The organism is Streptomyces yokosukanensis (genome assembly GCF_001514035.1).
Lineage (GTDB): Bacteria > Actinomycetota > Actinomycetes > Streptomycetales > Streptomycetaceae > Streptomyces > Streptomyces yokosukanensis.
In genome coordinates, this window is the sequence record NZ_KQ948212.1 from 2474 (window position 1) to 233159 (window position 230686).

The window sequence follows — 230686 nt, forward strand, 5'->3', positions numbered from 1 at the left end:
CGATCAACCCCCAGCGGTCTCTGGCCCGCCACCCCCTGTTCCAGGTCATCTTCGGCGTGGACGCCACCGGCGGCAGCGCGCTGAACCTGCCCGGCCTGACAGTGGCTCAGGAGTCGGTCCCGTTCGAGTTCAGCAGGTTCGACCTGGGCTTCAACTTCACCGAGCAGTACGGGATCGACAGCCGTCCGGCTGGAATCGGCGGCCTGCTGCACTACAGCACGGACCTGTTCGACCAGGAGAGCGTCGAAGCCCTCGTGACCCGGATGGTGCGAGTGATGGAAGCGGCGGTCGCGGATCCGGACCGGCCGCTCGGCAGGATCGAGATCCTTTCCGCGCGGGAGCAACGGCAGATCCTGGGGGAGTGGAACGACACCGCGGCCGAGCCGACCGACGCGACTCTTCCCACGCTCTTCCAGTCGCAGGTTGCCCTGACACCAGAGCGCCCGGCAGTCCTGGCCTCGGACACCGATCTGAGTTACGGCGAGCTGAACGAGCGGGCCAACCGCCTGGCCCACCACCTGATCGCGCACGGGGTCGGTCCCGAACAGTTCGTCGCTCTCGCTCTGCCGCGTACCGCGCAGACCATGGTGGCGCTGCTCGCCGTGCTCAAGGCGGGAGCTGCCTATATGCCCGTCGACCCCACGTACCCGGCGGACCGGATCGCCTACCTGCTGCAGGACGCCGATCCAGCGCTCGTCCTCACCGTCGAGGAGACCGGGCGGATGCTCCCGGACGGTTCCCGGATTCCGCGCCTGGTCCTGGACGCTCCCGAGGTCGTCGCCGCCCTGGAAAGCCGGCCTGCCACCGATCCGACCGACCGTGACCGGATCGGCGTCCTGCAACCGCTGCACCCGGCGTACATCATCTACACCTCGGGCTCCACCGGCCGCCCCAAGGGCGTCGTCGTCACCCATGCCAACGTGGCCAACCTGGTCGCCTGGGCCCGTGACGAGTTCGGTGAACGGCCCCTGGCCCACGTCCTGTTCACCACGTCACTCAACTTCGACGTCTCCGTGTTCGAGATGTTCGGCCCGTTGCTGACCGGCGGTCGCATCGAGGTGCTTCGTGATCTGCTGGCCCTCGGCGACCGGAACGCCGACGACCGTTCGCCGGTCCTGGTGAGTGGAGTTCCGTCCGCGCTTGCCCGGATCGTGTCCCGAAGCGACGTGCGCACCACGGCGGATACCGTGGTGTTCTGCGGCGAGGCCCTGACTGCCCAGGCCGCCGCCGAGGTCAAGGACGAACTCCGAGCCAGCCGCGTCTACAACATCTACGGCCCGACCGAGGCAACGGTGTACGCCACTGTCTGGTCCACGGACGCCCCCATCACGGGAGCGCCGTCGATCGGCCGCCCGCTGCACAACACGCAGACCTACGTCCTGGACGGCAATCTGCAGCCGGTTCCGGCAGGGGTCGCCGGGGAGCTGTACATCGCGGGTGCGGGGCTGGCTCGCGGCTACTTCGACCGTCCGGATCTGACGGCGGGGCGGTTCGTGGCCGATCCCTTCGGACCGGCCGGCAGCCGTATGTACCGCACCGGTGACCTGGCGCGCTGGTCCGGCGAAGGGCTGCTGGAGTTCGTGGGCCGGGTCGACGACCAGGTGAAGATCCGCGGCTTCCGCATCGAACTCGGCGAGATCGAAGCCGTACTGGGCCGCTTCCCGGGGCTGGCGCAGGTCGCGGTCGTGGCCCGCGAGGACCAGCCGGGCGACAAGCGCCTCGTGGCCTATGTGGTCGCCGAGGCCGGCAACGACGCCCTGGACACCGAGGCCCTGCGTGCGCATGCGGCTGGTCTGCTGCCGGAGTACATGGTTCCCTCCGCGTTCGTGGCGCTCGACCGGCTTCCGCTGACCGCCAACGGCAAGCTGGACCGGCGGGCTCTGCCGGCGCCGGTGTACGAAGCGGGCGCGGCCGGGCGCGGTCCGCGTAACCCACGGGAGGACATCCTGTGCGGGCTGTTCGCGGAGATCCTGGGCGTGCCCGCGGTCGGAATCGACGACAACTTCTTCGAGTTGGGTGGCCACTCCCTGCTGGCAGTTCAGCTGATCAGCCGCATCCGGGATGTCCTTGGCGACGAGCTGGCCATTCGAGCTCTCTTCGCCGCGCCCACCGTCGCCACTCTCACTGAACAGCTGGGCCAGTCTTCGGTCGGGGAGGCGTTCGACGTGCTCCTGCCCATCAAGGACCACGGAGGCAGCTCGGCAATCTTCTGCGTCCACCCCGTGAGCGGTATCGGCTGGTGCTATGCGCCATTGGCTGGAATCGCCTCCTCGGAACACTCCGTCTATGCCCTCCAGGCGCGAGGTCTGGACGGCAAGGACGCGCTCCCGGATTCGATACAGGAGATGGCGGCGGACTACGTCCGGCAGATCCGTGCGGTACAGGAATCGGGTCCGTACCACCTGATGGGCTGGTCCTTCGGCGGTGTCGTCGCCCATGAGATGTCCGTCCAGCTGCGGGCACAGGGCGAGCAGGTGGAGACCCTCGCATTGCTGGACTCCTACCCTGCACACGAGACCGCGACGCCGCTCCCGATCACGGAGGAGGAAGTAGCGGCGGGACTCGCCGAATTCTTTGGAGTGCAGGCCGGGAACGGCGAGGAGCCACTCACGATGACAGGGGTCGTGGCAGCACTGCGCCGGGACCGCAGCCTGTTCGCCGAACTCGCCGAGCGGCATCTCGCGGAAATCGCCGCGATATACCGGAACAATCACCGGATCATGACGGAGCACATTCCCGGAAAATTCGACGGGGATGTCAAATTCTACGAGGCGGGCCATGGAAGGCCCACTGACGTGTGTGCTGCGACTGCGTGGAACGGACACATATCAGGCCGACTCGAAGTGGCGCGCATCGCCTGCAGTCATGCGGAAATGGCTCGCCCGGACTCGCTGGCCGAAATATGGCAGGGCATCCGATGACGACTGAGGCCCACACACCTTCTCACCCTGCACGAGCACGCCGAGCACGCCGAGCAGGCGTGCGTGGCCAGAGAGAGCGAGACATGACACCCGAAATAGATCAGATCTTCCAGGACGTGAAGGACCGGCACGGAGCCGGCTCCATCACACGCGTCGAGGAGATGGTGTACGCCAAGCGGCAGGAGCGCCATCCGCTGCAGAAGGACGCCAAGTGGATCATGCCCGGGATCTCCCAGACGCCCTGGCACGATCCCTACGGGCACCCCGAGATCGAACCCGTCGTCCGCGCCTTCGAAGCCGGACACGGCGCCATCAAGCGGGAACTCGCGGACGCGTGGTCCGATCGCAAGAGCGCCTTCTCCGACTACGAGCACTATCTGAGCCGCCAGGAGAACTGGCAGGCGCTGTACCTCTTCCGCGACGGCGGGCCGGTCGAGTCCTCGGCCGCTCTGGTGCCCACCGCGTACACCGTCCTCACCCGAGAGGTCATCGAGCAGGGCAAGCTCTGCCCCCTCCTGGAGAGCCACTTCTCGACGCTGCTTCCCGGCGCCTCGATCGCCCCGCACTGCGACCTGTGGAACTTCAGCATCAATCTGCACCTTGCGGTCGACATCCCCGAGGGGTGTGGCATTACGGTCGCCGGCGAGACCCGGCGCTGGCAGGAGGGCGAGTGCCTGCTGTTCGACTACTCCTTCGTGCACGAGGCGTGGAACAACGGCGCCAGGCCGCGCACCTGTCTCCTCGTGGACCTGTGGCACCCGGAAACGACTGTCCCCGAGCGTGAGGCCCTCGTCGGTCTCATCACCGAGATCCGCAAGCTGATGGGCTAGGGCCTGTCCGACGGGTCCGGCTGGGTGTCGGGGCGGTGCCTTCTCTGCGCGGCTCAGCGCGGGGTGCGCCCGGTCGAGGCGCGCCCCGCGCCCCTCGGCGGAGTGGGGGTCCGGGACGAGCTGGATGGCGTAGACCGCCTTCCGGCCTGTACGGCACCACGGTGCCGCCACCCCTTGAGCACGCGTCCGCTCCCGTTACGGGTTCGGCTCCGCCGCGCAGGCGAGGTCCTCGGCCGGGCGCTGTCCGCTGGTCAGGAACGCTGTCACCGTGTTGTTCGCGCACGTGTTGCGGCCGAACGGATAGACACCGTGCCCGCCTTGGTCGGCGGTCACCATCGTGGCCCGGTCGCCGAATGCCCGCCGCAGCTTCATGGCGCCGACCAGGGGTGTCCCCGGGTCGCGTTCGTTCTGCACCATCAGTACGTTCGACGGGCCGCGGTCACCGATGTGCACCGGCGGCCCGACCCGGTTGTCCGGCCAGTACGCGCAGGGCTTGATGTTCCCGGTGGTCCCGCCCAGCATCGGGTACTTCAGCCGGTCGATCGCGGCATTGCGCTGGTAGTCCCGGACCTTGCCGGACCAACGCGAATCACCGCAAGTCACGTAGAAATGACTGGCCAAGGAGTTCTCCGAGACCGGCGGCGGAGTCGGCAGCGGCCTGCCCTTGTCCAGCGCCTGCCATTCCTCCGCCAGTCGGGGCATGAGGCTCTCGGCGTAGAGGCCCTCGAACGTCACCCCGCGGAACAGCGTCCCGTCGATGCCGCCGACCGGTGCGGCGTCCAGCCGCTTCGCGAGTTCGAAGAACTTGGCGGTCACCTGCTTCGGTGTGGTGCCCAGACCGTACTCGGGGTGCTCGGCCGCGTACGCCGCGAAGTCCGGGAACCGGTCCTCCATGCCGCGGCCGAGCAAGCGGAAGTTCGCCAGGTCGTAGCCGCCGGGGCCCATGTTGCTGTCGAGCACGATCCGGTCGCTGCGCCCGGGGAACATCGTCGTGTACACCGCGCCGAGGTAGCTGCCGTAGGAGGCACCGAGGTAGGAGGCCTTCGGCTCGCCCAGCGCCGCCCGGATCCGGTCCATGTCGCGCGCGGTGTTCGCGGTGGTGGTGTACGGCAGCATCCACGCCGTCCGCGACGTGGCGCACTGTTCGGCGATGGTCCGCGCGTACGGCGCCTCCTTGGCGACGTCGGCCGCGGTGTGCGCGTAAGGCGGGAAGTTGCCGCGTGCCTGCTGCTGCGGGGTCAGGTCGCAGGTGACCGGCGTGCTGCGGCCGACGCCACGCGGGTCGAAGCCGATCACGTCGTAGGAGTCGAGGACGTCCTTCGGCAGCCCGGCGCCGGCGAGGAGGGCCGGGTAGTCGAGCCCGGAGCCGCCGGGGCCGCCCGGGTTGGTCAGCAGCACACCGCGGCGCTTCGAAGGGACCTTGCTCGCCAGGCGGGAGACGGCGATCTCGATCTGCCGGCCGTCGGGACTGCGGTAGTCCAGCGGGACGTCGAGTGTCGCGCACTCGAGCCGGGGCGCGTCGGTGTTCCGCGATTCGGGCTTCTGCGGGCACGGGCCCCACTGCAGGGAGTCCGGCGTCGCCGTCACCGTGTCCGGAGTCGCCGCCGCCGACGCTCCCGACATCGCGGCCGCGGCGACTGCGGTGGCGGCGAGAGCGAGGGACAGGGTTTTGCGCATCTGGTGTCCTCCTGAGGGGGCGCACGAGATCGCGCGCCGGAACGGTCGGGGTGGCGGATACGAGTCTGTTCATCCGGCGTCACCGGCACATCGGCCCGGCGGCTCGAGTCACCTTCGACCGAAGTCGAGGCGGTCATCCGACTCTGGGCGAGGGCGGGAGTGTCCCGGGGTCTGCTGCACCGGCCGCACGGTTTCGCGACAATGACCGGATGAACGCGGACATCGCGCCACGGCTCGGGGGCCGGCAGCAGACGTGGCGGCTGCCGGCCGCCGCGGCACTGGGCATTCCCTTCTGGCTTTCCACCAGTGCGGCGCTGCCGCGCGGGTGCGCGACCGACACGTGTTCCTGGTTCGCCACCGGTGATCCGCTGGTGGCTCTCGGCTGCCTGACGGCGCTCCTGTGGCGGCGACGGTTCCCGCTCGCCGTCGCCATGGCGGTCGCCATCGCCACGAGCGCGTCGACACTCGCCATCGGCGCCGCGCTCCTGGCCCTGTGCTCGATCTCCACCCGTCGCCGTCCGGTGGAGATCGGAGTTGTCGCGCTGGTCTACGTGGCCGCTGCGCAATTCACCCTCGTGCTCTACCCGGTGAAGATCCCGCCCGGCTCGACATGGGTCCAACTGGCACTCACGGCGCTCAGCGCGGGCATCGCGGTGGCCATGGGCGTGGCCATCGGCGCACGGCGCGTCGAGGTGTGGTCCTTGCGAGAGCGGGCGGAGAGCGCGGAACGGGAACAGACCGCACGGGCGGCGCAGGCACGGGCCCAGGAACGGAACCGGATAGCCCGGGAGATGCACGACGTGCTCGCGCACCGGATCTCCCTGGTCGCCATGCAGGCCGGAGTGCTGGACCACCGCGGCAACCTCACCACTGAGGAGGACCGCACGTTGATCCGTGGCATCGCCGACGGCTCCCGCCAAGCGCTGGAAGAACTACGCGACGTCCTCGGTGTGCTGCGCGCCGACCCGGACCGCCCGGAACCGCCGCAGCCCTCCCTCGACCGAATCCCGGAGCTGGTTGCCGACGCCCGCGCTTTTGGACTGGACGTCACGCTCACCACCACGGTGACGGGAAAACCCTCCGACGTCGTGGGACGAACCTGCTACCGGGTCATCCAGGAAGGACTGACCAACGCGGCCAAACACGCCCCAGGCGCCCACGTACACGTCACCGTGGAAGGAACAGCCGGCGACGAACTGCACGTAGGCGTCCACAACTCCCCGGCCACCGCGACGACCACTCAACCGCCGGCGTCAGGATTCGGCCTGCTCGGCCTCGCCGAACGCATCACCCTCGCCGGCGGAAGACTCAGCCACCACCCGACCTCCGACGGCGGATACGCCCTCTCCGCGCAACTACCCTGGCCGAACCACGACCACGAAAAGAGAAGCTGAGTGGAGAGCGAGCGGAAGCCGGTGCGTGTCGTCGTCGTCGACGACGACCAACTGGTGCGGCTGGCGCTACGACTCGTCATCGACGGCGAACCGGACCTGACCGTCGTCGCGGAGGCGGCCGACGGGGACGCCGCGATCACCGTGGTGGACGAGCAGCGGCCGGACGTCGTGCTGATGGACATCCGGATGCCCGGCCGTGACGGTCTCAGCACGACCCGGGAACTCCTCACCCGGCCGGCGCCGCCCCGGGTGCTCATGCTGACCACATTCGACTCCGACGATCTGGTGCTCGGCGCGCTGCGCGCCGGAGCCCTCGGGTTCGTCCTGAAGGACACCCCACCGGCGCGGATTCTCGACGCGGTGCGGACAGTCGCGGACGGGAACCCCGTGCTGTCCCCGGCGGCCACGGCACGAGTGATCGCCGCGGCCACCGGGCCGCAGTCCTCCGAGGCCCGCCGCTCGTCCCGCGAAGCCGCGCGGAAACAGCTCTCCGCGCTCACCGAACGAGAACTCGACACCGCCCGGGCCATCGCGGACGGTCTGGGCAACCCGGAGATCGCCGAGCGGCTCCACATCAGCATCGCGACCGTCAAGGCGCACACAGGCAACCTGTTCGCCAAGCTCATGGTTGAGAACCGGGTGCAGATCGCACTCCTGGTCCGTGACGCAGAGGAATGAGCGGCCACGCACGCCACACATGCCTTCGTCGATGAGCGCGTGGAGCGGCCCCGGCCTGCAGTCGGCTGGATGCTGTCGGCTCTCGGCCTGATTCCGGGTGGCCGAGAAGGCACCGGCGTGAAGGGGTGGCCCGTTCGCGCCGGGGGGACTCGTGTCCCGGAACGCGGGCCTGTCCGTTCCACGGCGCGTGGACCTGTGCGTTCGCTCCCTCCTTTTGGCGCGGACGCGGGGGTGTCGGGGACGACGCGGGTTACGTCTTGCGTCGATGAGGCGGGCGTCGTCGAGGCGGGGCGGCTTCGTGCGGACGCTGCGGACTTCGGTCCCGGAGTCCGCAGCCGGAGTTCGGAGCCGGACGTCGCCTCGCGGCTCCGGCTCCGGAATTCGGTTCCCGGAATCGGAGCAGGACCAGATCCGGAAGCGGCGGTATGCCTGGAGTTCGGTGTGCCGAAGCAAGGCCGTAACGGGGGCCGGGCGCAGTCGCTGACCAGCGCGTGGGCGATCGACGCGGGTCGCGTCTCAACAGGTGCGGGGGTCGAGCCTGCGCCCTGTGGCCGTGCGTGCCGCAGCCCGGAACCGAGGCCGGGTGATCGCTCGCAAGCCGCCCGGTACAGACCAACTCACCCTCTCCCGTGCCATATCGGGTCAACCGCCGACTCACCGCCCCGGACTCGGTCAGAACATCTCAATTGGCGGGTGGGTGAGGGTAGATGAGGGTGCGGGCGATGCCGGTGAGGTCCGGGGGGTGGCCGGCCTTGCGCACACAACGGGGGCGGGGGCGTGGGGAGTTGGTGGGTCGGGGGGCAGCCGAGCCGTTGGTCTCCCTGGTCTTGCCGGGTTTCCCTAGTCTGCCTTTTTCAGGGCGCGTGCGGCGATGGAGTCGATGGCGCAGCGGGGCCAGGCCAGTTGGTCGCCGGGGCCCGGCTCGTCGAGGACCAGGTGGTGGAGCCGCGACCACACCCCGGCCTGGGACCATTCCGCGAACCGCCGGTGGGCCGTGGCTCCTGAGGGCCCGAACGACGTGGGCGGCAGTTGCTGCCATGTGCAGCCCGACGTCGCGACGAACACGATGGCGGCCAGCACCTCCCGGTCGCCGTAGCGGCGCCGCCCTCCTCCTTGTGGGCGAGTCGGCGCCTCCGGCACCACACGCTGGAACAACTCCCACAGCTCATCCGGCACCAGCCGTTCCACGATCCCCATTCCGGCAGGCTATCGAAGAAGCCAATTGAGATGGGCTGGGAGAGGAATATATCTTGTCACGTCCTTGCGCGGTACCAAGCCAGCTCCCTAAGGTGAGCCTCCTGATGCAAGGTCGGCTTCTGGCTCGTTGCCTCGGGGGGCGATGTGACCGATCTCGAAACAATCTTAGCCTCGTCATCGATCTCCGCCCACGCGATTCCGTTGCCAGAGCAATGGCGCAATTTTCTGGATGACTTGCCCCGGGAGCTGCCCCGGCCGCGGGATCTCGGTAGCCCGAGTGCCGCGGAAATCTCTGCGAAGGTGCGCCCGAAAGCGCTCATGGAGCAGGACAATCCGGCTGAACGTTGGGTTCCGATTCCGCAGCCGGTACTGGAGTGGTATCGGCGCATCGGCCGGCCGACTCCGCTGTATCGCGCACGCCTTCTGGAAAAACGCCTCGGCACCGGCGCTCGCGTCTACCTCAAGCGTGAAGACGTACTGCCCACCGGAAGCTTCAAGCTGAACACCGCCATCGCCCAGGCGTATTACGCGGCTGTTGAAGGACGTACCACTTTGGTCTCGGAAACCGGGGCCGGTCAATGGGGTATGAGCGTCGCGCTGGCGGCCAGTATGTTCGGGCTCGACGCCGAGATCTTCATGGTGAAGTGCTCGCTCGACCAAAAGCCGTACCGCCGCCACTACATGGAACTCCTCGGGGCACAGGTGCGCCCGTCGCCGTCGGACTTCACGGCATTCGGCCGCGGCGTCCTCGACCGCCGGCCGGACCATCCGGGAAGCCTCGGCACGGCCATCAGCGACGCGATCGAATACACGCTGGGCAAGGACTCCGCCGCGTACATCTCCGGAAGCGGAGTGCCCCATGTCTATCTTCATCAGACGCTGCTCGGACTCGAGGTACAGGCACAGCTCGAAGGGCTCTACGGGGAAGCGGTCGGCGAAGCCGGACGCGGTGACCACCTCGTCGCCTGCTCGGGCGGGGGGAGCAACCTCTGCGGCCTGATCGGCCCCTACCTGAGCGCTCGGGCCGGGGGAGCGGATCTGCGCTTCCTCGCCGCGGAGTCCACAGCGGCTCCGCGACTGACCGCCGGGCGCTACACCTACGGGCGCGCCGACCTGGCGGGCTACACCCCGCAGGTACTGGGCTACTCGATGGGAGCCGACTTCGTCCCGCCTCCCGTGCACACCGCCGGCCTGCGCAATCACCACAGCTCCGCCGTGGTGAGCCTGCTGCGCAACGAAGGCGTCCTGGACGCCGTGGCCATCGAGGAACGCAAGGCGCTGGAGGCCGGGCGCCTGCTGCTCCAGACCGAGGGCATCCTCGTGGCTCCGGAGTCGACCCACGCCCTCGCCGCGGCGATCGACGTCGTGGCCGAGGCCGACGCACAGGGTCTCGAACCGGTCGTCGTGGTTCTCGCCAGTGGCTCCGGTCACCTCGACCTGCAGAGCTACAGCGAGGTCCTGCGCAGGCCGTAGCGCTTCCCGAAAGACCATCGCCGATACGCATCGCACCATGAGACGGGGGATCTCCGATGCGCTTGACGACGTCCCAGACGCAGCCCGGCGTGCATTGTGAAACAACAATGCTCCGGAACATGCTGCGTCACATCGGTACGGATATTTCAGAACCGATGCTGTTCGGCCTCGGGCAGGGTATCGACTTCCAGTACTGGGACGTTCCGGAAAGTGCCGGCCTGCCGATGCTCACCGGCCGGACCGGTCCGGCGGAGGTGGCGCGGAACGCGTGCGAGGCCCTCGGTGTGGAGCTGTGCGAGTCGCAGGCGAAGGACTCCGACGCGGCGCACGAGCAGACGGTCGCCCTGCTCGACACCGGGCAGGTCGTGGGAATCACCGTCGACATCTACCACCTCGACTACTTCTCCTCCCGCAGTCACTTCTCGGCGCATTTCCTGGCCCTCTACGATCTGGACGACGATTTCGCCCATGTCGTCGACACGGCACAGCAAGGCGGAGCGCAGCGACTTCCGATCGCGTCATTGCGGCGGGCCCGAGCCTCGAACGAAGGGTTCATGCCGTCGCCGAACTCGCAACTGCATGTGGGCGAGAAGTCGGAGAGGCATCAGGGCGACCTCAAGCCGCTGCTGCGCGCCGAAGTGTGGCCGGCCATCCGGTCGACCGCGGCGCGGATGGTGAGCGAGCGAGGTCCGAACCTGGGGATCAATGCCATGCGGAAGGCAGCCTCGGAGATGCCGCGCTGGAACACCTCGGCATCCGGGGATCCGGTGCCGGGCGTCGGGCGTTTCTGGCGGTTCGCGGGGACGGGCGGGACGAACTTCCGCGGGCTTTTCCTGGAATTCCTCAGGGAAGCGGACGAACTGCTGGACCATTCCGTTCTGGCCCCCGCGATCGTGGATTTCGACGGCATTCAGCGGCGGTGGGACGACCTCATCGAACTTCTCCTCGCCTTCGGCGGATCGAGCACCCCGGACGAGCACCTGAAAACCGCCGCGGCCCGGATGGAGGCGCTCGCCGAGGCCGAGGAGAGGGCCTTCCGGGACCTGCTGGCGCTCGCCGCGCGGCAGGCGGGCGGGGCGGCATGACGACCAACGGCGGCGCCGGGCCGCACGTCTCCCGGGTGAAGTCGGTCTGCCGCATGTGCCACGGCGGGTGCGGCGCGGTCATCGAGCTGGTGGACGGCTCCCCGACCCGTATCCACGGCGATCCGGAGAACCCGACCAGTGAGGGGTACTTCTGCGTCAAGGGCAAGGCGTCCCTGGACCTGCTGCACAGCCCCGACCGGCTGAGGACCCCGCTCGTCCGCACCGGCCGGCGGGGCACCGGGGAGTTCGAACCCGTCGGCTGGGACCGGGCGCTGGGCCGGATCGCCGACGAGCTGACCGCGAACATGGCGCGCTACGGCCCGGAGTCCGTCGTCCTCGGCCAGGGAACCGACCGCAACTACCAGGAGTGGGTCTTCCGCCTGGCGAACGCCTTGGGGACGCCGAACGTCGTCGGACCGGCGCACGTGTGCTTCTACCCCCGGGTCATGGCCTCGATCCTGACCTACGGCGGGTTCACGTTCTGCGACTACGAAGGCGATCCGGAGGTCGTCCTCCTCTGGGGGAGCAACAAGCCGAACACCCACTCGGACGGCGTGATCGGCATCAAGCTCCTGCGCGCCGTCGAGCGGGGCAGCAAGGTCGTCGCCATCGATCCCAGGAAGACGCAGACGGCCGCGCGGGCGGATCTTCACCTGCCCCTGCGGCCCGGGACGGACTGTGCGCTGGCGCTCGGCATGATCAAGATCGTCATCGACGAGGGCTGGTACGACCGGCAGTTCGTCGCGGACCACACGAGCGGATTCGACGAACTGGCGGAGCACGTCCGCCGCTTCGACCCCGAGCGCGTGGGAGAGATCACCGGACTGGCGCCGGATCTCGTCCTGGAGGCGACGCGCCTGTACGCGACGGCGTCGCGGGCCTGCGTCGAGGCCGGAACCGGCCTCTCGCAGAACCGGAACTCCTTCGACACCCACCGGTCGATCGCCCTTCTCTCGGCGATCTGCGGGAACCTCGACGCCCCTGGCGGCGACCTCATGTGGGATCCGATGCCGGTCGACGGACGGCGTTCCTTCCCGCGTTCCGATCTCCTGTCCGCGGAGCAGGAGAAGAAGCGGATCGGCGGCGACGTGCACAAGGTGCTGTCGATGACCGGCTGGGTGGCCCCGGGGGACCTGCAGCGGGCGATCCTCACCGAGTCGCCGTACCGGGTCAGTTCGCTCGTCCTCTTCGGAAGCAACATTCTGGCCTCGCACGAGGACACCGGCTCGCTGCGCGAGGCGATCGCCAAACTCGATCTGCTGGTCGTGTGCGACATGTTCCTGACGCCGACCGCACGCCTCGCCGATGTGATCCTGCCGGTGTCGAGCTGGCTCGAACGCGACCAGATCGTGGAGTTCAACTCGTACATCGCCGCTCGGCAGAAGGTGTACTCCCTCGACGGTTGCCGGTCGGACGAGGAGATCATCCTCGACCTGGCCGAACGGCTCGGGCTGGGCCACCACTTCTTCCCCTCCCTGGAAGCGGCCCTCGACGCCAAGCTGGCCGGCATGGGGATCACCTGGGAGCAGTTCAAGAAGACGGGGTACATCCCGAACGAGAAGCGGTACCACAAGTACCGCGAATCCGGATTCCGTACCAGGTCGGGCCGGGTGAACCTGGTGAACAACGCCCTGATCTCGATGGGCTACAAGGGCCTGCCGGAATTCAAGGCCCTGCCCGAGCCGACCCGCGATCTGCCGTACATCATGACGAGTGCGCATGCGCGCCAGTTCTACAACAGTGAATTCCATCAGCTGCCGACCACGGCGCGAACCCAGTCGGCCCCCCATCTGACCATGAGCCCACGTGCCGCGGAACGCGAAGAACTGAGCGACGGCGACATGGTCGAGGTGTTCGCGAGGCCCGGGGGACGAGTGGTCCGTATGAAGGTCAGGATCTCGACCGGCCTCGATACGAATGTCGTCATGGCGGACGCCTGTTGGTGGTATCCCGGCGAACTGTCGGTCGATGAGTCATTGACGTCGTCGGTCAATCTCATAACCGGGGGAAACCCCACGGACGAGCACATGGGGAGCGCGATGTTGAGAGGGATACCCGTCGGAATCCGGCGAGCGAGGGCAGCCGGGCGGACGACCCGAGTCGACCATGGCTAGCGCGCGCGGCGCCGTGGCGGGGCGCGTTCCGGAGACCGACGAGGGGCTGCAGGGCGAGGACATCGCCGCCAAGTACGACGAGATGCAGCGGCACATCCGCGACAACGGCTGGCTCCAGGAGAAGGTCGACGACGTCGCTCGCGCGGAGATCACCTCGGGGAAGGTCCTGGAGGTCGGCTGCGGTCCGGGCTACCTCGGCCTGGAGTGGATCGTGCGGGTCGCCCCGACCGCGACGCTCGTCGGCATCGACATCTCGGAAGCCATGGTGCGGCGGGCGCGGGCGAACGCGCAGGAATACGGTGTCGCAGCGCAGTGCGCATTCGAATGCGCCACCGTCCTGGAGCTGCCGCACGAGGACCGTTCGTTCGACCACGTGATCAGCACCAGCTCGTTCCACGAGTGGGCTGACCCGGTGGCGGCTCTCACCGAGATCCACCGGGTGCTGCGGCCGGGCGGACGGTATTGCATCGTCGATCTCCGGCGCGACATCGACCGCATAACCCTTCAGTTCATGAAGGCGAACATCGCCGCGGACATGCGGCCCGGTTTTCTCAGCTCGATCAGGTCGTCCTACATCCGCAGCGAGGTGGTCCCGATCCTCAGGGACGCGGGGCTCGCCGGGGCCGCGGTGAGTGAAGCGCCCATGGGACTGGTGATCGCGGGCAGGAAGGAAATGCCATGAATACGGTCCAGGACCAGGTGCCGGCCGTCTCCGCCACCCGTGACGGGCGCTTTCCCTCCCGCGCGCGCTTCGACGCCGTATGGGAAGAGATTCTCCAGGCGTCCGGCACATGGAGCGGTATCGACTGCTCGGGGTACGTCCAGAAATGGTGTGGGACCGTTCCGGACGGCATCACGGAAAGCCTGGTCGGCGTCAACCACATCGGGCTCTACCTGGGTGACTACACACGCGACGAGGAGGTGCTCGACTGGAACTCCTATCTACGGGACCTGCGGTCGGCCGAGCGGATCTCCTCCGTCGAGATGGGGCCGTCCTACATCTCACCGCGCCAGTACGGCACCCAGGGGTGGTGGAACTCGTGCCGCCTTCCGGACGGTCGCACGATCGAGACGTTCATGTGCAAGAGCTACGGCCCCTGGCTGGAGCGGCCCGTCGACGAGCGGCGGCGCCTGATGTCGCACGTCGCCATCGACGTGCGCTCCGAGCCCGACGTCCAGCGGGTCCTGCGGGCACTCGACGACGGCGTCGACGCCCTCGAGACGATCGCGTTCACCGAGGCGGACGAACTCGGCCACACGTACGGCCATGTGCGGAACAACGCCAGCAAGATCGTTCTTGAGATCGTGCATCAGGCACCGCAGGGTGAGCACGTCCCGAACGACGGGGGGCGGTGACATGCCGGCCCACTTCTCAGGCCACCACTGCGAGTCCACGGCCCTCGTCAACATGCTGCGCAACCGCGGCGTCGAGCTGAGCGAGCCGATGGTGTTCGGACTCGGACAGGGGCTGTCGTTCCTGTACTGGCACTCCAAGCAGATGCCGGGGCCGTTCCTCGGCGGCCGGGTGAAGCCCGACCACCTCATGCGGAACGCGGCCGGTGCCTTGGGCGCAGGTCTTCAGGAGGAGCAGACCGGCTCGCGGAGCAAGGCCGAGCGGGATCTCGTCGAGGCCCTGGACGACGGCGACGTCGTCGGCCTGAAACTCGACCGGTACTACCTCGACTACGCCGATGAATCGCACCACTTCGCCGCCCACTACGTGGCGTGCGTCGGATACGAGGACGACAGGTTCGTGGTCGTCGAGACCGGAAACCTGGGGGTGCAGACCACTTCGAGGAAGAGCATGGGCGATGCCCGCTCGGCGAAGGGGCCGATGAGTTCCCGCAACCTCTCCTTCCGGATCTCGGCCGAGGCGTACGACCCGGCGGCCCTGCCCGGCGGCTGCCGTTCCTCGATCCACGCCACCGCGCACGATTTCCTCAACCCGCCCATCACCAACATGGGGTTCAAGGGGATCGCCAAGACGAGTTCCCTGATGCGCACCTGGTGCGACTCGCTGGAGGATCCCACCCACGCGATGGGTCTCGTCGGCAACAGCATGGAGAACGGAGGGACGGGCGGCGGCTTCTTCCGCACGCTGTGGGCGGACTTCCTCCAGGAGGCGGCCGCGCTCACCGGAGTCGCGGCGTACGACACCGTGGCGGCCGAGTACCGCAGGATGTCCCGGCGTTGGACCGAGGTGGCCGATCTCCTGCGCGAGGCGGACGACTCCTCGATGCGCAAGTCGGCCGAGGCCGCGGCGTCCCTCGTCGGCGAGCTGGCCGTCGAGGAGCGGGCGGCGATGGCCGAGCTGGAAGAGGTGTCGGCATGACGGCGCCCGCCCGGCAGACCAGCCGCGACTCGTCCCTCGGCAGGCTCCGGGACGCCGTCGCCGCCCGTGTCCGTGTCGCGCAGAAGGTGGCCCGGGTGACCTCGCTCGACAGGCGCTCACTCGATCGGTGGACCGAGGAGGCGCTCGCCCGGGCCGTGGCCCACGCGTGTGCCGACTCGCCCTTCTACGCCGATTTCGTGCCCGCACATCTGGCCGGGGCGGCAGCCGCCGGCCGGCTTGAGGCCTTCGCCGCCTTTCCCTTCACGACGCGCGAGCATCTCGCCGGCGCCTATCCGCTCGGCATGCTCGCCGTACCGCCGAGGGAGGTGATCCGGTTCGACGAGAGCTCGGGCACCGGCAACGGGAGTTCCATCGCGGCGTTCTTCACCGTCGAGGACTGGCTGGAGAACAACCTGACCGTCGCCACCCTGCTCTCCGCCGTGCTGGACGAGCGGGACGTGGTGGCCATCGCCGTTCCGTACGAGCTGGCCGGTGTGGGACAGGACCTCGACCGGGCGCTGGAGGTCCTCGGGTGCACGATCGTGCCGCTCGGAGCGGCTTCGCCGAAGTGCAGCCCCGAGCGCATGGTCCACGCCCTGCACCGCTCGGGCGCCACCGCGCTGGTGTGCTCCGGAACCCGCGCGCTCTACCTCGGCGAGATCGCCCGGCGCTGCGGCCTCGACCCCCGTGACGACCTGGCGGTCTCCAGGATCCTCATGGCGGGAGAGGGCTCGTCCCCGGCGAAGAAGCGGCGACTCGCCGAGCAGTGGGGAGCGGTGGCCTACTCGATGTTCGGCATGACCGAGACCAACACGCTCGCGATGTTCTGCCGGTTCGGGGAACTCCATCTCGTCGAGACCCGTACGTTCTTCGAGATCGTCGACCCGGAGTCCGGCGAGCGGCTGCCGGACGGCGCCACCGGCGAACTCACGGTGACGACCCTGGCGAGCCGGGCGATGCCCCTCCTGCGCTACCGCACCGGGGACACCTGCCGCATCGAGGCCGAGCCCTGCGCCTGCGGCTCTCCGCTGCGCAGACTGCGCCACCGGGGCCGGATCGGTGACCGCCTGAGGATCGGCGACCGATGGGCGTCGCAGCTGGAGATCGAGGACATCGTCCTCGGGGCGATGGCGGCGCCGCCGTACTTCTTCACCTTCGACGCCGGAGGGGACGTACTGGAGATCGCGCTGCCCCCCGCGAGCGCCGACGACCAGACCGTCAGGGCCGCCGTGTCCGAGGCGGTCCGCGAACGCCTGGGCGTGCGGGCGGTCTTCCGCCCCCTCGCCCTCGCCTCGTTCGAGGAGGCGTTGCGGACGTCCGCCAAACCGACGATGCGGAACTTCACCGAGCGCCGGGCGGGAGGGATCTGAGGATGCCGATCGATCGTCCGCTCCCCACCCGTCTGCCGGAGGAGTGATCGAAGAATGTCATATCCAGAATGTTCCCTGGATCCCCAGGCCGCCGCCGGGCCCGCGTCCCACTGCCCGCACACCGAGCTGGGGCCGGTGGCCGAGAGCTACGACCAACTCCACCGGATCGACCTCCTCGCCCGGGCACGGGCCGAACGCGGTGTGGAGCAGGCGACCTACGAGTCGTTGGTGTGCACTCTCTTCCAGGCCGCGCAGGTGAGCCTCCTCAACCTCGCCAGGCTGGCGGAGCGGACGCAGGCGTGTGTGGCATCGGACGACATCGCCGGCGCCTCGCGCTACGTCGCCTGGAGCGTCGGGTTCCATCGGCTCATGTGCCGGCTGGGCACGGTGATGCTGGACGTGCGCAGCCAGTTCGGCGCCGGCTCGGCCGCGGCCACCGAACTCGGCATCACGGACTCGGCCGGCTACCGGACCTACCTCGACAGGCTGCGCGGCCTGGAGAAGGTCGTGAAGGACGCCCTCCTTCTCGGCCGGACGAAGGACGCGCGGGCGACCATCGCGACGAAGAGCATCGACGACCCGCTCTACCGCGTCCTGCACGGCATACGCCTGTGCTGCCACGACGCGACCAAGTGGGAGTTCGATCTCTCCGGCGTGCCCGTGCCGCTCTCGCGGACCCTGGACGAACTCACCTCGTCCACGACGCTCGCCGAAGCGGTCGCCGCGACCGAACTGGACGCGAAGACACTCCATGGCGAGTTCGTCGCCCTGCACCAGGTCCCGGAGATCCTCTGCGCCGAGGCCAACGACCACCTGGAGGTCGCCGTCAGGGCGATCCGCTCGTCGCAGCTCAGCCAGGCCGTCGCGCATCTGTCGGCCTGCACGACGCTGCTCGATCCGATGGTGGAGGCGCAGCGGGTGATGGCCGAACTCCTCGCGACGGGCGAGTACCACGGGTTCCGGGAGAACCTGGGGCCGGCCAGCGGCACCCATTCGCTGGCGATCAAGCAGCACATGTTCAAGGACCTGTTCAAGCACTTCTGGACGGATCTGGAGTCGTGGCTGCGCTCGTTCGGGGATCCGACGCTGGACGAGACGCTCCGGCGCGTCGACGCGGGCCGGCACGACAGCTCGGAGACATGGCTGCGGCACAGCGTGGTCCACCAGGCGTTCCGGCTGCACTCCGCGCACCAGCAGTGGCGGCACGAGCACCTCCACATGCCGCGCAACTGCCTCGGAAGCGGTGGCACGAAGTCCATGATCGGTGTCCCGGACGGGCCGCAGGCCGTGTACAAGATGCGCGACGCGGCCAACGCCCAGCGTTCGCTGCGAGCCATCCACCAGGCGCGACGAGTGAATCTTTCCCCCGTGTCCGACTCTCCACTGGCCCGGTTCGTGGCGGACCCGTCGTCCGTCGACGCCGAGATCATGAAGCTGGTGGGAGAGGCGACCCGGGAGTACTTCCCGCACGTGCAGGAGCAGAGCTACAAGCCGTTCCATTCGGGTGCGGCTGAGCGGAAGCCGTAGGTGTGTGACTGTGTCGAACCCAGAAGCAAGCGTCCCCGACGCCGAAGAGGCGGGCGGAGCACCCGTCGAACTCCTGCCGTCCCAGGCCGGTGGAGCCTGGCACGGAGCGCAGTACATCGCCAGCCTGCGAGACGGGCGTGAGGTGTGGTGCGACGGCCGGCGCGTCGACGTGACCAGCGATCCGAGGTTCACACCGACGCTGACCGCGCTCGCCGGGATCCACGATCTGCAGCACTCCCCGGAACACTCCGGCGAGATGCTCTTCCGGTCCGAGCGGTCGGGCAGGCCCGTCAGCCTCTCCTACCTCGCGCCCGGGAGCCGGGAGGAACTCGATCTGAAGTGGCGCAACTCGCGCAGATGGATCGAGGCGTCCCACGGTCAGCTCTCGCGTGTGCCGGACTTCATGGCGAACGTCGTCGTCGGGCTGTACGACTTCCGTTCCGAACTCGCCGCGGTCGACCCGGAGTTCGGGCACAACGCGGAGAACTACTACCACTACTGCCGCGAGAACGACCTCGTGCTCACCCACGGTCTCGGCGATCCCCAGATCGACCGGTCCTCGACCCCCGTCACCCGTCCCGAGATCGGGCTGCGCGTGGTCAAGCAGGGCGAGGACGGCATCGTCGTACGCGGCGCGAAACAGATCGCGACTCTGGCCCCGTACGCCCATGAAGTACTGATCTATCTGTCCCCGGCCAACTATCTGCGCGAGGACCCCAGCTTCGTCTGCTGGTTCGGTGCGCCGATCGGCACGCCGGGCCTTCGCGTGGTGTGCCGCAAGCCGTACGCGGACGGGGCCGGCGGCCTGGGTTCGCGCTTCGACGAGCAGGACGCCATGCTCGTCTTCGACGATGTGTTCATACCGAGGTCCCGGGTGTTCCTCCTCCAGGACGCCGCCGTGGCCGCCCGGGGATTCCACGAGCTGAACAAGTGGTCCCTCTACACCGGCCAGCTCCGCTTCCACCACCGGCTGCGGACGATGCTCGGCGTGGCCTCGCTCCTCGCGCAGGCGATCGGCGTCGACAAGTTCCGCGAGGTCGGCAACATGCTCGGCGAGCTGACCTCGTACGTCGAGGTTCTGCGGCTGGGGCTGGCCTCGGTCGACTCGGAGAGCAGGCGGACCCCGTCCGGTCTGCTCGCGCCCGGCTCCACCGCCGCCCTCGACGCCGTCGCCGGCCACTTCTCGGCCCGTGCCTCGGCGATCATCCGCCAGATCGGGGCCTCGGGTCTCGTGATGCAGCCCTCGGACGCCGATCTGGCCTCGCCGGAGCTGCGTGACGTACTGGACCTGTACATGTGCGGGCGCGACATGGGGGCGCAGGAGAAGGCACGGCTGTTCCGCGTGGCCGGCGACCTCGTCCTCGACCGCTTCGGCATGCGCCAGGAGCTCTACGAGGAGTGGAACCGCGGCGACCCCGCCCGGGTCCGCGCCATGTTGTACGCCAAGTACCCCGACCTGGAAGGTTGCGAAAGCCAGGCACGCGGGCTGGTCGCACGAACGGAGCAGCCGTGACGACGTTCGACAGCATCGTCCTCGAAGGAGTGACGACTCACAACCTGAAGTCGGTCGACGTCGCCTTCCCCAAGGGGAAGCTCGTCGTCGCCGCCGGAGTGTCGGGATCGGGCAAGTCCTCCCTGGTCATCGACACCCTCTTCGAACACTCCAAGTCGCTCTACCTGGGTGCCCTGTCGAGCAAGACCCTCGACATGGGCGACGGCGACTACCAGTTCGACCGGATCTCGGGGACACAGCCTCCCGTGGCCCTGCGCCAACGGGACGGCGGCTTCTCCAACCCCCGCTCGACCGTCGGGACGATCAGCGGCCTCGACGGGCTCTACCGTCTGCTCTTCGGCGCGGGTTCGCGGCCGGTGTGTCCCGCCTGCCTCGGCGAGACCGGCCCCGACCTGCGCTGCGCCGAGTGCGGCATCTTCGCCGAGCCGCACTCCGCGCAGCACTTCAGCCCCAACCGCAAGGAGGGGAAGTGCCTTCGCTGCGACGGCGTCGGCGAGATGGTCGGGTTCTCGCTCGACAAGATCATCCCTGACCGGTCGAAGACGCTGCGGGAGATCTGGGACGCCGCGGACCCGGGCACCTTCGCGATCCCCAATGTCCGCAAGGCCTTCGAGACCATGGCCGCCGACCTCGGCATCGACCTCGACCTGCCGTTCGCGGAACTCGACGGCGACCAGGTCGAACGCGTGCTCCACGGGTCGGACAAGCGCTACACCATCAAGGTCCGGAAGGTCACCAACGAGATCCGCTTCGAGGGCATCCTCGACTTCCTGGAACGGGCCTACCGGAACACCACCTCCTCGGCGCGGCGGAACTCCTTCACGAACTACCTCGCGAAGGAACCCTGCCCCGCCTGCGAGGGCGGCCGTCTGCGCGTCGAGTCGCTCAGGGCGACGCTGGCCGGACATGCCTTCCACGACTTCCAGAGCGACGAACTGTCGAGTTCCATCGTGCGCCTGCGCACGGCCCTGACGTCGGGAGCGCTGCCGCCGCAGGTGCGCGAACTGGCCTCGGCGATCATCAAGCAGAGCGAGAACATCGAGGAAGTCGGCCTGGGGCACCTGCAGTTGCGGCGCCCGGTGGTGACCCTCTCGGGCGGTGAGCTGCAGAGGCTGCTGCTCGCCCAGCACCTCGCCAGCGATCTGACCGGCGTCATGTACGTCCTCGACGAGCCGACCGCCGGTCTGCACGAGAGCGACAGCGACAAGATCGTGGCCTCGCTGCGCCGGCTCCGCGACCTCGGGAACACCGTCATCGTCATCGAGCACGACGAATCGGTGATCCGGGCCGCCGACTGGGTCGTCGAACTCGGCCCGGGGGCGGGGTCGCGCGGGGGCGAGGTGGTCTTCGAGGGGCCCGTCGCGGACCTCCTGGAGGCCGAGGACTCGCCGACGGCGGCGGCGCTGCTGTCGCCTGCGCCCTCGCGCGGCCGGGTCGATCTCGCCGATGCCGGCTGGCTCCAGGTCAGCGGCATCACGCGCAACAACGTGGTGGACGAGACGGTGAAGCTGCCGCTCGGCGGGCTCACCTGTGTCTCCGGTGTGTCCGGCGCCGGAAAGAGCTCGCTGGTGGCCGGCGTCCACGACGCGGTCTCCCGGGCCGTCGCCAAGGGCGCGGACAGCGCGGGCGGCGTCGAGGGCGCCGATGCCCTGAAGGACGTCATCTATGTCGACCAGCGGGCGATCGGCCGGTCGAGCCGCAGCACCCTCGCCACCTACATCGGCATCGGCGACCACATCCGGGACGCCTTCGCGGCCAGCGAGGACGCGGTCGAACGCGGCCTGAGCCGCAAGGAGTTCAGCCCGAACGTCCCCGGCGGCCGATGCGAGGCGTGCAAGGGCCTCGGACTGGCCGAGGTCGAGATGACCCTGTTCAAGAGCGAGTCCGTCATCTGCCCGGAGTGCGACGGCCGCCGGTTCCAGGACCACGTCCTCGATGTGCGCCTCGACGGCCGCAACATCTACGACGTGCTGTCCATGTCCGTCGGGGACGCGCTCGAATGGTTCACGGCGCGGGACGGCGCGAAGGTCACCCAGGCGCTCTCCGTGCTCGACGAGTTCGGACTCGGCTACCTCCAGCTGGGCTGCGCCACGACCACCCTCTCCGGGGGCGAGGCACAGCGGCTCACTCTCGCCGTCGAGCTGCTCAAGCAGCGCCGAAGCGGCACGCTGTTCATCTTCGACGAGCCGACGCGCGGTCTGCACCCCGCCGACATCAGCCATCTCCTCGCCCTCTTCGAACGGCTCCTGTCCACCGGGAACACCATCCTCGTCATCGAGCACAACATGCGCGTCGTCTCGCTCTGCGACTGGGTCGTCGACGTGGGGCCGGGGGCGGGCCGCGACGGCGGCCGCGTCGTGCACTGCGGACCCCCGCAGGAGCTGGCCGACAACCCCGCCAGCGAGACCGGGAAGTACCTGCGCAGGCTGCTCGGCGGCGTCGTGGCGCAGACCGGGCCCGCAGCCGGTGAGCCGGCCGAGGACGGGACAGCCCTGGAGACGGATCCCCGTACCACGCGTGACCTGAAGGACATCGAGGAGCTGCTGCCGAGGACGGTCACGGTGGTCACGGGCTCCGCCCGAGGCTCCGGGGCCGGCGGCATGACACCGTACGGGCTCACGATCGGCTCGCTGACCGTCGTCTCCCACGAACTCGCGCTCGTGGCCTTCGTGGTGAAGTCGCACAGTACGAGCTGGTCGGCCATCGCGAGCGAGCGACGGTTCTGCGTCAACGTCCTCGCCGACGACCAGGCCCAGGTGGCGAAGGCGTTCGCGCGGGGCCGCCCCGACGGCCGCTTCAACTCGCTCACCTGGGTTCCCTCGTCCCACGGAAGCCCTCGGCTCTCGGGGACGTACGGCGCCATCGACTGCGGCCTGGAGGCCATGTACCAGCTGGGCGACCACCAGTTCGTCCTGGCGAAGGTGCTCCACGTCGACATCGACCCGAAGGAGGGCCGCCGCCCGCTGGAGCTGGCAGGCCGCGACGGCACGGCCTGCGACGCCTACGGATGGCGTTGGCGGGACAGCGGTGTGGAGGAGGAGCAGTGATGTCCGTACCTGCGTCGGGAATCTACGAACACTTCCTCGACCTGCTCTCGGCCGACACCGCGACCGGGTCCGGCGAGACCCCCCGCAACGGCGGCGGCCCGCACTCCCGGCGTGCCCGCTACGGCGAAGGGCTCGACGCGTCGGGTGCCGCCCGCCCCCACTTCCTGACCCGCGACGACTGGGTCCGCAACCAGATCGACATGGCCCTGGCCCTCGACAGCGTCCTGACCGAGGACGACATCGTCATGGTGGCCGCCCCCTACGAGCTGTCCTTCACCGGCGCCGTGGTGGAGCGCGCGGCGGAGATGATGGGCGCGACGGTGCTCAGCGTGGGCACGAGCAACACCATCTGCCCGATACCGCGGGCCCTCGGCCTGATCCGCCGGTACGAGGTGACGGCGCTGGTCTGCTCGCCCACGCTGGCGACGGAGATGGCGGACGTCGACGTCTCGCTCGGCGGGCGGCCCGGTGACACGACGATCCGGAGGATCCTCTGCACGGGCGAGGCCCTCTCGCCGAGCCGCCTCGGCCGGATCGGCGACCTGTGGAGAGCGACGGCGACCCCGGTCTTCGGGACGGACTCCACGCCCACCGTCGCCGTGCCGTGCGCCTACGGGGCGCTGCACCTGTGCGAGCACCGGCTGCGCGCGACGCTCCGCGGCGCCGCGGGTGACGCGTCGGCCGTCGCGGCCGACGTCCGCGGTGAACTGCTGCTCGCCCCCGCGGGATCGAGCCCGACGCAGGGCGTGGCGACGGGCGAGCTGGTGGAGTTGCGGCCCGATCCCTGCCCGTGCGGGGACGGCAGCACCGTACTCACCCCGCTCGGCCGCGTGGCCGACGCGGTCCCCTCACCGTCGGGCCCGGTGTCCGCCGTCGACGTGGAACGCGTCGTGTTCGAGTCTCCCGGGCTCTCGCCGCACTTCTCCTGGGAGATCCGGGACGGCGCCTTCCACGTGACGTGTGCCGCGGATCCGGGTGCGGGTCGCGGTCGTGAGCCGGCGCGGTCGCTGAAAGCCCGGGTCCGGGACGAACTGGGTGTCGACGTCGATGTCGCGATCGTCGAGGCGGGGGACCGGCAGGGCGACGGCAGCCGGCCCGCTCCCTAGGGGCGTGGCGCGGGAACGGCCCATCCATCGGTGGCAGTGTGAGGAGACCAGAAGGATGAAGGTAGCGGTAGTCCAGACCCGCTGGGTCGATGACCCCGCCGAAGCTCTGCGCAGCGCCCATCAGGCGATCGAGAGCGCCACGGCCGGCGGCGACATCGACATGGTGTGCTTCCCCGAGTTCCTCCTCGGGCCCCCCTGGTACATGCCCGGGCAGGACCATCTGAAGGGAAAGACCGACACCCCCATGCCGGGCCCGGTGATCGAGGGGTTCCAGACACTGGCCCGCAAGGCGGGCACGAACATCGTGCTGGGCTCGATCGTCGAGGACCTCCAGGACGGCAAGTACCGCAACACCTCCCTCCTCATCGACCGGCAGGGCGCCGTCGCGGGCCGCGCCGTCAAGGCGCACGCCTTCGGCAACGAGATGGTCGTCTGCCGCCAGGCGGAGGAGATCAGCCTGATGTCCACCGAGTTCGGCCCGATCGGGGTGGCCGTCTGCTCGGACTTCTGGGTCCCGGAAGTGATCAGGCTCATGGCCGTCGCCGGAGCGCGAACGATCTTCGTGCCCGGAGGCACCCTCCGGCAGAACCAGGCGCTCATGGTCAACGCGCTGCGCACCGCCGCCTACCTCAACGACGTGAACGTCGTCTACGCCAGCTCGGTGGGCGTCGTCCGGGGCATGCGGGGAGACCGCAAGGTGGAGATCCACTTCACCGGCACGAGCCTTGTCGCCACCCCCGGCGGAGTCGTCGCCCAGGCGGGCAGCGACCGGCAGGAGGTCCTCGTCGTCGATCTCGGCCGCAAGTCCGAGCAGACCGGGTCCGCGAGCCGCGACGGCCGGCTCTGGCACGAGATGCGCAGGCCGAAGGCGTACGGGGCGCTGCTGGGCGCGTACGCGGGAGCGGACCGGGACCTCGCCGCCGAACTCCGCTCGACCATGACCGGGCCGGGAGGCGGCGGTTCGGACCGAGGCCGTCCGGCCGGAGCGACGCACACAGAGGGGACCGGCCGGTGACCATCTTCGTAGCGCAGCACGCCCGTCGTGCGGACACCGAGGCGACCGCCCAGGCCGTACTGGGCGACCTGGAGCGCCGCGTGACGTCCGAAGCGTCCTTCGTCGTGCTCCCCGAGAACGTCTTCGCCTGCGGTGACGGCACCGAGGTGCTGCCGACGCGGCAGAGCGAGCGGTACCTGGAGCGCCTGGCGGCGCTGGCGCACAGCCGTGGCGCGTACGTACTGACCGGATCGTGGGCGCAGGAGCGGGCCGACGGTCCGGCGCAGGTGGCCCGACTCCTGGGCCCCGACGGGTCGGTGCGCGCGGAGGTGACGCGGCCGGTGCTGGCCGACGGCACCACGGGCACGGGGGACGACTTCCCCGTGGTCGAAACCGAGTTCGGACAGGTCGGAGTGCTCCTCGGACCGGACTTCTGGCTCGTCGAGCCGCCACGTATCGAGTGCCTCGCCGGTGCCGAACTCCTCCTCGTGGCCGGCTCGCTCGACGCACACGCGAAGGACGCGCAGCGGGCCGCGGTCTGGGGCATCGCCACGCTCAACACCGTCGCGGTCGCCTTCGCCGGCGCGCTGAGCCCGACCTGCGCGGGCGGCAGCGCGGTGGCGATGCCCGAGGGCTTCGTCGCCGAGGCGGGCACGGACGACGGCGTGTTCGAGGCCGAGTGGGACCTCGACCGCATCAGGCACCTCAGGGAGCCCGATCTGCGCTTCCAGGAGACGCTCTGGTTCGGCCTGTGGGCGCGCCGCCCGGACCTCTACACGTCGCTCGTCGACGCACCCGGGCCGAAGAGCGGTCACGCGCACGCCGGGCGGGGGGTCTGAGATGCGAGCCGTCGGGGTACCGGCGTCCGACGTCCGACGCCGGATCGCCGAGGAGATGAAGGACGACGTCTCGTGGGACCGCGTGCTCAACTCGATCTGTACGGAACCGCACCCTCTCGGCGTGGAGATGGCGGCCGCCGCGGCGCACACCAACCTCGGCGACGTCCGTATCTTCCGCGGCACCAAACGGATCGAGCGCAAGGTCGTCGAGCTTCTGCTGTCGTTCCTCGGCAACGCCGACGGCTCGGGGAACCTGGTCTCCGGGGGAACCGAGGCCAACCTCATCGCGATGCTCGTCGCCCGTGAGTCGGCCCGCGCCCGAGGACGGCTGACCGCTCGGCCCGAGGTCGTCGTCAGCAGCACCGTGCACTTCTCCTTCGACAAGATCTTCGCGGTCCTGGGGCTCTCCGCGGTGGTCGTGCCCGTGGACGAGGCGATGCGGCTGCCGGCCGACGAGGTGGCGCGCCGGATCAACGACAACACGGTCGCCGTGGTCGCGACCGCGGGGAGCAGCGAGTTCGGCGTCGTCGATCCGGTGGACGAGATCGGTGCGCGGATCCGCGCACACGAGGTGCACCTTCATGTCGACGCGGCCACCGGAGGGTTCATCATCCCCTTCGCCCGCGACCTCGGGCACGACCTGCCGCAGTTCGACTTCTCGGTCGACGGCGTCGACTCCATCACCATCGACCCTCACAAGTACGGGCTCGTCAATGTGCCGGCCGGTGCGATCCTCTTCCGGGAGGGAGAGGGCGCGGAACGCTTCTCCTTCGATTCCTTCTTCATCGGCACGCCTGTCCACAACACGTTCCTCGGCACCCGGCCCGGAAGCGCGGCGGTCGCGACGTACGCGGTGCTCGAGAACCTCGGGCGTTCGGGCTTCACGCAGATCACCCGCGCGAACTACGAAACGACCGGGTATCTGACGACCAGGCTCAAGGAAAAGGGCTTCGAGCTGCTGATGGAGCCCCAACTGAACATTGTCGCGGTCAAGGTCGCCCACGCTGCGCTGATTTCGCAGCGGCTCGAATCCTGGGGCTGGATCGTCTCCACGTCCAGGCGATTCGTCGAGACGATTCGTCTGGTCGTCACGCGGCATGTGACGCGCGACGTGGTGGACGAATTCGTTCCGGTGCTGGACCTCGCCCGCCACGAGATCGAGGCGGAGGTGGCCGACGGTGACCGAACCAAGTGAGCACGTCCGCCGGTCGACAGCGAAGCCCGGAGCCGCCCGATGAGTCTCTTCCGTGGCCCCAGTGTCACCGTGGCCGCCGCCCAGATGCGGATCGATCCCGGCATGCGGGAGGAGAACCAGGCGCGCGCGGCCGAGTTGCTGTCGACGGCGGCCGAGCAGGACGCCGACCTGGTCTGCCTGCCGGCCTCCTTCGCCACCGGCCTGAACTTCCCGACGCTGCGGGCGGACGCGACCACGAGCGACGGCCCTGTCGTCCAGTTCCTGGCCGATCAGGCCCGCGGCCTCGGAATCCACATCGCCGCCGGTGTGCTGCTGGCCGACGGCCGCGACGTCTTCGACGCGGCCGTGCTCGTCGGCCCGTCCGGAGAACCCCTCGGCTGGTACCGCCGCGCATGCGTCTGGGCGGGCGAGTCCGACCACGTCTCCCCCGGGGCCCCCGGCACGGCGATCGACACGCCGGTCGGACGCGTGGGGCTCCTGGTCGGCTACGACATCCGGTTCCCGGAGGCCGGCCGGCAGTATCTGCTCCAAGGGGTCGACCTCATCGTCTGCGTGGCCAACCTGTTCGGACCCTACTCGCATCCGGTGCGGTCGATCTGCCGCGCGCGTGCCGCGGACAACGAATGCGCGCTGGTGTTCTCCAGCGGTGTCGGCGAGAACCGGTTCGCGGGCATGTCCTACCTCGGACGCAGCATGATCGTCGACGGGCTCGTGCAGGACGCGAGCCAGGACGCGGAGGCGGACGTCCTGGCGGAGGCCGCCCCCGCAGAGCGCGACACGGTGGTCCACGCACAACTGCACTGGCGGCAGCGGCGCAAGGTCCGCGACCGCCTGCCGTTCCACGGCGATGTCCGCTCGACCTGGTCCACCACCTTTCAGGGAGGTTCCTGATGGGGGTGACACCCACGGGCGGGATGCGGGCGTCCCGCACCCCGCGCCGCTCGGACCAGCCCGGATGGTTCTCCGACGTACTGGGCCTCGTCGTCCTCGATCTCCGCCAGTTCTTCGACAACCGGCTGTTCGCGGTGTCGACGTTCCTGACGTCGGTCTCGATGGTCCTCGCCTTCGGCGCGGCGACGGACCAGATGGCGAGCCCGTCGCGCGGCGCCGCCAACTACTTCGGCTTCGTCTTCCCGGGGATCCTCGCCGCGGGCATCATGTTCAGCTGCACCTACACCGTGGGCTACACGATCATCATCGACCGCAATCGCAGGACGATCGAGGACCTGATCCTCTCGCCGCTGTCGTACTCCGGATTCCTGCTCGCCAGGTTCGTCGGCGTGGTGGTGAAGTGCTTCTTCCAGTTCGCCCTGGTCCTCGTGCTCGGCGTGGTGGTGTTCGACGCGAAAATCGACTCGACGGCACTGCTGGTGCTGTCGTTCGTCTCGGGCTGTATGACGTTCGCCGGTCTGGGAACGTTCATCGCGACCTACACGAACGAGGTCTCGTTTCCCGCGGTGGTGAACATCATCGTGATTCCGCTGATGTATTTCGCGGGGGTCTTCTTTCCGCTGCAGAATCTCGGAACGCTCGGGAAGGTCCTGGCGAAGCTGCCCTTGTCGGTGCATGTCGAAGTGTTCCGCGCGGCCACCGGGCAGGGGCCGTCCCCGTCGGCCCTGACCCTGTCTCTCACGGTGGCCTACGCGCTGCTGACCGTCGGGGTGGCCGCGTTCGCGTTCCGTCGGAGGATCGGTCATGGGTGACAGGCAAGCGGCGGAGCGGACGGCCGTCCTGTCCGTCTCGGGACTGGAGCACCGCGTCAGCGAGACGTTCCGGCTCGGCCCGATCGGGTTCTCGGTCCCCGCGGGCCAGGGAGTCGCCATCATCGGGACGAACGGCGCCGGCAAGAGCACGCTGATCCGACTCGTGGCCGGCCTCCTGCGCCCGGCCCGGGGCGAGGTGCTGGTGTGCGGCACGGACTCACGCCGCTGGGGCAAGGTCAGCCGCCACATCGGTTACGTCCAGCAGGCGAAGGAACTGCCCGACGGCGTCGGCGTCGAGACGTATCTCAGGCACCAGCTCAAGCTCCGGCGGGCGGAGGCCTCCCGCCTGGACGAGTTGATGGCGCTGGCCGACCTGGACGAATACCGCGATCAGTATGTGCGCACCCTCTCCGGCGGGAACCAGCGCAAGCTGCACATCATCTCCGCCGTCGCGCACCGGCCCGATCTCCTGATCCTCGACGAACCGACGACAGGTCTCGATCCCGCCGCCCAGCAGGCGCTGATCGACCTCCTGCGGGGCCTGAAGAAGGAGGGCGTCGTCGTGCTCTTCGCCAGCCATCAACGAGCGGAGCTGGACGCGCTCGCCGACTCCGTCGTGGTCCTGCACCAGGGACGGCAGGTCAAGGACGCCTCACTGGAGGACATCACCCGGTCGGGCGACCGGTCCAGCCTCGTGCTCGAGGCGTTCGCGGAACCGGACCTCGATCGGCTGCGCTCATGGGCGGCGCGGCTGGCGACGACCTACGAGCCGATCCGGTCCGCCCATGACACCGAAGGCGGAGTACGGGTCGAACTGGCCGGAGACGACCACCGAGGCGTCCTCGGGGAGATCGTCACCCGCGCCCACGGCCAAGGGGTCGTGCTCCGCTCCGTCAGCTACTCCCGACCCACGCTTGCGGACATCGTCCGATCCGTCGCCGGCCAAGACGAAAGGGGGAAGGTCTCATGACCATCACAACGACAACCACCAGCATGCCGTTCTGGAAGGAGTATCCGGAACGGGACAACGAGTGGGTGCGGCAGTACCCGACGAAGCACGTCCCCGTCACCGAGGAAGAGGTGTTCGAGTCCAAGCCGATGGGGGTGTACGTCCACGTACCCTTCTGCAACCGGCTCTGCTTCAGCTGCCCGTACATCAAGTTCCAGACCGTCCGGGATCTCACCCGCGCCTATCTGGACGCAGTCAAGGCCGAGATCACCAACTACGCGAACCGGCCGTACATCCAGGACCACGTCATCACCCTCGGCTACATCGGGGGCGGCACTCCGACCGCGCTCACCGCGCCGCAGCTCGACGACCTGCTCGGGCACCTCTTCGGCAGCCTGACCATCGCCGACGACGCTGACTTCTCCATCGAGACGACACCGGTGGACATCACCGAGCGCAAGGCGCGCGTGCTCCTGGACCGGGGGGTGCGGCGCATCAGCCTCGGTGTGCAGTCCTTCGTCGAGGAGGAACTGAAGAACCTCGGGCGGCCGAGCGATCCGGAGATGCTGAAGAACAGCATCCGGCTGCTCCAGGACTGCGGCTTCGAGAACATCAACATCGACCTCATGCACGGCATCAACGGGCAGACGATGGACGGCTGGAAACACAGCCTCGACGTGGCCATCGAACTCGGTGTGACCTGCGTGTCGTTCTACACGTACATGGAGTTCGCCCAGATCTCGACCAAGCGGCGCAAGCTCCCGTCCGTGCCGGAACGCGGCCTGGTCGACGAGATGTTCTTCGTCGCCGCGCAAAAGCTCGTCGAGAACGGCTTCAAGGGCTACTACGGCGACTGCTTCGCGAAGCCGGGGTACCAGCCGCGCTACGGCGAGACCTCCTGGAGCGAGGACGTTCCGATCATCCCGCTGGGCCCGACCGCCACCGGTCATCTGCGCGACCACTGGTACTTCAACGAGCCGGACCTCGGCAAGTACATCCAGACGGTGATGGACGGCCGGCTGCCGATCGCGATGGGCAAGCACATCACGCAGTCGGAGGCGATCCGGCGGTCGATGGTCCTCGGGGTGAAGGCCGGGCGGGTCGACCGGGAGCGGTTCCGCCGGCTGCACGGGGTCGACTTCATGGAGATGTTCCGCGCCGAGCTGGACGACCTCGTGGAGAAGGAACTGATCACCGTCAGCGAGACCGGCATCGAGGTGACGGGCCCGAAGGGCTGGTACTACCTCGACAACATCTCCAAGACGTTCTACTCGCCGGAGTACCGGCGCTATCCGCAGCATCTCGGCGCCGACATCTCCAACTTCGTCAGCCCCCAGCGGTCCCTGCCGCTGGAGGTCGTGTCGGGACCCGCGGGAAAGGGGGCGTGCCATGACCACTGACGCGCGACTGCTGGACCTGGCCGCACGAGTCCCGCTGGCGCGGCCGTACCCCGACATCGAAGGGGTGCGTGGCTACGATCTCGGGATGCGCCGCTCGGCGCTCATGGCGTACAAGCGGCCGACCGAACGGATCGTGGCCAACCTCCGGGAAGGAATGACCGACCTCGTGGAGGTCGGCTTCAACACGGGGCTGCTGTCCCTGCACGTCGGCGGCAGGTTCCCGGACGTGGCGATCTCCGGGGTCGAGGAGATCCAGAACCTGGTCGAGGTCGCGGAGGACAATCTGACGCTCGCCGTCTGGGCCAACATGGCGGGGGACGTCGAGTTCGAGATGGCCCGGCTGAACCACCTTCCGTTCCCGGACGACTCCGCCGACATCGTCTTCTCGTTCTCCTCCCTGCACCGTTGGAAGCGGCCGGTGGACACCCTCAAGGAGTGCGCCCGCATCTGCAAGCCCGACGGAGTCGTGATCATCGAGGACACGAACCGTCATGCCGAGGAAGGGCACATCACCTTCATCCTCCAGTTCGTGAAGGAGGGCGGCGACGAGTTCATGCGGTCCCTCCAGGCCTCGTACACCCCTGAGGAAGTGGCGGATCTGCTCGGGCAGGCCGGTCTTCAGGACTGGCAGGTGGCCGAGGAGGACCTGGGCCTCGTGATCTCCTCCCGCCCCCTCACCCCCGTGAGCCCGTGATGTCCAAGCTGACGATCGCCGTCGTCCAGATGGAGTCGAAGCTCGGCCGCAACGCCGCGAACTTCCGGCGGGCGGAGCGGTTCATCGGCGAGGCGGTCTCGAAAGGGGCCGACCTCGTCTGCCTGCCCGAGGCGTTCCTGACCTCCGGCAACATCCTCGAAGTCGCGGATGTGTCGGTTCCCATTCCGGGGCCGGAGACCGATCGCCTGTGCGCGCTGTCCGCGGAGGCCCAGATCCATGTCGTGGCGGGCCTCCTCGAGCGCGGTGACGACGGCAAGTACTACAGCACTTCGGTCCTGGTCGGCCCGGCGGGCGATCTCATCGGCACCTACCGGCGCGTGCACTGCCACGAACTGGAGAGCCGGTATCTGGCCGGTGGGTCGGAGTACCCCGTCTTCGACGTCGGATTCGGGCGCATCGGCCTCCTCCAGGGATACGACGTCAACTTCCCCGAGGTCGTCCGCGAATACTCCCGTCGCGGCGCCGAGGTCCTGGTGTGCTCGGCCCTCGTCCCCGAGATGTTCGCCTATGTGGCGAACATGCGGCTGCCCGTACGGGCCGTGGACTCGGAGTGCATTCTGGCGTTCGCGTCAGGCGTCGGAACGAATCTGTACGCCGGGTTCGGCTACATGGGCCGCAGTCAGATCCTGGCCGATCCACTCTTCCTGGAATCGGAACGGTTCGACTTCGAGGACGGGGACGAACGGATGGTCCTGCTCGGGGACACCGGGGAAGGGGTGGGCGTGGTCGACGTCGACCTCGGCCGCATGCGCAAGTACCGGGCCAAGGCGACCCTGCGCGCCGATCTGCAGCCGGCGACCTACTGGCAGGCCGTCGAGGGCGAGAGCGTGCCCTCGGCGGACACCTAGGAGTGACGTGCCATGCGTGTTCTACTCATCTCCACCAACAAGATCCGCGTACCTCGTCCCGCGCTGCCGATCGGCATGGCCTACATCAGCGCCGCCCTCAAACGGGCCGGGCACCAGGTGGATGTGCTGGATCTGCTGTGGGAGTCACGCGAACTCAAGGCGGTTCGCGAGCGGCTGACCACCAACACGTACGACGTGGTGGGAATCGCCGTACGCAATCTGGACAATCTCACGTTCATCGACCCGATCTTCTTCGGTCCGATGACCGAGAAGATCGTCCGGTGCGTACGGAAGTTCACCTCGGCCAAGGTGGTGCTCGGCGGCTCCGGATTCTCCGTGGAACCGATGTCCTTCTTCGAGTACGCCCAGCCGGACTTCGGCATCGCCGGTGAGGGCGAGGCGGGCATCGTCCAGCTCCTCGACTTCCTGGAATCCGGCGGCAGTCCTGGGGAGATCTCCGGCCTGTGCTATCTCGACCCGGAGGGCCGCTACTGCCAGAACCCCTCGAACTCCTCGTTCGACGTGGGCGCCCTGGAACCGGACCGGAGCGTCTACGATCCACGCTACTTCGAGGAGGGCGTCTCGGCGGCCTCCGACCTCACCCGGGAGACGCAGCCGGCGATCGAGACCCTGCAGACGAAGCGTGGCTGCAAGCTGTACTGCTCGTACTGCATCATCCGCAAGACCGAAGGAAAGGGGGACCGGTTCAAGGATCCGGCCGAGGTCGTGGGAGAGATCCAGCGCGCCATGGCCGAGAATCCGGAGGTCCGCGAGTTCGAGATCGTCGACGCGACCTTCAACTTCCCGCTGGAGTACGCGATGGAGGTCTGCGCGGAGATGGTCCGCGCGAAGCTGAACGTACCGTGGTACTGCCAGCTGACCCCCAACGCGATCACCCCGGAGTTCGTCGAACTCCTGGCCGCGGCCGGCTGCATCCGGGTCGACCTGGGAACGGACGCGCTGACCGACGAGGCGCTCCAGGACCTGACGAAGGGCTTCGACCTCGCGCGCGTGCTCGAAGTCGACCGCCTGTTCACGGCGAGCCCCATCGAGCACACGCACTGCATCTTCCTCGGCGGACCGGGCGAGACCTCGGCGGCCCTGCGGCAGTCGATCGAGTTCACCGAGCAGTATCTGAACCCGGCCCAGATATACGCGAATCTGGGAATCCGGATCCTCAGCGGAACCAAGTTGCAGCGCCAGGCGGTCAAGGCCGGGATCATGACGGAAGGGCAGGGCACCTTCGTACCCGCCTACTACGTCGAACCGGACATCCTCGCCGACCACGAAACCCTCGACTTCGTCCGGAACGCCTATCTGAGCCACAAGAACTGGTACCTGTGGTGGGGACTGCGCGGCCAGACCCTGACCGACAGGTCGGCTCAGACGATCGACACGGTCGCGGAGATGCAGAAGGAGTACGAGTACGTGATGGCCGACAAGCCGCGTCTGGAGCGGGCACCGCGGCGTCCCACCGTGAAACCGGTGTCGTTGACCCTTGGAACGATGCCGGGATGAACACCGAGGCGGTGGCCGAGCAGCTCCTGGAACAGCTCGCCAGCAAGGCGGACGGAGCCTTCGCACAGGGCATGCAGCGGTATTTCCCGAGCGAGATCAAAGCGCTCGGAGTCAGCAATGCCGCTGTGGTCGCCCTCGCGAACGACCACGTCCGAGCGAGGCCGGACACTCCCGCGGCGGCGAGGCTGCACCTGGCCGAGGAGGTGTTGTCGCGGGCGACGCACCACGAAGAGGTGCTCCTGGGCTTCGCGCTTCTGCACAAGGTCGCGAAGGCCGAGCTGGGACCCGAGCTTCTCGACCACTGCCTCGACTGGCTCGAACAGCATGTCTCCAACTGGGCACAGTGCGACGACCTGTGCCTGAAACTGCTGTACCCGTTCTTCCTCGGGCATCTCGACCAGATTCCGCGGACCCGGGCGTGGATCGAGTCCCCGTCGAGCTGGGCGAGACGTGCCGCCAACGTGGCGGTGGTGAAGTTCGTGCGGCGCAGGGTGGGAAGAGCGACGTACGAGCTGCCCCTGTCCCACGTCTTCGACAACTGCGTCCGGCTCATGCACGACGAGGACGTGTATGTGCAGAAGGGCTGCGGGTGGTTGCTCAAGGTCGCCGGCCAGGCCCACCCCGAGGAGGTCGAGGCCTTCGTGCGCCGATGGAGCGGCGACCTGAAGCGCGACACGTTCAGGTACGCGATCGAGAAGATGGACCGACAGACGCGAGCGTCACTGATGTCGCTCGGCAGAGAGGCAGGCCGATGAGTCCGGCGGGCGACTATCTCCATCGACGCGGCATCCACTGTGAGTCGGCCTGCCAGTGCAACATCCTGGCCGCCGGCGGACACGAGGTGGACGAGGACGTCGTGTTCGGCCTGGACGGCGGGTTCGGGTTCTCGTTCTATCCGTCTTCGGGCGGTGCGCCGGACATCGTGGTGGGCAAACAGGCCATCATGCCGCTGCGCGCGGTGCGCCTGATGGGCGTCGAGGTCGGCGCGCACACGCCACGGTCCGACAAGGGCCTGATGAAGCTGCTGGAATCGGCTCCCGCCGTCATGGCCAGGGTGGACCTCGGGCTGCTCCCGCACTGGGGCATGGCGGGGCGCACGTCCTTCGGCGGCTATTTCGTGAACGTCGTGCGCGCGGTCGACGGCGACGCCTTCGAGGTCTCCGATCCGGCCTTCGACGCGCCGGTCGTCGTGAGCGCCGACGCACTCGACGCCGCGCGCTCCAGCCGCGCCTCGCCGCCGCTCAACCCGGACTGGCGGGTGTACGTCTTCGGACCGCAGCGCAGCGCGCCCCGGCTGGACCGCGTAGGACCGGTGGCCGTGCGCAACCTCTGCCGCGAAGTGCTGAAGCCGGGCAGCAGGAACCTGGGGGTCCCCGGGATGAGGACGCTGGCGTCGGCGGCGATGTCGTGGCCGGAGTCGAAGCACGGTGAGGTCGAGGACGTCGACCTGGCCGGCAACGTGGTCGTCCGCGACGCGCTCTCGCGTCAAATGCTGCACCTGGGCCGCCAGATCGAGTCGTTCGGTACGGGAGGAGGGCTGTTCCGGCCGATCATCGGCCGCTTCCTGACGAAGGTCTCGGAGGCGGCCGGTGACCCTCGCTACGCCGAGCCGGCACAGCTGTTCTTCGAGAGCGGACGGATCTGGCAGACCCTGGGCGCCGCCCTGCTGGAGAGGGGCGCCGCCGACTCCCGAGGGGAACTCACCTCCCTCGCGCAGGAGGTGGCGGACGCGGTGCGGTCGGCCGCGGAACTCGAGAAGCGTGCACTGTCCGCGCTGGTCACGTTGTAGGGAGCGGGGGTCGAGACATGCCGAGCGCGGATGAGTCGATGGTGGTTCAGGGGCCGGAACGCTGGAACCTCCATGTGCGCGAGCGTCGGACGCAGGGCGGGTTCCGCCCGGAGCTGCGCGCCGCTCGCCTGCATGGAGCCGATCTGCGGGGCGCCGACCTCGCCGACGCGGACCTCACGGATGCCGTGCTGTCCGAGTCGTACCTGATGTCGGCCGACCTGCGCGGGGCGAACCTCGAAGGTGCGAATCTGTGTGAGGCCTACCTGATCCAGGCCGACCTGGTGAACTGCCGGCTCGTGGGGGCGAATCTGGAAGGCGCCGACCTCAGCGGCGCGGACCTCACCGGAGCGGTGCTCGATCCCGCCTTCCGCAGGTCCGCTGTGATCTCGGACTACCTCACGATCTGGCCGTAGGCGCCGGAACGTGGCTCGTCGGCCCTGGCGCGAAGCCCTGCGGGGTGCGCAAGACATGGGAGCGGATGACTATGGGAATGGAAAGCTCGCCGGGCGCCGCCGCGCGGTCCGTGGGACCCGCCGGCGGTAGCGGCAAGGAAGCGGTGGTGGTGGCCGACGCGGGCGACGAGTGGGGCGTGCGCCACCTCGACGTCGATGCCTACCTGGCGCGCGTCGGCCTACCGGATCTCGATCGGGCGCGGCCGGACGAACGGACCCTGCGGCTGCTTCACCGCGCGCATGTGGAGACGATCCCGTTCGAGAACATCGACATCGTCCTCGGCCGGGGTGTCTCGACTTCGATCCCCGAGGTCCAGGACAGGCTCGTCACCTCTCAGCGCGGTGGATACTGCCACCAGCAGGGTCTGCTGTTCGGCGCGGTCCTCGACAAGCTCGGCTATCGGGTCCGCCGGCTGCTCGCCCGTCCCCGGGAGCGTCCGGGCCGTCCGTGGCCGCGCACCCATCTGACCCTGCACGCCTTCGGGGCGGACGGCGACTGGCTGGCCGACGTCGGGTTCGGGGCCGGTCTCCTCGAACCGCTGCCGATGGCCGCCGGAGTCTGGAGGACGCAGGGGGACTGGGCGTTCCGGCTGGACGCCGAGGGGGAGGACCGCCGGCTCATGGAGCGGCTCGGCGCTTCGGAGAACCTCCTCTACTCGTTCTCCGGGATCCCTCAGTGCGCCGCCGATGTGGACGCGGCCAACTACTACACGTCGACCCACCCGGATTCACCGTTCACCGGGCAGCTGGTCGTGATGCAGCGGCGCGGCGGGGAACTGCGCCGGCTGCTCAACCGCGAGTACTCGCGGATCGCGCCGGACGGCTCCTCGACACGGATGGGGCATCTGGACGACGACGAACTGGCGGCGGTCCTGGTGGAGCAGTTCGGGCTGAAGCTCGACGCGCAGGAGGCGTGCGAGCTGGCGGCCAGGGTGCGGGACACGCGCTCCAGCCTTGCGGGAGGACCGTGACCGGCACGCCCGCGGGCGAGGTCAGGGGTGGGCCGGACCGACCGGTTGGCGGAGGATGGTGCGCAGCCTGTTCGGCGCCGTCCTGCGGGCGTCGGAGAGGTAGATCTCGTGATGGTGCCCGCGGGGGACCAGCTTCTCGGCGGGCATGAACTCGTCGTGCATCCGCGCGATCGTGGGAGCTTCCTGGTCGTAGGGCCCGAGGTGAAGGGTCTGTACGCACTGCCCCTCGGCGTAGTCGTCGAACCTCACGCGGTGCCCGGCGCTCAGGTTCTTCGTTCTCTCCACCTGGTCCATCGCCTCGTCGACCATGGCGGAGGTGACCCAGCCCGGCTGAACGATCATCAGCGTCCAGATCCACTCGTCCTGGTCACGGGTCTTGAAGACGCTGAGGTCGTCCGCCGACCACAGTCCTTCCAGCGGGCCGACGGTGTGGGTCCGGTCCACCTTCTTCTTGGCGATCGCGCGCACGGCGTAGGCCGTGGTGTACAGAGCCTCGACCACCGCGCGGTAGTCGGCCGACGTGTTGGGATTGCCGTGGCCGTCCACCATCAGGAAGCTCATGCGCGGCACGTCGACGATCTCGAACCGGTCCCGCCTGGCCGAGTACAGGTCTCGCCGTTCCTGCTTGACGTCGTAGTTGTCCATAAAGGCGTTCTCTCCATCGGAGGACGGGGTGAGCGGCTCCACGGCCGCATCCTAGCCGCGCGGCCTCGCGCGCTCAGCCGACTCGAGGACTCGACCGGGTGACCGAATTGCGGCGCGGGGGCGGCGGCCCCGGTCGAGAGTGTGGCGAGCGTCACATTCGATGGTGCGAACTTCGGGGCGCGCCCCGCATCTAGTCCGCGTCGTCCACTCCGTTTCACCGAGGAACGTTCAATGGGTTATCTGCGCGGATTCATCCCCTGGATCGTCTCCGGCGTCGTGTCGTCGTTCGACTGGCGCTGGGGCGCCCTGGGCGGTCTCGCCTCGGGGCTGCTGCTCCTGCGGCAGGACCGGCGGCGCGGCGTCGGTCTCGACGCCCTGGTCCTGGAGCTCAGCACCGTCGTGTACTTCGCCGTCGTCGGCGCCGTCTCCGTGTCCCGCCCGGACTCGGCCCTGGCGGATCACACCGATGTCATCTCCTTCGCCTGGCTGGCCGCCACCGCTTGGGGGACCCTGGCGATCCGGCGCCCCTTCACGCTCGGCATCGCCCGGCGCCAGACGCCCCCCGAGTACTGGGACATGCCGGAGTTCATCCAGGTCAACAACCGCATCACCGGCGCCTGGGGTGCCGGGTTCACCTTCATCGGCGTCAGCCTGGCTGTCTGCGGCGCGGTGAGCGCCCCGGCGTGGGCGGGGATCACCGCGCATGTCGTCGGTCTCCTCGGTCCCGCCGTCTTCACCAAGGTCCACCCCGCCCGGGCCCAGGCGCGCCTGCGGGCCCGGACGCAACTCGCCGGACGCAACTCGTCCGACACAACTCGCGCCGCACATCCTCCACTTCACGAAGGAGCAGACAGAGCATGAGCAGCACACCGCAGGCAAAGCAAGCAGGAGCGGCACGGAACGTCGTCCTCGTCCACGGCGGATTCGTCGACGGATCGGGCTGGCGCGGGGTGTACGAGCTGCTCGGCGCGGACGGCTACACCGTGAGCGTCGTACAGAACCCCACGCTCTCGCTCGCCGGCGACGTGGCCGCGACCAGGCTCGTGCTCGACGCCCAGGACGGCCCGACCGTGCTGGTCGGACACTCCTACGGCGGCGCGGTGATCACCGAAGCGGGCCATCACGAGAACGTGTCCGCGCTCGTGTACGTCACCGCGTTCGCGCCCGACAAGGGCGAGTCCGTGAACACGCTCATCGCCGACCCGCCGCCCGGAGCCCCCGTCCCGCCGATCCTGCCGCCGAGGGACGGGTTCCTCTTCCTCGACCGGGAGAAGTTCGCCGCGTCCTTCGCCGCGGACCTGCCCGCCGCCGAGGCCCGGTTCCTGGCCGACTCCCAGGTGCCCTGGGGCCTGGACGCCCTCGGCGGAACGGTCGGCCACCCCGCCTGGCGGACGAAACCCAGCTTCTATCTGGCCGCCACCGACGACCGCATGATCCCGATCGCAGCCCAGCGCGCCATGGCGGAGCGGGCCGGCGCAGCCCTGACCGAGACCGGCGGCAGCCACGCGGTGTACGTGTCCGAGCCCGCCGAGGTCGCCGCGCTCGTCAGGCGGGCCGCCGGCGCGACAAGGAAGACAGCATGACCGGCGAGACCACTCCTCCCCTGTATCTGCGGGGCCGGTTCGCCCCGGTCCCCGAGGAGCACGGCGCGGCCGACCTCACCGTGCGCGGCGCCCTGCCGCCCGAACTGGACGGCCGCTATCTGCGCAACGGCCCCAACCCGCTGCCCGGCCGGGACGAGGGCCACTGGTTCACCGGCCCCGGCATGCTCCACGGGATCCGGCTGCGCGACGGCCGCGCCGAGTGGTACCGCAACCGATGGGTGCGCACCCGCCAGTTGGAGGGGCACCCCTTCATCCGCGAGGACGCGACCGTCGACCTGGCCGCGACGTCCGCCAACACGCATGTCATCCGGCACGCCGACACCGTGCTCGCCCTGTGCGAGGCGGGCCTTCCGTACTGGGTCACCCCGGCACTGGAGACCGTCGGGCCGTACGACTTCGAGGGGCGGCTGACCACCGCCATGACCGCACACCCCAAGGAGGACCCGGAAACCGGCGAACTGCACCTGTTCGGCGCTGGGTTCGCCCCGCCGTACCTCACCTACCACCGGGTCACCGCGGCGGGGCTGCTGCTGGACAGCCGGGTGGTCGACGTGCCGGGCCCGACGATGATGCACGACTTCGCCATCACCGAGCACCACATCGTGTGGCTGGACCTGCCCGTCGTCCTCGACCCCGCCCTGGCCGGACGCGGCGGCATGCCGTACCGGTGGGACGAGGCGTACGGCGCACGGCTCGGCACCATGCCCCGCACACCCGGCAGCACCGAAGTCACCTGGTACGACGTCGATCCCTGCTACGTCTTCCACGTGGGCAACGCCTACGAGGACCCCCGGGGGCGCATCGTGCTGGACGCGGTGCGCTACGACGAGGCCGGGTTCCAGAAGGCCTGGGGAGACATCGGCGGGCCCACCGGCCCGGACGCCCTGGGCGGGGTGCGGGAACCCGGCCGGACCGACGCTCCGGCCGTTTTGCACCGCTGGACCCTGGACCCGGCCACCGGCACGGTGACCGAGGCCCGGCTCGACGACCGCGCCGCCGAGTTCCCCACGCACGACGAGCGGCGCACCGGGCGCTCCCACCGCTATCTGTACACCGTCTCCGGCGGCGGCATCGCCAAGCACGACCTCGCCCGCCGAAGCAGCCAGGTGTACGAGACACCCGGCAGCCGCTGGGCCGGCGAGGCGGTGTTCGTACCGGCGGCGGACGGCACCGGCGAGGACGAGGGCTGGCTGCTCTCGCTCGTCTCGGACGAGGAGGGCGCGGCCGGGGAACTGCTCGTCCTCGACGCCGCGCGGCTGTCCGTACAGGCCGTGGTGGAACTGCCGTACCCCGTCCCCGCCGGCTTCCACGGCAGTTGGCTGCCCGAGCGCTGACGAGCGAAAGGTGTTCTCGGATGTTTCCCGGAGAGGGCCCCCTCGACCCGAAGCGCAGGGTCTACCCTGCCCCTGTCGCCGCGGGGGACGGGGGGCACTCCCGCTCCCCGGCCGACCACGGTTCGTGACACCTCACCGCGGAGGCGCTCAGGCATGGTGCCCCTCGACCGGCCCACGGATGCCGAACTCACCCGCAGGGCCCAGTCCGGCGAGACCGGAGCCCTGGGGGTGCTGCTCGCCCGCCATCAGGCGCCGATGCGCGCGGTGGCGCTGAGCCTGCTCGGCCATGGCCCCGACGCGGACGACGCGGTGCAGGACGCCGCGCTGACCGCGCTGCGACGCATCGGCGACGTACGCGATCCCGCGGCCGTGGGGGCCTGGCTCCGGGCGATCGTGCGCAACGCCGCCCGGATGCGGCTGCGCGACACCCGCGAGTCGCCGGGCCTGGAAGGCATCGGCCAACTGCTCCTTCGCGCCGACGAGCCGGCCCAGCCCGAGCGGATCGTCGAGCAGCACGCGATGCGGGACTGGATCTGGGACGCCGTGGCGGAACTGCCGCAGCAGCTCCGGCTGGTGCTGATGCTGCGGCACTTCAGCGGCATCACCTCCTACCAGGAGATCGCCGAGGCGTGCGAGGTGCCGGTCGGCACGGTGCGCAGCCGGCTGAGCCAGGCCCGGACGAAGATGGCGCAGGTGCTGCTGTCGACCGCCACGCAGTCGCACGACGACGCGACCGCGCTCACCGAGGAGAGCAGGCACGAGGCCGTGGCGACGCTGCGGGCATCGGAACGCGGCGCCCTGCCCCGGGAGATCTCCGAACTGTGGCCGGCGGAGACCGAACTGGTCGGCATCCTCGGTCGGCCGGGGGAGCGCATCCATCCCACCCCGGTCATGGGGGAGGTCCTGGAGAAGGGGGTGCGCCAGCATCTGCGCCATGTGGTGGCCAGCCGCGACATCACCATCTGGGAGATGGACGTCACCAACCCGGTCGATGCGACCGACCCCTGCCCGCCGACCCTGGCCTGGCTCATGTTCCGCCGCGACGGACGCGTCCAAAGGCTCCGGGTGGTCTTCCCCGGGCCGAAGCGCTGAACGCCCGCTCCCGACGGCGCCCCGCGGAATCACCTTCCGCGGGGCGCGGCCGTCTCAGGCTCCCGGCGCAGGCGGCGTACGCCCCTCGAAGGTCTCCAGGATGCGTTCCGCGGCCCGGGTCGCGGTCAACCTGCCCTCCCTGACCTGCCGTTCGAGGTCCGGGGCGGCCTCGCGCACCGCCGGGTCGGCGTGCAGCCGGCCGAGGAGTTCGTCGCGGACCATCGCCCAGGTCCAGCCGACCTGCTGATCGCGCCGCTTGGCGCTCAGCCGCCCGGCGGAGTCGAGCAGCGCCCGGTGCTGCTCCAGGCGCTCCCACACCAGCTCGAGGCCGGTCGATTCACGGGCGCTGCAACTGAGCACCGGCGGACTCCAGAACGCGTCCTTGCCGTGCATCAGCCGCAGCGCGCCCGCCAGTTCGCGGGCGGCGGCCTTCGCGTCCCGCTCGTGCGGGCCGTCCGCCTTGTTGACGGCGATCACGTCGGCCAGCTCCAGGACGCCCTTCTTGATGCCCTGCAACTGGTCACCGGTGCGCGCGAGCGTGAGCAGCAGGAAGGAGTCGACCATGTCGGCGACCGCGGTCTCCGACTGGCCCACACCGACGGTCTCCACGAGGATCACGTCGTAGCCCGCCGCCTCCATCACGACCATCGACTCCCGTGTCGCCTTCGCGACCCCGCCCAGCGTGCCCGCGCTGGGGGAGGGCCGGACGAAGGCGTCCGGGTCGACCGCGAGGCGCTCCATCCGGGTCTTGTCACCCAGGATGGAGCCACCGGTACGGGTCGAGGACGGGTCGACGGCGAGGACGGCGACCCGATGGCCCAGCGAGGTCAGCAGCGTGCCGAACGCGTCGATGAACGTCGACTTGCCGACCCCCGGCACCCCGCTGATGCCGATCCGCCGCGCCCGGCCGCTGTGCGGCAGGAGCTGGGTCAGCAACTCCTGTGCCAGCGCCCGGTGTTGCGGCCGGATGGACTCCACCAGCGTGATGGCGCGGGCCACGAGGGCCCGCTTGCCGTCGAGTACGCCCTTCACATATGCGTCGAGATCGATCGCGGCCATCGCGGCTCTACAGCTCGTGGCCGAGGTCGGCCGACAGCCGCTTCACCAGGTCGTGGGCCGCGTCCGGGATCACCGTCCCGGGCGGGAACACGGCCGTGGCGCCCATCTCCAGCAGCGTCGGCACGTCCTGCGGCGGGATCACCCCGCCGACCACGATCATGATGTCCTCGCGGCCCTCCTCGGCGAGCTTCTCGCGCAGCGCCGGTACGAGGGTCAGATGGCCCGCCGCCAGCGAGGAGACGCCGACCACGTGCACGTCCGCCTCGACCGCCTGCCGGGCGACCTCCTCGGGCGTCTGGAACAGCGGGCCGACGTCGACGTCGAAGCCGAGGTCGGCGAAGGCGGTCGCGATCACCTTCTGGCCGCGGTCGTGGCCGTCCTGGCCCATCTTGGCGACGAGGATGCGCGGGCGGCGCCCCTCGGCCTCCTCGAAGGCGTCCACCAGGGCACGGGTGCGGTCCACGTTCGGGGACTGGCCTGCTTCGTTGCGGTACACGCCGGAAATCGTACGGATCTGGCTCGCGTGCCGGCCGTACACCTTCTCCAGGGCGTCGGAGATCTCACCGACGGTCGCCTTGGCGCGGGCCGCGTGGACGGCCAGCTCCAGCAGGTTCTCCGTGCCGTCGGCCGCCCGCGTGAGCGCGTCCAGCGCGTCCCGGCAGGCCTGCTCGTCCCGCTCCGCGCGCAGCCGCCGCAGCTTCTCGATCTGCTGGGCGCGCACCGAGGAGTTGTCGACCTTGAGGACCTCGATCTGCTCGTCGCTGTCCACCCGGTACTTGTTGACGCCGATCACCGGCTGCCGGCCCGAGTCGATACGGGCCTGGGTGCGGGCCGCCGCCTCCTCCACACGCAGCTTCGGGATACCGGCGTCGATGGCCTGCGCCATGCCGCCCGCCTGCTCGACCTCCTGGATGTGCGCCCAGGCCTTGCGGGCGAGGTCGTAGGTCAGCCGCTCCACGTAGGCGCTGCCGCCCCACGGGTCGATGACCCGGGTGGTGCCCGACTCCTGCTGGATGAGCAGCTGGGTGTTGCGGGCGATGCGCGCGGAGAAGTCGGTCGGCAGGGCGAGCGCCTCGTCCAGGGCGTTGGTGTGCAGCGACTGGGTGTGGCCCTGGGTCGCGGCCATCGCCTCCACGGCCGTACGCGTGACGTTGTTGAACACGTCCTGCGCGGTCAGCGACCAGCCCGAGGTCTGCGAATGGGTGCGCAGGGACAGGGACTTGGTGTTCTTCGGCTCGAACTGCGAGACCAGCTTGGCCCACAGCAGCCGCGCCGCCCGCAGCTTCGCGACCTCCATGAAGAAGTTCATGCCGATCGCCCAGAAGAACGAGAGCCGGGGCGCGAACGCGTCCACGTCCAGGCCCGCTTCCCGGCCCGCCCGGATGTACTCGACGCCGTCCGCGAGCGTGTACGCCAGCTCCAGGTCGGCCGTGGCACCGGCCTCCTGGATGTGGTAGCCGGAGATGGAGATCGAGTTGTAGCGGGGCATCCGCTGCGAGGTGTACGCGAAGATGTCGGAGATGATCCGCATCGACGGCTTCGGCGGATAGATGTAGGTGTTGCGGACCATGAACTCCTTGAGGATGTCGTTCTGGATGGTCCCGGCCAGCTTCTCGGGCGGTACGCCCTGCTCCTCCGCCGCCACGATGTACAGCGCGAGCACCGGCAGCACGGCGCCGTTCATCGTCATCGACACGGTCATCCGGTCCAGCGGGATGCCGTCGAACAGCTGCCGCATGTCGTAGATCGAGTCGATGGCCACGCCCGCCATGCCGACGTCACCGGTCACCCGCGGGTGGTCGCTGTCGTAGCCGCGGTGCGTGGGCAGGTCGAAGGCGACCGACAGGCCCTTCTGACCGGCCGCCAGATTGCGCCGGTAGAACGCGTTGGACTCCTCGGCGGTGGAGAAGCCCGCGTACTGGCGGATCGTCCAGGGCTGGTTGACGTACATCGTCGGGTAGGGGCCGCGCAGATACGGCGCGGCGCCCGGGTAGGTGCCCAGGAAGTCCAGGCCCTCCAGGTCGCGGCCGGTGTACAGCGGCTTGACCCCGATGCCCTCGGGGGTCTCCCACAGCGGCTCTTCGCCGCCGGTGGCCCGCTTGACGGCCGAGCGCCATTCCTCGGCACTGCCGTCGGCGGCCGGCGTCCCCAGCTCGATGCCGGAGAAGTCGGGGATTCCCATCAGGACACTCCCATGCGGTCGAGGGTCGCGGACAGCACATCCACGGCGTCACAGCCCGCGAAGACGTACGAGTCGATACCGGAGTAGTCGCCCCGGCCCGCCAGGAACACATGCCGGGCACCGGCCGCGCGCAGCGACTCGGCGGCCTGCTGGGCCTGTTCGGCGTACAGGGCGTCGCTGGAGCACAGCACGGCCTGTGTGGCGCCGCTGGCCTCGAAGCCGCCCTCGGTGACCGGCTCGATGCCGCCCGCCTGGAAGAGGTTGGCGGCGAAGGTGGCACGCGCGGTGTACTCGGTGGCCGAGCCCAGCGTGGCGAGGAAGACCCGCGGGCGGGCGCCGGTGGCCGAGAGATGGGCGTCGGAGCGGGCGCGCAGCGCCTCGTACCCCTCGTCGCGGCGCACCCGGGGCAGCCCGCCGGACGGCGGCTCGGGCGCTCGCACGCGCTCCACCGGCTTCTCGGCGAGCAGCGGGAACTCGCTGACGCCGGTGATGGGCTCACGGCGCTTGGCGAGCTTCTCGGAGCGCTCCGCCCAGGTCGCCGCGAGGTCGGTGCGCAGCCGGCCGGAGCGCAGCACGGCCGCCTGGCCGCCGTCGCGCTCGATCGACCGGAAGAACTCCCAGGCGGCCTGCGCGAGTTCCTCGGTGAGCCGCTCGACGTACCAGGAGCCGCCCGCCGGGTCGATGACCCGGGCCAGGTGGGACTCCTCGATGAGGATCGTGGAGGTGTTGCGGGCGATGCGGCGGGCGAACGAGTCGGGCAGGCCCAGCGCGTGGTCGAACGGCAGCACGGTGACGGAGTCGGCGCCGCCCACCCCGGCGGCCAGCGTGGCGACGGTCGTGCGGAGCATGTTCACCCACGGGTCGCGGCGGGTCATCATCACCGGCGAGGTCACCGCGTGCTGCACCTGCGCACCCGGCGCCCCGCAGACCTCGGCGACCCGGGCCCACAGCCGGCGCGCGGCGCGCAGCTTGGCGACGGTGAGGAACTGGTCGGCGGTGGCCGCGTAACGGAACTCCAGCTGGGCCGCGGCCTGTTCGGCACTCAGCCCGGCCTCGGTCAGGGCGCGCAGGTAGGCCACACCGGTGGCGAGGCAGGCACCCAGCTCCTGAGCGGCCGAGCCGCCCGCCTCGTGGTACGGAAGCGCGTCGACGGTCAGGGCGCGCAGGCCCGGGTACTGCCCGGCGCAGCGCGCGGCCAGGGCGGCGTACGGCGCGAAGTCCAGGGCCGTGCCCGTACGGGCCTCGTACCCGAGCGGGTCGCCGCCCAGATTGCCGCGTACGGCCCCCGCGTCCACGCCGGCCTCGGCGTACAGCCGCAGCAGCGTCTCGGCGGCCCGCTCGGTGTCCCGGCCCGCGTCCAGGACGACCGGCGCCAGGTCGAGGTAGACGCCCTCCAGCGCCCGGCCCAGCTCGGCGACCGGGAAGCCGCCCTCGCCCAGCACGAGCCACAGCGAGGTGCCGCCGTTCTCCAGGTCGGCGAGCACGGCGTGCTCGGTGAGGGCGGTGTGCTGCTGCCGCACGTCCCAGCCGCCCGCGGTGTTGCCCTCCGGTCGGCCGCCGCGCAGATACGGCGCGAAGCCGGGCAGGCCGGGGTCGGGCGCGCCGTCGCGCGCGGTGTAGAGGGGCCGGGTGCGCAGCCCGTCCTCCAACTTCGTGGACAGGGCGTCCTCAGCTGCCGCGCCCGAGACATCCTTGCCCGACTTGCGCAGCACACCCTCGACCAGGCGTTGCCACTGCTCGTGCGTCGTGTCAGGGAACTCGGCGGCCAGGGGGAGCCCGTCGTCAGGCAGGACCGTCATGGCTCGGATGCTAGGGCAGGGCGCTTGAGCGAGCGTGGGAATCCGCTTGTGAGGTTTCTCCACTTGCTTTTGTGATCCGCGCCGCTCAGCCGCCGGGGCCCGGCCGCTCAGTCGCCGGAGACGCCCTCGAGGTCCGGCAGCAGCGCGCCCATCGCGGCGCGTTGCTCTGTGCCCATCGAGTCGGCGAGGGCCTGCCGGACGGTCCCCGCGAGCAGGCCGGAGGTCTCGCCCAGCCGTGCGCGCGCCTTCTCGGTGAGGGCGACCTGCACGCCGCGCTTGTCGCCGCACACGGACGTGCGGGTGACGAGGCCGGCCCGCTGCAGGCAGGCGATCTGGTAGGTGAGCCGGGTCTTGGGGCGGCCGAGGAGATCGGCCACCTGGGTCATCCGCAGTCCCGTGCGGGGCTGTTCCGCCAGCAGGCACAGGATCAGGAACTCGTCGTGGGAGACGTCGAGGGTCTCCTTCACGACCGAGCGCATTCGCTGCTCCACGGCGCCCGTCGCGGCCAGCAGGATCATCCACGCGCGCAGCTCGCCGGGCAGCAGTCCGTCGCCCGCGGCGGGGCATGCGAACTGGTCGGCGGGGTGCGCGTCGCTTCCTGACATGGTTCGAGTCTACCTGTCGTCCATTTTTGGACGAGGTGGTTGTCCAAATTTGGATGAGGCGCTAGCGTGTGCCCGAACGGGGTCATCCAAATTTGGACCAAAGAATCCGGGAGTACGACCATGACCGTCGCCGTGCAGACAGGCACCTGGCAGCTCGACCAGGCCGCGTCCACCGTGGGACTGCGGCACACGACCATGTGGGGCCTGGTCACGGTGAAGGGCACGTTCACCGCGGTCAGCGGCCAGGGCGAGGTCAGGCCCGACGGGTCGGCCGCCGGCACCGTGACCCTGGACGTCGCCTCCCTGGACACGAAGAACGCCAAGCGGGACACCCACCTGCGCTCGGCCGACTTCTTCGACGCGGGCAACCACCCGGAGATCACCTTCGCCGTCGGCGGCGCCGAGCGCCTCGACGGCGACGACGTGCGCGTCACGGGTCAGCTGACGGTGCGGGGCACCAGCAGGCCCGTCACCTTCACCGCGCGCCTGACCGACGCGAGCGCCGAGGCGCTCACCCTGGACGCGGAGTTCACCGTGGACCGCGGGCAGTTCGGCATGGGCTGGAACCAACTGGGCATGATGCGCGCCCTGACCACGGTGACGGCCGGGCTGCGCTTCACGCGTACGGCGGCCTGACCGACGCACTCGGTCCTCGCGCCCCAGGGTCCTCGAACCTCGGACCCGGGGCGCGAGGACCCTTGCGTTCAGCCCTTGATGCCCAGCTCGGCCCGGCTCACGTCGATCGTGGAGAGCGTCTGCGGGGTCGCCGTGAAGGCGCGCAGCCTGATGTGGGTGTTCTTCTTCACCGGCAGCGGGAACCCGCCCTTGGGCGCCCGCAGCACGAGGGTCGCCGTGCCGTGCGCGGGGATCGTGGCCGGGCCGTGCGCCAGCGACCAGTACTTGTTCATGCCCTGGCCGGTCGTCAGCATGTAGTGCGGGGTCAGCGCGTCGCTCCCGGTGTTGGCGACCCGCACGGTCAGCGTCGACAGGGTGCGCTTGGAGCCGTGCCGGGCCGCCGTGATGTCCATCCGCAGCGGCGGCTTCCCCGTCGCGGCCAGGGTCGCGCTCACCAGCGCCGGAAGCACCAGCACCGCGACGGCCGCGGCCAGGGCGGGACGGCGGCGCCGACCCGTGAGCCACCGGGGCCGCGGCTGCCACGCCTGCGAGAAGTCCGACAGCGGCACGGTGATCGCCGCGGCCAGCCACAGCGGCGTCATCATCAGGTAGTAGCCGTCCTGGGACCGGGTCGCCAGATAGAACGCGCACCAGGGCAGCACGGTCGCGGCCGGGCCCAGCCGCCGCACGAACAGCACGAACAGCGCCAGCAGGGCCGCGGCGAGCAGCATGCTCGCGTGGCCGTACCAGTCGAGCCGGTCGCTGCCGTGGGTGAAGTACAGCGAGATGTCGACCAGGCCCTGCCCGTGCAGCACCGCGCCCTGGGTCAGCGGCAGGGCGATGCCCTGCAGCCACGGACCGGGCTCGCTCACGACGAAGTAGGCGTTGATCAGGAACCAGGTGAGGACCGCGATCCCGGTGATCCGCAGCACCACCCGTGCGGCCTCCCGCCCGCCGAGTTCACCGCGGCGTACGGCGTAGATCCCGGCCAGCAGGAAGGGGGTGACGAACCAGGGCAGTTGCTGGGCCGCGCACGCGGCGCCGAGACACACGGCCCGCGCGATCCCGGCGGCACCCAGCCGGCCCCCGGCGCCGAACCGCGGCCAGCGCACGACCACCGGCATCAGCAGCACCAGGCCGACGATCGCCGGGTAGCCCTGACGGGCGTACATCGGCAGGAAGCTGAAGCCCAGGCAGATCATCGTGGCCGCGGAGCGCCACGGGGCCGGCAGCAGCCGCCACAGCGCGACCGTGCCCACGATCAGGACGACCGTCACCGCCGCCGTCGCCGGGGCGCCGTTGTGGCCGAGCCACAGGAAGGGCGCGGTGAGCAGCGGCGCGAGCGGCGGATAGCCGTACGTGAAGTCGTAGCCGCCGGTCGTCGTCGCCGTCAGGGCGACGCCCTTGATGTGGAAGAGCCACGGCCACGGCTGGTCGTACACCTGGTGTCCATGGACGATCTCCGTGGCGGCCTGTGTGGTCAGGACCGCCTCGTCGCCGCCCGCGTGGTTCAGCGCCCAGGTGCACACGGTGAGCGCGATCGCGGTCACGAGCACGATCACGTCGAGCCGCGCCAGCGAGCGCGCCCGGCGGACCGTCAGCGTGAGCACGCCGGTCACCAGGATCGAGGCGTAACAGACGGAGATGATCCCCGCGAGGATCAGCTTGTGGGTCGCGGCCTGTGTCCACACCGTGCGCGTACCGATGAACAGGCTCACGTCGGCGAGCAGCGTCAGCACACGGTGCCACTGCGCGGGAGCTTCGGGGACCCCCGCGCGGGCGACCGGTACGGCGGACACCGCCGACTGCGTCCGCCGGCCGGGCGTCACCTGCTGTGTTTCTGCCAAGTGCACGTCACTGGACGCTAACGGTGGCCGGTGAGCGCGGCGTGGCGGCATGTGAAGAGTCCGGTATGAGGGCGGTAAGAAGCGGGCGTAATCGTACATGTGCCGCAGGTCATACCCGGCGGGTGACACCGAACCCGGTCGCGCAGTGTGTCGCGGTTGGGCCGAACGGGTGACTTGGCGTAAGAATTGGCTGGTGCAGGCATGGAGTGCGAGTCAGGTCGGGGGGAGCCGGTGAACCGCTACGACGTCACCGATGAACAGTGGGAGGGGCTCGCCCAGGTCGTGCCGCTGCGAGGCAGGGACGCCTGGCCGTCCGCGGTGAACCACCGCTCGCTGCCCGACGCCGAGACCGAGACCCGGCGCCGGTTCGTGGTCCTCAGGGTCAACGTCTTCGCGGACGCCCGCGACGTCGCCGAGACCCTGATGGCCGGCGCACCGGTCCTGCTCGACCTGTCCGGCGCGGAGACCGAGGTCGCCAAGCGGGTCCTGGACTTCAGCACGGGCGTGGTCTTCGGCCTGGGCAGCGGCATGCACCGCGTCGACCGCAATGTGTTCCTCCTCACCCCGCCCGGCACCGAGGTCAGCGGGCTGATGGAGGGCGCGGGGGTGTCGGGCGGCTGACCCGGGGCACCGACCCCGGAAGTCCCGTCCGCCCGGCGGGGGCGGGCCCTGGTGGCCTGCGCGCCCCCGCCTCGTCCCGGTCCGTCCCCCGATCGTAGGAACGCCGCGAGGGCAAAACGGTTCGTCGGGGAGGGCGGGTTCTACCGTCCCGGTATGGCCGTGCCTTCCGTGTCCGCCGGGCCTTCGCTGGGCGACGCGTCCACTGCGACCGTTCCCGCGCAGTCCCGCGAGTCCAGTGAGTCCCGCGAGTCCCCTGAGTCCAGGACGTGCCCCGATGTGCGCGCCCGGATCACCGAGCTGCGGCTGTCGGCCTTCGCCGGGCATCGGCGGGTCGGCTTTCCGCTGGGGTCCGTCACGCTGTTCGCGGGGCACAGCGGCGCGGGGAAGACGACCGCGCTCGCCGCGTACGAGGCGCTCGCCCGGCTCGGCGGCGGAGCGTCGCTCCTCGAGGCGTTCCCCGACCCGCTCGCCTGTGTGCCGCAGCGGGCACGCCCCGATGCCGGCGGGCGGCGGGGCTTCCGGATCGGATGCACGGCCGACGGCGCCGAGGGGCCGGTCCGGCTCGACATCGCCGTACAGGCCGAGCCGGACCTGCGGATCGTGGGGGAGCGGCTGACCGCGGGCGGGATCGTCCTGCTGCAGAGCGCGCTGCGCGACCCCGGACGCCGGACCGTGCAGGCCGCCTGGCACACCGCGGGCTCCGCCCCGGTGACCCGCGCCCCGCTCCCCGACGACCGCCTCGGCACCGCACTGCTGCCGCTGCGCGTGGCCGGCAAGACGGACGGACAGCGCCATGTGCTCGCCGCGGCGGAGCAGATGGTGGTCGCGCTGCGCTCGGTCTTCGCCTGCGACCCCCGCCCGGAGTGCATGCGCACTCCCGTCCCCACCGGCTCCGGCCGGCTGCTGCCCGGCTGCGACAACCTCGCCGACGTACTGTGGCGCACCCGCGCGGAGTGCGGCCGCCGGCACGGCCTGCTGGTCGAGGCGCTGCGCGCGGGTTGCGCCGGCCCGGTCGCCGACATGGTCGCCGAACCCCTGTCGGACGGCACGGTACGGGCGCTGCTCGACCGCGGCGACGGCCCGCGCACCGAACTGGCCCGGCTCGGCGACGGCGAGCTGCGCTACCTCGCCCTGACGCTGGTGCTGCTCACCGGACCCGGCGTCCTGGACCTGGACGCCCCGGGCGAGGTGCCCGACGCCCTGCGCACCCTCACCGTCCTGGCGGACGGCCTCGACCGCTGCCTCGACCCGCGCCAGCGCCGCGAACTGCTGCGCACGGCCGCCCGGATGGGCGAGCGCGGGCACATCCGGTGCGTGGGCGCGGTGAGCGACGCCTCGTGGGCCGCCGGGGTCGCGGGCGTCACAGTGGTACACCTGGACGCGTGACCGAACCCCTCGATCTGGCCCGACTCCAGCGCAGACTCGCCGAGTTCGCGGCCGCGCGGAACTGGCAGCCCTACCACACGCCCAAGAACCTCGCCGCCGCCCTCTCGGTGGAGGCATCCGAACTGGTAGAGATCTTCCAGTGGTTGACCCCCGAGGAGTCGGCCCGGGTGATGGCCGACCCCGCCGCCGCGCCCCGCGTCACGGACGAGGTCGCCGATGTCCTCGCCTATCTGCTGCAGTTCTGCGAGGTCCTCGGCATCGACCCGCTGGCCGCTCTGGACGCCAAGATCGCCCGCAACGAACGGCGGTTTCCGGTCGCCGACGCGGACGACGGGGCCGAACCCGGCCAACACCCGGAATCCTGAATTCCGTTATCACGCTCCGTAAGAAATTCTCCAGTCGAATCCGAATTGTTGTCCAGAGATTTCCGTTTACCTCTGGCTTTTCGCCCCATGGACCCTCACTCTGGGTAGTGGACAAGGGAGTTCAAGCGAAGGTCCGAAGAAGTGCGTGGAGGGACGGGGGCGACGAATGGATGCGATACGGCTCATCCTCACGAGCAGGCGAGCCCTGGCGGGTGCCGCCGACGCGGGCGAGATCATGACGGAGGTGTGGCAGGCGCAGGCCCTGGCCCAGGCGATCGGCAGCCGGCTCGCCGTCTCCGGACCGCCGGAGCTGCGCGGCGAGGCGCTCGGCCTGACCGAACTGGCCGGCCGGGGCTGCGGGGTCCTGGACCCGCCCGAGATCGACCTGGGCGATCTGCGCGCCGCCCAGCTCACCGAGCTGGACGACGCCCGCGAGACCCTGCTCTGCCTCGGCGGCCTGCTCGGCGAGGTCGGCATCGCCCTGGTCGGCATGGCCAGCTCCGCGGCCGACGAGACGACGTACTGGCAGTGCATGGAGGCCATCGACGCGGCCGACGAGTCCCGTGACCGCGTCCTGGAGATGCTGCGCAAGCTGGCGGCGCGGGAGGAGTTGTTACCGGAGAGCGGAAGCGAGAACAGCACCTCCGGCGCCGTGTGAGAACGCGCCGACCGGCACGGTCGGTACGGCACCGGCGCACATCTCAGCCCAGGTCGGCCTCTTCGGCGCCGTCCTGACCGCCGTGCAGATCAGCCAGCTCCGACAGATCTGCGTTCAACGCGGCCATCAGCTCTTCCAGCTCCTCCAGCAGGCCCTTCGGCCGGTCGGCGGAGCCAATCGTGGCGGAGCCACTCTCTTCGGACAATGACGGCCTCCTCGGCCCCCCCGGCCCGGCAGGACCGGCACGACGACGCGCGACGGCGGCCGCCGTCCGGCGCGGGCGCCGGACGGTCCGGCTCCGACGTCCCAACGATCACCGCCCTGGCCGGTCACTGGCCCGCACGGCGCCCGGCGCGCCCGGTGCGCGATTTTCACCCGACCGGGGACGCCCCCGCCGGGCGGTACCGACGCGGTTGACGCGGCGCGCGGCATGCAGGATAGGTGTATGGACCTTCGAATCTTCACCGAGCCCCAGCAGGGGGCCACCTACGACACCTTGCTCACCGTGGCGAAAGCCACCGAGGACCTCGGCTTCGACGCCTTCTTCCGTTCCGACCACTACCTCCGCATGGGCAGCGTCGACGGCCTGCCCGGACCCACGGACGCCTGGCTCACGCTGGCCGGCCTGGCCCGCGAGACCAAGCGCATCCGCCTCGGCACGCTGATGACGGCCGGCACCTTCCGGCTGCCCGGCGTGCTCGCCATCCAGGTCGCCCAGGTCGACCAGATGTCCGGCGGCCGGGTGGAGCTGGGCCTCGGCGCGGGCTGGTTCGAGGAGGAGCACAAGGCGTACGGCATCCCGTTCCCGAAGGAGAAGTTCGCCCGACTGGAGGAGCAGCTCGCGATCGTCACCGGGCTGTGGGCGACCGAGGTGGGCAAGACCTTCGACTTCCACGGCACGTACTACGACCTCACCGGGTCGCCCGCGCTGCCCAAGCCCGCCCAGGGCAAGGTCCCGGTGCTCATCGGGGGCCACGGCGCGACCCGTACGCCGCGGCTGGCCGCGACGTACGCCGACGAGTTCAACATCCCGTTCGCCTCGGTCGAGGACAGCGAGCGGCAGTTCGGCCGGGTGCGGGCCGCCGCCGAGGAGGCCGGCCGCGGTGCGGACGCGCTGACGTACTCCAACGCGCTCGTCGTCTGTGTCGGCCGGGACGACCAGGAGGTCGCCCGGCGTGCCGCCGTGATCGGCCGTGAGGTGGACGAGCTGAAGGCCAACGGCCTGGCCGGCTCCCCGGCCGAGGTCGTCGACAAGATCGGCCGGTATGCGGAGATCGGCTCCCGGCGGATCTATCTGCAGGTCCTGGACCTCGACGACCTGGACCACCTGGAGCTGATCTCGGCCCAGGTCCAGTCGCAGCTGTCGTAGGACGAACGCCTCCCGGCGGACGGAGGCGGGCTCCGCCGGACCGGTGCGGTCGACGGAGCCCGCACCGGTCGGCACCGCGGGCGATGCCGGTCCCGGTGGCGCAGCCCTCGGTGCGAAGGCTCAGCCGCGCTGGGCGAAGCCGTAGTCGAGGATCTTCGTGGCGTCCTTGAAGCGCTGGTCCGCCGAGGTGTCGGCGAGCACCGTGCCCACGACCGTGCGGGTGCCGCGGGTCGCCGCGAACACCAGGCAGAACTGAGCCTCCGGCCCGGAGCCGGTCTTCACGCCGATCGCGCCCCGGTAGGAGCCGAGCAGCTTGTTGGAGTTCTCCCACGCGGCCATGGGGTGCGTTCCGCCGCCCGGCCGGTAGGACTGCATGTCCTTGTACACCTTGGTGCCGACGACCTTCTTGAACGTCGGGATCTTCAGCGCGACCCCGGCCAGCTTCGCCAGGTCGCGCGGCGAGGCGTAGTTGTTGCCGTTGGACACCCCGTCGAAGGAATCGAAGTGGGTGTTCTTCAGGCCGAGTTCGCGCGCCTTGCCGTTCATCTCGGCGATGAACGACGCGGTCCGCCCGGCCGTCGTCGACCCGCTGCCGTAGGTGTCGGCGAGCGCGTAGGCCGCGTCGCAGCCCGACGGCAGCAGCAGCCCGTAGAGCAGGTCGCGCACCTTCATCGAGTCGCCGAGGATCAGGCGGGCGCTCGAATAGCGCAGTTGGCCCGTGGCGGGGTCGATGACGTAGTCCGTGTACTCCTTCTTGATCTTCACCTTCCGGTCGAGGTCCAGGTGCGGCTGGGACAGCACCACGAGCGCGGTCATGATCTTCGTCGTGGACCCCGTGCGCAGCCGTCCGTCCGACGCCTTGCCGAACAGCGTCTTTCCCGTGGCCGGGTTCAGCGCGTACGCGCCCTGGGCCGACACCTGCGGTGCCGTGGCCGCGCGGGCGGGTGCGGCCGCGAGGACTCCCGTGGTCAAGGCCGTGCTCGCCAGTGCCGCGACGACGGTTCTCCTGCGGGCGCGCACTCCATGGCCGTAGGTCATTGTTCCCCCTCGAGTCAGTGGTCAGTTGACGGTGGATCACTTCACCAGATGCGGGCCCCTCGGGCCATGGTGGAGATCACAGGGATCAGCTGAGGAGATCCTGTGGACAATCCGTGCCGGAACTGTGGGTTCCGTCACAGCGTTCATGATCCCGGCCTGATCGGATGACCCCGTGCGCAAAGTCCTGCCTCTCGCCCTCACCGGCCTGTTCGCCCTGTCCGCCTGCCAGTTCACCGATCAGGACGACCCCGTCGACGAGTCCCGCCGCCTCGACTCCATGGCCGCGCTCCCGCTGCACACCTACCTCCCGGACCCCGCCTCGGACGGCGCGAAGGCGATCGGCAGGGCTCAGTGGCTCCTCGGGAAGCAGTGCATGGTCCGGCTGGGCTTCAGCGGTTTCAGGGTGCTCGACGTCGAGGCGGTCGAGTCGACGTACCCCGTCCGGCAGGGCGAGTCGTCGAGCCCGGACACGCCGGGCGACGACAACCCGTACGGCGTCGTCGACCCCGACCTGGCCTCCGAGCGCGGCTACCACAACCGGCGACCGGACGCCTCCGCCCAGCCCCAGGAGTGGCCCGCCGACCAGTACGCCGCCCTCACCGGCCGCTTCGAGTCCCACGGCGGCAGCGGTGCCGCGCACGGCCGTCGCATCCCCGAGGGCGGCTGCCTGGGGCAGGCGACGCGGAAGATCTACGGCTCGCCGCCCACGGCGACGAAGGTCAACGGCCTGAAGCTCTCCGGCTATTACTCGCTCGCCATGGAGCTGTGGTACGAGTCCCGCAAGCAGGCCGGCAAGGACCCGGGCTGGAAGAAGGCGGACAGGGCGTGGTCGGCCTGCATGAAGAAGAAGGGCTTCCACTACGCCGACCCGGACGAGGCGTCCCTGGACTCCGACTGGTTCGGGCACGGCAAGCCGTCGGACAAGGAGAGGAAGACCGCGGCCGCGGACGCCCACTGCAAGCTCGACACCGGCTACGTCCCGGCCGTGCACGCCCTGGAGGCGCACGCGCAGAAGAGCGTCATCGCCAGGAACAAGCAGAAGCTGGAGGCCATGCGCGCGGCGGACGAGCGGGCGGTGCGAAGCGCCCGGACGATCGTCGCCGACGCGACATGACGTACACCAGGGGTACGAGGTCCCGGGGGGAAGCAGGGAAAACCTGTGGTCGGCGAGGGCTGAAACCGGAAGACTCGGACATGTGTTCCTGACGATCTCCACGCGCGGCGACGCCGCCCACCCGGCCACCGACCTCGGATACCTGCTGCACAAGCACCCCGACAAGGCGCAGAAGTTCTCCACGTCCTACGGCACGGCGCACGTCTTCTACCCCGAGGCGGACGACCTGCGCTGCACGGCCGCGCTGCTGCTGGAGATCGATCCGGTCGCCCTGGTCCGGCGGGGCAAGGGCAAGGGCCGCGGCGGCGCGCCCGACGCGGCGCTCGCCCAGTACGTCAACGACCGCCCCTACGCGGCCTCCTCGCTGCTCGCCGTCGCGCTCAGCGCCGTCTTCTCCAGCGCCCTGCGCGGGATGTGCACCGCCCGCCCCGAGCGGGCCGCGGCCCCGCTGCCGCTGCGCATCGAGGTGCCGGCGCTGCCCGCCCGCGGCGGGGCCGATCTCGTACGACGGCTGTTCGAGCCGCTCGGCTGGAGCGTGAGCGCCGACCCGGTCGCGCTCGACACCGCGTTCCCGCAGTGGGGCGACTCGCGCTATGTCCGCCTGGTCCTGGAGTCGCGGGCGCTGACCCTCGCCGAGGCGCTGCGCCATCTGTACGTCCTGCTGCCGGTCCTCGACGACGCCAAACACTACTGGGTCTCCTCCGACGAGGTCGACAAGCTGCTGCGGGCCGGTGAAGGCTGGCTGCCCGGGCATCCGGAGCAGAAGCTGATCACCACGCGGTATCTCTCCCGCCGCTGGTCGCTGACCCGGCAGGCGATGGAGCGGCTGGAGCTGGTGCGGCTCGCCGAGGCCGACGACAGCGAGGTCGAGGAGATCGACAACGCGGTCGAGGAGGAGACCGAGGCGGAGGAGAAGCCGACACCGCTCGCCGTGCGGCGCAGGGAGGCGATCGTCGCCGCCCTGCACGCGGCCGGAGCCGCCCGGGTCCTCGACCTCGGCTGCGGACAGGGCCAGCTGGTGCAGGAGCTGCTCAAGGACGTGCGGTTCACCGAGGTGGCCGGCGTCGACGTCTCCGTGCGGGCCCTCACCATCGCCTCGCGCCGGCTGAAGCTGGACCGCATGGGGGAGCGGCAGGCCGCCCGCGTCAAGCTGTTCCAGGGCTCGCTCGCCTACACCGACAACCGGCTCAAGGGCTACGACGCGGCCGTGCTCAGCGAGGTGATCGAGCACCTCGACCTGCCCCGGCTGCCCGCCCTGGAGTACGCCGTGTTCGGTCACGCGCGCCCGCGCACGGTCCTCGTGACCACCCCGAACGTCGAGTACAACGTCCGCTGGGAGTCCCTGCCCGCCGGACACGTGCGGCACGGCGACCACCGCTTCGAGTGGACCCGCGAGGAGTTCCGCACCTGGGCGGCGACGGTCGGCGAACGGCACGGATACGACGTGGAGTTCGTACCCGTCGGGCCGGACGACCCCGAGGTCGGTCCGCCCACCCAGATGGCGGTGTTCCACCGCGGCGACACCGAGAAGGAGGCGAAGGCGGCATGACCGAGACGCAGAACGGGGGACGGGTCCTCCCCGTCACCGACCTCTCCCTGGTGGTGCTCGTCGGCGCCTCCGGCTCCGGCAAGTCCACCTTCGCCCGGCGGCACTTCAAGCCCACCGAGGTCATCTCCTCGGACTTCTGCCGCGGCCTGGTCTGCGACGACGAGAACGACCAGAGCGCGACGAGGGACGCCTTCGACGTCCTGCACTACATCGCCGGCAAGCGGCTGGCCGCCGGCCGGCGCACCGTCGTGGACGCCACCAGCGTGCAGCAGGACGCCCGGCGTCAGCTGATCGAGCTGGCCAGGAAGTACGACGTGCTGCCCGTCGCCATCGTGCTGGACATGCCGGAGGAGGTGTGCGCCGAGCGCAACGCGGTCCGCTCCGACCGCGCCGACATGCCGCGCCGGGTCATCCAGCGGCACATCCGCGAACTGCGCCGTTCCCTCAGGCATCTGGAGCGCGAGGGCTTCCGCAAGGTGCACGTCCTGCGCGGCGTCGAGGAGGCGGAGAGCGCCGTCGTCGTCACCGAGAAGCGCTTCAACGACCTGACCCATCTCACCGGCCCCTTCGACATCGTCGGCGACATCCACGGCTGTGCGTCCGAACTGGAGTCCCTGCTGGTCCAGCTGGGCTACACCGACGGCGTCCACCCCGAGGGCCGTACCGCCGTCTTCGTCGGCGACCTGGTCGACCGCGGCCCGGACACCCCGGGGGTGCTGCGCCGGGTGATGACCATGGTCGAGACGGGCAACGCGCTGTGCGTGCCGGGCAACCACGAGAACAAGTACGGCCGTCACCTCAAGGGCCGCAAGGTCCAGCACACCCATGGCGTGGCCGAGACGATCGCGCAGATGGAGGGCGAGAGCGAGGAGTTCAAGGCGCGGGTGCGGCAGTTCCTGGACGGGCTGGTCAGCCATTACGTCCTTGACGGCGGCAGGCTGGTCGTCTGCCACGCCGGCCTGCCCGAGAAGTACCACGGCCGCACCTCCGGCCGGGTCCGCTCGCACGCCCTGTACGGCGACACCACCGGCGAGACGGACGAGTTCGGGCTGCCGGTGCGCTACCCGTGGGCGGAGGACTACCGGGGCCGTGCCGCGGTGGTCTACGGCCACACCCCGGTGCCCGAGGCGACGTGGCTGAACAACACCATCTGCCTGGACACGGGCGCGGTCTTCGGCGGCAAGCTGACCGCGCTGCGCTGGCCGGAGCGGGAACTGGTCGACGTACCGGCCGAGCGGGTCTGGTACGAGCCGACGCGCCCGCTGCGCTCCGAGGCCCCCGGCGGACAGGACGGCCGGCCGCTGGACCTGGCGGACGTGTACGGCCGCAGGGCCGTGGAGACCCGGTACGCGGGCAGGGTGGCGGTCCGGGAGGAGAACGCGGCGGCGGCCCTGGAGGTCATGAGCCGCTTCGCCATCGATCCGCGCCTGCTGCCCTATCTGCCGCCGACCATGGCACCGACGGCGACCTCGCAGGTCGACGGCTACTTGGAGCACCCGGTCGAGGCGTTCGCGCAGTACGCGGCGGACGGCGTCGAGCGGGTCGTGTGCGAGGAGAAGCACATGGGCTCGCGGGCCGTGGCCCTGGTGTGCCGGGACGCGGAGGCGGCACGCAGGCGGTTCGGTGCGGAAGGACCCACGGGATCCCTCTGGACCCGTACCGGGCGGCCGTTCTTCGACGACGAGGCGGTGACCGAGGAGATCCTCGGCCGGCTGCGCTCGGCGATCACCGACGCCGGACTGTGGGACGAACTGGCCACCGACTGGATGCTGCTGGACGCCGAGCTGATGCCGTGGTCGCTGAAGGCCTCGGGGCTGCTGCGCAGCCAGTACGCGGCCGTGGGCGCCGCGTCCGGCGCGGTGTTCCCGGGCGCCCTGGCCGCCCTGGAGGCGGCCTCGGCCCGGGGCGTCGACGTCCCCGGTCTGCTGGACCGGCAGCGGGAACGCGCCTTCGCCGCGACCGCGTTCACCGCGGCCTACCGCCGCTACTGCTGGACCACGGACGGCCTGGACGGCGTACGCCTCGCCCCCTTCCAGCTGCTGGCCGTGCAGGGCCGCAGCCTCGCCGCGCTGCCGCACGACGAGCAACTGGCCCTGATCGACCGGCTGGTGGAGCACGACGGCACCGGACTGCTGCAGACCACCCGGCGCCTGTACGTCGACACCGGCGAGGCGGAGTCGGTGCGCGCGGGTGTCGACTGGTGGCTGGAGATGACCGGCCGGGGCGGCGAGGGCATGGTCGTCAAGCCGGTCGGCGCGCTGGTCCGCAACCCGGAGGGCCGCCTGGTGCAGCCCGGCATCAAGTGCCGTGGCCGTGAGTACCTGCGGATCATCTACGGTCCCGAGTACACCCGGCCCGACAACCTCGCCAAGCTGCGGCAGCGGTTCCTGAACCACAAGCGGTCCCTCGCCCTGCGCGAGTACGCCCTCGGCCTGGAGGCCCTGGACCGGCTCGCGGACGGGGAGCCGCTGTGGCGGGTGCACGAGGCGGTGTTCGGGGTGCTGGCCCTGGAGTCGGAACCGGTGGACCCCCGTCTCTGAGCCGGCCCGCGTTCGGGGCCGCTGGTGGGGTGACCGGTCACCCCACCAGCCGCAGCCGCTGTCCGCACACCCCGAGCCGGACCGTCTGCCCCCAGGTGAGCTGGAGCGCGTCCGTCTCGATGCCGTCGCCGAAGGCGATGAGCCGGTCCGACTCCACGGTCACCGTCAGCGCGGCCGAGCCCCCCAGCTCGCCCGCGACCAGGCTCGTACCGGTGGCCGGCGACGGCCAGGCCTCCCGCACGAACCACACCAGCCGCTCCTCGGTGGGGGAGGGCAGCGCGATCCGGCCGCCCCGCTCCTGCCACACCGAGCGGAGCCAGCCGGTCGCGCCGGTGCCGGTGCCCACCAGCACCCCGGAGGAGGCCTGGGCCTCGACGACACCCCCGTCGTCCTCGAGGCCCAGGCGGTATCGGGCGGTCTGATGACCGGGCGTGCCCAGATAGATCTCGTTCAGCGCGAGCAGGCGCTGGGTGTCGTCGGCGACGGCCTCCACCATGGTGAGTTCGTCCGCCGCGGTGCCTGTCGCCGACGGCAGCAGCGTGGCCGCGTCGCCCGGACGGTGCCGGACCAGCACTCCGGGGTTGCGGCCGGGGTCGGTGTCGATGCCGATCACCGGCTGGCCGGTCAGGTACTTGGCGGCGTTCGCGACCAGCCCGTCCTGACCGATCACCACGACCACGTCCTCGGGCGCGAACAGGAACCGGTCCAGATCGCCCCGCTCCACCTGTGCCTGACGCCAGGTCAGCGGCACCGCCGCGGTCACCTCGGACAGCGCGTGGCGGGCGCGCCGGTGGCGTTCGGCGACCTCCTCGATGTCCCGGCCCCGGGAGGCGAGGAAGAAGGCGGCCTGACCGTGCGTGCCGTGCCGGGCCACCAGCTCCTCGTACTCCGTGGTGCGGTGGACCAGCACGGCGCGCGGTGCGAGGCTCACTCGCCCGCGCCCGGGGTGAGCTTGGCGAGCAGCCCGGTGAGCACGTCCGGCGAGACGGTCACGCTGTCGATGCGCGGCAGGTTCTCGGCGAGCCGGGTGGCGGTGAGCGCCCGCAGGGTCGCCGCCCCGTCGACGCCGGCCTCCGTGTGCACCCGCAGCCAGGCCGCCTGGGCCTCGGCCCGCGCCTCGCCCAGCTCGCGCGCGCCCTCGGCCTCGGCACGGGCGACCCGCACCGCCCGCGCCGCCTCGGCGTCGGCCAGCAGGGCGGTGCGCGCGGCCTCGGCCTCGGCGAGCTGCCGCGAGCGGGCCGCCTCGGCCTGCGCGAGCTTGACCGACCGTGCGGCCTCGGCGTCCGCGAGCTTGACCGAGCGCTCGGCCTCCGCCTCGGCCAGCCGTACCGACCGGGCCGCCTCCGCCTCGGCGCGCACCGCGTCCGCCGCCGCCTGCTCCTCGGCCTCGCGGCGGGCGTTGGTGCCCCGCTGCTCGACCAACTGCTCCTCGCGGCGCGCGAGTTCGATGCGACTGGCCAGTTCGTTCTCGGCGATGGTCCGTTCCCGCTCGACCGCGACGGCCCGTCGCTCGTAGGTCGCCCGGTCGGCCTCCTGCTGGATCTGTTCCCGGGCCGGGGTGCGCAGCGCCCGCTCCACCTCCGGCTCCGGCCTGAGCGCCATCACCCGTACGGCGACCACCTCGATGCCGGTGGCCGGCAGTCGCGGCTCGGCGCCCAGTCCGGCCGCGACGCGCTCGCGCACCGCCGCGACACCGTCGGCCAGGGCCGCCGACAGCGGTGTACGGGCGAGGACGTCCAGTGCGTGCTGCTGGGCCGTCTCGGTGAGCAGCGTGCCCAGCTGCTCCAGCGGGGTGCCGCGCCAGGCGCCGGTGTCCGGGTCGACGGAGAAGTCCAGGCGTGCGGCGGCCACGGCCGGGTCGGCGATGCGGTAGGTCACCGTCGCCTGCACGGACACGTCCTGGAAGTCCGAGGTCCGGGCATGGAAGGTCATGGCCAGTTCGCGGTCGTCGACCGGCACCTCGGACAGCGTCGCGGTCAGCGGCCGGAACCAGAAGCTGAGCCCGGGACCGTCGTGCACCAGCGTGCCCGAGCGGTGGTGGCGGATGTGTGCGGTCGGCGCGCCGCGCAGATGGCGCCAGCCCAGGCGCCGGGTGATGTCGGCCATGGGATCCCCCTCGTTCTCGACCCGTTTTTCGTCATCACGACGATAAGCGGGGTCTCTGCTTCTCGTCAATAGGACGAAAATGGGGCGGGTGAAAACGGAAGCGGACGAGAACGGGAGCGAACGGAAACAGGAGTGAGCGGAAACGGTCGACAAGGGCGTGAAGGCGGGCGGCGACGGCCAGGATGGAGGCATGGCATACCACGTCGATTCCGAGGCCGGACGGTTGCGCCGCGTGATCCTGCACCGGCCCGACCTGGAGCTCAAAAGGCTCACCCCCAGCAACAAGGACGCTCTCCTCTTCGACGACGTGCTGTGGGTGCGCCGGGCGCGCGCCGAGCACGACGGCTTCGCCGACGTCCTGCGCGACCGCGGGGTCGCCGTCCACCTCTTCGGCGACCTGCTGGCCGAGACCCTTCAGCTGCCCGAGGCCCGCACCCTGGTCCTCGACCGGGTCTTCCACGAGAAGGAGTACGGTCCCCTCGCCACCGACCATCTGCGCGCCGCCTTCGCCGCCCTGTCCGCGCGCGAGCTGGCCGAGGCGCTCGTGGGCGGCATGACCAAGCGGGAGTTCCTCCAGGCGCACGCGGAGCCGACCTCGGTCCGCTTCCATGTGATGGACCTCGACGACTTCCTCCTCGGCCCGCTCCCCAACCATCTCTTCACCCGCGACACCTCGGCCTGGATCTACGACGGGGTCGCCATCAACGCGATGCGGCTGCCCGCGCGGCAGCGCGAGACCGTCCACTTCGAGGCGATCTACCGCCACCACCCGCTGTTCCGTGGCGAGACGTTCCATGTGTGGTCCCAGGGGCAGGCCGACCACCCCTCCACCATCGAGGGCGGTGACGTGCTGGTGATCGGCAACGGCGCCGTCCTGGTCGGCATGAGCGAGCGCACCACCCCGCAGGCCGTGGAGATGCTCGCCCACAAGCTGTTCGCGGCCGGCTCGGCGCGTACGATCGTCGCGCTCGACATGCCCAAGCGGCGCGCCTTCATGCACCTCGACACCGTGATGACCATGGTCGACGGCGACACCTTCACCCAGTACGCCGGGCTCGGCATGCTGCGCTCGTACACCATCGAACCGGGGGCCGGCGAGCGGGAGTTGAAGGTCACCGACCATCCGCCGGAGCACATGCACCGCGCGATCGCCGCCGCCCTCGGCCTCGGAGAGATCCGGGTGCTGACCGCCACCCAGGACGTGCACGCCGCCGAGCGCGAGCAGTGGGACGACGGCTGCAACGTGCTCGCCGTCGAGCCGGGCGTCGTCGTCGCCTACGAGCGCAACTCGACGACCAACACGCATCTGCGCAAGCAGGGCATCGAGGTGATCGAGATCCCGGGCAGCGAGCTGGGGCGCGGCCGGGGCGGACCCCGGTGCATGAGCTGCCCCGTGGAGCGCGAGGCGGTGTGAGGGAGCCTACTGAATAGACATGCTGACTTTCGTATAGAATTCCATAGTCAGTAGCACCCGTACCCCTGGAGCGCCCCCATGGCGACAGTCCCGACCGCCCTCGCCGGCCGCCACTTCCTCAAGGAGCTGGACTTCACCGCCGAGGAGTTCCGCGGCCTGGTCGGGCTGGCCGCCGAGCTGAAGGCCGCCAAGCAGGCCGGGTCCGAGACGCAGTACCTGCGCGGCAGGAACATCGCCCTGGTCTTCGAGAAGACCTCGACGCGCACCCGCTGCGCGTTCGAGGTCGCCGCCGCCGACCAGGGCGCCCACACGACCTACCTCGACCCGGCCGGCTCGCAGATCGGGCACAAGGAGTCCGTGAAGGACACCGCCCGGGTCCTCGGCCGGATGTTCGACGCCATCGAGTACCGCGGCCACGGCCAGGGCGTGATCGAGGAGCTGGCCGCCTACGCCGGCGTCCCCGTGTACAACGGCCTCACCGACGAGTGGCACCCCACCCAGATGCTCGCCGACGTGCTCACCATGACCGAGCACTCCGACAAGCCGACGGCCGAGATCGCCTACGCCTACCTCGGCGACGCCCGCTACAACATGGGCAACTCCTACCTGGTCACCGGTGCCCTGCTCGGCATGGACGTGCGGATCGTCGCGCCCCGGCTGCTGTGGCCGGACGAGACGATCATCGCGCTGGCCCGGCAGCTCGCCACCGCCTCCGGCGCCCGGATCGCGCTCACCGAGGACCTGCGGGAGGGCGTGCGCGGCGCGGACTTCATCGCCACCGACGTATGGGTGTCGATGGGGGAGCCCAAGGAGGTCTGGGACGAGCGCATCGCGCTGCTCGGCCCGTACGCCGTGACCATGGACGTCCTCGCCGCCACCGGCAACCCGGACGTGAAGTTCCTGCACTGCCTGCCGGCCTTCCACGACCTCGGCACCGCCGTCGGCCGTGAGATCTACGAGCGGCACGGGCTCACCGAGCTGGAGGTCACCGACGAGGTGTTCGAGTCCGAGCACTCCGTCGTCTTCGACGAGGCGGAGAACCGTATGCACACGATCAAGGCGGTTCTCGTGGCCACCCTGGCGGGTGCGTCACACAGCGTTGCCTGACCCGGCTCACCAGGCCTTATCCTGACCGGCGGCCCGGGACCACCCCGCCCGGCGCCGCCGCCGCGACCCCACCCGGTCGCCCGCACCACCCAGAAACGAGCACCACCCGCATGCCCGCTCCCCGTATCAAGTCCCCGCACCTGCTGGTCGCCGAGTCCGGCGCCGACCGCGAGGGACACGGCCTGAAGCGCACGATGGGCCTCTTCCAGCTCATCTGCTTCGGTGTCGGCGCCATCGTCGGCACCGGCATCTTCGTCGGCCTCTCCGACTCCGTCGCCCAGGCCGGCCCGGCCGTCGTCGTCTCCTTCGTCCTCGCCGCGATCACCTGCGTCTTCACCGCGTTCTCCTTCGCGGAGCTGGGCGGCGCGATCCCGGTCTCCGGCTCCTCGTACTCCTTCGCCTACGCCGGGCTCGGCGAGTCCACCGCCTTCCTGGTCGGCTGGTGCCTGCTGCTGGAGTACGGCATCTCCATCTCAGCCGTCGCCGTCGGCTGGAGCCAGTACGTCAACGAGCTGCTGCACAGCGTCGCCGGGGTCCAGCTCCCGGCCGCGCTGTCCGCCGGTCCTGGCGACGGCGGGATCATCAACCTGCCCGCCGTGATCGTCATCGCGATGGCCTCCGTGCTGCTGGTGCGCGGGGTGCGCGAGAGCGCCCGGGCCACCGCCGCCATGGCCGCCGTCAAGCTCGTCATTCTGCTGGCCTTCTGCGCCGTCGGCTACAGCGCCTTCAAGCACGGCAACCTCACCCCGTTCTCGCCGGCCGGCCTCGGCGGCATCGGAGCGGGCACCACCGCCGCGTTCTTCTCCTACATCGGCTTCGACGCGATCACCACGGCCGGCGAGGAGGCGAAGAACCCCCGCCGGGACATCCCCGTAGCGATCATGGTCTGCATGGGCCTGGTCACCCTTCTCTACTGCGCGGTCGCGCTCGCCGCGATCGGCGCCATCGGCGGCAAGGGGGTCGCCGGCCGGCCCGCGGCCCTCTCCTACGTCGTCAACGAGGTCACCGGCTCGGCCGTGGGCGGCGGAGTCATCGCCTTCGGCGCGGTCGTCGCCATCGCCTCGGTCGTCCTCGCCGTGATGTACGGCCAGACCCGCATCCTGATGTCGATGTCCCGCGACGGCCTGATCCCGCGCGTCTTCGAGAAGGTGAACCCGAAGACCGCCACCCCGGTCGCCGGCACCCTGATCGTCGCGGCCGTCTTCGCCCTCCCGGCGGCCTTCGCCTCGCTCGACGCCGTGATGAACCTGTGCACCATCGGCACGCTCGCCATCATGGCCGTCGTCAACATCGCGGTCATCGCCCTGCGCCGCCGGGAACCGGGCCTCGTCCGCAGCTTCCGGGTGCCCCTGTACCCCGTGGTCCCGCTGCTCGGCGTCGCCTTCTGCCTGTACCTGATGTACGAGACCGGCTGGGGGACCTGGCTGCAGTTCGCCGTGTTCCTCGTGGTGGGCCTGCTGATCTACTACGGCTACGGCCGTCGGCGCTCCACGCTGGCCACGGCCGCCCCCGAGGTCACAGCGAGCGCCGCCGCTGAGCGGGAACCGCAGGCAGTCTGAACCACACCGCCTTGCCCGACGGGGTGGGGCGGTGACCGCAGGAGGAGCTGAGGGCGCGGATCAGCAGCAGTCCGCGTCCGCCCTCCTGCCAGGGGTCGGGCGCTTCGATCACCGGCCGGGCCAGATGGCCGGGCGGCGCCGGGTCCGGGTCGTGCACCTCGACCTGGCAGCCGGTCGGCAGCAGCTCCACGACCAGCTCTATCGGGCCGCGCCCGCCGGTGTGCTCGACCGCGTTCGCCACCAGCTCCGCCGTCAGCAGCTCCGCGGTGTCGCTGTCGGCCGCGTGCTCCACCTCGGCGAGTGCCGTGCGCACCAGGGCGCGGGCCACGGGCACCGCCGCCGCGGTGTGCGGCAGGGCGATGCGCCAGGAGGCCGATTCGGTGGGGCGTTCGTGCAAGGTGAGTCCGTTCATGGAGCAGGCTGTCCTGCTTTCGACTGTAGGAATGGTACGGGCCCGGTTCCAGAGGCTGTGGACGGGCTTCGCCCGGGACCTTCGGCCCCGGCACCGGGCTGCCTACCCCGGCGAACGCTCCGCCTCGCACGCCCGTGCCTGTTGTTACGGCGCTGTCGACGACCGGTGACGCAGGTGACCGGACCCGGCCGATCCGGCCGACGTGTGTCGCGCACTCATGACGACAGTCACAAACAAGTGATAACTTCATGGGGCAGTGCAACGTACGGCATCGCCGCCCTAGGAGGCCGCACGTCATGAGTCCCTTCACCGGCTCCGCCGCCCGCACCTCCGACTGGGAGCACCTGCGGGTCCAGTTCGCCGACGGGGTCGCCACCGTCACCCTCTCCCGGCCCGAGAAGCTCAACGCGCTCACCTTCGGCGCCTACGCCGATCTGCGCGATCTGCTGGCCGAGCTGTCCCGGGAGCGCGCCGTACGCGCCCTGGTGCTGGCCGGCGAGGGACGGGGCTTCTGCTCCGGCGGCGACGTCGACGAGATCATCGGCGCCACCCTCGCCATGGACACCGCCCAGCTGCTCGACTTCAACCGGATGACCGGCCAGGTCGTCCGGGCGATCCGGGAGTGCCCGTTCCCCGTGATCGCCGCGGTGCACGGCGTGGCGGCCGGCGCGGGCGCGGTGCTCGCCCTCGCGGCCGACTTCCGCGTGGCGGATCCGAGCGCCCGCTTCGCCTTCCTCTTCACCCGCGTCGGCCTCTCCGGCGGCGACATGGGCGCGGCCTATCTGCTGCCCCGGGTCGTCGGCCTCGGCCACGCCACCCGCCTGCTCATGCTGGGCGAACCGGTCCGCGCTCCCGAGGCCGAGCGCATCGGTCTGATCAGCGACCTCACGGAGGAGGGCCGGGCGGACGAGGCGGCCCAGGCGCTGGCGCGCCGCCTCGCCGACGGCCCCGCCCTGGCCCACGCCCAGACGAAGGCCCTGCTGACGGCCGAGCTGGACATGCCCCTGGCGGCCTCGGTCGAACTGGACGCCTCGACCCAGGCCCTGCTCATGAACGGCGCGGACTACGCCGAGTTCCACGCGGCCTTCACGGAGAAGCGCCCGCCGAAGTGGCAGGGGAGGTGACATGAAGGTCGCCGTCATCGGTGGTGGGCCCGGTGGCCTCTACGCCGCCGCCCTGCTCAAGCGCCTCGACCCGGACCGGGAGATCACCCTCTGGGAACGCAACGCCCCCGACGACACCTTCGGCTTCGGAGTCGTCCTGTCCGACGAGACCCTCGGCGGCATCGAACACGCCGACCCGGAGGTCTACGAAGCCCTGCAACGGGACTTCGTCCGCTGGGACGACATCGACATCGTGCAGCGGGGCGTGACGCACCGCTCCACAGGGCACGGCTTCGCCGCCCTGGGCAGGAGACGCCTGCTGGAAATCCTGCACGCACGCTGCCGCTCCCTCGGCGTGGACATCCGCTTCCGCACCGAGGCGCCCTCCCCGGACCGGCTGTCCGCCTCCTACGACCTGGTCATCGCCGCCGACGGGGTCCGCAGCACCGTCCGCGAGACCTACCCGCAGGAGTTCCGCCCGCAGGTGAGCGAGCACCGCTGCCGCTACATCTGGCTCGCCGCCGACTTCGCCTTCGACGCCTTCCGCTTCGAGATCGCCGAGACCGGGCACGGCCCGATGCAGCTGCACGGCTACCCGTACGCGGCCGACGCCTCCACCGTGATCGTCGAAATGCGCGAGGAGGTCTGGAAGGCGGCCGGCTTCGACGAGATCACCCCGCACGAGTCCATCGAGGCCTGCGCCAAGATCTTCGCCGACGCCCTGCGCGGCCGGCCCCTGCGCTCCCACCGGTCCGCCTGGACGACCTTCCGTACGGTGGTCAACGACCGCTGGTCGCACGGCAACGTCGTCCTCCTCGGCGACGCCGCGCACACCGCCCACTTCTCCATCGGCTCCGGCACCAAACTCGCCGTCGAGGACGCCCTCGCCCTCGCCGCCTGCCTGAGTGAGCAGCCCACCCTGGAAGCCGCGTTGACGGCGTACGAGGAGGAGCGCAAGCCGGTCGTCGCCTCCACGCAACGGGCCGCGCGGGCCAGCCTCGAATGGTTCGAGAACCTCCCCCTGTACCTCGGCCAGCCGCCCCGGCAGTTCGCCTTCAACCTGCTCACCCGCAGCCGCCGCGTCACCCACGACAACCTCCGGCTGCGCGACGCCCACTTCACCGAGGCCGTCGAGCGCGAGTTCGGCTGCCCGTCCGGCACGCCCCCGATGTTCATGCCGTTCCGGCTGCGCGGGCTGACCCTGCGCAACCGGGTCGTGGTGTCCCCGATGGACATGTACTCGGCCGTCGACGGCGTCCCCGGCGACTTCCACCTCGTGCACCTCGGCGCCCGCGCCCTCGGCGGGGCCGGGCTCGTCATGACCGAGATGGTGTGCGTCAGCGATCAGGGCCGTATCACGCCGGGCTGCACCGGTCTCTACACCGGCCGGCAGGCCGAGGCATGGCGGCGTGTCACCGACTTCGTGCACACCCAGGCGCCCGGCACCGCGATCGGCGTCCAGCTCGGCCACTCCGGCCGCAAGGGCTCCACGAAGCTGATGTGGGAGGGCATCGACGAGCCGCTGCCCCGCGGCAACTGGCCACTCGTCGCCGCCTCACCGCTGCCGTACAAGCCGGGCAGCCAGACCCCGCGCCAGCTCTCCCGGGCCCAACTCACCGACATCCGCGAGCAGTTCACGGCCGCCGCCTGGCGGGCCGCCCGAGCCGGCTTCGACCTGCTGGAACTGCACTGCGCACACGGCTACCTGCTCTCCGGCTTCCTCTCCCCGCTCACCAACCGCCGCACCGACGCCTACGGCGGCTCGCCGGAGCGGCGGCTGAGGTTCCCGCTGGAGGTCTTCGACGCCGTTCGCGCGGTGTGGCCGGCCGAGCGGCCCATGACGGTCCGCATCTCGGCCACGGACTGGGCCGAGGGCGGCACCACCGCCGAGGACGCCGTCGAGATCGCCCGCGCCTTCGCCGCGCACGGGGTCGACGCGATCGACGTCTCCACCGGACAGGTCGTGGCCGAGGAGCGGCCGGAGTTCGGGCGGTCGTACCAGACGCCGTTCGCCGACCGGATCCGGAACTCGGCGGGCGTCCCGGTGATCGCCGTGGGCGCGATCTCCTCCTGGGACGACGTCAACTCCCTCATCCTCGCCGGACGTACGGACCTGTGCGCCCTGGGCCGCCCGCACCTGTACGACCCGCACTGGACCCTGCACGCGGCGGCCGAGCAGGGGTACGAGGGACCGGGCGTCCACTGGCCGGCGCCCTATCGCGCGGGCGGCCGGCGCCCGCAGACCGGACGCACGGACGCCCCGAAGCCCCGTCTGACCCTGGGCAGCTGAGCTGTCGGTGCCGTCTGCTCTACTCGGGGGTGACAGTCGAGGGGACGGAGCGATCATGGGTGTGCTGTACGACTACTTCCACGCCGCCGACCGGACCACGGCGGTCGACTGGGCGATCGGGCCGGGCGGGGACTGGCTGGCCGAGCGCCCGTCCCTCGACGAGGTCGGCGCCGACTGGGTCGACATGAAGGGACTGGATCCCCATGTCGTCCTCGGACAGCTGGTGGCGTTCACCGAGGGCAGACCCTACGACGTCCGTGCCGCCGGACCCGAACTGGTCTGGCCGGACCTTCAGGCGTGGCCGTACGAGCGGCGGGCGGCGCCCGGTGAGGAGTCGCCGTGGGACTCCGGGCTGCATCTGGTGGAGCTGCCCGACGCCTGGCGGGACCGGCTTGCCGCCATAGAGGGCGAGCACGTGCCGATGCTCGCGCTGCAGTGGTACGACATCGAGGAGGTCGACTTCGCCGACTTCCACGCCTGCGAGGACCACGTCCGCGCCTTCGCCGGCCTGGCCCGCCGCGCCCGAGCGGCGGGCACGCGGCTGTACTGCTTCTGCTGCCCCTGACCCCTCACACCCCGGCGAACTGTGCCCCCGCGTCGCGCAGACGCCGGTGCAGTGCCTGGAACACCTCCGCCGAGCGCACGCCCGGCCAGCCCGCCGGCAGCAGCTCGGTGGGCAGGCCGGGGTCGGTGTAGGGCAGATGGCGCCAGGAGTCCAGGGCGAACAGATAGTCGCGGTAGGCCTCCGCGGGCGGGGTGCCGGTCCTGCGCTCCCAGGCGTGCAGGACCGGGGCGTGCGCGTCCAGGAAGCGCTCGTGCTCCTTGGCGATCGCGGCCAGGTCCCACCAGCGGGCGACCGCCTCGGCCGTCGGCGCGAAGCCCAGGTGCTCACCGCGGAAGAAGTCCACGTACGGGTCCAGATGCAGCCGGCGCAGGGTGTGCCGGGTCTCCTCGTGGAGGCGGGCCGGGGCGATCCACACCCCGGGGGCCGCCGTGCCGAAGCCCAGGCCCGCCAGCCGGGAGCGCAGCACATGCCGCTTCTGCCGCTCCGACTCGGGCACGGAGAACACCGCGAGCACCCAGCCCGCGTCCGCCACCGGCGCGGTCGTATAGATCCGCCGGTCGCCGTCCTCCAGCAACTGGCGTGCTTCCGGGGAGAGTTCGTAGCCGGCCGCGCCCTGCTCCGTGCGGGCCGGCAGCAGCAGGCCGCGGCGTTTGAGCCGGGACACCGAGGAGCGGACGGAGGGCGCGTCCACGCCGACCGCCGCCAGGAGCCGGATCAGCTCGGCGACGGGCACCGGACCGGACATGTAGCGGCCGTACGCGCCGTAGAGCGTGACGATGAGGGACCTGGGGGCGTGCTGCTCGGACACGTTGATCATTTTAGGTCGTCGGCATCACTGCCGGTCACCTTCGTCTCGTAGCCGGAACCGCTGCAGTTTGCCGGTGGCCGTGCGGGGCAGGGCGTCCAGGAAGACGAACTCGCGCGGGCACTTGTAGGGCGCCAGTTCCGCCTTGAGGAAGGCCCGCAGGGGCTCGGGCTCGCGCGGAGCCCCCTCGCGCACCACCGTGTAGGCCACGACCACCTGCCCGCGCGCCTCGTCCGCCCGGCCCACGACCGCCGCCTCCACCACGTCCGGGTGCCGCAGCAGCGCGTCCTCCACCTCCGGTCCGGCGATGTTGTACCCGGCGGAGATGATCATGTCGTCGGCGCGGGCCACGTAACGGAAGTAGCCGTCGGGCTCGCGGACATAGGTGTCGCCGGTGATGTTCCAGCCGCCGCGCACGTACCCGCGCTGGCGCGGATCGGCGAGATAGCGGCAGCCGACCGGGCCGCGCACGGCGAGCAGACCGGGCTCCCCGTCGGGCACCGGTGCGCCGTGCGTGTCCTGCACCCGCGCCTGCCAGCCCGGCACCGGCACGCCCGTGGTGCCCGGTCTGACGGCGTCGTCGGCGGCGGAGACGAAGATGTGCAGCAGCTCGGTGGCGCCGATGCCGTTGATGATGCGTACGCCGGTGCGCTCGTGCCAGGCCCGCCAGGTGGCCGCGGGCAGGTTCTCGCCGGCCGACACGCAGCGCCGCAGCGACGAGACGTCGTGGCCGTCCAACTGCTCCAGCATGGCGCGGTAGGCGGTCGGGGCGGTGAACAGGACCGAGACGCGGTGCTCGGCGATCGCGGGCAGCAGTTGGCGGGCGCCCGCCTGCTCCAGCAGCAGGGAGCTGGCGCCGGCCCGCATCGGGAAGACGACCAGCCCGCCCAGTCCGAAGGTGAAGCCGAGCGGGGGGCTGCCCGTGAACACGTCGTCCGCGCGGGGGCGCAGCACATGCCGCGAGAAGGTGTCCGCTATGGCCAGCACGTCCCGGTGGAAGTGCATGCACCCTTTCGGGTGACCCGTGGTCCCCGAGGTGAAGGCGATCAGGGCCACGTCGTCGGCCGCGGTGTCGACCGCCGGGTACGGCGTGCCCGGCGCGGGACGGCCGAGGAGGTCGTCGGCGCCGTCGCCGCCGTACGTCGTGATCCGCAGCCCGGGGATGTCGGCCTTCGCCAGGTCGTCCACCGCCCGGATGTCGCACAGCGCGTGCCGCACCAGCGCGATCTCGCACAGGGTGGCCAGTTCGTGCGGGCGCTGCTGGGCCAGCACGGTGACCGCTATCGCGCCGGCCTTCAGCACGGCCAGCCAGCAGGCAGCGAGCCAGGGCGTGGTCGGGCCGCGCAGCAGCACCCGGTTGCCGGGGACCACGCCCAGGTCGCCGGTGAGCACATGCGCGATCCGGTCGACGCGGGCGCGCAGTTCGCCGTACGTCCAGGTGGCACCGCCCGGGGTGTGGAAGGCCGGACGGGCCGGGTCGGTGTGGTCCAGCAGCTCGGCGGCGCAGTTCAGCCGGTCGGGGTAGCGCAGCTCCGGCAGTTCGAAGCGCAGCTCGGGCCATTCGTCCGGGGGCGGCAGATGGTCGCGCGCGAAGGTGTCGACGTGGGCCGAGCGATACATGGCGGTTCGCCCCCTTGCCGTGACAAACATCGATACGGGCGTGGTGCTGGGCACCGGCGTCCCGGTGCACCCAGGGGGTGCCTGCCGGACCATGCCGGGGTCGGCTGCGATTCGAGCGTATCGGGTTGGTGACGGCAGTCAACCTTTCGCGATAGCGTCGCAAGGGTGGCGGGGCAGGCCCGAGGCGCCCCGGACGGCGACGGGAAGGGCCGTGACGGCCCGGCCCGGAGGGAGGACCGGCAGTGCCCGCATTCTCGCTCGGACCAGAGCAAAACGCCTGGCGTGCCGAGCTGCGCACGCTGGCCGCGCAGCGGCTGCGGCCGCTCGCCGACCAGGGCGACTCAGGACACGTCAACCGGCCGCTGCTCGCCGAACTCGGCCGACTCGGCCTGCTGGAGCGGCTGTTCACCTCCGGTGCGCTCGACCTGTGCCTGATGCGGGAGTCCCTCGCCCAGGCCTGCACCGAGGCCGAGACCGCCCTCGCCCTGCAGGGCCTGGGCGCCCATCCGGTGCACGCCCACGGCAGCTCCGCCCAGAAGAAGCGCTGGCTGCCCGAGGTCGCCGGGGGCCGCGCGGTCGCCGCCTTCGCCCTGAGCGAGCCGGGCGCCGGTTCGGACGCGGCCGCGCTCGCCCTCGCGGCGCGGCCGGACGGCGCCGGCTGGCGGCTCACCGGGGAGAAGTGCTGGATCTCCAACGCCCCCGAGGCCGACTTCTACACCGTCTTCGCCCGCACCGCACCCGGCGCCGGAGCCCGGGGCGTGACCGCCTTCCTCGTCCCGGCCGACCGGCCCGGCCTCACCGGCAGCGCGCTGGAGATGCTCTCGCCGCACCCCATCGGCGCCCTCCGCTTCGACGCCGTGCCGGTCACGGCCGACGACATGCTCGGCGAGCCCGAGCGCGGCTTCGCCGTCGCCATGGGCACCCTCAACCTGTTCCGCCCCAGCGTCGGCGCCTTCGCGGTCGGCATGGCCCAGGCCGCGCTCGACGCGACCGTCGAGCACACCGGCCGCCGCGAGGCCTTCGGCGGCCGGCTGAAGGACCTGCAGACCGTCTCCCACCAGGTCGCCGAGATGGCGCTGCGCACGGAGGCGGCCCGGCTGATGGTGTACGCGGCGGCGACGGCGTACGACCGGGGCGCCGCCGATGTGCCGGGGCGCGCGGCGATGGCCAAGCTGCTCGCCACCGAGACCGCGCAGTACGTCGTCGACACCGCCGTCCAGCTGCACGGCGCCCGTGCCCTGCGCCGCGGTCACCTCCTCGAACACCTCTACCGCGAGGTGCGGGCCCCGCGCATCTACGAGGGTGCGAGCGAGGTCCAACGGGGCATCATCGCCAAGGAGTTGTACGCCCAGACCCACCACCAGGAGGTTCCGTGACGACCGAGCGTGTCAACCCGCCCGAGCTGTCCCCGCCCACGGGGTTCTCGCACGCCGTCGTCGCCTCGGGCTCCCGTGTGGTGTTCCTCGCCGGCCAGACCGCCCTCGACGGCGACGGCAAGGTCGTCGGGGACACGCTCCCCGAGCAGTTCGAACAGGCCCTCGGCAACCTTCTCGCGGCGCTGCGCGCGGCCGGCGGCACCCCTGGCGACCTCGCCCGTGTCACCGTCTACGCCACGGACGTCGCCGCGTACCGCGAGCACGCCGGACACATCGGCCGCCTCTGGCGGGAGGCGGCGGGCCGGGACTATCCGGCGATGGCGGTCGTGGAGGTCGTACGGCTGTGGGACCGCGAGGCCCTGGTGGAACTGGACGGGTTCGCCGTACTGCCGTAGCCGGACGGACCCTGCCGCCGTGGGCGGTGCGGTTCAGGCCGCCACCGGCCGCTGCGCCGGAACCCGGCACGGCGGGACCACGCTGCCGTCCGGGTGCAGTTCACCACTGTCGTCGAAGACGATCGAGCCGTCGCACAGCAGTGTCCAGCCCTGCTCGGGATGGGCGGCCACCGGATGCCGCGGGGCGGGGCCGGACGCGGGGCACGAGGACCGGTTGCAGCACATGGCGCACCTCCACATCGGGATGTGAGGGGCCGGCGGGTGCGGCCGCCGCCCGTCATACCCAGACCATGCTCCTGTCGTGAACGCCCCGGAACCGCGCGTCGTGAAGCGTGACAACACCCGGACAACTCCCGGACCCTTCCATGACGCGCCACCGAAGGAGTGACGGTCACGCCCCGCGGCCCGGCCGCCCGGTACCAGTGGAAGCCCTCAGCCCACCCACCGGGAGGTACTCCATGCCAGCACGCCCCGTCCTCGCCACGGCCCTCGGTGCCGCCGCCCTGCTGTGCGCCGCCGTCGCCCCGGCCGCCGCCGACTCCTCCGAGACCGTGACCATCGACAAGACCGGCCATGTCGCCGAGGACGGCACCATCACGCTCACCGGCACCTACCGCTGCACGGGAGCCGCCGGCCTGGCCTTCGTCAGCTCCACGATCAGCCAGGGCGACCGCACCTTCGTCTACGGCATCGGCGGCTCCGCCGCCCGGTGCGACGGCGCCGAGCACCACTGGGAGAACACCAGCTCGTTCTCGCCGAACCCCTTCAAGGCCGGCAAGGCCCATGTGCAGGCGACGATCACGGAACTGCGCTCCGGCGGGCTGCTGTTGCTGCCGGACATCCACGCCACCAAGGAGCAGGACATCACGCTCGACGTGGAGTGAGGGACGGTCCGCGCCGAGCGGCCGGCCACGGGCCGACGACAGGCCCTAGTACCCCCGCCGTACCACCGCTTCCCCCGCCGGCCGGCGCAACGCGGCCACGAACTTGTAGCGGGATCCGCGGTACACCGACCGTACCCACTCCACCGGCCTGCCCTGCGCGTCCCGCGAGTGGCGGGACAGCAGCAGCATCGGCAACCCCACGTCCGTGGCGAGCAACTGCGCCTCGCGCGGGGTCGACAGCGAGGTCTCGATGGTCTCGTCGGCCTCCACGAGATGGACGCCGTACACCTCGGCGAGGGCCGTGTACAGCGACGGACGGGTGTCCAGCGAGGTGCGCAGGCCGGGAAAGCGGCGGGCGGACAGATGGGTCGTCTCGATCGCCATGGGGTCGCCGCTGGCCAGCCGCAGCCGCTCGATGCGCAGCACCCGCTCGCCGATCCCGATGCCGAGCAGGCCCGCGAGTCGCTCGTCGGCCGGCACCTCCCCGATGTCCAGCATCTGCGAGGCGGGGGTGAGGCCCTGCGCCCGCATGTCCTCGGTGTGCGAGGTGAGCTGGAGCGTGCGGTACAGCTTGGGCTGGGCGACGAAGGTGCCCTTGCCCTGGATCCGGTCGAGGCGGCCCTCGCCCACGAGTTCCGTGAGCGCCTGCCGGACGGTGGTCCGTGAGGTGTCGAAGCGGACGGCGAGCAGGCGCTCGGCCGGCATGGCCGAGCCGGGCTGCAGCTCGTCGGCCATGGCGAGCAGCCGCTGTTTGATCCGGTAGTACTTCGGCACGCGCGCGGTGCGGCCGGACGCCCCTCTGTGCGGCTGGGCGCTGCTGACGTCGGTGGTCATGCCTGCCTTCCCGGCTGTGTCGACGGTCTCCCGTTATAGCGACCAACTGCCCTATGGTCTAGTCCAACTCACTCGCCCGGGTCCGGTCCGTCCGGATGTCCGGGCGAAAGGGGCGGATGCGGACGGACGCGCTCCGGTGACGTTCTCGTAACGGCCGGAATCGGCTTCCCGGACCACCCTTGACACCCCGAAAGGTCTAGGCCAAGCTCCACCGTACTGGTCTACACCATTAGTGGCCAGGTCCCGAGCCCTACGTGCAACAGCGTCGTACGCAGGTCACCGCCGAGGGCGTGGGGGGTTAGTGGCATCCCTGAGGAGGGTGGCGTGAAGCGCAAGCTCGCTTCCGCGATCGTGATCGCGGGCATGATGGTCTCCGTTGCGGCGTGTGGCGGAAACGACGGCAAGGACAGCGGCAAGGACGCGGGACCGGGCAGCTGGAAGGGCCAGACGCTGACGGTCTGGACCATGGACGGCTCCGCGCCGCCGCAGTGGACCAAGGACGTCCAGGCAGGCTTCGAGAAGAAGACCGGCGCGAAGGTCAAGTTCGAGATCCAGAAGTGGGACGGGATCCAGCAGAAGATCACCACCGCGCTCTCCGAGGACAACCCGCCGGACGTCCTGGAGGTCGGCAACACCCAGACCCCGGCCTACGCGGCCACCGGCGGCCTCGCCGACCTCTCCGACGTCAAGAAGGAGATCGGCGCCGACTGGACGCCGTCGCTCTCCCAGTCCTCCGTGTTCGACGGCAAGCAGTACGCCGCCCCCTGGTACTTCGCCAACCGCGTGGTCATCTACAACAAGGCGATCTGGGCGAAGGCCGGCATCAAGTCCACCCCGAAGACCCGCGACGAGTTCTTCAAGGACCTGGAGACCATCGGCAAGAAGACCGACGCCGAGCCGCTCTACCTGCCGGGCCAGAACTGGTACTTCCTCGACGGCCTCATCATCGGCCAGGGCGGCGACCTGGTGAAGAAGCAGGGCGACAAGTACGTCTCCAACCTGTCGGACCCGAAGGTCTCCGCGGCCATGGAGACCTACAAGAAGTACGCCTCCTACTCCAAGGCCCCCAAGGACAAGGACGAGGCCACCCCGCAGCAGGCCCAGGTCTTCGCCAAGGGCAAGACCGGCGCGTTCATCGGCATGGGCTGGGAGGCCGGCACCGCCGTCCAGGCCAACAAGGCCATCGAGAAGGACCTCGGCTACTTCACCATCCCGGGCGAGACGGCCGCCAAGCCCGAGGGCGTCTTCCTCGGCGGCTCCAACCTCGCCGTCGCCCAGAACAGCAAGAAGCAGTCCCTGGCCAAGGAGTTCCTGAAGGTCGCCCTCTCCGACCAGTACGAGGGCGAACTGGCCAAGCTCAGCGGCATCGTCCCGAACAAGACCTCGCTGCAGAGCAACCTCAAGGGCAACGCCGTCGCCGAGGCCGCCGCGCCCGCCGCAGCCGGCGGTGGCACCACCCCGCTGATCCCGGAGTGGGCCGCGGTGGAGAACACCCCGAACCCGATCAAGTCCTACATGACCGCGGTGCTGAACGGCAAGGACCCCGCGGCGGCCGCCAAGGACGTCGAGGGCGAGATCAACAAGCGCCTGGCCCAGCAGAACTGATGACCCGCCGGGGGCGCCGCAGCAGGCGCCCCCGGCTCCGTGTGCCCTCCGCACCGACGGCGCACGGAGTTCGTACGGCCACGGAAGAGATGGCAATTCATGTCAGTGCAGACCGAAGGCACGGACACGGCCGGGGAGCCCGCTGTCCGCAAGGCCCGGATACCCAGGCCGCCGACGGGTGAGGACCGCGGCTCCGGGTCCTCGTCCCGCCGCGCCGGCGCCGCCCCCTATCTCCTGCTGCTGCCGGCGCTGCTGGCCACCCTGGTCCTGCTCGGCTGGCCCCTCGTCAAGAACGGCATGCTGTCGTTCCAGAACCTCAACCCGCGCCAGCTCATCCAGCACCTCACCGAGTGGAACGGCGTCGACAACTACAAGGAGATCCTGACCGGTTCGGACTTCTGGAAGGTCGTCGAGCGCTCGGTCTTCTTCACCGCCGTCAACGTCGTCCTGATCATGGTGCTCGGCACCCTGATCGGGCTGCTGCTGGCCCGGCTCGGCAAGAAGATGCGGCTCACGCTCCTGGTGGGCCTCGTCCTCGCCTGGGCCATGCCCTACATCGCGGCCACCACCGTCTACCAGTGGCTGTTCGCCCAGCGCTTCGGCGTCGTCAACTGGGTCCTGGACAAGCTCGGCTGGCACTCCATGGCCGACTACAACTGGATGGGCAGTCAGTTCTCCACCTTCTCGGTGATCATCCTGCTCATCGTGTGGCAGTCGGTCCCGTTCGTCGCGATCAACCTGTACGCCGCCACCACCACCATCCCCAAGGAGCTGTACGAGGCCGCGTCCCTGGACGGCGCCGGCGCCTGGCAGAGCTTCACCTCCGTGACCCTGCCCTTCCTGCGGCCGTTCCTCTACGCCACGACCTTCCTCGAGGTCATCTGGGTCTTCAAGGCGTTCCCGCAGGTCTTCGCCATCAACGAGGGCGGCCCCGACCGCCTCACCGAGACCCTGCCGATCTACGCCTATGTCGAGGGCGTCGGCAACCAGCACTTCGGCGTCGGTGCGGCGATCTCCTTCCTGACCATCCTGGCCCTGCTCGTCATCACCTCGTACTACCTGCGCATGGTGCTCAAGCAAGAGGAGGACGAGCTGTGAAGCGCTCGCTCTTCGGCCGTATCTGGCCCAACGCGACCGCCGCCGTCCTCTTCGTCGGCTTCGTGTTCCCCGTCTACTGGATGTTCGCGACGGCCTTCAAGCCCACCAACGACATCATCTCCGAGAACCCGGTGTGGTTCCCGACGAACGTCACCCTCAGCCACTTCAAGAAGGCCGTCGACGCCGACCACTTCTGGACGCTGGTCGTCAACTCCGTCACCGTCACGGTCCTGTCGGTCGTCTTCTCGCTCGTCATCGCCCTGTTCGCGGCCTTCGCGCTGGCCCGGATGCGGTTCAAGGGCCGGCGCGGGCTCATCGTGACGTTCATGCTGGCGCAGATGGCCCCCTGGGAGGTCATGATCATCGCCATCTACATGATCGTCCGCGACGACGACATGCTCAACAGCCTGGTCCCGCTCACCGTCTTCTACACGATGATGGTGCTGCCCCTCACCATCCTGACGCTGCGCGGCTACGTCGCCGCCGTGCCGAAGGACCTGGAGGAGGCGGCCATGGTCGACGGCTGCACCCGCTTCCAGGCCTTCCGCAAGGTGATCTTCCCGCTGCTGGCGCCCGGCCTCATGGCGACCTCGCTGTTCGGGTTCATCACAGCCTGGAACGAGTTCCCGCTCGTCCTCATCCTCAACAAGGACATCGAGAAGCAGACGCTGCCGCTGTGGCTGTCGCAGTTCCAGACCGCCTTCGGTGACGACTGGGGCGCCACGATGGCCGCCTCGTCCCTGTTCGCGCTGCCCATCCTGATCCTCTTCATCTTCATGCAACGCAAGGCCGTCAGCGGCCTGACCGACGGCGCAGTGAAGGGATGACCCCGCCGATGACCACACTCGCCACCGGCACAGACACCCTCACCCGGGACGCCCTCGCGGTGCTGCAGCCGGGCTTCGACGGCACCACCGCGCCCGACTGGGTGCGCCGCCGCCTCGGTGAGGGCCTCGCCTCCGTCGCCCTGTTCGGCCGCAACGTCGTCACCGAGGAGCAGGTCACCGCCCTCACCGCCGCACTGCGCGCCGAACGGGACGACCTGCTGGTCGCCATCGACGAGGAGAGCGGCGACGTCACCCGCCTCGACGTGCGCACCGGCTCCTCTTTCCCCGGCAACCACGCCCTCGGCGCCGTCGACGACCCCGACCTCACCCGGGCCGTCTCCCGCGAGCTGGGCCGGCGCCTTGCCGCCTGCGGCGTCAACTTCGACTGGGCGCCCTCCGCCGACGTCAACGCCAACCCCGACAACCCCGTCATCGGGGTGCGCTCCTTCGGCGCGAGCACCGACCTGGTCGCCCGGCACACCGCCGCCTGGGTCCAGGGCCTGCAGTCCACCGGCGTCGCCGCCTGCACCAAGCACTTCCCCGGCCACGGCGACACCAACGTCGACTCCCACCACGCCGTACCCCGCATCGACGTCGACGCCGACACCCTCTACGCCCGCGAGCTGCCCCCGTTCCGCGCGGCCATCGCCGCCGGCACCCGGGCGATCATGAGCGCGCACATCCTCGTCCCGGCTCTCGATGCGGACCGCCCCGGCACCCTCTCCCGCCGCATCCTCACCGAACTGCTGCGGGGCGAACTCGGCTACCGGGGCCTGATCGTCACCGACGGCATGGAGATGCGCGCGATATCCGGCACCTACGGCCTGGAGCACGGCGTGGTCCTCGCGATCGCGGCCGGCGCCGACGCCATCTGCGTCGGCGGCGGGCTGTGCGACGAGGGCACCGTGCTGAACCTCAGGGACGCGCTCGTGGCCGCCGTACGCTCCGGCGAACTGTCCGAGGAACGGCTCGCCGACGCGGCCGCCCGGGTGCGGGCGCTCGCCGCCTGGACCGCCGGGGCGCGCGGCGGCGCCGCCGAGACCGCGCCCGACCCCGAGATCGGCCTGGTCGCGGCCCGCCGCGCGCTGCGGGTGACCCGGACCGGCCCCGCCGCGGCCATCAACACCCCCGTGTACATCGCCCAGTTCGAGCCCGAACGCAACATCGCCGTCGGCGACCAGACCCCCTGGGGCGTGGCCGTCGAGCTGGCACGGCTGCTGCCCGGCACCAGCGTCGCCTCCTTCACCGGCGACGGCGCGGGCGCCGACGCACTCGCCGCGGCCGACGGCCGCCGGATCGTCGCCGTGGTCCGCGACGAGCACCGGCACCCCTGGATGGGCTCCGCCCTCGACACCCTGCTCGCCGCCCGCCCCGACACCGTCGTCGTGGAGATGGGCCTGCCGCAGGCCGCCCCGCGCGGCGCCCTGCACATCGCCACGTACGGCGCCGCCCGGGTCTGCGGTGCGGCGGCGGCGGAAGCCGTCGTCGCGGGCTGACCCACGGGCTCACCGGCCGCCCGCGCCTCTTCGCGGGCGGCCCGCTCGACCTTGCTCTATTCCCGGATCCCAACCGCACTTGCTCGCACTTGTGTTCCAGAGGAATCGCATGCAAACGCCCCATCCCCACCTCCACCGGGCGGCCTCCGCCCGCCCCTACTTCAGCGCCGACGGCGAGACCTACCTCGCCTCGACCCCGTTGCGCGACATCGAGAAGTCCCAGCCCCTGCGCGTGCTCTCCGAAGCGGACCTCGCCTTCTGGCAGACGTACGGCTACGTCATCGTCCGCGAGGCCATCACCCCCGGCGAGGCCAAGCAACTCCTCGACTTCGCCTGGCAGTTCCAGAACCTCGACCCCGACGACCCCGAGACCTGGTACGCGGAGCCCCGGTTCCGCTCCGAACTCGACCAGCACCTGTTCATCTACGGCTTCGTCGAGGCCTACCACCACCAGTTCCTCTGGGACAGCCGCCAGACCCAGCGGGTCTACGACGCCTTCGTGGACGTCTGGGACTGCGAGGAGCTGTGGGTCACCCTGGACCGGCTCAACCTCAACCCGCCCAACACCCGCACCCGCTCCCGCTCCCTGATCGAACCCACCGACGAGGGCTTCGACATCGAACTGCACTGGGACGTCGACACCACCCTCGCCGTCCTGCCGCAGCGCGTCCAGGGCATCATCGCCCTCAACGACACCCGGCCCGAACTCGGCGGCTTCCAGTGCGCCCCGGAACTCTTCCGCCGCTTCGAGCAGTGGCGCGTGGCCCAGCCCTCCGGCCGCCACCCGATCCGGCCCGGCGCCGACCGCGCCGAATTCCCGGTGGTCCGCCCCGACCTCCAGGCCGGTGACCTGCTGATCTTCAACGGGCTGCTGGCGCACGGCGTGGCACCGAACCTCTCTGACAACGGTGTCCGAGCCGTCCAGTACCTGTCGATGATGCCCGCGCTGGAGGAGCACACCGCCCTGCGCGACTCCCGCGTCACCTCCTGGCGCACCCTTGCGACGCCCGACTGGAACGCCACGCTCCTCGGCGACGCCCGCGCACCGGAGGCCCACCGCTACGGGCCCGCCACGCTCAACCCCCTCGGCAGCAGACTGCTGGGCCTGGACTCGTGGACCACCGCCCCGGAAGGGGCACAGTGAACCGCATCTGCCTGTGCCTGCCCACCAACCGGGCCTGCTCCGCCACGCTCGTCGCGATCCACGCGGAAGCCGCCCATGCCGCCCGGCACCTCGGCTCCGACGTCCAGCTCCTGATCCTCGACTCCGCCGACGACCCCACGCGCGCCGAGCACGCCCGGGTCCTCGCCGCCCTGCCCCCGGTCGCCCACGTCACCGTCCACCACCTCGGCGAGGACGCCCAACGCGACGTCCTGCGCCGGGCCATCGAGCAGGCCGACCTGCCCGAACCCGACCGCGTGCTCCGCCTCATGCTGCCGCCCGCCGTCTCCTACGGCGCCTGCACCAACCGCGCCTTCCTGCTCGCCGCCGCCCTCGGCTGCACCTCGCTGCACCGCCGGGACTCCGACAGTACCTACCAACTCCACGCCGGGCGGCCCGTGTTCCCCATCCACCACGAGCTGCCCTGGCTGGGCCGGCCCGCCGCCGAGGCCACCGGCACGGTCACCCGCACCGACCTCGCCCCGGAACTGCTGCACCGCCCGGTCTCCCTCGCCGGAGCCTCCTTCATCGGTGAACTCTCCGTCGACATCGCGGAGATGCGGCGACTGGACGAGGGCGTGTACCACGACGTCGTCAGCCTCTGGGCGCCCGGCGACTGGAGCGAGGAACGCAGACGCGACCTGGTCGAGGAGTCCTTCACCGGCGCGGGCACCACACCTTTCACCGGCGACCGCTCCACCCTCACCCTGGTCGACCCCATGCGCGTCGACATGTGCAACATCGCCTTCGGCCGAGCGGTCTACGAGCGCGTCCCGCTGCCGCCCGCCACCGACACCATCGGCAGCGACTACTTCCTGCTCCATCTCGTCCACGACGCCCGCCTGCCCGGCATCCTGCACAACCGGCACATCGAGAACTTCCACACCCCCGAACGCCGCACCGACACCGGGTTCCCGGCCTACCAGCGGCGATTCGTGAAGTTCCTGCTGTCGATGCTCTACTTCCACCACGTCTACGACCGCATGGCCGACGCGGGCGACACACTGCTGGACGGCGACCGGTACGTTCGGGCCGAGCGGATCGTGGCGTTCCTGCGCGACAGCACCGGCCTGGACCGCACCGAGAACGTCTGGCGCCTGGACCGGGTCGACACCGCCTACCGCAAACTGGGCGGCCGGTACGCGGCGTTCGCCGACCAACTGGAGCAGCAGCGCGACCAGTTGCTCGACGAGGCCGCATCCGACATCGAGGACTTCGCCCACCTGATCGAAGCCTGGCCCGCACTCATCGAGGCGGCCCGCACATGAACGCCCCGAACGGGCGCGAGGCCCCGTCCGCCGTACGGCTGCCGCCGCACGGGCGCGACCAGCCACACCGGACCCGCAGCAGTGCGACGGCGCTCCGCGGCACCGCCGCAGGCGCACTGCGCGCATCCCTGGCCACCGCCGAGACCGACCGCATCATCTACGACCTCACCGGCATCGAGCACCAATACGCCGCCCTGCTCGACGAGTTGCCCGACATCAAGGTCCGCTTCGCCCTCAAGGCCTGCCCCGTGGACGAGGTCCTGCAGTGCCTGGCCGCCGCAGGCGCCGGCTTCGACGCCGCCGGCCCCGCCGAGATCACGCAGGCACTCCGCGCCGGCTGCGAGCCCGACCGCATCCACTACGGCAACACCATCAAGTCCGACCACGACATCGCGGAGGCCCACCGCCTGGGTGTGCGCACCTTCGCCACCGACAGCGTCGAGGACGTCACCGCCATCGCCGCGCACGCGCCCCGCGCCCGGGTCTTCTGCCGCCTCGCCACCAGCGGCGAGGGCGCCCTGTGGGGCCTGAGCCGCAAGTTCGGCTGCGCCCCCGAGGACGCCGTCCACGTGCTGGAGACGGCTCGCGCGGCCGGACTCGTCCCGGCCGGTCTGTCCGTCCACGTCGGCTCCCAGCAGATGACCGCGGAGGGCTGGCAGCAGGCCCTCGACACCCTCGCCGCTACCCTGACGGCCCTGGCCGGGCGGGGGATCGTACCCGACCACGTCAACCTCGGCGGCGGGCTGCCCGCGCTCGGCTACCAGGACCGCCACGGCAACCCCCTCGACCCGCCTCTCGACAAGATCTTCACCGTGCTCCGCGAGGGCATGGACCAGCTGCGCGCCCTCACCGCCACCCCGCTCGCCTTCGTCATGGAACCCGGCCGCCATCTGGTCGCCGACCACGGCGCCGTGCGCGCCCATGTCTCCCGGCTGACCCGGCGCCGCCAGCCGGACGGCACGGACGCGCACTGGCTGTACCTGAGCTGCGGCAAGTTCAACGGCCTCTACGAGATGGACCAGTTGACGCACCGGATGGTCTTCCCGGACCACCTGGGCGCACAAGAGCACGTGCCCGCCGTCGTCGCCGGACCCACCTGCGACAGCGACGACGCCTACGGCGACGGCCGGCACCCGGTGCCGGTGCCCCGCGCCGTCACCTCCGGCGACCCGGTCTGGATCCTCTCCGCCGGCGCCTACGCCACCAGCTACATGACCCAGGGGTTCAACGGCATCCGCCCGCTGCCCTGCGTCTGCGTACGCGGCCAGGAAGGACATCACTGACATGAGCGACCTCATACGGGGCCTGACCGAGGCCGACTGGCCCGAGGTCGCGGCCCTGGAGGCCGAGGCGTACGCGGACACCTCGCTCACCGAGGGCGAGGCCGCGCTGCGGTCCCGGGCCGCGGCCGGCACCTGCTTCGTCCTGGACCGCGGCGGGCGGCTCGCGGGCTATGTACTGGCCCTGCCCTACCCGAGGTTCCGCTACCCCGACCTGAACCGGGCCGAACCGGCCGTCCACCGGTCCGCCAACCTCCACCTGCACGATCTGGTCGTCACCACGCCCCAGCGGCGCAGCGGGCTCGGCACCCGCCTCGTCCACCACCTGACGGACACGGCCCGCACGCGCGGGTTCGAGACCATGTCGCTGATCGCGGTCGCGGGCAAGGAGCCCTTCTGGCGCGCCAACGGCTACCGCCCCCACCACGAGGCACGTCTGCCGGCCGGTTACGGCGACGGCGCGGTGTACATGTCGGCGCGGGTGGCCGCCGTACGGGAGGCGAGCCGATGACCGCGAGAACCGATCCCGCGGGCTTTCGCCGGGCCAAGTGGTCCATCGCCGCGCTCTTCTGCTTCCTCGGCTTCCAGTACGGCACCTGGGTCTCCCGCCTCCCCGCGCTCAAGACCCGCCTCGACCTGGGAGCCGGGGAGGTGGGGCTGCTGCTGATGGCCTGCGGAGCCGGCGCGGCGGCCTCCTTCCCGCTCGTCGCCGTCCTGATGCGCCGCCTCGGCTCCCGACGGCTCTGCCTGGCCTCGGCCGGCTGCCTGATCGCCGTACTGGCGGCCCTCGCCGCCGTACCCGACTACCCGCTCGCGCTCGTCGCCGTCTGCGCCGACGGAGTCGCGGTCGGCTGCCTCAACGTCGCCATGAACGCCCAGGGAGCCGCGCTGGAGCAGACGTACGACCGCACCGCCATGTCCCAGCTGCACGCCACGTTCAGCGCCGGGCTGCTCGCCGCCGCCCTGCTCAGCTCCGGTGTGACCGGCCTGACCGCGTCCCTCCCGGTGCACTTCACCGTGGCCGGGGCCCTGTTGCTGCTGCTGGTCGCGGGCGCCCGCCCGGCCCTGCTGGCCGACGGCCCGTCCGGGCAGCCGGACGAGCCGCGGCAGCGTCGCCGCCGGACCCTGCCCTCCTGGACGACCCTGCTGATGGGCTGTGCCATGGCCTTCGGCACGATCACCGAGGGCGCCATGAACGACTGGTCGACGCTCTATCTGAAGGACGTCGTCAAGGCGTCGGCGTCCGTGGCACCCCTCGGAATCGCGGTCGTCTCCGTGATGATGCTGCTGGCCCGGCTGCGCGCGGACCGCTGGCGCACCCGCTTCGGCGACGGCCGGGTGGTCCGGGTGGGTGGCGCGGTGGCCGCCGCCGGTCTGGCCCTCGCCCTGTCGGCCGGCGGGGTGGTCCCGACCCTCCTCGGCTTCGCCTGTGTCGGCCTCGGCGCGGCCGCCATCACCCCGTGCGTCTATGTCGCGGCCGCCGGCCACGGCTCCGACGCCCTGGCGCTGGTGGCCGCGATGGGCACCACGGGCCTGCTGGCGGGCCCCGCCCTGATCGGTTTCGTCGCGGGCGCGACGAACCTGACCCTGGGCATGGCGACGGTCGCCGGATCGGCCCTGATCGTCACGGTGACGGCGCTCTGGATCCCCTGGGCGGACCGTGCTCCCGCACCGGCCGCCGACGACGCCTCAGTACCGGCCCATGAGAACGCGTAGCGCCCGGGCCGGCGGCGGACTCACGGAACCGCGCAACACCCCGGCGCCGCGCGCCAGTACCGCGTCCGCGGTGAGCAGCTCGATCTCGACCAGCGCCCGCACCAGCCGCCGGCCGGGAGGCGGGATCAGCGTGGGCAACTCCCGGGCGGCCACCAGGCAGGCGCGGGCGGCGGCGACCTGGTCCGCCACCAGCGCCGCCAGGCTCGCGCCGCCGCGGCCGGTCGCCAGCTCGGCCGTGTCGAGGGAGAACCGTTCCAGCGTGGCCGCCGGGATGCCCGTGCGGCCCTCGCCCAGGTCCTCGGCGAGGTCGTTGACGAAGTCGAGCCGCTGGCTGCCGTCGATGAACGTCCGGCACGCGGCCCGGTACTCGCGGTCGTCGCCCTGCGGCCCGAGCAGATCCGCGATCAGCATGAAGGCGGGGAACGAGTAGGCGTCCACATAGGCCTGGTAGTCGGCCTCGGTGGCGAAGCCGGTGAAGTGCAGTTCGGCCGTGGCGGTCTTCAGATAGGCCGCCACGGTCTCCCGCAGCCGCGGCCGGGCGGACACGGTGTGCCCGAGCGTGCGCAGCAGGGCGACGTCACTCGTCCCCGTCGCCAGCGCCTCGCGCACCTGCCGCTCCCAGCCGGTCCAGGCCGCCTCGCGCTGCGGCAGGGGCCCGGTGTCCATCAGGGTGTCCCCGTGATGCATCACGGCGGTCATCGCCACCACGTGCGGCAGCAACCGGCTCGGCAGCAGCAGCCTGACGGCCAGGTACGCGGTGCGCCGGTACCGCCGTACCAGCTGCCGCTGACGGTCGTAGTCCGCACGCAGTCCCGGCTCCCGGACGCCGGCCGCGTCCAGGCTCTTCGTCCACCCTCGCATGAGCCGATCGTAGGGCCACCGCGGGTCACCGTACGGCGATCACATTGGTGGCCTTCTCGCCGACGACGTCGAACAGGACCCGCTGCCCCTCGCGCGTGGTCTGTGTCTCCATGCCGGAGAACGGGCGCCGTTCGCCGTCCTCACCGGCGATGATGCCCAAGCCGTCCGCGTCGTTGTACACGGCGATCCTTCCGAGCGGCATCGTCCTGTCCTCCGTGGGTCGGTTTGTGAAGCTCCTGATGTCCCCCGGTGAGCAGAGCATCACCCACCGTGTCGAACGGTGGGAAGAGGCGTACGGCGCGTCGGCCAGTGTTTGACCGGAAGTCAACAGCCTTCCGTCAGCGGCTTCGCAGCCCCTCGGCGAAATGCCGCGCCGCCTGGAGGTCGCTCCGATCGGGCCGTCCCTTGCGGATGCCGCCGACCGGCTTGAACGGGGCCCAGGTGTCGAAGGCGCGGCAGGAGAACGTGCCCGCCGCCGTGAAGCCCTTGCTCCGAAGGCCGCGCAGGAGCGGGGCGAAACGGACCCACGGAAGGCCGCTGGTCGCGAACACGAACGCGCCGCCGTGCTGTTGGGGCAGGGAGGAGACGAACCGGAGAAGGTCGGGATGGAACCTCTGGTTGAAGATCCCGGAGCCGAAGCCGACCAGGTCGTAGTCGCCCAGTTCGGCGGGATCGACCTGGTCGGGCTCGACCACCTTCGCCCCCAGCACCTCCGCCATCGCCTCCGCGACCCTGCGGGTGTTGCCGTGCGACACCGACGTGCAGATGATCAGGGTCCTCGTCATGCTGTTCCTCCCGTGTACCCGTGGGTCGCGTCCGGTTCACAGGACACGGCAGCCGCCGAAAACGTGACACCGGGCCCGTGTGGCGCGGGTCACGTGTCTTCGGCGGGAGCCGTGGGGGTGCGGACGGCCCGGCCCGGGGCCGGCCGTCAGGCGCGGCAGCGGAGCATGGCCAGCGGCGGGTTGTCGTAGAAGTCGTCCCAGAATTCCTGACCGAACTCCTCCACCCCGGCCGGCGAGATCTCCAGCGGCACCCACTCGACACCGGTGAACCCGGCCGCCTCAAGGCATGTCTCGTACGTGGTGCGGCTCGGCGGGATCGCCGTGAACGAGACCGGGTGGCCGTCGAGCAGGGCGGTGATCCTGGACGGTGTCCCCACCGGAGAGGACTCACCGGTGGCCTCGCAGCGGAATCCGTACTTGTCCAGCGGCGCACCGCCGAACCGGTACGCCGGGTTCTGCGTGAACACGTACAGCGGGGCGCCCTCGGTGAGCAGGGCGTGGATGCTGCGGCACATCAGCTCGATCGTGGCGACGTCCTCGCTGTAGTTGAACAGCTGGACCGCCACCCCGATGTCGAAACGGGTCGTCGCGTCCGTCAGGTCGGCGACGTCGCCGACCGCGTACCGCACCCCGAGAGGAGCCGCCTCTTCCAGCTTCTCGCCGACGGCGATCATCTCGGGGGACACGTCGACGGCGAAGACGTCGGACGCACCGCGCCGCTTGAACTCCCGTGCGTAGAAGCCGGTACCGGCCCCCAGGTCGATCACCGACTTCCCGGCGACGTCCCCGACCATGGCCAGGAAGCCGGGCACCTCTCCGTACCGCGCCAGCGGCAGGGCCTTGAAGCCTTCGAACGCTTCCCCGATCCGGTCGTACTGCTGCTGTGCGTCAGCCATGGAACGCTCCCCCCGTGTGGGCCTGTTCGAGGACGGCTCTCGGCTGGACGAACAGTCCGGGACGCCGTTGTGAACGGCAGTCTCCACGGATCCGGGCGGCAGGCCGTATTGGCATGAACCACAAAGGTTCAGCCGGCCGTCCGGATCCGTGTACGAGACACCACGGCCACGGGAGGACGCGGAACGAGTTCCTCCGGAGGGGTCTGCTGTCTGTCCCGGTTCCTAGATGTCGCGGAAGGTCTCGATCTGTGCCCCGATCGAGTTCAGGCGCTCGGCGAGGTCCTCGTAACCCCGGTTGATGACGTACACGTTGCGCAGCACCGACGTGCCCTCCGCCGCCATCATCGCCAGCAGGACGACCACGGCGGGGCGCAGGGCCGGGGGGCACATCATCTCGGCGGCGCGCCAGCGGGTGGGGCCCTCGACCAGGACGCGGTGCGGGTCGAGGAGTTGCAGGCGGCCGCCGAGGCGGTTGAGGTCCGTGAGGTAGATCGCGCGGTTGTCGTAGACCCAGTCGTGGATCAGCGTCTTGCCCTGCGCGACCGCGGCGATGGCCGCGAAGAACGGGACGTTGTCGATGTTCAGGCCCGGGAAGGGCATGGGGTGGATCTTGTCGATGGGGGCTTCGAGCTTGGAGGGGCGGACCGTGAGGTCGACCAGGCGGGTACGGCCGTTGTCCGCGCAGTACTCGGGGCTGCGGTCGTGGTCGAGACCCATCTCCTCCAGGACCGCCAGCTCGATCTCCAGGAACTCGATGGGGACGCGGCGGACCGTCAGTTCCGACTCCGTCACCACGGCTGCGGCCAGCAGGCTCATCGCCTCGACCGGGTCCTCGGAGGGGGAGTAGTCCACGTCGACGTCGATGTTCGGCACGCCGTGCACGGTGAGCGTGGTGGTGCCGATGCCCTCGACCTTGACGCCCAGCGCCTCCAGGAAGAAGCACAGGTCCTGGACCATGTAGTTGGAGGAGGCGTTGCGGATGACCGTCACGCCGTCGTGCCGAGCGGCGGCCAGCAGCGCGTTCTCGGTCACGGTGTCGCCGCGCTCGGTCAGCACGATCGGGCGGTCGAGGCGGACCGTGCGGTCGACCCGCGCGTGGTACTGGCCCTCGGTGGCCGCGATGTCCAGGCCGAACCGGCGCAGCGCGATCATGTGCGGTTCGATGGTCCGCGTGCCGAGGTCGCAGCCGCCGGCGTACGGCAGCTTGAAGGCGTCCATGCGGTGCAGCAGCGGGCCCAGGAACATGATGATCGAGCGGGTGCGTACGGCCGCGTCCGCGTCGATCGCCGCCATCTCCAGCTCGGCCGGCGGCACCAGTTCCAGGTCGACGCCGTCGTTGATCCAGCGGGTGCGCACGCCGATGGAGTTCAGCACCTCCAGCAGGCGGTACACCTCCTCGATGCGGGCCACTCGGCGCAGCACCGTACGCCCCTTGTTCAGTAGCGAGGCGCACAGCAGTGCCACGCAGGCGTTCTTGCTGGTCTTGACGTCGATGGCGCCGGACAGCCGACGGCCGCCGACGACTCGCAGATGCATCGGGCCCGCGTAACCCAGCGACACGATCTCGCTGTCCAGGGCCTCACTGATCCGGGCGATCATCTCAAGGCTGATGTTCTGATGGCCGCGCTCGATGCGGTTGACCGCGCTCTGGCTGGTGCCGAGCGCCTCCGCGAGCTGGGTCTGTGTCCAGCCTCGGTGCTGCCGGGCGTCACGGATGAGCTTGCCGATGCGTACGAGGTAGTCGTCTGCCATGAGGCTGAGGCTATCTCAGATATGAGATGGCGCCCGCCATGGGGGGCCATTCGGGTGATGTCGCGCCGATGGTGCATGCCGTGTCATGTCCGATGTCACCCGAAAGATACTGGCAAATCCAGTGATGTCAGGCAGGATGCGGTGCTAGTGCGAAGGTTCGCCGAGCGGCACGAACACCGGCCGCCGCTCGATGCGGGCCCGGTCCTCGTGCGAGGCGAACCGCGCGTCGATGCGGCGCAGCGCCTCGGCCCAGTCGGCACGGGTGCGGATGGCGTTCAGCTGCTCGACGACGAACGGGTCCGTCCAGCGTTCGTACGAACGCCGCCACAGCACCAGCGGGTCCTCGGTGAGGAGGCTGCCCACGGTGCCCTCGTAGATGGGCATCGCGCGCACCTCGCCGTCCGGCTCTATCTCCATGGGCCGGAAGCCGGGGGTGCGGGCCAGGAAGGCCGGGTTCATCTGGACCTCGAAGTTCTCGGTCGTCTCCACCGTGACCGACGGCGGTGCGGCCCTGCGCAGCCGCTCCAGCGTCCGCGGGGCGATCAGCTCGGCGACCTGCTCGTCGTGGAGCAGCTCGTGCTCGACGAATGAGGGACGGCTGGCGAGGCCCGTGGGCACCACGGCCCCGAAGTGGACCGTCTCCAGGTGCGGGAACCGGGGAGCGAGTTCGCGGCACACGGCCTCCAACTCCCCGAAGTTGCTGCGGATCACGACGTAGTCGATACCGAACCGGGGCGCCCGCCGGCCCTGTGCGAGCCGTCGCCCGGCCTCCGCGTCGATCCGGGCGAGGGCGCCCGTCGCCCGGTCGAAGGACCCGGCCCGGCCCCGGATCCGGTCGTGGGTCGCGGCGGTGGCACCGTCCAGGCTCACCACGATCTTGGTCACCACGTCCGACAGCTCTTCGACCGCGGCGGCGGGCAGCGCCCAGCCGCTGGTGTACAGGAAGACCCGCACGCCCGCCTCGTCGAAGTGCCGGGCCACGTCGACGATGCGCTTGATGGTCAGGGGCTCCCCGCCGCACAGCGTGATCATCTTCGGGCGCAGCGAGATGATGGCGTCCGCGACCCGCAGCATCTCGTCGTGGGTGAGGTTCTTCGCGGGCCGCCGGCCCGACTCCGTATAGCAGTGAACGCAGCGCAAGGGGCACGCGAAAGTGACGTCCCAGATGACCGCGTTGGGGTTCTTCATCTCGTCCACGGTTGTCTCTCCCGGTCGGTGGCCGACGTGCAGTCCTGGCCCCGCACCCTAGGAACGCGGCGCCCGCCCGGTCGTCCGTGGAGCGGTACGCAACGGCGCACGCGCGCCACGCACGGGGCGTACGTACGGGATGCGGGGGCGCCGGCTGCGTACCCGCGGGCCGAATTTGCGTACCCGGCCACGGATTCGCCCGCCGAGTGCTCCGCCCTAGCGTTCTCGACGTCCCGAAGCAGTGGTCCTGCGGAAGGAGGTGAATCACCATGATGTACCCGCCCACGACCGTCGGCGACTGACGGTGAGACGCACACGCGGTGGCCGCTTCTGTTGCGAAGCGGCCACCGCATCCATGTCGGCGCACTTCCGACCCGGCGGAGGGTGAATCCGGTGATGGCACACAGCAGCAAAGTCGTCCTACTGGTACGGCAGTTGCCGCGAATCGCGCCGGGGCCGACCCTCGCGCTCGCGGCACTCGTCCTGGCGCAGGCCGCGGGCGCCGCCCTCCTGCCCCTGGCCACGGGGCAGCTGGTGGCCGCGCTCACCGGCCGTCCGCCGTCGTCGGACGGCATGGCGAGGGGGCTCGCGCTGCTCGCGCTCGTCCTCGTCCTCGACGTGGTGCTCGACCCGGTCCGCACCATGGTCGCCGCGCGCCTGGGTACCGCGGTCGACGGTGCGATGGCGCAGCGCACGGTGGACGGCGCCCTGCGCCCCGCGCAGATCGGCCATCTGGACGACACCGCCGTGGCCGACCGCATCGAGCAGGCACGGGCGGTCGCCCTCGGCGCGCATCCCCCCGGCCAGGCGGTCGTCGCGCTCGCCGGGCTGGTGCCGCTGCGGCTGACCGGCCTGGTCAGCGCCGCCCTGCTCGGCTGGGCGGGAGGCTGGTGGATGCCGCTGGTCCTCGGCGCCGGCTGGGTGGTCACCGGCCGCTGGCAGGAGAAGGAGATCGGCCGGTCCGTGACCGCGCACGGCGCGCAGACCGGGCAACTGCGGCGCGCCGCCTATCTGCGCGAGCTGGCCACCACCGCCCCGGCGGCCAAGGAAGTGCGCCTGTTCGCCCTGCGCCCCTGGCTGGTGGAGCGGTTCAGCATCGCCTGGTGGGAGGGGATCGTACGACTGCGCCGCGCCCGGGTCAGCCCACGGCGCCACGCCCTGGCGATCGCCATCCTGCTCGCCGCGCACGTGGCCGTGGTGGTGCCGCTCGCCGTGCGCGCGAGCGACGGTGCGCTGTCGACACGTGAACTCACCGTCGCCCTGCAGGCGCTGCTCGGCATGTACGCCCTCGGCTTCAGCGGCGATCTGCTGTGGCAGCTGCACACGGCCGGTGCCGCGGTCCCCGCCGCGCTGGAGGTCGGCGCCCTGGGGACGGCGCGGGCGGCGGGGCAGGCGAGCCCGGGGCCGGTGGAGGCGGCCGGCCTGCCCCGTGAGGGGATCCGCTTCGAGGGGGTCCGCTTCTCCTACGCGGGCGGGCGCGAGCCCGTGCTCGACGGTCTGGACCTGGCCGTCCCGGCCGGGTCCTCGCTCGCCCTCGTCGGCGACAACGGCGCCGGCAAGAGCACCCTCACCAAGCTCCTCGCCGGGCTCTATCTGCCGGGCGGCGGACGCGTCACCGTCGACGGCACGGATCTGCGCGGCCTCGACATCGACGCGTGGCGGCGCCAGGTCGCCGTAGTTTTCCAGGACTTCGTGCGCTACCCGTTCTCCGCGCGCGACAACATCGGCTTCGGCCGCATCGAGGCCGAGGCCACCGACGAGGCCCTGCGCGCCGCCACCCGGCTCGGCGGCTTCCTCGGTGTCGAGGCCGAGCTGCCGGGCGGCTGGGACACCCCGCTCAGCCCCGCCTACACCGGCGGCACCGAGCTGTCCGGCGGCCAGTGGCAGCGCCTCGCGCTCAGCCGCGCCCTGTTCGCCGTGCGGCACGGCGCCAAGGTACTGGTCCTGGACGAGCCCACCGCCCACCTCGACATCGAGGCGGAGCACGAGCTGTACGCCCGCTTCCTGGAGATCACCGCCGGGCTCACCACCATCCTGGTCTCCCACCGCTTCGCCACCGTCCGCCTGGCCGACCGCATCGCCGTCCTGGACGGCGGACGGATCAGCGAGTACGGCACGCACGAGACGCTGCTCGCCGCCGAGGGCCGCTACGCGCGGATGTTCCGCATCCAGTCCGAACCCTTCGACGCACGCCAAGGAAGCCGCCGTGGGTAACAGCCGTGCACGCCACCCGAGTTCACATGAGACGACAGCAGGCCGAGCCCACCGCGGGGACCGGACGAGCGGCCGCACGACCGGCTCGGGCCGGCCGGCCCGCCGTGGCCGCACGGCGCTCGCCGCCGTACGCCTCCTCGTCGGCACCGCCCTCCGCGTCGACCCGAGGCGCGCGATCCTCGTCCTGATCCTCTCCCCGCTGCTCAACGTCGTCGCCGCACTGCAGGCGCTCGGCCTGCAGTGGATGGTCGACGCCACCGCCGGACACGACCGCTGGCAGGCCGTGCGCGGCGGACTGCTGCTGCTCGGCGTCACGGTCTTCGTGCACCAGGCGGCGGCCGTCGCCACCGACGTACGCCTCGTGCTGCAGCACCGCATCGGCCTCGAATTCGACCGGCGCCTGATGAACCTGTGCTCGGAACCCGACCACATCGGGCACTACCAGGACCCGGAGTTCCTGGACACCGCCGAGGTGGTGCGCCAGCGCAGGGGCGAGTTCGGCACGGCCTTCGCGGCACTGGTGGAGAACGCCAACCTTTTGGCCCGATGTGTGGGCGCCCTGGTCCTGCTGGCCCTCGCCCACCCGCTGCTCGTACTGCTGCCGCTCGCGATCGGCCCCCTCGCGGCCGCCAACCGCTGGCAGGCGCGGGCGGTCGCCGCCGCCGAGAAGGCGGGCGCCGAGGCCGACCGGCGCCGCACCGACCTCTTCACCCTCGCCACCGATCCGGCACCGGCCCGCGAAGTGCGCCTGTACCGCCTCGCGGGGGAGATCTCGACGCGCCACCGGGCCGACTTCCTGGCCGCGAGCGGCCCGCGCGAGGCCGCCCGGGCCAAGGGCGCGCTCGCCGTGGCGGCGGGCTGGCTGGTCTTCGGCGCGGCCCTCGTCGGCGGCCTGTACCTCGTCTCGCGCGCGGTGCTCGACGGCACCGGATCCGCCGGCCAGGCGGTGCTCGTCCTGCTCCTCAGCACCCGCCTCGTCGGCGCCACGACCGGTCTCGGCTGGCTGCTCGGCTGGCTGCGCCGCGCCCTCGACACGGTCACGCTGTACCTGCGCCTGGCCGACCACCCGCGCGGCGGCGTACCCCGCGGGACGGGCCGGTCCGTGCCGCCGCGCGGCGATCTCGTCCTCGACGGCGTGGTGTTCACCTATCCGGGCCGCGACGAACCGGCGCTCGGCCCGCTCGACCTGCGGCTGCCCGCCGGCGCCACGGTCGCCGTGGTCGGCGACAACGGGGCGGGCAAGTCGACGCTGGTCACGCTGCTCGCGGGGCTGCACCCGGTGACCGAGGGGCGGATCAGCTTCGGCGGGCGGGACCTGGCCGAGGTGGCCCCGGCCGAGTGGCGCACCCATGTCACCGCCTGCTTCCAGGACTTCTGCCGGCTCGAACTCCCCGTCCGGGAGAGCGTCGGCCTCGGCGACCCGGCCGCGCTCGAAGACCCGGAGGCCGTACGCGCCGCCCTGCGGGCCGCCGGCGCCGACGAGGTGGCCGCGGCCCTGCCCGCCGGGCTCGACACCCAGCTCGGCCGGACCTTCCCCGACGGCACCGACCTGTCGGCGGGCCAGTGGCAGAAGCTGGCCCTGGCCCGCGCCCGGATGCGCACCGCCCCGCTGCTCGTCCTCCTCGACGAGCCGACCGCGAGCCTCGACCCGGACAGCGAGGCCGACCTGCTGCGGCACTACCTGCGCACCGGCGGGCGGGGCCCGGACACCATCACGGTGATCGTGTCGCACCGGTTCGCGACGGTGCGCGAGGCGGACCTCGTCGTCGTCCTGGACGGCGGCCGGGTCGTGGAGAGCGGCGGCCACGCCGAACTCCTCGCCCGGGGCGGCCGCTACGCCGCGATGTACGCGTTGCACGCGGCCGCCTACGCCCCCGCCGCACCCGTCCGGTCAGGCACGCAGAACGGACGGCAGGTCCCGGCGGGAGCGCACCCCGAGCTTGCGGTAGACGCGGGCGAGATGGCTCTCCACCGTACGGACGGACACGTCGAGCCGGTCGGAGATCGCACGGTCGGCCAGGCCCGCGGCGGCCAGTGAGGCGATCTCCAGCTCGCGGGCGGTGAGCACGTCGAGCCGCACCGGCGGCGCCGACGCCCCCTGGCCGCCGCGCAGCCGGGTCGCCAGGACCACCGCGTCCCCGTGCCGGCGGCCGTGCGCCCGCAGCACCACCACCGCCCTCTCCGCGAGCCGCCAGGCGGGCGCCCGCATGCCCAGCCCGTCGAGGCGCACCGCGTGCTCCAGCAACTCCGTACCGCTGCCCCGGGCCAACGCGAACGCCGCCCGCGCCCCGGCCAGCAGCCGCGGCGCGTCGATGTGGCCCGCGGCGAGGGCCAGTTGGTCGAGCAGGTCGGTGGGCGGACCGGCGGGTGCCAGCCAGGCCGCGTACGTCAGGCACTCGGCCGCCACCGCCCAGCAGCCCTCGCGCCGTGCCGTGCCGGCGGCGGCGCGCAGGCCCGCCGTCGCGGCCGGCACGTCGCCGCGCGCGGCCGCCACCGCGGCGCGGGCCCACTGCTCCTGCCCGGGCACGAGCCCCACGGCGTCGGGCGGGCAGGCGGCCAGCGCGCGTTCGGCGTCCTCGCCCCGCCCCGCCTCGGCGAGGCAGACGGCGAGGCGGCAGGTCGCCTCGGTCCGTAACAGCCGGGTGCCGCCGGAGTGCCGCAGCACGGCCTCGCGCAGCCGCGCCACGGCCTCCTGCTGATCGCCGAGCGCCCAGTACCGCAGCCCGTCCAGGAACGCGGAGGCGGGATGCGACGCGGACGGCACGCCCAGGAACGGGCTCGCACCGCCGACCCCCAGCCGGCCGGAGCCCGGGGCCGCAGCGCCGTCGCGCCCCTGTCCGGGGACCGGGTCCGCGCCGCCGCCACCGGCCTCGCCGAGGGCCGGGCCCGCGCCGCCGCCCCACACCTGGGCGTAGCACCCCAGGGCCAGTGCCAACTCCCGCAACTCACCGGGCGAGTCGACATCGGCGGCCGTCGCCTCGGCCAGGGCCACGGCGTTCCTCGTACGGCCGCTCAGCACGAGGCCGACGGACCGGGCGAGGCGGGCCGGGGCTACCCCCGGTCCCCGTACGGTCGTGCGCAGCACCCGCTCGGCGGCCTCCAGGGCCGCGCTCGTCCGGCCGCCACCCAGGAGCACCAGGGCGCGCACGCCCTCCACCGCACCCCGGGCCGCGGGCGAGGAGGCGCGGGAGCCGAGAGCCGCGAGGTCCGCCGCCGCGGCGGCCGGGTCGCGCTCCACCCAGCAGACGTGCGCGGCGAGCGCGATCCCGGCCCTCAACCGGGCCGAGACGGTGGCCGCTTCGGCGCCGGCCCGCTCCAGGACCTGCCGGGCCTGCGCGCCGTCGCCCGACTCGACCAGCGCGCGGGCGAGCACGACGGCCGCCGCGCTCGATCCGGGCAGTGCCCGGCGCGCCAGGCGGCAGGCCAGCTCGGGGTCGTGGCCGCGGGCGGCCTCCGCCGCGCGGATCAGCAAGGCGGTGTCGACGGGCCCGTCGGCCTCCAACTGCCAGCGTGCCCGCACGACGGGGTCCGGCGCGGGGCAGGTGTCCGCGGCGAGCAGGGCCGCGGCGATCCGGCGCCGCCGCAGCCGGGGCAGCTTTCGATGGACCGCCGCGGCCAGCAGCGGGCTGGCCAGGCGGACCAGGATCTGCCCGCCGCCGCCGTCGGTCGTGCGCACGAGGCCCCGTTCCTCCAGCGCCTCGACGGCGTCGCACGCCACGGCCTCCACCGAGGGCAGGGCCAGCGGCTCGCCCAGGGCGATCGCCGCAAGGGCGTCCTGCTCGCCGGAGGTCAGGCCGTCCAGCTCGTGGTCGAACACCTCGGCCAGGCCGGGCGGCACCGTCCGCGGGCCGCGCCACCACCACAGTCCGCCGTCGGCCCCGAGCCGGCCCGACGCCCGTGCGTGGCGCACCAGTTGGGTCAGCAGCAGCGGGTTGCCGCCGGTCCAGCGGTGCAGCAGGTCCACCGTGCCCCGGGCCACCTCGCCCTCGACCAGGGCGTGCAGCAGCCGGGCGGTGCCCGCGAGGCCGAGCTGCGCCACGTCCAGACGCTCCAGATAGCCGTCCTTCCACAGCGCCACCACGGCGTCGGACATCGCCGCGCCGGGCTCGCCGCGGGCGGCGACCATCAGCTTGGCCCGGCCCTCCGCGGCCAGCCCCAGGGCCAGCGCCGCGCACCGGTCGTCGAGGTGGTGGACGTCGTCGATGACCAGGACCGGGGTGCGCCGCCCGGACCGCCGGGCCAGCTCGGTGTGCAGCGCCCCATAGGCCCGGGTCTCGTCGAGCCGGTCCCGTGCGCCGCCGAGCAGACCGTGGAACGCGCCGAAGGGCACCTGCCGGCTCGCCCGGGTGGCCACGGTCCACACCACGTCGAAGCGCGCGGCGTCGAGCCGGCCCGCCACGGCGCAGAGCAACGCCGTCTTGCCGACACCGACCGGACCGACGATCGCCGTACCCCCCTTGGTCAGCACGGCGCCGAGCGCCTGCCGTTGCTCCACGTCCCTCGCGACGAGTCGTTCCGCTCCCCGTTCGTGTCGCACCGTGTCTCCCCCCGGGCGTGGCCGGGCCCGCCCGCCCCCGCCGGGCCCGGCCACGCCGTCGTGAGGCGCCGCGCGATCGCGCGGGCACCGGTACGCGGACAGCCGTGCGCTGCGGGCACGTGGAGGGGCGGGCGCGGCCGCAGCCGATCGTGGACGGTCCGGCCGGGTGCGACAGGTCAGGTCGGCGACGCGGTGGGACCGTGGGGTGTCGGGGCGCCGAGGCGCCCCGTCGTGCGGGTCAGGACGAGCGAGTGGGATTCCCGGCGTCGGTCAGGTGCGGGCCGGCCACATCGTTTCGCGCATCAGTGGCTCCCTGCGACGGGGCCTGCCGTGACAGGCCGGGCTCACAGCATCACCCGCGGGCGGGCGGCGGGCCAAGCGGTGTTCCGCTGAGCGGACCGGCACGGTCCGCCCGTGGACCGCCGACGACCCACGTGAAGGTCTCGCCGGGTCTGTGACCGATCACCACCCCGTGGGCATCGGTCTGCGAAAGTCGTGTGCCGAATCACGTGTTGAGCGGACATTCATCGCCCGTTTATCGGTGTGCCGTGAACTGTCACCGGTCTGCCCCGAACCGCTCGGGAGACGAAGGGGGCGGTCGATGGCCATCACTGTCCCTGAGGGGTCCGACGCGCAGCCGCCTCGCGGGCGGCACGTCCTCGACGGCGCGTTCGCCCTCCTGGAAGCGCTCGCGGCGCACGACGACGACCTGGGCCTGACGCGTCTGGCCGAGCACGCGGGCCTGCCCAAGACCACCGCGCACCGGCTCCTCGACCAGCTCGTCGCGCTCGGCGCCGTCCAGCGCCGGGCCGGACGCTACCGTGTCGGCTCCCTCACGTTCCGTCTCGGCCAGGCCTGGCAGCCCGCCCAGCTTCTGCGCACCGCGGCGGCCCAGCCGCTGCGCCGGCTCACGCTCGACCACGCCGGGGTGGGCCTGAGCGTGGCGGTGCCGGACGGCGGCGGCCCGCTGCTCGTCGCCGGGATACGCGGCGAGGTGGACGACCTGTTCGCCCTGCGGGCCGGTGCGGTCCTGCCGCCCGGCACCGCCGCGGAAGTCCTCTTCGCACCGGCCGCACCACCGCCGAACCTCTCGGCGGGCGCATGGTCCCGCAGGGTCGTGCTGGCCCGGGACCGGGGAGTGGCCTACGACCACGAGGAGTGCGTGCCGGGCCTGTTCTGCGTCGCGGCGCCGGTGCGCGGCCCGTCCGGCAACGTTGTCGCCGCGATCAACGCCACCGTCCTCGACCCCCGCAGGCTCACCCCGCTCGCCGAGGCGCTGCGCCGCGCGGCCGTGATGGTCGGCGCGAACCTGGCGCGGCTCCCGGCGCCGGGGTGAGCGCGCGCGTCGAACCGATACCGGGCTTGAGCCGTCAGCCACTGCGAGCGGCACGCGAAACGCCTGGAGATGGCGTATAGGACGGGCTCTGTCCTATACGGAGGCCATGCTTCCGGCAGGACTTCTCGGAACGCGGCCCCGCGCTCGTGAGGAGCTCCGCCCCTTCCTGCTCGCGTGCCCCCTCAAGGAGTGATCACCATGAAGCCTCCCGCCATCGCCCCATGCCTGGGCGTCCCCGACACCCAGGCGACCGTCGACTTCTACGAGAAGCTCGGCTTCACCGCCCTGCCCGCCGGCAATGATCCGGACGACGACCTGCGCATCCTGCTCTTCGACGGCGAGTTCGCGCTGATGGTCTACCGCGACGCGCACCTGCGCGACTGGCTGCCCGTGCTGAAGGACACCCCGGTCGGCGCGTTCGGCATGTTCTATCTGGCCGTCGACGACTTCGACGCCTACGTCGAACGCATCCGGCCGTTGGTCACCGTCCGGAAGGACGTCATGGAGCACCACGGCGACAAGCTCTTCTACTTCACCGACCTCAACGGTTACGTCATCGGCGTCAACCGGAAACGGACCCGGTGACCACCGTGACGGAGCACACCGGCAAGACCGCCGCCGGCGTGGTGAAGTGCGCGGCCTTCTGGGGCCATGACGGCAAGGCGCTCGCCGACTTCTACGCCGCTGCCCTGGGCTGGGAGGTCACCCAGACCTTCGGTGACACCGCGGCGATGATCAGCGACGGCACGACGACGTACGTCTTCTACACGGCCGAGTCCTTCAAGGCCCCGAATTGGCCCGAGGACGAGCTCGTCTTCCATCTCGACCTCGCCTTCGACGATGTCGAGGCCGCCCGGGAACGTCTCATCGGTCTCGGTGCCACCAAGCCCGCCCACCAGCCCGGCGGCAAGCACTGGACCGTGCTGCTGGACCCCTCCGGCCAGCCCCTGTGCATCAGCGCCGCCCGGTGAGAACCGGTGAACATGCCACTTGGTCCCCGCGAAGTCGTGTTCGACAGCGATGGCTTCCCCCGCGGTGACTGTCACATGGGGAGCGAGAGCAGCCGTATCGGTCCTGAGGGCCAGTGGGCGTCGTCGCGCAGGGGCGTCACCATGGTCCGCAGCGGCATGGTCACCAGGCGGCCTTCGGGTTGTTCGACGAGTACGTCCTTGTCGAGCGGGTGCCATCCGAGGCGTTGGTAGAGCGGCACGAGAGGAGACCGGCAGAACAGGAGCGCGTGCTGGGGACCCATCGTGCGGGCGTGCTCCAGGGCGGCTGTGACGACGAGCCGAGCCAGGCCCTGACCTTGCATGTCGGGTGCGACGGCCACTCCGCCGACGCCCACCACCTCTGTCGTGGCGCCGCCGATCGCGACGGGCAGTCGCAGCAGGCCGGCGTGTGCCACGAGCCGGTCTTCGTGTCTGATGCCGAAGTGTTCCTCTTTCGGCAGCCAGGTCAGACCGGTCCGGGCGACACCGAAGGGATCATCGCCGCCGCCGAGGATCTCCTCCTGGTTCGCCTTCGTGTACCGGGGGAGTCGCACCACGGTCGGTGCCGCAGAGGATGGGTTCTCAGGCATTCGCACATGATGATCTCTCCGCCGAGCACCGGCCAAGCGATTCCTCGGCCGACACCGTGGGCCTGCCGGTCGTGCCCGGCCGAACACGACCGGCCGGACACCTCCGCCCGCACATGACCATTGCGCGCCCATGTACTAGAGTTATCTCGACATCGAGATATCTGCCAGGCGCACCGCAGCCGTCACCCACTAAGGGTTACCTAACTTAGCCTTACCTTAGCGGATTGGCCAGAACCGCGTGACGGCACGATTGACGGTGGTACGCGCACATCAATGAAGGAGACTGTCGTGTCGGCGAACAGCTTCGACGCCCGCAGCACGCTGAGCGTGGGCGACGAGTCGTACGAGATCTTCAAGCTGGACAAGGTTGAGGGCTCGGCCCGCCTTCCCTACAGCCTGAAGGTTCTTCTGGAGAACCTGCTCCGCACCGAGGACGGCGCGAACATCACCGCCGACCACATCCGTGCGCTCGGCAACTGGGACTCCCAGGCGCAGCCCTCGCAGGAGATCCAGTTCACGCCGGCCCGCGTGATCATGCAGGACTTCACCGGTGTCCCGTGCGTCGTGGACCTCGCCACCATGCGTGAGGCCGTCAAGGAGCTCGGCGGCGACCCGGCGAAGGTCAACCCGCTCTCCCCGGCCGAGCTGGTCATCGACCACTCCGTCATCGCCGACAAGTTCGGTACGAAGGACGCCTTCGGCCAGAACGTCGAGCTGGAGTACGGCCGCAACAAGGAGCGCTACCAGTTCCTGCGCTGGGGCCAGACCGCCTTCGACGACTTCAAGGTCGTCCCGCCGGGCACCGGCATCGTGCACCAGGTCAACATCGAGAAGCTGGCCCGGACCGTCATGGTCCGTAACGGCCAGGCCTACCCGGACACCCTGGTCGGCACCGACTCGCACACCACGATGGTCAACGGCCTGGGCGTGCTCGGCTGGGGCGTCGGCGGCATCGAGGCCGAGGCCGCCATGCTCGGCCAGCCGGTCTCCATGCTGATCCCGCGCGTCGTCGGCTTCAAGCTGACCGGCGAGCTGCCGGCCGGCACCACCGCCACCGACCTCGTGCTCACGATCACCGAGATGCTGCGCAAGCACGGCGTCGTCGGCAAGTTCGTCGAGTTCTACGGCGAGGGCGTCGCCGCCACCTCGCTCGCCAACCGCGCCACCATCGGCAACATGTCGCCGGAGTTCGGCTCCACCGCCGCGATCTTCCCGATCGACGACGAGACCCTGAACTACCTGCGTCTGACCGGCCGTGACGCCCAGCAGGTCGCCCTCGTCGAGGCCTACGCCAAGCAGCAGGGCCTGTGGCTGGACCCGGCCGCCGAGCCCGACTTCTCCGAGAAGCTGGAGCTCGACCTGTCGACGGTCGTGCCCTCGATCGCCGGTCCGAAGCGCCCGCAGGACCGCATCGTCCTCGCGAACGCCGCCCAGCAGTTCGCGCTCGACGTACGCAACTACGTCGACACCGCCGACGAGGCCGGCAAGGAGTCCTTCCCGGCGTCCGACGCCCCGGCGTCCACGAACGGCGTCCCGTCGAACCCGGTCACCGTGACCGCCCCCGACGGCTCGACGTACGAGATCGACCACGGCGCCGTCACCGTCGCCGCGATCACCTCCTGCACCAACACCTCGAACCCGTACGTGATGGTCGCCGCCGCGCTCGTCGCGAAGAAGGCCGTCGAGAAGGGCCTGACCCGCAAGCCGTGGGTCAAGACCACCCTCGCCCCGGGCTCGAAGGTCGTCACCGACTACTTCGACAAGGCCGGTCTGACGCCGTACCTGGACAAGGTCGGCTTCAACCTCGTCGGCTACGGCTGCACCACCTGCATCGGCAACTCGGGCCCGCTGCCCGAGGAGGTCTCGAAGGCCGTCAACGACCACGACCTGGCCGTGACGTCCGTCCTCTCCGGCAACCGGAACTTCGAGGGCCGCATCAACCCCGACGTCAAGATGAACTACCTGGCGTCCCCGCCGCTGGTCGTCGCGTACGCCCTCGCGGGTTCGATGAAGGTCGACATCACGAAGGACGCGCTCGGCGTCGACCAGGACGGCAAGCCCGTCTTCCTGGCCGACATCTGGCCGACCGAGGCCGAGGTCAACGACGTCGTCGCCAACTCCATCGGCGAGGACATGTTCAACAAGTCCTACGCCGACGTCTTCGCGGGCGACGCCCAGTGGCAGTCGCTGCCGATCCCGACCGGCAACACCTTCGAGTGGGACACCGAGTCGACGTACGTCCGCAAGCCCCCGTACTTCGAGGGCATGACGATGGAGACCACCCCGGTCTCCGACATCACGGGCGCCCGCGTCCTCGCCAAGCTCGGCGACTCGGTGACGACGGACCACATCTCGCCCGCCGGCGCCATCAAGGCCGACACCCCGGCCGGCAAGTACCTCACGGAGCACGGCGTCGAGCGTCGTGACTTCAACTCCTACGGCTCGCGCCGTGGCAACCACGAGGTCATGATCCGCGGCACGTTCGCCAACATCCGCCTGCGCAACCAGATCGCGCCGGGCACCGAGGGCGGCTACACCCGCGACTTCACCAAGGCCGACGGTCCGGTGTCGTTCATCTACGACGCCTCGCGCAACTACATCGAGCAGGGCACCCCGCTCGCGATCCTCGCGGGCAAGGAGTACGGCTCGGGTTCGTCGCGCGACTGGGCCGCCAAGGGCACCGCGCTGCTCGGCGTCAAGGCCGTCATCGCCGAGTCGTACGAGCGCATCCACCGCTCGAACCTCATCGGCATGGGCGTCCTGCCGCTGCAGTTCCCGCAGGGCCAGTCCGCCGAGACCCTCGGCCTGACCGGCGAGGAGACCTTCTCCTTCACCGGCGTCGAGGAGCTGAACGCCGGCACCACGCCGCGCACGGTCAAGGTCACCACCGACACCGGTGTCGAGTTCGACGCGGTCGTCCGCATCGACACCCCCGGTGAGGCCGACTACTACCGCAACGGCGGCATCATGCAGTACGTGCTGCGCAACCTGATCCGCAAGTAAGCGGCACAGCGAGCCGGTCCGCAGGGCCGCATCCCCGTCCGGCGGGGGTGCGGCCCTGCGCCGTACCGCGACCGGGTCATCGCCCCGGCTCAGGTGGAACACAGCCTTCCCCCAGCGGACCGGCACAGGATTGCCACATGTCTGGCGCTCCCGGCTCCCGTACCGGCCACCCTTGCGTACCGACCGTTCGTACCCCGGCGCCGACCGGCGCGCGCGGCGGAGCCCCGAGATGACCCGCCGCGGGCCCCGCCCTCTGCGCACCCGGCTGCCGCTCCTCCTCGCCACCGTCCTCGCCGGTGTGTGCGGCGCGCTCGGACTGACCACGGCTCTCGCCCAACACGCGTATCTGACGGGCGAGTTGGACGGCCGGGTGAACGACGCCGCGGTGTCCGGGGTGACCGCTGCCGCCCGTCACCCAGGGCGCCCCGACGACCTCGCCTTCCTCGGCACCGGCGGCCATCCGTCCGGACTGCTCGCCGCCCGCCTCGACACCGGCGGGCACGTCCTGGCCGGCGCGGTCGTCCGCCGGGACGACGGGCCGAGCCCGCTCGGCGCGGCCCAGCGCTCCGCCCTCACCGGCGTCCCCGACGACGGCACGGTCCACACCCGCACCGTCCCCGGCCTCGGCGCCTACCGGGTCACCGCCCTCGACGCGAGCGGCATCCGCGTCCTGGCGGGCCTGCCCCTGGACGACGTACGGCACACCCTCCGCGCACTCGTGCGGATCGAGGCCGCCGCCACCGCCGGCGCGCTCGTCCTCGCGGGCGGCTGCTGCGTCCTCGCCGTACGGCGAGGGCTGCGCCCGCTCGGCCGGGTCGCCGCCGCGGCCGACCAGGTGGCCCGGGCGCCGCTCGGACCGAAGGGGCCCACCGGCCTCGCCCGGGTCCCGGCACCCGACGCCGACCCCGGCACCGAGGCGGGCCGGGTCGGTGCCGCCCTCAACCGGATGATCGACGAGGTCGAGGCCTCGCTCGGCGAGCGCCGGCGCGGCGAGGAACGCATGCGCCGCTTCATCGCCGACGCCGGTCACGAACTGCGCACCCCGCTCGCCTCCATCGCCGGCTACGCCGAGCTGATGAACCGCGGCGCCCGACCGGACACCGCCGATCTCGCCTGGCGGCGGATCGGCGCGGAGTCGGCCCGGATGACCGGCCTGGTCGAGGACCTGCTGCTGCTCGCCCGCCTCGCCGAGGGCAGGCCCCCGCAGGCGGCCGAGACGGACCTCGCGCTGCTGGTCGCGGAGGCGGTACGGCAGGCCCGTACGGCCGGCGCGGACCATGTGTGGCGAGTCGAACTGCCCCTGGACCCGCCGCTCCGGGTCACCGGGGACGGGCCGCGCCTGCGGCAGGCGGTGTCCGCCCTGCTGGCCAACGCCCGGATGCACACCCCGCCGGGTACGACGGTCACCGTCTCGCTCGCGACCACCGCCGCACGGCACACCCTGCGGGTCCGCGACGACGGCCCCGGCATCCCGCGCGACCTGCTTCCCGCGGTCTTCGACCCCTTCACCCGCGCCGACCCCTCCCGCACCCGTGCGGGCCTCGGCGGGGGCGGCTCGGGGCTGGGGCTGGCCGTGGCGGCCGCGATCGTGCACGCGCACGGCGGCGCCGTCCGCGTGGACAGCGTCCCCGGCCGGACCGAGTTCACGGTCGACTTCCCCGCGACCGGCCCGTCGCTCCCCTCCGCACACCCCGCGCCGGAACACCCGCCCACCGCCTCCCACCCCCTCGGCAGCTCCGCCTGACCCCGGGTACCTCCCTCGGCCCTCCGTACCCACGCCGCACCGGCACCCCCGCCGGCCGCCGGGCTTCCCGGCCGCTCGGCCCGCCCCTCGCGTGTCCCTCGGCGCGCCGCCCACGCCCCGCGCCTCCGGTCCGTGTCACTCCGCGAGGAGCGCGGCGAGGTCCGGCACCGGCAGTTCCGCCCAGATCACCTTGCCCTGCGGGGTGTACCGGGTGCCCCAGTGCTCGGCCAGCTGCGAGACCAGGAACAGGCCCCGGCCGCCCTCGTCGGTCGTCGCCGCGTACCGCAGATGCGGCGAGGTGCTGCTGCCGTCGGCCACCTCGCAGATCAGCGAGCGGTCGTGGATGAGCCGCACATGGATCGGGTCGGAGCCGTAGCGGATGGCATTGGTGATCAGCTCGCTGAGCACCAGCTCCATCCCGAAGCCCAGCTCGGACAGGTCCCACTCGGCCAGCTTCTCGGACACGGCGGCACGCATCCCCGACACGGCGGCCGGGTCGCGCGGCACGTCCCAGTCGGCGACCTGCTCGGCCGGCAGCGCCCGGGTGCGCGCGATGAGCAGAGCGACGTCGTCCCGCGGACGGTCGGGCAGCAGCTCCTCCAGCACCGCCCGGCAGCTCTCCTCCGGCGACCGGTCGGGGTGGCCCGCCAGCGACCGGCGCAGCATCTCCATCCCCACGTCCAGATCGCGCGAGCGGTCCTCGACCAGGCCGTCGGTGTACAGCACGAGCTGGCTGCCCTCCGCCAGCTCGAACTCCGCCGCCTGGAACGGCATACCGCCCAGGCCCAGTGGCGGACCGGCCGGCAGATCCGGGAAGGCGACGCGGCCGTCGGGCGACACCAGCGCGGGCGTGAGATGCCCGGCACGGGCCATCACACAGTGGCGCGTCACCGGGTCGTAGATCGCGTACACGCAGGTGGCACCCACGATCTCGCCCGTCGTCTCGGGGCTGGCCTCGTCCTGGTCGATGCGTCCGACCAGGTCGTCCAGGTGGCTGAGCAGCTCGTCGGGCGGCAGGTCGAGGGTGGAGAAGTTGTGCACCGCGGTCCGCAGCCGGCCCATCGTCGCCGCGGCGTGCAGACCGTGACCGACCACGTCGCCGACGGACAGCGCGACCCGGCTCCCCGACAGCGGGATCACATCGAACCAGTCGCCGCTCACTCCCGACTGCGCGGGCAGATAGCGGTAGGCGACGTCGAGGGCACTCTGCGTGGGCAGCGCCCTCGGCAGCAGGCTGCGCTGCAGGGTCACGGCGAGGGCGTGCTCACGGGTGTACCGGCGGGCGTTGTCGATGCTGACCGCGGCGCGCGCCACCAGCTCCTCCGCCAGTGACACCTCCTCCGCGTCGAACGGCTCCCGCTTGGAACGCCAGAAGTTGGCCATGCCCAGCACGATGCCGCGGGCCTGGATGGGGGCGGAGATCAGCGAGTGGATGCCGTACTCCAGGATCTGCCGGGCGCGCTGCGGATCCTGCGCCTGCCAGCCGTCGGTGGTCGACAGGTCGGTGACCAGCTCGGTACGGCCCGCGGTGTAGCCGCGCGCCTGCGGGGTGGAGGGCAGGAAGTCGATCAGCCGGCCCTTCTCGTACAGCGGGTGATCGTCCCGGATGCCGCCCACCGCGACCCGCCGCATGTCGGTCGCCGTGGCGGCCGGTTCCTCGCCGTGCAGCACGGCGTCGGCCAGGTCCACCGTGACGAAGTCGGCGAAGCGGGGGACGGCGACCCGCGTCAGTTCGTCGGCCGTCTGGACCACGTCGAGGCTGCTGCCGATGCCGAGGCCCGCGTCGTACAGCAGCTCCAGCCGCTGCCGGGTCACCTCCGCACGGCCGGATATGGCCTGCAGTTCGGTGCAGTCGCGGAGCGTCACCACGGTTCCCCAGGGATCTCCCGCACGGCTCGTGGGCCGCTGGTTGACCGCCAGCAGCCGTCCCCCGGCGAAATGCACCTCGTCGGAGGCGTCGCGCCCGGAGACGAGCAGGTCCGCCGTCGCGGGGTCGAGGCCCGGCAGCTCCCGCACCGTGCGCCCCTCGGCGTCGGAGGGCAGCTCCAGCAGCCGGGCGGCCTCGTCGTTGACCAGCAGCAGCCGCCCGTCGCCGTCGACGATGAGCACACCCTCACGCACCGAGTGCAGCACCGTGTCGTGGTGCTCGTACATGCGGGTCATCTCGTCCGGGGCCAGGCTGTGCGTCTGGCGCCGCAGTCGCCGGCCGACCAGTGCCGTGCCGCCGGTCGACACCACCAGCGCTCCGGCCCCGGCGGTCAGGATGATCGGGAGCTGGCGGTCCACCTCGCTGGTCACGTTCTTCACCTTGAGCCCGGCCGAGACGAGCGCGGTGACCTTGCCGTGCTCGTCGTAGACGGGGACGGTCGCCTGTTCCTCGTGGCCGAGCGGGCCATGGACCGTCTCGGTGTAGACCTTCCCGGCCAGCGAGGGCTTGATCTGGCCCACGAACCGGTGCCCGATCTTGCTGGGGATGGGGTGGGTGTAGCGGATGCCCTTGGTGTTCATGACCACGATGAAGTCGACGCCCGCGGCCTTGCGCCCCGCCTCGGTGAGCGGCTGCAGCACCTTGGACGGGTCGGGGGAGCGCAGTGCCTGCAGCACGCCGGGGGAGTGCGCGAAGGTCTGCGCGACGGCGATGGACCGGCGCCTGGCCTCGGTGGTCGTGTCATGTTGCGACTGCAGGACGAGTGCGATGACGCCGCAGGCCACGAGTACCACGACAAGTGCCACTTGCAGGAGGAACACCTGCCCGGCGACGCTGCGCGGGCTCCTGCCGACCTTGAAGCGCCAGGGTGAACGCCTGGATCGGGCGAATACGTCCGACATGCGGTATTTGTAGCACTGGTTGGCCTCGCTGCCTATGGCAGATCCGGGGGGCGGACACATTTTCGTCGCCTCATGCTTCGCAGGAGGCCACTTCCGTCACTCGGGCCACTCGGGTGACAGGCCGGTCTTCCTCTGCCTTTCCTCTGCGCGAGGTCGCTCTGGGCGGACCCGGTGGTCGTGCGCACCGGGTCCGCGAGCCGGGCGGGTGAGGGGGGTGATGGACGCCCGCCCGGGTGGTGCCGGCTTGTGACGTCGGCCGACGTGCACGACAACGTTGTCTTATGGTCTGTGCATGACTCTACCGCCTCGACCGACAACGATGTCAACCCATTTGGGGTAACCCGACCGGGTGATCCCGTTGTGCGTCTGCCGTGCGCATGCGGTTTCCCGTGGTACCGGTGGCGCACGTTACCGTCCCTGCGGCTTGTGCGACCTGTGGTGCGCGACCCGTCCGCCAGGAGGAAGGGCCGCGTCATGCGTTTCGGACCCCTGTCCCTGCTGCTGGCCGCCACGCTCGCGCTCGGCGGCGTCGCGCCCGCCCTCGCGGCGCCCGCCGCACCCACCGGCCTCGTCACGGATCCGACGGGGTACGTCGATCCGCTGATCGGCACCGAGAACGGCGGCGACGTCTTCCCGGGCGCCGTCGTGCCCTTCGGCATGCTCTCCTGGAGCCCCGAGAACACCGCCGGGGACGCCACGCGAACCGCCGCCCCCGGCGGCTACCGGTACGGCGCCACCCGCATCCGCGGCTTCAGCCTCACCCACATGTCCGGCACCGGCTGCGCGGGCGGCAGCGGCGACATCCCCTTCTTCCCCTACGCCGGCGAGGTCACCTCCTCCCCGGCGAGCGACACCCGCGACGCCGTCTACGCCTCCGACTTCACCCACGCCGACGAGCGCGCCGAACCCGGTCACTACACGGTGGGCCTGGCCTCCGGCGTCACCGCCGACCTCACCGCCACCGCCCGCACCGGCTCGGCCCGCTTCACCTTCCCGGCCGGCAGGCCCGCCTCACTGCTGGTGCGCACCGCCAACTCGGAGGTCGGCTCGACGGATTCGACCGTCACGATCGACCCGGAACGCCGTACGATCTCCGGATCCGTCACCTCCGGCGACTTCTGCGGCCACCTCGACCCCGAGGGCCGGCGCGCCTACTACACCCTGTACTTCACCGCCCGCTTCGACCGCGCCTTCCACGGCGCCGGCACCTGGCGGGACGACAGGCTCAGCCCCGGCTCGCTCCGGGCGGCCGGCGGCACCGGGGGCTTCGCGCACGGCGGACGGCCCGTCGCGGGCAAGGGCGCGGGCGGCTATGTCACGTTCGCGCCCGGCACCGGGCCCGTGCACGTCGAGGTCGGCATCTCCTACGTCGGCAAGGCGGCGGCCGAGGCCAACCTGGCCGCCGAGAACCCGCCCGGCCGCTCCTTCGACGCGGTCGCGGGCGCGGCCCGCCGGGCCTGGCGCGAGCGGCTCGGCGCCGTCCGCGTCGGCGGCGGATCGGACGCCGACCGCACCACCTTCTACACCGCGCTGTACCACGCGCTGCTGCATCCGAACGTCATCAGTGACGCCGACGGCCGCTACCGGGGCGGCGACGGCCGGGTGCACCGGGTGGGCCACGGCCACCGCGCCCAGTACGGCACCTTCTCCGGCTGGGACGTCTACCGCGACCAGGTGCAGCTGCTCACCCTGCTCGACCCGCGCACCGGCTCCGACATCGCCCAGTCGCTGTACGAGCTGGCCGGGCAGAACGGCGGGACCTGGGACCGCTGGCTGCACGGCGCGAGCGGCACCCATGTGATGAACGGCGACCCCTCGCCGACCGCGCTGGCCGGTATCCACGCCTTCGGCGGCACCGGCTTCGATCTGCGTGGCGCACTGGACTCGCTGGTCGAGGCGGCCACCGTCCCCACCGAGCGGGACCTGTCCGCGGCGGGCAGGCCGGTGCTCTCCGCCGGCCAGCGGCCGTCCCTGGACAAGTACCTGGAGCTGCACTACATGCCGAGCGTCTCCAACGCCTGGGGCGGCGCCGCGGAGACCCTGGAGATGTCCACGGCCGACTTCTCCCTGTCCCGGCTCGCGGCGGCCGCCGGGCAGAAGGTCACGGCCGCCGTCTTCGCCCGGCGCGCCCAGTGGTGGCAGAACACCTTCGACATCGCCGCCGACGCCGGCGGCGGCTACGTCGCGAACCGCAAGGCCGACGGCAGCTGGGTCACCGGGTTCACCCCGGACACCGGCAACGGCTTCGTGGAAGGCACCGCGGCCCAGTACACCTGGATGGTCCCGCACGACCCGGCGGGCCTGTTCGCCGCACTGGGCGGCCGGGACAAGGCGCTCGCCCGGCTCGACGACTTCTTCCACGACACGGACGGCGGCTGGGCCTTCACCGGCCACGGCGGCACCAAGTCCGAGCTGGACAACGAGCCGTCGCTCAACGTCCCCTACCTGTACGACTACGCGGGCGCCCCGTACCGGACGCAAGCGACCGTACGGGCCGCGATGCGGCAGCTGTGGTCGACCGCGCCCGGCGGCATCCCCGGCAACGACGACCTGGGCGCGATGTCGTCCTGGTACGTCTTCGCGGCCCTCGGGATGTACCCGCAGGTGCCCTCCCGTGCCGAACTGGTCCTCGCCTCACCGCTGTTCGAGCGCGTGGAGATCAGCCGGCCGCGGGGCAACGACATCTCCGTGCGCGCCACCGGAGCGGCGCCCGGCGCACCGTACATCCGGTCCCTGAAGGTCGACGGCCGCACCAGCGACCGCCCCTGGCTGCCCGCGTCCTTCGTCCGCGACGGCGGCCGCCTCGACTACACCCTGTCCGCCACCCCGAACCGCGGCTGGGGCGCGGACCGCCCGCCGCCCTCCTTCCGCGAGGGCGAGCAGCCGTACCAGATCGGTGTCGGCCCCACCTCCGCCACGCTCGCACCCGGCGACAGCACGAGGACCGTCGTCCGCGCACTGTCGCTGCACGGCGGCAGCGGCCCCGACGTGCGCTTCCGGGTGCACACCCCGGCCGGTGTCACGGCCGTGCCCGCCGGGGGCACGGTCGAGGGCGGCGCCCAGGTGATCACCCTCACCGCCGCCCGGGACGCCCGGCAGGGCTTTTCCGACGTCAAGATCTCGGTGGCCGCGGCCGGGACGTCGTACGAGCAACCGGTCTCGCTGAAGGTGGCCGCCCCCGGCACCCTGCTCGCCGCCTACGACGGCACCGGCATCTGCGACGACACGGGCGACCACGACGAGGCCGACTACGACGGCGGCGGCTGGAGCTACTCCCGCCAGGCCCTCGCCGCGGCCGGCCTCACCCCGGGCGGGCGGTCCACGGTCGACGGACTCGCCTTCACCTGGCCGAACTCGCCGCCCGACCGCCCCGACAACGCCTCGGGTTCCGGGCAGACCATCGAACTGCCCACGGCGGCGGGCGCGTTGTCCTTCATCGGCAGCGCGGTCGACGGCGACCGGCGGGCCCGGGCGGCCGTCACCTACACCGACGGCACGTCCGACACCGTCGACCTGTCCTTCACCGACTGGACCGTCGGCGGCGGAAGCGGCACCGTCCGGTACGGCAACGAGGTCGTCGCCCGGACGCCGTACCGCAATGCCGCGGGCGCCGGCAGGGAACCGGTGGCGGCCTATGTCTTCGCCACCCGGCCGTACCAGGCCCCGGCCGGCCGGCGGATCAAGAGCGTCAGGCTCCCCGGCGACCCCGGCCTGCACGTGTTCGCCCTGGCCACACGCTGACCCACGGCAGCGGACAGCGGCCGCCCCTCTCCACCGGGACGGCCGCTGTCGCGTGCGTACGTCAGGCCAGCAGCTCCACCTCCGCGAGCGTGGCCGAGCCGGTCAGGACCAGCCGGTACTTCGCGTAGGTGCCCGGCGCCGCGATGCCGAACGCCCGGGTCTGGCGGTCCCAGGTGAAGCTCTCCCCGGAGCGGCGGTCCAGGGTCTTCCAGGTGGTGCCGTCCGTGGAGCCCTGGAGGGTCCAGCCGGCCGGTGCCCTGGTGTGGTCGGCCGACGAGGTCAGCGTGTACTGGACGGGCTTCACGGCGTGGTCGACCGGCAGGTCGACCGAGGTGACCGTGGCGTCCGTCGCCGAGGTGTTGTCGAACAGCGGCCCGTCCCCCTTCAGGACGTCCGCGCGGGGCGTGGGCACCTTGTCGTCCTGGGTGATGGAGACCGGGGCCGCGTCCTTGCCCGTGCCCCACGCGGACGGCTCGGCGCCCATGGCGAACTCCAGCACCCCGCCCTTGGACAGCAGCGAGTGGGGCAGCGAAGTGGAGTTCCAGGCACGGCCGTCGAACGTCACACCCTGGACATAGACGTTCTTCGCGCTGTTCCGCGGCGCCTTGACGACCAGGTCGTGGCCGTTCTCCAGGTGCACGGTGACCTTCTTGAACAGCGGGGAGCCGATGGAGTACTCGCCGCTGCCCATGACGAGCGGGTAGAAGCCGAGCGCCGAGAAGAGGTACCAGCCCGACTGCTCGCCGTTGTCCTCGTCGCCGTGGTAGCCCTGCCCGATCTCGCTGCCGGAGTAGAGCCGGGAGAGGATCTCGCGCACCGTCGCCTGTGTCTTCCAGGGCTCGCCCGCCGCGTCGTACATGTACGAGACATGGTGCGCGACCTGGTTGGACTGTCCGAGCATGCCCATCCGGACGTCCCGTGCCTCGGTCATCTCGTGGATGACACCTCCGTAGGAGCCGACGAAGTCCGGCGAGGCCGTCTCGGGGGTGGAGAAGAACGTGTCGAGCTTGTCGGCGAGCGCCTTCCGGCCGCCGTAGAGGTTGGCCAGGCCCCGGCTGTCCTGCGGGACGCTGAAGGCGTAGCCCCAGCCGTTGGTCTCCGTGTAGTCGTAGCCCCAGACACGCGGGTCGTACGCGGCGGAGTCGACGCGCCAGTCGCCCTGGGCGTCACGGCCCTGGAAGAAGCCTCCCGCCGCCTTGGGGTCGAACAGGTTCACATAGTCCCGGGCGCGGTTGAGGAAGTACTCGGACTCGTCCTTGTAGTGCCGCTCGCCCGTCTTCTTGTACAGGGCCGCGCCCATCCGCGCGATGCCGTAGTCGTTGACATAGCCCTCCATCGCCCAGGACAGGCCCTCGGAGGTGGCGGTGGCGGTGTAGCCGAGGAACGGCGAGGTGCCCATTCCCTTGCGGCCCACACCCGACATCGGCGGGACCACGGTCGCGTTCTTCAGGGCCGCCTGGTACGCCGCCTTCGCGTCGAACCGCACACCCTTGACGTACGCGTCGGCGAACGCCACGTCCGAGGAGGTGCCGGTCATCAGGTCGGCGTAGCCGGGGGAGGACCAGCGGGAGGTCCAGCCGCCGTCCTTGTACTGCTGCACGAACCCGTCGACCATCTCGCCCGCCTGCGAGGGCGTCAGGAAGGTGTACGCCGGCCATGTGGTCCGATAGGTGTCCCAGAAGCCGTTGTTGACGTACACCTTGCCGTCGACGATCTTCGCGCCGGTGTGGGTCGGGGTGTCCTGGCTCTGCATCGGGGAGAAGGGCGAGGCGTACTGGTCCTTGCCGGCGACCTTCTCGAAGCCCGAGTTCGGGTACAGGTACAGCCGGTACATGCTGGAGTACAGCGTGGTCAGCTGATCCTGGGTCGCGCCCTCGACCTCGACCTTGCCGAGCAGCCTGTCCCAGGTCTTCTGGGCCTGCTGCCTCACCGTGTCGAAGGAGGTGCCGTCCGGGATCTCCTGGCGCAGGTTGTCCTTCGCCTGGTCGACGCTGATCAGCGAGGTCGCCAGGCGCAGCGTGACGGTCCGGTCCGCGCCCGCGTCGAAGCGGAGGTAGCCCTTCACTCCGCTCGATCCGCCGTCGGTCACCGGCTTGTCGAACTCGCCGTACACGAACAGCCGGGTCGCCCCGGTCGACAGGCCCGACTTCACGTCCGAGTAGCCGGTCACGATCCCGTGGTCCTTGTCGAGGGTCAGGCCCGCCTGCTCGGTGACGTTGTCGAAGACGACGCTCGCGTCGTCGCCGGGGTAGGTGAAGCGCAGCACCGCCGCGTGGTCGGTCGGGGTCATCTCGGCCTTGAGACCGTTCTCGAACCGGACCCCGTAGTAGTACGGCCGCGCGGTCTCGTTCTCGTGCCGGAACGGCAGCCGGCGCGCCTCGCGGCCGGTGTCCGGGGTGCCGGCCGCGGCCGACGGCATCAGCTGGAAGGTCTGCCGGTCGCCCATCCACGGGCTCGGCTCATGGCTCGCGCTGAACGCCTCGACGGTCGGCAGGTTGGCGTCGTTGTTCGCCCGCGCGTACTCGTACAGCCAGCTCAGCGACGACGCGTTGGTCACCGGCGTCCAGAAGTTGAAACCGTGCGGAAGGGCCGTCGCCGGGAAGTTGTTGCCGCGCGAGAAGCTGCCGCTGGAGTTGGTGCCGCGCGTGGTCAGCGCGTAGTCCGACAGATGCGCCTTCGGCTGCTCGGGCGGTACGGGCCGCACCGCCACGTCGTCGATCCAGCCCCGGAACTTCGCCGGTCCGTCGGGGGAGTCGTACGCCACGAGGATCCGGTCGACCGTCTTCCCGGCCGCGACCGAGCCGATCCGCGCGGCCACGTTGTTCCACTGGTTGACGTACAGCGACTTCGACGCACCCTGACCGCGTGGCGACAACGGGAACCCGTGCTGGTCCAGCGCGCCCAGGTCGCTCAGGTAGGTGCCGTCGGTGAAGGCCAGGTCGAGGGAGACGTTCGTGGCGTCGTAGTCCCGGTCGCCGTCGGCCATGGACGGGAAGATCCGGTACGACAGCTGGGTGTCGCCGCCGACCTTCACGTTCACGTCGAAGACCTTGTTGTACGAGTACGCCCGGCCGCCCGCCGTGTGCCGCCCGGCGTAGCGCAGGGCGTGCAGCCCGGTGAACCCGGCGCGTGCCTTGGCCGTCGGCGAGCCGGTCGGGCCCTTGTCGACCAGCGTCAGCATGTCCTGGGGCACCGGGTCGCCCCCGCCGCCGGTGGAGAACTGCACATCGGCGAGCTGCAGGGTGTCCGAGGCGCCGTTGTTCCTGGTGATCTCCAGCCGGAAGTGCTGGTACTCGGCCGGCTCGGCCAGGTCGTAGGACCTGGTCTGGAAGCGCTCGGAGAAGTTCTCGTCCGAGCGGGAGTCCACCGGCTTCCAGTCCTTGCCGTCGGTGGAGCCGAGCAGCGTCCAGTCCCTCGGGTCGCGCTGGTCGTAGTCGTTGGCCGAGGTGAGCGCGTACGTGTGCAGCTCGATGGGCTTGTCGAGGTCGAACTCCACCCAGCCGGTGGGGGCGAAGGTGAGCCATTTGGTGCCGGGCTCGCCGTCGACCAGGTTCTCCTTGACCTCGCCGGCGCCCGTGTTCTCGCCGCTCGCCCGGACATCGGTGACATGGTCGGTCACATTGCCCGGAATTCCGGTGCTGTAGCCGCCGTCGACACCGGAGGCGCGCTTGGTCCCGTCCGGCGCGGTGTCCACGGTGTTCAGCCAGTCGGGTGCCGGATCGCCGGTCTCGAACGAGGAGGCGAACTCCTGGCCCGCGGCCGGAGCCTTGGCGGGCAGGGCGACCGCCGCGCCCTGCCCGCCGACGGCCATGACAAAGGCGGCCGTGAGGACGGCCGCCGGACCCCATCTGTGCCGAGTTCTCCGCTGCATCTACGGATCCCCTCCTGCGCCCCTCTCCAGACAACGTTGTCACCTATGGGGCGCAGGAACCAGTAGGTCGTCAAGTGGCCCGTGATGTCAAGGGTGTTGGGTGTGGCATTCAGGGACTTATGCCGCGAATGTTTGTGCCAGGCGACCCGCAGGGGCCTCATATTTCCTTGAGGTCTCAACTCGGAAAAGACCCATCGCGAACCCTGCATTCGATCTTGCTCAGCCGACCGGAAGTGGACTATACCTGTCGGCACTTCCAGCATGACCCTGCACGACCCAGCGCTACCCGACTGCGGTGCCGGGGAGGATCCGGTTCACCGCCTGAGTCCTGGAGAAGGCGAGGACTTGAGCATGGGATCCACCTCGAACCACGGTGCCGAAGGTGTCGGCCGCCGTGATCTGATCAAGCGGTCCGCCGCACTCGGCGTGGTCGCGGCCCCTGGCATGGGCCTGCTGTCCGCCTGTGCGAGCAGTGGCGGGGGCGGCCAGAAGAAGGACAAGGCGGGGACGAAGACCGCGAAGAACCCGCTCGGCGTCAACGACAGCGCGGGCATGGAATTCGTCCTCTTCGACGGCGGCTTCGGCAAGGACTACGCCGAGGACGCGGTGAAGATCTACGAGAAGGACTTCCCCAAGGTCAAGGTGAAGTTCTCCGCCACCCAGAAGATCCAGTCCACCCTGCAGCCCCGCTTCAACCAGGGCAACCCGCCGGACCTCATCGACAACTCCGGCGCCGAGCAGATGGACATGGGCGTCCTGGTCGGCAAGAACCAGCTCTCCGACCTCACCCCGCTGCTCGACGCGCCGTCCTACGACGACCCGAACAAGAAGGTCCGCGACACCCTGCGCCCCGGCATCGTGGAGATGGGCCAGTTCGACGGCAACCCGGTCTGGATCTTCTACTACGCCTACACGGTGTACGGCGTCTGGTACTCGCAGAAGGCCCTGGACTCCCTCGACGCGCAGTACCCGAAGACCTGGGACGAGATGCTCGCGGTCTGCGAGAAGGCCAAGAAGAAGGGCATGGCGGGCTGGACGTACGCGGGCAAGTACCCGTACTACATCCCCTTCTCGCTGTACCCGATGATCGGCAAGGTCGGCGGTCGCGAGGTGCTCGACGCCATCGACAACCTGGAGCCCAACGCCTGGAAGCACCCGGCCGTCAAGGCCTGCTTCGAGGCGTACTACGAGCTGTACAAGAAGGGCTACATCCTCAAGGGCACCCCGGGCCTGGACCACATCCAGTCCCAGACCGCCTGGGCCAAGGGCGAGGCGCTGTTCATCCCGAACGGCTCCTGGGTGGAGAACGAGTCGGCCAACGTCATCCCCAAGGACTTCGATCTGGCCGTCTCCGCGCCGTCCGGCATCGACGGCAGCGACAAGCTGCCCTTCGGCACCATCTGGGCCTCCGGCGGTGAGCCCTTCATCGTCCCGGCGAAGGCCGCCAACCCCGAGGGCGGCATGGAGCAGCTGCGCATCATGCTCTCCGAGGCGTCCTCGAAGAATTTCACGGCCAAGGTGAAGTCGCTGACCGCCTACAACGGCGGCACCACCGGCATCACCCTCACCCCGGGGCTGAACTCCGGCGTGGCGGCGCTGAAGCTGGCCGGATCCAACGTGGTGAATCCGCGACTGCAGGACTGGTATGTGCAGCTGCAGAAGGAGAAGATCGGTGTGTCCGGTCTCGGGGAGATGATGGCCGGTCGGCTTACCCCCGCCGAGGCCATCAAGAAGATCCAGGGATTTGCCGACGAGGCGGCCAAGGACACCTCGATCAAGCACTACAAGCACCAGTAGACCAGCACCCTTTCAACGCACCGGAGTGGCGATGCAGCACGGCAAGTACCGGTTCATCGTGGGGTTTCTGGTTCTGCCCCTGGGACTGTACGCGCTCTTCGTGGTGTGGCCGTTCATCCAGTCCATCTATTACTCGTTCACGGACTGGACCGGCCTGAGCCCCGAATTCAAGATGGTCGGCTTCGACAACTACAAGAGGATGCTCCACGACGACATCTTCTGGAAGTCGTTGCAGCACAGTCTGCTGTTCGCTCTGGTGCTCCCGCTGGTGACGATCAGTCTGGCGCTCTTCTTCGCCTTCATGATCAATGTGGGCGGACGCCGCAGGAAGGGCGGCCCCGTGATCTCCGGGGTCCGGGGCTCGTCCTTCTACAAGATCGTGTACTTCTTCCCGCAGGTGCTGTCCATCGCGATCGTCGCGCTGCTGTTCCAGTTCGCGTACAACCCGGACAGCGGCGCGATCAACTCCCTGCTGCGCGGGATCGGCCTCGGCAGCGTCCAGCCCCTGTGGCTGGGCGACCCGAGCCTCGCGCTGTGGTGTGTGATGGCGGTGCTGGTGTGGTCCACGACCGGCTTCTTCGTGGTCCTGTTCTCGGCGGGCATGGCCTCCATCCCGGCCGAGCTGTACGAGGCGGCCCTGCTCGACGGCGCCGGCCGCGCCACCACCTTCTTCCGCGTCACCCTGCCGCTGCTGTGGGACACCGTGCAGTCCGGCTGGGTCTACATGGGCATCCTCGCGCTCGGCGCCGAGTCGTTCGCGGTCGTACAGATCATGACGACCGGACCGGGCGGACCCGACTACTCGACCACCGTGATGGTCCTGTACGTGTACCAGAAGGCGTTCCGGGACGGTCAGGCCGCCTACGCCACCACCATCGGCGTCGCCCTGCTCGTCGTCACCCTCGCCTTCGCGGCGATCGTGATGCGGCTGGGCCGTCGCGAGCGGCTGGAGTTCTGAACCGATGAAGACGACCGAGACCCCCGCACCGCTGCCGGCCGAGTCCGGCGCCAGCGTCTCCAAGGTCGATGTACCGCCCCCCAGGCCCGCCCGGCGCAAGAGGGACGGCGGCGTCCTCAACGTCTTCTCGCACGGCGTGCTGATCATCTGGGCGATCATGGTGGTCATGCCGCTGCTGTGGGCGGTGATGACGTCCTTCAAGTCGGACAGCTCGATCTTCGGCTCGCCCTGGTCCCTGCCGGACAAGCTGCACTTCGACAACTGGTCGCGGGCCTGGACCCAGGCCAACATGAGCGACTACTTCCTGAACACCGTCCTGGTGGTCGGCGGCTCGCTCATCGGCACCCTGGCGCTCGGCTCCATGGCGGCCTATGTCCTCGCCCGCTTCGACTTCCCGGGCAACCGCTTCATCTACTACCTGTTCATCGGCGGCATGAGTTTCCCGATCATGCTCGCGCTGGTCCCGCTGTTCTATGTCGTGAACAACATGGGCATGCTGAACACGATCCATGGCCTGATCCTGGTCTACATCGCGTACTCGCTGCCCTTCACGGTCTTCTTCCTCACAGCGTTCTTCCGCACGCTGCCCACCTCGGTGGCGGAGGCGGCCTTCGTGGACGGCGCTTCGCACACGCGTACGTTCTTCCAGATCATGCTGCCCATGGCCAAACCGGGCCTGATCAGCGTCGGCATCTTCAACTTCCTGGGTCAGTGGAACCAGTACATGCTGCCCACGGTCCTGAACACCGACCCCGACAAGAAGGTGCTCACCCAGGGCCTGGTCCAGCTGGCCGTCAGCCAGGGCTACAAGGGCGACTGGTCCGGGCTCTTCGCCGGCCTGGTGATGGCCATGCTGCCGGTGCTCGGGGCGTACATCGTCTTCCAGCGCCAGGTCGTCCAAGGCCTGACCGCGGGGGCGCTGAAATAGGGCCGTGAGCCCGGCGGGGTGACACCCCGCAGCCACCCGTGCGCACGCCGTCTCCCTTGCCGGAGGCGGCGTGCGCGTGTGTTCCGGGGATCCGGAAACGGTTCAACCTCTTGACGGAACCAGCCCCGAACGGCTCAGCTTAGAGTTCACTAGTTGGACATACGCGGGGCCTCGCCGAAGCGGCCTCGCGCTCAGGAGGTCGTCGTGGAGACTCCAGGGTCGCAGTCGTCGCTGCACCGAGCCAACCTGGAGCGGGTCGTACGGGCCGTGCGCCTGGCCGGGTCCCTCACGCAGGCGGAGATCGCGCGGACGACCGGTCTGTCCGCCGCAACCGTCTCCAACATCGTGCGGGAGCTGAAGGACGGCGGAACCGTCGAGGTCACGCCCACGTCGGCGGGCGGGCGGCGGGCCCGCAGCGTCAGCCTCAGCGGCGACGCCGGGATTGTGATCGGCGTCGACTTCGGGCACACCCACATGCGCGTCGCGATCGGCAACCTCGCCCATCAGGTGCTGGCCGAGGAGTCCGAGCCGCTGGACGTCGACGCCTCCGCCGCACAGGGCTTCGACCGGGCCGAACAGCTGGTCAGCCGCCTGATCGCGGCCACCGGGGTGAACCGGTCCAAGGTCGCGGGCGTCGGCCTCGGCGTGCCGGGTCCCATCGACGTGGAGTCGGGGACGCTGGGGTCCACCGCGATCCTGCCCGGCTGGACCGGAGCCAAGCCCGCCGAGGAGATGCGCGAGCGGCTCGGCGTGCCCGTCCACGTGGACAACGACGCCAACCTCGGCGCCCTCGGCGAGCTGGTCTGGGGCAGCGGGAAGGGCGTGCGGGACCTCGCGTACATCAAGGTGGCGAGCGGTGTCGGCGCGGGCCTGGTGATCGACGGGAAGATCTACCGGGGTCCGGGCGGCACGGCCGGAGAAATCGGGCATATTACACTCGATGAATCCGGCCCGGTCTGCCGTTGCGGAAACCGCGGCTGCCTGGAGACGTTTGCGGCCGCGCGCTATGTGCTCCCGCTGCTCCAGTCCAGCCATGGGCCCGACCTCACGATGGACGGCGTCGTGCGGCTGGCCAGGGACGGAGACCCGGGCTGCCGTCGGGTGATCGCCGACGTCGGCCGTCACATCGGCAGTGGGGTGGCCAACCTGTGCAATCTGCTGAACCCGAGCCGGGTGGTCCTCGGCGGTGATCTCGCCGAGGCCGGTGAGCTGGTGCTCGGGCCGATCAGGGAGTCCGTCGGCCGCTACGCCATCCCCAGCGCGGCCCGCCAACTGTCCGTTCTTCCGGGGGCACTTGGAGGGCGTGCGGAGGTGCTCGGAGCGCTCGCCCTCGCCCTCAGCGAGATGGGCGATTCGACACTTTTGGATGGATCGCTGTCTGTGGCGACCCCTGCCTTCACTTAGAGAACGGATGGCACCGTTGCCATCTCGTTAAGGATTTACTTCTTGACGTCGCACGTGTGGCCGAGTTGACTTCCAGCCACCTCGGCCGCAACGACGCGGCCTCGTCAGGGAGGTTTCTGAAGTGAACGCACGTATGCGTCGTGCCGCCGTTGCCGTAGCCGCCGGTGCGATGGCGGTCTCGCTGGCCGCCTGTGGCAGCGCCAAGGAGTCGAAGGGCAACGACAGCTCTTCCTCCTCGTCCTCGAAGAAGGGCGACAACATCAAGGTCGGCCTTCTCCTTCCGGAGAACAAGACCGCGCGTTACGAGAAGTTCGACAAGCCCCTGATCGAGAAGAAGATCAAGGAGCTGACGAACGGCAAGGCGGAGGTCGAGTACAACAACGCCCGCCAGGACGCGAACCTGCAGGCGCAGCAGGTCGACACCATGATCACCAACAAGGTGGACGTCCTGATCGTGGACGCGGTCGACGCCAAGGCCATCCAGAACTCCGTGCAGAAGGCCGTGGACGCCGGCATCAAGGTCGTCGCCTACGACCGCCTGGCCGAGGGCCCCATCAGCGCCTACACCTCCTTCGACAACGAGGAGGTCGGCAAGACCCAGGGCGAGGCCCTGCTGAAGGCGCTGGGCAGCAAGGCCACCAAGTCCTCCAAGATCGTCATGGTCAACGGCTCGGTCACCGACCCGAACGCCGCCCAGTTCAAGAAGGGCGCGCACTCCGTCCTCGACGGCAAGGTCACGGTCGCCAAGGAGTACGACACCAAGGAGTGGTCGCCGGACAACGCCAACTCCGAGATGGAGACGGCGATCTCCGCGGTCGGCAAGGACAAGATCGCGGGTGTCTACTCCGCCAACGACGGCATGGCCGGCGGTATCATCACCGCCCTCAACGCCGCGGGCGTCAAGGTCCCGGTCACCGGCCAGGACGCCGAGCTGGCCGGCGTGCAGCGCATCGTCGCCGGTACGCAGTACATGAGCGTCTTCAAGTCCTACCCGCAGGAGGCGAACGTCGCCGCGGAGATGGCCGTCGCGCTCGCGCAGGGCAAGTCGCTGGACTCCATCGCCAAGGACAAGGTCTCCAGCACCTCGGCGAAGGACGTCCCCTCGGTCCTGGTCCCGGTCGTCTCGCTGACCCAGGCCAACATCAAGGACACGGTCATCAAGCAGGGCTACTACACCGTCGCCGACATCTGCACGGCCGACTACAAGGCCGCCTGCGACAAGATCGGCCTCAAGTAGGCGACCTCAAGTCCCTTCCCGTACACGGGTGTTCGTCATTGAATGCCCGTAGGGAAGCCGACTGAACGCCCCCAAGACTCCTCCGGCGTCCCGCGACTCACACAGCCCCGCAAGCTCGGCGCGGGGCGCCGGACGGAACTCCCCCAGGGTTGCTCCCGACCCACCCGCCCAGTTTTCTGCACAACCTCCCGCCGGGTCAGGCGGCGAAGGAGATGGTTCACGTGTCCGCTACGCCCGTGCTGGCGTTGCGCGGGGTCTCCAAGCGGTTCGGTGCCGTTCAGGCGCTCACCGACGTAGAGCTTGAGGTCCACGCCGGTGAAGTGGTCGCCCTGGTGGGCGACAACGGCGCCGGAAAGTCCACGCTGGTCAAGACGATCGCCGGCGTGCACCCGATCGACGAGGGTGTCATCGAGTGGGACGGCAAGCCCGTCTCCATCAGCCGTCCGCACGACGCCCAGGCCCTGGGCATCGCGACGGTCTACCAGGACCTCGCGCTGTGCGACAACATCGACGTCGTCGGCAACCTGTTCCTCGGCCGTGAGCTGAGGAAGTGGGGCGTCCTGGACGAGGTCGAGATGGAGCGCCGCTCCCGCGAGCTGCTCACCACGCTGTCGATCCGCATCCCCAGCGTCCGTATCCCGATCGCCTCGCTCTCCGGCGGTCAGCGCCAGACCGTGGCCATCGCCCGCTCCATGCTCGGCGCCCCCAAGCTGGTGATCCTCGACGAGCCCACCGCCGCCCTCGGCGTCGAGCAGACCGCGCAGGTCCTCGACCTGGTGGAGCGCCTGCGCGAGCGCGGCCACGCCGTCATCCTCATCAGCCACAACATGGCGGACGTGAAGGCGGTGGCCGACAAGGTCGCCGTGCTGCGCCTCGGCCGCAACAACGGCGTCTTCGAGGTCAAGACGACCTCGCAGGAGGAGATCATCTCCGCCATCACCGGCGCCACCGACAACGCCGTCACCCGCCGCGCGGCGCGCACGGCCGACACGAACGGGGAGGTTTCCAAGTGAGCATCGACAAGACCTCCGCGAACCTCGACAAGACGCCGCCGCAGGACGACCCCGTCGTCGAGAACCCCGAGGCCGCGGCCGCCGCGGTCACCGCGGTCGACCCGCGCCTGCTGGTCCAGCAAGAGGGCCTGATCGGCTACTGGCACGAGTTCAAGCGCAAGATGAAGGCCGGCGAGCTGGGCTCCATCCCGGTCGTCCTGGGCCTCGCGATCATCTGCATCATCTTCCAGGTCCTGAACTCCAACTTCCTGTCCGCGCAGAACATCAACGACATCACGATCACGATGGTCGGCACGGGCATGATCTCGGTCGGCATCGTCTTCGTGCTGCTGCTCGGCGAGATCGACCTGTCGGTCGGCTCGGTCAGTGGCGCGGCCAGCGCCCTCGCCGGTGTCCTCGCGGTCAACCAGGGCTGGCCCGAGTGGACGGCCGTGCTCATCGCCGTCGCCGCCGGCATCGCCATCGGCGCGCTGCACGGCTTCTTCTTCGCGGTGCTGGGCGCCCCCGCCTTCGCCGTCACGCTGGCCGGCCTGCTGTTCTGGCTGGGCTTCATGCTGAAGGTGCTCGGCGCGGACGGCACGATCAACCTCGACCCGAACGGCCTGGTCGGCAAGCTGACCACGTACTACTTCTCGGACGTGGCCGCCGCCTACGGACTCGCCGTCGTCGTGGTCGCCGTGTTCTTCCTCACCTCCTTCCTCGGCAACCGGCGCCGGCAGGCCGCGGGCATCCCGTTCCGGCCGCTCAGCGACACGATCGTGCGGACCGTGCTGCTGGCCGTGATCTCCTTCGCCGCGGCCTTCATGTACAACCAGTACAAGGGGCTGCCGCTGGCCACGGTGATCTTCCTCGCGTTCCTGATCGGCACGGACTTCGTGCTGCGCCGCACCTCCTACGGCCGCAAGATCTTCGCGCTCGGCGGCAGCGTGGAGGCGTCCCGGCGCGCGGGTATCAACGTCACCGCCGTGCGGATCTCCGTGTTCGCCATCTCCGGTGGCTTCGCCGCGATCGGTGGCCTGTTCCTGGCGTCGAAGATCGCCTCGGCCAACCAGAGCGCCGGTACGGGCGACCTGCTGATGAACGCGATCGCCGCCGCGGTCATCGGTGGCACGTCGCTCTTCGGCGGCCGGGGTCGTACGTGGAACGCGCTGCTCGGTGTGCTGGTGATCGTCTCGATCCAGTACGGGCTGCAGCTGGAGTCCATCGCGGAGCCGGTGAAGTACATGATCACCGCCGCGGTTCTGCTCACCACGGTCGTGATCGACTCCATCACCCGTAAGACGCAGAAGACGGCCGGTCGCGCGTAACCGGCGCCGTCCCGCCGCAGGGGCGCGGGTCGTCCCGCGTGTGCCGGTCCGCCGTGGCCTCACGCGCGGTTCCCCGCGCCCCTTCCGACCTTGCCCGGTGCCGCGATGGCACCGGGCGCTGTCGTGTCGCGCAAAGCCGGAACATTAGACTCGGGCGAGCCCGGCGAAAGCTCGATCAGCTCTACTGCAAGGAGGCACGGGTGCCGCTGCTGACCCGCATCAGGGGACCGCGCGATCTGGACCGGCTCAGCCCGGAGGAGCTGGACCAGCTGGCAGGGGAGATCCGGACCTTCCTCGTCGACGCCGTCTCCAAGACCGGCGGCCACCTCGGCCCCAACCTCGGTGTGGTGGAGCTGACCATCGCCCTGCACCGGGTCTTCGACTCGCCGAAGGACAAGGTGCTGTGGGACACCGGCCACCAGTCCTACGTGCACAAGCTGCTCACGGGCCGGCAGGACTTCTCCCAGCTGAAGAAGAAGGGCGGCCTGTCCGGCTACCCCTCGCAGGCCGAGTCCGAGCACGACGTCATCGAGAACAGCCACGCCTCCACGGTCCTCGGCTGGGCCGACGGCATCGCCAAGGCCAACCAGCTCACGAAGCGGGACAGCCACGTCGTCGCCGTCATCGGTGACGGCGCGCTCACCGGCGGCATGGCCTGGGAGGCGCTGAACAACATCGCGGACGCCAAGGACCGCCCGCTGGTCATCGTCGTCAACGACAACGAGCGGTCGTACGCCCCCACCATCGGCGGCCTCGCCAACCACCTGGCCACACTGCGCACCACCGACGGCTACGAGCGGTTCCTGGCCCGCGGCAAGGACATCCTGGAGCGCACCCCGGTCGTCGGCCGGCCGCTGTACGAGACCCTGCACGGCGCCAAGAAGGGCCTGAAGGACTTCATCGCCCCGCAGGGCATGTTCGAGGACCTGGGCCTGAAGTACGTCGGCCCGATCGACGGCCACGACATCGAGGCCCTGGAGTCCGCTCTGGCGCGCGCCAAGCGCTTCGGCGGCCCGGTCATCGTGCACTGCCTCACGGAGAAGGGCCGCGGCTACCAGCCCGCCCTCCAGGACGAGGCCGACCGCTTCCACGGCATCGGCCCCATCCACCCCGACACGGGCCTGCCGATCAAGGCCTCCGGCGCCGACTGGACCTCCGTCTTCGGCGACGAGATGGTCGAGCTCGGCAAGGAGCGCGACGACATCGTGGCGATCACGGCGGCCATGCTCCAGCCGGTCGGCCTGAAGAAGTTCGCCGACACCTTCCCGGACCGGATCTACGACGTCGGCATCGCCGAGCAGCACGCCGCCGTCTCCGCGGCGGGCCTCGCGCACGGCGGACTGCACCCCGTCTTCGCCGTCTACGCGACCTTCCTCAACCGCGCCTTCGACCAGGTCCTCATGGACGTGGCCCTGCACAGGTGCGGGGTCACCTTCGTGCTCGACCGGGCCGGTGTCACCGGGACGGACGGCGCCTCGCACAACGGCATGTGGGACATGTCGATCCTGCAGGTCGTACCGGGCCTCAGGCTGGCTGCCCCGCGCGACGCCGAGCAGGTGCGCCGGCAGCTGCGCGAGGCCGTCGCCGTCGACGACGCGCCGACCGTGGTGCGCTTCTCCAAGGGCGCCGTCGGCCCCGCCGTACCCGCCGTGGGCCGGGTCGGCGCCATGGACGTGCTGCGCGAGCCCGGCAGCGACAAGCCGGACGTGCTGCTGGTCTCCGTCGGCGCCCTCGCCCCGATGTGCCTGGAGATCGCCGACCTGCTCGACAAGCAGGGCATCTCCACCACCGTGGTCGACCCGCGCTGGGTCAAGCCCGTCGACGAGGCCATGGCCCCGCTGGCCGAGCGGCACCGCGTCGTCGTCACCGTCGAGGACAACAGCCGCGTCGGCGGTGTCGGCTCCGCGATCGCCCAGGCCCTGCGCGACGCGGGCGTGGACGTGCCGCTGCGCGACTTCGGCATCCCGCCGCGCTTCCTCGACCACGCCTCCCGCGGCGAGGTCCTCGCCGAGATCGGCCTGACCGCGCCCGACATCGCCCGCCAGGTCACCGGGCTCGTCGCCAAGCTCGACGGTCGGTACGACCGCACCGCCACCGACGTGGACTCGGTGGAGCCCGCGCGCGACTGACGCGTCCGCACCCCCGATTCGAAAAGGGCCGGTTTCGTCACCTCCTACGGGTGGCGGAACCGGCTCTCCTGCGTGAACCTGCCAGTGCCGGGGCATACGCATCCCCAGCCCTCTCGATCATGTCGAGCCAGGTCGAGGCGACAAGCGTGGGAGGTAGGCCCGTGAGCAATGCGTTGTTCAGAACGAAGAACATCGAGCAGTCGATCCGGGACACGGAGGAGCCCGAGCACGCGCTGCGCAAGTCCCTGTCGGCCCTCGATCTGACGGTCTTCGGCGTCGGGGTCATCATCGGCACCGGCATCTTCGTCCTGACCGGCACGGCCGCGAAGAACACCGCCGGGCCCGCCGTGTCCCTGTCGTTCGTCGTCGCCGGTGTGGTCTGCGCGCTGGCCGCCCTGTGCTACGCCGAGTTCGCGTCCACGGTGCCGGTCGCCGGATCCGCGTACACCTTCTCCTACGCCTCGCTCGGCGAGTTCCCCGCCTGGATCATCGGCTGGGACCTGGTGCTGGAACTCGCGCTCGGCACGGCGGTGGTCGCCGTCGGCTGGTCCGGCTACATCCACTCGCTGCTCGACAACGCGGGCTGGCACCTGCCCGAGTACCTCAGCGGCCGGGACGGTGCCTCCGGGTTCGGCTTCGACATCCTCGCCGCGGCCCTCGTCGTGGTCCTCACCGCCATCCTCGTCGTCGGCATGAAGCTCTCCGCGCGGGTCACCACGGTCGTCGTCGCCGTCAAGGTGGCGGTCGTGCTCGTGGTCATCGTCGCCGGCGCCTTCTTCATCAAGAGCAGCAACTACGACCCGTTCATCCCGAAGCAGCAGCCGGTCCCGGCGGGCGGCAGCCTCAAGGCACCGCTCATCCAGCTCATGTTCGGCTGGGCCCCCTCCGACTTCGGCGTCATGGGCATCTTCACCGCCGCCTCCGTCGTCTTCTTCGCCTTCATCGGCTTCGACGTCGTGGCCACCGCCGCCGAGGAGACCCGCAACCCGCAGCGCGACGTCCCGCGCGGCATCCTCGGCTCACTGATCATCTGCACCACGCTGTACGTCGCCGTGGCCATCGTGGTGACCGGCATGCAGAAGTACAGCTCGCTGTCCGTGGACGCACCGCTCGCCGACGCGTTCAAGGCCACCGGCCATCCATGGTTCGCGGGCCTGATCAGCTTCGGCGCCGCCGTCGGACTGACCACGGTCTGCATGATCCTGCTCCTCGGCCAGTCCCGGGTCTTCTTCGCGATGAGCCGTGACGGACTACTGCCCCGGTTCTTCTCGCACACCCACCCCCGGTTCCGCACCCCCTACCGGCCCACGATCCTGCTCGGTGCGGTCATCGCCGTCGTGGCGGGCTTCACCAGCCTGAGCGAACTGGCCGAGCTGGTGAACATCGGCACCCTGTTCGCCTTCATCGTCGTCGCGATCAGCGTGATCATTCTCCGCCGGACCCGGCCCGACCTGCACCGCGCCTTCAAGACCCCGCTGGTGCCCCTCGTCCCGGTCCTCTCCGTGCTCGCCTCGCTGTGGCTGATGCTCAACCTGCCCGCCGAGACCTGGCTGCGGTTCGCCGTCTGGATGGCGATCGGCCTCGTCGTCTACTTCCTCTACAGCCGCTCCCACAGCCGGCTCGCCCAGGGGGAGACGGCTCCTCGAAAGGCCACGGGCAACACTCCGTAGCCGATTCCGCCGCCGTACCCGGCCCCGCCCGTCCCGCTCCGGCGGGAACGGCGGGGCCGGACAGCGTGCCGGCCATGCCCGCCGCCCCGCTCCCCCCGGACGGACCGTGGTCACGGCGAGCGTCACCCGGACGGCGTACCGGACGCGCCGTACGTGGGCTTCCGGGCGGTGGGGCGAGCGGGGGTGCCCCCTCTGGGGGAGCGTGCCGGGCGTCGCGACGCCGGGATGATCCTCTAGTCCCGCACCGTGCGGGGGCCGGTGACCTGTGCGCCGTGTTCCCGGACCCGTCCGCGCAGCTCGCGGTCGGCCGTGACGACCAGGCACGGGCGGTCGCCGGCCGCCGCCGCGAGTTCCACGATGCGGTCGTCGCCGCTGCCGGGCGCCTCCTCGACGCGCACCCCGGGCACCGAGGCCACGCCCCGGGCCGCGCCCTCCACCACCAGGACCAGCTCCAGCGGGCCGGGCAGGCCGTCCACGCCGGAGCCGGCGTAGGGGACGAGCCGGTCGCGCAGGCGCTCGGCGGCACCGCGGCGGTCGCGCCACCAGCCGTCGGGCACCGACCCGACGACGTTCGCACCGTCGACGATGAGCAGGGGCAGCGGCTCGTCCACCGCACCCGAGGTGTCCGTCATATCCGGTAACAGCCCCGTTGTGTAGCGTTCGTGACGGACTCAGTCTGTCACGGGTTTCCCCGCCCATCGGCGGGTGATCTCGGCGATCGCGGCGGCCGCCCGCTCGGCGGGCCGTCCGCCGGCCCGGATCGTGGGGGAGAACTCGACGTGCAGGAACGGCACATGGTCGGCGTCGGCCGTTCTGCCCTGCATGTTCGTCCTGCCCTCCAGCGGGCAGGAGCGCACCCAGGCCCGGCACACGTCGAAGCCGTGCCCGCGCAGGGCGTCGGCCAGTTCGCGGCCCTCCGGCCGGGCCGCCGTTCCGGCGCCGGTGGAGGCGATCACGTCGTAGTCGGGTGCGGCGGAGGCGGCGAAACCGTGCAGCTGGATACCGGGCATCCCACGGCGGGCCAGCTCGGCGCAGATGGCGTGGAACACGGTGTCCGTGCGATGCGCCACATCCGCGGAATTGCCAGCCCCGGCTTTGCGATGTGCTCCTGCGATCACCATGACCCCGCCGGGCGAGCCGCGCAGCACCTGTACGCCGAGCTGTTCGGTGCCCAGATCGAACGCGGGATGCGGAACCTGCACCGACCAGCTCGGGCGGTGGTCCGCGTCGAGGTAGACCCGGCCCCAGCCGCGCGGTGTCACGGCGGCGTCGGTGCGGTCGGCCACCTCGACATAGCGGTGGCCGGAGGGCCGGTCGACGACCGTGCGCACGGTGAAGTCCCGTTGTGAAAGCCGCTGTTCCGCTTGTTCGCGATGGCCGTCGAGCAGCAGTCCGACGGCGGCCGCGATCTCCGTACGGTCGGCCCGGCCGGGCCGCCGGTAGCCCCCGTCGGGGCCGAACCGGCCCGTGTAGTCGGCCACCTCGCGCGACAGGTCGATCTGCGCGGCCCCCTTCGGGGCGGGCCGGTCGGCATCGCCGGCGCCGCCCGTGCGGTGGAGCAGGGCGGTCAGGCCCGCGGCGAGGCCAGTGGCGACGAGCAGAATTGTTGCGATCGTTATGACGCGTGAGCGATGGGCTCTCATGGTTGTATCAAGATATCCCGGTGAACAGACGCCGTAGTCGGACCCTGCTGTCCCTGCTGACCCCGCTCGCCCTGCTCGCCGCCGCCTCCGGTTGTGGTCTCCTCTCGGACGACGCCTCGGACCAGAGCGGCGGGCGCTCCTTCACCGTCGCGGCGGCCGGGGACATCCTGATGCATCCCGAACTGGTCGACCAGGCCCGCAAGGACGCGGCGCGCACCGGCAAGGGCGTGGACGGGCTGGACTTCGGCCCGATGATGGCCGGTATCAAGCCGGTGATCAGCAAGGCGGACCTGGCGATCTGCCACTTCGAGCCGGTGATGGGCCCGGCGAAGGGCCCCTTCGAGGGCTTCCCGGACTTCCAGGTGCCGCCGCAGCAGGCGAAGGCGATCAAGGACATCGGCTACGACACCTGCTCCACCGCCTCCAACCACACGCTCGACCACGGCTACGACGGCGTGAAGCGCACCCTGGACGCGCTGGACGCCGCCGGGCTGAAGCACACCGGCTCCGCCCGCACCGCGAAGGAGGCCGAGACTCCGCTGGTCATGGACGTCAAGGGCGTCAAGGTGGCGCAGATCTCCTTCGCCTACGGCTTCAACGAGCCGCACAAGCTGCCCAAGGACAAGCCGTGGCTGGCCAACCAGCAGGACCTGGGCCGCATCAAGGCCGCCGAGCAGCGGGCCCGCAGGGCCGGTGCCGAGGTGGTGATCCTCTCCCTGCACTGGGGCCGTGAGCACCATCCGGAACCGTCCGGCTCGCAGATCGCCTTCGCCCGGCAGATCGCCCGGAACACCGGCATCAATCTGGTCATCGGCCATCACGCGCATGTCGTGGAGCCGATGGAGAAGGTCGAGGGGACCTGGATCAGCTACGGGCTCGGCAACCAGATCGCCCGGCACGAGGTGCCGACGGGGCTGACCGAGGAGGGCGTGATCGCCTGGTTCACGTTCGCCGAGCATGGTAAGGGCCACTGGACGGTCCAGCCGCGCTACGAGCCGACGCTGCTGACGATCCCGCCGGACGCCGAGAACGTCCGGGACGGCGGCACCGCCGCCTACACCGGTGACGACGTGCGGGACTACCGCCTGCTGGACGTGGCGGCCGCGCTGCGCGACGACCATGATCTGACGGATACTCAAAAAGCCCGGCTGCGGCTGGCCTTCGAGCGCACCGAGGGCACTCTGCTGAACCGGGGAGCCGGTGCGGACGGGCTCAAGCCACTGACCCCGCTGTCCGAGTAGGATCTCGAACGGGGGTGTGAACGAATCATGGGCCGGGTCGGACTGGGAGGCGCATTTGTCCGTTCTTGTCCGATGGTTGCGCGATGTTGCCTAGATCACGTGGGACTTACGGCAACTTAACCGCCCTCTTATCTGTCTGAGGTTTCCGGGCGCGGTCTTACCATCGGCGCGCCCGGACCACATTCACGAGAGGACCGTCCTGTGGCGTCACCGCCCCCGGCGCGGCAGCACCGAGCCCGCCGTCGAGCCGACATGTCGCTGATCGGAGGCATACGCCCGCCGATCGCGGTCCTCTCGGCGCTGCTGCTGACGCTCGCCGGCATCACGGCACTCGTCCTCGGCCGGGTCGACGACGCCGGTGTGCCGAAGGCGGTGCTGACGTCCCAGCAGCACTTCGCCGAGGACGGCGCCATCGCGCTGCGCGCCTCCATCGACGAGTCCGTCACCGACGTCACCCGCTCCGCCGCGCTGTTCAGCGCCGGGCAGTCGGTCTCCGGCGACGCGGTCCTCGACAAGCTCGGCAGCACCTACCAGAAGTGGATGGGCACCGCGGTCGTCGAGATCCGCACCGGCAAGCTGGTCGCGGCCCGCGGCGAGACGGTGCCGCTGACCTCCGTGGACCTCTCCACCCTCAGCGGCGAGGACGGGCTGGCCCCGCGGATGGTGCAGCTGAAGAACGGCGAGGTACGGCTGCTGTCCTTCGGGCTGCTGACCTGGCCGGGCAAGCCGCAGCTGCTGCTGGTGGCCTCGCGGAACCTGAAGTTCCCCGGCATCAGCCTCGGCCAGTTCCGCTCCATCGCCGTGGTCGACGCGCACGGCGCCATCCTCAGCAGCGACGGCATCGCCGAACCGGAGTCGGCGCGCAACAGCATCGACCGCAAGGACATCAAGGACTCCACCAAGCAGCTGAAGGAGTTCGCCGAGGGGGCCGCCCGCAAGGCTGACCAGGATCCGCGCAGCAGCAAGGAGCCCGGCATCGGCGGCTACCGGGGCGTCAGCGGCAGCCTGCTCGGCGGGAAGCTGCTCGGCGACCGGTCCGTCGCCGGCTACGCCACCCTCGCCGCGCCCGATGCCGGCGAGACCACCACCGCCAGCGGGCTCGGCCTGTCCGTGGTCGCCATGGTGAAGGTGACCGAGGAGTCCGGCGGGACCCTCTCCCCGGTCTTCGGGCTGGTGGCGGGCGGCGCGCTGCTCATCGTCGGCGCACTGGCCGTGGCGGTGCTGCTCGGCACCGTGCAACGCCCGCTCATCCGGCTGTTCCTGGAGTCACGCCGGCTCACCCGAGGCGATCTGACCCGCCCCGTCACCGTCCCCGGCTACGGCGAGGCGCACCGCATCGGCGGCGCCCTGGAGCGGCTGCGCCGGCAGCTGCTCGGCGAGAGTGCCGAGGCGACCGGCTCGGCCGAGCGCCCGCACGGGCTGCGCCGGGTGGGCACCCCGGTCCTCCTCGCGGTCTGCGCCGTCCTGCTGCTCGCCTGGTCCGCCCCGCTGATGCTGCTGGTCAACCGCGCGGACAGCACGGCCGACGTCCCCCGGCAGCTCGTCAACGACCAGCGCGAACGCACCGACACGCTCAGCGACCGGGTGCGCCGCGCGCTCAACGAGGGAGACGCCGACCTGCAGTCGGTCGCCTCCCTCATCGGTGACAAGACCTCACCCGAGGCCATGGAGACGGTGCTGGAACGCACCTACAACGAGAACAAGCGCTACCGCTCCCTCTACGTCGTCGACTCCTCCGGAGAGATCCAGGCCCGCGAGGGCAAGGAGCCGAAGGTGGTCCGGTCCGACCGGGTCTCCGGCAAGCCCCTGCGGCTGCTGGGCCGCGGCGGCAAGGAGCCCGTGGTCGTCGCCTCCGCCGAGATCCCCGGCCGCGGCGGAGCCCACCTGGTCGGCGAGTTCCGCGTCGAGTTCTTCGACGCGCTGCTGACCCGGCCGGGCCTCGGCGTGGTCCGGCTCGTGGACGACCGGCACCAGGTCATCGGTGGCAACACCGGCTTCCTCGCCTTCCAGTCGCTGCCCGACCAGCACCTGAGGGACCTCGTCGCGGCCAGCTCCCAGCGGCTCGGCAAGAAGCCGCGGCCGGGCGGGGTGCTGTACCGGGAGAACGGGATACGGATCGCGGCCGCCGCGCCGTTCTCCGGCAGCGGCTCGGCCGAGTCGCTCGGCTGGAGCGTGGTCAGCTGGCAGCCCGTCGACCACCTCGCCATCCCCGAGTACGACGCCCAGAACCGCACCGTCCTCGCCGGTCTGCTCGGCGCCGCCGCGGCCGTCGCCTGCCTCGGCTGGATGCACATCGTGGTGGCCCGGCCGCTGAGCACCCTGGCCGACCGGGCCGAGGCGCTGGCCGGCGGCGACCGCAAGACCGTGCTCTTCCCGCAGCACCACGACGAGGTCGGCGCCGTCACCCGCTCCCTGGAACTCATCCGGCAGCAACTGCAGGACCAGCGCCGTCAACAGCCCCGGCGTACCTCGCCCCCGCCGTCCGCACCGAAGCAGTCCAGCGCGCAGCGGCCCACGCCGCGCCAGGACCCGCCCGATCCGTACGCGCCGCCGTCGCACCCGGAGCCGCACCCGCAGCAGCAGTACCCGCCCCAGCAGTACACAAGGAACTGATCACCCGTGCTCTTCCTCTACACCGTGCTGCTGATCTGCTGCGCGATTCTGCTCATAGCGGGCATCGTGGAACAGCGGCGGCACTTCGCCAACCTGGAACACATACCCACCCGGGTCCTGGTCAACGGCATCCGCGGCAAGTCCTCCATCACCCGGCTGTGCGCGGGCGCCCTGCGCGGCGGAGACCTGGTCACCGTCGCCAAGACCACCGGCACCGCGGCCCGTTTCATCCACCCCGACGCCACCGAGGAGCCGGTCTACCGCAAGTTCGGCATCGCCAACGTGGTCGAGCAGATCGGCATCGTGCGGCGCGCCGCCGCGTACAAGCCGGACGCGCTCGTCATCGAGTGCATGGCCGTCATGCCGGCCCTGCAGGAGATCAACCAGTCCAAGCTGATCCGCTCCACCATCGGCGTGCTGTGCAACGTCCGCGAGGACCATCTCGCCGAGATGGGCCCCACCCTGGACGACGTGGCACGCTCGCTGTGCCGCTCGATGCCCGAGGACGGCATCTGCGTCACCGCCGAGAAGGACCGCTTCGACATCCTCCAGGAGGAGGCGGACGCGCGGAACTGCAAGCTGATCTACGCCGACCCCGAGACGGTGACCGACGAGGAGCTGCGCGGTTTCAGCTGGTTCACCTTCAAGGAGAACGTGGCCATCGCCCTCGCCGTCGCCGAACTCCTCGGCGTCGACCGCGAGACGGCCCTGCAGGGCATGTACGACGCCCCGCCGGACCCCGGCGTCCTCTCCGTGGAGCGCTATCTGACGCCCGAGGGCAAGAAGCTGCGCTTCGCCAACGTCTTCGCGGCCAACGACCCCGAGTCGACGCTGATGAACATCAACCAGCTGCTCGACCTCGGCGCCATCCACCGCCCGCTCAACGTCGTCATCAACTGCCGCCCCGACCGCGTCGAGCGCAACGGCCAGATGGGCGAGATCATCCCCGACCTCGACCCCGAGCGCGTCTTCGTCATCGGCCACCCGGCCAAGTCCGCCATCGACGCCATCCCCGCCGAGTTCCGCTCGCGCGCCGTCGACCTCGGCGGCGACAAGCGCGACCCCGAGGAGTTCATGGCCAAGATGCTGGAGGCGCTCGGCCCGGACTCCTCGATGGTCGCCATCGGCAACATCCACGGTCAGGGCGAGATCCTGCTGGAGCACCTCGCCGAACTCCCGCCGGACGAGAGCGCCGACGAGCCGGCCACCGCCGCGGCCCGCGCCGAGGACGCCGCCAAGGCCCCCGCCGTGACCGACCCCGCCGAGACGATGCAGCTCTACGTGCCCCGCATCGACCCCTACCAGCGCTACCCGGAGGCGTACGAGGCGCGCTACGCGACGCCGCAACCGCACCTCCCGCAGCTGCCCGCGCCGGCCTCGTACGACAGCCACCACACGCACGACACCGTGCACGAGAACGCGCACGACACCTGGACCGAGCCGCAGCCGCAGCGCGGCGGCCGGCCCGCACCCGCCGCGGTGCAGACACCCCCGGACGACGGCCGGGCGGCCCAGCAGCACCACTCCCGCGGGATGTTCGAACCCCGAGTCCCGCCCCAGTCTTCCGCCGACGACAGCCAGCAGTGGCACAGCCCAGGAGAACCGCGTTGATCCCCTCCGTCCTCACCCCCGAGATCGCCGCGATCGGCATCGGCCTGGGCCTGATGTTCTCGCTCATGTGCTACCTGACGACCAACCTGTCGCCGGGCGGCATGATCACCCCGGGCTGGCTGGCCCTCACCCTCATCGAGGACCTGCAGCGCGCCGCGCTCGTCATCGGCGTGACCGTCCTGACGTACCTCGCCACGCTGCTCATGCAGAAGTTCGTGATCCTGTACGGCAAGCGGCTCTTCGCCGCCGTCGTGCTCAGCGGCGTGCTCATCCAGGCCACCGTGATCATCGTGCTGCAGATGGAGTTCCCGCTGCTGTACGCCAACCAGACGCTCGGCTTCATCGTCCCCGGCCTGATCGGCTACCAGCTGGTCCGCCAGCCCAAGGGCGCGACCCTGCTGTCCGTCGGCTCGGTCACCCTCGCCACCTATGTGGTGCTGACCGCCGGCATCCTCCTCGGCGCCATGCCGTCCGCCTGAACCCGCCTGTATCCGACGCACTCCTGGAGCCCCCACCATGCCGAAGCGAAAAGGCCGCCCCGTCGTCCACGCGGTGACGGTCCTGGCCCTGCTCGCGGGCAGCGCCTACTTCACCTACGAGCTGCGCAAGGACGAGCAGGCGAAGCTCCCGGCCGGCCAGACCGTCACCGAGAACCTGCACAGCTCGGGCAGCGCGACCGGCAAGCAGACCTGGGAACGGCTGAACAACCCGGCGCGCTCGGTGCTGCGCGACGGCAAGGGCGCGGTCATCGCCACCTTCACGGACGGCGCCCGCACGGCCACCCTCAAGGGCCCGACGCGGACCTTCAGCGAGCCCGTCAACACCACCACCAAGGTGGTCACCGACGACTGGGTCCGCCTCATGCCGGAGGCGTGGACCAAGGGGTCCGAGAAGCAGCAGTGGTTCAAGGACTGGTTCAAGCAGTACTACGGCAGCGAGGAGGACGACGTCTTCGCGTTCGCCTTCCAGTACATCCAGGGCGCCCCGGTCAAGAAGGACGACCAGGGCGTGCAGTACGCCGGACACGCGTACTACGGCCCCCTCAAGACCGACGGCGTCGACCGCTACGAGCAGACCGACTTCTACGACTACCTGGGCATCCCGTACACCTTCCGGGACGGCGTCACGGTCTATCCGCAGAAGGACCGCCTGCGCTCCGTGGACTGCTCGGGCTATCTGCGCCTGGTCTACGGCTACCGGGCCCGCTTCCCGCTGATGTCCGACAACACCCGCGGCGACGGGCTGCCGCGCACCGCCGACGGCATGGCCCGCGGCAAGGAGGGCGTGGACATCATCAAGCTCCAGGGCCCGAGCCCCTGGTACACGCAGCCGCAGAACATCGACGTCCTCCAGCCCGGCGATCTGCTGTTCTTCAAGATGGACCACCGCACCGGCAACCACATGGACCACTCCGCGATCTACCTCGGCCCGGACACCGAGGGCCACAAGGTCTTCATCTCCAGCCGCAAGGAGCAGAACGGCCCCACCATCGGCGACCAGGGCGGCGTCTCGCGCCTGGACGGCAACGGCTTCTACGCCAAGCTGTTCCGCAGCGCGAAGCGGCTGTGACCGGGCAGGCGCGGGCCGCCGCACGGCCACCGCTCGGCGTGAACCGGTGAACGGCGACTGGCTCCTGCGCGGCCGGGACGGCCGGCTCGCTGCCTACCAGCTGTCGGGCGACACCGTCCGGTGCCGGGCGGAGCGCGAGCCCGGTGGCCCCTGGACCACCCCGCGCACGGTGGGCGGCGACCAGAGACTGCACCCCGTCCTCGCGATCGGCCAGGGCGCCGACGGCTACGCCCACCTGGTCTCCTGGCGGCCCACCGTCAAGGGCGAGTCGGGGCTGGTGCACTCCACCCACTTCCGCCCGCGCCTCGCCGCCCTGGACTGGAACCCGCTCGGCCACCCGCTGAAGAAGGGCGACCGCACCGGCACACCCGCGGTGGCCGTCGACGCACGGGGCCGCGCCCATGTCTTCGTGCCCGACGGAAAGGGCGGGGTGCGGCTGCTCGCGCAGAAGGAGAAGGGCGGCTGGGAACCCTGGCGGGACCTGAAGGGCCGTGAGGTGCGGGACGGCCTCGCGGCGGTCACGGGGGAGTCCGGCCTGGTCGAGCTGTACGCGGCCGTCCCCGACGGGATCGCGCACTGGCGCCAGGAGGAGGCGGGCGCCCCGCCGGTCCTCCAGGAGTCCGTCCGGACCCCGGTGCGCACGGGCACCCTGTACGCCCTCGCCACCTCGGCCGGCCGCACGACCCTCTATTACACCGACACCGGCGGCGACCTGTGCGCCTGGCGCCCCGGCGAGGGGCCCGTCACCGTGCTGGCCTCGGCTGGATCCGGCCCCATCTCCGCGGTCCGCTGCGATCTCGAGGGCCATGACTGCACCCTGCTCGCCCAGCGCTCGGCGAGCGGCCGGGTCGCCTTCGCCGCCCACCCGACCGAAGACGAGTCGGCGGGCGCCTGGTGGACCGAGTCCGGCCCGCGACTGCCGGTGGATGCACGGGTGTCACTGACGACGGACGCGGACGACCGGGTGGTGGCGGCCACGCTGTCCCCGTCGACCGGCCAACTCCTGCTGGCCCGGCGGAAGGACGAGCCGGGGCTGGCGCTGCAGGCGTGGCAGCACGTCTGAGGACGCGCAAAGGGCCCCCGCCGCGGCGGGGGCCCTTCACACGGTCAACGGTGTTACGCCGGGACCGACGCCACGCCCGGGGCCAGGAACTTCTTGCCGTTCACGCGCTCCGAGACGCCCTCGCGGTCCAGGTACGGCGTGATGCCGCCCAGGTGGAAGGGCCAGCCGGCGCCCGTGATCAGGCACAGGTCGATGTCCTGGGCCTCGGCGACGACGCCCTCCTCGAGCATGAGCCCGATCTCCTGCGCCACCGCGTCCAGCACCCGCGCCCGCACCTGCTCCTCGGTCAGGACGGAGTCGCCCTGCTGCAGCAGCGCGGCGACCTCCGGGTCCAGCTCCGGCTTGCCGCTGTCGTAGACGTAGAAGCCGCGCTTGCCCGCCTTGACGACGGCCGCGAGGTTCGGGGAGACCGTGAAGCGGTCCGGGAAGGCCCGGTTGAGGGTCTCCGAGACATGCAGACCGATCGCGGGGCCGACCAGCTCCAGCAGGACGAGGGGAGACATCGGCAGGCCCAGGGGCTCCACCGCCTTCTCGGCGACCTCGACCGGGGTGCCCTCGTCGATCACGTTCTGGATCTCGCCCATGAAGCGGGTCAGGATGCGGTTCACGACGAACGCCGGAGCGTCCTTGACCAGGACCGCGGTCTTCTTCAGCTTCTTGGCGACGGCGAAGGCCGTGGCGAGGGAGGCGTCGTCGGTCTGCTCACCGCGGACGATCTCCAGCAGCGGCAGGATCGCCACCGGGTTGAAGAAGTGGAAGCCGACGACCCGCTCGGGGTGCTTCAGCTTCGACGCCATCTCCGAGACGGACAGCGAGGAGGTGTTGGTCGCGAGGATGGCGTGCGCCGGGGCGACCGCCTCGACCTCCGCGAACACCTGCTGCTTGACACCGATCTCCTCGAAGACGGCCTCGATGACGAAGTCCGCGTCCGAGAAGCCCTCGGCCTTGTCCAGGACACCGGTCACCAGAGCCTTGAGGCGGTTGGCCTTGTCCTGGTTGATCCGGCCCTTGCCGAGCAGCTTGTCGATCTCGGCGTGGACGTAGCCCACACCCTTGTCGACGCGCGCCTGGTCGATGTCGGTCAGCACGACCGGCACCTCCAGACGGCGCAGGAAGAGCAGCGCGAGCTGGCTGGCCATCAGGCCGGCGCCGACGACGCCGACCTTGGTGACCGGGCGGGCCAGGTTCTTGTCCGGGGCGCCCGCGGGGCGCTTGCCGCGCTTCTGCACCAGGTTGAACGCGTAGATGCCGGAGCGCAGTTCGCCACCCATGATGAGGTCGGCGAGGGCCTGGTCCTCGGCGTCGAAACCCTGCTGCAGGTCGCCGTTCTTGGCGGCGGCGATGATGTCGAGGGCGCGGTAGGCGGCCGGGGCGGCGCCGTGCACCTTGCCGTCCGCGATGAACCGGCCCTTGGCGACGGCCTGGTCCCAGGCCTCGCCGCGGTCGATCGTGGGACGCTCGACCGCGATGTCACCCTTGAGGACCTGCGCGGTCCAGATCAGGGACTGCTCCAGGAAGTCGGCGCCCTCGAAGATCGCGTCCGCGATGCCGAGGTCGAAGACCTGCTGGCCCTTGAGCTGCTTGTTCTGGTTGAGGCTGTTCTCGATGATGACCGAGACGGCCTTGTCGGCGCCGATCAGGTTCGGCAGCAGCGCGCAGCCGCCCCAGCCCGGGACGAGGCCCAGGAAGACCTCGGGCAGGGAGAACGCCGGGATGGCCTTCGACACCGTGCGGTAGGTGCAGTGCAGACCGACCTCGACGCCGCCGCCCATCGCCGCGCCGTTGTAGTACGCGAAGGTCGGTACGGCCAGGCCCGCGAGCCGCTTGAAGACCTCGTGGCCGCCCTTGCCGATGGCCAGCGCGTCCTCGTGCCTCGTCAGCAGCTCGACGCCCTTGAGGTCGGCGCCGACCGCGAAGATGAACGGCTTGCCGGTGACACCGGCACCGACGATGGTGCCCTCGGCCGCCTCCTTCTCGACCTGGTCGACGGCGGTGTTCAGGTTCGCCAGCGAGGCCGGGCCGAAGGTGGTCGGCTTGGTGTGGTCCAGGCCGTTGTCCAGCGTGATCAGGGCGAAGCGCCCGGCGCCGAACGGCAGGTCGAAGTGGCGCACGTGCGCCTCGGTCACAACCTCGTCAGGGAACAGCTCGGCCGCGCCCTTCAGGAGTTCAGCGGTGGTGCTCACTTGTCGCCTCCGTCGAAGTGCGGGTTCTCCCAGATGACCGTCGCGCCCATGCCGAAGCCGACGCACATGGTGGTCAGGCCGTAGCGGACCTCGGGCTGCTCCTCGAACTGGCGGGCCAGCTGAGTCATCAGCCGGACGCCGGAGGAGGCCAGCGGGTGGCCGAAGGCGATCGCGCCGCCGTACTGGTTGACGCGCGCGTCGTCGTCCGCGATGCCGTAGTGGTCGAGGAGGGCCAGCACCTGTACGGCGAAGGCCTCGTTGATCTCGAAGAGACCGATGTCGCCGATGCCGAGGCCCGCCTTGGCGAGGGCCTTCTCGGTGGCCGGGATCGGACCGTAGCCCATGACCTCGGGCTCGACGCCCGCGAAGGCGTAGGAGACCAGGCGCATCTTGACCGGCAGGCCGTTCTCGCGGGCGAAGTCCTCGCTCGCGATGATCGAGGCGGTGGCGCCGTCGTTCAGACCGGCCGCGTTGCCGGCGGTGACCCGTCCGTGGACACGGAACGGCGTCTTGAGGCCGGACAGGTTCTCCAGGGTCGTACCCGGGCGCATCGGCTCGTCGGCGGTGACCAGACCCCAGCCGGTCTCACCGGCTTCCGGGCTGGTGCGGCGCACCGAGATCGGGACCAGGTCCTGCTGGATCTTGCCGTCGGCGTACGCCTTGGCGGCCTTCTCCTGCGAGCGCACCGCGTACTCGTCGGCACGCAGCTTGGTGATGTGCGGGTAGCGGTCGTGCAGGTTCTCCGCCGTCATGCCCATGAACAGGGCGGACTCGTCGACCAGCTTCTCGCTGACGAACCGCGGGTTGGGGTCCACGCCCTCGCCCATCGGATGGCGGCCCATGTGCTCCACACCACCGGCGATGACGGCGTCGTAGGCACCGAAGGCGATCGAACCGGCGGTGGTCGTCACGGCGGTCAGGGCGCCGGCGCACATGCGGTCGATGGAGTAGCCGGGCACGGACTGCGGCAGACCGGCGAGGATGCCGGCCGTGCGGCCGAGGGTCAGACCCTGGTCGCCGATCTGCGTGGTCGCGGCGATGGCGACCTCGTCGATCTTCTTCGGGTCCAGCCCGGGGTTGCGGCGCAGCAGCTCCCGGATCGCCTTCACGACGAGGTCGTCGGCGCGGGTCTCGTGGTAGATGCCCTTCGGGCCCGCCTTGCCGAACGGGGTGCGGACGCCGTCGACGAAGACGACGTCCCTGACGGTACGAGGCACGATGGCTCTCCTCCAGGGTGCGGGACGCTGAGCGCTTGCTTAAGCCCATGCTACTTGCGAGTAATGTAGCTGCCCAGTCCCCTCGGCTGGAGCGGTGAAGGTCACACCCGTGGTCCCGTACTGAAGAGCGGTATGGCTTGATCTCGACGGCTGGCCGCCGCACGCGATCAAGCCCTGTGGCGGCTAGCCGCTCGTGGCCGACAGTGCCTCGACCAGTACCGGCGTCACCAGTTCCACCTGCCACCCGCGCGCGCCGTACCCCGCCAGCGCGGTGCCCACGGACACGGCGTCGACGGCCTTCGGCGGCTCCCAGCAGATGCGCCGCACCGTGTCCGGGGCGACCAGGTTCTCCTGAGGCATGGTGAGCTGCTCGGCGAGAGCGGTCACCCCGGCCCGGGCGGCGGACAGGCGCGCCGCGGCGGCGGGATCCTTGTCGGCCCACGCCCGTGGCGGCGGCGGTCCGGTGACCGGCTGCCCCGGCTGCGGCAGCTGCGACTCGGTGAGCGCCTTCGCGCGATCCACCGCGGCCTGCCACTGCTCCAGCTGGCGCCGCCCCATCCGGTGCCCGAAGCCGTTCAGCGCCGCGAGCGCGTGGACGTTGGCCGGAACCGAGAGCGCCGCCTCGACGATGGCGGCGTCACTGAGCACCTTGCCCGGCGAGACGTCCCGCCGCTGGGCGATGCGGTCCCGGGTCTCCCACAGCTCCCGTACGACACCGAGCTGTCGGCGTCTGCGCACCTTGTGCATCCCGGACGTGCGGCGCCAGGGATCCTTCCTCGGCTCGGCGGGCGGCGCGGTCGCGATCGCGTCGAACTCCTGCAGGGCCCACTCCAGCTTGCCCTGCCGGTCCAGCTCCTTCTCCAGGGAGTCGCGCAGATCGACGAGGAGTTCCACGTCGAGCGCGGCATAGCGCAGCCACGGCTCGGGCAGTGGCCTGGTCGACCAGTCGACGGCGGAGTGGCCCTTCTCGAGGACGAAGCCGAGCACGTTCTCGACCATGGCGCCGAGACCGACGCGGGGGAACCCGGCGAGCCGCCCGGCCAGCTCGGTGTCGAAGAGCCGGGTCGGGATCATGCCTATCTCGCGCAGGCAGGGCAGGTCCTGGGTGGCGGCGTGCAGCACCCACTCGACGCCGGACAGCGCCTCGCCGAGCGCGGACAGATCGGGGCAGGCCACGGGGTCGATCAGCGCGCTGCCGGCGCCCTGGCGGCGCAGCTGCACCAGATACGCGCGCTGGCCGTAGCGGTAACCGGAGGCGCGCTCGGCGTCGACGGCGACCGGGCCGGAGCCCGCGGCGAAGGCGGCGATCACCTCGGCGAGGGCGGCCTCGTCGGCGATCACGGGCGGAATGCCCTCGCGGGGTTCGAGCAGCGGCGTCGGCGCCCCCGTCACAGAAGATCCGGCGTCGTCCGGAGGGGTGCCTCCGGTGGTGCGCAGGGAGCTGTCTGCTGCGGTGTCTTGGGCGTCGGTCACCTGTCAAGGGTATCCGTGTGTGGACGGCGCCCGTCGACGGAACGTTCCGTCGACGGGCGCGGGAGGGTCGTAAACCAGTCAGGCCGGTGAAAGCTTCGGTTCACGTGGGTGAGCCGGCCGCTGCTCCGAACGGCTCAGTGGATGATTCCGGTGCGCAGGGCGACGGCCACCATGCCGGCCCGGTCGCCCGTGCCCAGCTTGCGGGCGATCCGGGCGAGGTGGCTCTTGACGGTCAGGGCGGACAGGCCCATGGAGACGCCGATCGCCTTGTTGGACTGGCCCTCCGCGACCAGCCGCAGCACCTCGACCTCGCGTCCGGACAGTTCGCGGTAGCCGCCCGGGTGGCTCGGGGCACCCGGGGGGCGACGGTGCATCCGGGTGGCGCCGAGGGGGGCGGCGCCGGGCCGGGTGGGAAGTCCGATGTTGGTGCGGGTGCCGGTGACGACGTAGCCCTTGACCCCGCCGGCCAGGGCGTTGCGCACCGCGCCGATGTCGTCGGCGGCGGACAGCGCCAGCCCGTTGGGCCAGCCCGCGGCGCGGGTCTCGGACAGCAGGGTCAGGCCGGAGCCGTCGGGCAGGTGGACGTCGGCGACACAGATGTCACGCGGGTTGCCGATGCGGGGACGAGCCTCCGCGACGGACGAGGCCTCGATGACATCGCGCACGCCGAGCGCCCACAGATGGCGGGTGACGGTGGAGCGGACGCGCGGGTCGGCCACGACCACCATGGCGGTCGGCTTGTTCGGGCGGTAGGCGACCAGGCTTGCGGGCTGCTCGAGGAGAACGGACACCAGGCCTCCTGGGTGGGGGGACGGGGCCGGCTTGTGGGGAGGAAGCCGGGACGAACCGTGCTTTCAAGGTCACAGTCGTCTTCGGCAGCAAACTCGTCCGCCTTTAGAGAATGATCACGATCTAGTGAGTAACAATCTGCGCAATTCGGACACGCGATCGATCATCCGAAGATCGAGTCGGTCCGAGCGGAAGCGATTCCAGGTCGGAAAGTGGCCGTATCGACAAAGGGATGGTCAATAAGGCGCCCATGCGGGGGACACCGCCCGGACAGGGCGGTCCGCTCACCGCGGCTGCGGGCCCCTGCGCTGCGGCAGCGTCACCACCGAGGCGTCGCCCGGACCGGCCGGCGGCAGCCCCGCGACCTGTGCCAGCAGATCGCACCAGGAGGCCAGATGGGACCCCGTGTCCGGCACCCCGCCGAGGCCCTCACGGGGCGTCCAGGACGCCCGGATCTCGATCTGCGAGGCGGGCGGGCGCTCGGCGAGCCCGCCGAAGTAGTGCGAACCCGCCCGCGTGATCGTGCCGCTCGGCTCGCCGTAGCCGAGCCCGCGCGCCTGCAGCGCCCCGGTCAGCCACGACCAGCACACCTCGGGCAGCAGCGGATCGGCCGCCATCTCCGGCTCCAGCTCCGCGCGTACCAGCGTCACCAGCCGGAACGTTCCCTGCCAGGCGTCATGGCCCGCCGGGTCGTGCAGCAGCACCAGCCGGCCGTCGGCCAGCTCCTGATCGCCGTCGACCACGACGGCCTCCAGCGCGTACGCGTACGGGGCGAGCCGCTGCGGGGCGGGGGTGGGCTCCACCTCGACCTGCGGCCGCAGCCGTGTGCTGCGCAGGGCGTCGACCGCGGCCCGGAATGCCGGTGGATTTTGGGTACTGGAGCGCCGGTCCGTCTCCTCGGTGTCCTTCACGTCATCCGATCCGTCAGCACTGTCCGACCTTCGTCCCTGAGCCGCAGCCATGCGGGGAAGAGTAAGGGGAACGGAGCCTTCGTGCAGGGCAAGACACCACGACGACGTACCCGGCCACGGGCGAGCGCCCCCCACCCCGGCGGCAACCCCCCACGCCGCGCGAGTCCCGTTCCGGCGGCATGCGAAACTTTCCTCGTGACCGCCGATTACAGCACGCAGCCGACAGCGACGTACAACAGCGCCTTCCTCAAGGCGTGCAGGCGCGAACCCGTGCCGCACACCCCCGTGTGGTTCATGCGGCAGGCGGGCCGCTCGCTGCCCGAGTACCGCAAGGTGCGCGAGGGCATCCCCATGCTCGAGTCCTGCATGCGGCCCGAGCTGGTCACCGAGATCACCCTGCAGCCGGTCCGCCGGCACAACGTGGACGCGGCGATCTACTACAGCGACATCGTCGTCCCGCTGAAGGCCATCGGCCTCGGCCTCGACATCAAGCCCGGCGTCGGCCCGGTCGTCGAGGAGCCCATCCGCTCCCGCGCCGACCTGGCCCGGCTGCGCGACCTCACGCCCGAGGACGTCTCCTACGTCACCGAGGCGATCGGACTGCTGACCCGGGAGCTGGGCTCCACCCCGCTGATCGGTTTCGCGGGCGCGCCTTTCACCCTCGCGAGCTACCTGGTCGAGGGCGGTCCCTCGCGCACGTACGAGAACGCCAAGGCGATGATGTACGGCGACCCCGAGCTGTGGGCCGACCTGCTGGACCGCCTGGCCGACATCACGGCCGCGTTCCTGAAGGTGCAGATCGAGGCCGGCGCGAGCGCGGTCCAGCTCTTCGACTCCTGGGTCGGCGCCCTGGCCCCGGCGGACTACCTGCGCTCGGTCATGCCCGCCTCCGCGAAGGTCTTCGACGCCGTCGCCGGCTACGGCGTCCCGCGCATCCACTTCGGTGTCGGCACCGGCGAGCTGCTGAAGCTCATGGGCGAGGCCGGCGCGGACGTCGTCGGCGTCGACTGGCGCATCCCGCTGGACGAGGCCGCCCGCCGCGTCGGCCCCGGCAAGGCGCTGCAGGGCAACTTCGACCCGACGGTCCTGTTCACCGACAAGGACACCGTCGAGCGCAAGGCCCGCGAGGTGCTGGACGCGGCCGCGGGCCTGGAGGGCCACGTCTTCAACCTCGGCCACGGCGTCATGCCGAACACCGACCCGGACGCGCTGACCCACCTCGCTGAGTACGTCCACACCGCGACCGCGCGCTGACTCACCAGGTGTGACGGGGCCGCACCCGCGGATGCGGCCCGCCCGGTCCTCGCCCCACCCCGATCCGCCCCGCCCGGTCCTCGCCCCACCCCGATCCGCCCCGCCCGCGCCGGAGCGGGCGCATCGGTGAACGCCCGGGCCCGGGTGCGCGTATCTGTTCTCAACCGACGTGAGGACAGGCGATGACGAACGCTCCGCAGGTTCAGGCGATGCCCGACGGCGAGGCCGAACTGGCGCTGGTGGTACGGATCCCCTGGGAGGATGTCGCGCGGCTCGGTCAGGAGGCCGGGCGGCTGGCCGCGCAGATGCAGCGGCCCGTGACCCTGGACGAGGCCGTGAGCTACCGCCTCCGCTCCACCCGGCCCGCCGCCACCCACGCGAAACCCGCGGGCGAGCAGCCGCAGGCAGCCGTCTCCGCCCTGCCGCGCATCAGCGGTACGGCCTAGGGCCGGACCTTCGCGGCCGCCTTCCGGGCCGCCACCAGGACCGGGTCCCACACCGGTGAGAAGGGCGGGGCGTAGCCCAGGTCCAGGGCCGTCATCTGCTCCACCGTCATCTGCGCGGTCAGCGCCACCGCCGCGATGTCGACCCGCTTCGCCGCGCCCTCCCTGCCGACGATCTGGACGCCGAGCAGCCGGCCCGTGCGGCGCTCGGCGAGCATCTTCACCGTCATCGGGGAGGCGCCGGGGTAGTAGCCGGCGCGGCTGGTGGACTCGATGGTGACGGTCTCGTACCGCAACCCCACCCGGCCCGCGTCCTTCTCCCGCAGGCCGGTGCGGGCGATCTCCAGGTCGCAGACCTTGCTGACCGCCGTGCCGACCACACCGGGGAAAGTGGCGTAACCACCGCCGACGTTGCTGCCGATGACCTGGCCGTGCTTGTTGGCATGGGTGCCGAGGGGGACGTACTGCTCCTGGCCCGAGACCAGGTTCAGCACCTCCACGCAGTCGCCGCCCGCCCAGATGTCCTCGTGGCCGCGCACCCGCATTGCGAGGTCGGTGAGCAGGCCGCCGTGGGCGCCGAGGGGCAGGCCCGCGGCCCGGGCGAGCGCGGTGTCCGGGCGGACGCCGATGCCGAGGACCACCACGTCCGCCGGGTACTCGGCGTCCTGCGTGGCGACCGCTCGGGCTCGGCCGTCCTCGCCGGTGAGGATCTTGGTGACCTCGGCGTCGTTCACCATGGTGATGCCGAGGCCCTCCATGGCCCGGTGCACCAGGCGGCCCATGTCCGCGTCGAGCGTCGACATGGGCTCCTTGCCGCGGTTGACGACGGTCACCTCGAAGCCGCGGTTGATCAGCGCCTCGGCCATCTCCACGCCGATGTAACCGGCGCCCACGACCACCGCCCGCCGACCATGCGCGCGTGCCAGCGTCTGAAGCAGGGCCTGCCCGTCGCCCAGGGTCTGCACGCCGTGCACGCCCGGCGCGTCCACGCCGGGCAGGTCGGGGCGGACCGGGCGCGCGCCGGTCGCGATGACGAGCTTGTCGTACGGCGTCCAGGACTCGGTGCCGGAATCGACGTCACGCGCGCGTACCCGCCGCCCGGGCACGTCGATCGCGGTCACCTCGGTGCCCAGCCGCAGATCGATCCCCCGCGCGCGGTGCTCCTCGGGGGTGCGGGCGATCAGGGCGTCCCGTTCGGCGACGTCGCCGCCCACCCAGTACGGGATGCCACACGCCGAGAAGGACGTGAAACGACCGCGTTCGAAGGCCACGATCTCCAGTTCGCCGGGCCCCTTCAGCCGGCGCGCCTGCGACGCCGCGGACATGCCCGCGGCGTCGCCGCCGATCACGACCAGCCGTTCCGTCCCGTCCTGCCCCTCGCGCATGCTCATGGGGCCACGTTACGGGGCGTGCCGCCGCCTGCGCCCCGCTGCCGCAGAGGACTTCGGGCTCTGGCGGGAGTGTCGGCGGGGTCTGAGAGAGTGGGGGGCATGAGCGCAACGGGTACGCGTACAGGGCACGTCGTCGTCATCGGAGCCGGTGTCGCCGGGCTGGCCGCCGCCCACCGGCTGCTCGGACACGGCACGCGCGTGACCGTGCTGGAGGCGGCGGACCGGGTCGGCGGCAAGCTGCTGCCCGGGGAGATCGCGGGCGTGCGGGTCGATCTGGGCGCCGAGTCGATGCTCGCCCGCCGTCCCGAGGCGATCACCCTCGCGCGCGAGGTGGGGCTCGCAGAGCGGCTGCAGCCACCGGCCACCGCGACCGCCTCGATCTGGACCCGCGGGGCCCTGCGCCCCATGCCCAAGGGCCATGTGATGGGCGTGCCCGGTACCGCCGCCGCGCTGCGCGGCGTGCTGTCCGACGAGGGCCTCGCCCGCATCGGGCGCGACGCCGACCTGCCCCGCACGGAGGTCGGCGACGACGTCGCCGTGGGGGAGTACGTGGCGGCCCGGCTCGGCCGAGAGGTCGTCGACCGCCTGGTCGAACCGCTGCTCGGCGGGGTGTACGCGGGCGACGCGTACCGCATCTCGATGCGCTCGGCCGTCCCGCAGCTCTTCCAGGCCGCCCGCGCCCACGCGTCCCTCACGGAGGGCGTCCGCGAGATCCAGGCCAAGGCCGCGGCGCAGCAGCAGACCGGCCCCGTCTTCATGGGCATCGAGGGCGGCGTGGGCACGTTGCCGCTCGCGGTCGCGGAGTCGGTGCGATCGCGCGGCGGCGAGATCCTGACCGGCACCCCGGTCACCGGGCTGCGCCGGGAGGCGTCCGGCGGCTGGCGGATCAGCGCCGGGGAGCGGGTGCTGCGGGCCGATGCCGTGATCGTCGCCGTACCCGCCCCGGCCGCCGCGCGGCTGCTGCGGGCCGAGTCCCCGCAGGCCGCCGCCGAGCTGGCCGCCGTCGAGTACGCGTCGATGGCCCTGGTCACCCTCGCCTACCGCCGCTCCGGCCTGAAGCTCCCCGAGGGCAGCGGCTTCCTCGTCCCGCCGGTCGACGGCCGCACCATCAAGGCGTCCACGTTCGCCTCCCGCAAGTGGGGCTGGATCGCCGAGGAGGACCCGGACATGGTCGTGCTGCGCACCTCCGTGGGCCGCCACGGCGAGACGGAGATCCTCCAGCGGGACGACGCCGCCCTGGTCGAGGTCTCCCGGCACGACCTGCGGGAAGCCACCGGCCTGGACGCCGTGCCCGTCGAGACCCGGGTCACCCGCTGGACCGACGGCCTGCCCCAGTACCCGGTCGGGCATCACGCGCGCGTGGCCCGCATCCGCGAGCACGTCGCCAAGCTGCCGGGGCTCGCCGTGTGCGGCGCGCAGTACGACGGCGTCGGCATCCCGGCCTGCATCGCCGGCGCGTACGCGGCGGTGGACCAGCTGGACGGCGACCTGAGCGCAGTCCGGGAGCTTGCGGCCAACCCGGTGCAGAGCCTCCACGGCGGAGCGGGAGAATAGGGACCATGAGTGACGACGCCCCTACCACCGAGTCCGGCAAGATCCCGAACAAGGGCAAGCTGGCCAAGGACCTCAACGAGGTCATCCGCTACACCCTGTGGTCGGTCTTCAAGCTGAAGGACGTGCTGCCGCAGGACCGCGCGGGTTACGCCGACGAGGTCCAGGAGCTGTTCGACCAGCTCGCCGCCAAGGACGTGACGATCCGCGGCACTTACGACGTCTCCGGTCTGCGCGCCGACGCCGACCTCATGATCTGGTGGCACGCCGAGACCAGCGACCAGCTCCAGGAGGCGTACAACCTCTTCCGTCGCACCAAGCTGGGCCGCGCGATGACGCCCGTGTGGTCGAACATGGCGCTGCACCGCCCCGCCGAGTTCAACCGCTCGCACATCCCGGCGTTCCTCGCCGACGAGACGCCGCGCAACTACGTCAGCGTCTACCCCTTCGTGCGCTCCTACGACTGGTACCTGCTGCCCGACGAGGACCGCCGCCGCATGCTCGCCGACCACGGCAGGATGGCCCGCGGCTACCCGGACGTGCGCGCCAACACGGTCGCCTCCTTCTCCCTCGGCGACTACGAATGGCTCCTGGCCTTCGAGGCCGACGAGCTGTACCGCATCGTCGACCTCATGCGCCATCTGCGCGGCTCCGAGGCCCGCAGGCACGTCCGCGAGGAGGTCCCGTTCTACACGGGCCGCCGCAAGAGCGTCGCGGACCTGGTGGCGGGCCTGGCCTGACAGGGCCTAGTGCCGGCCGGTCACGCCGCGCGGGGACGCTCCCCGCGGCTTCTTGGCGGCCGACCCGGCGGAGACGGCAGGTTCCTCGTGCGGCGCGCACGACGCGCGCCGCCCGGGAACCCGGCCCTCCAGCAGGTAGGCGTCGAGGTGCTCGTTGACGCACTTGTTGGCGCCGCCCCCGATGCCGTGCGTGCCCGCGTCCCGTTCGGTCACCAGCACCGAGCCGGCCAGCCGCCGGTTCATCTCCAGCGCCCCCGGGTACGGCGCCGCCGCGTCCCGCTCCGCCGCCAGGATCAGCACCGGCGGCAGCTCACCCGGCCCGGTCCGCACGTCCAGCGGCTGCTGGCGGGGGGCCGGCCAGAAGGCGCAGGGCAGGTTCATCCAGGCGTTGTCCCAGGTCTCGAAGGGCGCCACCCGGGCGAGCCGGGTGTTGTCCCGGTCCCACACCTTCCAATCCGTCGGCCAGGGCGCGTCGTTGCACTCCACGGCGGTGTAGACCGCGTTGAGGTTCTCCGCGTCCGCGGCCGCCTTCGGGCTCGGCGCGGCCAGCTGCACCAGCGGCTTCGGGTCGCCGTGCAGATACGCCGAGAGGGCCGCGGCCCGGCTCGGCCAGAAGGAGTCGGAGTAGGCGGCCTTCAGGAGCGCGCTCTGCAGCTGGCCGGGACCGACCTTCCCGCCGGCCGCCTTGCCGGCGAGCCGCCCCCGCGCGGTGTCGTAGCCGCGCTGCACCTTCTCGGCGGTGTCACCGAGCCGGTAGACGTCGTCGTGGCGGGCGATCCAGTCCCGGAAGTCCGTCCAGCGCTCCTCGAACGCGGCCGACTGCTCGAGGTTGTTGCGGTACCAGATCTTCTCCGGGTCCGGGTCGACCGCCGCGTCCAGCACCATGCGCCGTACGTGCGTGGGGAACATCGCCGCGTACAGCGCGCCGAAGTAGGTGCCGTACGACGCCCCCATGAACGTCAGCCGGTCCTCGCCCAGCGCGGCCCGCAGGACGTCCAGGTCCCGGGCGTTGTTCAGCGAGGTGTAGAAGCGCAGCTTCTTGCCGGCGTGCCGGGCACAGCCGCGCGCGTACGCCCTGGCCTGGGCGACGCGCTGCCGCTTGTACGACGCCGACGGATGCGCCGGCGACGCGGTGGGCGCCACGACGAAGCGCTTGGGGTCCTGGCAGGACAGCGGCGCCGAACGGCCCACCCCGCGTGGGGCGTAGCCGATCAGGTCGTAGGCGGCGGCGAGCCGCTGCCATTCGGGGACCGCGCCGACCAGCGGGAAGAACATGCTCGACGCGCCGGGACCGCCCGGGTTGTAGACGAGGGCGCCCTGCCGCGGGACCTTCCGCTTGCTGTTGCGCGGGTCCTTCTGGCTCGCCGGGGCCCGGCTGACGGTCAGCCTGATCTGCTTGCCGTTCGGGCGGGCGTAGTCGAGCGGGACGGTCACCGTGCCGCATCGCACGGCGCTCGGCGCCTTCGGCAGGTCGGCGGGCGAACACGCGCCGAAGTCGATGCCGTCCGCCCGGGCCCGGGCCACGGCCACCTCGGTGCCGCGCAGCTCGGCCGTGCCGGGGACGCCGGGTGCCCCACCGGTGACGGGCGTGCCGCCCGCCGGGGACGCGGCCAGGGTGGTCAGAAGCAGGGTCCCGGCGGCCGAATACAGGGCGGCAGCTCTCATCGCGTATCCCTTCGGTGCGGCGGCGATGGCACGGCTGCCACGCCCGGCGACAACAAAAGGGATATTTCGTTCGGTCGTGGGCGAAGGCAAGCACCGCCCGGCCGGTGTCGGCGTCAATGCCCCCTATGCGCCCCCGAGGACGCGTCCGGAAGCCACCCTCACTCCCGCCAGGGCTGGTCGCGGTGGGTGAAGGCGGCGCGCAGCTGGGGCTCGCCGATCGCGCGGATCCCGCGTACCGCGACCGAGGTGAGGAACGACCGCTCGTCGCCGGTCGGCCTGCGGGCGAGCGCCCGCAGCAGCCGCTGCCCGGCGGGAGAGGCCCAGCGCGCGTACGGATGCACCTCGAACCGGGCGATGGCAAGGCAGCTCAGGGACAGCGTGAGGGGCAGGGCGAACCACAGGCCGATCAGCAGCCGCGGTGTCCCGGTCTGGGCGGGCAGCAGCAGCGCGGTCAGGCCCAGGGCCGCCACGGCCAGTGCGGCGGCGCGCACTTGGCGGACGGCGGCCCCCACGGTCGCACCGGCGCCGTCGGGGACGGCGAGACCGGCGTGCTCCAGCCGGTCGGCGAGCCGCCGTACGGCCTCCGCGCCGGCCGCCCGCGCCCGCACCGGCGCGATCCGGGACTGCCCTTCCGGACCTATGGCTCCTATGACGGACTGCTCGATCTCGTCGCGCCCGCGCGGGTCCACGACCGTGGCCCAGCCGGTGTGTGCGAGCAGCAGGCGCCGCTGGCGGGCCATGGAGACCAAGGTCACATCGGCGACCCGGGCGGGACCGCCGGAGAGGAACGCCGCCTCGTACAGCGTCAGCTCGTGTTCGGGCACCGGGGCCACCGTGGTGGCATCCGTGTCCAGGGCGGCCGCGCGGACGGCCGACAGGCATAGTCGGGCGCACGCCGTACCGGCGAAAGCCCAGGCCAGGAGCAGGAGTAGGACCCAGAACATGACGTGTTTCTATGCCAGAGGCCTGGGTGAACGCCATGCCCTGTTCACTATCCGGACACAGTGTTAGCGGTATGTGACGTTCCGTTTCCTGTCCAGGTCAGGCCGGGTCGGACCCGGCCGGGCGGAGCAGGGTGAGGCCCGGCCGGGGTCAGGGGCTGCTCGTCGGCGGCGGGCTGGCGGTGGCGGGCGGCATCGCGTACGAGTCGCCCGATGAGGGCGTGACGGGCACGGCGGCGCTCGGAGCGACCGCGCGCGGGGTCGCCACGGGGGTGGGGGAGGCGGCCAGATCCTTCGCGAGCGCGGCGAAGTCGACGTACCCCGTCGACTCCACGACCTTGATGTGGTCCAGGACGGTCGCGTTCGCGTCGTCGGCCAGATCGCGGACCAGGGAGTTCTGGGTGTCCGCCCGGACCTGCGCGGTCAGCGTGTACACCCGGCCCTGCGCGAGGCGCACGGTGCCGGCGAACCGGCGGTCGAAGTCCTCGCCCTGCGTCGCCCCCAGGGTGTCGAGCCACTGCTTCTGCTGCGCGTTCGCCTCGTTGGGCAGCGGTACGCCGAGCTGGGTGGCGACGGTGCGGACATGGGCGTCCAGCGACGTGTGCCCGTCGACCAGGTGCTGGCCCGCCGAGCGCACGGCCGCCGCGGTCCCCTTGCGCTCCGCCAGCTCGCCGGCGGGCAGCTCCCAGAGTCCCGCCAGCCGGACCTGGGTGATGAAGTCCCGGTCCTGTGCGGACAGGGGGCCGTAGGGGGTCGTCACGGCCTGTGCGCTCAGCACGGTCGGGTCGGCCGCGTTCTGACGGTCGGCGTAGGACCAGAGCGGGTAGAGCAGCGCCGCCGCCGTCGCCGCGAGGGCCGCGATGACGAGGCCTGTGCCGCTGAATATGCCTCGGCCCTTGATCGGGGGTCGGGGTCGCATGGCGCCTCCTGTAGCGCACCGCACGCGAGTGTGCAGGGGTGGTGGGTGCGGGCGGCATATTACTGCGGGTTCGCTACGGGGGTTCTGGTCGGTACGCAGAGTTTGTGCGGGGTTGCGGTGTGTCGATGACGGCCTGTGGTGGTGCTACGCGGTGGCGCCGACCGGCTACGGCGCGTCGGCCTGGTGGTGCGTGGCGCCCTCGTTCCCGCTCAGCCCCGGTGCCGCAGCAGGACCCTGCGCGCCGTCTGTGCCATCCGCCCGCGGGACGGCCTCGGGGACGGGCCCGCCCGGTCCAGCCACCACTGCCGTAGCGCGTGCCGGGCGTCCGTGTCCTTCGGGCGGTCGGCACGCAGCAGGTGTGCGGCGAAGTCCAGGGCGTCTCGCCGGTAGCCTCCGTTCATCGGCCGCTCCCGCGCGTAGTCGAGGAATGCCGGCCGGTACCCCTCGCCGAGGATCACCGGCAGCTCGGGTGCGACCTTCGCCACCACATCCGCCCGCTTCGCCGTGAGCGCCCGCGCCTGCACCCCCATGCGCACCCGGTCGAAGCCCTCCGGCACCGGGGTCCCGGCCACCAGCGAGGACAGCACCGCGGCCTGGGCGACCCCCAGGCGCTCCCGCGCCCGGACCACCGGCCGCACGAGCACGGCGACGCCTCCACCCACCGGGTCACCCGCCGGCGGCTCGGCGACCGCCCCCGTGCCGGCTCGCGTGCCCCCGGCGGCACGCTCGCGGCCTGCCCGGACCGCCTCCCCGATCGTCCTCAACTCCCGCTCCAGCTCGGCCGGTTCGGGAAAGTTCTCGTCGCGCTCCAGCAGGACGCCGGGCGGGGTGGTGCGGGAGGCGAGGTCGGTCAGGATGTCCAGCACCGGGCGGGGCACGGGGTGCGCATGGCTGTCGTGCCAGACGCCGTCGCGCTCGAAACCGCCCGCGACGTGGACGTAGGCGATCGCCTCCACGGGCAGCGCGGCCAGCGCCGCACCCGGGTCCTCGCCCCGGTTGACGTGGTTGGTGTGCAGGTTGGCCACGTCGATCAGCAGCCGTACGCCGGTGCGCTCGACCAGCTCGGCCAGGAACTGCCCCTCGGTCAGCTCCTCGTCCGGCCACGCGAACAGCGCGGCGATGTTCTCCAGGGCCAGTGGCACGGGAAGGGCGTCCTGCGCGATGCGCACGTTCTCGCAGAGCACGTCCAGGGCGTCCCTGGTGCGCGGCACCGGCAGCAGATGCCCGGCCTCCAGGCGCGGCGAGGCGGTGAGCGGGCCGCCCGCGCGGACGAACGCGATGTGCTCGGTGACCAGAGGGGAACCGAGGGCCAGCGCGCGCTCGGCGAGTGCCGTCAGCCGGCCCTCGTCGGGGCGGTCGGCGCCGCCCAGGCCGAGGGAGACACCGTGCGGGATCACGGTCACCCCGCGCTCGCCCAGCCGCTGCAGCGACTCCGGAAGGTGGCCGGGGCAGACGTTCTCCGCCACCACCTCCACGCAGTCGATGCCCGGCATGCGCTCCACGGCGTCCGCGATCTCCGGCCGCCAGCCGATCCCCGTGCCCAGTCGGCGCATGGTTCCCCCTCCCGTCGAATGACGGGGGTATGGCCCCGGCGGTCGCCCCCGAACCGCCCGCGTGCCGTGTTCAGAGCAATATTTGAGCTTCGGGGCCGGGCAGAGGCGCGCAGCTCCGGAAGCCGGAAGCCGGAAGCCGGAAGCCGGAAGCCGGGGTGCCCGCGGGGCGGTTGGCCGCCCCGGCCGGTGGAGCGCGGTTACGGCTGCGGTGGGCGGGGCGGCGATCCGACCCGGTGGACCCCCTCCACGGCGACGGTCGGACCAGGGGGGATCTCCGTGAAGCCGGCGTCGTGCACCACCGGTATGCCGCTGTCGGTCAGCCGGGTCCAGTCGGCGGGGTCGGCCGTGCGGACGGCGAGCGCGAAGCCCGTGTCCCGCCAGGCGGTGCGCTCCGCGTCGGACAGCGCCCACCAGGCCAGCTGGGCGCCGTGCCCGGCCTGGGCCATCGTCTTCCCGGCGGACATCTCCAGTTCCGGGTTCAGCCACAGCACGGGCTGCGCCGGGTCGGCGGCGACGGGCGGCTCGGGGTCGTCCAGCTCGGTGCCCGACACCTGCAGCTTGGCCAGGTCCTTGGGCCAGCCGTCGAGCGGGATCGGCGGGAAGACCCGCACCTGCGCGGACTTGCCGCTCACCGTGATCCCGGGCAGCGCCTCGGCCCGCCGCCACTCGGCGCCCCGGGCCCGCCGTACGACCTTGCGGATCCGCGCGTCCTCCCAGTTGCGCACCGCCTCGGCCCACTCGCCGTCCCCGTGCGCCCGTTCGTCCGCGAGCAGGACGAGCACCGCCCGTGCGGCCGTCTCCAGCGCGTCGGTACGCGTGGGCGGCGCATCGCGCTCGATCCGCACGACGAGGGGCAGCACGAACTGCGGCGCCTCGTCACGGGGATTGCGCTCGGACTGGAAGGGACCGCCGCCGGGGGACGCTGGAACATGGCTCACACCAGCCAACCCTAAGGGGCACGGGGCTGTGCCCGATGTCGCGGCCGCGGCGCGTGGGCGCGACCGGCCACCGGCGTCCCCCGGACCGGCCCCCAGGCCGACCTCCCCGGCGGGACCGGACAGAATCATCCGCATGCAACGTGACCTACGACTGACCGCCGTAGGCCGCCGCTACGGCATCCGCGGCCCCTGGGTGTTACGAGGCGTCGACCTCACGCTCACCCCCGCAACGCTCACTCGCGTGGAAGGAGCGAACGGCACCGGAAAGTCCACCCTGCTGCGCCTCCTTGCCCGTCTGGACGCGCCGACCGAGGGCCGGGTCACCGGTCGCCCCCGCACGGCGTACGTCCCCGAGCGGTTCCCCTCGGCGCTTCCCTTCACCGCCCTCGGCTATCTCACCCACCTCGGCACCCTCCACGGCCTGAGCCGCCGCTCGGCCCAGCGCGCCGCCGGTACCTGGCTGGAGCGCTTCGGCGCCGGAGCCTACGCCGGTACGCCCATGGCGCAGCTGTCCAAGGGCAGCAGCCAGAAGGTGGCCGTCGCCCAGGCCCTGCTCGGCGAACCGGAGCTGCTGGTGCTGGACGAGGCCTGGACCGGCCTGGACGCCGCGGCGCGGGCCGAGCTGGAGCGTGCGGTGGCCGAGCGGACCGCCGCCGGGGGCGCCGTGGTGTTCGTGGACCACGACCCGCGCCGGCTGGTTGGGGCGCCGGACGCGACGTACACCGTGCTCGGCGGCGGCCTCAAGTGCTGTACGGACCAAGGGAGTTCACCGGACGGACCGCTCACCCTGGTCCTCGTGCGCGGGCCGGCCGGCGGGCAGCTGCCGCCCGACGCGGCACGGACCGTCGCCACCGTGCGGGAGACCACGCCCGGCGACTACCGCCTCGCCGTCCCCGCCTCGCACTCCGACGTCGTCCTGCGCGCCCTGCTCACGGCCCATCCGCCCTGGCACGTCGTGAGCGTCACCCCGCCACCGCCCGACTCCGGAAGCCGCCCATGACCGCACTTCTGCGCTACCAGGCCGACCTGCTGCTGCGCTCCCAGCGCTGGCTGCCGCCGGTGATCCTGTACGTCGCGTTCCTGGGGATCGGCGTGCAGAGCGGCCAGCCCGTCCTCGACTCGCTCGGCTACACGGCCGTCGGCGTGCTGCCGGTGGCCGCCTGGCTGGTGCGGATCTGTGTCACCGGCGAGCCGGACGCGGCCCGCGCCTGTGTCGCCGCCGCGCGCGGTCCCGCCCGAGCGCACCTCGCCTGTCTGCTGACGGCGCTGCTCGCGGCGGTGGCCCTCGGCGTGCTGGCGACCCTGGTGGTGACGCTGATCAGCGATCCGGCGAGCAACGGCCACCAGGTCCACGTACCGCGACTGCGGGCCGGCGCGGCCGGGCTGCCGGCCACACTCACCTGCGCGCTGCTCGGTGCGGCCGTCGGCGCGCTCACCAACCGGCCGCTGCTGCACGCCACGGGACGCGCGGTGCCCGCGATGCTGCTGGGCGCGCTGCTGGCGGCGGTGCTCACCGGTTCCCCTGCGCAGGCCGCCGTCAACGGTCTGGTCACCGGTTCGCAGACCGGCCGGGCACCGCTGCCGCTGCTGCCCCTGGCGGGGGCGGTCCTGCTCACGGCCGCGGCCTTCGCCGTGGCCGCGCGGCTCACCGACCGCCGCACCCTGTGAGTGACGGGCGGCGCGCGGGCCTGTCAGCGGTGCCCTGCGCTCTCGCCGATCAGGTCGGAGACCTTCACGAACCGGTAGCCGCGGCCACGCAGTGCCGGCACGACCGCGCGCACGACCCGCTCGGTGGTCGGGGCCGCGCTGCGTGTGCAGTGCATGATGACGACCGAGCCGGGCTTCACCCCGTCCAGCACCTGCCGGGTGACGGCGCCGGCGTCCGTGGCGAACGCGTCGCCGCTCACCACGTCCCACTGCACCGCAGTGACCCCGAGTCCGCTCAGCGCCCGCAGCGCCCGCTGGTCGTAGCAGCCGCCGGGGAAGCGGAAGTAGGGCAGCGCGTGCGGCACGCCCGCCTGGTGCAGGGAGGCGTACGCCCGCTCCACGTCCGCGCGCATCTTGTCGGCGGCGATCGTCGGCAGTCCGTAGCAGTCGGCGGTGAACGCGTGGTGGCTGTAGGAGTGGTTGGCGACCTCGAACTGCGGATCGTTGCCGAGGCTGCGGGCCTCGATCGGGTACTCGTCGGCCCACCGGCCGGTCATGAAGATCGTCGCCGGCACCTTCAACTGCCGCAGGGCGCCGATCAGGTCCGGGTTGTCGAAGTGCTCGCCGGCCGCCGCGCGGGGGCCCTGATCCGCGGTCATGTCGGCGTCGAAGGTCAGCGCGACAGTCTTGCCGAGGGTGCGCGGGCCGTGCTCGAAGACCGGGGTCAGGCCGCCGGGGCCCGGAGCCAGCACGGGCGGGCGCGAGGCGGACGGCGAGGCGCTGGCGCGGGACTCGGCGGGGGCCGGGCGGGCACTGCCCGCGGGGTCCGCGGAACCGCAGGCGGCGAGAGCCGCGCCCAGGGCGCAGACGGCGGCGATACGGCGTACTCGTGGGATCACGGTACGAAAGTAAGACTTTATGACCGCATGTATGCCGACATGCGCGGCGGCGCGGCGACACGGTCACCCGCGCGGCCGTCCCGATCCGTTCCACCGGACCTGCGGTCCCGACCTGTTCCGCCGCGTCGGCGGCGAGGTGTCCGCCGTGCGCACATGACGACGGCAGCGGAGAGCACACCGCCACTCCGCTGCCGTCGAGGGCGCGGCGACCTCACGCGCACCTACGGATCTCGCTCACGGACCTGTCCGTGTGCGCGTGAGGTCGCCACACCGCCCTTGTCGACGGTGGGGCGGCCGGCCGGCCCACCGGTCGCCGGTCCAGCCGCCGCCTTCCGCCGTCAAGGGATTCCGAACGGGCCGCTTACCAGCCGCCGCCCCTGTTGTCACAGCCCATGGTCGAGCCCACGTGGGTGCCCTGTGCGCCGGGGTCTCCCTCGCCGTTGAGCGCGTTGCCCAGAAGACCGTTGAGCAGACCGACCTCGCCGAGGAGGTCGAGGTTCAGGTCGTGGTCCTTGCAGTTGGAGCTCTGCCACACGTGGCCGCCGTGCTCGCCGCCGGCGTGGGCGGTGCCGGCGGCGAACCCGACAGTGGCGAGGGCAGCCGCCAGGACTGCGGCCTTACGAAGTCTGTGCATGTCATCTCCATGGTGTGAGTGTGGAAGCGGTCTGCAGCAGATCGACCTCTTACAGTCACGGAGATTAATATTAAAATCGCCCAAAACGGGCAGCGACGCGCCGCGGCTCAGCCTTCGTTCAGCAGTCGCTCCCGGCACTCCGCCACGTCGAAATCGCTCGCCGGATACCGCGGGTCCAGCTCCTCCAGGTGTTCCAGCAGCAGGCGGCTGATCGCCCAGTTCCGGTACCACCTGCTGTCCGCCGGGACCACGTACCAGGGCGCGTACGGTGCCGCGCAGCGCTCTAGGGCCAGCTCGTACGCCTCCTGGTAGGCGGGCCACACGGCACGCTCGTCGATGTCGCCGGGAGAGAACTTCCAGCGCTTGTCCGGGCGGTCCAGCCGGCGCAGCAGCCGCGTCCGCTGCTCCTCGTGGGAGAGGTGCAGAAAGCACTTGACCACGCTCACGCCGTCCTCGGCGAGGGAGCGCTCGAAGTCGTCGATGAGGCCGTAGCGGCTCTCGATCTCGGCCGGCGGGGCCAGTTGCCGGACACGGGCGATGAGGACGTCCTCGTAGTGCGAGCGGTCGAAGATCCCGATCTCGCCCGGCCGGGGCAGGACGCCGCGCACCCGCCACAGGAAGTCGTGCCGGCGCTCCTCCTCGGTGGGCGCCTTGAACGCGTGGATCCGGCAGCCGGCGGGGTTGAGGTGGCCGACGACATGCTTGATCGTGCCGCCCTTGCCGCTGGTGTCCATCCCCTGGAGCACCAGCAGCACCCGTCGCCGGTCCCCGGCGGTACCCGCCGCCCACAGCCGCTCCTGCAGCCCGGCCAGCCGCTCGCCGATGCGCGCGGTGTCCGCGAGGCCCGCCGCCTTGCCGCCGGTGGCGGCGGGCGTGGCCCGGGTGTCGTACGCGCTCAGGTCGACCCGCTCACCCGGCCGCAGCCGGAGCAGCTCCCGGAGGTCCTCCGCACCCTTCTTCACCACGGCCGCACTTCCCTTCGAAGCCCTCCGCCGCGGAGCCGCAGCCGTACGACGGCCCCTCGCGGCACTATCCGCGGCTGTATCGGCCCATCAACGTGCCTGTGCCGAGGGTATGACCGGACAGCGTCCGCAGCAGGTCGGTCGGCGAGGCCTGCGCGCTCAGCGCCACACGGCGGTCACTGGCGTAGACCGTGAGCACATAGTGGTGGGGCCGGTCGCCGCGCGGTGGGCAGGGGCCGCCGTAGCCGGGCCGTTCGAAGTCGTTGCGGCCCTCGGTCGCCCCCTGCGGATGCTCCCCGGCGGACAACTGCCGGGTGCGCGGGTCGACGTCCCAGACCAGCCAGTGCGTGAAGGCGCCGTGCGGGGCGTCGGTGTCCCGCAGGAGCAGGGCCAGCGCCGCCGTGTGCGCGGGTACGGCGGCGAGGGCGAGCGGCGGCGAGACGTCCGCCCCGTCGCAGGTGTGGCGCCGCGGGATGGTGCCGCCGTCGCCGTACGCGGAACTGGTGACGGTCAGCCGGTGCGCGGCGGCGGGGGAGGGCGCGGCGGCCTGTCCCGTGCCGTCGCCGCAGCCCGCCGCGACACTCATCGTGGCCACGGCGGTCATGGCGGTCACCCAGCTCTGGCGCATGCCCGGCACGCTAGCCCGAGCGAGGCTCTCCGTCGCCGTTCGACGCGGGCTGCTGATTGCCCCTCTCCAGGAAGTGCAGCAACTCCACCGGGATCGGCAGGACCAGCGTGGAGTTCTTCTCGGCGGACACCGCCATCACCGTCTGGAGCAGCCGCAGCTGGAGGGCGGCGGGGGTGTCGGCCATCTGCTGGGCGGCCTCGGCCAGCTTCTTGGAGGCCTGGAGTTCGGCGTCGGCGTTGATGATCCGGGCCCGGCGCTCCCGGTCGGCCTCGGCCTGGCGGGCCATGGACCGCTTCATCGTGTCCGGCAGGGAGACGTCCTTGATCTCGACCCGGTCGACCTGGATGCCCCAGCCGATGGCCGGGCTGTCGAGCATCAGCTCCAGGCCCTGGTTGAGTTTCTCGCGGTTGGAGAGCAGATCGTCCAGATCGCTCTTGCCGATGATCGACCTCAGGGACGTCTGGGCCATCTGCGACACCGCGAACTTGTAGTCCTCGACCCGCACCAGGGCGCTTTCCGCGTCGACCACCCTGAAGTAGACGACCGCGTCCACGCGCACGGTGACGTTGTCGCGGGTGATGCCCTCCTGGGCCGGGATCGGCATGGTCACGATCTGCATGTTGACCTTCAGCAGCCGGTCCACGACGGGGATGATCAGCGTCAGACCCGGCGGCCGGGACTCGCCGGAGACGCGCCCGAGGCGGAACAGCACGCCGCGCTCGTACTGCTTGACCACGCGTGCCGCCATCGCCAGGTAGATCACGCCGGCGGAACCCGCCGCCGCGATGGCGCCCAGCAGCTCCTGGAGCATGGTGACCTCCTCACGAAGAGGCCCGTTTTTGTCCGCTGCTGCAACGATATGCCCGGGAAGGGGCGGAAGCCATAAGCCCTGCTGTGGATACCAGGGACCGGGTCGGGGCGCCGAGGGGCGTCGGCACCCCGACCCGGGGACCGCGGCGGCCAGCAGGAGCCGTCAGAGGGCGGCCGGTCGTCGGGCGGCGGTCGGTGCGGCGGCCCGCACCGCCGTGACCTTCACCGGCTCCGTCCCGGCCGCGCTGTGCCGTTCGGCCCAGTTCTCCAGGGCCGTGCGGCAGGCGTGGTCGAGGTGGTGCAGACCGGACAGGTCGAGGCGGACCGGGCGGTCCTGGGGGAGCGACTCCAGGCTGTCCAGGATCTTCGGCAGCCGCAGGAAGGTCGCATTGCCGGTGAGGTGGGCGTCGACGGGTCCCGCCCCCTTGTCGATCACCTCCAGCTTGATGTGCGAGGCCTCCCAGGCCGTCTTGACCACGGCCAGCGCGAGACCGATCAGCACCCCCTCGAACATGCTGACCGCCACGATGGACAGGGCGGTGACGGAAAGGATCAGCGCCTCGCCCCGGTGCTCGCGCCACAGCCCGGCCAGTGCCCGCACCGGGACCAGCTTGGCACCGGCGTGGATCAGGATGCCCGCGAGCGCCGGGATCGGGATGTAGGCCAGCACGCCCGGCAGCAGCGCCGCGAACAGCAGCAGCCACACCCCGTGCAGGACGCGGGAGGCCTTGGTGCGGGCGCCCGCCTGGACGTTGGCCGCGCTGCGCACGATCACCGCGGTCATCGGCAGGGCGCCGAGCAGCCCGCACACCGTGTTGCCGACGCCCTGGGCGAGCAGCTCCTTGTCGTACGCGGTGCGCGGCCCGGTGTGCAGCCGGTCCACGGCCGCCGCGCTGAACAGGGACTCGGCCGAGGCGATCAGCGTGAAGGCGACGATCGTGCCGAGCAGTCCGACGCCCGCCAGCTCGCCGAACGCGCTGAACGGCGGCGGCTGTACGGCCCCGAGCAGGCCCTGCACCTCGACCGTGGCCACCGGCAGGTCCAGCGCGAACACGGCCACCGTGGCCAGGCCGACCGCGGCCAGCGGGCCGGGCAGCGTACGCACCTTCGCCGGGAGGTGCTTCCAGAGCAGCAGCACCGCGACCGTTCCCGCGCACACCGCGAGCGAGGCCACGGCCTCGCCGTCACCCAGGGCGTCCGGCAGCGCCCTGGGCAGCCCGGCGATCTTGGCCAGCCCGGAGTCGGGGGCCTTGGCGGCCAGTGCCGGGTACAACTGCCCGGCGATGAGGACCAGTCCGATCCCGGCCAGCATGCCCTCGACGACGGAGACCGAGATGGCGCGGAAGTAGCGGCCCAGTTTCAGCAGGCCCATGCCCGTCTGCAGAAGGCCGGTGGCGAGCACGATCACGCCGAGCGCGGGCAGCCCGAACTCCTTGACCGCCTCGAAGACGAGCACGGTCAGACCGGCCGCCGGACCCGACACCTGAAGGCTGCTGCCGCGCAACAGCCCGGTGACGAGTCCGCCCACGATGCCGGTGATCAGGCCGAGTTCGGCCGGGACCCCGGAGGCGACGGCCACGCCCACGCACAGCGGGAGCGCGACCAGGAAGACGACGAGGGAGGCGGCGAAGTCCTGCCGCAGATACGGGAAGCGGGCTATGAGGGTGGGGTTCTTGCTGGTCATCGGCGCGCTCACAGGGACTCGAAGGTGTCGGTCTGCGGGCGGTGCGTCCGTACGGCACCGGTGTGCACCTCGTAGTACCAGGCGTGCAGGCCCAGTCGGCCCTCGGCCAGCTTCCGCTCGACGCACGGGTACGAGCGCAGGCGCAGCAACTGGGTCAGGACATGGGCCTGTACGCCCTCGGCGACCTCCGGATCCTCGGCCGCGCCGGCCGGTCGCGGGGTGGCGTGCGCGAGCCAGTCGCGCACGGCGGGTACGGCGGTCAGGTCGTCGCCGCGCACGAGTGCGCCGACGGCACCGCAGTGCGAGTGGCCGCAGACGACGATGTCGCGGACGCCGAGCACCTCGACGGCGTACTCGATGGTGGCGGCCTCGCTGGTGGGGTGCTGCGAGGTGTGGGGCGGGACGATGTTGCCCGCGGTGCGCAGCTCGAAGAGCTGGCCGGGGCGGGCACCCGTGATCAGGGCCGGGACGACCCGGGAATCGGAGCAGGTGATGAACAGCACCTGGGGGGACTGGCCTTCGGCGAGCCTGGCGAACTCCTCAGGGCGCTGTCCGAAGGTACGGGCGTTGTCGATGAGGGGCTGCATGTGTGTGGGTTCCTCCTGGCGCGCCTGCACGGGCGCGTCGGACTTGAACGACGGTTGTGTGTGGGGGCGAGAGCGGAAGCGCTCGTCTAGCAGCGGAAGACCTGAAGCGCTGCCGGGGTGTGGGCTCTGAAGGCTCTGGAGGCCGGGTCGTGCGCGGTGCCGGGAGTGTGCGACGGGCCCGTACCGGCCGCCCGGCCGGCTATGAGGGGGTGTGCCTGCGCGCAGCCGGAGGCCGAACAGCGCTGCCGGTCGCGCAGATGCGGCAGACCCACGGGTGCGCCCGAGCGGCCCGGCGTGCGGACCGAGTCCCTCTCCTCACGCACCGGCGGCACGGAGGACGGCGTTCCGGCCTCGGCTTTGGCCTGTGCCTGACCGAGCGTATACGCGGGTGCGAAGGTTCCCGTGGGAGCGAAGAGCTGGAACGCGAGCAGGAGTACAGCGAGGAGGGTGAAGCGGGTCCGGGCCGTCGTACCTCGGAACATGCGCCCCCCTCCCGTCCGTTCGCATCTCTTGTGCGCACCAAACATTGGTCAATGGATGGTCAAGAAACACGTTAACCCTGCAAAGTCCTTTGCAGGGTTAACAGCACGTTACGAGAGCAAGAGAGCGTGAAAAGTGTCGGTCGCGTGGCGTGATCTGACTCTTGACCACGCGCCGGCTCGTGACTAGTGCACCGGCGCTAGACGCCGACGAGCCCCTTGGCGTCGCGGGCCAGCGCGGTGAGCCGCGATATCGCGCGGAAGTACTTCTTGCGGTAGCCGCCGTTCAGCATCTCCTCGCTGAACAGCTTGTCGAACGGCAGCCCCGAGGCCAGGACCGGGACCTCGCGGTCGTAGAGGCGGTCCGCGAGCACCACGAGCCGCAGCGCGGTCGACTGGTCCGGCACGGGCCGCACATCGGTGAGGCACACCGCCGTCAGTCCGTCGGTCAGGGCGCCGTACCGGCTCGGGTGCACCTTGGCCAGATGCTCCAGCAGATGCGGGAAGTCGTCGAGGGAGGCGCCCTCGGTCGCGTACGCCGCCTTCGTCACCTCTTCGTCGGTAAAGGGCTTCGGGGCCTCGGGCAGACCGCGGTGCCGGTAGTCCTCGCCGTCGATGCGCAGGGCGCGGAAGCGGGCCGCGAGGCCCTGTATCTCGCGCAGGAAGTCGGCGGCCGCGAACCGGCCCTCGCCGAGCTTGCCCGGCAGCGTGTTGGAGGTGGCGGCCAGCGCCACACCCGCGTCGACCAGCTTGCCGAGCAGTGTGGACACGAGGACGGTGTCGCCCGGGTCGTCCAGCTCGAACTCGTCGATGCACAGCAGGCTGTGGCCGGAGAGGGTCTGCACCGTCTGCTGGAAGCCGAGGGCGCCGACCAGGTTCGTCAGCTCCACGAAGGTGCCGAACGCCTTGCGGGAGGGTTCGGCGGGGGTGGCGTGCCACAGGGAGGCGAGCAGGTGGGTCTTGCCGACGCCGTAGCCGCCGTCCAGATAGACCCCGCGCGGCCCGGCCGGGGCCTTGGGGGCCTTCGCCTTGCCGAAGCCGAGGAAGCCGCGCCGGCCGGCGCCGGAGGCGTGCGCTCCGCCGAGTCCGGCCGCGAAGCCCTCCAGCACCCGTACGGCCTCGGTCTGGCTGGGCTGGTTCGGGTCCGGGAGGTACGTGGAGAAGCGGACCGAGTCGAAGCGCGGAGGCGGCACCATCTCGGCGACCAGCCGGTCCGCGGGGACGCGCGGCTCACGGGTGCACAGGGAGAGGGGGCCCGCGTCGGTCACAGGGCTGGATCCGGGGGCGGCGGTGGAGGACGACACGATTACCCATGCTAAGCGCCGTGTCACACTGCACGACATGCGACGCCTGTTCCCTGTGACCGACGAAACAGCAGCCCAGGCCTTCGACGGCACGCCCGAGGGGGAGGGGGTGAGCGGGGTCACCGGGACACGGGTGACGGATGCGACCGGGACCGGGGAGCAGGGCGCGCCCCGTGGCTGCGTCTCCGCCGACCGTGAGTGGACGCTCGCCGAGCTGGCCGCCGCCTACGCCTACCCGGAGCCGGCCCCGGCTTTGGCCCCGGGCGACCGCGTGCCGTGGCTGCGGGCCAACATGGTCTCCACGCTCGACGGCGCCGCCCAGCACGAGGGACGCTCCCAGCCCATCTCCAGCGCCGCCGACATGCGGATCTTCGGCACGCTGCGGGCGCTCGCTGATGTGATCGTGGTGGGCGCGGAAACGGTACGGCAGGAGGGGTACCGCCCCGCACGCGCGCGTGCCGAGTTCGCCGCGGCCCGCGAGGCCGCCGGACAGGCCCCGGCCCCCGCGATCGCGGTCGTCTCGGCCGGCCTGGAACTGGACCTCTCGCTCCCGCTGTTCACCTCGCCCGTGGTGCCCACGCTGATCCTGACCGGGGCCGCGGCCGCCCCCGACCGGGTGGCCGCCGCCCGGCAGGCCGGGGTCACGGTGGTGATCGCCGGTGACGGCGCGGGCATCGAGCCCGCGCGCGCGGTACGCGCCCTCGCCGGGCTCGGCCTCACCCGGCTGCTCACCGAGGGCGGTCCCCGACTGCTCGGCCAGTTCATCGCCGCCGGGGTGCTGGACGAGATGTGCCTGACCCTGTCGCCCGTGCTCACCGCGGGCGACGCCCAGCGCGTCGCCGGTGGGCCGTCCGTCGCCGTGCCGCGCCGGTTCGAACTCGTCTCGCTCCTCGAGGAGGCCGGATTTCTGTTCGGCCGTTACCGTCGGTCCTGAATAGGCGGAAGATGTCGTTCCGCTTAGCTTCCGGAGGGCAGACTTAGTCCGGCAGAACCCGTGCGATCGCGGGGCAGGATGGTTTCCGCAGGGGCTCGTCGGGGCCCACGGAGGAGAAGAGGCGTTTGGTGTTCACAAGCGTTCTGATGATCGAGAAGGCCTTGACGTCCGCCGACGTGGAGTTCGTCACCACCTTGCACGGGGACGAGCCGGTCGCTTTCCACGTGCTCCTCCAGCCGCGCGGCGACCAGGCGGACCGCCTGCTGCGGGCCATCGACGACATCGCGCTTGGCGAACTCGACGAGGCGGTTCGCGAACGGGAGACCCCCGAGGGCGAGGCGGCGAAGAGCGTCGGACGGCAGGCCCTCGACGTGTCGCTGCAGGCGCTGCGGTCGGCGGGAAGCCGGGCGGAGGGGCGGCTGGTCGAGGATCATCCGCTGGACGCCCTGAAGTCCCTGGTCGCGGAGGTGTCCGCGGACGAGGTGATCGTGCTCACCGACCCCCACTACGTGGAGGAGTTCTTCCACCGGGACTGGGCGTCCCGGGCTCGGCACAAGGTGGGGGTGCCGGTCCTGAAGCTGTTCTCGCACAGCAAGGCGTAGACACCCCGCTGCGTGGGCCGCGGGGGGCTCGCGCGGTCCCCCACCCCTGACCCGGCCGCCCCGCACCTCCGACCCGGCTGCCCCGCGCCCCTTGCGGGGCGGCCCGTGCTCCAGCGCATAGGCTAGTGCCCCGGCAAGCAACGTTCGCCCCGTCGCGACGCCCGGCACGCACTTTCGCCGCACCGCCCGAAAGCCCACGTACGCCCAGTACGAGGACTTCCGGCCGGCACGCCGAGAGCACGCACCGGACGCCGCTCCTCGGCGGGCGAACGTCGTCTGCCGGGGCACTAGGGCCCGCTCAGCCTCGCACCGCAATCCTGGGGAGAAACACATGGCACCCGGCCTTCCTACCGCCATGGACCGACCGCACTTCATCGGCATCGGCGGCGCCGGGATGTCGGGGATCGCCAAGATCCTCGCGCAGCGCGGGGCCGAGGTGGCCGGCAGCGACGCCAGGGATTCGGCGACAGCCGAGGCGCTGCGGGCGCTCGGGGTCACCGTGCACGTCGGGCACGCCAGGGAGCACCTCGCCGACGGCGCCAGCTGTGTCGTCGTGTCGTCGGCGATCCGCGAGGACAACCCCGAGCTGGCCCGCGCGGCCGAACTGGGCATCCCGGTGGTGCACCGCTCCGACGCGCTCGCCGCGCTGATGGTGGGGCTGCGTCCGATCGCCGTGGCCGGTACGCACGGCAAGACGACGACCACCTCGATGCTGGCCGTCTCCCTGACCGAGCTGGGCCTCGACCCGTCGTACGCCATCGGCGGCGACCTCGACGCGCCCGGCTCCAACGCGCTGCACGGCGAGGGCGACATCTTCGTCGCCGAGGCGGACGAATCGGACCGCAGCTTCCACAAGTACGCGCCCGAGGTCGCCATCGTCCTCAACGTCGAGCTGGACCACCACGCCAACTACGCCTCGATGGACGAGATCTACGAGTCCTTCGAGACCTTCGCCGGGAAGATCGTCCCCGGCGGCACCCTGGTGGTCTGCGCCGACCACGAGGGGGCGCGGGAGCTTACCCGGCGCCTGGCGGGCTCGGTGCGGACCGTGACGTACGGCGAGGCCGAGGACGCGGACGTGCGGGTGACGGCCGTCGTCCCGCAGGGACTGAAGAGCCGGGTGACCGTGCTGCTCGGCGGGCAGGAGCTGACCTTCACCGTCTCGGTGCCCGGCCGGCACTACGCCCTCAACGCCGTGGCCGCGCTCGCCGCCGGTGCCGCGCTCGGCATCCCGGCCACGGAGCTGGCGCCCGCGATCGCCGCCTACACCGGGGTCAAGCGGCGGCTGCAGCTCAAGGGCGAGGCCGCCGGGGTGCAGGTCATCGACTCCTACGCCCACCACCCCACCGAGATGACCGCCGACCTGGAGGCCATGCGCGCCGCCGCCGGGGACGCGCGCATCCTCGTCGTCTTCCAGCCGCACCTGTTCTCCCGCACCCAGGAGCTGGGCAAGGAGATGGGCCAGGCGCTGGCTCTCGCCGGCGCCTCCGTGGTCCTCGACATCTACCCGGCCCGCGAGGACCCGATCCCCGGTGTGACCAGCGAGCTGATCATCGAGGCCGCGCGCGCCGCAGGCGCCGACGTCACCGCCGTGCACGACAAGGCCGAGATCCCCGCGGTGATCGCGGGAATGGCGAAGCCCGGTGATCTCGTTCTCACCATGGGCGCGGGTGATGTGACAGACCTGGGCCCGCTGATCCTGGACCGCCTGTCGCAGTAGAGGGGCTGAGAGCTCATGTCGTACGACGTCGAGAAGCCGGACGAGCAGTGGCGCGCGGAGCTGAACCCGGCCGAGTACGCCGTGCTGCGCCAGGCCGCCACCGAGCCCGCCTTCACCGGTGAGTACACGGACACCAAGGCCGAGGGCGTCTACTCCTGCCGTGCCTGCGGCGCCGAACTGTTCACCTCGGACACGAAGTTCGAGTCGCACTGCGGCTGGCCGTCCTTCTACGACCCGAGGGACACCGACGCGGTGGAACTGGTCGAGGACCGTTCGCACGGGATGGCGCGCACCGAGGTGCGGTGCGCGCGGTGCGGCTCGCATCTCGGGCACGTCTTCGCGGGCGAGGGCTATCCGACCCCGACCGACCAGCGGTACTGCATCAACTCCATCTCCCTGCGGCTGACGCCCGATAAGGGCTGACCGCCTCGGTCGGCGGCCTCACTCGATCAATCAACACTCCGAATCTGGCAAAAGAGATGCTGGACAGGGCCTGATCGGTCGAAGATGAACGCCGTCGGAATCCGGAGCGGGAGAGGCGGCGCAGCGTGGGTACGGACGTTCGCCACGATGCAGGCGCCGCGCTGCCCGCGTCGCGCGCCTGCTTAGGCCCCGCACGCGGACTGCTTCCGGCCATGTGCCCTCACCGAGCCCGTGACCACCGGGAACGGCGGGGGCGCCGGGCGGTGCGCCCTCCGGAATGTCGCCGCGGACGGCATCGAGCACCTCCTGCCCCACCTGCCCTGACCGCGCCGGACACCGCTTCGGCCGCGCGAGGGGACGGACGACCCGCACCCTCGCCCGGGGCCGCCGAGGGGGCTGGGATGGATGAGGCTCGTGCCCCACTCGCTCCGGTTTGAGACTCTGTGAGGGTGTTGGGTGTGGCGCGCTGGATTCAGTCCCGTCGCAGGCCTGTGCCAGCCGACAGCGGTCGTCACCGCGAGAACGGCGCCGGCCCCGAGGGAACTGCCGCGTCCGGGGACTCCGCGGACCCCGCGGGTTCCTCGGAGGCGGCGAAGGGCGTGCCGGCTGCCGTCACGGAGGCGGCCGGTGCGCGGCTGGGCGTGCTGCGGGACGCGCTGGCCGGGATCGGCACGACCCTCGACGAGGGCACGACCTGCGTCGAGCTGACCCGCGCCGCCGTACGACTGGCCGGCGGCGCGGCCGCCGTGATGCGCCGGACCGGCCAGACCATCTCCGGGTACGAGGCGATCACCGGGGACGCCGACGCGCTGCCCGACGCCCGCTGGGCGGCCGCGGTGGCCCGCGAGGCCGCCGTACCGGCGCTCGGCACCGAGCCGGCGCCCTGGCTTGAGTATGTGGGCGGCACCCGCCCCCGTACCGCCCTGTGTGCGCCGCTGACCAGCGGCGACGACGTGTACGGCGTCCTCGTGTGGGAGCGCTCGGGGCCGCCGCTGCGCCGTGCGGAGGGCGAGCTGATCAGCCTGCTCGCCGAGCGCGCCGCCTCGCACATCCGGCACGCACGCGACTACGAGACCGTCAATCGCACCGCCGGTGACCTGCAGCGCGCCCTGCTCTCCGAGCCCGGCCGCCCGCACCCCAACCTCGACATCGCCATCCGATATCTGCCGGCCGGCGGCGGCGTCCTGGTCGGCGGCGACTGGTGCGAGACGGTACGCCTGCACTTCGGCCGGACCCTGCTGGTGGTCGGCGACGTCATGGGGCACGGCCTGGAAGCCGCCGTCGACATGAACGCCTACCGTTCCTCCCTGCGCTACATCGCCTCCGCCGACCTGCCCCCGCACCGGGTGCTGCGGCAGATGGACGAGATCTCCTCCAAGGAGGCGGAGCTGCGGCCCGCCACCTGTCTGCTCGCCCGTGTCGACCCGGGGCGCCATCAGGTCACGCTGGCCAGCGCGGGGCATCTGCCCCCCGTGCTCATCGCCCGGGACGGCGAGGCCACGATGCTGCCCGTCCCCGTCGGACCGCCGCTGGGCACCGGGTTCGGCGGCTACGAGTCCGCCACGCATCCGCTGGCCGCGGGAGAGACCCTCGTGCTGTTCACCGACGGGCTGGTGGAGCGCCGGGGTGAGGACATCGACCGGTCGCTGGCCCGGCTGTCCGCCGTCCGCTTCCCCGTCTCGGGCGGGCTGGAGGACGTCCTGGACACCATCCTCGGCCGGCTGGACGCGCGGCACGCGGAGGACGACGTCGCCGCGTTGGCCGCCCGGTCGCACATCCGTCAGGGGTTCTCCACCGACGCGGCCTCGACGTAGGGAGGCGGGCCGTACGGCGACCGACGGTGGGTGACGGCCGCTCGCCGGTCCACAAGGTCGGCGATCGGCGGGTCGTCGTCCACGACCAGCAGTCGTACGTCCTCCACCCGCCCGTCCTCCACCCGCCCGTCCTGCGCCACCCGATCAGCGCAGTCCGAGCTGCCGACGCCCACCGGCCCTATCGATACTCGAGTGAAAGTCGTCCGACAGGAGAACGACAGCGACTGCGGGCGAAGCTCGTCACCCAGGATCCGATCAAGGAGCTGCCGTCCGTGACGACCCTCCAGACCCGCCCCGAGCCCGCCACGGTGATCCGCCCCCGGGCCGTGGCCCGTACCGGCCTCTCCACCCTGCTGGTTGCCAACGCGGCTGCGGTCGCCTGGTTCTTCGTCCAGGCCGGTTTCGCCTCGAACACGCTGATCGTGCTGGGCCGCCTCGCCGGCCTGTACGGCGCTCTCCTCATGGCCTTCCAACTGCTGCTCGTGGCCCGGCTGCCCTGGCTGGACCGCCGTATCGGCATGGACCGGCTGACCTCCTGGCACCGCCGCACCGGCTTCGGCGTGCTGTGGGCCCTGCTCACTCACGCCGTGTTCATCACCTTCGGCTACGCCCAGGCGTCCTCGATGGACCCGGTGAGCCAGCTCGTGGACCTCGCCGAGACCGCCGAGGGCGTGCTGCGCGCCGTCGTCGCGCTCGCGCTGATCGTCGTGGTCGGCGCCGTCTCGGCCCGCTGGGCCCGCCGCCGGCTCGCCTACGAGACCTGGCACTTCATCCACCTGTACACCTACGTCGCCGTGGTCCTCGCCTTCACCCACCAGGTCTCCACCGGTACGACCTTCACCTCGTCGCCGGCCGCGAAGACGTACTGGTACACGGTGTGGGGCGTGGCGCTCGGCGCGGTGGGCGTGGGCCGGCTGGTGCTCCCGCTGTGGCGCAACCTGCGCCACCAGCTGCGGGTGACGGCGGTCGTGCCGGAGTCCGACGACGTCGTCTCCGTGTACGTCAGCGGCCGCGATCTGGACCGGCTGCCCGCCCGCGCCGGCCAGTTCTTCCTCTGGCGCTTCCTCACCCGGGACCGCTGGTGGCAGGCCAACCCGTTCTCGCTGTCGGCCGCCCCCGACGGCCGCACCCTGCGCCTGACCGCCAAGGCGGCCGGTGCCGGCAGCGCCGCCCTGCGGCACATCAAGCCCGGCACCCGTGTCTTCGCCGAGGGCCCCTACGGCGCCTTCACCACGCTGCACCGCACCCGCCCCGGGTCCGTGCTGATCGCCGGCGGTGTCGGCGTCACCCCCATCCGGGCGCTGCTGGAGGACATGGCGGGCCACGCCGTGGTCATCTACCGTGTGGCCACCGACCGCGACGCCGTCCTCTACGACGAGCTGCGCGACCTCGCCCTCGCCAAGGGGGCCGAACTGCACCTGGTGACCGGACCGATCGTCCCCGACCGGCTCGCGCCGAGCGAACTGGCGCGGCTCGTACCGGACATCGGCGACCGGGACGTCTTCCTGTGCGGGCCGCCCGGGATGATGGCCGCCGTGCTCCGCAGCCTCGCCGACCTGGGCGTGCCCAAGCGGCAGATCCACTTCGAGCGCTTCAGCCTCGCGGGCTGAGAGAGGGCGTCCCATCGTGAAGCGAGTCATTCCCGTCTTCCTGCTGACCGTCGCGGGTCTGATACCGGTGTGGCGCTACCACCCGTCGACCGGGACGGCGGCCACGACGACACAGGCCGCGGTGCCCTCCGCACCCCCGTCGCCCACCTCGTCGTCCGCGTCGACGGTCGCGTCGGCCCCGAAGGTCGTCCCAGGCACCGCGGCGAGCACCGTGAAGGGTGTCTTCCAGGTGGAGGTGACCTTCCAGGGAGACCGGATCGCCTCCGTGCGGATGCTGCAGGCCCCGCACCATCCGCAGACCAAGTGGGCGATTCCGGTGCTGATCGCGGAGACGCTCAAGGCGCAGAGCGCCCGCATCGACTCGGTGTCCGGCGCCACGGTCACCAGTGCGGGATACCGGGAATCCCTTCAGGCCGCGATCGACGCCAAGGGCTCCTGACATGCGGCGTGTCGAACACGTCATGGGGTTTCCGGTCTCGCTGCGGATCGACGACGAGGGCGACTTCGACGCGGTCGCGGACGCCGTCTTCGCGTGGCTGCGCGAAGTGGACGTCCGCTTCAGTCCGTTCAAGCCCGACAGCGAGGTGTCCCGGTACGGGCGCGGCGAGCTGGCCGGCGGCGAGCTCAGCGCGGACCTGACGGAGGTGCTCGCCCTCTGCGCGGACCTGCGCGGCGCCACCGGCGGCGCCTTCGACATCCGGCTGCCCGGCCGGGGCCTCGACCCGTGCGCGGTGGTCAAGGGGTGGTCGGTGCAGCGGGCGGCCGACCTGCTGACGGCCGCCGGGGCGCGGCGGTACTGCCTCAACGCCGGTGGTGACGTGGTCGTCTCCGGCGGGCCGTGGCGGGTCGGGATCCGGCACCCGGAAGAGGCCGACCAGGTGTGCGCCGTGCTGGCGGTCACCGACGCGGCGGTGGCGACGTCCGGGGGGTACGAGCGCGGCGACCACATCCTCGACGGCCGCACCGGACGCCCCGCGACCGGGCTGCTCAGCCTCACCGTGGTGGCCCCGACCCTGACCGAGGCGGACGCGACCGCCACCGCCGCCTTCGCCCTGGGCGCCGAGGGCCCGGCCTGGGCCGCCGCCCGCACCGGCTGCGAGGTGTTCGCGGTGGACACCACCCGCCACGTCCTGCGCACCCCCGGGCTTCCCGTGACGTAGCAATTCACCCGCCAAAACGCTGCAACACTCGCGGTCTAGACTCTCCCCGCAACGGCCTGCGCACCGACGACCTCGGCCGAAAACGGGCGGAAATCTGCCAAACCCGAAGGGTATTCGGCGTTTTGATACGGATAGATTCAGTCACGAAGCGGTATCCGGACGGCACGGTCGCGGTCGACCGGCTGTCGCTGGAGATACCGGACCGCGCGATCACCGTGCTCGTCGGGCCCTCCGGCTGCGGCAAGACGACGACCCTGCGGATGATCAACCGCATGGTGGAGCCCAGCGAGGGCAGCATCCTGCTCGACGGCACGGACATCCGGCAGCAGCCGGTCAACACCCTGCGCCGTTCGATGGGTTACGTCATCCAGAACGCCGGACTCTTCCAGCACCGCACCATCCTCGACAACATCGCCACGGTGCCCCGGCTGCTCGGCACGCCCAAGAAGGAGGCGCGCGCCCGGGCCGCGGAGCTGATGGAACGGGTCGGGCTCGACAGCGCACTCGCCAAGCGCTACCCGTACCAGCTCTCCGGCGGCCAGCAGCAGCGCGTCGGCGTCGCCCGCGCGCTCGCCGCCGATCCGCCCGTGCTGCTGATGGACGAGCCGTTCTCCGCCGTCGACCCCGTGGTGCGCAAGGGCCTCCAGGACGAACTGCTGCGCATCCAGGACGAGTTGGGCAAGACCATCGTCTTCGTCACCCATGACATCGACGAGGCGATCAAGCTCGGCACGATGGTCGCCGTGCTGCGCACCGGCGGCCGGCTCGCCCAGTTCGCCCCGCCCGCAGACCTGCTCAGCGCGCCCGCCGACGCCTTCGTGGAGGACTTCCTCGGCGCCGACCGCGGCATCCGCCGGCTGTCCTTCTTCCCGTCCGCCGACCTGGAGCTGCAGACCGCGCCGATCGTGGGCGTCGACGCCGACGCCGACAAGCTCGCCGCCCGGGCCGACGCCCCCTATCTCCTCGTCACCGACCTCGACGGCCGTCCGCTCGGCTGGGGCGAGCCGGACCGGCTCACCGCCGGGTCCGTCGAGCGCGAGCACCTCCTCGACTTCGGGCGGCCGTTCGTGCCCGGCGACGACTCGCTGCGCACCGCGCTCGACGGCGCCGTGCTCTCACCCACCGGCTGGGCCGTCGCCGTGGACGGCGACGGACGCGCCGTGGGCGTCGTGTCGCAGCAGGTCATCGGCGAGGCGATCCGGGCCGCCCACCGCCGGGTGGCCCGGAACACCGAGGTGAACGCCGCACGATGAACGGCTTCTTCGACCTGCCGAGCGATCTCCAGCACAGCTACCTCGGGCTCGTCGGCCTGCATCTGCGCGAGGCCCTGATCCCGGTGCTGGCCGGTCTGATCGTCTCCCTGCCCGTCGCCCAGCTGTGCGTGCGCTTCCGCTGGATCTACCCGCCCGTCCTCGGCATCACCACGGTCCTCTACGCCATCCCGTCCCTGGCCTTCTTCGTCGTGCTCATCGACTACTTCGGGCAGAGCGAGACCACGGTGATGATCCCGCTCGCCCTCTACAGCCTGGTCGTACTCGTTCCCGCGATCGTGGACGGCGTCCGCTCGGTGCCACCGGAGACCCTGGCCGCCGCGGAGGCCATGGGCCTCGGAGCGGTGCGCCGGTACTTCCAGGTCCAGTTGCCCATCGCCGTGCCCGCGATCATCGCGGGCCTCAGGGTGGCGACCGTGTCGAGCATCTCCCTCGTCAGCGTCGGCATGCTCATCGGCAACCAGGGCGCCCTCGGCAACATGCTCTACGACGCCCAGACCTACCACCGGCCCGCGCTGGCCGTGAACTCCGTCCTGACCATCGCCGTGCTGGGCATCCTCGCCGACGCCGTGCTGGTCCTGGTCCGCATCCTGCTCACCCCGTGGATGCCGCGGAAGGGAGCCACCCGGTGAACGTCCTCGACTTCGCCCGCGCCTTCTTCAGCGACGGTGCCCACTGGCACGGCTACGACGGCATCCCCACCCGGTTCACCGAGCACCTCACGTTCTCGGTGGAAGCCCTGCTGATCGCCGCCGCGATCGGACTGCCCGTGGGGCTGCTCACCGGGCACTACGGCCGGGGCGGCAACGTCCTCGCGCTGATCGCCACCGCCGGCCGGGCGCTGCCCAGCTTCGGCCTGCTGGTGCTGATGTTCATCTGGAGCGGCTTCGGGACGCTGCCGGTGATGATCCCGCTGGTCGTGCTGGCCGTACCGCCGATCCTCGTCACCACCTACGAGGCGATCCGCTCCGTCGACCCCTCGCCGGTGGACGCCGCCCGGGGCATGGGCATGCCCGAGACGCGGGTGCTGTTCCAGGTGGAGGTGCCGGTCGCGCTCCCGCTGGTCCTGAGCGGCCTGCGCACGGCGGCCATCCAGATCGTCTCCACCGCCACCATCGCGGCCTACGTCAGCCTCGGCGGCCTCGGCCGGTACATCATCGACGGCCTCTACCAGAAGAACTACGACAAGGTCGTCGGCGGCGCCACCCTGGTCGCCGGCCTCGCCCTCGCCACCCTCGTGGTGTTCTGGGCGCTGTCCCGGCTCACGGTCTCACCGGGGGTGCGCCGAAGCGGCTGACGGTCCCGGCCCGGTGCGGGCCAGGGCCAGTTCGAGGACGACGAGCAGGGCGTCCCGCACCGAGCCGCGCTCACGGGCGTCGAAGACCACGACCGGCACGCCGGCGGAGACGTCCAGCGCCCAGCGGACCTCCTCCAGGGTGTGCTCCACCTGGCCGTCGAAGGCGTTGACCGCGACGGCGAACGGGATGCGCCGGTGCTCGAAGTAGTCGACGGCCGGATAGCAGTCGTCCAGTCGGCGGGTGTCGACGACCACGAGAGCGCCGAGGGCGCCCTCCACGATGTCGTCCCACATGAACCCGAACCGCTCCTGTCCGGGGGTGCCGAACAGGTACAGCTTCAGCGTCGGGTCGACGGTGAGGCAGCCGAAGTCCAGCGCGACGGTCGTCGTGGTCTTGCGCGGGGTGTGCGTGAGGTCGTCGACGCCGGCCGCGACCTCGGTGATCGACGCCTCCGTGGTCAGCGGCTCGATCTCCGAGATCGAGCCGACCGCGGTGGTCTTGCCCACGCCGAAGCCGCCCGCGATCACCATCTTCACCGGCAGCGGCGGCCGTACGGCTGCGGCCGCGCCCCGGACGAGCCGTTCAGTCGAAGTCACTCGGTGTTCCTCGGTATTCCTCGGGAGTCGGGGACGGCCCTGAGTCCGTCGATCAGCCTGCGCAGGACGGACGCGTCGTGGACGGCCTCGGGGTCGGGCACGTACACCGCCAGCTGGCCGGCCTCGCGCAGGTCCTCGGCCAGGACGCGGACCACGTTCAGATGCAGCCGCAGCCGGGCCGCGAGTTCCGCGAGGGACTGCGGCAGCCGGCAGGCGGCGACGATGTCGTGCCGCTCGAAGGAGAGCAGACCAAGCGCGTCCAGCCCGGCGGCGGTGGCCACCACCTGGGTCTCCAGGGGCATCGCCCGGCCGCCGCCCGCGTCCGCGACCCGGCCCGCGGTGACCAGGAACGGCCGTACGGCAGGGGCCGGACCGACCGGAGCCGGGCCGACCGGTTCCAGGCCGACCGGGTCCTGGCCGGTGGTGCCGTCCGCCATGCGCGTCCGCCCTGTCTGCCTCGTCCGCCCTGCCCGCGCTCGCTCAGCGGGCCGACGCGGCGCCGACGCTGTTCTTCAGCTCCAGCACCAGCTGCGGGCTGAGCGCGGCACCGGCGCGGTTGGCGAACAGGGTCATCTCGTAGGCGATGTTGCCGAGCTTGGCCTCCTTGTCGGTGACGACACCGAGCACGGCGCCGCTGCCGATCGCGGAGACGATCACATGGCCGCCCTCCAGATCGATGATGACCTTGTTGAGGCCGCCCAGGCCGTAGTTGCCGGAGGCGCCCGCGGCCAGGCTGGTGATGCCCGAGACGATCGCCGCGAGCCGCTCGGAGTCGGCGGGCTCGCGCAGCTCCGACACCGCGATCAGCAGGCCGTCGGAGGACACGGCGATCGCGTCGACGACGCCCGCGGTCTCGGTCGCGAAGCGGTTCAGCAGCCAGGTGAAGTCGGCCGCGGCCGCCTGCAGGTCGGTCGGGGCGCTGCCGCCCGTCGGGGTGCCACCTGTCGACGTGCTCAACTCTCGGCTCCTTCCGGAAGGGGGTTCGGGTCGTGTGCGGTGTGGTCGGGGTCTTCGGGGCGGGCGAAGGTCCCGGTGCCGCTGTCCCGTCGGGCACGGGCCACGGCCTCCTCGAACTCCTCCAGCGCCCTGCGCTCGGCCTCCGCGTCCCGAATGCGGGCGGTCGACGGCACGGCCTGCGCGGCGCCCGCGGTGGTGGGCAGCGTGGCTCCGCGGACCCGGCGCCGCAGCGGGCGGGCGGAGCCTGCGTCCGACGCGGTGGGAGCGGTGGCGTCGGCGGCGGCCCGCCCGGCTTCCGGCGCGGAGCGGCGCTCCTCGGCCGTGCCGGGCTGCGGGGCGCGGCGGGGGATGCGGCGGGGCAGTGGGCCGACCGGCTGGGCCGCGCCCGGTGTCACGGGGGCGGTGCCCGCCGTCGTGGGCGCGGCGCCGGCCGCCGGCGACGGGACCGGGACGGACGCGGTGGCGGTGAGCGGCGGTTTTGGGCCGGTGCCCGTCGCCCGGCCGCTCACCGGCGCGCCGGCCGCCGGGGTCGGTCCCGCCGCCGTCGTGTCCGTGGGCGTCACCGTGACCGGCGTACCGGCCACCGGGCTCTCGGCCAGCAGCAGCGAGGCCGGCAGGGTCACCTCGGCCGTCACTCCGCCGCCCGGCGTACGGGTCAGCTCGACCCCGATCGCCCAGCGGCGGGCCAGCGCGCCCACCACGAACAGGCCGAGGACCTTCGTCGGCACCAGGTCCAGGCGTTCACGGCGGATCAGCCGGGTGTTCTCCTCGGCGAGCCGCTCGGCGCTCATCCCGAGGCCGTGGTCGGTGACCACCACATGGGCGCCGTGCGCTCCGGAGCGGACGGTCACCTCCACGGGGCTGCCCTCGGGCGAGAACGACACGGCGTTCTCCAGGAGTTCGGCCGTCATCAGGGTGAGGTCACCGATGATGTCGGGCTCGACCGTCGCGTCCGACGCGGCGTACAGCCGCACCCGCCGGTAGCCCTCGATCTGCCCGAGCGCGGCCCGCACCACGTTGGACAGCGCCGTCGGACCCGCGTCCAGGGCGCTCTCGCGGATCCCGGCCAGCAGCATCAGGCTGTCGGCGTTGCGGCGCAGTCGTACGGCGATGTGGTCGATGGAGTAGAGGCGTTCCAGCAGGGCGGGGTCGGTCTCGCCCCGCTCAACGGCGTCGATCAACGCGAGCTGACGGGTCGTCAGGTTGCTGACGCGGCGGCCCACGTTGCCGAACATCTCGGCGGTGTTGCGCCGGCTGAGCACCTGGCGTTCCAGCAGCGCGGCGGCGGTGGTCTGCACCCGGTTGAACGCCCCGGCCAGATCGCCGATCTCGTCGCGCGCGGTGACCGGCATGTCCCGCAGCCGGGGCGGCCCGTCGTCCTCGGCGTCGTCGTCGGCCACCCGGGCCAGCTCGCGCCCCGCCACCTCGGCGACCTCCCGCGCGGCCCCGGTCAGCGCCTGCACGGGCCGGATCACCGAGCGCCGTACCAGCACCGCGAACGCGATCCACAGCGCGAACGCCAGCAGCGCGGCGCTCAGCAGCAGAGCGGCCCGCCACCGGGCGGTGGCGGCGGTGTCGTCGGCGCGGTCGGCGATCTGGGTGATGAGGGCGGTAGTGATCTTCAGCCGGGCGGCGGCCTGCCGGGGATAGTCCGGATAGTCGGCCAGCGTCTCCCGGACCGCCTGCCGGATCTCGGCCTGGGTGTCCGCCGGCAACTGCCCGGCATCGACCTGCAGCTCGGCGTAGGAGTCGGCGATACGGCGCTGGGCCGGGCTGTGCTCGATGCCGTCGAGCAGCTCGGCCTGCGCGTCGGAGGCGAACCGGGTGAAGCGCTGGGCCTGGTGGGTGTACTGGTCGTAGGCGCCGACCGCGTTGGTGAACTCGATCAGCGCGTTGGTGTCACCGGTCGTCGCGGCGAAGACATTGGTCTCGAAGGCGCCGTGGGCGGCGTCCGCGCGCAGCAGCGAGTCCAGCAGGCTGCCGGTGAAGGTGGCCGCCAGGCCCGCGTCGCGGTCCAGCCCGAGGCCGTCGATCAGCCGCCCGGCGGCGCTCGTGTAGGCGGGGTCGATGGTGTCGGCCGGCAGATACGACTGCTCCACCGAGGTGCGCAGACTGGACAGACCCGCCACCTCGCGCAGCGCCTGCGCCTCGCTGTCCGGCAGGCGGTCGCCGAAGGCCGCGCGCACCTTCGTCACCTGGGCGTCGACCGCCTGCTGCGCGGCGCGGTAGGCGGACTTCGAGGGCCGGGCGGCCCCGGACTCGTAGCGCACCGAGAGCAGGACAGCTTGCTGGTGCTCGGCCTCGACCCGGTCCACCAGCCGCGCCACCTGCGCGCTGTCGCGCACCAGCCGGGCCGCCGAGGCGGCGCTGCCCGACTCCTGCACCTGGTCGGTGAACAGGTAGGACAGCAGCGCGGCGATGACCGCCAGCGGGATGCCGACCAGCAGGTTGAGCTTGCGCCGGAAGGGCCAGCGGTCGGCGAAACCGCCTGCTCCGCCCCGGGCGGGGGTGTGCCGGGCGGGCGCGTCCACCTGCTTCGTGGACACCGGGCCTCCTTCGTGGGTGTGTCTCCACCGGGGTCGTCGCCACCCCGTGGACCTGGAGGCCTCGTCGCCCCGAGCTACCTGCGACACGGCACCGATGCGGGCCCCGTGCACCGCTGTGGGCGATATCAACTGCCCCGAGACTACGTCCTCTTGATGGCCCGCTCGGCGCGCCTTTCATCAAGAATCCATTACGAAGCGACCGCTATCCGCCCACAACCGATCGCAGATCGAGGCCAATCGGTGATCTGTGGAACTTGACTGACGAAGAACCGGCTGGATTGGATCTGTGGGTGACTTCCACCAACCGCATCAGCAGGTCCATCCGGAGGAACCGAGGCGCGGCGGTGGTCGCCCTCACGGCGGCCACGGCTCTGCTGGCGGGCTGTTCCTCGAAGGACGACACGTCGGGCGGCAACCCCCTGACGGACGACGGCAAGGCCGCCGACGGCACGGTCGTCGTCGGATCCAACAACTTCCCCGAGAGCACCCTGCTCGCCGACATCTACGGCGAAGCCCTCAAGGCCAAGGGGATCAAGGTCACGTACAAGCCGAACATCGGCAGCCGCGAGACCACCTACGGGCTGATCAAGAACGGCTCCATCAAGGTGCTCCCGGAGTACAACGGCGCGCTGCTGGCCTACCTCGACGCGAAGGCCAAGCCGACCACCACCGACGCCACCACGACGGCCATCGAGGCCAAGCTGGACTCCACGCTGACGCTGCTCAAGCCGGCGGCGGCGCAGTCCAAGGACTCGGTCACGGTCAACGCGGCCACCGCGAAGAAGTACCACCTGACCGAGAAGTCGACCGTCGCCGATCTGAAGGACATCGCGAAGGACCTGGTCATCGGGGCCTCGCCGGAGTTCCAGACCCGGCACCAGGGCCTGGTGGGCCTCAAGGACGTCTACGGCCTGGAGTTCAAGTCCTTCCGCGCGCTGGACGCCGGCGGCCCGCTCACCCAGGCGGCGCTGAAGAAGGACGCCGTGCAGGCCGGGGACATCTTCACCACGGACCCGACCATCTCCAAGGAGAACTTCGTCGTCCTGCAGGACCCGAAGAACCTGTTCGGCTTCGAGAACGTCCAGCCGCTCGTCCACAAGGGCGCCCTGTCGCAGAAGGGCGCCGACGCGCTCGACGCGGTCTCGGCCAAGCTCGACACCGCGACCCTGCTGGACCTGGACACCCAGGTGCAGGCCCAGAACAAGGACCCGCTGGACGTCGCCAAGGCCTGGCTGAAGTCCGCCGGTCTCTCCTGACGCCCTGTCCGTCGGTACGACTGCGGACCGGACGTGCCGACGCGGGTGCACCCGTACTCCGGGAGCGCCCGCGTCGTGCTCGACGTCGGCGGCCTTGCGCCGGCCGGCCTGATCCGGCCGGCCGCGCGTGGTCCGGCCGGCCGCGCGTGGTCCGCCAGGCTCAGAGGTCGAACTCGTGCGGCGGCAGGTCCAGCGTGTAGCACGCCTCGCGCACCACGGCCTGCTCCGTCTTGTCGAAGTCGCCGTCCGCGCCGCCGATCACGATGCCGATCTGCACCACGGCCCGCGCCTCGGCCGGCTTCTTCTTCGCCTTGGCGATCTCCTGCAGCACGCTCACCTTGCCGAAGGCGAAGTCGGTCGTCAGCTTGTTCAGATTCTCCTCGAAGCGGCGCCTGAGGTCGTCCGCCGGGAAGTTCTGCAGCACCTCGTTCGTCGCGATGAGCTGGGCCACCCGCTGCCGCTCGGACGGGTCGACGGTCCCGTCCGCGGCGGCCACGAGCGCGCACATCGCCATGCTCGCATCGCGGAACGCGCCGCTCTTCAGGTCGTTCTTCTTCGCCACCAGCTGGGTCTGCATCTGCGACGCGGATTCCTTGACGCGGTCCCACAGGGCCATGCGCACTCCTCGTATCAACGGCCGGCGGCTTCCCCCAGCACACCGGCGGCAACTTCTACAGCACCGTAGAAACTAACGGGACGCCCGGGAAGTTCCTGCCGACCTAGACTGATTCCCCTCGCGCCGCGCGAACACGGCTCGACACATACGACACCAGAGGAAGGCGACCGTGGTGACAGCGCCGGGCACCGGACACCAGGACCCCTCCGCCGAGGTGCTCACCGAGGCGGCCGCCGCCTTCGGACTGCTCGCCTCGCCCGCCCGGCTGCACATCGTGTGGGCGCTGATCCAGGGGGAGAGCGACGTCACCGGGCTCGCCGAGCGGGTGGGCGGCGCTCTGCCGGCTGTCAGCCAGCACCTGACCAAGCTGAAGCTCGCCGGACTCGTCCGCTCCCGCCGCGAGGGCCGCCGCCAGGTGTACTTCGTGGACGCCAACGGACAGGCCGCCGTGGTCGACGTCGTACGCCTGCTCGTCGGGCGGCTCGCCGAACGGGACACGGCCGCCGCGGCCCCGGCCCGCCGCCTCCGTGGCCTCTGAGCCGGTGACCGGAACGTCCCTCCAGGTGCTGCGGCGCCTGGACAGCGGCCCGCGCGGACTCACCGACGCCGAGGCCGCCGCCCGGCTCGCCGCCCACGGCGACAACGTCCCGCCCCGTCCGCACACCCCCTCCGTACTGCGGCGCGCTCTGCGGGGCCTGCGCGAACCGTTCACCGCCGTGCTCCTCACCCTCGGCCTGGTCTCGGCGTTCGTCGCCTCCTGGGGCACGGCGACGGTGATCCTCGCGCTCGTCGCCGTCAGCTGCGCGCTGCGCGCGACCGGCGAGCGGCGCGCCGACCGCTCGCTCGCCGCGCTGCGCGAACTGGTCGCCGGCACCGCCACCGTGCTGCGCCGGACCGACGACAACGCCGTCCCGCGCGCCCACGAGGTCCCGGTGACCGACCTGGTCCCCGGCGACGTCGTCCGCCTGGGCCCCGGCGACCTCGTCCCCGCCGACGTACGACTGCTGCGCAGCCGTGGACTGACCGTGCGCCAGGACGCGCTCACCGGAGAGTCCGCGCCCGTGCCCAAGGCCGCCGCCGACCTGCCCGAGCCGGACACCGACTCCTGTCTGTGCTTCCAGGGCAGCGCGGTCGTGGCGGGCAGCGCCACCGCCGTCGTCGTGGCGACCGGGCCGCACACCCGGTACGCCGCCGCCGGGCGGACGCCGCAGCCGCGCGAACCCAGCGCCTTCGACCGGTCCGTGCACGGCATCGCCTGGGCGCTGGTCCGGTTCATGCTGCTCACCCCGCCGCTGGTGCTCATGGCGGGCGCGGCGGTGCGCGGCCGGGGCCTGGAGACCCTGCCGTTCGCCGTGTCGGTCGCCGTCGGGCTCACCCCCGAGATGCTCCCGGTGATCGTCACCACGTGTCTCGCCCGCAGCGCCGCGCTGCTGGCCCGCACCCGCCGGGTCGTCGTGCGGCGGCTGCCCGCGCTGCACGACCTCGGCGCCATCGACGTGCTGTGCGTGGACAAGACCGGCACGCTCACCCTGGACCGCCCCGTCGTCGCCCGCTCCCTCGGCCCCGACGGCCGGGACGATCCGGAGGTGTTGCGCTGGGCGGCCGTGAGCGCCTGGTGGACGCTGCAACTCACCGAACTTCCCGCCCCCGACGCCCTCGACGAGGCCCTGCTCGACCTCGCGGAAGCCGTGGGAGAGCAGTACGACGGGATCGCCGCGCTGCCCGTCGCGCCGGGCCGGCGCCTCGCCACCGCCGTCGTCGCCGGCCGGCTCGGCCACCACCTGCTGATCACCAAGGGGGCCGCCGAGGACGTCCTGGAGCGCTGCGAGCTGTCGGCCACCGAGCGGCAGCGGCTGCTCGCGCTCGCCGCGCGCGAGGCGGCGACCGGGCACCGCGTGCTGGCCGTCGCCACCGCCGACCGGCCCTCCCGCACCCGCCCCTACACCCCCGCCGACGAACGCGCCCTCGCCTTCCGGGGCCTGGTCACCTTCCACGACGAACTCGCCCCCGGCGCCGCCGAGTCCCTGCGCACCCTCACCGACCTGGGCGTCCAGGTCCACATCCTCACCGGCGACCACCCCGCGACCGCGACCCGCGTCTGCCGGGAACTGGGGCTGGACCCGGCCGAGACACGGACGGCACCGACCGACTCGGACGAGGCGCGGTCCGGTGCCGGTACGCGTGGGGGCGGCGCCGGCCCGTTCCCGGGCGGGGGCACCGTGGTCGTCGCTCGCTGCACTCCCGAGGACAAGGCCCGTGTCGTCTCCGGGCTGCGGGCCGCCGGGCACACGGTCGGCTTCCTCGGGGACGGCGTCAACGACGTGGCGGCGCTGCTCGCCGCCGACGTCGGCATCGCGCCGCGCGCGGCCGCGGCGGTGGCCCGGGAGAGCGCCGACGTCGTGCTCGCCGAGAAGGACCTCACCGCGATCGGACACGCCGTCACCGCGGGCCGGCGCAGCAGCGCCAACATCGCCGCCTATCTGCGCGTGACCCTCTCCTCCAACCTCGGCAACGTCCTCGCCATGCTCGCCGCCGGACTGCTGCTGCCCTTCCTGCCGATGCTCCCGGTCCAGGTGCTCGCGCAGAACCTGTGCTTCGACGCCGCCCAGCTCGCCTTCGCCCACGACCGCCCCGCCCCGGTCGAGCTGCGCCGGCCGACCGTGCTGCGGCCCCCCGCCTTCCTGCGGTTCATCACCGGCTTCGGCATGCTCAACGCGGTCGCCGACCTCGCCACCTTCGGCGTCCTCGCGCTCGCCCTGGACGGCCCCGACGCCCTGGACGACCAGGCCGTCTTCCACTCGGCCTGGTTCACCGAGAACCTGCTCACGCAGGCGCTGGTCATGCTGCTCCTGCGCGACGGCCGACGGCTCGCCCGGGGCGGCCGGCCCGGACCGGTCGGCTGGGCCGCGGCCCTGCTCGCCGCCGTCGGACTCGCCGTACCGCCCAGTCCGCTGGGCGCGGCACTCGGCATGACCGCGCTGCCGCCCGCGTACCACCTGCTGCTCGCCGCCGTCCTCGGCCTGTACGCGCTGGCCCTCACCGTGGCGAAGGTCCGCCGTGGCGTCTGACAGCGCAGGTTGTACAGTTGCGCAAGACGGCAAGCATTCATGAGAAGGGGGCGGCCATGCTCCGCAACGGACTCGAGCCCTGGCACCTGTTGATCGTCGCGGTGGTGTTCCTCGTCCTGTTCGGCTCCCGGAAGCTCCCGGACACCGCGCGGGCCCTGGGCAAGTCCATGCGCATCCTCAAGAGCGAGGCCAAGGCGATGAAGGAGGAGAACGGCACCGAGAGTCCGGCCGACCCGGCCGTGGAGCCGTCCCAGGTCCTGCAGTCGAGCGAGGTCCGCGCGGCGCCGCAGGCCGGTACGGCGCAGCAGCCGACGGCGCCCGCCGAGCCGATCGTCACCGCGGGCTGACGGGAGGAACCGGCGGGCGCGATACGGGACTCGGCCGCCGGACGGACGGACGGACGGACGGACGGATGGGCGGACGGGCGGGCGGTCGGACGGACCGGGCGGATGGCCGGTCGGACGCGGCGTAGGGATGCGACGTACGGTACGGCGCCCCACCTCCGTCAGGCGGCCGTGCCCTCCGCCCCGTCGGCCGGCGCCAGCGCCGCCGCCCTCGCCTGCCTGCGGCGTTTGCGGCGGCTCACGCGCGGTTCCTGGTCGGGCAGCCAGCCGAAGGCGAGGCAGCTGCCGGTGACGCCCAGCAGGAGGCCGACGAAGAAACCGCCCAGGTTGGACGTCATCCAGGTGCCCAGCGAGAGCAGGACGCCGGTGATGGAGTAGAAGAGCCGCTGCGCGGGGTTGAAGAGGACCAGCAGACCCAGCAGTGCCATGAGCGTCGGCAGCAGATACCCGGCCAGCCCCTGCATGCCGATGTGCATCACGACCTTCAGCGAGGCCTTCTCGGTCAGCAGGATCTCGCCGCCGGCCAGGGCGAGCAGCAGCCCGCCCCAGAACGGGCGGCGGGCCCGCCAGCTGCGGAACGCGGCCCGTGCGCCCCGGCGTGGACGGTCGGCCACCGCGATCAGCAGCCCGAGTCGCTGAAGCGGAGCTTGAGGCCGGGCAGCTTGAACACACCTGCCGTCGTCGCGTAGTTGGTCTGCCGCAGGTTGGCGATGCGCACGGTGTCGGCCTGCTGGCTGAAGACCCCGATCGGACCCTTCACACGCGCCTTGTCCAGCGTGCTGGCGTCGTTGCCGATCTCGATGTTCTTGAACGCCGCGTCGCCGGACAGCTGCGTGGAGTCGGTGGTCAGGTCGCTCGCCGTCACCTTGGTCGCGCCGCTGCCCGCGGTGATGAGCAGGTTGGTGCCGCCGAGGTCGACGCTCTGGCACAGGCTGTCGAGCGTCGCGTTCTTGATGGCGGAGGTCACGATCAGCACCTGGCCGCCGGTGTCCCCGGCGTTGGGGCTGCCGTCCGCCATGTTGTCGAGGCCGCCGAACTGCTCGAAACCGGTTCCCTTCAGTTCCTTCGCGGTGACCGTGAAGGGCATGCCGGAGATCGCGAACTGCACGCCCAGGGCCCCCTGCGCGGTGAGGACCGCGAGACCGGCGGCGACGAGGGTGGCGGGCACCGCCATCACCGCGGCCCGGCGGGCCCGGACCCGGCCCCGTCGCTCGCCGCCGGTGGTGGTCCCGGCGGTCTGCGGAGCTTCGGAGGGTGAACCGTTTCCCGGGTTCTCGGGGGTGTTGCCGGCGGACGAGACGTCCGGGGACGAGGCCATGTCTGCTCCCATGGGCATGGATCAATGCGGGGCTGAGCTTCAGTGGCGCGTGTCCTGGCGCGGACAGCGGCTGTCGCGTACGCCTCCTCGCACCCCGGCGGAGCAAGGGCTTTCTCGTTACGCGGCAGTAGCCTTCCGCCGAAGTTACCGCCGGTTACTTCGGGGGGTCAAGGGAGATGTGAAAAGAGGGTGTCGGATGTGCGCGGCCTGCGACCGAAACCCAGCAACTGCCTTAATGCACCTTGACGTTGACTGTTCATCAGGTCTACAAATTGCCCTGCTTCACGGATCCGTGGCGCCGGATCCGACGAGCGGCAGCGGCCGCGATTCCCGGCACGCTCACGTCGGCCGCTCACCTCGGCTCGCGGAAACCGCTCTCATCAGTGCGGCCGCGCACGGCCCGTTCCCCCCTGGCCGTGCCCGCCCGCCCTCGCCGGCCCGGTCCAAGGCCTTCCCCCGAGGTCTTCGGCCGGTGCCCGGCCGCCGCCGTCGCCGGTCCGTCGCGTACGGAGAAGGCGCCACGGCCCTGCGCCGGCGGCACCCCGCACACCACCGCGCCCTGCCGCCCGGCGTCGACCGCATGACGCCGCCCGGCATCGACCGCACCCCGCCGTACGGCATCGACCGCACCCGCCGTACGACATCGACCGCGTGACGCCGCTCGGCATGAACCGTGCGAGCCGCTTCGGCTTCAACCGTCCGATGCCGCACGCGCACGTGCACGCGCACCATCCGCCACCCTCCCCACCCACCTCATCCGGACCCCACCCAGGAAAGAGGCACCCGCATGCGTACCCGCTCCCTCCTCGCCCTCGCCGGCACCGCCACCGCACTCGCCCTGGCGGTGGCCGCGCCCGCCTCCGCCGACGGCGGCGCCGTCCTCACCACCGGCAGCGCGGGCGGCACCGCCGCGGCGACCGGCGACACGCTCACCGCCCCGCTGGCGTCCGGCACGTCCGCCACGCTCTACTCCAGCGCGACCGGCACCAGCGGCGTGACCTGCACGTCCTCCCAGTTCACCGCCAAGGTCACCGGCAACCCGACCGCCCCCGGCACGGCCACCGAGTCCGTCACCGGGCACAGCTTCGACGCCGCCTCCTGCACCAGCAACGTGACCGGGGTCACCGGCGTCAGCAGCATCACCGTCGACAACCTGCCCTACACGGCGACGGTCGCCTCCGACGGCACCCTCACGGTCTCGCCGGCCAGCGGCTCGACCATCCAGACCACGGTCAAGCTCAAGACCCTGCTGGGCACCATCACCTGCGTCTACCAGGCGCCCTCCCTCACCGGGAAGGCGGACAACGCCGACAGCAGCATCGGCTTCACCAGCCAGCAGTTCACCAAGTCCTCCGGCTCGTCGCTCTGCTTCGCCAGCGGCTACTTCACCGCGAAGTACGCACCGGTGACGGACGGCGGCGCCCGCGTCTACGTCAACTGAGCCGTGACGACGCCGAGTTCATCGTCGTCGTAGCCGCATGGCCAGGGCGGCGCCCCCGGTGCACACCAGCACCGCGGCGGCGCCGCCCGTCAGCATGTGCGCCGAGAGTCCCGAGCCCGCCGCGCGCCCACCTGCGGTGGGGGCCGACGTGGCCGCAGTCCCCTGTACAGCCTTCGCCGCCCCCGGCGCCGTCCCCGCTTCCGAGTCTTTGTCCGAAAAGACCACGTCGGAACACGAGTAATAGGTGTCCGGCGTGCTGCTGTTCCGCCATATGGTGAAGAGGATCTGACGCCCCGTCCGGTCCGTCGGCAGCCTCGCGTCGATGTGGTAAGCCCCGTTCCGCAGGGGCGGATCGGTGACCTGGGCGAAGGGTCGCTCCGGCAGATCGGACCACGCGAGCGGCTTTGCCGGGTCGTGACCGGGCTTGGTCAGATAGAGCTCGAACGTCCCCGTGTGCGCGATCGTCGAGGCGTACGTCATCGTCATCCGGGCGCCGGGTGCGAGCCGTGTCGCCGGCCAGTCGCGCCGTGCCAGGTCCAGACCCCGGTAGGCCGCCAGATTCCCGCTGCACAGCCGGCCGTCCGGGATCACCCTGCGGTCACGGCCGCCGACGCCCGCCACTCGCAGGTCGTCCCACGCCGTGAACGGAGCGCCGTTCGCCGCGCGTGCCGCCCGGCAGGCCGCCGAGCGCGTCGCGGCGCCGCCCTCGGGGGAGCAGGCGTAGACCCGGCTGACCGGGGCCGTGGGGGCGCCGTGTGCCTGGGCGGACCCCGCCGCCCACGGCAGGAGCAGGAGCGGGGCCGCCGCGACGGCCGCCGTGACACTCAGGCGGGCGGTCATCCGAGTCATCCGGGGCATCTCCTCGGCGGGTGCGGGGAACGGGGTCTGCTGGGTCCAGTACGACGCGGGTGACGGGTGTGTTCAGGCGGACCGGCGCGTTCGTCATCCAGGGGCGCGAAAGCACCGACCGCTTGGGATGTTTCACGCCTGCTTCGAGGCGCCGTTGAGGAGCCGGCCGTAGGCCTCGTATCGTGGCGATCATGGGTCCGGCGGCCGTCGCCCCGCGACGGTCGAGGACGGTTGAACAGTGAAGGAGGGAGCCGTTCTGGTCTCGTCTCCTGTTTCGTCCACCCATGAACCGACGAGGCGTCGTCCGCTTCCGAATACGCGGTTGACACGTGTCGTGCCGGTGGCCCGCACCTCGGACTCTCGCTGCCGCTCGGTGAGATATCGTGTGCAGGGGGTTAAGAAGAAACCGCATGTCCCGTTCGTTTCTAGCCGCGAGGAGGGGTCCCAGGATGGCGAGGCAGTTACGTGCCGAGCAGACCCGGGCGACGATCATCACGGCCGCCGCCGATCTGTTCGACCGGCACGGCTACGAGTCCACGAGTCTGAGCGACATCGTCGCACACGCGAAGGTCACCAAGGGTGCGCTGTACTTCCACTTCGCGGCCAAGGAGGACCTCGCCCAGGCCATCCTCGAACTCAACGCCAGAGCCGGGCAGCGGTTGGTCGCCGAGGTCGAGAGCCGCGGCTACTCCTCGCTGGAAGCCCTGATCCGCGCCACGTTCGGGGCCGCCAGGCTCGCCGTGGAGGATCCGGTGCCCCGCGCCGCGCTGCGGCTGGCCACCGCCGACATCGCCGTACGGCCGCCGCTCAGGCACCCCTTCACCGAATGGCTGGAGTTCGCCAATCGCAAATTCACCGCGGCTGTCCGGGAGTCCGATGTGCACGGCGATCTCGACGTCGGCGTCGTCGCGCACTCCCTCGTCTCCTTCTTCATCGGCACCCGGGTCGCCGGCCGCTCGCTCGAACCGGTCGGACGGCTGCCGCGTCGCGTCGCCGAGATGTGGCATCTGCTGATCCGCAGCCTGGTCCCGGTGCACCGCCGCCCCCGCTACGTCACGCTCGCCACGCAGCTGGAGCGGGAGGTCAGAACCGCCTGACATGGGCGATACGGTGACGGACATGGCCGACACCCCGTTCGCACCCGTGATTCTCGGCGACGAACCAGGCTCGTTCCCGCACAGCGTGCTGGCCGAGCGGCACCCCGCGATCATCAGGCAGGTGCGGGACGCCTTCCCGTACGGCCCCGGGCAGCACCGGGCGCTGGACGAGCTGCTGAAGAGCTGCGCCGAGGGGGCGGTGGAGCCGCTGCCCGCCGATGCCCCGGACGGGGACCGGTGGCAGGAGTGGGGCCTGGCCGACTGCGCCGGGCACTCCTGGTACGACGTGCCGTGGCTGTGGTCCGAGAGCTACTTCTACCGTCGGCTGCTGGAAGCCGTCGGCTGGTTCGGCCCCGGCGCCTGGCAGGGCATCGACCCCTTCCGCCCGTTCAAGCGTGCCGAACTCGACGCACCGGAGACCGACGCGGAACTCGCCGCGCTGGACGCCCTGCCCGGCCTGCCCGAGCAGGAGCGGGCCCGCGCCCTGCTGCACGGCTCGCTGTGGGGCAACCGCGCCGACCTCGGCTTCCGGCTCTCCGCCGAAGGCGCCGAGGCCCAGGACCCGGTTCCCGCACTGGTCGCCGACGACAGCGCGGATCTGTGGTCGCTGCTGCCGCCCGACGGTGGTGCCACCGTCGTCCTGGTCGCGGACAACGCGGGCCGCGAACTCGTCCCGGACCTGTTGCTGATCGCCCACCTCCTCGCCGAGGGCCGCGCCGCGCGTGCCGTGCTGCACGTCAAGCCGTACCCGTACTACGTCTCCGACGCCACGACCGCCGACGTCGTCGACGCGCTGCACCGGCTCCGCGCGGCGCCGGGCGCGGCCGGCGAGTACGCGCGCGTCCTCTGGTCGGCGACGGCGGACGGCCGCCTCGCGGTGCGCGCCCACCCCTTCTCCTGCGCCCCGCTGCCGTACGAGCGGATGCCCGACGACCTGCGTGCCGAGTTCGCGGCGGCCACGCTGACCGTCTTCAAGGGCGACCTCAACTACCGGCGCCTGGTGGGCGACCGGCGGTGGCCGCCGACCACCCCCTTCCAGGAGCCGACCGCGTACTTCCCCGGCCCGGTCGCCGCGCTGCGCACCCTGAAGTCGGAGGTGATCACCGGCCTGTCCGCGGCGACCGAGGCCGCACTGGTGGCGGCCGAGGGTCACCGCTGGCGCACCGGCGGCACCCACGCACTGATCCAGGTGGCCCTCAAGTGACCTGTAGAGGAAGCGACTTGATCCCGTTGATGAAGTTCGACACGAGCCGCCCTGGGGGTGCGGCGAGCCGCGGTTCGGGGAGCACGCACAGCACCTCCGCGTAGAGCAGCCGCAGCTGCAGCCGGGCGAAGTGGGCGCCCAGGCAGACGTGCGGGCCGTCGCCGAAGGACACATGCGGGTTGGGGGAGCGGGCGAGGTCGAGCCGGGCGGGATCGGCGAAGACCCGCTCGTCCCGGTTGGCCGAGGCGTGGAAGACCACGACCTTGTCTCCGGCCCGGATCCGCCGCCCCGCCAGCTCGGTGTCCCGCGCGGCCGTCCTGCGGAAGGTCAGCACGGGCGGATGCCAGCGCAACAACTCGTCGACAGCCGAGGGGAGTTCGATCCTCCCGGTGCGCAACGACGCGTACGCCGCCGGGTGTTCCGCCAGTGCGAGCAGCCCGCCGGGGGCCGCGCTGCGCACGGTGTCGTTGCCCGCCACGGTGAGCAGGAAGAAGAACATCTCCAGCTCGGCGTCGGTGAGTTCAGCGTCGGCGGCGAGCGTGGTCATGACGTCGTCCGCCGGGTGGCGCCGTTTGTGGGCGGCCAGCTGCCGCGCGTAGGCGAACATCTCCTTCAGCTTCGCCGGAGAACGCGGATCGACCGGCCGGCCGGTCGCGTCCCGCACCGGGGGACCGGCCTCGTCCGGGTCCTGGTAGCCGATGACCCGCTGCGTCCAGTGCAGCAGCAGCCGCCGGTCGCCCTCCGGGACACCCAGCAGATCCGCCAGGTTGAGCAGGGCGTACTCGTCGGTGACGGAGGGCACCAGGTCCACCGTGCCGTCCCCGTCCCGCGCCCGCCGCAGCGCACCGGCGAGCAGGGTCCGCGCCCGCTCCCGGGCGAGCGCCGCGAACCGGTCGACCCGGCCCGGGGTGAACGCCCGGCTCACCAGCCGCCGCAACCGCCCGTGCCCCGGCGGATCCTGGTTGAGCATCATGCTGCGGATGAACGGCAGGTCTGCCGGGTCCGGATCGCGGATCTGCGTCGCGCCGAGGTGCGAGGAGTACGACGTCGCGTCCTTCAGCACCCGCACGACGTCCGCGTGCCGGGTCACCGCCCAGAACCCCGGACCGGCGGGCCAGCCCAGCACCTCCGGCTCCTCCTGCCAGGCGACCGGGTGGTGATCGCGCAGCACGCGGTAGTCGTCGTGGGGCACTCCGGCGGCGTACCGGCGCGGGTCGAACACATCGGGTACGGGCGGCACTTCCGGCACGCTCACGCCGGTCCGCTCTCGCCGGCGCCGACCGGTTCGGGCGCCGGGGCCTCTGCGTCGGCCCGCAGGAAGTCCTCGATCACCCGGATCAGTTCCAGCGGGCACTCGTCCATGGCGTAGTGCCCGGCGAACGGCAGCGCCACGAGTTCGCCCCGCGGATACCAGGCCAGCCAGGTCTGCCGCAGGACCTCGGGCGAGAGCGCCGGGTCCAACCCGCCGGCCACGGCCAGGGCGGGCACCTCGCTGCCCTCGACATCGGCGTGGAAGTCCTCGCCCGCCCACGAGTCCAGCCAGGCCCGGAGCGCCTTCGCGTCGCTGCACTCCAGCGAGCGGGCGACCATCCGGTCCAGCCAGGCGGCGGGCCGCCGGCCCCCGGTGGTGAAGTCGATGATCGCGCGGCGGTTCTCCGGCTTGTGCGCGGCGTCGGTGAACAGCGCGACCTGCTCGCCGGCCAGCGGTACGCCCGAGGCGGGCACCGGCGAGACGCCGACGATCCGGCGCAGCCGGTCCGGTACGACGGCCGCCAGCCGCTGGGCCACCGCACCGCCCATGGAGTGCCCGACCACCGAGAACCGTGCCCAGCCCAGCCGGTCGGCCAGCTCCACCAGGTCCCCGGCCGCCTCGGCCGTCGTGTAGGCGCCCGCCGTGTCCCGCGCGTCGCCGTAGCCGCGCAGATCGACCAGTGCGTAGCTGAAGGCGGCGCGGTCGAGGTCCGGCAGGACCGGGGCGTAGGCGGACCGGTCGGCGAACCAGCCGTGCACGGCGAACACCTTGTGGGCGCCGTCGCCGTGCACCTCATGGGGCAGCACAAAGGAGGTCATGCGCCCACCGTGGCCCGCACACGGGATCACGGCAAGGGCACGCGCGGGGCACACGGGCGGGCCGGGCGCAGTCGCCACGGTCGGACGGCGCGCGCCCTTGCCGCCCGGGTCATCAACGCCTGGGCAGGGCACGGGAGTTCCGGGTTTCGGGAATGGTTCACGCGATGGTGTGATCATGTCCCGCACGGCGGATGGCCGTCGGGTGCCACGGGTAGAGCCCCGGCCATGACTCAGCCGTTCGAACTCCCGCACTTCTACATGCCGTATCCCGCGCGGCTCAACCCCCACCTCGACGAGGCCCGTGCCCACTCGACCGCGTGGGCACGCGAGATGGGCATGCTGGAAGGCTCAGGGGTCTGGGAGCAGGCCGACCTGGAGGCGCACGACTACGGGCTCCTGTGCGCCTACACCCACCCCGACTGCGACGGCGCCGCTCTCTCGCTGATCACCGACTGGTACGTGTGGGTGTTCTTCTTCGACGACCACTTCCTCGACATGTTCAAGCGCACCCAGGACCGCGCCGCCGGAAAGGCCCACCTGGACCGCCTGCCGCTGTTCATGCCGCTCGACCCGGCCGCTCCCGTGCCCGAGCCGGAGAATCCCGTCGAGGCGGGCCTGAAGGACCTCTGGGCGCGCACGGTGCCGTCGATGTCCGTGGACTGGCGCCGCCGCTTCGCCGTGGCCACCGAGCATCTGCTCAACGAGTCGATGTGGGAACTGTCGAACATGAACGAGGGGCGGATCGCCAACCCCGTCGAGTACATCGAGATGCGCCGCAAGGTGGGCGGCGCCCCCTGGTCGTCGGGGCTCGTGGAGTACGCGACCGCCGAGGTGCCCGCCGCCGTCGCCGGCACCCGCCCGCTGCGCGTCCTCATGGAGACCTTCTCCGACGCCGTCCACCTGCGCAACGACCTGTTCTCCTACCAGCGCGAGGTCGAGGACGAGGGCGAGAACAGCAACGGCGTCCTCGTCCTGGAGACGTTCTTCGGCTGTACGACCCAGGAGGCCGCCGAGACGGTCAACGACATCCTCACCTCGCGCCTGCACCAGTTCGAGCACACCGCGCTCACCGAGGTCCCCGCCGTGGCCCTGGACAGCGGCCTCACCCCGGACCAGGTCGCCGCGATCGCCGCCTACACCAAGGGGCTGCAGGACTGGCAGTCCGGCGGCCACGAATGGCACCTGCGCTCCAGCCGCTACATGAACAAGGGCGCGCGTGCCGCCTCGCCCTGGCAGCTCCTGAGCCACCCCGGCACCTCGGCCGCCGACGTCGGCGCGCTGCTCGCCTCCGCCGCCCAGGAACGTCTGCGCGCCTACACCCACGTGCCCCACCAGAAGGTCGGCCCCTCGATCCTTCCCGAGTTCCACATGCCGTACGAGGTGAGCCTGAGCCCCCATCTGGACGGCGCCCGGCGCAATCTGCTCGCCTGGTCGCACCGTACGGGCATCCTCGAGGAGGGCGTCTGGGACGAGGACAAGCTCGCCGCCTTCGACCTCGCGCTGTGCTCCGCCGGACTGGACCCGGACGCCACCCCCGAGGCCCTCGACCTCAGCGCCCACTGGCTCGCCTGGGGGACGTACGCCGACGACTACTACCCGCTGGTCCACGGCCACCGCCGGGACCTGGCCGGCGCGCGGCTGAGCACGGCCCGGCTGTCGCGGTGCATGCCCGTCGAGGGCGAGGCGGCGGTCGTCCCGGCCAACGCCATGGAGCGCGGACTGACCGACCTGTGGGCGCGCACGACCGCCGGGATGAGCGCCGAGGAGCGGCAGGCCCTCAAGGCGTCCGTGGACGTGATGACCGAGAGCTGGGTGTGGGAGCTGTCCAACCAGCTCCAGAACCGCATCCCCGACCCGGTGGACTACCTGGAGATGCGGCGCGCCACCTTCGGCTCCGACCTCACCCTGAGCATGAGCCGGATGGGCCACGGCCCCGCCGTTCCGCCCGAGGTGTACCGCAGCGGCCCGGTGCGCTCCCTGGAGAACGCCGCCGTCAACTACGCCTGTCTCGTCAACGACATCTTCTCGTACCAGAAGGAGATCGAGTACGAGGGCGAGATCCACAACGCCGTCCTGGTGGTGCAGAACTTCTTCGGCGTCGACTATCCGACCGCGCTCGGCGTCGTGCACGACCTGACGACCCAGCGCATGCAGCAGTTCGAACACGTCATCGCGCACGAACTGCCCGTCCTGTACGACGACTTCGAGCTGTCGCGGGAGGGGCGCGCTGCCATGGACGCCTACGTCGTCGACCTGCAGAACTGGCTCGCCGGGATCCTGAACTGGCACCGCCGTGTCGACCGCTACAAGGCCGAGTGGCTCGGCCGCCGCTCGCACGGCTTCCTGCCCGACCGCGCACCCGCCGCACCGACGCTGCCGTCCGCCGCACCGGCCCTGTCGTCGGTCTGACGGTCGCGGAATCTTCGCGTACGGAATCGGGCATTCGTGGAACTTCGGTGAGCCCTCGGGAGTCTTGAGGAGTAAAGGGAACAACAGACCGTGAACACGGGGGTGTTCGAACGTGACCGAGACCATCGACAGGCTCACCGAGGCGACCGCGGGGGAGCAGACGCCGACGGCGGACGAACTGGCGCCGTACAGCGCGCCGTTGACGGTGCCGCCCGTCCTGCGTCCCGCCGCGGACGACGTCCTGCGCGAGACCGAGATCGCCCTGCGCCCGACCTGGGTGCGCCTGCACCCGCAGTTACCGCCCACCTTGATGTGGGGGTACGACGGCCATGTGCCCGGCCCCACCATCGAGGTGCGGCGCGGACAGCGCGTCCGCATCGCCTGGACCAACCGCATACCGAAGGACGCCGAGTACCCGGTCACCTCGGTCGAGGTGCCCCTGCGCACGCCCGGCACCCCGCAGGCCACCACCGAACCCGGCCGCGAGGGCGCCGAGCCGAACAAGGACGTCGCCGCCCTGCCCGCCTGGACCGTGACCCATCTGCACGGCGCCCAGACCGGCGGCGGCAACGACGGCTGGGCGGACAACGCCGTCGGCCACGGCGACGCCCAGCTGTCGGAGTACCCGAACGACCACCAGGCGGTGCAGTGGTGGTACCACGACCACGCCATGAACATCACCCGGTGGAACGTGATGACGGGCCTGTACGGCACCTACCTCCTGCGTGACGACGAGGAGGACGCGCTGCAACTGCCCTCGGGGGACCGGGAGATCCCGCTGCTCCTCGCCGACCGCAACCTCGACACCGACGAGGACGGCCGCCTCAACGGACGGCTGCTGCACAAGACGGTGATCGTCCAGCCGAGCGACCCGGAGACCGGGAAGCCGGTCTCCCTCCCGTTCACCGGCCCGTACACCACGGTCAACGGCCGCATCTGGCCGTACGCCGAGGTGGACGCCGCCTGGTACCGCTTCCGGCTGGTCAACGCCTCGAACGCGCGCATCTTCGACCTCGTGCTCGTCGACGAGGACGGCAACCCGGTGCCGGGCGTCGTGCACCAGATCGGCAGCGACGGCGGGCTGCTGCCGCGCCCCGTGCCGGTCGACTTCGACGCGGACCTGCCCACGCTGACCGCCGCACCGGCCGAACGCTTCGACCTGCTGGTCGACTTCCGCGCGCTCGCGGGGCGGACGCTGCGGCTGGTGAACAAGGGGCCCAACCAGCCGGCCGGCGTGCCCGACGCGGCCGGCGACGTGCGCTACCCGGCCGTCCTGGAGTTCCGGGTCGGCGACACCCTGGAGGAGGACACCTTCGAACTGCCCGAGGTGCTCTCCGGGTCCTTCCGCAGGCTGACCCACGACCTCCCGCACAACCACCGCATGGTCCTGCTCACCCCGCCCGCCACCAAGGGGGCCGGCGGCCACCCGGAGATCTGGGAGCTGACCGAGGTCGAGGACCCGAGCGGCCTGCAGCTCCCGGCCGACGGCATCGTGCAGGTCACCGGTCCCGACGGCACCACGAAGACGTACCGGCGCACCTCCCGGACGTTCAACGACGGCCTCGGCTTCACCATCGCCGAGGGCAGCTACGAACAGTGGAGCTTCCTCAACCTCGCACCCATCGTCCACCCCATGCACATCCATCTGGCCGACTTCCAGCTGCTCGGCCGGGACACCTACGACGTCTCGGGCTTCGACCCGGCCGTCGGCGGCACCCGTACGCCCCTGCGCCTCGACGCCGGCCAGGCGATCCCGCTCGCCCCCAACGAGCGGGGCAACAAGGACGTCTTCCGGGTGCCGGGCAATCAGATGGTGCGGATCATGGGCCGCTTCGACGGGGCCTACGGCCGGTTCATGTACCACTGCCATCTGCTGGAGCACGAGGACATGGGCATGATGCGGCCCTTCGTCGTCATGCCGCCCGAGGCCATGAAGTTCGACCACGGCGCCGGGCACGGCGGCCACGGCGGGGGCCACGAAGGCCATGGCCAGGGGCAGATGGGCTGAGCCGCCGCCCGTGCCCGCCCGGGGTTGCGCCCGCGTTCGGGCGCGGCGGCCGTCATGCCGACCGGGCGGGCCGGGACGACGCGTGCTCGACCGCGGCTCGCACCAGCGCCCGGACCATCGGGTGCGGGTGCGGGTGCGGGTGCGGGTGCGGGTGCGGGTGCGAGCCGTCGCCGGCCAGCTCCGGCCGGGCGCGCCCCTGCTGACCCGGCGGCCCGTCGTGCCCACCGCGGCCGGTGACCGGTTGCTGGAGCATGCGGCGCCGTTGCTGCTGCGGCTGGACGCGGCCCGTGCCGACGTCGCCCGCATCGCCGCCGCGCCCCAGCAGGGGCTGATCCTCGCCACCACGTCGACCGCGCTCGGCACCGGCGTCCTCGCCGCCCTCCCGCCGGCCGGTGTCACCCTGCGCGTGCTCACCCGCGCGCAGATCCCGGCCGCCGTCGCCACCGGCACCGCCGACCTCGGACTCGTCGACGGGCTGGCCGCGCCGAGCGATCCGCTGCGGCTGTCCGATGTGGCACCGCTGACCGCGCACGGCGTCGCCGAGGAGCCCGTGAGCGTCCTGCTGCCGGTCCGGGCACCCGCTCGCCGCCCGGACCGGCCTGCGCCTCGCCGACCTCGCCGACACCCGGTGGCTCGACGCGCCCGACGCCGCGCTCCCGCTCGGCTCCTTGCGCGCCGCGACCGGCGGCGGCGCCTTCCGCTCCGCCCTGCGCTACGAGGGCACCGACCTGCACACCCTCACCGTCCTCGCCGCCGCCGGACACGGCCTCGCCCTGCTGCCCGAAAGGGCCGCGACCGCCGTACCCGGCACGATCGCCGTCCCGCTCGTCGCGCCCCGGGTCGTCCACCGCCCGGAACTCCTCCACGGCGGAAGTCCCCGGGACGCGGCGGCGGAGGTGGTGCGGAGGCTGGTGCGAGCGGGGTGAGCGGGGCAGGTGGGGTGCGTGGGGTGATCGTCCGGTGTGCGCAGTGGGCTCGCCCCTGGGGGTGATGACTACCCTCCGCCACCCTCCGGCCAGTCTCACTCGTTCGTGTCTCGTCGCGGCCCGGTGCCCCGGGTAGCCACCTGCAGGAGGCGAGCGAACCATGGAACAGACTGCGTTGCGTCCGAAGCCCATGCCCGGTCAGGACCGACGGGAGGGCGGCACCCCCGGCCCCACCCACCGCCCGCACGCCGCGCGCCGACGCGGACGGCGGCTGCGGACCGTGCTGTTCGGCCTGTGCACCGGCACCGTGCTGGTGCTGTCCGGCGTGGGCATCGGCACGGTCGGCGCCACCGTGATCGGCATGAGCAGGCTCGCCGAGCTGCAACGCCAGGCCCCGCAGTCCGGCCCGCCGGCCAAGGCCGCACCCACCGCCGCCGGCACCTCCGGCAGCGGCCCGGCCGCCCTGCCCGCGGCGACCCTCGGCGTCGAGGCCGCCGACGCGGCGAAGGCGGGCGCGCTGGTCGTGGGCGTGCATGTGCCCGGACCCGGCTACGCGGCCGGACTGGTCCGCGGGGACGTCCTGCTGCAGTTCGGCTCCGCCCGCGTCGACTGCGCCGCCGACCTCGGCCGGGCCGTGTCCCACGCCCGGCCGGGCACGCCGGTGACACTCACCGTGCGTCACAGCAGTGGGGGATACCAGCAGTTGGCGGTCGTCCTCGGGGTGGTGACCTGAGCCGGGGCCATCCCGGACACCCGTCCCCTCGGTCACCCTCGGAAACCCACTGGTCACCATCCGCCCCGCGCGCCATGATGGCCCCATGCCGAGTCCCTTCCGCGCCGTCCGCGTCCCGCGGGAAGCAACGGCGATCGGCTCGCGTGCCCCTGTCCGGCCGGGCAGGATGCTGCCCGAGACGCCGTCGCCCGTTTCCGCACCCGCACCCGGAGGCCCGGATGACCGGTAGTACGCCCGCGCCCTTCACCGCCGCCGACTACAGCGCCCGTATGGAGCATGCCGTGCGCTCCGCGACGGACGCCGGCCTCGCGGGGCTGCTCGTGGCACCGGGACCGGACATGGTCTGGCTCACCGGCTACACGCCCGTCGCCGTCACCGAACGGCTCACCGTGCTGGTCCTCGCTCCCGGCCACGACCCCGTGCTCGTCGTGCCGACCCTGGAGGCCCCGGACGCCGAGCACGCGGCCGGCGCGTCCGCGCTCACCCTGCGCGACTGGACCGACGGCAAGGACCCCTACACCGTCACCGCCGCCCTCCTCGACGGCCGCGGCCGGTTCGGCATCAGCGACAACACCTGGGCCCTGCATCTGCTCGGCTTCCAGCGGGCCCTGCCCGAGACCTCCTACGCCGCTCTCACCGACGCCCTCCCCATGCTGCGCGCCGTCAAGGACGCGGCGGAAGTCGAACTCCTCGCGGCGGCCGGAGCCGCTGCCGACGCAACGTTCGAGGAGATCCGGAAGGTTCCCTTCGCCGGCCGCCGCGAGTCCGACGTCGGCCGCGACCTCGCGGACCTGCTGCGCCGCTTCGGCCACTCCCAGGTCGACTTCACCATCGTCGGCTCCGGCCCCAACGGCGCCAACCCGCACCACGAGGTCGGCGACCGCGTCATCCAGGACGGCGACATGGTCGTCCTCGACTTCGGCGGCCTGAAGGACGGCTACGGCTCCGACACCACCCGCACGGTCCACGTGGGCGAGCCGACCGAGGAGGAACGCCGGGTCCACGACATCGTGCGCGAAGCCCAGCAGGCGGGCTACCGGGCCGTACGGCCCGGCGCGGCCTGCCAGGACGTGGACCGCGCCGCCCGCGCGGTGATCACCGACGCCGGGTACGGCGCGTACTTCATCCACCGCACCGGGCACGGCATCGGCGTCACCACGCACGAGCCGCCGTACATGATCGAGGGCGAGGAACAGCCCCTCGTGCCCGGCATGTGCTTCTCCGTCGAGCCCGGCATCTATCTGCCCGGCCGCTTCGGGGTGCGCATCGAGGACATCGTCACGGTGACGGAGGACGGCGGGCGCCGTCTGAACACCACCACGCGCGAGATGGTCATAGTGGACTGAGAGGCGACGGAGCGACGCAGGAGACACACCCTCGGCACATCCCGGAACGGCGACGCGCGAACCCATGACCCAGGCACCGACCCCCACCGCGGACACCGTCCGCCGACTGGTCCGCACGCTGCTCGAGGAGGGCGGCGGCACCGCGGGACCCGCCGTGCGACCCGTGACGGAGGGCGGTGAGCACTCCACGTGGTGGGTCGGCACCCGCCATGTGCTGCGCCTCGCCCCCGACCGCGAGGCCACCGCGCGCCAGCGCCGCGAACTGCGCCTGCGCGACCTGGTCCGGCCGCACCTGCCCGTCGCCGTCCCGGCCAGCGCGGCACACGGCGAGTGGGCACCGGGCCTCGGCTACACGCTCGACACCGCGATCCCCGGCGGCAGCGCCGAGGAGCACGATGTCTCGGCCGTCGGCGAGGCCGACCTCGCCGGACTGCTCACCGGGCTGCGCGCGGTGCCCGTACGGCAGGCCGAGGCGCTCGGCGTGCCGCGCACCGCGCCGCGCTCCCTGGAGGCGCTGCGCCGCATGGCCGTACACGCGGCCGAACGCCTCGCCGCCGCCGACGAGTTCGACGCCGCCCGGCTGCATCAGCTCACCCCGCCCGGCGCGGCCCAGCTCACCGGGCAGTCCGGCACGGTCGTGCTCGTCCACCACGACCTCAAGGGCGAGCACCTGGTGGTCGGTGCCGACGGCCGGGTGCGCGGCGTCCTCGACTGGACCGACGCGGTCCTGGGAGACCCGGCCGAGGACATCGCCGGCCTCGTCCTCGCGGTCGGCTCCGGCGCGGCGGTACGCGCGGCCACCCTCGCCGGCTACGGCGTCCGCCCCTGTCTGCGCGGCCTGTGGCTGGCCCGCTGCGACACCGTCGTCCGCCTCACCGACCGCCTGGAGGGCCGCGACGACAGCCCCCTGCCGCTGCTGCGCACCCAGCTGGAGCGCTCCTGGGAGCCGATCCTGCTGGAGCGCCTGACGGACTTCAGGGAGGCCGAGCAGGAGCCGTAGAGCGCCGATTCCCCGTGGCGGATCGTCCTCGCCGCGGCTCAGGGCTGGGTGAGGATCACACAGGACTCGCCGGGCACCTCCAGGAGGCCGTCGGGGCCCGGGGGATCGACCGGGTCCCAGGCCGCGAGAACCAGTGCGGGACGGGTGCCCAGGGGGATCGCCGCCGGTTCCCCGCCGAGGTTCACCGCCACGCGTACGTCACCGCGCCGGAAGGCGAGCCAGCGCGCCCCCGCGTCGTAGGCCACCCGCGTGTCACCCAGGTCGGGGTCGGTGAGGTCCGGCTGCTCGTGCCGGAGCGCGATCAGCCGCCGGTACCAGGCGAGCACGCGCGCGTGGGGCTCGCGTTCCGGCTCCGACCAGTCCAGGACGGAGCGGTCCCTGGTCGCCGGGTCCTGCGGGTCCGGTACGTCCTCCTCGGCCCAGCCGTGCGCCGCGAACTCCCGCCGCCTGCCCCGCCGTACCGCCTCGGCCAGCTCCGGATCGGTGTGGTCGGTGAAGAACTGCCAGGGCGTGCCCGCCGCCCACTCCTCGCCCATGAACAGCATCGGCGTGAACGGCGAGGTCAGCGTCAGCGTCGCCGCACAGGCCAGCAGCCCGGGGGAGAGGCGGGCGGCGAGCCGGTCGCCCCGGGCGCGATTGCCGACCTGGTCGTGGGTCTGGCTGTAGCCGAGCAGCCGGTGCCCGGACACCCGCGCGCGGTCCAGCGGCCGCCCGTGGTGCCGGCCCCGGAAGCTGGAGTACGTGCCGTCGTGGAAGTAGCCCCCGGTCAGCGTCTTGGCGAGCGCGGCGAACGGATCCTCGGCGAAGTCCGCGTAGTAGCCCTGCGACTCGCCCGTCAGCGCGGTGTGCAGGGCGTGGTGGAAGTCGTCGTTCCACTGCGCGTGCAACCCGAGGCCGTGCTCCGCGCGCGCGGTGATGATCCGCGGGTCGTTCAGGTCCGACTCGGCGATCAGGAACAGCGGCCGGCCCAGCTCCCCGGCGAGGCCGTCCACGGCCGCCGACAGCTCCTCCAGGAAGTGGCACGCGCGTGTGTCGCGCAGCGCGTGCACCGCGTCCAGCCGCAGCCCGTCGATCCGGTAGTCCCGCAGCCACGCCAGCGCGCTGCCGACGAGGAACGCGCGCACCTCGTCCGAGCCGGGCGCGTCCAGGTTCACCGCCGACCCCCACGGTGTGTGGTGCGTGTCGGTGAAGTACGGCCCGAAGGCGGGCAGATGGTTGCCGGACGGGCCCAGGTGGTTGTGGACGACGTCCAGGACGACACCGAGACCGAGTTCATGGGCCCGGTCGACGAACCGCTTCAGCGCCTCGGGGCCGCCGTAGGGCTCGTGCACCGCCCACAGGGACACCCCCTCGTAACCCCACCCGTGCCGCCCGGGGAACGGGCACAGCGGCATCAACTCCACGTGCGTGACACCCAGTTCCACCAGGTGCTCCAGCCGGGCGGCCGCCGCGTCCAGGGTGCCCTCGGGGGTGTACGTGCCCACGTGCAGCTCGTACAGCACGGCACCCGGCAGCCCACGCCCCGCCCACCGCGTGCGCCATGCGTGGCGCCCGTGGTCCACGACTGCGCTCAGGCCGTCCGGGCCGTCCGGCTGGCGGCGCGAGCGCGGGTCGGGCAGCACGGGACCGTCGTCCACCGCGAACCCGTACCGGCGGCCGTCCTCGGCCTCCGCCTCTCCCGTCCACCAGCCCGCGCGCTCGGGATCGCGCGCCAACGCGCGCGTGGTGCCCTCGCCATGGAGCGTCACTCGGTCTGCCTGCGGTGCCCACACCTCGAACTGCACGGACGGTTCCCCTTCGTCTGCGACGGATCGCCTGCTCACCGTGATGTCCCGCATCCCCATCGTGCCCGCCCGGACGATCAATCCGCCTTCGAATACGCCCTTTCCCGGTGGTGTCGTGGCCGTACGTGCGCTTCGGCGCCGATTCCCCGTTTTCTGGACACCCGGGGTTCACTGCCCGACAATCACCAGCGTGACGTCGTCTTTCGAGTTCTCCACCTACCCCGCGCGGCTGTCCGACGCGGAGCGTGACAAGGCGCTGCAGGTGCTGCGGGACGGCGTCGCCATGGGCCGGCTCTCGCACGACACCTTCGTGCGCCGCATGGAGCTGGCGCTGGCCGCCCGCCGCGGTGACGAACTGGCCGCCCTCGTCGCCGACCTGCCCCGCGAGAACCGCTTCTCCCGGGCGGTCTTCGGCACCGTCGAGGCCGTCTCGGGGTTCACCGTACGGCTGCGCCGGGCCTGGCAGGCCGAGCGGCTGCCCAAGCTGCTGCTGCCGAACCCCGTGCGCACCCACCCGCTGCGCATCGGCCGCGACCCGGCCAACGGACTGCGCCTGAACCACGAGACCGTCTCGCGGGTGCACGCCGAACTCACCCGCCAGGGCGGCATGTGGGTCCTGCGCGACCTGGGATCCACCAACGGCACGACGGTCAACGGGCGCCGCGTGATCGGCTCGGTCGTCGTCCGCGAGGGCGACCAGGTCGCCTTCGGCAGAATGGCGTTCCGGCTCGCCTCGAGCTGAGTGGCCGGCCGCCCGGTGCGGACCGGCTCACCCGCACGGGCGCGCGCCGGACCGATCGGGTGAGCCGGGCTGTGGAACGCGCCCCTGTGTGCCGATGCATCGGTCATGACGTACATCACCCGACTGACCACGGCCGCCGGCTCCCTGCTGGCCTGTGCCGGTCTCCTCGCCGCGGCCCCGGCACAGGCGGCACCCCGCACGGCGTTCCCCCTCACCGACAACTGGCTCTACCTCACCGTCGCCCGCGGTGAGACCGCCCAGAGCGGCGACCGGCACGGGACGCTGCTGCTGTGCGACCCGGTGCCTCTGGGATACGCACGCGCGGCCGAGGCCTGCGGCGAACTCGCGGCCGCCGACGGTGACATCGCCCGCATCTCGCAGAAGAAGGTCTTCTGCTCGATGATCTACGCCCCCGTGACCGTCCACGCGCACGGTCAGTGGAACGGCCGGCCGGTCGACTACCAGGAGACGTACGCCAACAAGTGCACCATGGAGGCACGCACGGGAGCGGTGTTCGCCACGGAGCGCTGAGCCCGGCGGCCTCACATGTGCCGCTCCCGGGCCTGCTGCGCCGCCACCAGCACCGTACGGGACTGGTGCTCCACCTGGTGCTCCAACGGCACCCAGCGGGCCCTGAACCGCGCCGCGAAGGCATCGCACCAGGTGGCGACGAGCTGCTCCAGATGCGGCGCCGCCCGGTCGTCCGTCTCGCGCAGCACCCGCAGCAGCATCGCCGCCGCCCGCAGCGGCAGCCGTCGTCCGAAGGCGTCCACACTGCCGACGTACGCCATGGTCGTGGCGGCCGGCGGCGTGTGGACCCAGTCCTCGGCCAGGCCCGGTATCAGCTCCAGCGCCCAGCGCGCCGCCCGCAGCAGCGGGCCGTCCACGCCGCCGAGGCGGGGCAGCGCGTCGGTGAGCACCCCTTCCACCTCCAGCGCGTCCCGCAGCAGCCGTTGCGCGAGGCGCCGCATCGCCGCCGCCGGCGCCGGGTGCGGCGCCGGATCGTCCACCAGGTCGCTGGCCCACATCGGCACCTCCACCACGGCCGTCAGACCGCCGTAGCGATGCGCGTGGTACCAGGTGCTGTGCCGTGCGTCGTCCGGCATGCTCGGGTAGGCGGCCCCCGTCTCCGGGCCGGGCATGACGTGCACCCCGGGTCCGGAGGCCGGCCAGCCGGCGGCGTCCGAGGCGCCCGTCTCCACCGGTATGTGCAGTTGCGCGGCGGACTTGGCGAACGGCTCGGCGAGCCCCGGTACGTCCCTGGTCAACTGCACCCAGCTGCCGCCCAGATCGGTGCCGTGCAGGGTCACCTGGAGATAGGGCCGCAGTTCGTCGATCACCCCGGTCAGCGCCCGGGTCTCGGGCGGCAGCCGGTCCGGCGGCAGCACGGACGGCGACCACTCGGGCTGCTCCGCGCCCGTCGGCCGGTAGAAGCCGTGGTGGTAGTCGAGCAGACTGCGCGGCGCCGGCGTCACATGCAGACTCGCACCGTCGGGATCCGCGCACAGCAGGAAGTGCCAGGACGCGTCGACCCGCAACTCCCGCTCGGCAAGTACGCGTTCGGCCAGCACCCGCAGGGTGGAGCCCCCGGTCGGTTCGTTGGCATGGGCGCCGGCCACCACCAGCACCGCCCGCCGGGCGTGCCCCACCGACAGCAGGTGCAAGGGTCTTCCCGCGCGCGAGACGCCCACCTGCCTGAGCGAGCACAGCCCTGGTTCCTGAGCGGCCAACGCCTGTGCGGAGGCGACCAGTTCGGGAACGCTGGGGTAGCGCAGCTCCGGCAGAAGACTCACCCCCGACTTGTTCCGCCCGGCTTCGCCCTCCAAGTCCCGCACGCGACGGGTGAACTGTCAAGCTTGCGGCGGGGGAGGCTCCCGGGGGCGCCCGGACACAGGCGCCGGGGCACGGCGCGGACGGTGCGTGCCGTGGGCTCACTGCTGGTGCAGGCCGCGTCCCGCGAGGGTCAGGAACACCTCGCCCACGGCCTCCGACAGCGTGGGATGCGCGTGCACGTGCCGGGCCACGTCCGAGGGCTCCGCGTCCCAGCCGACGATCAGCTGGCTCTCGGCGATCATCTCGGACACGTTCGGGCCGACCATGTGCACGCCGAGCACCGGCCCGCCGCCGGCCTCGGCGACGACCTTCACCATCCCGCCCCGGCCGTGCACCATCCCCTTGGCCACGGCGGTCAACGGCATCGTGTTCACCGCGACCTCCCGCCCACGCGCGCGTGCCTCCGTCTCGCTCAGCCCCACCGCGGCGGTCTGCGGCGAGGAGTACGTCACCCGGGGCACCGCCGCGTAGTCCACCGAGCCCGACGGCAGGCCGGCCAGGGCCTCGGCGACCAGCAGGCCTTCGGCGAACGAGGCGTGCGCGAGGCCCGGCGATGGCGGCGGCAGCAGATCCCCGACGACATGGATGCCCGGCACGGCCGTCTCCAGCCGCTTCCAGTCGGCCGGTACCACGAACCCCCGCTCGTCCGGCGTCAGACCGGCCGCCTCCAGACCGAGGCCCTCGGTGACCGGCGCCCGCCCGACGGCCACCAGCAGCCGCTCCGCGTCCACCGTGCGGGTCTCACCCCGCGCGGTGCGCACGCGCGCGTGCACGCCGTTCTCCCGCACCTGCGCGTCCAGCAGCCGCGCGCCCGCCCGGACGTCGATACCGCGCTTCTTCAGCCCGCGCGTCAGATGCCGGCTCACATCGGCGTCCTCCAGCGACACGATCCGGTCCGCGGCCTCGACCAGGGTCACCTCCGCGCCCATGGACCGGTGGAAGGAGGCGTACTCCACACCGATCGCGCCCCCGCCCAGCACCAGGACGGACGCCGGCAGCCCCGGCGCGAACAGCGCGTCGTCACTGGTCACCACGCGGCGCCCGTCCGGCACGAGGCCCGGGAGCGTGCGTGGGCGCGAGCCGGTGGCGAGCACGATCCCGCGGCGCACGGTGAAGTCGCGCACGCCGGGCGCGGTTTCGGTGAGCGCGCCCGGCGCGAGACCCGTACGCACGCCCTCCACGCGCACCGTACGCGTTCCGGTCAAGCGCGCGCTGCCACGCACCACCCGCACGCCGGCGTGTGCCAGATGCGCCTCGACCCCCTTGTGGTTGCGCGCCACGATGTCGTCCCGGGTGGCCACCAGCGCAGCCCAGTCGACCGAGTCCAGCGTCGCCCTCACGCCCCACCGCTCGCGGGCCTCGGCGATGCCGTCGACGAGTTCGGCGGCGTGCAGCATCGCCTTGCTCGGAATGCAGCCCCGGTGCAGACAGGTTCCGCCGACCTTGTCGCGTTCGACGAGGACGACGTCCAGCCCGAGGGCGGCGGCGCGCAGGGCGGTGCTGTAGCCGCCGGTGCCCCCGCCGATGACCAGGACGTCCGTCGTGTTCGTGGTCCGTGTGCTCATGGCCCCACCCTCCGCCCGCCCCTTGCCATGAGTCCAAGGCAATGTTCTTGTGGAAGCCATGCAGGGCGTTCATGGGTGTCTGGGGAGGACGCTGCGTTGAGTCTGCGGCAGATGGAGTACTTCGTGACGGTCGTCCACGAGGCGTCGTTCACGCGCGCGGCGGACACCCTGCACGTCACCCAGCCCGCGCTCTCCCACCAGATCAAGGCCCTGGAGAGGTCGGTCGGCGGTGTCCTGCTGGAGCGCATGGCACGCGGTGTGCGCCTCACCCCCATGGGGCGGGCCTTCCTGCCGCACGCCGAACTCGCCGTCCGCAGCGCGGAGCAGGCCCGACGCGCGGCCCGCGCCACCGCCGGTGCCGAGGGCGGCGAACTCCACATCGCCACCCTGCACTCCCTCGCCGTGGGCGTCCTGCCCGACGTCTTCGCCCGCTGGCGCGCGGCCCACCCCCGGGTCCTGCTGCGGCTGCACGAGTACGCCACCGCCGAGGCGCTGGAGGAGGCCGTCCGGCGCGGCACCGCCGACCTGGCCTTCGGCCCCGAGCCCGCCGACCCCACCGGCACCGTCCTGCCGATAGGCGAGGAGGAACTCGTCCTGGTGGTGCCGTTCGACGACCGGCTCGCCGGCCGTACGACGGTGACGCTGCCCGAACTCGCCGACCGGGCCTGGGTCCGCTGCGCGCTGGAGCCCGTCGTGCACGGCGCCCGGTTCCTCGACTGGGCCTGCGGGCAGGCCGGGTTCAGCCCCCGGACCGCCGTGTGGACCGAGCACACCTCAACGGCCGTACGCATGGCCGCCGCCGGGGTCGGGGTGTGCACCGCGTCGGCCGACGTCGTGCGCGGGGCCGTGGGCGAGGACTGCGTGATCCTCACCCCCGACCCGGCCTGGAGACGCCCCCTCGTCGTCTACGCGCGCGTGGCGCCCACCGGTGCGGCCGAGGCCTTCGTGGACCTCCTGCGCGCCACCTGGCCCGCCCCGGGGGCCCCGGCGGCCCACTGAGCCCCGAACGGGACCCGGGCGAGGGCCCGTGCTCCCCTCACGCCTTCGCGACCCGCTCCAGCAGTGCCACCGGCAGCCGGTCGAAAAGGTCCGCCACGCGCGCGTCGCCGGTGAACTCCCGTCCGGTCGCGAGGACGTCCGCCCACCGCCCGGGCGGCAGCGCCAGCCGGGTCTCGTGCCAGCCGCCCGCCTCCGCGAGCCGCAGCGACAGCCGGGTCACCGCCGCGACCACCTCACCGGAGCGCGCGAAGGCCAGGCAGTGCCCGGCCGCCTCACCCTCGGCGTGCAGCGGGTCGTACGTCGCGCCCGCGCCGAAGGCGCCCGGCCGTCGGGCGCGCAGCCGCAGCGCCGCCGCCGTCAGCGCGTCCTTCTCACCGGGCGCCTCGGGCGGGAACGCGACCTGCCGCCGGTTGTCCGGGTCCACCAGCGTCCGGTGCTCGCCCTCCGTGCCCTGGTACACGTCCGGCACCCCCGGCATCGTCAGATGCACCAGGGCGGTGCCGAGGACGTTGGCCCGCACGTGCGGCTCCAGCGCCTTGCGGAAGGCGGCCACGCGCTCGCCCGGCGGCCCGCACGGACCGGCGGCGACGAACGCGGCCACCGCCTCCTCGTACGGCGGTTCCTGCTCCGTCCAGCTGGTGTACATGCCCGCCTCGCGCACATGCTTCAGCAGCGCCTGCCGGACCCGCTCCTCCTCGGCGGGCCCGAGCCCGAACACCGTCTGCCAGGCCGCCCAGGCCAGCTGCCCGTCCGGCCCGCCCGGACTCTCCTCGCAGCGGGCCACCTCGGCCAGCAACTGAGCCCACCGGTCGGGGCACTCGGTGAGCACGGCCAGCGCGGCGCGGACGTCGGCGCTGCGTTTGGTGTCGTGCGTGGAGACCACCGTGCCGGTGAGCGGCCAGTCGCGCTGCACGCGCGCGCAGTAGGCGTGGAAGTCCTCCGGGGACACTCCCGGCCGGCCCGGATCGCCCCCCACCTCGGTCGCCGACAGCAGCGGCACGTACCGGTAGAACGCGGTGTCCTCCACGGACTTGGCGCGCAGCGCCGACGCGGTCTGCGCGAACCGGGTGCGGAACTCCGCGCGGTCGGCGTGGTCCGGGGCCGACACCTCACCGGGCGGTTCGACCAGCAGCCCGCGCACGATGCCGACGGCCTGCGCCTCCTCGGGCACCGCGAAGGCGAGCCGGGCCTCCTCGGCGGCCTCCTCGGTGACGACGCCGGAGGCGTCACCCGAGGCGTACGGGCGGTACACCCGCATCCGGACCAGCAGCTCCTCCACGGCCGTGCGCAGCGCCCAGGGAGCCCGGTCGCGCAGGCCGAGGTCCGGCGCCGACGCGCACAGCCGGGTGGCGACCCGGGTGAGCCGGTCGGCCTCGGCGGCCAGCTCGTGCGTGAGCACCTTGTAGGCGGCCCGCCGTACCGTCGCGTCCCAGTTCCCGCCGCGGTCCGTCTGCGGCGCCGCGAACGCCCGGTACCGGCCCAGCAGTTCGTACGCCCCCGTGCGGTCCGTGAACAGGCCGTCGATCCGGCGCAGGGCGTCGTAGCCGGTGGTGCCCGCGACGGGCCAGGACGGCGGCAGCCGCTCGCTGTCGGCGAGGATCTTCTCCACCACCGTCCAGCGCCCGCCGGTCGCCTCGTGCAGCCGCGCGAGGTAGCCGTCGGGGTCGGCGAGCCCGTCGGGATGGTCGACGCGCAGCCCGTCGAGCACGCCCTCGCCGAGCAGCTGGAGGATCTTGGCGTGGGTGGCGGCGAACACCTCCGGATCCTCCACGCGCACCCCGATCAGCTCCGAGATGCTGAAGAACCGCCGGTAGTTCAGCTCGGTGCGGGCCAGCCGCCACCACACCGGGCGGTACCACTGGGCGTCCAGCAGCTCCGGCAGCGGCAGGTGCGCCGTGCCGGCGCGCAGCGGGACGGCGTGCTCGTGGTAGCGCAGCACGTCGCCGTCGACCACGAGGTGCTCCAGCTGCGCGCCGACCGGTCCGCCGAGCACCGGCAGCAGCACCCGCCCGCCCTGTGCGTCCCAGTCGATGTCGAACCAGCGCGCGTACGGCGAGCCGGGCCCCTCGCGCAGCACCTCCCACAGGGCGTGGTTGTGCCGGGGCGCCATCGCCATGTGGTTCGGCACGATGTCGGCCACCAGGCCCAGACCGTGCTCCCGCGCGGTCCGCGCCAGCGACCGCAGGCCCTCCTCGCCGCCCAGCTCCTCGCGCACGCGCGCGTGGTCCACCACGTCGTAGCCGTGCGTGGAGCCGGGCACGGCCTCCAGGACGGGGGACAGGTGCAGGTGCGAGACACCGAGCGAGGCCAGGTACGGCACGGCCGCGGCCGCGGCGGCGAACGGGAACGCGGGCTGGAGCTGCAGCCGGTAGGTGGCCGTGGGCACCCCCGGTCCGGGTCGCGCAGAGGTCATGGAAACCTACGTACCCAGCCCGCCGTCTTTCGTGTCATCGGCCCCTGCACGGATCCACGCACGCGTGGCTAGCTTCGAGCGATGGGGACAACGGGGAGAGCCGATCGACGCCGGGTTCGGGACACCTACCGCCAGGTGATCCGCCTGACCGGTCCGCTGCTGCCGTGCGTGTCGTTCCTGGGGCGGCTGCCGACCGCCACCATCGAGTTCGGCAGCGTGCTGCTCGTCACCCGGACGTCCGGCTCCCTGGCCGCCGCGGGGCTGACCGGCGGGGCCCTCGCGCTCGGCCAGGTGGCCTGCGCACCGCTCGTGGGGCGGCTCGCCGACCGGCACGGGCAGCGGACGGTCGTGCTGGCCTTCTCGCTCGCCAACGCGCTCGCCGTGGCCTCACTGGTCGCCGGAGCACTCGCGGGCCTTCCCACGCCCGTCCTGGCCCTTCTGGGGGCCGCCGCGGGGGCCACCGTGCCGCTCGTCGGCCCGCTGGCCCGCACCCGGCTGGTCGCCCTGGCCCGCCGCGCCGGCGCGCCCGAAGCCACCGTCGGTGTCGCGCTCTCCTTCGAGAGCACCCTGGACGAACTGTCCTTCGTGCTCGGTCCGGCGCTGGTCGGAACGGCGGCGGTGCTCGCCCATCCGGCCTACGCGATGGGCGGCGCGGCGCTGCTGGTGGCCATCTGCGGCAGCGGCTTCGCCCTCCATCCCACGGCCCGACTCGTGACGCCCGAACGCGGCGAACGCACCGTCGCACGCGGGCGTGCCGTGCGGAAGGCTCCGCTGCCCCGCTGTGCTCCCGCCCTGCTCGCCGCCCTCGCTCTCCAGGGCGCGGTGTTCGGTGCCTGTCAGGCCGGGATCACCGCGCTCACCACCCGGCTCGGGCAGGAGGACCAGGCGGGGCTCGTGTACGCGGCGATGGGCGTGATGAGCGCCGTCGCCGGGTTCGGCATGGCCGCCGTGCCGGAGCGTTTCGGGCCCCGGGTGCGGTGGCGGCTGGCGACCGGGGCCTGCTGCGCGCTGTCGCTGCCGCTGCTCGGCACCACCGGACTGGCCGGACTGTACGTCGTCGTCACGGTCCTCGGCGTGACCTACGCCCCGCACCTCATCACGGTGTTCGGGCTGCTGGAGCGCGCGGTCGCGCCGGCCCGGCTGGCCGAGGCCATGGGGGCCGCCACGAGCGCCGTCGTCGGCGGCCAGGCCCTCGCGGTCGCCGTCACCGGGCGCCTCGCCGACTCCTACGGCCCCGTGGCAGCCTTCGCGGCGGGGAGCACGGCGGCCGCGCTCGCCTTCGTCCTGGCTCTGACGACACGCCCGACGACGCACCGCGAACCGCGCGAGAACGCGCCCTACGCGCGCGTGCCCGACCAGCAGCCTCGCTAGTACCCCCAACAGGCAACAGTGCCGGGGCACCGGTACCCGACAGGCGACGTCCGCCCCGCTACGTCGGCCGCTGCAGCACCGTCAGGCTGCGGTCGGGCAGGGTGATCCGGTCGCCCGCCCCGACCTTCGTGCCCGACCCCGGCGGCACGCCCTCCGGATGGGCCGTGTCGACGACCACCTGCCACTGCCGGCCGTGGTTGACCGGGACCAGGAAGTCCAGCGGCCCAGGGGATGCGTTGAACATCAGCAGGAAGGAGTCGTCGGTGATGCGCTGTCCGCGCGAGCCGGGCTCGGAGATCGCGTTGCCGTTCAGGAACACCGTGAGCGCGGACGCCGGCGCCGAGTCCCAGTCCCGCTGGGTCATCTCCGCGCCCTCGGGGGTGAACCAGGCGATGTCGGACAGCTCGTCGTGGGTGCCCTCCACCGGACGGCCGTGGAAGAAGCGGCGTCGGCGAAGGACCGGGTGGTCCCGGCGCAGCCACACCATCGCGCGCGTGAACTCCAGCAGATCGCGCGGATCCGCCGCGTCCTCGGGCCAGCGCACCCAGGAGATCTCGTTGTCCTGGCAGTAGGCGTTGTTGTTGCCGCGCTGGGTGCGGGCGAACTCGTCGCCGTGGCTGATCATCGGCACGCCCTGGGACAGCATCAGCGTGGCGATGAAGTTCCGCATCTGCCGGGCGCGCAGCAGGAGCACCTCGGGATCGTCGCTCTCGCCCTCCGCCCCGCAGTTCCAGGACCGGTTGTGACTCTCGCCGTCCCGGTTGTCCTCGCCGTTGGCCGCGTTGTGCTTGTCGTTGTACGAGACGAGGTCGCCCAGCGTGAACCCGTCGTGGCAGGTGACGAAGTTGATCGAGGCCAGCGGGCGGCGGCCGTCGTCCTGGTAGAGGTCGGAGGAGCCGGTCAGCCGGGAGGCGAACTCGGCGAGCGCCCGCGGCTCGCCCCGCCACAGGTCCCGCACCGTGTCCCGGTACTTGCCGTTCCACTCGGTCCACAGCGGCGGGAAGTTGCCCACCTGGTAGCCGCCCTCGCCCACGTCCCAGGGCTCGGCGATCAGCTTCACCTGGGAGACCACCGGGTCCTGCTGCACCAGGTCGAAGAACGACGACAGCCGGTCCACCTCGTGGAACTGCCGGGCCAGGGTCGCCGCGAGGTCGAAGCGGAAGCCGTCGACGTGCATCTCGGTGACCCAGTACCGCAGCGAGTCCATGATCAGCTGGAGCACGTGCGGGGACCGCATGAGCAGCGAGTTCCCGGTGCCCGTGGTGTCCATGTAGTAGCGGGGGTCGTCCGCGAGCCGGTAGTACGACGGGTTGTCGATGCCCTTGAAGGACAGCGTCGGGCCGAGGTGGTTGCCCTCGGCGGTGTGGTTGTAGACGACGTCCAGGATGACCTCGATCCCGGCCTCGTGCAGCGCCCGGACCGCCGACTTGAACTCCAGCACCTGCTGGCCGCGGTCGCCCCAGGAGGCGTACGCGTTGTGCGGGGCGAAGAAACCGATGGTGTTGTAGCCCCAGTAGTTGTTCAGGCCCAGGTCGGCCAGCCGGTGGTCGTTCACGAACTGGTGAACGGGCATCAGCTCCAGGGCCGTCACCCCGAGCTTCGTCAGGTGCTCGATGACCGCCGGATGCGCGAGCGCCGCGTACGTGCCGCGCAGTTCCTCCGGCAGGCCCGGGTGACGCATGGTCAGTCCCTTGACATGGGCCTCGTAGATCACCGTGTGGTGGTACCCGGTGCGCGGCGACCGGTCGTTGCCCCAGTCGAAGTACGGGTTGATCACCACCGAGGCCATGGTGTGCGGCGCCGAGTCCAGGTCGTTGCGGCTGTCCGGGGCGCCGAAGTGGTAGCCGTACACCTCCTCGCCCCACCGGATCGCGCCGCTGATCGCCTTCGCGTACGGGTCGAGCAGCAGCTTCGCGGAGTTGCAGCGCAGCCCGCGCCCCGGGTCGTACGGGCCGTGCACCCGGAACCCGTACCGCTGCCCCGGCATCACACCCGGCACGTACGCGTGCCGCACGAAAGCGTCGCTCTCGCGCAGCTCCACCGCCGTCTCCGAGCCGTCGTCGTGCAGCAGACACAGCTCTACTCGGTCAGCGGCCTCCGTGAAGACCGCGAAGTTCGTTCCGGCGCCGTCGTAGGTGGCGCCGAGCGGATACGCCTGTCCAGGCCAGACCTGCATGGATACGACTCTCCCAGGTGTGCCGCCGACCTGGGGCCGCGTTCGGCCCCGAGTCTGCCCGAAAGTGACGGAACCTCCCCTGACTTACGTCCCTCTTACCCACAGACCGGCGCACCCGGCGGCTCTCGCGACCACCTGGTGCCGAACCGGTGGGGCAATACCTACTCCCCGAGGACCACGGGGAAACAGGGGGGGCCGAGAACGCGGAGGCAGTCCGGCTCCTGATCGCCGCACCGCTCGGCGCGGGCCTGAAGGCGGACTACAAGGACGCCACCGGCAGGGAACTCACCTCACCGGACCAGCTGCTGCTGAGCGGCGGCGTCTACCTGGCCGCTCCGGGCACCCAGCCCGCGGCCCTCGACCGGTGCGGCGTACACCGGTGCGACCGGGTCACCTACCGGCCCAGGGGCGAACCGAAGCCGATCAGGGTCCTCAGCAGCGCCCGTCTCGCCCAGATCCATGTCCCCTACGACGACGGGAAGAACGAGTACAGCGATCTGACCGGCCAGGACTTCGGCCAGGAGCTGACGGACCTGTCGCCCGTCGAGTGCCCCGGCGGCACGATCAGGTCCGTCAAGCTGCTCGACCCCGCCGACCACAACGTCTTCTGGCGGCTGGACTTCGGTCTCGACGGCCCGTCCGGGACGAGGGTCGAGCAGAAGGACGGGCACACCCGTTCGTACGAGATCGTGCCCGGACCCAGCACCAAGTACCTCGGCCGCGGCTTCACCGAGCACGACGTGTACGTCACCGAGTACAACCCCTGCGAACTGTTCGCCAGCGACAACCCCACGTGCGGGCGGGGTCACCCCGGGGCCGTCGACCGATGGGTCGGCGGACAGACCCTGACCCACCCCGTGATCTGGATGAACGTCGGCTTCCACCACATCGCGCGGGACGAGGACCAGCAGCCCATGCCGGTGCACCGGCAGGGCTTCGCCATCGCCCCACGGGACGTCACCGCTATGAATCCGCTCACTCCCCGGGATCTGGCACGGGAGAACGGACATTGGAACGGGCCGAGTTGACGAGAACAGTTGAGAAACCGACCTGTCCATCCGGCTGCACCGCCGACCCCTCGCGGAGTACCCTTCCTTGATCGTTGAGACGGGAAAGGCCCGGGGGGCGGAAGGCGGTGCACGGGTGGGCTCGGGAGGCCTGGAGCTGCCCCCTGGTGACGAGGGTCATGAGGGGAACTCCACAGACGTCCCGCCCGGCGCGGTGTCCCTGGCCAGGCCGATGGACGCGGGGTCCATCGGACCGGAGCTGGACTGGGACGCCGACGCCTGGCGCGAGGTGCGCACCCGCGCCCAGCGGGCCGGTCGGGCCTACATCTGGCTGAACCTCGTCGAACAGCGGCTGCGCGCGGTCGTGGCCGCCGTCCTGCGTCCCATCTACGAACCCGTCCACGGGGACGACTGGGTGGTCGCCGCGGCAGGCCCGGCCGGGCAGGAGTGGGTGCAGCGAGCGGTCGCGGTGCGCGAGGTCAGCCGCCGCAAGGGCTATCTGCTCGACCCGGCCGACGACAACGTGCTGAGCTTCCTCACCCTGCCCCAGTTGCGCGAGCTGATGGTGCAGCACTGGCCGTGCTTCGAGCCGTACTTCGACGAGCGCCGCGACCTGGAACTCGCCCTGGACGAGCTGGAGGTGACCCGCAACGTCGTCTCCCGCAACCGGGCGCTGTCCGAGGCCGTCCTGAACCAGGCCGAGCGGGCCTCGGCCCGGCTGCTGGAGATGCTCGGCGCCGCCGGTGACGTGCCCTCCGCGCGACGGCTGCCCGTGGACGCGGTCGAGGACCTGGTCGGCGACCGGTACGCCGACGTCGTCGCCGTCCACCCGGACCGGGTGCGGCTGCTGCGCCAGTTCCCGGCCGAGGACATCTTCGGCTCCGCCCGCCGCCTCGACGCCATCGGTATCGGCCTGAACCTGCTGGTCCAGAACTTCTCCGGCCGCCGGCTGATCCGGCTCGCCGAGTCCGGCTGCCGGGTACGGCTGCTCTTCCTCAACCCCGCCTCCAGCTCGGTCAAGCGCCGCGAGCGCGAACTGGGGATGAAACGGGGCGAACTGAGCCGCTCCGTCGAGATGAACATCCTGCACATGCGCCGGGTCCGCTCCCGGCTGCGCGACCCGGGCGCCTTCGAGATCCAGGTGTACGACGAGACTCCGCGCTTCACCGCCTACCTGGTGGACGGCGACGGCGCCGACGGGGTCGCCGTGGTGCAGTCCTATCTGCGCGGGGCGCGCGGGATGGAGTCACCGGTGCTGGTGCTGCGCAACGGCAGCAAACTGGTCAAGTCGGATGAAGTGGGTGAAGCCGGACTCTTCCCGACATATCGCGAGGAGTTCGAGCTGACCTGGGCGGATTCACGTCCGGTGTCCTGAGCCGTTCTCCGAGGGCGAGCGGAACGCGAACCTCGGATTGTCAGTGCCGCGTGCGAGGGTGGAGGCCACTGGGGGAAAGCACCACCGAGAAGGGGGGCCGCCCATGGGCTGGCACCAGGAGCTGCTGATCGGCTTCGACCTGGAGACGACCGGGACCGATCCGCACGAGGCGCGCATCGTCACCGGCGCGGTGATCGAGGTCAGGGCCGGTGAGCCCATGGGCCGCAAGGAGTGGCTGGCCGATCCGGGCGTGGAGATCCCGGCCGACGCGGTGGCGGTGCACGGCATCAGCAATGAGCGGGCGACGTCGGAGGGACACCCGGCCGACCGGGTGGCCGACGCGATCGCCGACGCCCTGGTGGGGTACTGGAGCGCGGGCGTCCCGGTCGTCGCGTACAACGCCGCCTTCGACCTCACCCTGCTCTCCGCCGAACTGCGCCGACACGCCCTGCCGTCCCTCTCCGACCGCCTCGGCGGCGCCCCGCCCGCCCCGGTCGTCGACCCCTACACCATCGACCGCTGGGTCGACCGCTACCGCCGCGGCAAGCGGAATCTGGAAGCGGTCTGCGCCGAGTACGGCATAGCCCTCGACGCGGCCCACACCGCCCCGGCCGACGCCCTCGCCGCGGCGCGCCTCGCTTCCGCGATAGCCGACCGCCACCCCAAGATCGCGTCCCTGAGCCCGGCCGACCTGCACGAGCGGCAGATCCAGTGGTACGCGCAGTGGGCGGTGGACTTCCAGGCGTTCCTGCGCCGCAAGGGTGAGCAGGACGCGGTGGTCGACGGCACGTGGCCCCTGCGGGAGCTGGTCGAGAGGGAGCCCGCGTAGCCGCTTCCGGTCCGGGGCGCGCCCCTCAGAACGGGTACCACCGCACTGTCTCGTCCCCGTCCCGCAGCGAGCCCACCCGCCGCCGGAACTCGGCCAGCGCCTTCGGACTGCTCGGCGCGTGCTGGGCCACCCAGGCGCAGCTGGCCGTCTCGCGGGCGCCGCGCAGCACGGCACAGCCCGCCCACTCCCGCACGTCCCACCCGTAGGTCTCGGTGAAGGAGTCGTACGCCTTGCCGGGCAGCCCGTACCGGTCCCGGGAGAGGGCCATGACCACCAGGTCGTGCTCGCGCAGATCGGCGGAGAAGGTCTCCAGGTCGACCAGGACCGGCCCGTCGGGCCCGACGTGCACATTGCGGGGCAGCGCGTCGCCATGGATCGGGCCCGGCGGCAGATGGGGCGTCAGGGCGGCCGCGGCCGCCGCGAAACCGTCCCGGCGCGCGCGGAGGTAGTCCGCGTCCTCGGGGGCGATCGCGTCGCCCGCGAGCCGCAGCCAGCGCTCCACACCGCCCAGCAGCTCGCGGGGCGGCAACGCGAAGGAGGGGGAGGGAAGTGCGTGCACCAGCCGCAGCAACTGCGCCAGATCACGCGGCTCGGCGGGCCGTACCGGATCCGGCAGCCGGTGCCACACCGTCACCGGGTGCCCGTCCACCAGTCGCGGTTGCGGCTCGGCCGCGCGTACCGCCGGCACGCCCGTCTCGGCCAGCCAGCCGGCGATGTCCAGCTCGCGCCGTGCCCGTGGCAGCAGTTCGGCGTCGCGGCCCACCTTCACCACCAGATCACCGGCGGCGAACACCGCGTTCTCGCCGAGGGAGAGGAGAGCCGCGTCCCGGGCCGGGCCCGGCAGCACTCCCGCCGCGGCCAGTACGTCCCGTGCCCGTGCCTCGTCCATCGTGCCTCCGTGCCGCGCTGTCGTCCGGTGCCGTCCGTCGACCCGGCCGCCGCCGTGCGGATGCCCTGTGCGTGCAGCTTGCGGTCGGGTCTGTGCGGCCAGTCTCGCATTCGCACAGGTCGGGCGGTGTGCGCGGTCCCTTGACGACGGGTCGGGCCTTGACGACGGGTCGGGCCTTCACGACCATGAACACGCCAACCGGAGCAGGCAAAGGGGCTGGTTCCGTGACAACAGTGGCAGATGTGCGGCGGCCCGGCGGTAATCCTGCCGCCGGGCAGGGTGCCTGGTTCCTCGTCCTGCCCGCCCTGATCCCGATCCTGGTGTTCAGCGTGGGCCCGCTGCTCTACGGCGTCCTGCTGGCCTTCACCGACGCCCAGTCGGGCCGCACCCAGGCCACCCGGTGGACCGGCGCCCTGAACTTCCAGGACCTGCTGCACGACACGCTCTTCTGGGAGTCGTTCCGGATCGGCCTGGTCTGGGCGGTCGGCGTGACGGTGCCGCAGTTCCTGCTGGCGCTCGGGCTCGCCCTGCTCCTCTCCCAGGACCTGCGGCTGCGCGGGCTGGCCCGTGCCCTCGCGATCGTGCCCTGGGCGATGCCCGAAGTCGTCGTCGGCATCATGTGGCGGCTCGTCTACAACCCGGACGCGGGCATCCTCAACGAGACCCTGCGCGATCTCGGCCTCGGCGACGGCCACGACTGGCTGAGCGGCCTCGCCACCGCCCTGCCCGCGGTGATCGTCGTCGGCGTCTGGGCCGGCCTGCCCCAGACCACGGTCGCCCTGCTCGCCGGACTGCAGAACGTCCCGCGCGAACTCCACGAGGCCGCCGCCATCGACGGCGCGGGCGCCTTGCGCCGCTTTCGCGCGGTCACCTGGCCCGCGCTCAGGCCGGTGGCGCTCGCCATCACCGCGCTCAACCTCATCTGGAACCTCAACTCCTTCGCCCTGGTCTACGTTCTCACGGGCGGCGGCCCCGGCGGCAAGACCCGGCTGCCCTCGCTCTTCGCCTACGAAGAGGCCTTCCGTTACGGCCAGTTCGGCTACGCGGCGGCCATGGGATGCGTACTCGTCGCCGTGGTCTCGGTGCTGCTCGCGGTGTTCCTGGCCGGCCGGCTGCGCGGAGGTGCGGACGCATGAGGACCCGCCGTGCGGCACGTGCCGGGCAGTACGCCGCCCTGCTCGGCTATCTGCTCTTCCTGGCCTTCCCGCTCCTGTGGCTGCTGTCCACCGCGCTGAAGTCCCCGCGCGAGCTGGGCAGTCTGCACCCGACGTGGATCCCCCGCCGTCCCACCCTCGCCAATGTCCGGCAGGCCTTCGAGGAGCAGCCGCTCGGGCATGCCGCCCTCAACTCCCTGTCGGTGGCGCTCGCGACCGCCGTCGTCGCCGTCCTGCTCGCGACGCCGATGGCGTACGCCATGGCCCGGCACCGCACCCGCCTGGCCCGGGCGGCCACGGGATGGGTGGTGGTCAGCCAGGCGTTCCCCTTCGTACTGGTGATCATTCCGCTCTTCCTGGTGCTGAAGAACCTGCGTCTCGTCGACTCCCTGGCGGGGCTGGTGCTGGTGTACGTCGTCTGGTCGCTGCCGTTCGCCCTGTGGATGCTCGTCGGTCATGTGCGCGCGGTGCCCGCCGAGTTGGAGGAGGCGGCGGCCGTCGACGGCGCCGGACGACTGCGCACCCTCGTGTCGGTGACGGTTCCGCTGCTCGCGCCGGGCATCGCGGCCACCGCGCTGTTCGCGTTCGTGACCGCGTGGAACGAGTTCTTCTTCGCGCTGGTGCTGCTCAAGAGCCCCGGGAAGCAGACCCTGCCCGTCGTCCTCACTCATTTCATCGGGGCGGAGGGCGTCGCCGACCTCGGCCCCCTGGCCGCCGCCGCGTTCCTCGCCACGCTCCCCTCGCTGGCCGTCTTCGCCCTGGTCCAGCGGCGGATCACGGCCGGTCTGCTCGCCGGGGCGGTGAAGAGCTGATGAGGACCCGCATCCCCTTGGTGCTGCTCGCCGTCCTGCTGCTCCTCACGGGCTGCTCGGCGCCGGACCGGCGCGCGGGCGGCCCGATCACCCTGCGCTTCCAGTCCCTCGCCTGGCAGCAGGAGTCCGTCGCCGCCAACAAGGCTCTGGTGAACGAGTGGAACGCGACGCATCCCGATGTCAGGGTCGAGTACGTCCAGGGCAGCTGGGACAGCGTCCACGACCAGCTGCTCACCTCCTTCGAGGGCGGCGAGGCCCCGGACGTCATCCACGACGCCTCCGACGACCTGGCCGACTTCGCCTACGGCGGCTATCTCGCCGACCTGACCGATCTCCTCCCGGCACGCCTCAAGTCCGACGTGCCACAGGCGAGTTGGGACACAGCTGCCTTCGGTCACGGCGTCTACGGCGTGCCGTTCCTCCAGGAACCCCGGGTGCTGATCGCCAACGCCTCCTGGCTGCGCGCGGCGAAGGTGCGCATCCCCACTCCCGAACACCCCTGGACGTGGCCGGAGTTCAGACAGGTGGCGAAGACGCTCAGCGGGCCCGGCCGATACGGCGTGGCCTGGCCGCTGAAGGAACCCGTCTCCGCCACGCTCAACCTCTCTCTGTCGGCGGGCGGCCGGGTCTTCCACCGGGCCGCGGACGGCAAGGTGACCGTGCGCTTCACCTCCGCCGACGCGGTCGTTCCCCGTACGGTCCACGACCAGGTCGCCGTCGACCACAGCGCCCCCGCCTCGACACTGGGCAGCGGCGGCTCGGACACCCTGCCCGGCTTCTTCGGCGGCCGGTACGCCATGGTCCCGCTGGGCTTCTCCTACCGCCAGCAGATCGCGCAGCAGGCGCCGAAGGGCTTCCGCTGGCAGGTGCTGCCCGCCCCCGCGGGCGCAGCGGGGCTCACCCAGGGCGTCAGCCCGCAGACCCTGTCCGTCTCGGCCGACTGCCCGCACAAGAAGGAAGCCGCCGCGTTCATCGACTTCCTGCTGCGGCCGAAGAACATGGTCCGGCTCGCCCTCGGCGACTGGATGCTGCCCACCGGCACCCAGGCCCTGAAGGACCCCGCCCTGCACACCGAGGAGAACGGCTGGGCGACAGGCACGGCCCTGGCGGCCCGACTGCGACCGGCACCCGCCCAGACGGTCCGCGGCTACCCCGAGTGGAAGGACAAAGTGGCCACCCCGGCCTTCCAGGAGTACTACAGCGGCGCCATCGGCCTCCCCGAGCTGCGCAGACGCCTGGAGCAGGACGGCGACCTGGTGCTGGCCCGATACCAGCGGTGAGCGGATGCCCGAGGAGCGCCGACCTGCTCACCCCGGACCCGGATCCTCTGCCGGACGGGGTCCCTCTCCCGTGGTGCCGGGTCCGCTGGCGGCGGGGCGGCACGGGGCAGGGCCCGCCGGTTCCCCGAGGGAGCCGGCGGGCCCTGCGGCGCCGGGTGGGATCAGACGGGCAGCCGCTCGCCCCGCTCGGGTGCGGGGCGCGCCACGGGCGGCTCCGGGGCCTCGTCGTGGGTGAGGTCGGGCAGCCGGTGCAGCCACTTCGGCAGGTACCAGTTGCGCTCGCCGAGCAGCGCCATCACGGCGGGCAGCAGCACCCCGCGGATGAGCGTCGCGTCGATGAGGACCGCCGCCGCCAGGCCCACGCCCATCTGCTTCATGGACTGCATCGACAGCGTGCCGAAGATCGCGAACACGGCGACCATGATCACTGCGGCGCTGGTGACGACGCCGGCCGTGGTGACCACGCCGTGCCGGATCGCCTCGGTGGTGCTGCGCCCGCGCATCCGGGCCTCGCGGATCCGGGAGACGACGAACACGTGGTAGTCCATCGACAGCCCGAACAGGATCACGAAGAGGAACAGCGGCAGCCAGGTGACGATCGCGCCGACCCCTTCCGCCCCCACCAGCGAGGCGCCCCAGCCGTGCTGGAAGACGGCGACGAGGACGCCGTACGCGGCGCCCACCGACAGCAGGTTGAGCACGATCGAGGTGAGGGCGACGGTCAGCGAGCGGAACGACAGCAGCATCAGCAGGAAGGCGAAGACGACCACGAACGCGAAGACCGGGACGACGGAGCCGAGCAGCTGGTCGTTGAAGTCGTGGTTGCCGGCCACCTGCCCGGTGATCGGCGCCTGCAGTCCGGCCACCTTGCCGAGCGTGGCGGGCCGGACGTCGTCCCGCAGCGTGTCCAGGCTCTTGACGGCCCGGTCCATGTCGGAGCCCCCGACCAGCGGCACGGAGACCAGCGCGACGTTCTGCGCGGCGTGCAGCCGGATCTCGACCGGGCCGCGCGAGGCGCCCGAGGCGATCGCCCGCGTCTTGAAGTCGGCCAGCGCCCGGCGCACTTCGGGGGCGCCGATGTCCTTGGCCTTCACGACGACCTGGGCCGGCTCGCTGCCACCGGGGAACGCGTCGTTGACGCGATCGTACGTCTGCACGATCGGCAGCGACTTGCCGAACTCCTGGTCCAGGGTGAGCTGTTGGGTCTTCATGCCGAGCGCGGGCGCCGCGACCGCCAGCAGCGCGCCGACCGCCACCACGACGGAGACCAGCGGCTTGGCCAGCACGCCGCGCAGCACGGCCGTCCAGAACCGGCTGCCCTCGTTCATGCCGTGCCTGCGGCGCCGACGGGAGAGGAACGGGATGCGCCCCTTGTCGACGCGCTCGCCGAGCAGCGACAGCAGCGCGGGCAGGACGGTGACCGATCCGACCATGGCGACCGCGACCACCATCAGCGAGGCCAGGCCCATCGCCTCGAACTCGGCGAGCCCGGTGAAGAGCATGCCCGCCATCGCCACACACACCGTGACACCGGAGACGATGATCGCCCGGCCGCTGGTGGCGGCGGCGATCCTGAGGGCGGTGCCCGCGTCCCGCCCGACCTGCCGCTCCTCGCGCTCGCGGCGCAGATAGAACAGGCAGTAGTCGACGCCGACGGCCATACCGACCAGCAGCATCACGGAGTTGGCGGTGTCGCTCATCGGCTGCAGATGGCTGACGATGCCCATCAGGCCCATCGTCGCCATGATCGCGGTGATCGCGAGCGCCACCGGCAGCAGCGCCGCCACCAGCGCCCCGAAGGCGATCAGCAGGATGCCGAGCGCCACCGGCACCGCCGAGTACTCGGCCTGCTGGAAGTCGTCCCCGAAGGCGTCCTTGTACTGCTTCTGCATGCTGGCGCCGCCGATCTCCTCGATCCGCAGGCCACCGTGCGCCTTCTGCACCCCGGCGACGGCGTTCAGCACCGGCTCGATCCGGTCGACGGCCGTGTCGGCATCACCGCGCACGTCGAACTGCACCAGCGCGCTGCGGCCGTCCCGGGAGACGGTGTGCGTGTCGTACGGCGAGGTCACGGCCGTGACCTTCCCGGTGCCTCGGACGGCCTTCACCACGTCGTCGACGGCCGAGCGGAACTCGGACCCGGTCGCCGTCACCGCGGCGTCCTTGGACTGGATCAGGACGGTCTCGCCGGCCGGCTGCTTGATCCCCGCGTCGTCGATGATCTGAGCGGCGGTGTGTGTCTCGCCCTTGAGCTGGTTGTTCTCGTCCACGTCGACCCGGCCCGCCGCCGAGCCGAGCCCCATCGCGAGCACGACGAACAGCACCCATATGCCGACGGCCGCCCAGCGGTGCCGGGCGCTCCACCCTCCGGCACGGGCGGCCAGTCCCCGCACCCGCACGTCCCTGTTTCCCATCGCGGGCTTTCCCCCTCGTGTGCGGTGACGGCCCCCTGCCGCCACATCTGCGCTTGCTCCGCTTCGACGGTATGGGCCGGATAAACACCGCTCGTCGTGCTGCCCGGTGAACTCGACGGCCCGACCGTCACCACTGGGGAGGACGGCGGCCCCTTACACCTATCCGCACGTCTCGGGGACGCGTCTCGGGGTCGTCGCACCGGGGCGCGCACCCGGACTCACCCGGAGGGACATGGCCGCAGGGACATGGGTTGTCCGTTCTGCCGTCGGCGCGGCGGTTTGTGATTACGAAAGTTTGTTGAACAAGTCACAGGTGCGTGAAGAGGTTGATCCGACGCCCGCCCATCGGCGAGAGTTTCGCGCAGTCCCGCCTCGCGCGGGCACGGCCGTCGTGCCCGCCCCCACGGGGCACGACGGCCGTTCTAGGGTGGCCGGATGACGACCTATGCGGCGCTGATGCGCGGAATCAACGTCGGCGGCGCCAAGAAGGTGCCCATGGCCGACCTCCGCACCCTGCTGACCGGCCTCGGCCACACCGGCGTACAGACGTATCTGCAGAGCGGCCAAGCCGTCTTCACCACCGGCCACGGCGACGAGGAGTCGCTGGCGGCGGAGCTGAGCCAGGCGATTCGGGAGCGGTTCGGCTTCCCGGTCGACGTACTCGTGCGCGACCACGCCTACCTCGAAGCGGTCGCCGAGGACTGCCCGTTCCCGGCCGCCGACCTGGAGCCCAAGCAGCTGCACGTCACGTACTTCTCCGCGCCCGTCACCCCGGACCGCTACGCGGGCATCGACCAGGCCGCCCTTCTCCCGGAGGAGTTCCGGCTCGGCGACCGCTGCCTCTACCTCTACGCCCCGGACGGCCTCGGCCGCTCCAAGCTCGCCGAGGTGCTGTCCCGCCGGCGCCTGACCAAGGACCTGATCGCCACGAGCCGCAACTGGAACACCGTGACCAAGCTGGTCGAACTGACGGCTACGGGAGCGTGACGGCCGCCCCCGAACCCGCGTGTGCGAGGCTCTGCTTCATGCGCTACATCATCATCGGAGCCGGAGCGGTCGGCGGGACCGTCGGCGGGCGGCTGGCCCAGGCCGGGCGCGACGTCGTCCTCGTGGCACGCGGCGGGCATCTCACGGCACTTCGCGAGCGCGGACTTCGACTGCGGGTTCCGGAAGGGGAGTTGACGTACCGACTGCCCGCCGTCGACGGGCCGGGGCCGCTCGGTGAACTGCGCGCCGAGGACGTCCTCGTGCTCGCCGTGAAGACGCAGGACACCGTGGCCGCCCTGGAGACCTGGGCCGATGCGCCCGTCGCGGGCGGCGGCACGGCCGCCGAGCGGCTGCCGCTCGTGTGCCTGCAGAACGGTGTGGAAGGCGGGCGGTTGGCGCTGCGCCGCTTCCGGCACGTCTACGGCGTCTGCGTCTGGCTGCCCTCGACCTTCGTGGAGCCCGGCGCGGTCTCCGCCGCCGGCAGTCCGCTCACCGGCATCCTGCATCTCGGCCGTGTGCCGCACGGCACCGACGACACCGCCCGGCGGATCGCCGCCGACCTGGCGGACGCCCGCTTCGAGGCCCCGGTCGTGCCCGATGTGGCCCGCTGGCAGTACGCCAAGCTGCTCGGGAACCTCGCCAACGCCCTCGAAGCGGTGAGCGGCCCCGTCGCCGGCGAGGCCGCCCAGGCGCTGTACGCGCGCGTGCGGGCCGAGGGCGAGGCGGTGCTCGACGCGGCGGGGATCGCGTACGCGAGCGCGGCGGAGCAGCGCGCGGCCCGCGGCGACAAGATCACCCTGGTGCCGCTGGACGGCGCCCCGCGCGGCGGCGGTTCCTCCTGGCAGTCCCTGGCCCGGGGCACCGGCACCATCGAGGCCGACCACCTCAACGGGGAGATCGTCCTCCTCGGACGGCTGCACGGCATACCGACCCCGCTGAACGAGCTGCTCCAGCGGCTCGCCAACCGGTTCGCGCGCGAGCGCCGGGCCGCCGGGTCGATGCCGGTCGAGGACCTGGTGCGCCTTGCGAACGAGGCGGTGGCGGCGGCCCGTTGATCCACACGCGCATTCTTGGTTGATCTTCCGGCCGAATTGGCGTTTCGTATGCGCCGGACAGGCGCGAGCCGCTCGTGCCGCGCCCGCGGGATCGGGACAGGACGTGGACGGGGGAACGGTGGACGACTGCACGGAGGACGCCGGGCGGCGGCTCGCGGCCCGGTTCGAGGCGGACCGGCCCCATCTCGCCGCCGTGGCCCATCGGTTGCTCGGCTCGGCCACGGAGGCCGACGACGCTCTGCAGGAGGCCTGGCTGCGGGCCCGCGAGGCCGACCTCGGCGAGGTGCGGAACCTGACCGGCTGGCTGACCACCGTGGTGACGCGGGTCTGCCTCAACCTGCTGCGGGCCCGCCGCAACCGGCGCGAGGAGTTCCTCGACGCCCACGACAGCGCCGCCCACGACAGCGCCCACGACAGCGACCACGGCACACTCTCGGTCGCGGCCGAGGCCGGCGACCCCGCCCGGGAGGCGCTGCTGGCCGACGAGGTCGGGGTCGCGCTGCTGGTCGTCCTCGACACCCTCGGCCCGGCCGAGCGGGTCGCCTTCGTGTTGCACGACCTGTTCGCCGTGCCCTTCGAGGAGATCGCCCCGCTGGTCGAGCGGACCCCGGCCGCCACCCGGCAGCTGGCCAGCCGGGCCCGCCGCCGCGTCCAGGGCCGGCCGCCCGTGTCCTCCGCCGACGCCGTACGCCGGCACCGGGCCGTCGAGGCGTTCCTGGCCGCCACCCGCGGCGGCGACTTCACGGCCCTGGTCGCCCTGCTCGACCCGGACGTGGTGCTGCACGCCGACGCTCGGGTCGTGCCCACGCCCGAGCCGATCACCGTGCGGGGCGCCGTGCCCGTCGCCCAGGGAGCGATGGCCGCGGTGGATCGTGCCCGCTTCACCGGACTCGCCCTGCTGGACGGCGAGTTCGGCCTGGTCATGGCGCCGTACGGGCGGCCTCGTGTGGTCCTGGCCTTCGCCTTCGGCGCGGACGGCCGGATCACCCGGATCGATGTCGTGGCGGAGCCGGAACGTCTGCGCGGGACGGAGATCGCGGTGGTGGACCCGGCGCACCCGGAAGCCGTCGGGCCGGGCGAAGTGGACCAGAGAGACGGGGGCGAAGTGGATCGGGACACTGCGCCACCGCGCGACTAGCCTCACTGTCATGACGTACCGCGAGATGGCCGCCGAACCCGCCCCGACCCGTGTCGACTTCTTCTTCGACCCGGCCTGCCCCTTCGCCTGGATCACCTCCCGCTGGCTCCTGGAGGTCGAGCGGCTGCGCCCGCTCGACCTCCGG

At 71.6% G+C, this 230686-nt stretch carries 192 protein-coding genes and 3 pseudogenes (1 of these 195 only partly in view); 128 read left to right on the forward strand and 67 right to left on the reverse strand.

The genetic code is table 11. The features are described 5' to 3' along the window. Both AQI95_RS17905 and AQI95_RS17910 read left to right on the forward strand, forming a co-directional pair. The coding region (locus tag AQI95_RS17905) for a non-ribosomal peptide synthetase (protein WP_159056538.1) at positions 1–2921 on the forward strand (2921 nt) is incomplete at its 5' end. Between the two features lie 83 nt (positions 2922–3004). Then, positions 3005–3751 (forward strand): aspartyl/asparaginyl beta-hydroxylase domain-containing protein, encoded by a 747-nt coding sequence (locus tag AQI95_RS17910; protein WP_079071316.1) that lies wholly within the window; start codon positions 3005–3007, stop codon positions 3749–3751. A 195-nt stretch (positions 3752–3946) separates the two neighbouring features. Here the strand turns inward: AQI95_RS17910 and AQI95_RS17915 are convergent, their stop codons facing one another. Continuing rightward, entirely contained in the window at positions 3947–5428 is a 1482-nt protein-coding gene (locus AQI95_RS17915) for an alpha/beta hydrolase (protein ID WP_067124139.1), read from the reverse strand. Between the two features lie 209 nt (positions 5429–5637). On the opposite strand from AQI95_RS17915, the gene AQI95_RS17920 reads away from it, so the two are divergent. Together AQI95_RS17920 and AQI95_RS17925 are read left to right on the forward strand one after the other, a co-directional pair. Continuing rightward, entirely contained in the window at positions 5638–6822 is a 1185-nt protein-coding gene (locus AQI95_RS17920) for a sensor histidine kinase (protein WP_067124141.1), read from the forward strand. Further along, positions 6823–7500 carry a response regulator transcription factor gene (locus AQI95_RS17925; protein WP_067124143.1) on the forward strand — a complete coding sequence of 226 codons (678 nt, stop codon included), beginning with the start codon at positions 6823–6825 and terminating at the stop codon, positions 7498–7500. A gap of 852 nt (positions 7501–8352) precedes the next feature. Here the strand turns inward: AQI95_RS17925 and AQI95_RS17930 are convergent. Next, a pseudogene (locus AQI95_RS17930) lies at positions 8353–8697 on the reverse strand (transposase); the annotation flags it as partial. A gap of 144 nt (positions 8698–8841) precedes the next feature. Here AQI95_RS17930 and AQI95_RS17935 point away from each other — a divergent pair. From AQI95_RS17935 to AQI95_RS18055, 25 genes are all read left to right on the forward strand, one after another. Further along, positions 8842–10170, forward strand: coding sequence for a TrpB-like pyridoxal phosphate-dependent enzyme (locus AQI95_RS17935; RefSeq protein WP_244188773.1), 1329 nt, complete (start codon positions 8842–8844; stop codon positions 10168–10170). Between the two features lie 56 nt (positions 10171–10226). Then, on the forward strand, positions 10227–11255 hold the full coding sequence (locus tag AQI95_RS17940) for a BtrH N-terminal domain-containing protein (protein ID WP_279617007.1): 1029 nt from the start codon (positions 10227–10229) through the stop codon (positions 11253–11255). Beyond that, the gene (locus AQI95_RS17945; protein WP_067124149.1) at positions 11252–13369 is read left to right on the forward strand and encodes a molybdopterin-containing oxidoreductase family protein; all 2118 of its coding nucleotides are present in this window, start codon (positions 11252–11254) and stop codon (positions 13367–13369) included. The genes AQI95_RS17940 and AQI95_RS17945 overlap by 4 nt, the downstream gene beginning before the upstream one ends. Continuing rightward, the gene (locus AQI95_RS17950; RefSeq protein WP_067124151.1) at positions 13362–14051 is read left to right on the forward strand and encodes a class I SAM-dependent methyltransferase; all 690 of its coding nucleotides are present in this window, start codon (positions 13362–13364) and stop codon (positions 14049–14051) included. Before AQI95_RS17945 ends, AQI95_RS17950 begins: the two co-directional genes overlap by 8 nt. Then, positions 14048–14725: a hypothetical protein gene (locus AQI95_RS17955; protein ID WP_067124152.1), complete on the forward strand. Its 678-nt coding sequence runs from the start codon at positions 14048–14050 to the stop codon at positions 14723–14725. The genes AQI95_RS17950 and AQI95_RS17955 overlap by 4 nt, the downstream gene beginning before the upstream one ends. Position 14726: 1 nt before the next feature. Then, on the forward strand, positions 14727–15701 hold the full coding sequence (locus tag AQI95_RS17960; protein ID WP_067124154.1) for a BtrH N-terminal domain-containing protein: 975 nt from the start codon (positions 14727–14729) through the stop codon (positions 15699–15701). Beyond that, complete coding sequence (locus tag AQI95_RS17965; RefSeq protein WP_067124156.1) at positions 15698–17071, forward strand: phenylacetate--CoA ligase family protein; 1374 nt, start codon at positions 15698–15700, stop codon at positions 17069–17071. The genes AQI95_RS17960 and AQI95_RS17965 overlap by 4 nt, the downstream gene beginning before the upstream one ends. Positions 17072–17125: 54 nt before the next feature. Further along, positions 17126–18598, forward strand: coding sequence for a hypothetical protein (locus AQI95_RS17970; protein ID WP_244188774.1), 1473 nt, complete (start codon positions 17126–17128; stop codon positions 18596–18598). 10 nt (positions 18599–18608) lie between these two features. Beyond that, entirely contained in the window at positions 18609–20111 is a 1503-nt protein-coding gene (locus AQI95_RS17975) for a 4-hydroxyphenylacetate 3-hydroxylase family protein (protein ID WP_244188775.1), read from the forward strand. Continuing rightward, positions 20108–23158 carry a flavin reductase gene (locus AQI95_RS17980; RefSeq protein ID WP_067124158.1) on the forward strand — a complete coding sequence of 1017 codons (3051 nt, stop codon included), beginning with the start codon at positions 20108–20110 and terminating at the stop codon, positions 23156–23158. Before AQI95_RS17975 ends, AQI95_RS17980 begins: the two co-directional genes overlap by 4 nt. Continuing rightward, positions 23158–24264, forward strand: coding sequence for a phenylacetate--CoA ligase family protein (locus AQI95_RS17985; RefSeq protein ID WP_067124160.1), 1107 nt, complete (start codon positions 23158–23160; stop codon positions 24262–24264). Before AQI95_RS17980 ends, AQI95_RS17985 begins: the two co-directional genes overlap by 1 nt. Positions 24265–24319: 55 nt before the next feature. Then, complete coding sequence (locus AQI95_RS17990) at positions 24320–25279, forward strand: carbon-nitrogen hydrolase family protein (protein ID WP_067124162.1); 960 nt, start codon at positions 24320–24322, stop codon at positions 25277–25279. After that, positions 25276–26097 carry a carbon-nitrogen hydrolase family protein gene (locus AQI95_RS17995; RefSeq protein WP_067124164.1) on the forward strand — a complete coding sequence of 274 codons (822 nt, stop codon included), beginning with the start codon at positions 25276–25278 and terminating at the stop codon, positions 26095–26097. The genes AQI95_RS17990 and AQI95_RS17995 overlap by 4 nt, the downstream gene beginning before the upstream one ends. A gap of 1 nt (position 26098) precedes the next feature. Continuing rightward, on the forward strand, positions 26099–27292 hold the full coding sequence (gene mfnA / locus AQI95_RS18000) for a tyrosine decarboxylase MfnA (RefSeq protein WP_067124167.1): 1194 nt from the start codon (positions 26099–26101) through the stop codon (positions 27290–27292). Between the two features lie 39 nt (positions 27293–27331). Further along, positions 27332–28183: a carbon-nitrogen hydrolase family protein gene (locus AQI95_RS18005; RefSeq protein ID WP_067124169.1), complete on the forward strand. Its 852-nt coding sequence runs from the start codon at positions 27332–27334 to the stop codon at positions 28181–28183. Next, entirely contained in the window at positions 28183–28995 is an 813-nt protein-coding gene (locus AQI95_RS18010) for an ABC transporter permease (protein WP_244188776.1), read from the forward strand. Before AQI95_RS18005 ends, AQI95_RS18010 begins: the two co-directional genes overlap by 1 nt. Next, positions 28988–29965: an ABC transporter ATP-binding protein gene (locus AQI95_RS18015; protein ID WP_067124171.1), complete on the forward strand. Its 978-nt coding sequence runs from the start codon at positions 28988–28990 to the stop codon at positions 29963–29965. The genes AQI95_RS18010 and AQI95_RS18015 overlap by 8 nt, the downstream gene beginning before the upstream one ends. Next, positions 29962–31344, forward strand: a complete 1383-nt coding sequence (locus AQI95_RS18020) for a coproporphyrinogen-III oxidase family protein (protein ID WP_067124173.1) — start codon at positions 29962–29964, stop codon at positions 31342–31344. The genes AQI95_RS18015 and AQI95_RS18020 overlap by 4 nt, the downstream gene beginning before the upstream one ends. After that, complete coding sequence (locus AQI95_RS18025; RefSeq protein ID WP_067124175.1) at positions 31334–32038, forward strand: class I SAM-dependent methyltransferase; 705 nt, start codon at positions 31334–31336, stop codon at positions 32036–32038. The genes AQI95_RS18020 and AQI95_RS18025 overlap by 11 nt, the downstream gene beginning before the upstream one ends. Further along, on the forward strand, positions 32038–32907 hold the full coding sequence (locus tag AQI95_RS18030; RefSeq protein ID WP_067124177.1) for a carbon-nitrogen hydrolase family protein: 870 nt from the start codon (positions 32038–32040) through the stop codon (positions 32905–32907). The genes AQI95_RS18025 and AQI95_RS18030 overlap by 1 nt, the downstream gene beginning before the upstream one ends. Positions 32908–32919: 12 nt before the next feature. Continuing rightward, entirely contained in the window at positions 32920–34425 is a 1506-nt protein-coding gene (locus AQI95_RS18035; protein WP_067124179.1) for a B12-binding domain-containing radical SAM protein, read from the forward strand. Then, complete coding sequence (locus tag AQI95_RS18040; protein ID WP_067124182.1) at positions 34422–35180, forward strand: DNA alkylation repair protein; 759 nt, start codon at positions 34422–34424, stop codon at positions 35178–35180. The genes AQI95_RS18035 and AQI95_RS18040 overlap by 4 nt, the downstream gene beginning before the upstream one ends. Then, complete coding sequence (locus AQI95_RS18045) at positions 35177–36214, forward strand: BtrH N-terminal domain-containing protein (RefSeq protein ID WP_067124183.1); 1038 nt, start codon at positions 35177–35179, stop codon at positions 36212–36214. Before AQI95_RS18040 ends, AQI95_RS18045 begins: the two co-directional genes overlap by 4 nt. A 17-nt stretch (positions 36215–36231) precedes the next feature. Continuing rightward, positions 36232–36627 (forward strand): pentapeptide repeat-containing protein, encoded by a 396-nt coding sequence (locus AQI95_RS18050; protein WP_067124185.1) that lies wholly within the window; start codon positions 36232–36234, stop codon positions 36625–36627. A 77-nt stretch (positions 36628–36704) separates the two neighbouring features. Then, positions 36705–37637: an arylamine N-acetyltransferase family protein gene (locus tag AQI95_RS18055; RefSeq protein ID WP_107121681.1), complete on the forward strand. Its 933-nt coding sequence runs from the start codon at positions 36705–36707 to the stop codon at positions 37635–37637. A gap of 21 nt (positions 37638–37658) precedes the next feature. On the opposite strand, the gene AQI95_RS18060 is transcribed toward AQI95_RS18055, so the two are convergent. Then, positions 37659–38324 (reverse strand): GyrI-like domain-containing protein, encoded by a 666-nt coding sequence (locus AQI95_RS18060; protein WP_244188777.1) that lies wholly within the window; start codon positions 38322–38324, stop codon positions 37659–37661. A 189-nt stretch (positions 38325–38513) separates the two neighbouring features. Between AQI95_RS18060 and AQI95_RS18065 the strand changes: the two genes are divergently transcribed. From AQI95_RS18065 to AQI95_RS18080, 4 genes are all read left to right on the forward strand, one after another. After that, positions 38514–39143 carry a hypothetical protein gene (locus AQI95_RS18065; RefSeq protein ID WP_067124189.1) on the forward strand — a complete coding sequence of 210 codons (630 nt, stop codon included), beginning with the start codon at positions 38514–38516 and terminating at the stop codon, positions 39141–39143. Continuing rightward, positions 39140–39865: an alpha/beta fold hydrolase gene (locus AQI95_RS18070; protein ID WP_067124191.1), complete on the forward strand. Its 726-nt coding sequence runs from the start codon at positions 39140–39142 to the stop codon at positions 39863–39865. Before AQI95_RS18065 ends, AQI95_RS18070 begins: the two co-directional genes overlap by 4 nt. Then, the gene (locus AQI95_RS18075; protein WP_067124193.1) at positions 39862–41220 is read left to right on the forward strand and encodes a carotenoid oxygenase family protein; all 1359 of its coding nucleotides are present in this window, start codon (positions 39862–39864) and stop codon (positions 41218–41220) included. The genes AQI95_RS18070 and AQI95_RS18075 overlap by 4 nt, the downstream gene beginning before the upstream one ends. A gap of 153 nt (positions 41221–41373) precedes the next feature. After that, positions 41374–42312: an RNA polymerase sigma factor gene (locus AQI95_RS18080; RefSeq protein ID WP_067124195.1), complete on the forward strand. Its 939-nt coding sequence runs from the start codon at positions 41374–41376 to the stop codon at positions 42310–42312. A gap of 54 nt (positions 42313–42366) precedes the next feature. Here the strand turns inward: AQI95_RS18080 and meaB are convergent, their stop codons facing one another. The 4 genes from meaB to AQI95_RS18100 all read right to left on the reverse strand — a co-directional run bounded on the left by meaB (position 42367) and on the right by AQI95_RS18100 (position 47957). Next, the gene (meaB, locus tag AQI95_RS18085) at positions 42367–43371 is read right to left on the reverse strand and encodes a methylmalonyl Co-A mutase-associated GTPase MeaB (protein WP_067124196.1); all 1005 of its coding nucleotides are present in this window, start codon (positions 43369–43371) and stop codon (positions 42367–42369) included. Between the two features lie 7 nt (positions 43372–43378). Beyond that, the gene (gene scpA / locus AQI95_RS18090) at positions 43379–45553 is read right to left on the reverse strand and encodes a methylmalonyl-CoA mutase (RefSeq protein WP_067124198.1); all 2175 of its coding nucleotides are present in this window, start codon (positions 45551–45553) and stop codon (positions 43379–43381) included. After that, entirely contained in the window at positions 45553–47352 is a 1800-nt protein-coding gene (locus AQI95_RS18095) for a methylmalonyl-CoA mutase family protein (RefSeq protein WP_067124200.1), read from the reverse strand. Before AQI95_RS18095 ends, scpA begins: the two co-directional genes overlap by 1 nt. A 107-nt stretch (positions 47353–47459) precedes the next feature. Continuing rightward, entirely contained in the window at positions 47460–47957 is a 498-nt protein-coding gene (locus AQI95_RS18100) for a MarR family winged helix-turn-helix transcriptional regulator (protein WP_067124203.1), read from the reverse strand. Between the two features lie 120 nt (positions 47958–48077). On the opposite strand from AQI95_RS18100, the gene AQI95_RS18105 reads away from it, so the two are divergent. Then, positions 48078–48593, forward strand: a complete 516-nt coding sequence (locus tag AQI95_RS18105; RefSeq protein WP_067124205.1) for a YceI family protein — start codon at positions 48078–48080, stop codon at positions 48591–48593. 68 nt (positions 48594–48661) lie between these two features. Here the strand turns inward: AQI95_RS18105 and AQI95_RS18110 are convergent, their stop codons facing one another. After that, entirely contained in the window at positions 48662–50371 is a 1710-nt protein-coding gene (locus tag AQI95_RS18110) for a hypothetical protein (RefSeq protein WP_067124207.1), read from the reverse strand. 249 nt (positions 50372–50620) lie between these two features. Here AQI95_RS18110 and AQI95_RS18115 point away from each other — a divergent pair, with 249 nt between their 5' ends. The 4 genes from AQI95_RS18115 (at position 50621) to AQI95_RS18130 (ending at position 53449) form a co-directional block, all read left to right on the forward strand. Further along, complete coding sequence (locus tag AQI95_RS18115) at positions 50621–51040, forward strand: cell division protein SepF (RefSeq protein ID WP_067124209.1); 420 nt, start codon at positions 50621–50623, stop codon at positions 51038–51040. 153 nt (positions 51041–51193) lie between these two features. Then, complete coding sequence (locus AQI95_RS18120; RefSeq protein ID WP_067124211.1) at positions 51194–52426, forward strand: AAA family ATPase; 1233 nt, start codon at positions 51194–51196, stop codon at positions 52424–52426. Further along, a complete protein-coding gene (locus AQI95_RS18125; RefSeq protein ID WP_067124213.1) occupies positions 52423–52791 on the forward strand; it encodes a nucleotide pyrophosphohydrolase in 369 nt (122 codons plus the stop codon). The genes AQI95_RS18120 and AQI95_RS18125 overlap by 4 nt, the downstream gene beginning before the upstream one ends. Before the next feature lie 166 nt (positions 52792–52957). Then, a complete protein-coding gene (locus tag AQI95_RS18130; protein ID WP_208614207.1) occupies positions 52958–53449 on the forward strand; it encodes a DUF6099 family protein in 492 nt (163 codons plus the stop codon). Between the two features lie 43 nt (positions 53450–53492). Here AQI95_RS18130 and AQI95_RS47980 read toward each other — a convergent pair whose 3' ends face one another. Next, positions 53493–53654, reverse strand: a complete 162-nt coding sequence (locus AQI95_RS47980) for a hypothetical protein (protein WP_167361948.1) — start codon at positions 53652–53654, stop codon at positions 53493–53495. Between the two features lie 240 nt (positions 53655–53894). Here AQI95_RS47980 and AQI95_RS18135 point away from each other — a divergent pair, with 240 nt between their 5' ends. After that, positions 53895–54818 carry an LLM class F420-dependent oxidoreductase gene (locus AQI95_RS18135; RefSeq protein WP_067124215.1) on the forward strand — a complete coding sequence of 308 codons (924 nt, stop codon included), beginning with the start codon at positions 53895–53897 and terminating at the stop codon, positions 54816–54818. 120 nt (positions 54819–54938) lie between these two features. Here the strand turns inward: AQI95_RS18135 and AQI95_RS18140 are convergent, their stop codons facing one another. After that, the gene (locus AQI95_RS18140) at positions 54939–55856 is read right to left on the reverse strand and encodes a D-alanyl-D-alanine carboxypeptidase family protein (protein ID WP_067124217.1); all 918 of its coding nucleotides are present in this window, start codon (positions 55854–55856) and stop codon (positions 54939–54941) included. Positions 55857–56028: 172 nt separating this feature from the next. On the opposite strand from AQI95_RS18140, the gene AQI95_RS18145 reads away from it, so the two are divergent. From AQI95_RS18145 to AQI95_RS18155, 3 genes are all read left to right on the forward strand, one after another. After that, the gene (locus AQI95_RS18145; protein WP_067124219.1) at positions 56029–56970 is read left to right on the forward strand and encodes a hypothetical protein; all 942 of its coding nucleotides are present in this window, start codon (positions 56029–56031) and stop codon (positions 56968–56970) included. A gap of 82 nt (positions 56971–57052) precedes the next feature. Beyond that, positions 57053–58519 carry a 3' terminal RNA ribose 2'-O-methyltransferase Hen1 gene (locus AQI95_RS18150; RefSeq protein WP_067124221.1) on the forward strand — a complete coding sequence of 489 codons (1467 nt, stop codon included), beginning with the start codon at positions 57053–57055 and terminating at the stop codon, positions 58517–58519. After that, positions 58516–61059 carry a polynucleotide kinase-phosphatase gene (locus AQI95_RS18155; protein WP_067124223.1) on the forward strand — a complete coding sequence of 848 codons (2544 nt, stop codon included), beginning with the start codon at positions 58516–58518 and terminating at the stop codon, positions 61057–61059. Before AQI95_RS18150 ends, AQI95_RS18155 begins: the two co-directional genes overlap by 4 nt. Positions 61060–61096: 37 nt before the next feature. Here AQI95_RS18155 and AQI95_RS18160 read toward each other — a convergent pair whose 3' ends face one another. Together AQI95_RS18160 and AQI95_RS18165 are read right to left on the reverse strand one after the other, a co-directional pair. After that, entirely contained in the window at positions 61097–61990 is an 894-nt protein-coding gene (locus AQI95_RS18160; RefSeq protein ID WP_067124225.1) for an NAD(+)/NADH kinase, read from the reverse strand. Further along, complete coding sequence (locus tag AQI95_RS18165; protein ID WP_067124227.1) at positions 61987–63165, reverse strand: SPFH domain-containing protein; 1179 nt, start codon at positions 63163–63165, stop codon at positions 61987–61989. The genes AQI95_RS18160 and AQI95_RS18165 overlap by 4 nt, the downstream gene beginning before the upstream one ends. A 190-nt stretch (positions 63166–63355) precedes the next feature. Between AQI95_RS18165 and AQI95_RS18170 the strand changes: the two genes are divergently transcribed. The 3 genes from AQI95_RS18170 (at position 63356) to AQI95_RS18180 (ending at position 67245) form a co-directional block, all read left to right on the forward strand. Beyond that, on the forward strand, positions 63356–64579 hold the full coding sequence (locus tag AQI95_RS18170) for an arginine deiminase (protein WP_067124986.1): 1224 nt from the start codon (positions 63356–63358) through the stop codon (positions 64577–64579). A gap of 78 nt (positions 64580–64657) precedes the next feature. Continuing rightward, complete coding sequence (argF, locus tag AQI95_RS18175) at positions 64658–65686, forward strand: ornithine carbamoyltransferase (RefSeq protein ID WP_067124229.1); 1029 nt, start codon at positions 64658–64660, stop codon at positions 65684–65686. 110 nt (positions 65687–65796) lie between these two features. Continuing rightward, a complete protein-coding gene (locus AQI95_RS18180) occupies positions 65797–67245 on the forward strand; it encodes an amino acid permease (RefSeq protein ID WP_067124231.1) in 1449 nt (482 codons plus the stop codon). On the opposite strand, the gene AQI95_RS18185 is transcribed toward AQI95_RS18180, so the two are convergent. After that, complete coding sequence (locus AQI95_RS18185) at positions 67202–67657, reverse strand: ATP-binding protein (RefSeq protein ID WP_067124233.1); 456 nt, start codon at positions 67655–67657, stop codon at positions 67202–67204. The two genes, AQI95_RS18180 and AQI95_RS18185, sit on opposite strands and share 44 nt — an antisense overlap. A 296-nt stretch (positions 67658–67953) precedes the next feature. Between AQI95_RS18185 and AQI95_RS18190 the strand changes: the two genes are divergently transcribed. From AQI95_RS18190 to AQI95_RS18200, 3 genes are read left to right on the forward strand one after another with little or no spacing between them, the layout of a single operon-like run. Then, entirely contained in the window at positions 67954–68781 is an 828-nt protein-coding gene (locus AQI95_RS18190; RefSeq protein WP_067124235.1) for an enoyl-CoA hydratase family protein, read from the forward strand. 1 nt (position 68782) lies between these two features. Next, positions 68783–71050 (forward strand): bifunctional salicylyl-CoA 5-hydroxylase/oxidoreductase, encoded by a 2268-nt coding sequence (locus AQI95_RS18195; protein WP_067124237.1) that lies wholly within the window; start codon positions 68783–68785, stop codon positions 71048–71050. 55 nt (positions 71051–71105) lie between these two features. Then, a complete protein-coding gene (locus AQI95_RS18200) occupies positions 71106–71615 on the forward strand; it encodes a hypothetical protein (protein ID WP_067124239.1) in 510 nt (169 codons plus the stop codon). 4 nt (positions 71616–71619) lie between these two features. On the opposite strand, the gene AQI95_RS18205 is transcribed toward AQI95_RS18200, so the two are convergent. Together AQI95_RS18205 and AQI95_RS18210 are read right to left on the reverse strand one after the other, a co-directional pair. Beyond that, positions 71620–72432, reverse strand: a complete 813-nt coding sequence (locus AQI95_RS18205; protein ID WP_067124241.1) for a PaaX family transcriptional regulator — start codon at positions 72430–72432, stop codon at positions 71620–71622. 15 nt (positions 72433–72447) lie between these two features. After that, complete coding sequence (locus AQI95_RS18210) at positions 72448–74178, reverse strand: AMP-binding protein (protein WP_208614219.1); 1731 nt, start codon at positions 74176–74178, stop codon at positions 72448–72450. A 104-nt stretch (positions 74179–74282) separates the two neighbouring features. On the opposite strand from AQI95_RS18210, the gene AQI95_RS18215 reads away from it, so the two are divergent. Beyond that, positions 74283–75416, forward strand: a complete 1134-nt coding sequence (locus AQI95_RS18215; RefSeq protein WP_067124245.1) for an acyl-CoA dehydrogenase family protein — start codon at positions 74283–74285, stop codon at positions 75414–75416. Beyond that, positions 75413–75811 carry a RidA family protein gene (locus AQI95_RS18220; RefSeq protein WP_067124247.1) on the forward strand — a complete coding sequence of 133 codons (399 nt, stop codon included), beginning with the start codon at positions 75413–75415 and terminating at the stop codon, positions 75809–75811. Before AQI95_RS18215 ends, AQI95_RS18220 begins: the two co-directional genes overlap by 4 nt. A gap of 33 nt (positions 75812–75844) precedes the next feature. Here the strand turns inward: AQI95_RS18220 and AQI95_RS18225 are convergent, their stop codons facing one another. Beyond that, positions 75845–76036 carry a DUF5999 family protein gene (locus AQI95_RS18225; RefSeq protein WP_067124249.1) on the reverse strand — a complete coding sequence of 64 codons (192 nt, stop codon included), beginning with the start codon at positions 76034–76036 and terminating at the stop codon, positions 75845–75847. A gap of 233 nt (positions 76037–76269) precedes the next feature. On the opposite strand from AQI95_RS18225, the gene AQI95_RS18230 reads away from it, so the two are divergent. Further along, entirely contained in the window at positions 76270–76695 is a 426-nt protein-coding gene (locus AQI95_RS18230; RefSeq protein WP_067124251.1) for a DUF6299 family protein, read from the forward strand. A gap of 45 nt (positions 76696–76740) precedes the next feature. On the opposite strand, the gene AQI95_RS18235 is transcribed toward AQI95_RS18230, so the two are convergent. After that, positions 76741–77529, reverse strand: a complete 789-nt coding sequence (locus tag AQI95_RS18235) for a GntR family transcriptional regulator (protein WP_067124253.1) — start codon at positions 77527–77529, stop codon at positions 76741–76743. 324 nt (positions 77530–77853) lie between these two features. On the opposite strand from AQI95_RS18235, the gene AQI95_RS18240 reads away from it, so the two are divergent. The 9 genes from AQI95_RS18240 to AQI95_RS18280 all read left to right on the forward strand — a co-directional run bounded on the left by AQI95_RS18240 (position 77854) and on the right by AQI95_RS18280 (position 87981). Continuing rightward, entirely contained in the window at positions 77854–79134 is a 1281-nt protein-coding gene (locus AQI95_RS18240) for an extracellular solute-binding protein (RefSeq protein WP_067124255.1), read from the forward strand. Positions 79135–79233: 99 nt separating this feature from the next. Next, positions 79234–80232: a carbohydrate ABC transporter permease gene (locus AQI95_RS18245; RefSeq protein WP_067124257.1), complete on the forward strand. Its 999-nt coding sequence runs from the start codon at positions 79234–79236 to the stop codon at positions 80230–80232. Then, complete coding sequence (locus tag AQI95_RS18250) at positions 80229–81059, forward strand: carbohydrate ABC transporter permease (protein ID WP_067124259.1); 831 nt, start codon at positions 80229–80231, stop codon at positions 81057–81059. The genes AQI95_RS18245 and AQI95_RS18250 overlap by 4 nt, the downstream gene beginning before the upstream one ends. An 8-nt stretch (positions 81060–81067) precedes the next feature. Further along, on the forward strand, positions 81068–82555 hold the full coding sequence (locus AQI95_RS18255) for a glycoside hydrolase family 3 protein (RefSeq protein WP_067124260.1): 1488 nt from the start codon (positions 81068–81070) through the stop codon (positions 82553–82555). A gap of 109 nt (positions 82556–82664) precedes the next feature. Further along, on the forward strand, positions 82665–83699 hold the full coding sequence (locus tag AQI95_RS18260) for a phytanoyl-CoA dioxygenase family protein (RefSeq protein WP_067124262.1): 1035 nt from the start codon (positions 82665–82667) through the stop codon (positions 83697–83699). After that, complete coding sequence (locus AQI95_RS18265) at positions 83696–84985, forward strand: DUF6271 family protein (RefSeq protein WP_067124264.1); 1290 nt, start codon at positions 83696–83698, stop codon at positions 84983–84985. Before AQI95_RS18260 ends, AQI95_RS18265 begins: the two co-directional genes overlap by 4 nt. Then, entirely contained in the window at positions 84982–86268 is a 1287-nt protein-coding gene (locus AQI95_RS18270; protein ID WP_079071319.1) for a type III PLP-dependent enzyme domain-containing protein, read from the forward strand. Before AQI95_RS18265 ends, AQI95_RS18270 begins: the two co-directional genes overlap by 4 nt. Before the next feature lies 1 nt (position 86269). Continuing rightward, positions 86270–86776: a GNAT family N-acetyltransferase gene (locus tag AQI95_RS18275; RefSeq protein WP_067124266.1), complete on the forward strand. Its 507-nt coding sequence runs from the start codon at positions 86270–86272 to the stop codon at positions 86774–86776. Next, a complete protein-coding gene (locus tag AQI95_RS18280) occupies positions 86773–87981 on the forward strand; it encodes an MFS transporter (protein WP_067124267.1) in 1209 nt (402 codons plus the stop codon). Before AQI95_RS18275 ends, AQI95_RS18280 begins: the two co-directional genes overlap by 4 nt. Here the strand turns inward: AQI95_RS18280 and AQI95_RS18285 are convergent. The 6 genes from AQI95_RS18285 to AQI95_RS18305 form a co-directional block, all read right to left on the reverse strand. Beyond that, entirely contained in the window at positions 87955–88842 is an 888-nt protein-coding gene (locus AQI95_RS18285; RefSeq protein ID WP_067124269.1) for a squalene/phytoene synthase family protein, read from the reverse strand. The two genes, AQI95_RS18280 and AQI95_RS18285, sit on opposite strands and share 27 nt — an antisense overlap. 25 nt (positions 88843–88867) lie before the next feature. Beyond that, the gene (locus AQI95_RS47985; protein ID WP_167361949.1) at positions 88868–89044 is read right to left on the reverse strand and encodes a cold-shock protein; all 177 of its coding nucleotides are present in this window, start codon (positions 89042–89044) and stop codon (positions 88868–88870) included. A 136-nt stretch (positions 89045–89180) separates the two neighbouring features. Further along, entirely contained in the window at positions 89181–89627 is a 447-nt protein-coding gene (locus AQI95_RS18290) for a flavodoxin family protein (RefSeq protein WP_067124271.1), read from the reverse strand. A 146-nt stretch (positions 89628–89773) separates the two neighbouring features. Beyond that, positions 89774–90523: a class I SAM-dependent methyltransferase gene (locus AQI95_RS18295; protein WP_067124273.1), complete on the reverse strand. Its 750-nt coding sequence runs from the start codon at positions 90521–90523 to the stop codon at positions 89774–89776. A 222-nt stretch (positions 90524–90745) separates the two neighbouring features. Beyond that, entirely contained in the window at positions 90746–92275 is a 1530-nt protein-coding gene (locus tag AQI95_RS18300; RefSeq protein ID WP_067124275.1) for a helix-turn-helix domain-containing protein, read from the reverse strand. 144 nt (positions 92276–92419) lie between these two features. Next, on the reverse strand, positions 92420–93463 hold the full coding sequence (locus tag AQI95_RS18305; RefSeq protein WP_067124992.1) for a radical SAM protein: 1044 nt from the start codon (positions 93461–93463) through the stop codon (positions 92420–92422). A 396-nt stretch (positions 93464–93859) separates the two neighbouring features. On the opposite strand from AQI95_RS18305, the gene AQI95_RS18310 reads away from it, so the two are divergent. Together AQI95_RS18310 and AQI95_RS49030 are read left to right on the forward strand one after the other, a co-directional pair. Beyond that, positions 93860–95677 carry an ABC transporter ATP-binding protein gene (locus AQI95_RS18310; protein ID WP_067124277.1) on the forward strand — a complete coding sequence of 606 codons (1818 nt, stop codon included), beginning with the start codon at positions 93860–93862 and terminating at the stop codon, positions 95675–95677. Positions 95678–96080: 403 nt separating this feature from the next. Further along, positions 96081–97304: pseudogene (locus AQI95_RS49030) on the forward strand (ATP-binding cassette domain-containing protein); the annotation flags it as partial. A 264-nt stretch (positions 97305–97568) separates the two neighbouring features. On the opposite strand, the gene AQI95_RS18320 reads toward AQI95_RS49030, so the two are convergent. Beyond that, positions 97569–100214: a helix-turn-helix transcriptional regulator gene (locus tag AQI95_RS18320; protein WP_159056539.1), complete on the reverse strand. Its 2646-nt coding sequence runs from the start codon at positions 100212–100214 to the stop codon at positions 97569–97571. 601 nt (positions 100215–100815) lie between these two features. On the opposite strand from AQI95_RS18320, the gene AQI95_RS18325 reads away from it, so the two are divergent. From AQI95_RS18325 to AQI95_RS18335, 3 genes are all read left to right on the forward strand, one after another. Beyond that, entirely contained in the window at positions 100816–101550 is a 735-nt protein-coding gene (locus AQI95_RS18325) for an IclR family transcriptional regulator (RefSeq protein ID WP_067124283.1), read from the forward strand. A gap of 198 nt (positions 101551–101748) precedes the next feature. Beyond that, on the forward strand, positions 101749–102135 hold the full coding sequence (locus tag AQI95_RS18330) for a VOC family protein (protein ID WP_067124285.1): 387 nt from the start codon (positions 101749–101751) through the stop codon (positions 102133–102135). After that, positions 102132–102521: a VOC family protein gene (locus AQI95_RS18335; protein ID WP_244188778.1), complete on the forward strand. Its 390-nt coding sequence runs from the start codon at positions 102132–102134 to the stop codon at positions 102519–102521. The genes AQI95_RS18330 and AQI95_RS18335 overlap by 4 nt, the downstream gene beginning before the upstream one ends. A 71-nt stretch (positions 102522–102592) precedes the next feature. On the opposite strand, the gene AQI95_RS18340 is transcribed toward AQI95_RS18335, so the two are convergent. Beyond that, positions 102593–103129, reverse strand: coding sequence for a GNAT family N-acetyltransferase (locus AQI95_RS18340; protein ID WP_067124287.1), 537 nt, complete (start codon positions 103127–103129; stop codon positions 102593–102595). A gap of 288 nt (positions 103130–103417) precedes the next feature. Between AQI95_RS18340 and acnA the strand changes: the two genes are divergently transcribed. Beyond that, the gene (gene acnA, locus AQI95_RS18345) at positions 103418–106132 is read left to right on the forward strand and encodes an aconitate hydratase AcnA (RefSeq protein WP_067124289.1); all 2715 of its coding nucleotides are present in this window, start codon (positions 103418–103420) and stop codon (positions 106130–106132) included. Positions 106133–106361: 229 nt separating this feature from the next. After that, positions 106362–107876, forward strand: a complete 1515-nt coding sequence (locus AQI95_RS18350) for a sensor histidine kinase (protein WP_067124291.1) — start codon at positions 106362–106364, stop codon at positions 107874–107876. A 135-nt stretch (positions 107877–108011) separates the two neighbouring features. Here the strand turns inward: AQI95_RS18350 and AQI95_RS18355 are convergent, their stop codons facing one another. Next, positions 108012–110705, reverse strand: a complete 2694-nt coding sequence (locus AQI95_RS18355) for a SpoIIE family protein phosphatase (protein ID WP_079071321.1) — start codon at positions 110703–110705, stop codon at positions 108012–108014. A gap of 474 nt (positions 110706–111179) precedes the next feature. Between AQI95_RS18355 and AQI95_RS18360 the strand changes: the two genes are divergently transcribed. Beyond that, positions 111180–114446 (forward strand): GH92 family glycosyl hydrolase, encoded by a 3267-nt coding sequence (locus AQI95_RS18360; protein ID WP_067124293.1) that lies wholly within the window; start codon positions 111180–111182, stop codon positions 114444–114446. A 61-nt stretch (positions 114447–114507) separates the two neighbouring features. On the opposite strand, the gene AQI95_RS18365 is transcribed toward AQI95_RS18360, so the two are convergent. Beyond that, positions 114508–118317 (reverse strand): GH92 family glycosyl hydrolase, encoded by a 3810-nt coding sequence (locus AQI95_RS18365; RefSeq protein WP_208614209.1) that lies wholly within the window; start codon positions 118315–118317, stop codon positions 114508–114510. Between the two features lie 351 nt (positions 118318–118668). Between AQI95_RS18365 and ngcE the strand changes: the two genes are divergently transcribed. From ngcE to AQI95_RS18410, 9 genes are all read left to right on the forward strand, one after another. Continuing rightward, complete coding sequence (gene ngcE / locus AQI95_RS18370; protein WP_067124294.1) at positions 118669–120114, forward strand: N-acetylglucosamine/diacetylchitobiose ABC transporter substrate-binding protein; 1446 nt, start codon at positions 118669–118671, stop codon at positions 120112–120114. Positions 120115–120145: 31 nt separating this feature from the next. Continuing rightward, the gene (locus tag AQI95_RS18375; protein WP_067124297.1) at positions 120146–121072 is read left to right on the forward strand and encodes a carbohydrate ABC transporter permease; all 927 of its coding nucleotides are present in this window, start codon (positions 120146–120148) and stop codon (positions 121070–121072) included. 4 nt (positions 121073–121076) lie between these two features. Next, a complete protein-coding gene (locus AQI95_RS18380) occupies positions 121077–122000 on the forward strand; it encodes a carbohydrate ABC transporter permease (protein WP_067124299.1) in 924 nt (307 codons plus the stop codon). Positions 122001–122204: 204 nt separating this feature from the next. Further along, a complete protein-coding gene (locus tag AQI95_RS18385) occupies positions 122205–123404 on the forward strand; it encodes an ROK family transcriptional regulator (protein ID WP_067124301.1) in 1200 nt (399 codons plus the stop codon). A 133-nt stretch (positions 123405–123537) separates the two neighbouring features. After that, a complete protein-coding gene (locus tag AQI95_RS18390; protein ID WP_079071322.1) occupies positions 123538–124641 on the forward strand; it encodes a substrate-binding domain-containing protein in 1104 nt (367 codons plus the stop codon). A 212-nt stretch (positions 124642–124853) separates the two neighbouring features. Beyond that, entirely contained in the window at positions 124854–125654 is an 801-nt protein-coding gene (locus tag AQI95_RS18395; RefSeq protein WP_067124305.1) for an ATP-binding cassette domain-containing protein, read from the forward strand. Continuing rightward, positions 125651–126961 carry a sugar ABC transporter permease gene (locus AQI95_RS18400; protein ID WP_067124307.1) on the forward strand — a complete coding sequence of 437 codons (1311 nt, stop codon included), beginning with the start codon at positions 125651–125653 and terminating at the stop codon, positions 126959–126961. The genes AQI95_RS18395 and AQI95_RS18400 overlap by 4 nt, the downstream gene beginning before the upstream one ends. A gap of 200 nt (positions 126962–127161) precedes the next feature. Further along, the gene (gene dxs, locus AQI95_RS18405; RefSeq protein WP_067124309.1) at positions 127162–129090 is read left to right on the forward strand and encodes a 1-deoxy-D-xylulose-5-phosphate synthase; all 1929 of its coding nucleotides are present in this window, start codon (positions 127162–127164) and stop codon (positions 129088–129090) included. A 161-nt stretch (positions 129091–129251) separates the two neighbouring features. Continuing rightward, a complete protein-coding gene (locus AQI95_RS18410; RefSeq protein WP_067124311.1) occupies positions 129252–130760 on the forward strand; it encodes an amino acid permease in 1509 nt (502 codons plus the stop codon). 233 nt (positions 130761–130993) lie between these two features. Here the strand turns inward: AQI95_RS18410 and AQI95_RS18415 are convergent, their stop codons facing one another. Together AQI95_RS18415 and AQI95_RS18420 are read right to left on the reverse strand one after the other, a co-directional pair. Next, positions 130994–131392: a PIN domain-containing protein gene (locus AQI95_RS18415; protein ID WP_067124313.1), complete on the reverse strand. Its 399-nt coding sequence runs from the start codon at positions 131390–131392 to the stop codon at positions 130994–130996. Between the two features lie 39 nt (positions 131393–131431). Then, on the reverse strand, positions 131432–132403 hold the full coding sequence (locus tag AQI95_RS18420; protein WP_244188779.1) for a hypothetical protein: 972 nt from the start codon (positions 132401–132403) through the stop codon (positions 131432–131434). Between the two features lie 20 nt (positions 132404–132423). Here AQI95_RS18420 and AQI95_RS18425 point away from each other — a divergent pair, with 20 nt between their 5' ends. The 6 genes from AQI95_RS18425 to AQI95_RS18450 all read left to right on the forward strand — a co-directional run bounded on the left by AQI95_RS18425 (position 132424) and on the right by AQI95_RS18450 (position 140500). Further along, positions 132424–133644: a CapA family protein gene (locus tag AQI95_RS18425; RefSeq protein ID WP_244188780.1), complete on the forward strand. Its 1221-nt coding sequence runs from the start codon at positions 132424–132426 to the stop codon at positions 133642–133644. A gap of 252 nt (positions 133645–133896) precedes the next feature. After that, a complete protein-coding gene (locus AQI95_RS18430) occupies positions 133897–136257 on the forward strand; it encodes a HAMP domain-containing protein (protein WP_067124315.1) in 2361 nt (786 codons plus the stop codon). A gap of 6 nt (positions 136258–136263) precedes the next feature. Beyond that, complete coding sequence (gene pgsB, locus AQI95_RS18435) at positions 136264–137868, forward strand: poly-gamma-glutamate synthase PgsB (protein WP_067124317.1); 1605 nt, start codon at positions 136264–136266, stop codon at positions 137866–137868. After that, positions 137865–138347: a poly-gamma-glutamate biosynthesis protein PgsC/CapC gene (locus AQI95_RS18440; RefSeq protein ID WP_067124319.1), complete on the forward strand. Its 483-nt coding sequence runs from the start codon at positions 137865–137867 to the stop codon at positions 138345–138347. Before pgsB ends, AQI95_RS18440 begins: the two co-directional genes overlap by 4 nt. A gap of 37 nt (positions 138348–138384) precedes the next feature. Next, positions 138385–139437, forward strand: a complete 1053-nt coding sequence (locus tag AQI95_RS18445; RefSeq protein WP_067124321.1) for an NlpC/P60 family protein — start codon at positions 138385–138387, stop codon at positions 139435–139437. A 46-nt stretch (positions 139438–139483) separates the two neighbouring features. Next, positions 139484–140500 (forward strand): PLL family lectin, encoded by a 1017-nt coding sequence (locus tag AQI95_RS18450; protein ID WP_067124323.1) that lies wholly within the window; start codon positions 139484–139486, stop codon positions 140498–140500. Positions 140501–140553: 53 nt separating this feature from the next. Here AQI95_RS18450 and AQI95_RS18455 read toward each other — a convergent pair whose 3' ends face one another. The 5 genes from AQI95_RS18455 to AQI95_RS18475 all read right to left on the reverse strand — a co-directional run bounded on the left by AQI95_RS18455 (position 140554) and on the right by AQI95_RS18475 (position 147124). Beyond that, positions 140554–142683 (reverse strand): 3-hydroxyacyl-CoA dehydrogenase NAD-binding domain-containing protein, encoded by a 2130-nt coding sequence (locus AQI95_RS18455; protein WP_067124325.1) that lies wholly within the window; start codon positions 142681–142683, stop codon positions 140554–140556. After that, positions 142680–143900 (reverse strand): thiolase family protein, encoded by a 1221-nt coding sequence (locus tag AQI95_RS18460; protein ID WP_067124327.1) that lies wholly within the window; start codon positions 143898–143900, stop codon positions 142680–142682. Before AQI95_RS18460 ends, AQI95_RS18455 begins: the two co-directional genes overlap by 4 nt. 183 nt (positions 143901–144083) lie before the next feature. Beyond that, a complete protein-coding gene (locus AQI95_RS18465) occupies positions 144084–145373 on the reverse strand; it encodes a ribonuclease D (protein ID WP_067124329.1) in 1290 nt (429 codons plus the stop codon). 134 nt (positions 145374–145507) lie between these two features. Beyond that, the gene (locus tag AQI95_RS18470) at positions 145508–146164 is read right to left on the reverse strand and encodes a response regulator transcription factor (protein WP_067124331.1); all 657 of its coding nucleotides are present in this window, start codon (positions 146162–146164) and stop codon (positions 145508–145510) included. Between the two features lie 282 nt (positions 146165–146446). Then, a complete protein-coding gene (locus AQI95_RS18475) occupies positions 146447–147124 on the reverse strand; it encodes a DUF3000 domain-containing protein (protein WP_079071323.1) in 678 nt (225 codons plus the stop codon). A gap of 144 nt (positions 147125–147268) precedes the next feature. On the opposite strand from AQI95_RS18475, the gene hemE reads away from it, so the two are divergent. Both hemE and AQI95_RS18485 read left to right on the forward strand, forming a co-directional pair. Beyond that, positions 147269–148327, forward strand: a complete 1059-nt coding sequence (hemE, locus tag AQI95_RS18480; RefSeq protein WP_067124336.1) for a uroporphyrinogen decarboxylase — start codon at positions 147269–147271, stop codon at positions 148325–148327. Positions 148328–148509: 182 nt separating this feature from the next. Then, positions 148510–148773 (forward strand): hypothetical protein, encoded by a 264-nt coding sequence (locus AQI95_RS18485; protein ID WP_067124338.1) that lies wholly within the window; start codon positions 148510–148512, stop codon positions 148771–148773. On the opposite strand, the gene AQI95_RS18490 is transcribed toward AQI95_RS18485, so the two are convergent. After that, the gene (locus AQI95_RS18490) at positions 148770–150161 is read right to left on the reverse strand and encodes an FAD-dependent oxidoreductase (RefSeq protein ID WP_067124340.1); all 1392 of its coding nucleotides are present in this window, start codon (positions 150159–150161) and stop codon (positions 148770–148772) included. The genes AQI95_RS18485 and AQI95_RS18490 overlap by 4 nt on opposite strands. Before the next feature lie 99 nt (positions 150162–150260). Here AQI95_RS18490 and hemG point away from each other — a divergent pair, with 99 nt between their 5' ends. Next, positions 150261–151715: a protoporphyrinogen oxidase gene (gene hemG, locus AQI95_RS18495; protein ID WP_067124342.1), complete on the forward strand. Its 1455-nt coding sequence runs from the start codon at positions 150261–150263 to the stop codon at positions 151713–151715. 5 nt (positions 151716–151720) lie between these two features. Further along, complete coding sequence (hemQ, locus tag AQI95_RS18500; protein ID WP_067124344.1) at positions 151721–152452, forward strand: hydrogen peroxide-dependent heme synthase; 732 nt, start codon at positions 151721–151723, stop codon at positions 152450–152452. Positions 152453–152458: 6 nt separating this feature from the next. On the opposite strand, the gene AQI95_RS18505 is transcribed toward hemQ, so the two are convergent. The 5 genes from AQI95_RS18505 to AQI95_RS18525 form a co-directional block, all read right to left on the reverse strand. Next, positions 152459–154117 carry an alpha/beta hydrolase gene (locus AQI95_RS18505; RefSeq protein WP_067124346.1) on the reverse strand — a complete coding sequence of 553 codons (1659 nt, stop codon included), beginning with the start codon at positions 154115–154117 and terminating at the stop codon, positions 152459–152461. 158 nt (positions 154118–154275) lie between these two features. Next, positions 154276–155061, reverse strand: a complete 786-nt coding sequence (locus AQI95_RS18510; RefSeq protein WP_067124348.1) for a TIGR04222 domain-containing membrane protein — start codon at positions 155059–155061, stop codon at positions 154276–154278. Positions 155062–155209: 148 nt separating this feature from the next. Next, a complete protein-coding gene (locus AQI95_RS18515; protein ID WP_067124350.1) occupies positions 155210–155977 on the reverse strand; it encodes a DUF4142 domain-containing protein in 768 nt (255 codons plus the stop codon). 209 nt (positions 155978–156186) lie between these two features. After that, positions 156187–157530: an MbnB/TglH/ChrH family RiPP precursor modification enzyme gene (locus AQI95_RS18520; protein WP_067124352.1), complete on the reverse strand. Its 1344-nt coding sequence runs from the start codon at positions 157528–157530 to the stop codon at positions 156187–156189. A gap of 197 nt (positions 157531–157727) precedes the next feature. Further along, a complete protein-coding gene (locus AQI95_RS18525; RefSeq protein ID WP_067124354.1) occupies positions 157728–158468 on the reverse strand; it encodes a peptidyl-tRNA hydrolase in 741 nt (246 codons plus the stop codon). A 133-nt stretch (positions 158469–158601) separates the two neighbouring features. On the opposite strand from AQI95_RS18525, the gene AQI95_RS18530 reads away from it, so the two are divergent. Together AQI95_RS18530 and AQI95_RS18535 are read left to right on the forward strand one after the other, a co-directional pair. Next, positions 158602–159468, forward strand: coding sequence for an ABC transporter ATP-binding protein (locus tag AQI95_RS18530; RefSeq protein WP_067124356.1), 867 nt, complete (start codon positions 158602–158604; stop codon positions 159466–159468). Next, positions 159465–160136, forward strand: a complete 672-nt coding sequence (locus tag AQI95_RS18535; RefSeq protein WP_067124358.1) for an ABC transporter — start codon at positions 159465–159467, stop codon at positions 160134–160136. The genes AQI95_RS18530 and AQI95_RS18535 overlap by 4 nt, the downstream gene beginning before the upstream one ends. Before the next feature lie 23 nt (positions 160137–160159). On the opposite strand, the gene AQI95_RS18540 is transcribed toward AQI95_RS18535, so the two are convergent. The 9 genes from AQI95_RS18540 to zapE all read right to left on the reverse strand — a co-directional run bounded on the left by AQI95_RS18540 (position 160160) and on the right by zapE (position 168102). Next, entirely contained in the window at positions 160160–161014 is an 855-nt protein-coding gene (locus tag AQI95_RS18540; RefSeq protein WP_067124360.1) for a polysaccharide deacetylase family protein, read from the reverse strand. Between the two features lie 361 nt (positions 161015–161375). Continuing rightward, on the reverse strand, positions 161376–161648 hold the full coding sequence (locus AQI95_RS18545) for a hypothetical protein (protein WP_067124362.1): 273 nt from the start codon (positions 161646–161648) through the stop codon (positions 161376–161378). Positions 161649–161755: 107 nt separating this feature from the next. Then, positions 161756–162613, reverse strand: coding sequence for a PPK2 family polyphosphate kinase (locus AQI95_RS18550; protein ID WP_067124364.1), 858 nt, complete (start codon positions 162611–162613; stop codon positions 161756–161758). 64 nt (positions 162614–162677) lie between these two features. Beyond that, on the reverse strand, positions 162678–163238 hold the full coding sequence (locus tag AQI95_RS18555) for a YbhB/YbcL family Raf kinase inhibitor-like protein (protein ID WP_208614210.1): 561 nt from the start codon (positions 163236–163238) through the stop codon (positions 162678–162680). A 10-nt stretch (positions 163239–163248) separates the two neighbouring features. After that, the gene (locus tag AQI95_RS18560; RefSeq protein WP_067124367.1) at positions 163249–164049 is read right to left on the reverse strand and encodes a slipin family protein; all 801 of its coding nucleotides are present in this window, start codon (positions 164047–164049) and stop codon (positions 163249–163251) included. Positions 164050–164211: 162 nt separating this feature from the next. After that, the gene (locus AQI95_RS18565; protein WP_067125015.1) at positions 164212–165732 is read right to left on the reverse strand and encodes a SulP family inorganic anion transporter; all 1521 of its coding nucleotides are present in this window, start codon (positions 165730–165732) and stop codon (positions 164212–164214) included. An 8-nt stretch (positions 165733–165740) separates the two neighbouring features. Continuing rightward, positions 165741–166319 carry a carbonic anhydrase gene (locus tag AQI95_RS18570; protein ID WP_067124369.1) on the reverse strand — a complete coding sequence of 193 codons (579 nt, stop codon included), beginning with the start codon at positions 166317–166319 and terminating at the stop codon, positions 165741–165743. Between the two features lie 86 nt (positions 166320–166405). Next, the gene (locus AQI95_RS18575; protein WP_067124371.1) at positions 166406–166801 is read right to left on the reverse strand and encodes a hypothetical protein; all 396 of its coding nucleotides are present in this window, start codon (positions 166799–166801) and stop codon (positions 166406–166408) included. Positions 166802–166998: 197 nt separating this feature from the next. Further along, positions 166999–168102 carry a cell division protein ZapE gene (gene zapE, locus AQI95_RS18580; RefSeq protein WP_067124373.1) on the reverse strand — a complete coding sequence of 368 codons (1104 nt, stop codon included), beginning with the start codon at positions 168100–168102 and terminating at the stop codon, positions 166999–167001. Positions 168103–168139: 37 nt separating this feature from the next. Between zapE and AQI95_RS18585 the strand changes: the two genes are divergently transcribed. The 5 genes from AQI95_RS18585 to AQI95_RS18605 all read left to right on the forward strand — a co-directional run bounded on the left by AQI95_RS18585 (position 168140) and on the right by AQI95_RS18605 (position 173595). After that, positions 168140–169036 carry a pyrimidine reductase family protein gene (locus AQI95_RS18585; RefSeq protein WP_079071324.1) on the forward strand — a complete coding sequence of 299 codons (897 nt, stop codon included), beginning with the start codon at positions 168140–168142 and terminating at the stop codon, positions 169034–169036. Between the two features lie 128 nt (positions 169037–169164). Then, complete coding sequence (locus AQI95_RS18590; RefSeq protein WP_107121694.1) at positions 169165–169638, forward strand: indole-3-glycerol phosphate synthase; 474 nt, start codon at positions 169165–169167, stop codon at positions 169636–169638. A gap of 331 nt (positions 169639–169969) precedes the next feature. After that, positions 169970–171358, forward strand: a complete 1389-nt coding sequence (gene murC, locus AQI95_RS18595) for a UDP-N-acetylmuramate--L-alanine ligase (RefSeq protein WP_067124377.1) — start codon at positions 169970–169972, stop codon at positions 171356–171358. Positions 171359–171373: 15 nt separating this feature from the next. Beyond that, entirely contained in the window at positions 171374–171781 is a 408-nt protein-coding gene (gene msrB / locus AQI95_RS18600; RefSeq protein ID WP_067124379.1) for a peptide-methionine (R)-S-oxide reductase MsrB, read from the forward strand. Positions 171782–172380: 599 nt separating this feature from the next. Next, a complete protein-coding gene (locus tag AQI95_RS18605) occupies positions 172381–173595 on the forward strand; it encodes a PP2C family protein-serine/threonine phosphatase (RefSeq protein WP_067125020.1) in 1215 nt (404 codons plus the stop codon). Here the strand turns inward: AQI95_RS18605 and AQI95_RS47360 are convergent. Further along, complete coding sequence (locus AQI95_RS47360; RefSeq protein ID WP_159056540.1) at positions 173562–173735, reverse strand: hypothetical protein; 174 nt, start codon at positions 173733–173735, stop codon at positions 173562–173564. The genes AQI95_RS18605 and AQI95_RS47360 overlap by 34 nt on opposite strands. Before the next feature lie 132 nt (positions 173736–173867). Here AQI95_RS47360 and AQI95_RS18610 point away from each other — a divergent pair, with 132 nt between their 5' ends. The 6 genes from AQI95_RS18610 to AQI95_RS18635 all read left to right on the forward strand — a co-directional run bounded on the left by AQI95_RS18610 (position 173868) and on the right by AQI95_RS18635 (position 178933). After that, on the forward strand, positions 173868–175205 hold the full coding sequence (locus AQI95_RS18610; protein WP_067124381.1) for a ferredoxin reductase family protein: 1338 nt from the start codon (positions 173868–173870) through the stop codon (positions 175203–175205). Positions 175206–175221: 16 nt separating this feature from the next. Beyond that, entirely contained in the window at positions 175222–175644 is a 423-nt protein-coding gene (locus AQI95_RS18615; RefSeq protein WP_067124383.1) for an FMN-binding protein, read from the forward strand. A gap of 1 nt (position 175645) precedes the next feature. Further along, entirely contained in the window at positions 175646–176365 is a 720-nt protein-coding gene (locus tag AQI95_RS18620) for an FAD:protein FMN transferase (RefSeq protein ID WP_067124385.1), read from the forward strand. Between the two features lie 122 nt (positions 176366–176487). Next, positions 176488–177618: an ABC transporter ATP-binding protein gene (locus tag AQI95_RS18625; protein ID WP_067124388.1), complete on the forward strand. Its 1131-nt coding sequence runs from the start codon at positions 176488–176490 to the stop codon at positions 177616–177618. Continuing rightward, positions 177615–178268, forward strand: a complete 654-nt coding sequence (locus AQI95_RS18630; RefSeq protein WP_067124390.1) for an ABC transporter permease — start codon at positions 177615–177617, stop codon at positions 178266–178268. Before AQI95_RS18625 ends, AQI95_RS18630 begins: the two co-directional genes overlap by 4 nt. Beyond that, on the forward strand, positions 178265–178933 hold the full coding sequence (locus AQI95_RS18635) for an ABC transporter permease (protein ID WP_067124392.1): 669 nt from the start codon (positions 178265–178267) through the stop codon (positions 178931–178933). The genes AQI95_RS18630 and AQI95_RS18635 overlap by 4 nt, the downstream gene beginning before the upstream one ends. Here AQI95_RS18635 and AQI95_RS18640 read toward each other — a convergent pair. Genes AQI95_RS18640 through AQI95_RS18655 form a run of 4 tightly spaced genes read right to left on the reverse strand, consistent with a single transcriptional unit; the run spans position 178907 to position 183033 of the window. Beyond that, entirely contained in the window at positions 178907–179530 is a 624-nt protein-coding gene (locus AQI95_RS18640) for a GTP-binding protein (RefSeq protein WP_067124394.1), read from the reverse strand. The genes AQI95_RS18635 and AQI95_RS18640 overlap by 27 nt on opposite strands. Then, on the reverse strand, positions 179527–179967 hold the full coding sequence (locus tag AQI95_RS18645) for a DUF742 domain-containing protein (protein ID WP_067124396.1): 441 nt from the start codon (positions 179965–179967) through the stop codon (positions 179527–179529). Before AQI95_RS18645 ends, AQI95_RS18640 begins: the two co-directional genes overlap by 4 nt. Positions 179968–180010: 43 nt before the next feature. After that, positions 180011–180487 (reverse strand): roadblock/LC7 domain-containing protein, encoded by a 477-nt coding sequence (locus AQI95_RS18650; protein ID WP_067124398.1) that lies wholly within the window; start codon positions 180485–180487, stop codon positions 180011–180013. After that, on the reverse strand, positions 180484–183033 hold the full coding sequence (locus AQI95_RS18655; RefSeq protein WP_067124400.1) for a sensor histidine kinase: 2550 nt from the start codon (positions 183031–183033) through the stop codon (positions 180484–180486). Before AQI95_RS18655 ends, AQI95_RS18650 begins: the two co-directional genes overlap by 4 nt. Before the next feature lie 290 nt (positions 183034–183323). Between AQI95_RS18655 and AQI95_RS18660 the strand changes: the two genes are divergently transcribed. Then, positions 183324–184289 carry an ABC transporter substrate-binding protein gene (locus AQI95_RS18660; protein ID WP_067125022.1) on the forward strand — a complete coding sequence of 322 codons (966 nt, stop codon included), beginning with the start codon at positions 183324–183326 and terminating at the stop codon, positions 184287–184289. A 160-nt stretch (positions 184290–184449) separates the two neighbouring features. Here AQI95_RS18660 and AQI95_RS18665 read toward each other — a convergent pair whose 3' ends face one another. Next, positions 184450–184905, reverse strand: a complete 456-nt coding sequence (locus tag AQI95_RS18665) for a tellurite resistance TerB family protein (RefSeq protein WP_067124402.1) — start codon at positions 184903–184905, stop codon at positions 184450–184452. A gap of 169 nt (positions 184906–185074) precedes the next feature. Here AQI95_RS18665 and AQI95_RS18670 point away from each other — a divergent pair, with 169 nt between their 5' ends. From AQI95_RS18670 to tatA, 3 genes are read left to right on the forward strand one after another with little or no spacing between them, the layout of a single operon-like run. Continuing rightward, complete coding sequence (locus AQI95_RS18670; RefSeq protein ID WP_067124404.1) at positions 185075–185443, forward strand: ArsR/SmtB family transcription factor; 369 nt, start codon at positions 185075–185077, stop codon at positions 185441–185443. A gap of 4 nt (positions 185444–185447) precedes the next feature. Further along, on the forward strand, positions 185448–187973 hold the full coding sequence (locus AQI95_RS18675) for an HAD-IC family P-type ATPase (protein WP_107121684.1): 2526 nt from the start codon (positions 185448–185450) through the stop codon (positions 187971–187973). Positions 187974–188029: 56 nt separating this feature from the next. Continuing rightward, a complete protein-coding gene (tatA, locus tag AQI95_RS18680; protein WP_067124408.1) occupies positions 188030–188320 on the forward strand; it encodes a Sec-independent protein translocase subunit TatA in 291 nt (96 codons plus the stop codon). Between the two features lie 158 nt (positions 188321–188478). Here tatA and AQI95_RS18685 read toward each other — a convergent pair whose 3' ends face one another. Together AQI95_RS18685 and AQI95_RS18690 are read right to left on the reverse strand one after the other, a co-directional pair. Then, entirely contained in the window at positions 188479–188931 is a 453-nt protein-coding gene (locus tag AQI95_RS18685; RefSeq protein WP_244188781.1) for a DUF6114 domain-containing protein, read from the reverse strand. Positions 188932–188936: 5 nt separating this feature from the next. Further along, complete coding sequence (locus AQI95_RS18690; protein ID WP_067124410.1) at positions 188937–189635, reverse strand: DUF6230 family protein; 699 nt, start codon at positions 189633–189635, stop codon at positions 188937–188939. Positions 189636–190107: 472 nt separating this feature from the next. Between AQI95_RS18690 and AQI95_RS18695 the strand changes: the two genes are divergently transcribed. Then, on the forward strand, positions 190108–190290 hold the full coding sequence (locus AQI95_RS18695; protein ID WP_067124412.1) for a hypothetical protein: 183 nt from the start codon (positions 190108–190110) through the stop codon (positions 190288–190290). 132 nt (positions 190291–190422) lie between these two features. Next, on the forward strand, positions 190423–191076 hold the full coding sequence (locus AQI95_RS18700; protein ID WP_067124414.1) for a Tat pathway signal sequence domain protein: 654 nt from the start codon (positions 190423–190425) through the stop codon (positions 191074–191076). A gap of 18 nt (positions 191077–191094) precedes the next feature. Here AQI95_RS18700 and AQI95_RS18705 read toward each other — a convergent pair whose 3' ends face one another. Next, on the reverse strand, positions 191095–191925 hold the full coding sequence (locus AQI95_RS18705) for a lytic polysaccharide monooxygenase auxiliary activity family 9 protein (RefSeq protein WP_425264885.1): 831 nt from the start codon (positions 191923–191925) through the stop codon (positions 191095–191097). 449 nt (positions 191926–192374) lie between these two features. On the opposite strand from AQI95_RS18705, the gene AQI95_RS18710 reads away from it, so the two are divergent. Together AQI95_RS18710 and AQI95_RS18715 are read left to right on the forward strand one after the other, a co-directional pair. Further along, a complete protein-coding gene (locus AQI95_RS18710; protein WP_067124418.1) occupies positions 192375–193022 on the forward strand; it encodes a ScbR family autoregulator-binding transcription factor in 648 nt (215 codons plus the stop codon). Positions 193023–193044: 22 nt separating this feature from the next. Beyond that, positions 193045–194226, forward strand: coding sequence for a damage-control phosphatase ARMT1 family protein (locus AQI95_RS18715; RefSeq protein WP_067125026.1), 1182 nt, complete (start codon positions 193045–193047; stop codon positions 194224–194226). On the opposite strand, the gene AQI95_RS18720 is transcribed toward AQI95_RS18715, so the two are convergent. Both AQI95_RS18720 and AQI95_RS18725 read right to left on the reverse strand, forming a co-directional pair. Continuing rightward, positions 194219–195481 carry a cytochrome P450 gene (locus AQI95_RS18720; protein ID WP_067124420.1) on the reverse strand — a complete coding sequence of 421 codons (1263 nt, stop codon included), beginning with the start codon at positions 195479–195481 and terminating at the stop codon, positions 194219–194221. The two genes, AQI95_RS18715 and AQI95_RS18720, sit on opposite strands and share 8 nt — an antisense overlap. Continuing rightward, positions 195478–196296, reverse strand: a complete 819-nt coding sequence (locus tag AQI95_RS18725; protein ID WP_067124422.1) for an alpha/beta fold hydrolase — start codon at positions 196294–196296, stop codon at positions 195478–195480. The genes AQI95_RS18720 and AQI95_RS18725 overlap by 4 nt, the downstream gene beginning before the upstream one ends. A gap of 225 nt (positions 196297–196521) precedes the next feature. Between AQI95_RS18725 and cyc2 the strand changes: the two genes are divergently transcribed. From cyc2 to AQI95_RS18755, 6 genes and pseudogenes are all read left to right on the forward strand, one after another. Then, positions 196522–198705, forward strand: coding sequence for a germacradienol/geosmin synthase Cyc2 (gene cyc2 / locus AQI95_RS18730; protein WP_067124424.1), 2184 nt, complete (start codon positions 196522–196524; stop codon positions 198703–198705). A gap of 112 nt (positions 198706–198817) precedes the next feature. Next, on the forward strand, positions 198818–200713 hold the full coding sequence (gene phsA / locus AQI95_RS18735; protein WP_067124426.1) for an O-aminophenol oxidase PhsA: 1896 nt from the start codon (positions 198818–198820) through the stop codon (positions 200711–200713). Positions 200714–200900: 187 nt separating this feature from the next. Next, positions 200901–201639, forward strand: a pseudogene (locus AQI95_RS18740) (LysR substrate-binding domain-containing protein); the annotation flags it as partial. 160 nt (positions 201640–201799) lie between these two features. After that, positions 201800–202372: a PDZ domain-containing protein gene (locus AQI95_RS18745; RefSeq protein WP_067124428.1), complete on the forward strand. Its 573-nt coding sequence runs from the start codon at positions 201800–201802 to the stop codon at positions 202370–202372. A 218-nt stretch (positions 202373–202590) separates the two neighbouring features. Next, complete coding sequence (locus tag AQI95_RS18750; RefSeq protein ID WP_067124430.1) at positions 202591–203718, forward strand: aminopeptidase P family protein; 1128 nt, start codon at positions 202591–202593, stop codon at positions 203716–203718. A 64-nt stretch (positions 203719–203782) separates the two neighbouring features. Next, the gene (locus tag AQI95_RS18755) at positions 203783–204718 is read left to right on the forward strand and encodes an aminoglycoside phosphotransferase family protein (RefSeq protein WP_067124432.1); all 936 of its coding nucleotides are present in this window, start codon (positions 203783–203785) and stop codon (positions 204716–204718) included. Between the two features lie 38 nt (positions 204719–204756). Here the strand turns inward: AQI95_RS18755 and treZ are convergent, their stop codons facing one another. Continuing rightward, positions 204757–206502, reverse strand: coding sequence for a malto-oligosyltrehalose trehalohydrolase (gene treZ, locus AQI95_RS18760; RefSeq protein ID WP_067125027.1), 1746 nt, complete (start codon positions 206500–206502; stop codon positions 204757–204759). 190 nt (positions 206503–206692) lie between these two features. On the opposite strand from treZ, the gene AQI95_RS18765 reads away from it, so the two are divergent. Beyond that, positions 206693–207244, forward strand: a complete 552-nt coding sequence (locus AQI95_RS18765) for a DUF1707 and FHA domain-containing protein (RefSeq protein ID WP_067124434.1) — start codon at positions 206693–206695, stop codon at positions 207242–207244. Between the two features lie 105 nt (positions 207245–207349). Next, on the forward strand, positions 207350–207775 hold the full coding sequence (locus AQI95_RS18770) for a subtilase-type protease inhibitor (protein WP_067124436.1): 426 nt from the start codon (positions 207350–207352) through the stop codon (positions 207773–207775). An 11-nt stretch (positions 207776–207786) separates the two neighbouring features. Here AQI95_RS18770 and AQI95_RS18775 read toward each other — a convergent pair whose 3' ends face one another. Both AQI95_RS18775 and lpdA read right to left on the reverse strand, forming a co-directional pair. Beyond that, positions 207787–209037, reverse strand: a complete 1251-nt coding sequence (locus AQI95_RS18775) for a M14 family zinc carboxypeptidase (protein ID WP_067124438.1) — start codon at positions 209035–209037, stop codon at positions 207787–207789. Positions 209038–209175: 138 nt separating this feature from the next. Next, positions 209176–210642: a dihydrolipoyl dehydrogenase gene (lpdA, locus tag AQI95_RS18780; RefSeq protein WP_067124440.1), complete on the reverse strand. Its 1467-nt coding sequence runs from the start codon at positions 210640–210642 to the stop codon at positions 209176–209178. A 96-nt stretch (positions 210643–210738) separates the two neighbouring features. On the opposite strand from lpdA, the gene AQI95_RS18785 reads away from it, so the two are divergent. After that, the gene (locus tag AQI95_RS18785; RefSeq protein WP_067124442.1) at positions 210739–211641 is read left to right on the forward strand and encodes a LysR family transcriptional regulator; all 903 of its coding nucleotides are present in this window, start codon (positions 210739–210741) and stop codon (positions 211639–211641) included. A gap of 37 nt (positions 211642–211678) precedes the next feature. Here the strand turns inward: AQI95_RS18785 and treY are convergent, their stop codons facing one another. Continuing rightward, positions 211679–214054 carry a malto-oligosyltrehalose synthase gene (gene treY, locus AQI95_RS18790; RefSeq protein ID WP_208614211.1) on the reverse strand — a complete coding sequence of 792 codons (2376 nt, stop codon included), beginning with the start codon at positions 214052–214054 and terminating at the stop codon, positions 211679–211681. A gap of 81 nt (positions 214055–214135) precedes the next feature. Between treY and AQI95_RS18795 the strand changes: the two genes are divergently transcribed. Then, complete coding sequence (locus AQI95_RS18795; RefSeq protein WP_079071325.1) at positions 214136–215425, forward strand: MFS transporter; 1290 nt, start codon at positions 214136–214138, stop codon at positions 215423–215425. 58 nt (positions 215426–215483) lie between these two features. Here AQI95_RS18795 and glgX read toward each other — a convergent pair whose 3' ends face one another. Continuing rightward, the gene (gene glgX / locus AQI95_RS18800) at positions 215484–217601 is read right to left on the reverse strand and encodes a glycogen debranching protein GlgX (RefSeq protein ID WP_067124446.1); all 2118 of its coding nucleotides are present in this window, start codon (positions 217599–217601) and stop codon (positions 215484–215486) included. Positions 217602–217750: 149 nt separating this feature from the next. On the opposite strand from glgX, the gene AQI95_RS18805 reads away from it, so the two are divergent. From AQI95_RS18805 to AQI95_RS18815, 3 genes are all read left to right on the forward strand, one after another. Further along, positions 217751–218629: a copper amine oxidase gene (locus AQI95_RS18805; RefSeq protein WP_067124448.1), complete on the forward strand. Its 879-nt coding sequence runs from the start codon at positions 217751–217753 to the stop codon at positions 218627–218629. Between the two features lie 115 nt (positions 218630–218744). After that, positions 218745–219983 (forward strand): SAV2148 family HEPN domain-containing protein, encoded by a 1239-nt coding sequence (locus tag AQI95_RS18810; protein ID WP_079071326.1) that lies wholly within the window; start codon positions 218745–218747, stop codon positions 219981–219983. Between the two features lie 103 nt (positions 219984–220086). Further along, a complete protein-coding gene (locus AQI95_RS18815; RefSeq protein ID WP_067124452.1) occupies positions 220087–220812 on the forward strand; it encodes a 3'-5' exonuclease in 726 nt (241 codons plus the stop codon). A 25-nt stretch (positions 220813–220837) separates the two neighbouring features. On the opposite strand, the gene AQI95_RS18820 is transcribed toward AQI95_RS18815, so the two are convergent. Further along, a complete protein-coding gene (locus tag AQI95_RS18820; protein WP_067124454.1) occupies positions 220838–221701 on the reverse strand; it encodes a phosphotransferase enzyme family protein in 864 nt (287 codons plus the stop codon). A 224-nt stretch (positions 221702–221925) separates the two neighbouring features. On the opposite strand from AQI95_RS18820, the gene AQI95_RS18825 reads away from it, so the two are divergent. From AQI95_RS18825 to AQI95_RS18835, 3 genes are read left to right on the forward strand one after another with little or no spacing between them, the layout of a single operon-like run. Further along, entirely contained in the window at positions 221926–222837 is a 912-nt protein-coding gene (locus AQI95_RS18825; protein WP_107121685.1) for a carbohydrate ABC transporter permease, read from the forward strand. Further along, positions 222834–223667, forward strand: coding sequence for a carbohydrate ABC transporter permease (locus AQI95_RS18830; protein WP_067124456.1), 834 nt, complete (start codon positions 222834–222836; stop codon positions 223665–223667). The genes AQI95_RS18825 and AQI95_RS18830 overlap by 4 nt, the downstream gene beginning before the upstream one ends. Next, positions 223667–224947: an ABC transporter substrate-binding protein gene (locus AQI95_RS18835; RefSeq protein ID WP_067124458.1), complete on the forward strand. Its 1281-nt coding sequence runs from the start codon at positions 223667–223669 to the stop codon at positions 224945–224947. Before AQI95_RS18830 ends, AQI95_RS18835 begins: the two co-directional genes overlap by 1 nt. A 161-nt stretch (positions 224948–225108) precedes the next feature. Here the strand turns inward: AQI95_RS18835 and AQI95_RS18840 are convergent, their stop codons facing one another. Continuing rightward, the gene (locus tag AQI95_RS18840) at positions 225109–227361 is read right to left on the reverse strand and encodes an MMPL family transporter (protein ID WP_107121686.1); all 2253 of its coding nucleotides are present in this window, start codon (positions 227359–227361) and stop codon (positions 225109–225111) included. Positions 227362–227796: 435 nt separating this feature from the next. Between AQI95_RS18840 and AQI95_RS18845 the strand changes: the two genes are divergently transcribed. From AQI95_RS18845 to AQI95_RS18860, 4 genes are all read left to right on the forward strand, one after another. Further along, a complete protein-coding gene (locus AQI95_RS18845) occupies positions 227797–228348 on the forward strand; it encodes a DUF1697 domain-containing protein (protein ID WP_067124460.1) in 552 nt (183 codons plus the stop codon). A 38-nt stretch (positions 228349–228386) separates the two neighbouring features. Beyond that, a complete protein-coding gene (locus AQI95_RS18850) occupies positions 228387–229403 on the forward strand; it encodes a ketopantoate reductase family protein (RefSeq protein ID WP_067125031.1) in 1017 nt (338 codons plus the stop codon). A 103-nt stretch (positions 229404–229506) separates the two neighbouring features. Then, a complete protein-coding gene (locus tag AQI95_RS18855; RefSeq protein WP_244188782.1) occupies positions 229507–230541 on the forward strand; it encodes a sigma-70 family RNA polymerase sigma factor in 1035 nt (344 codons plus the stop codon). A 10-nt stretch (positions 230542–230551) separates the two neighbouring features. Continuing rightward, positions 230552–230686, forward strand: the 5' end (the start) of a protein-coding gene (locus AQI95_RS18860) for a mycothiol-dependent nitroreductase Rv2466c family protein (RefSeq protein ID WP_067124464.1). Its footprint extends 501 nt past the window's final position; only the first 135 of its 636 coding nucleotides appear in the window; it begins with the start codon at positions 230552–230554; its stop codon lies off the right edge, out of view.

What these genes read in the sequence shown, in the direction of transcription:
- AQI95_RS17910 (WP_079071316.1), top strand. Translation starts at nt 3,005, where the DNA reads ATGACACCCGAAATAGATCAGATCTTCCAGGACGTGAAGGACCGGCAC.
- AQI95_RS17915 (WP_067124139.1), bottom strand. Translation starts at nt 5,428, where the DNA reads ATGCGCAAAACCCTGTCCCTCGCTCTCGCCGCCACCGCAGTCGCCGCG.
- AQI95_RS17920 (WP_067124141.1), top strand. Translation starts at nt 5,638, where the DNA reads ATGAACGCGGACATCGCGCCACGGCTCGGGGGCCGGCAGCAGACGTGG.
- AQI95_RS17940 (WP_279617007.1), top strand. Translation starts at nt 10,227, where the DNA reads ATGCGCTTGACGACGTCCCAGACGCAGCCCGGCGTGCATTGTGAAACA.
- AQI95_RS17945 (WP_067124149.1), top strand. Translation starts at nt 11,252, where the DNA reads ATGACGACCAACGGCGGCGCCGGGCCGCACGTCTCCCGGGTGAAGTCG.
- AQI95_RS17950 (WP_067124151.1), top strand. Translation starts at nt 13,362, where the DNA reads ATGGCTAGCGCGCGCGGCGCCGTGGCGGGGCGCGTTCCGGAGACCGAC.
- AQI95_RS17955 (WP_067124152.1), top strand. Translation starts at nt 14,048, where the DNA reads ATGAATACGGTCCAGGACCAGGTGCCGGCCGTCTCCGCCACCCGTGAC.
- AQI95_RS17960 (WP_067124154.1), top strand. Translation starts at nt 14,727, where the DNA reads ATGCCGGCCCACTTCTCAGGCCACCACTGCGAGTCCACGGCCCTCGTC.
- AQI95_RS17965 (WP_067124156.1), top strand. Translation starts at nt 15,698, where the DNA reads ATGACGGCGCCCGCCCGGCAGACCAGCCGCGACTCGTCCCTCGGCAGG.
- AQI95_RS17970 (WP_244188774.1), top strand. Translation starts at nt 17,126, where the DNA reads ATGTCATATCCAGAATGTTCCCTGGATCCCCAGGCCGCCGCCGGGCCC.
- AQI95_RS17985 (WP_067124160.1), top strand. Translation starts at nt 23,158, where the DNA reads ATGTCCGTACCTGCGTCGGGAATCTACGAACACTTCCTCGACCTGCTC.
- AQI95_RS17990 (WP_067124162.1), top strand. Translation starts at nt 24,320, where the DNA reads ATGAAGGTAGCGGTAGTCCAGACCCGCTGGGTCGATGACCCCGCCGAA.
- mfnA (WP_067124167.1), top strand. Translation starts at nt 26,099, where the DNA reads ATGCGAGCCGTCGGGGTACCGGCGTCCGACGTCCGACGCCGGATCGCC.
- AQI95_RS18005 (WP_067124169.1), top strand. Translation starts at nt 27,332, where the DNA reads ATGAGTCTCTTCCGTGGCCCCAGTGTCACCGTGGCCGCCGCCCAGATG.
- AQI95_RS18010 (WP_244188776.1), top strand. Translation starts at nt 28,183, where the DNA reads ATGGGGGTGACACCCACGGGCGGGATGCGGGCGTCCCGCACCCCGCGC.
- AQI95_RS18015 (WP_067124171.1), top strand. Translation starts at nt 28,988, where the DNA reads ATGGGTGACAGGCAAGCGGCGGAGCGGACGGCCGTCCTGTCCGTCTCG.
- AQI95_RS18020 (WP_067124173.1), top strand. Translation starts at nt 29,962, where the DNA reads ATGACCATCACAACGACAACCACCAGCATGCCGTTCTGGAAGGAGTAT.
- AQI95_RS18025 (WP_067124175.1), top strand. Translation starts at nt 31,334, where the DNA reads ATGACCACTGACGCGCGACTGCTGGACCTGGCCGCACGAGTCCCGCTG.
- AQI95_RS18030 (WP_067124177.1), top strand. Translation starts at nt 32,038, where the DNA reads ATGTCCAAGCTGACGATCGCCGTCGTCCAGATGGAGTCGAAGCTCGGC.
- AQI95_RS18035 (WP_067124179.1), top strand. Translation starts at nt 32,920, where the DNA reads ATGCGTGTTCTACTCATCTCCACCAACAAGATCCGCGTACCTCGTCCC.
- AQI95_RS18040 (WP_067124182.1), top strand. Translation starts at nt 34,422, where the DNA reads ATGAACACCGAGGCGGTGGCCGAGCAGCTCCTGGAACAGCTCGCCAGC.
- AQI95_RS18045 (WP_067124183.1), top strand. Translation starts at nt 35,177, where the DNA reads ATGAGTCCGGCGGGCGACTATCTCCATCGACGCGGCATCCACTGTGAG.
- AQI95_RS18050 (WP_067124185.1), top strand. Translation starts at nt 36,232, where the DNA reads ATGCCGAGCGCGGATGAGTCGATGGTGGTTCAGGGGCCGGAACGCTGG.
- AQI95_RS18055 (WP_107121681.1), top strand. Translation starts at nt 36,705, where the DNA reads ATGGAAAGCTCGCCGGGCGCCGCCGCGCGGTCCGTGGGACCCGCCGGC.
- AQI95_RS18065 (WP_067124189.1), top strand. Translation starts at nt 38,514, where the DNA reads ATGGGTTATCTGCGCGGATTCATCCCCTGGATCGTCTCCGGCGTCGTG.
- AQI95_RS18070 (WP_067124191.1), top strand. Translation starts at nt 39,140, where the DNA reads ATGAGCAGCACACCGCAGGCAAAGCAAGCAGGAGCGGCACGGAACGTC.
- AQI95_RS18075 (WP_067124193.1), top strand. Translation starts at nt 39,862, where the DNA reads ATGACCGGCGAGACCACTCCTCCCCTGTATCTGCGGGGCCGGTTCGCC.
- AQI95_RS18080 (WP_067124195.1), top strand. Translation starts at nt 41,374, where the DNA reads ATGGTGCCCCTCGACCGGCCCACGGATGCCGAACTCACCCGCAGGGCC.
- meaB (WP_067124196.1), bottom strand. Translation starts at nt 43,371, where the DNA reads ATGGCCGCGATCGATCTCGACGCATATGTGAAGGGCGTACTCGACGGC.
- scpA (WP_067124198.1), bottom strand. Translation starts at nt 45,553, where the DNA reads ATGGGAATCCCCGACTTCTCCGGCATCGAGCTGGGGACGCCGGCCGCC.
- AQI95_RS18095 (WP_067124200.1), bottom strand. Translation starts at nt 47,352, where the DNA reads ATGACGGTCCTGCCTGACGACGGGCTCCCCCTGGCCGCCGAGTTCCCT.
- AQI95_RS18100 (WP_067124203.1), bottom strand. Translation starts at nt 47,957, where the DNA reads ATGTCAGGAAGCGACGCGCACCCCGCCGACCAGTTCGCATGCCCCGCC.
- AQI95_RS18105 (WP_067124205.1), top strand. Translation starts at nt 48,078, where the DNA reads ATGACCGTCGCCGTGCAGACAGGCACCTGGCAGCTCGACCAGGCCGCG.
- AQI95_RS18115 (WP_067124209.1), top strand. Translation starts at nt 50,621, where the DNA reads ATGGAGTGCGAGTCAGGTCGGGGGGAGCCGGTGAACCGCTACGACGTC.
- AQI95_RS18120 (WP_067124211.1), top strand. Translation starts at nt 51,194, where the DNA reads ATGGCCGTGCCTTCCGTGTCCGCCGGGCCTTCGCTGGGCGACGCGTCC.
- AQI95_RS18130 (WP_208614207.1), top strand. Translation starts at nt 52,958, where the DNA reads ATGGATGCGATACGGCTCATCCTCACGAGCAGGCGAGCCCTGGCGGGT.
- AQI95_RS18135 (WP_067124215.1), top strand. Translation starts at nt 53,895, where the DNA reads ATGGACCTTCGAATCTTCACCGAGCCCCAGCAGGGGGCCACCTACGAC.
- AQI95_RS18140 (WP_067124217.1), bottom strand. Translation starts at nt 55,856, where the DNA reads ATGACCTACGGCCATGGAGTGCGCGCCCGCAGGAGAACCGTCGTCGCG.
- AQI95_RS18155 (WP_067124223.1), top strand. Translation starts at nt 58,516, where the DNA reads ATGACCGAGACGCAGAACGGGGGACGGGTCCTCCCCGTCACCGACCTC.
- AQI95_RS18165 (WP_067124227.1), bottom strand. Translation starts at nt 63,165, where the DNA reads ATGGCCGACATCACCCGGCGCCTGGGCTGGCGCCATCTGCGCGGCGCG.
- AQI95_RS18170 (WP_067124986.1), top strand. Translation starts at nt 63,356, where the DNA reads ATGGCATACCACGTCGATTCCGAGGCCGGACGGTTGCGCCGCGTGATC.
- argF (WP_067124229.1), top strand. Translation starts at nt 64,658, where the DNA reads ATGGCGACAGTCCCGACCGCCCTCGCCGGCCGCCACTTCCTCAAGGAG.
- AQI95_RS18180 (WP_067124231.1), top strand. Translation starts at nt 65,797, where the DNA reads ATGCCCGCTCCCCGTATCAAGTCCCCGCACCTGCTGGTCGCCGAGTCC.
- AQI95_RS18185 (WP_067124233.1), bottom strand. Translation starts at nt 67,657, where the DNA reads ATGAACGGACTCACCTTGCACGAACGCCCCACCGAATCGGCCTCCTGG.
- AQI95_RS18190 (WP_067124235.1), top strand. Translation starts at nt 67,954, where the DNA reads ATGAGTCCCTTCACCGGCTCCGCCGCCCGCACCTCCGACTGGGAGCAC.
- AQI95_RS18195 (WP_067124237.1), top strand. Translation starts at nt 68,783, where the DNA reads ATGAAGGTCGCCGTCATCGGTGGTGGGCCCGGTGGCCTCTACGCCGCC.
- AQI95_RS18200 (WP_067124239.1), top strand. Translation starts at nt 71,106, where the DNA reads ATGGGTGTGCTGTACGACTACTTCCACGCCGCCGACCGGACCACGGCG.
- AQI95_RS18205 (WP_067124241.1), bottom strand. Translation starts at nt 72,432, where the DNA reads ATGATCAACGTGTCCGAGCAGCACGCCCCCAGGTCCCTCATCGTCACG.
- AQI95_RS18225 (WP_067124249.1), bottom strand. Translation starts at nt 76,036, where the DNA reads ATGTGCTGCAACCGGTCCTCGTGCCCCGCGTCCGGCCCCGCCCCGCGG.
- AQI95_RS18230 (WP_067124251.1), top strand. Translation starts at nt 76,270, where the DNA reads ATGCCAGCACGCCCCGTCCTCGCCACGGCCCTCGGTGCCGCCGCCCTG.
- AQI95_RS18235 (WP_067124253.1), bottom strand. Translation starts at nt 77,529, where the DNA reads ATGACCACCGACGTCAGCAGCGCCCAGCCGCACAGAGGGGCGTCCGGC.
- AQI95_RS18245 (WP_067124257.1), top strand. Translation starts at nt 79,234, where the DNA reads ATGTCAGTGCAGACCGAAGGCACGGACACGGCCGGGGAGCCCGCTGTC.
- AQI95_RS18255 (WP_067124260.1), top strand. Translation starts at nt 81,068, where the DNA reads ATGACCACACTCGCCACCGGCACAGACACCCTCACCCGGGACGCCCTC.
- AQI95_RS18260 (WP_067124262.1), top strand. Translation starts at nt 82,665, where the DNA reads ATGCAAACGCCCCATCCCCACCTCCACCGGGCGGCCTCCGCCCGCCCC.
- AQI95_RS18270 (WP_079071319.1), top strand. Translation starts at nt 84,982, where the DNA reads ATGAACGCCCCGAACGGGCGCGAGGCCCCGTCCGCCGTACGGCTGCCG.
- AQI95_RS18275 (WP_067124266.1), top strand. Translation starts at nt 86,270, where the DNA reads ATGAGCGACCTCATACGGGGCCTGACCGAGGCCGACTGGCCCGAGGTC.
- AQI95_RS18280 (WP_067124267.1), top strand. Translation starts at nt 86,773, where the DNA reads ATGACCGCGAGAACCGATCCCGCGGGCTTTCGCCGGGCCAAGTGGTCC.
- AQI95_RS18285 (WP_067124269.1), bottom strand. Translation starts at nt 88,842, where the DNA reads ATGCGAGGGTGGACGAAGAGCCTGGACGCGGCCGGCGTCCGGGAGCCG.
- AQI95_RS47985 (WP_167361949.1), bottom strand. Translation starts at nt 89,044, where the DNA reads ATGCCGCTCGGAAGGATCGCCGTGTACAACGACGCGGACGGCTTGGGC.
- AQI95_RS18290 (WP_067124271.1), bottom strand. Translation starts at nt 89,627, where the DNA reads ATGACGAGGACCCTGATCATCTGCACGTCGGTGTCGCACGGCAACACC.
- AQI95_RS18295 (WP_067124273.1), bottom strand. Translation starts at nt 90,523, where the DNA reads ATGGCTGACGCACAGCAGCAGTACGACCGGATCGGGGAAGCGTTCGAA.
- AQI95_RS18300 (WP_067124275.1), bottom strand. Translation starts at nt 92,275, where the DNA reads ATGGCAGACGACTACCTCGTACGCATCGGCAAGCTCATCCGTGACGCC.
- AQI95_RS18305 (WP_067124992.1), bottom strand. Translation starts at nt 93,463, where the DNA reads ATGAAGAACCCCAACGCGGTCATCTGGGACGTCACTTTCGCGTGCCCC.
- AQI95_RS18310 (WP_067124277.1), top strand. Translation starts at nt 93,860, where the DNA reads ATGGCACACAGCAGCAAAGTCGTCCTACTGGTACGGCAGTTGCCGCGA.
- AQI95_RS18325 (WP_067124283.1), top strand. Translation starts at nt 100,816, where the DNA reads ATGGCCATCACTGTCCCTGAGGGGTCCGACGCGCAGCCGCCTCGCGGG.
- AQI95_RS18330 (WP_067124285.1), top strand. Translation starts at nt 101,749, where the DNA reads ATGAAGCCTCCCGCCATCGCCCCATGCCTGGGCGTCCCCGACACCCAG.
- AQI95_RS18340 (WP_067124287.1), bottom strand. Translation starts at nt 103,129, where the DNA reads ATGCCTGAGAACCCATCCTCTGCGGCACCGACCGTGGTGCGACTCCCC.
- AQI95_RS18350 (WP_067124291.1), top strand. Translation starts at nt 106,362, where the DNA reads ATGACCCGCCGCGGGCCCCGCCCTCTGCGCACCCGGCTGCCGCTCCTC.
- AQI95_RS18355 (WP_079071321.1), bottom strand. Translation starts at nt 110,705, where the DNA reads ATGTCGGACGTATTCGCCCGATCCAGGCGTTCACCCTGGCGCTTCAAG.
- AQI95_RS18360 (WP_067124293.1), top strand. Translation starts at nt 111,180, where the DNA reads ATGCGTTTCGGACCCCTGTCCCTGCTGCTGGCCGCCACGCTCGCGCTC.
- AQI95_RS18365 (WP_208614209.1), bottom strand. Translation starts at nt 118,317, where the DNA reads ATGCAGCGGAGAACTCGGCACAGATGGGGTCCGGCGGCCGTCCTCACG.
- ngcE (WP_067124294.1), top strand. Translation starts at nt 118,669, where the DNA reads ATGGGATCCACCTCGAACCACGGTGCCGAAGGTGTCGGCCGCCGTGAT.
- AQI95_RS18375 (WP_067124297.1), top strand. Translation starts at nt 120,146, where the DNA reads ATGCAGCACGGCAAGTACCGGTTCATCGTGGGGTTTCTGGTTCTGCCC.
- AQI95_RS18380 (WP_067124299.1), top strand. Translation starts at nt 121,077, where the DNA reads ATGAAGACGACCGAGACCCCCGCACCGCTGCCGGCCGAGTCCGGCGCC.
- AQI95_RS18390 (WP_079071322.1), top strand. Translation starts at nt 123,538, where the DNA reads ATGCGTCGTGCCGCCGTTGCCGTAGCCGCCGGTGCGATGGCGGTCTCG.
- AQI95_RS18395 (WP_067124305.1), top strand. Translation starts at nt 124,854, where the DNA reads ATGGTTCACGTGTCCGCTACGCCCGTGCTGGCGTTGCGCGGGGTCTCC.
- AQI95_RS18415 (WP_067124313.1), bottom strand. Translation starts at nt 131,392, where the DNA reads ATGACGGACACCTCGGGTGCGGTGGACGAGCCGCTGCCCCTGCTCATC.
- AQI95_RS18420 (WP_244188779.1), bottom strand. Translation starts at nt 132,403, where the DNA reads ATGAGAGCCCATCGCTCACGCGTCATAACGATCGCAACAATTCTGCTC.
- AQI95_RS18430 (WP_067124315.1), top strand. Translation starts at nt 133,897, where the DNA reads ATGTCGCTGATCGGAGGCATACGCCCGCCGATCGCGGTCCTCTCGGCG.
- AQI95_RS18445 (WP_067124321.1), top strand. Translation starts at nt 138,385, where the DNA reads ATGCCGAAGCGAAAAGGCCGCCCCGTCGTCCACGCGGTGACGGTCCTG.
- AQI95_RS18475 (WP_079071323.1), bottom strand. Translation starts at nt 147,124, where the DNA reads ATGGCTGCGGCTCAGGGACGAAGGTCGGACAGTGCTGACGGATCGGAT.
- AQI95_RS18485 (WP_067124338.1), top strand. Translation starts at nt 148,510, where the DNA reads ATGACGAACGCTCCGCAGGTTCAGGCGATGCCCGACGGCGAGGCCGAA.
- AQI95_RS18490 (WP_067124340.1), bottom strand. Translation starts at nt 150,161, where the DNA reads ATGAGCATGCGCGAGGGGCAGGACGGGACGGAACGGCTGGTCGTGATC.
- hemG (WP_067124342.1), top strand. Translation starts at nt 150,261, where the DNA reads ATGAGCGCAACGGGTACGCGTACAGGGCACGTCGTCGTCATCGGAGCC.
- hemQ (WP_067124344.1), top strand. Translation starts at nt 151,721, where the DNA reads ATGAGTGACGACGCCCCTACCACCGAGTCCGGCAAGATCCCGAACAAG.
- AQI95_RS18505 (WP_067124346.1), bottom strand. Translation starts at nt 154,117, where the DNA reads ATGAGAGCTGCCGCCCTGTATTCGGCCGCCGGGACCCTGCTTCTGACC.
- AQI95_RS18510 (WP_067124348.1), bottom strand. Translation starts at nt 155,061, where the DNA reads ATGTTCTGGGTCCTACTCCTGCTCCTGGCCTGGGCTTTCGCCGGTACG.
- AQI95_RS18515 (WP_067124350.1), bottom strand. Translation starts at nt 155,977, where the DNA reads ATGCGACCCCGACCCCCGATCAAGGGCCGAGGCATATTCAGCGGCACA.
- AQI95_RS18520 (WP_067124352.1), bottom strand. Translation starts at nt 157,530, where the DNA reads ATGCGCCGACTGGGCACGGGGATCGGCTGGCGGCCGGAGATCGCGGAC.
- AQI95_RS18530 (WP_067124356.1), top strand. Translation starts at nt 158,602, where the DNA reads ATGCAACGTGACCTACGACTGACCGCCGTAGGCCGCCGCTACGGCATC.
- AQI95_RS18535 (WP_067124358.1), top strand. Translation starts at nt 159,465, where the DNA reads ATGACCGCACTTCTGCGCTACCAGGCCGACCTGCTGCTGCGCTCCCAG.
- AQI95_RS18545 (WP_067124362.1), bottom strand. Translation starts at nt 161,648, where the DNA reads ATGCACAGACTTCGTAAGGCCGCAGTCCTGGCGGCTGCCCTCGCCACT.
- AQI95_RS18555 (WP_208614210.1), bottom strand. Translation starts at nt 163,238, where the DNA reads ATGCGCCAGAGCTGGGTGACCGCCATGACCGCCGTGGCCACGATGAGT.
- AQI95_RS18560 (WP_067124367.1), bottom strand. Translation starts at nt 164,049, where the DNA reads ATGCTCCAGGAGCTGCTGGGCGCCATCGCGGCGGCGGGTTCCGCCGGC.
- AQI95_RS18565 (WP_067125015.1), bottom strand. Translation starts at nt 165,732, where the DNA reads ATGACCAGCAAGAACCCCACCCTCATAGCCCGCTTCCCGTATCTGCGG.
- AQI95_RS18570 (WP_067124369.1), bottom strand. Translation starts at nt 166,319, where the DNA reads ATGCAGCCCCTCATCGACAACGCCCGTACCTTCGGACAGCGCCCTGAG.
- AQI95_RS18575 (WP_067124371.1), bottom strand. Translation starts at nt 166,801, where the DNA reads ATGTTCCGAGGTACGACGGCCCGGACCCGCTTCACCCTCCTCGCTGTA.
- AQI95_RS18585 (WP_079071324.1), top strand. Translation starts at nt 168,140, where the DNA reads ATGCGACGCCTGTTCCCTGTGACCGACGAAACAGCAGCCCAGGCCTTC.
- murC (WP_067124377.1), top strand. Translation starts at nt 169,970, where the DNA reads ATGGCACCCGGCCTTCCTACCGCCATGGACCGACCGCACTTCATCGGC.
- msrB (WP_067124379.1), top strand. Translation starts at nt 171,374, where the DNA reads ATGTCGTACGACGTCGAGAAGCCGGACGAGCAGTGGCGCGCGGAGCTG.
- AQI95_RS18620 (WP_067124385.1), top strand. Translation starts at nt 175,646, where the DNA reads ATGCGGCGTGTCGAACACGTCATGGGGTTTCCGGTCTCGCTGCGGATC.
- AQI95_RS18630 (WP_067124390.1), top strand. Translation starts at nt 177,615, where the DNA reads ATGAACGGCTTCTTCGACCTGCCGAGCGATCTCCAGCACAGCTACCTC.
- AQI95_RS18645 (WP_067124396.1), bottom strand. Translation starts at nt 179,967, where the DNA reads ATGGCGGACGGCACCACCGGCCAGGACCCGGTCGGCCTGGAACCGGTC.
- AQI95_RS18665 (WP_067124402.1), bottom strand. Translation starts at nt 184,905, where the DNA reads ATGGCCCTGTGGGACCGCGTCAAGGAATCCGCGTCGCAGATGCAGACC.
- tatA (WP_067124408.1), top strand. Translation starts at nt 188,030, where the DNA reads ATGCTCCGCAACGGACTCGAGCCCTGGCACCTGTTGATCGTCGCGGTG.
- AQI95_RS18690 (WP_067124410.1), bottom strand. Translation starts at nt 189,635, where the DNA reads ATGGCCTCGTCCCCGGACGTCTCGTCCGCCGGCAACACCCCCGAGAAC.
- AQI95_RS18700 (WP_067124414.1), top strand. Translation starts at nt 190,423, where the DNA reads ATGCGTACCCGCTCCCTCCTCGCCCTCGCCGGCACCGCCACCGCACTC.
- AQI95_RS18705 (WP_425264885.1), bottom strand. Translation starts at nt 191,925, where the DNA reads ATGACTCGGATGACCGCCCGCCTGAGTGTCACGGCGGCCGTCGCGGCG.
- AQI95_RS18710 (WP_067124418.1), top strand. Translation starts at nt 192,375, where the DNA reads ATGGCGAGGCAGTTACGTGCCGAGCAGACCCGGGCGACGATCATCACG.
- AQI95_RS18715 (WP_067125026.1), top strand. Translation starts at nt 193,045, where the DNA reads ATGGCCGACACCCCGTTCGCACCCGTGATTCTCGGCGACGAACCAGGC.
- AQI95_RS18725 (WP_067124422.1), bottom strand. Translation starts at nt 196,296, where the DNA reads ATGACCTCCTTTGTGCTGCCCCATGAGGTGCACGGCGACGGCGCCCAC.
- cyc2 (WP_067124424.1), top strand. Translation starts at nt 196,522, where the DNA reads ATGACTCAGCCGTTCGAACTCCCGCACTTCTACATGCCGTATCCCGCG.
- AQI95_RS18745 (WP_067124428.1), top strand. Translation starts at nt 201,800, where the DNA reads ATGGAACAGACTGCGTTGCGTCCGAAGCCCATGCCCGGTCAGGACCGA.
- AQI95_RS18750 (WP_067124430.1), top strand. Translation starts at nt 202,591, where the DNA reads ATGACCGGTAGTACGCCCGCGCCCTTCACCGCCGCCGACTACAGCGCC.
- AQI95_RS18755 (WP_067124432.1), top strand. Translation starts at nt 203,783, where the DNA reads ATGACCCAGGCACCGACCCCCACCGCGGACACCGTCCGCCGACTGGTC.
- AQI95_RS18770 (WP_067124436.1), top strand. Translation starts at nt 207,350, where the DNA reads ATGACGTACATCACCCGACTGACCACGGCCGCCGGCTCCCTGCTGGCC.
- lpdA (WP_067124440.1), bottom strand. Translation starts at nt 210,642, where the DNA reads ATGAGCACACGGACCACGAACACGACGGACGTCCTGGTCATCGGCGGG.
- treY (WP_208614211.1), bottom strand. Translation starts at nt 214,054, where the DNA reads ATGACCTCTGCGCGACCCGGACCGGGGGTGCCCACGGCCACCTACCGG.
- AQI95_RS18795 (WP_079071325.1), top strand. Translation starts at nt 214,136, where the DNA reads ATGGGGACAACGGGGAGAGCCGATCGACGCCGGGTTCGGGACACCTAC.
- glgX (WP_067124446.1), bottom strand. Translation starts at nt 217,601, where the DNA reads ATGCAGGTCTGGCCTGGACAGGCGTATCCGCTCGGCGCCACCTACGAC.
- AQI95_RS18815 (WP_067124452.1), top strand. Translation starts at nt 220,087, where the DNA reads ATGGGCTGGCACCAGGAGCTGCTGATCGGCTTCGACCTGGAGACGACC.
- AQI95_RS18820 (WP_067124454.1), bottom strand. Translation starts at nt 221,701, where the DNA reads ATGGACGAGGCACGGGCACGGGACGTACTGGCCGCGGCGGGAGTGCTG.
- AQI95_RS18830 (WP_067124456.1), top strand. Translation starts at nt 222,834, where the DNA reads ATGAGGACCCGCCGTGCGGCACGTGCCGGGCAGTACGCCGCCCTGCTC.
- AQI95_RS18835 (WP_067124458.1), top strand. Translation starts at nt 223,667, where the DNA reads ATGAGGACCCGCATCCCCTTGGTGCTGCTCGCCGTCCTGCTGCTCCTC.
- AQI95_RS18840 (WP_107121686.1), bottom strand. Translation starts at nt 227,361, where the DNA reads ATGGGAAACAGGGACGTGCGGGTGCGGGGACTGGCCGCCCGTGCCGGA.
- AQI95_RS18845 (WP_067124460.1), top strand. Translation starts at nt 227,797, where the DNA reads ATGACGACCTATGCGGCGCTGATGCGCGGAATCAACGTCGGCGGCGCC.
- AQI95_RS18850 (WP_067125031.1), top strand. Translation starts at nt 228,387, where the DNA reads ATGCGCTACATCATCATCGGAGCCGGAGCGGTCGGCGGGACCGTCGGC.